Genomic DNA, 222,457 nt, shown 5'->3' with positions numbered 1-222,457 from the left:
TTTTATTGTCATATGTTCCCTTTTTGTGAAGGCCTTTCTGCACGATGCGAAAGGTCCTTCTGATGTAATCGCTTGTGGCTAATTTTTTTTAAGGGTGTGTCCGAAAATATTTTTCCATTCAAGTCACCAGGTTGGCTTCGTACCATCTGGTGCGACGGGGCCTGACAAAAGCTCAACAACAACACACTTAAGAAGTGTGTTGTTGTTGAGCTTTTGTTTGGGTCTTCGGGAAGAAAGGAGTTAGGCCAGTTGGCATGGATCAGCTGATTTGCTCTCATGCGAAACGCTGGCAGTCAGTAAGTAGCTGTGGTGCACACTTGCTGTGGTTTAGCGTTTGGGCTGATTCGGCTTCCTCTTTAATAAAAGGGGATTTGTTTTTCCGGCAAAGTGCCGTACAATCTTGGTGAAATTAGGAGAAATGTCATGACTGCTAGAGCCGTTGTTGCACCGCGCTCATTCAAACCTCAGTCCGCTCGACTGGAGGCTCGGATCAGCCAAGATTTACATATGACTGTGAAACGTGCAGCTGAGATACAAGGTCGAACCATGACTGACTTTGTCGTACATGCGTTGCAGATAGCCGCTAGTAGCGCAATTGCCCAGTCTGATCAGGTGCGTTTGTCTGTCGTGGATCAAGAGACGTTTGCTAATGCGTTGATAGCGCCTGCAAAGCCAAATGCAGCCCTCAAGCGTGCTTTTGCTAAAGCTAGCAAGCTTTTGGCGGCGTAAGTTTGGCTGAAGTCAGCCACCCAATGGCACATAAATTTTCTGTTGCCGCGCTGGATTCTGCTAGTGACCGGTCAATATTTGACAGTGGTTCTGAACCCTTGGATCGATATTTCCGAACTCAGGTAAGTCAAGATATCAAGCGCCGAGTGACAGCTTGTTTTGTTGCCACTGCTATGCATGGGCAAATCGCTGGTTACTACACACTTGCCTCAGCTAGTGTTGTGTTGGCTGACCTGCCCGAAGCCACCGTTAAAAAACTTCCTCGCTATCCCAGCGTGCCTGCGGTCCGCATGGGGCGGCTGGCCGTAGATAAGTCTTTTAAAGGCCAAGGTCTTGGCGCCGCCTTGTTGGCAGATGCATTGCACAGAGCTGCCACTGCAGAAATTGCAGCATATGCGTTTGTTGTGGATGCCAAAGATGCTACAGCGGCAAATTTTTATGCGCATCACGGGTTCGTAGCGCTGCCTCAACAACCACTATTTATGTTTCTACCGCTCGCTATGGTGAAGAGCTTGATTAAGTAGCAGCTATGCATCCGTAAGTAGGTGATCCGCAACTCGAAAATTACAGAGTGATTTCGCGACAAAAGTTCACCTTACGAAGGCTTACCGCGACAAGTCCAGACATGAGCTGTTCAGTAGATTTGAAAACACGACATTGAGTTTTGTGAGTACTTGTTTTGCTTGTAGAAGACCCTTACGAAAGCAGATATCGCCTGACGACAAACCTCATTGCTACACAAGAGATCAAAGTACTTAGGTGTAAAACTGATTGTAGGTAATAGTCTGCAAAAGGCTGGATGCAGTCGTAGCTACGTGGCAAGTCACCGGCAGTAACCGACCCCAAGCAGTCGGTGAGCAGCGTTTGCTGCATGTCCGCCTTTCAATTCATCGATACGGCAGTTGTGTAACGGTAGGCTTCTAATTCTTTTTACGATGGACAGCAACCATCACCTTCGCAATCGCTTCGAACTCGGCCGAGTGGGCGGATGTGGCGCGAGTCACCAATGCAATTACCCGCTTGGGGGCAGGGTTTGCCAGAGGCATTGCTTTGAGCGATAGATTTTGAAGAAGGCCGCTCTTGATCGCCATCTCCGGCAGTAAGGCCACGCCCATGCCTGAGGCGACCATCTGAACCAGCGTCAGTAGACTGGTGGCTTCCATTCCGTCCACACTGGCAACCTCTGCCGTCCGGCAGGCCTGCAGAGCGTGGTCGCGCAGGCAATGCCCTTCCTCGAGCAGCAGCAACCGCTCCGTCCATGCGCTGCTGAGCTGGATCGCTTTGCCGGTGATGGCGGGGTCTTGCTCTCGTCCCACCAGCCAGAACTTGTCCTTGTAGAGCGGTTGCACGCGCAGGTCATCCGTGTCGTAGGGCAGTGCGATCAGTGCGAAGTCCAGCTGGCGGTCGCGCAGCCGCTCCAGCAGATGGGCGGTCAGGTCTTCGCGCAAGGCCAACTGCAGCTGCGGGAATTTCTCGCGAAGGGCGGGCATGACAGTCGGCAGCACAAATGGGGCAATGGTGGGGATCACACCCAGGCGCAGCTGCCCTTGCATGGGTCGTGACGCGTCCGATGCAAAGTCGCTCAGGTCTTCGGCAGCAGCCAGCACCTGCCGCGCACGGGCCACCACCTCTTTGCCTACCGCCGTCAGCGCCACGGTCTGTTTGTCCCTCTCCACCAGTTGCACACCCAGGGTGGATTCGAGTTCCTTGAGTCCCGTGCTCAGGGTGGACTGGCTCACAAAACTCGCTTCGGCTGCGCGGGTGAAGTTCAGGTGCTCGGCCAGGGCCAGCAGGTAGCGCAGTTGTCTCAGAGAGGGCAGGGCAGCCATGGTCGGGTTCCTTGGGGCTTTGTTATCTGAATTTTAGATTGATTCAATTGAAATTATGCGTTGGACCGATTGATCGCCGAAATCCACAATTCATCCCATCGCAACACATCTTCACCACCAAGGAGCTTAAAAATGGCACGTCCCGAAATCAAAACCTGGCAGAACCTCGAAGCCGCATTCGCGGGCGAATCGATGGCCCACATCAAGTACCGTTACTTCGCCAAGCTGGCCCGCGCCGCAGGCGACGAAGACACGGCCCGCATCTTCGAGCAGACCGCTGATCAGGAAGTGATGCACGCCTTTGGTCACCTCGACCTGCTCTACCCCGCGGCCGACATCACCCCCGCCAAGGCATTGCAGATCGCCATCGAGGGCGAGACCTACGAGTACAGCGAGATGTACCCCGGTTTCCGCCAGACGGCGGTCGAAGAAGGCAACGCTGCGGCCGTGGCCGAGATCGACGAGCAGATCAGCGAGTCGAAAGAACACGCCGGCCAGTTTAAGGCCGTGCTCGAAAAAGCTGCCAAGCGCTTTGCCGCACTGGCCAAGGTGGAAGAGCGCCATGCCAACCACTACCAGAAGGCCCTCGACGCCATCCAGGCCTGAGCCTTTCTTTTACCTCATTTCACATTCTTAAATTCTGGAGAACACCATGAAAGTCTGGCAATGCATTGTGTGCGGTTTCATCTACGACGAAGCCCAAGGTATCCCTGAAGACGGCATCGCTGCCGGCACTCGTTTTGAAGACATTCCCGAAGACTGGGAATGCCCCGATTGCGGCGTGGCCAAGGCCGACTTCGAAATGGTTGAGATTGGTTGAACGAGCAGGAGCCCTGGATGATTGCACCCGCTCAAAACCTGGTGATCGTGGGTTCGGGCCTGGCCGCCTGGACGGTGGTGCGCGAGTTGCGCAAACTCGATGCCCACACCTCCATCACCCTCGTGACCCGCGACAACGGCGACTTATACAGCAAGCCCATGTTGTCCAATGCCCTGAGCAGCGGCAAAACCGCAGCCCAGCTGGTCAGCACCACGAGTGCTGCCATGGCAGAGCAACACGGGGTCAAGTTGATGGCGCACACCGAGGTGACGGCGATTGATCCGGTGGCCTGCACCATCAGTACAAGTCAGGGTACGGTGGCTTACAGCCGTCTGGTGCTGGCCCTGGGGGCGGACGCGGTGCGCCTGCCTTTGCAGGGTGACGCCGCAGATCGGGTGCTCTCGGTCAACGATTTGCAGGATTACGCTGCATTCCGAGAGCGGCTCCAAGGTGCTCGCCGCGTCACGGTCATCGGCGCTGGCCTCATTGGCTGTGAATTCGCCAATGACCTTGTCGCGGCTGGCTACGAAGTGGACGTGGTCGACCCGGGCACCCAGCCCCTGGGGCGCTTGCTGCCACCCGAAGCTGGCGACCTGCTGCAGCGTGCACTGAGCGACGCAGGTGTCCGCTTTCACTGGGGCTCGTCAGTGCAGGCCGTTCATGCGCAGCCCGGAGACTTGCAGCTTGAACTGGCAAACGGCCAACGTCTGGGCACGGATGTGGTGCTGTCGGCTGTGGGTCTGCGCCCGCGCACCGCGCTGGCACAAGCAGCCGGACTGCAAACGGCGCAAGGCATTGTCGTCAACCGCCAGTTGCAGACTAGCCAGCCAGACATTTATGCCCTGGGCGATGTGGCCGAAGTCGAGGGACGCAGCCTGCCCTACGTCATGCCGCTCATGCAGGCGGCGCGCACGCTGGCCGCGCACCTGGCGGGGCAGGCTGCATGCCTGCGCTACCCGGCCATGCCGGTGGTCGTCAAAACTCCGGCACTGCCGGTGGTGGTGTCGCCACCGGCCTCGGGTGTGGCAGGCCAGTGGCAGATCGAGACGAGCACCGATGGGGTGGATGCCCGCTTTGTGGGCCACGATGGCACTCTGCTGGGATTCGCCCTGGCAGGCCAGGCTACAACGAACAAAACTGCTTTGCAGAAAAGCTTGCCAGCGCTGCTGGCGTGAATTGATTTTTTAACCCCTGAAATGGAGAAATGACATGACCACGAAACTCGACAAAGTCCTCTACACCGCCAAGGCACGTACGACCGGAGGCCGCGATGGCCGCGCCGTGTCCGACGACGGCTTGCTTGATGTGAAACTCGCTCCGCCAAAGAAACTGGGTGGCATGGGCGGCGCGACCAACCCCGAGCAGCTGTTTGCGGCGGGCTACTCGGCCTGCTTCATGGGCGCACTCAAGCATGTGGCCGGCATGAAGAAGGTAGCCGTGCCTGCTGATGCCAGCATTGAAGCCAGTGTGGACATCGGCCCGATCTCCCAGGGCTTCGGCATTGCCGTGCAGATGACCATCAACCTGCCGGGGCTGGACCGTGCGGTGGCGCAGGACTTGGTGGATACAGCGCACCAGGTGTGCCCGTATTCGAACGCGACGCGCGGCAACATCGTGGTCGATCTGACCTTAGGGTGATCTGCCGATCCTCAGGCGTGCACTGAGCAAGGAGTACCGTGCCTTGAGTCGCTGTTCGCCCCAGAACGGACTTCCAGGACGAGCATGCCGGCGACCGCTTCTGGCCGAAAGCCGCCTCACCACGCTGAGAAAAAGCGTCAGGCCAACCGGTATGAACTTGTATGAAATCACCCCATACAAGCACCGAGGCACATGGCCACCCCTCTGCTGCGACACCACGGCTGGAAGGCACCCGAGACGTGCTGGACGTACTGACCTGCGGCATCGTCAGAACAGCAGCACGAGAGACCAAGCCGGAGCCCCTCATCCAGGCTCCAGCGACCCCGGCCGAACCCAGCCGAGAACTCCTGACCGAGAAAATGCTCGCCGATCGCTGGGTGTGTTCCGTCGCGCGGCTTCAGCGCTGGCGCACCGTCGGCGAGGGGCAGCCGTACTTGAAGATCGTGGGGAAGGTCCTGTACCGACTCAAGGACATTGAGGCCTACGAGGAAGCCAGCCTGGTCCGGAAGGTGTTCTAGGAGGGCTTTGGAAGGCCCCGAACGGATTGGAATTTGTTCGAACGACTTGGAATCAGTTCGAATGAATCTTGGCGGAGCAGAAATTCTAGCCCCACCAACCTGCTCAGGTCCGGATGCATCGTTTTTTGATGGCGCCGGGGATTCGAACCCGCAAATTCGGGGGCATGTTCATCCTTCATGCAGGCTTCCCCTTCAGGCCAGGGTCAACGAGCCTTCGATGTTCCCGCGAGCGGCATTCGATTTGGGACAGATCTAGTGAGCGGTATTCACTTCCCCCTTTGGGGCTTCGATCATGCCGAATTCTCTGTCACTGAACAGTACGAACTCTAGGAACTCCGTCACGTCAACCTGCTTAGGTTCGGATACATCTTTTTTGACAGGGTTGGACATTCGAACTTAACTACCGTACAAAGGCTGTATCGTGGCTCCCACGGATTTTCCGAGCCTTGCAGTAAGTGCTGCAATTGAAGGGATCATCCGCTCAGAGTAAACGCCAGCATGGCTGTTTCAGGTTGGTTACGGTCATTTGAGCCGTTGCATCCAGAAGACGGCGAACTGGGAAAAGCGAAAATTCCTTTGCCATTCGCCAATGACCGCCTCGCATCTGAAGTCAACGTTTGACCCCACCTGAACGATGAGGCATCTTCAACGCCAGCCTCGCTCAATGCGCAGGCAGCCGCCACCTCCTCAAGCACGCGGCGACTTTCCCTCGAACTTCAATACCAAGCTTCCGGCCAGCAAGGTCAATACAAAAAGACAACCGAGGTACGGCATCACGCTTTGCAGGGGGGCACCCATCTGATTCAGACGCAACGCTGCCTGGACTCCCGCCGTTGTGGGAATCAACCAACGCAGGTATTGCAACGCGGTAGGCAATGCCTCTGACGGCCATGAAAATCCTGCAAGAAATACCAAAGGCAGCGTGGAGAAAAGAATCACTTGGAGGACCCGTTCGCGATCTCGGCACCACAGGCCCACCAATGAGCCCAGCGTGACGATGGCGGACAAGTACAGGACCAAGAAGACTAGGGATCCAGCAACGTTTCCTGCGCGCGGGTAGCCATAGAGCCAAAAAATCCATCCAAAATAAAACAGCCCAGACACCAATCCCGGCACGAGAAATGCCAGCCAGCGTCCAATCCAGACCATAGGACTTGCTTGAACTGCACGTTGCTCGACCCAGGTCGCCACCAACATCCCCACTCCCATCAGAAGGGTCTGATGCATGATCAGCAGGGCGACGGCAGGAACGATGAAGCTGCCGTAACCCTCTGTGGCGTTGAACAAGGCAATGGCTTGAAAATCCACCGGCGTACGAGTCTCACTGGCCTGACGAGGACTTTGACCCTTTGCCTCTCGCTGTCGGATTTCAATACCCGCCGATGCTGCACCTACGGCTTCCGCTAACCCGTACTGCACCGCCTTGCTGATGATGGGGTAGGCGCCGTTCGACACGATCGTCACCAAAGCTGGCATCCCCCTGGCGACGTTTGCCTTCAGGGTGTCTGGGAGAAGCAGGTAGCCTTCAATCTCGCCGCGACTCATGGCGGCCTGCGCGGCGCGCTCATCAGACGCTACGGCTTTGACCTCGATCCGTGGGTTGGCAAGTGCTAGGCGTTGGATCGTCCGTGACAGAGCCGAGTGATCCTGGTCGATGACCGCCACCGGCACTCGGGTCACGACCTCCGGACCGAAGAACCAAGGGTAGAAGAAAGCATAGAACAAGGGCGCTGCAAAAAGCAGCATCAATACGCCCTTGTCTCGCACAACATCGCGCAGCGTTGCGACGAACCCCGTCCTCAGGGTTCTTGAGTGGTGGAGGGTCATGTCAACGAGCTCCCCATGTCGATGGCTTGTTGCGAGCCTGGACCAAGCCCCACGCGGCCAGTGCGAGCAAACCCAGAGTGGCCAGCAGGAATGCCACAGGAGTCGCAGCACTCGCGCGGGCCGGCAAGCCCATCAGCAATTGCTCCGTCTGCAGCCGGATGTAGTGGGTGAACGGCATGGAAGTCGCCCATAGGCGAGCGCTGTCAGGCATTGCACTCAGTGGGAAGCTCATGCCACTGAATGCGAAGGCCGGGGCGGTTAGAAGTCCAGTCACGGACAACGCGGTCCGCAAAGACTTGGTCAGTGCGGCCACCGCAGCACCCGCGGCCAGAGACAGTGCCATGAGCAAAGCCAGGGCGAGGCAGATCCAGGCAAGATGCCCGGGGATGTCCCAGCCACGCCCGGCCGTGATGAACCAAAGCGCTCCGGTACCGATCCCCGTAAGCGTCATCCAGGGAATCGCCAGCTTGCCCAGCAGGGCGACCGCGACGGACCGCCCTCCCTCGTGTCCCAGCCACTGTCCTAGCGTCTTGTCCCTCAACTCTCGACCTACCGCCCAGGCACCAGCCGTCATTGCCAGAATGTGCAGGATGGCCGGGATCACGGCAGCAGTCAGGTACTTTTCGTAGTTACCGGACCCGTTGAACAGCGCAATCGATTGAGTCTGGATCGGATTAAAGCTGGTCTTGGCCTGTTGGGGGGATTCACCTCGCTTGGTTCGAGCCGACACTTCGATACCGGCAGCCAAGGTCCCCACCACCGTGCGCACATCCCGCTGCAGCAGGCTCGAGTGCGTGGCAAACTGGGCGTTATGGCGCAGGGTGACTTCGGTCTTGACCCCGCGCTTGATGTCTCGCTCGAAGTCCCGGGGAATGTTGACCATCGCGTATACCCGCACGCTCCTGAGAGCGTTTTGGGCCGAGGATTCGCTGTCGAATTCGTCGACAACCTGAATGCCAGGCGAGGCGTCGAGCATGCGCACCAGTTGCCGCGACAGCCCGGAGTGGTCTTCATCTACCACGCCGACTGGCAGGTTCCTCGGGATGGCGCTGGAGAACATCCACACGACCAGCACCGCGGCCAGCAAAGGCACCCACGTCACCATCGCCAGGTCCCAGGGGCTTTGGCCTAGGCGACGGGCTTCCCGCCTGGCGCTGTCGAAGAAGTGGTGCATGGTCAATTCAATCGACCAGAACGGACATGCCTGGGCGAACCCCCTCGATCACTTGGGACGGGCGGGCCCGGACCTCGAAGGTTTTGATGTCAAAGCCCTGATCGGAGCGCGTGGCACGCCAGGTGGCGAAATCGGGCATCACTGCTGCCCGGTACACCTTGAAGCGAACCTTGCGGCCTTTCAAGGCGGGCAAGGTGCCATCGAATTCCTTGCCGACGCCAAACTTATCGAGCTTGTCTTCGCGCACGTTGAGCACCACCCACTGATCTGCCATGTTGGCGACCGTGACCACAGGCACTCCTTGGGGCGAGATCTCGCCCACACGCCCCAGGACCTTGACCACTTCACCGGCCACCGGGCTCTTGAGCTCCGTCTCGGCCTTGGCCGCCTGAACTTCAGCCACGACGCCAGCCAATTGACGTGCCTGGGCGGCGGCAGCTTGCTTGTCTTCGGAACGTGCCCCGTCGCGCGCCATCTCATACTGGGCCTGCGCGGCCAAGGCCTGATCGCGGGCTGCCTTGAAATTAGCCTCAGCCTCGTCGCGCTTTTGTGCGGCGATCAAGCCGTCCCGGGCCAGTCCCTCAATCCGCTTGAACGATGCTTGTGATAGATCCGCCGCGGCCTGGGCGCGCTGCCAGTTCAGGCGGGCGATTTCCACCTCCTGGGGCCGGGCACCCTTTTGCGCCTTGGCCGCCGTGGCCTGGGCAGCCTCCTGGGCTGCCGTGGCCTGCGCCAATTTGGCGGTCACCTCGGGACTGTCCAGGCGAATGAGCGGTGAGCCCACCGTGATGACATCCCCCTCCTTGACGAGGATGTCTGCGATGCGGGCGCTGACCTTGGAAGCGACATCGACTTCCTGCACCTCCATCTGTCCCTGGAAGGCCTCCGCGCCAGGCTGCTGGGCCTTCCACAGGCCCAGGCCGAGAACTGCCACTGCGCCGATAGTGACCAGTGTGACGGGTAGTTTCTTATTCATCTCATTGCGCTTTCAGATCGGCACGGGCCATGTAGCTGGTGAATTGATCGGACAGACCGGCCACTTCCAGGAGATCGGCGAGGGCCTTAACATAGTCATAAGCCGACTGTGCCTGCTCGGTCTTGGTTTTAGCCAGGTTCACCTCTGCGTCGATCAGTTCTAATGTGGAGTTCGTCCCCGCCTTCTGGCCCTTGGTCTTGAGTTGGAGGACTGCATCGGCCAATTCCAGACTTGGGGCCAGGGACAGGAATTGACGCCTGGTCTGGTCAACGGCCATCCACCGTTTCTCGACCAGCAGCGCGATGTCATTTCGGGCCTGCTTGTCCTGGCTGTCCGCCATCTCGATGAGCCGATGCGATGCTTCGCTCATCAAGGAGCGGTCCACCCCCCCCCACAGACGCCAGCTGACTCCCACGCCCACGACCCAGTTGGCTTGGTCCGAGGAGCGGAGCTGGCGTTGCCCGAAGGCAAATATCGTGGGCTTCTTGTGGGACTCTTCCAGGGCATGAATCTGCTCGGCCTCATGCCGCTTGGCGGCCACCTTGCCCAATCCTGGGTGTCGTTCCAGAGCAGCGTCGATGAAGTAGCCAAGCGGCTCAATGGGTGAACTGATCACGAAAAGAGGGCTCATGGCTTGAACCCGTTCACCGTTGCGGATGGTTCTGGCCAACGCGGTAGACGCCAACTCAGCGTCATCCCGAGCCTTTTGGGCGTTCCGCTTGGCTTCCTCCATCGCAGCGCGGGCCTGGAGTCGCTCGACCTGTGCGACAAGGCCCGCTTCAAGCATTCGCTGCGTCGCGGCGTCATGCTCCTGGACGGCTCGAAAGGCCGCCTCGCGCAACCCGGCCGCGCGCTCAGCCAACTGGGCTCCGAAATAACGCTGCGCGAATTCCGTAAACACCTCTTGCTGCGCCTGGCGTCCGTCCGCCCGGGCCTCTTCGGTCTTGGCTTCTAAGGCCTGCTTGATGGCGGTGGTGGCGCCGCCGGTGTAAAGGGGCAATACAGCCGAGACAGAAGAGGTGTTGCCGCTGCGCTGAGTGCTCAGGTCGACACTGTTCGGCAGTTGCGGCAGGCGTGACAGGCCTGCAGCCAAGGTAGGGGGTAGAGCAGCAATGGACGAACCGATGGTGTGCGTCAGCGGTGACAGATCGACCCCCTGCACCGCGCCTTGGAACCTGTAGGAGGCGGCGCCTACGGACACCACGGGGCCGCCCAGGTAGCGGGTAGCCTGCTCCTTCAACTGCGCGCTCTCGACCGACAAGCGAGTCATTGCCAGACGATCAGAATTGGCTTGGAGGCGCCGTGCGGCCTCTTCGAAGCTGAGCGCTTCAGCCCGTGTCAGCGCGGGAACGCAGGCCGCCGCAGTTATCAAGGCACACAGTGACAGTTTGGTGCGCAATCGATTTGGTTGATTCAACATGGCATTCTCTTTGTCGGTACCAATCGGTACCATAATCGAAATTCTAATCGGATTATTGGTACTGTCAAGTACCTAATGTGAGATACTTGCGCGATGAGTCGCCCCCAAATTCCCGACGACGAGCATCGCACCCGGTTGCTGGAGGGGATGGCGCGGGCGGTCACGGCTTGTGGGTATGCGGAGCTCACGACATCAGACATCGTGCGCGAAGCGAACGTGTCCAAAAGAACCTTTTACCAATTTTTCAAAGATAAGAGCGAATGTCTGATTGCGTTGTTCAATCACTCTGCGCAGAGGATTGAGGCCACATTACGTGCAAGCATCGACCCACAGGGTGACTGGAGTTCCCAGATCGATCGGACCATCCAGATCTATCTGGAAACGTTGGCCGCCAATCCTGTGCTGCTACGTACCTTGTTTGTGGAAATCCTAGCGCTCGGCGCCGCAGGCCTGAGTGCCAGACGCATCGCCATGGAAAAAATAGCTGCTGTGCTCCTGGAAGCCGCTGCCTATCAGCGCGAAAACCAGATCCCGCAATGGCTTTCCACCAGTCTGATTGGGGGGGTCAATGAGATGGTGTTGCAGCATATTGAGCAAGACCAGATTGCCTTGTTGCCCCAGCTAAGCGGAAATGCTGCCGCGTTCATGAAAAACACAATCCAAATATTCACCCATGAGGGTGCGCCAAGAGGGAGTAAGCCCCGAGGCACTGTACGAGCAAGGCGGTGACCTGATCCCAGCGACGCCCAAGCAGTTCGCAACTTTGGTCTACGCCGAGAGCCGCAAGTTTGGTGCGGAAATCGAGTACCCCCCTCGATTGATCCTTTCGATGCTCCGGGCTTCGCCGTGCATGTCCGGCCCAGCCTTGGCGCTCATTGCACATTCGAGCGCTGCCATACGCATGGTGAGGGATGGGTGAGCACGCAGACTCATGCTTGTGATCTGACCGCAGGGCCCAGACCGCTCACAGTGGTCGGTGGTCACAGCCTGTAACCGCCGTTTCGGCGCTCATGGATCTGGAGCGGGCATTCGGAAACATCACGACAGGTCTATTCGAGCTCGGTTGCAACTGCCAGCCACCTCACAGCGCCTGACAACTTCCTGTGAACTCGCTCCGTTTCGCACTGTGGGCCTCACGGGATGGAACCAGCACTTCAAGTGGCGCATGCCTGCAAGGCCGTTTCGGTCTGAAGCCGTGTCTGCTCGATTAAATATTCCAAAAATATCCGTGTCCGGTCGGGAATGAACTTGCGGCTTGGCAGCGCCGCATACAAGCTGACCCGCCCAGTGATCCAGGGCGAGAGCACCCGCTTCAAGGTGCCTTGCGTGAGGTAAGGCGCTGCGATCTCCATCGACAAGGACATGATGCCTGCCCCGTCGATCACGGCTCTGAGTGTTGAATCACAACGAAAACTGGGCCAAATTTGGGGAGAATCACACTGAAAACTGAGCCACGTTGACGGCTACGCTGCTGAATTTTTCAGCAAGGTGGTCAGGAGTGATCAACGTGAGCACATTGAGAAAATTGCGCCGCCTCGTGCTGAGGGATGGCGTATCGGTGCGGGAGGCCAGCCGGCGGCTGGGGATCTCGCGCAACACGGCCAGCAAGTGGTTATCTGAGCCCGAGATGCGGGAGCCGAAGTATCCGAAGCGGGTGAAGGTGGTGAGCGTCCTGGGGCCTTTTGAAGAGACCCTGGCCCGCTGGCTCAAGGCCGACCAGCACCGCAATAAGCGCGAGCGCCGCGGCATCAAGGCCATGTTCGAGGCCTTGCGCGCCATGGGCTACGGCGGCAGCCGTGGGCCGGTGTACCGCTTTGCCCAGCAGTGGCGCCTAGAGCAAGACCACAACGCCCGAGGGGCGGGGTTTGTGCCGTTGTCCTTTGAACTGGGTGAGGCGTTCCAGGCCTATGCGCACGAAGTGACCGCATTTTTCATGGACGAACTGATGCGCCACGGCGTGACCACCGCGCTGTGCTTCGCCACAGCTCACCCCGAGTCGGTCGATGTGTTCATGGCCGAGGCACAACAACGGCGCCTGCGCATGGTCACCGGCAAGGTGCTGCAAGACCGCCACAGCCCTGACGGCCTGCGCGACTCCGACACGGCCTTGAGCCTGCGCCAGACCGAAGACCTGATCCGCCGCTGGCACGGCGTGGACCGCCTGGGCTATGCCACCACGCCGCGCTTTGCGCCCACCAGCAGCCCTGAGCAGCTGCATGGCGCAGGCGAGATCGCGCAGCAGTTTCCCGATGTGTGGATCCAGTCGCACGTGGCGGAAAACCTCGACGAAATCCGCTGGGTGAAAGAACTGTTCCCCGAAGCGCGCAGTTATCTGGACGTGTACGACCGCGCAGGCCTGCTGCGGCAACGCTCGGTTTATGCGCACTGCATCTACCTCGATGAAGCCGACCGTTGCCGCATGGCCGAAGTGGGTGCCACCGCCGCCGTGAGTCCCACCAGCAACCTGTTTCTGGGCAGCGGCTTTTTTGACTACACCGCCTCGGACGCGGCTAGCTTGCGCTATGGCCTGGCCAGCGATGTGGGCGGCGGCACCAGCTTCAGCCCTTTCCACACCATGCACGCGGCCTACACGGTGGCAAGGCAAAGTGTGGGGCATCCTGGCATCAGCCTGGCGCCCGCACACCTGTGGTGGCAACACACGGCGGGCGCTGCTGCAGCGCTGGACTTGGGCGGCAAGGTCGGTAACCTGCTGCCCGGCTGCGAAGCCGACTTCGTGGTGCTCAACCCGAAAGCCACGCCCCTGCTGGCCCGGCGCACAGCGCAAACCGAGACCCTGGCCGAATGGCTGTTCGCCATGATCGTGCTGGGCGATGAGCGGCTGATTGCGCACACAGTGGTTCAAGGACAACTCAACTAAAGCGACATGGCTCAAAACCCTTGAGTCCACATGGCACAAAAAAGCGGCGTCATCGACGCCGCTGAAGATCGGCCGGATAGGGCCATGCTCAGGCCATGCCCGGGACCATCACCCCGATGGACAGGCTGGCCTTGTGGTGACTCATCAGATGTTGCGGTTGTAACGCTGTGGGTACAACTGGTTCAACTTCAGACCAGTTTCACCATCCGCCATGATGTTGCCGGTGCGGAGGGCTTCGGCCAACTCGGCCTTCACTTGCTCGCGGGTCTTGCCCTGAGCGGCAGACTTGGCGGGGTACAGGCCAGGGTTCAGCTCATTGGCTTTTTGCTGGGTTTCTCCGTTGACGACGAAGTCGCCGGTGCGCAGGGCTTCGGCCAGTTCAGCTTTCACCTGCTCGCGGGTCTTGCCCTGAGCGGCCGACTTGGCGGGGTACAGGCCGGGGTTCACTTCATTGGCTTTTTGCTGGGTTTCACCGTTGACGACAATGTCGCCCGTACGGATGGCTTCGGCCAGTTCAGCTTTCACTTGCTCACGGGTTTTGGGTGCAGATGCGTCCGCAGCCATGGCGTTTCCAGCAGCCAAGGCGGCCACAGCGAGGGTGATGGCGGAGAAATAAGAGCGGTTCATGATCAGGTTTCCTTGAAAGTTTGAAAAACGGTCTGCCTGTCGGATTGACGGGGCTTTGACCTGATCGGTGAAGCGTTGGTTGAAAGCGCTGCATCGATGGGTTGAACTGTAAAATTTCTTAATCAATAGAAAAACAATCAAAAACACATTGAGTTATTTCTAAATTCGAAACAATCAAGGGCTTGAAATCCCGTTTTGGAGTGCTTCATGGACCGTTTGTTGTCGATGCGCGTGTTTGAGCGCGTGGTGAATGAGGGGGGATTTGCCGCCGCTGCCCGTGCGCTGGACATGTCAGCGCCGGTGGTCACGCGCCTGGTGGCCGATCTGGAAGACCACCTGGGCACGCGCTTGCTCCAGCGCTCGACTCGCCGCCTGTCGCTGACCGAAGCGGGTCAACAGTACCTGGGCCGTGTGCGCAGCATCTTGCAGGACATTGACGAAGCTGACGCGGTGGTCAGTGCGCAGACCACCGAGCTGGCGGGCCTGTTGCGCCTGCATGCGCCACCGGTGCTGGCGACTTATGTGGTTGCGCCTTTGCTGGCGGAGTTTCGCAGGCGTTATCCCAAAATCCTGATCGAGCTGGAGGTGGAAACCTTGCGGGAGCCACCGATTGAGGACTTCGACATCACCTTGCTGGGCACCGATGAGAGCTTTAACGGCGATGTGATTGCGCGCAAAGTGCTGGAGTCCGAAGCCATTTTGGTGGCCTCGCCCGAGTACCTGCGCCGACGCGGCGCGCCGCAGCAACCACAGGACCTGATGCAGCACGATTGCCTGCGCCTGAAAATGCCCCACATCCGGCCTCGCATGTGGCAAATGTGGTGCCCCGACAACCCAACGCAGCCCATCGAGATCGACATCCAGCCGGTGCTGCTGGCCAACCACACCGACAGCCTGTTGCGCGCGGCGCTCGATGGCGCGGGCATCACCTCGGTGGCAATGGACATGGTGGCACCGTATCTGACACGCGGTGAGCTGGTGCGCGTGCTGGCACCGTGGATCACGAGTCGGCTGAGCATGTACGCGGCCGTGCCCACCCGCAAATTCATGCCGCAACGCACCCGTGTTTTTCTGGACTTTTTGATCGAGGAGACACGTTTGCAAAAGGCCAAAGCTTTGCAGGCTTGCGCCACTTGCTGAAGCTGTGTCCTCTCGGGTGAACTCCAGCCGACAACTGCCCACACAAAAGCGCTGTGTTGTCGCTCAAAACCCGCCTGCAACTGACCGACAATAAGGCATGACCGAAGGCAAGGAACACCTCATCGTCGACCCCAACCAGTCCCAGCGCGAAGCCGTGCGCCGGGGCATTGCGCAATTTCAGCAGCGCCTGCAGGCCGCCGGCCACGACCCCCTCCTGCCGTACCGCGGACAAAAAGTCAGGAGGTTCTGAGACGAAACGGGGTTTGAGACGCTTTTCGGGGGTGGGTGGCCATGGGGTCAGTCAGGAGCCCATAGCAAAAAGCCCCGCGTGGTGCGGGGCTCTGAGCGCCTTACAACCCGGCTGAGCGAGTTGGGAGGACTTGTTTTGGCGGAGCAGAAATTCTAGCCCCACTAACCTGCTCAGGTCCGGATGCATCGTTTTTTGATGGGGACGGGGATTCGAACTACCCCTCCCGGATGGGGCAGCTTTCGACCCAAAGCGGTCTTCACGGTGAACCAGCCCCTGACTCAGATACAGCGATAGCGGTCGGTCGTATCCGACAGTAACTTCTTGCCTTCAACTCAGAAGCAGGCACTCGAATTCAGTCGTCATTGCTTCTTCCGCTGACCGGTTTCATCTGACCAGCTGACAGTTGCAAAGCGCTGGATCGCTTCGAGGTGATGACGATCCTTTTATATTGGTGAGATGGGTAATACTGACTCAAAGCGGTCGTGCCACCATCCTAAATGCCTCGTGAGTTGTAGTGTCGGGGATTTTCTTGTGGCACCATATTGATTATGACCAGTCGACCTCGCGCACTCTCGAAATCGCCTACTCCTAGCCAGGTGCCGCCCTCACTCAACGAGGAAGCTTATCGCCTCATTGAAGAGATGATCGTGACTCTTGAACTCGCGCCGGGCAGCGTGGTGTCTGAGGCCATGCTCAGCGAACGCATCGGCATTGGGCATACGCCGATCCGTGAAGCCTTGCAGCGTCTGGCGCGCGAACATCTTGTTCAGATCTTGCCCCGTCGCGGTGTGGTGGTCACCGCCGTCGACGTGGGTCATCAACTCCAAATCCTAGAGACACGGCGCGAACTCGACCGCCTTATTGCTCGATCTGCAGCTACGCGTGCCACTCTGGCAGAGCGCGAGACCATGGCTGCCATTGCTCAGAACATGGAGACTGCTGTGAAGTCTGAAGACCTTGTAGCATTCCTGAAATGGGACAACGAAATGAACAGGCAGTCAGCACACAGCGCTCGGAACATTGTGGCTGCTGCGGCCGTGTCCGCTCTGCACTCGGCCTCACGGCGTTTCTGGTTCTACCATCACCATGATCAAGTCAACGCGACACTGCGTCTGCACGTGGCCCTTGCACGTGCGATGGCCTCCGGCAAATCTGACAAAGCTGCCGAGGCAAGTGATCGGTTGATTGATGATCTTTTCGGTTTCGCCCACAGGACCCTGATTACCCGCACTTGACAACTGGCATACCAGTCACATACCATGAACTCCTGTTTAAGGAGTTTGCCAGTGCGCCTCACCCATCTGCAGATCGAAACCTACCGCCGTGATGGATTTCTCACCCTTGATGGCCTTTTTTCTGCCCCTGAAGTAGCGGCCATGAGGGCCGAGCTTGAGCGAATTCAAGAGATCGACACCGATCACTTGGTACGGGAAAAGGGAAGCAATATTGCCAAAACTATCTATCGGGTCCACGAGCAAGACGGACCTACAGGTTCACCGGTGTTTCATGCCGTCTCGCGTACTTCACGCATGCTCGAGCCCGCACAGGATCTGCTTTCCGAGCAGGAGCTCTACATCCATCACACCAAATGCAATTTGAAGACCGCCATTGACGGTTCGGTGTGGGCGTGGCACCAGGACTACGGAACTTGGAAGCGAGATGGCATGCCTGAGGCACGTCCAACTACAGCGTTGGTCATGTTGGACGAGCCAACAGAAATGAACGGGTGCTTGTACTTCATTCCGGGCAGCCACAAAGAGAGCAATCTAGAGCCAGAATTCAACGACGCTACGGGCTACAAGTTTTATGTGACGCCGAAGGACAAGCTGCTAGAAATCATGGCTCGCAGCCCCGCACCGGTGGCGATCACTGGCAAGCCCGGCACCGTGGTGTTCTTTGACTGCAATATTCTGCACGCCTCGGGGCATAACTTGTCCCAGCACAATCGTTGGGCGATTTATGTGGTCTACAACCCGGTATCAAACCGGTGCAACGACGTTCCCAACCCACGTCCTGACTACGTACGGTCAACCAATACAAAACCACTCATCAAGGGAAGCGACCATATTTTCCCGCTTACAAGCTCGACGCAGGAAGCCAGATGAATACCCGCCATCAACGCATCCTTTCCCTTGAGCAGATCGGGGACTACCGCGATACGGGTTATCTCAATCTCCGTCAGGTACTTGATCCCAAATTGCTTGCGAGGCTGATCGCGACCACTGAGCGACTGTACGATGAGGGCCGATCACTCCAGCAAAAGTCAAAACATTACGACCTAGAGCCTGCGCATACCGCCCTTGCGCCACGTATCAGGCGTATCTCCAGCCCAACCGAACTAGATTCGGTGTATGTTGAAGCCGCTTTCGATTCGATCCTGGGTGACATCGCCGCAGACCTGCTTGGTGGAGCGGTCAAGTTTTACCACTCGAAGATCAATTTCAAACTGCCTCATGGAGGTGCAGAGATTGGCTGGCATCAGGACTGGCCGGTGTTTCCTCACACCAACACCAATCTTGTCGCTCTGAGCGTACCTTTGAATCCGTCCCGCGCCATCAATGGCTGCCTTCAGACGATCCCCGGCAGCCACAAGTTGGGGCCGCGCAGTCATTGGGAAAACGGCATCTATAAACTCAATTGCAACCACACGATGACGCGGGAAGACTTTGAGAACGTAGTCGACAATGAGCTGGATGTGGGAGATGTGGTGGCACATCACGGCCTCGCAGTGCACGGCTCCAGTCAAAATCGCTCGGACACCTTGCGCACGACCTACATCATTCAGTACGCCGCTGCTGACTCATTCGCCTATACCGCACCCGTTGTAGACAGCATCCATCGCAACCAGATGGTCAGGGGCGAGCCGGCTACTCATGCACGCGTGGAAACTGGAATCATTGAATTACCGCCGGATTTCTCGGCGGGATATTCAGGCATATACGCTTTGCAGACGGCCGGGAAGAACTAGGGCTTTTCGATAAGTACATCGGTGGAGCCACTTCCAGCAATGATTGAAGCACCCGACCCATTACGGCCATCAACTCTAGGTGCCATAACGGCATAATTGCAGCGATAGCGACCTAACGAACTCAAGGGCTTGATTCATGGTGCCTGGTAAAAGCCGTCACTGATTCACCCTGCAATGCTGTGACACCAACGACCGGTTTCGAAGGAACTGCAGTCGTCCTACCTAGCTAGTTAGCAGACCGCACTGAAAAATCGTGGGTGAAAGTCCGCTGCTCGAACCGGTGAACTCACCCTCTCGACCCATTGCAGCCGGTCACATCTTTTAAGACGTTGACTTGTTTGTAGCGGTTGCTGCCGGTCGTGTCCCGCAGTCATTTGTGGGCTTTCTGCCAGTAGCGGTCGGTCGATCTTTAACCATCAGGCTCGGCAGCCGGTCAGTTCGGTCATAGGCCAATGACCGCTACCACACATCCTATCCAGTGCTGACGGATAGGATCCATTGATGCATGGGCCAATTTGCACAACAGGCTATGACGCCCAATGAACAGGGAGCCCTGCACATTTTCGATGCAGCGACGTTTTCTTACTGAACTAGCTGGATGTCAGTGACGATCATCTTGCCACCTTCATTGATCACCATAAACTTAATTTTTTCGCCTGGCTTGATGCTGGTCAATAAACTCTTATCTTTAGCAGTAAATACCATTGTCATTCCCGGCATATCCATATGTTTGATTTCGCCGTGTTTGATCGTGACCTTGCCAGTTTCGAGATCAATTTTCTTGACCTCTCCGTCGGTTAAAGACGGCGTCATTTGAGACATGTTCATCTTGCTGTGATCCATGACAGCTTGGGAAAAACTGCTTAAGGGAAGAGCCGCACCAATGGTCAATAGTGCAATTGCAATTTTCGTTTGAATATTTTTCATATTTTCCTCATGAGTAAGAGGGCGGATTCAAGTACGAGGTGCAACAAAGATGAACCCGGTGATGGGTGGCTGAGGATGTCAAGGCATCATGGCCACTCAAACCGCCAAGTCCAAGTTGCCAGATGTACAAGCACCTCAGCCGAGAAGAACGATACCAAATTCACAGCCTTTTGAAAGCCAAACAGACCATTAGCGAGATTGCCCGATCCCTGGGCAGGAACCGCAGCACCATCAGCCGCGAACTCAGCCGTGGTCGTGGCCAGCGTGGCTACCGCGCCGAACAAGCCTGCGCCAAGGCGTCTGAGCGAGCACAGCGCAGCCGTAATGCCCGCCGTGTAGATTCCAAGGTCTGGTCCGATGTGGATTTCTACCTGGGCATTCAATGGAGCCCCGAGCAGATTGCAGGCAAGGTGGCGGTCAGCCATGAGAGCGTCTATTTGCATGTCTATGCGAACAAGGCTGCCGGTGGTGATTTACACACGCACCTGCGCAGCCAAAAGCCCCGGCGCAAACGCCACCTGTGCGGGCGTGACAGGCGTGGCCAGATCCCGAACCGCCGCCCGATCAGCGAGAGACCAAGTCACATTGAAGATCGCAAGCAAGTGGGCCACTGGGAGGGAGATACCGTCATTGGCGCGGCTCACAAACAAGCCATCGTGACACTGGTAGAACGCAAGAGTGGCTTTGCTGTGCTGGCCAAAGTGCCCAACAAGTCTGCCGATTTGGTGGGCCGGGCCATTGAAGCCAAGCTCAAGCCCGTGAACTCACGGGTGAAGACCTTGACGGTGGACAACGGCAAGGAGTTTGCCGATCACCAGGCCATCGATCAGGCCCTTGGCATCCAGACTTACTTTGCCGATCCGTATTGCAGCTGGCAGCGCGGCAGCAACGAGAACTTCAATGGTTTGCTGCGCCAATACATTCCCAAAAAGCGGCGCATGGAAACTGTCACCGATGAGGAGTTGACTATGATCGAAAACAGATTGAATCACCGGCCCAGAAAGCGGCTCGGATTCAAGACGCCATACGAGGTGTTTCACGCCTCGTTGAACCGTGTTGCACTTCGTCCTTGAATCCACCGAGTTAAAAACTTTTGATGATCCGTCTTTTTGGATTAGCAAGACTTGATACGCGTCACGCCTTGCGCCGTAGACAGGACCGTCCATTCCAGGAGATCCGATAGGCATCCCCGGAACGGCAAGACCTAACGCTTGTGGTTTTTCTTTGAGTAAACGTTGAATGTCTTCGGCTGGCACATGCCCCTCAATCACATATCCACCGACCAGAGCTGTATGACATGAAGCGAACTTTTGAGGCATACCCAGTCGAGCCCGCGCTGCGTTATTACCTTGATCGTTTACTTTCAAAGAAAAATTATTCTTTTCTAAATGAATAATCCAGTCTTTGCAACAGCCACAGTTAGGGTCTTTCCAGACTTGTATAGCTATAGCGTTTGGGCTGGCTGCAATAGCAATTGAGGACGAGCACATTGAAGCTATTCCCAACAATAGCAACCGCCTCGTTGAATTTTTTGAACTGTTTTTGTCAGTCATTTCAGCAGCCCTATCCTGTAATGAAATTACTTCTTGCCAACCTTGATCGCGCCCTTCATCCCAGCTTCGTAGTGGCCTGGCATCAAGCAGGCAAAATTTACGGTTCCAGTCTTCGTGAATTGCCAAACAATTTCGCCTTGCTGTCCTGGAGATAGTGTCACTTTGCCAGGTTCGTCATGTTCCATATCTGGGAATTTTTTCATCTGCTCCAGATGCTCGAGCAATTCCTTCTGGGTGCCCAGACTCAATTCGTGCTTGACCTTTCCTTGATTCTTGACAACAAAGCGGACCGTCTCTCCTTGCTTGACCTGAATAGATGAGGGTGTGTAACGCATGTTATCCGTCATATCGACATTGATGGTCTGCGTTACCTTGGAGGCAACACCTGGTTTGCCAATTGCGGTTTCCTCGTCAGCATGGCCATGCCCACCGGCGTGCTTTCCAGCCGCAAAAGCCGACGCTGACAGGGTCAGAGCAACCAAAACAAAGATTTGGCGAGAAGTGATGTGCTTGGGTTTCATTCGTTAACTCCGGAAAAAAAATTCAGTGATTGCTATGTGATGAGGGCTTGCGCACCTTGACTTCGGTCGTTTTGGCGGGCATCTGGGCGCGAGGCATGGACTGCCCACCCTCCGCCTTGAAGCGCGCTGGTTCAGTCAACGGCCCGGTGTATTCATGGGCTACCGTGCCTTCGGGATGCTTGTACCAACCCGGGTCCTTGTAGTCCCCCGGCTTTTGATTACGGCGGACCTTCAGAACGCTGAACATGCCACCCATTTCGACCGATCCGAAGGGGCCTTGGCCAGTCATCATCGCAGCGGTGTTGTCAGGGATGGGCATTTCCATCTCAGTCATGTCGGCCATACCACGCTCACCCATGACCATGTAGTCTGGAATCAGGTTATTGATCTTCTTGGCGATGCCACGGTGATCCACACCAATCAATGTCGGAACGTTATGACCCATGGCGTTCATGGTGTGATGGCTTTTGTGACAGTGGAAGGCCCAGTCCCCTTCCTCATCTGCCAGAAACTCGATCTGTCGCATCTGACCGACGGCCACATCGGTCGTCACTTCATGCCAGCGGGTGCTCTTGGGTGTCGGGCCACCGTCCGTACCAGTGACGAGGAACTCATGGCCGTGCAAATGTATGGGGTGGTTCGTCATCGTCAGATTGCCAATGCGAATACGCACCTTGTCGTTCAGGCGAACATTGAGGCTGTCAATGCCTGGAAATATCCGGCTATTCCAGCTCCACAGGTTGAAGTCCAGCATTGTCATGATCTTGGGGGTGTAGCTGCCCGGATCGATGTCATAGGCGTTGAGTAGGAAGCAGAAGTCTCGCTGGACCTCATCAATCAGATCATTCTTGACCTTAGGATGGGTCACCCAAAAGCCCATCATGCCCATGGCCATCTGTGTCATCTCATCAGCATGCGGGTGGTACATGAAGGTGCCAGGCCGGCGCGCGACGAACTCGTAAACAAACGTCTTGCCGGAGGGAATAGCCGGCTGGTTCAGTCCGGCCACACCGTCCATGCCGTTGGGCAGGCGCTGCCCGTGCCAGTGAATGGAGGTATGCTCTGGCAGCTTGTTGGTCACGAAGATCCGCACGCGATCGCCCTCGACCACTTCAATCGTGGGCCCCGGGCTCTGGCCGTTGTAGCCCCAGAGATGGGCTTTAAAGCCAGGGGCCATTTCCCGCACTACTGGTTCGGCGACCAGGTGAAATTCCTTGACGCCTTGATTCATGCGCCATGGCAAAGTCCATCCATTCAGCGTCACCACCGGGTTGTAGGCGCGTCCGCTGTTGGGGACAAGCGGCGCCATGGTGTTAGGGCTGGTCTGTATTACAGGCTCAGGCAGAGCGGCCATCGCCACGCGGCTGACCGCGCTGGCGGCCACGGCACCACCAGCAATCCCGGCGTACTTAAAAAAGTCTCTTCTGGAAGTCATCGTTGTATCTTTCATTCAATGAGGCGCAGCGCCACCGGCTGGCGCACTGGGCATGGCTGCCAGCGGAGTGTTCATCGGTCGCCCGACCAGTGAGGCTTGTAGCGCGGCATCCGCTAGCCAAAACTGCTGCTCGGCTCCGATCGCAGCCATGACCGTAGAGACCTGATCACGTGAGTCCGCCAGCAACTCGAAGATGCCGATGATCATTCCGTTGTAGCGCAGTTGGTTCTCTTCTGAGATCACCTTACGAAGCGGTATCACCTCGTCCCGGTTGTGCCGTGCAATGTCATAAGCCGTGCGATAGGAGGAGTAGCTTTCTCGCAAGCTTGAACCCGCCGAGCGGACGGTCGCCTCAAGCTGATTGGCTGCGGCCAAGGTGCGTGCGTTCATGGCATCGCGCTGCATGCCCCCCCAATCAAAGATGGGCAGGCGTACCGCGATTTCATACCCTCGCGCTACGCTGCGCTCACCCGCCACGCTGTTCGTGCTGGTGTTGCGCATGGCCCTCAGTTCAATGTCGGTGATGCTGGTGACCATGTTCAAACCCTGGGCTCTGGCGGAAGCATCCAGTGTGCTTTGGGCAAGACGGATGTCGAGGCGGTTACGCGTAGCAAACGTCGCAACGCCCTGCGGATCGAGCGCCTGTTTGGGTAGTTCAGGCAAGCGGTCCGGCAGTTTGAGCATCTGGGCCTGTTGGGCATCCAGACCGAGTACGCGTACGAACTCTTCGCGGGCAGCAGTTACTTGGTGAGTTGCTGTTGCCAATCGGGTCCCTGCGTCCGCATAGAAGGCCTGCTCACGAGCCCGTGTGAGGCGATTGAAGTTGCCTATGGCCTGCATCCTGCGAGCCAGTTCGGCACTCGCTGCAGCGCTTTCATACACCTGCTTGGCATACTGAAGCGTCTGTTGGGCAGCCACGGCGCGGACCCATGCCTGGCGCACGCGGGTGACCTGGTCGACCACATCACTCGACAGTCGCAGATGGGCCACTTCGATGCGACGGTTGGCGATTCCCTGGCGACTAGGGAGGGTCAGAATATCGAGCAGACCAAAGGAAAGCGCACGGTTTAACTCCAGCGCATCACCGGCCACCATGCGTTCCAGGGAGAAGACCGGGTTTGCAATCGTGCCCACTTGTGCCGCATCTGCGGACTCCGCCCAACCTTGAGCCAGCAACGCCTGGAGCGATGGGCTGTTGACGAGCGCCAGCTGGACCGCCTCGCGCTGACCCAGAATGTTTTGAAGCAGCTTCTGGGCCGCCTGCGCACGCTGTTCGCGCTCATCGGCAGTCCGCGCGAGAGAAATCTGCCCTTCGGCAAAACTCTTGGCCTCCTCGTTCACCCGGGCAACGTTTTGTTCGAGGCTAACAGTGGCGCAACCGGCAAGCGTGGCCAAGGCGATCGCGGATAGCGCCAGTTTCCCTAGCGAGGTGCTTGGGATGCGCTTCATGGCTTGACTCCCCCATGATGACCAGATTGCGTATCAGGCACGTCAGAGGCGTCCTTCAGGGCCTCACCTGTCGCGACCTCCTTGGCATAGCTGCGCCAGCCTCCAATACGACCTACCAAGTCGTTGGCTTTGACCCATGACTGAATGGCCTGGTCGTTATAGGGGCGGAAGTCACTAAGTGCAGACTTGTACTCAACTTCCACCACCGAAAGATTTTTCACGGGCTCGCTGGTGGCTTGGGCCGCGGCTACACCAGCTAACATGGCACAACTCAGGGCGAGACATGTCTGTGCGAATAATAGTGAACGTCTGACGAGCATGGTTTCCTCAATGTGATCGGTAACATAGATAGGGGGAATTATTAAAATACCAAGTCGTCAGCACGATGTCGAAAAGATTACATATTTGTCATCTTGCCATCGCAACAAATGGAAGTCGTCATACTCAGGTCTGCCAAAGAGGGTCAGTTGCCAATGAAAATTTTGATTGTGGAAGATGAGCCTAAGACCGGGGCATATCTGCGCCAGGGACTGATCGAGGCCGGTTTCGTTGTGGACTTGGCCAGAAATGGGCCCGACGGCCTTCACCTAGCTCTTGGCGGTAACTACGATCTCGCGATCCTGGATGTGATGATGCCGGGCATGAACGGTTGGGAGGTCCTGCAGGCGATACGTCATGAAGGCCTACAAGTGCCAGCCATGTTTCTCACCGCCCGCGATCAGGTGGAAGATCGCGTGAAGGGGCTTGAATTAGGCGCCGACGATTACCTCGTCAAGCCGTTTTCCTTTGCCGAGCTCTTGGCCCGAGTTCGCACCATTGTGCGCCGCGGTCGTAGTGGCACCGAATCCACGATCTTGCAGGTGGCAGACCTCCAACTTGATCTGCTACGCCGCCGCGTCACCCGAGACGGCAAGCGCCTTAATCTCACCGCCAAGGAGTTTGGATTGCTAGAACTGCTGATGCGTAGGCAGGGAGAAGTCCTGCCCAGGTCGCTGATCGCCTCTCAGGTTTGGGACATGAACTTCGACAGCGACACTAACGTCATCGAGGTGGCCATGAGGCGTCTGCGCGTCAAGATCGATGATGATCACCAGTTCAAGCTGATCCAAACTGTACGCGGCATGGGCTACGTGCTCGAAGCGCCGGAGGGTCGCTAGATGTTTCGCAGGCTGTCACTGACATCCCGCCTCACCATCTTTTTTATAGCGCTGGCCAGTTCGGTCATCCTGGGCTTGGCGCTTCTTTTCATGGTAGAGGCTGATAGGCACTTCGTCGACCTCGATAGCGCCGCCTTGGATGATAAAAAGCACCTGATCGAGGGCATTCTGGCCAGTTCTCGATCCCATGAAGAAGCTCGCAGTCGCCTGAACGAAGCATTGAGCCATCACCACAGCCTTTACGCTCTGGTCAAAGGACCGCAGGGTGAAAAGTTGTACCAGACCAACGGATACAGCGGCCCGACTACGCAAGCATCATTCATCACGAATGACGACGGCCACGGGCTTCAGTCTTGGAGGAGTGGCGGTCGCGAGTTCCATGAGATGAGCTTTACTGCTGGCATGGTTCAGGGAATGGCCGGGCCGCTCCAAATATCACTCGCCGTCGATACGCAGCACCACCAAGAATTCATGAGGGAGCTCCGGCGCAGCATTGCGATCTATGCTGTGCTGGCCATTCTTCTAAGCGGATTCTTGGCTTGGTTCGCGGCTCATCAAGGCATGTCTCCGCTGCGCGCAATGAAACGTCGCGCCGCTGCAGTGACAGGCCAACAGTTGCAAGAGCGCATGCCCGAGGATGCCGTCCCGATTGAAATGGCAGATTTGGCAAGGGAACTCAATGAGATGTTGGGTCGCCTGCAGAACGACTTCAAACAGCTTGCTGATTTTGCGGCGGATTTGGCACATGAACTTCGCACACCCATCAGCAATCTCCTCACCCAAACACAGGTGACGCTGTCCACCCAACGCGACCTTAAGACATACCAAGATACGCTGGCGTCCAACGCAGAGGAATTGCAGCGTTTGGCTCGGGTGGTATCAGACATGCTATTCCTCGCCAAGACAGAGCGGGGGGTAGACCTGCCCCATAAGGAGTCCTTCTCGGCAGCACAAGGAGCTCGCGAACTCGTTGAATTTTATGAAGCCGTTGCGGACGAAAAACGCATCTTGATGAGCGTGGAAGGTGATGGGCGAATCTATGGCGATCGTTTGATGTTCAGACGTGCCTTGAGCAACCTCCTATCCAATGCGCTCAGGCATGCACCAGTCGGCGGTGTCGTGGGCGTCAGAATCGAAAGTTCGTCGCGTGGAATTGAAGTCACTGTCAAAAACACGGGCAAGGAGATTCCATTGGATGTCCAGCAGAGAGTCTTCGAGCGCTTCTATCGCGCAGACTCAGCACGCAGGCACCCAGCTTCTGACGGGGCAGGCTTGGGGCTGTCGATTACCAAAGCCATCGTCGAGGCCCATGGCGGGGCGATCTCGGTTACTTCAGACCAGGAGTGGACTCGATTCAGGCTTGTTTTTCCAGGGCTTCAAGCAAGGATGAGGCAAGCGACTGAACTACTTAGTCGGCCCTGAATAACGCCTTTTGCGTGAACAAGAGAGGGCCGGATCGCGCTGTACCGATTCATAACAACCGCCGCAGCGGGCGCAAACAAATGAGACTGCCCAATGAGCAATCAAGGCGACCGGGGAAACTGCTGCGGCCGTGGGACGTGGCGGCCACACCGCTGGAACTGGCGCTGGCCAGGGGCCACCGGTGGTTGGCAATGCTGGAGTACGGCAAGTTGAAAAACCTGACTGAAAATGTAGCGCTGGAGGGAGTCGACAACAGCTACGTCAGCCGGATGGTGAATTTGACTACGCTGGCACCGGACATCGTCGAGGCGATTTTGGAGGATACGCTGCCGGATCACCTGACGCTGTTTGATCTTGCGGTGGACCCGCCTGCGCTGTGGGAGGAGCAGCGGTTACGGATTTGGTGAGACGGGACTGTAAAAGATAGTGATGGCGACTGACTCCATGACAGCGGGGTGTCTGTACAGCCAGCACCAGACCGCCCGATCATGTTCGCATAAGCACGGATCGCATACGCGGCATGTCGAGTGACCGGTATTTCAATTACAACGGTCCTCGTAGCTCCTCCCGCTTAAATGACCGGTAGTAATCGCCGCAACTATGACGTCCACTTACCGCGAGTGACTACAACCAGCCTAAATCACAGATTGATACAACAACAGCATCGTCCGCTTTTGGCCGGTAGCAGCCAGCAGGTCTGAGCCAACGATAGTTCCCGTTGCGACGCCGATATCCTCAGCTGCCAGCCTGTGGCCTGTCGGTATGCGTTAAGAACCAAGGGACCGCAGAGGTCCCCCGCGTCAGCCCTCCGCTGCGTTCAAGCCATCACTTGCCGAACCACTTGGCCACGTACTGCCATGTGCGCAGCAACAGACCGGCGCGCTCCACATCGGCCTGCGCCACGAGCGGGGTTTCGCCCAGCGGCTTGCCGTTCGAGGTGGCGACCACCTTGCCGACCACGGCGCCCTTGGCCACGGGCGCTTCCAGGCCCGGTTTCAGTTCCACCGTGGCCTGCACCTGCTGGCCGCGTGGCACGGTAAGCATCCATGGCGCGCCCAGGACCGCACCCACGGTGTCGGCCTTGCCAAAGCTCACCTTGGCCGTTGTGACCACTGCACCTGGCTGGATCGGGACAGCTTTTTCGAAGCTGCCAAAGCCCCAGCCGAGCAGCGTGCGCGTGTGGTCGGCTCGTGCCTGTGCGCTGTGGGTGTTGAGGATGACCGAGATCAAGCGCATATCGTTGCGCTTGGACGAAGTGACCAGGCAATAACCGGCCTCAGCGGTGTGGCCGGTCTTGAGGCCGTCCACAGTGGGGTCGGTGTAGAGCAGGGCGTTGCGGTTGCCTTGCTTGATGCCGTTGTATTTGAAATCGTGTTCGGCGTAGATGGGGTAGTACTCGGCGCTGTCGCGAATGATGGCGCGCGCCAGTATGGCGAGGTCACGCGCGGAGGACTTGTGCTCCGGATCGGGCAGACCCGTAGGGTTGACGAACTGGGTGTACGTCATACCAAGGCGCTGGGCCTCGGCGTTCATCAGCTTGGCAAAGCCGGCCTCTGAACCGGCCATGTGTTCGGCAATCGCTTTGGAGGCATCGTTGCCTGACTGGATGACAATGCCGCGCAGGATGTCAATGACGGTGGCCTGGCTATTGAGCGGCAGGTACATGCACGACTCGGTGCCCGAACCGCGGCACCAGGCGTTCTGGCTGACTGTGACCAGATCGGTCTGCTTGAGCTTGCCTGAGCGCAGCGCTTGCTCGACGATGTAGCTGGTCATCATCTTGGTCAGCGATGCGGGGGGCAGCGGCTCGTCGGCGTTGGCCGAAGCCAGCACCTCGCCGGAGTCAAAGTCCATCAGCAGCCAGGCCTTGGCAGGCAGCGCCGGCGGGTTGTCGGCCAGGGCCGTCTGGGCGGCCAGAGGCGGCAGGGCGTTTGCAGAGGCTGCGGCGGCCGCAGCCTTTTTGTGCGCTGCAGGCTTGGCGGCAGCGGGGTGTTTGGCCGCGAAGGACGCCGAGCTGGGCAACAGGGTGCCCACAGCGATGGCCAGGGCGATGGGGAGAAGAGAGAAAGTCTTGGCTTGCAGGGTGTGGTTCGGTAGAGCATCGATTGTCGCGGATTGGGGGCGGGTTTCTTGGGATGGCTGCCGATTGGCAGTCACCGCCGCTTCAGCGCCGCTCTGCCTCGCGCCAGCTGGCCGCGCCCAGCAAGATGATCTGCAACTGCTGCACGAAGTCCTGCACCATCGCCTGCTCGGACTGAGGCTCGTCGGCGGGCAGATCCAGAACCTCGGGGGCGGCGGCCAGCAGGGTGTTGACCATCAGGCCGCAGACCATGTGCAGGCTGGCCTGCGACAGGCCCTGGTAGGCCTCCAGCGGCGCCAGGTCGCGTGCCGTGTCGTCCACAAAACGCTGCACCTCGTGGCGGATCGCCAGCCGCAGCACCCGGCTGCCACCCGCGCGCTCGCTCGAGATGAAGCGGAACAGCACCCGGTTGTCGCGCACGTACTGCAGGTACACCTGCACCGACTGGCGCACCACGCTGGTCTGGGCCGAACTCGGCTGGCGCGCCTGGCGCAGCAGGCCGCGAAGCGTGGCCCCCACCTCGTCCACCAGGCTCAGGCCCAGCTCGTCTGGGCTGCGAAAGTGCCGGTAAAACGCATTGGGCACCATGCCGGCCTCGCGCGCGATCTCGCGGATGCCCAGGCTGGTGAAGCTGCGTCCCTCGCCGATCAACCGCAGCGCGGCCTGCACCAGGCTTTGGCGGGTCAGGTCCTTGCGGTCTTGCCGGCTCAGCGGCGGCTCGGGCGTGGCGGGGGCGGGGGTGTCGGGACGGGCGTTCGGCATGGACGGATTTGGCGGTTTGGGTTTTTCGGTGTACGATCGTACACAAACAAAGGAGCCCTGTCCATGTCCGACGCTTACCTCAACTTTGCCAACTCGGCCTTTGGCGCGCGCCTGGCCGGCATGCTGGGCCTGCCGCGTCCCGTGCCGCTCGAGCGGTTCGAAGCCGGCCAACCGGTGGTTGCTGGCGACGTGCTGGTCGGCGCCGGTGGTACGCCCGAACTGCTGCCCGCGCTGCTGGCTGCCTTCCGCGCCATGCGGGCCGCCACCGTGGCGCACCGCAGCGTGCAGGGCTGGACCGCGATGGCCAACCAGGCCGGCTTGATGAGCGGGCTGTGGAGCACCGGCGAGCAGCCGGGCGGTCCCCTCAAGGCCGTGGTGTTTGACGCCACCGGCCTGGCCACCGTGGCCCAGGCCGAGGCGCTGTACCAGTGCTTCCACGACGCGGTGCGCTCACTGCAAAGCTGCGGCCGCGTGCTGGTGCTGGGCCGCCCGCCCGAAGCCTGCCCGGTTGCCGAGCAGGCCACGGTACAGCGCGCTCTGGAAGGTTTTGTGAAATCGCTGGCCAAGGAGGTCAAGCGCGGCATTGCGGTGCAACTGGTCTATGTGGCGCCGGGAGCCGAGGCGCAACTCGAAGGCACACTGCGCTTCTTTTTGTCGCCGCGCAGCGCCTATGTGTCGGGCCAGGTGGTGCGGCTGGCACCCTTTGAGGCCCCGGCCCCGAGCGACTGGGTGCAGCCGCTGGCGGGCAAAAAGATTTTGGTGACCGGCGCGACGCGCGGCATTGGCGCGGCCATTGCCGAAACCCTGGCGCGCGATGGCGCCCAGGTGGTCTGTCTGGACGTGCCGCAGGCCCAGGACGCCTTGCAGGCCGTGGCCGAGCGGCTGCAGGGCCGCGCGCTGGCGCTCGACATTGCCGATCCGGCGGCCGCCGGGCAGATCGCCCAGGCGGCCCTGGCTGACGGCGGCTGGGACGGCGTGGTGCACAACGCCGGCATCACCCGCGACAAGACCATCGCCAAGATGCCGCCGCACCTGTGGCAGACGCTGGTGCAGGTCAACCTGGTGGCGCAGCAGGCGATCAACCAGGCCTTGCTGGAGCGGGGCGCGCTCCAACCCCAGGCACGGCTGGTGTGCGTGTCGTCCATCTCGGGCATTGCCGGCAACCTGGGGCAGACCAACTACGCGTTTTCCAAGGCTGGCGTGATCGGCCTGGTGCACAGCCAGGCGCCGCGCCTGCCCCGCGGCATGGCCATCAACGCGGTGGCGCCGGGCTTCATCGAAACGCAAATGACCGCCGCCATCCCGCTGGCCATCCGCGAAGCCGGCCGGCGCATGAATTCCATGGGGCAGGGCGGCCAGCCGGTCGATGTGGCCGAAACCATCGCCTGGCTGCTCAGCCCCGCCTCGCAGGGCGTGAATGGGCAGGTGGTGCGCGTGTGCGGCCAAAGCCTGCTGGGGGCTTAAGGTGCAGCGCCAGAACATCACACCCGCCAGCACGCTGAGCAACTTGGCCCGTGCGCTGGCCAGCAGTTTCAAGCGCCCCGGGCCGGTGCGCGCGCTGGCCCCGGTCACGCTGGTGCTGCCGCGCGTCGTGGTCGACGCCGCGCACCTGGCGCGTTACGCCGAGGTCTGCGGTTTTGCCCCGAGTGCGCAAGCGCCGCTCACCTACCCGCAGATGCTGACTTTCCCCCTGGTCATGACCTACATGACTTCGCCCGCCTGCCCCTGGCCTGCCATGGGCACGGTGCACCTGGCCAACGCCATCACCCAGCATGCGCCGCTGGCCGCAGGCGATGCGGTGCGGGTGGAGCTGAGCAGCGGCGAGCTGCTGGCGCACGACAAGGGGCAGGTGTTCACGCTGCACCTGCGCGTGCTACGCGAGTCAGATGGCGAGGGCGATGGCCAATGCGTCTGGCAGGCCACACAAACCCTGCTGCGCCTGGGCGTGAAGTCGCCCGTGGGCGCACCGTTCAACGGCGCCGTGGGGCCGGAACTCGCCCTGACCCAGGCCGGTGCATTCGACGCCCCCGCCGACACCGGCCGCCGCTACGCCCCGGTGTCGGGCGACTACAACCCCATCCACCTGTCGGCGCTGAGCGCGCGCTTGTTCGGCTTTCCGCGCGCCATCGCGCATGGCCTGTGGACGCAGGCGCGCGCGCTGGCCCTGTTGCAAGCCGCCGCGCCGGCCACTGTGCTGCAAGCCGCTTCGCTCACCACCGTGTTCAAGCGGCCCGTGCTGCTGCCGACACGCGCCTCGCTCTGGCAGGCGCAGGCCAGTACAGGCCAGACCGTGTTCGAGGTGCGCGACGCACGCGGCGAGCAGGTCCATCTGCGTTCCGAACTCCGCGCCGAACCCGCGCATCAACCCACCATTTCCTGAGCCCCACCATGACCCCCAACAGCACCCTCCGTCGCGTCGCCATCGTGGGTGGCAACCGCATCCCGTTTGCGCGCTCCAACACCGCCTACAGCCGCGCCTCCAACCTCGATATGCTCACGGCCACGCTGCAAGGCCTGGTGGACCGCTTCAACCTGCATGGCCAGCGCCTGGGCGACGTGGCCGCAGGCGCGGTGATGAAGCATTCGCGCGACTTCAACCTGGTGCGCGAAGCCGTGCTCTCCACCACGCTCTCGCCCGAGACCCCGGCCTTCGACCTGCAGCAGGCCTGCGGCACCGGGCTGGAGGCCGCCATGCTGGTGGCGCACAAAATTGCGGTGGGCCAGATCGAATGCGGCGTGGCCGGCGGGGTGGACACCACCTCGGACGCGCCCATCGCCGTCAATGACCAACTGCGCCGCACCCTGCTCGATGTTTCGCGCGCGCGCAGCCCCTGGCAGCGCCTGCAGCGGGCGCTGCGCATCCGCCCGGGGCAGTTCTTCCAGCCCGAGCTGCCGCGCAACGGCGAGCCGCGTACCGGCCTGTCGATGGGCGAACACGCCGAACTCATGGCCCGCGAATGGGGCATCACGCGCGAAGCGCAAGATGCCCTGGCCCTGCAAAGCCACCACAACCTGGCGCGCGCCTATGGCGAAGGTTTCTTTGTCGACCTGATGACGCCCTTCCTGGGCGTGAAGCAGGACAACAACCTGCGCCAGGGCCTGAACGCTGAACAGCTGGCCAAGCTCAAGCCGGTTTTCGACCGCAAGGTGGCGCCCGGCCAGGGCACGCTGACGGCAGGCAACGCCACACCGCTGACCGATGGCGCCTCGGCCGTGCTGCTGGCCAGCGAAGCCTGGGCGGCCGAGCGTGGTCTGCCGGTGCTGGCCTACCTCACGTTCAGCGAGGTGGCGGCGGTGGACTTTTTCAACCCCGACCCGGCCAAGAAAGAAGGCCTGCTGATGGCCCCCGCCTACGCCGTGCCGCGCATGCTGGCGCGCGCTGGGTTGACGCTGCAGGACTTCGACTTTTATGAAATCCACGAAGCCTTTGCCGCCCAGGTGCTGTGCACCCTGCAGGCGTGGGAAGACCCGGCGTTTTGCCGCGACAAGCTCGGCCTGGCGCAGCCGCTGGGCGCCATTGACCGCAGCAAACTCAATGTGAACGGCAGCTCGCTCGCCGCCGGTCACCCGTTTGCCGCCACCGGCGGGCGCATTGTGGCCACGCTGGCCAAGCTGCTCGCGCAAAAAGGCAGCGGGCGCGGTTTGATTTCCATCTGCGCCGCTGGCGGCCAGGGCGTCGTGGCCATTCTGGAGAAATGAGCATGTTGAACTACAAAGCCCCGCTGCGCGACATGCGCTTTGTGATGAACGAGGTGTTCGACTACCCGGCGCACTACCGCGCGCTGGGCAGCGGCGAAGACGCCTCGCCCGAGGTGGTGGACGCCATTTTGGAGGCCGCCGCCACCTACTGCGAAGAGGTGCTGGCGCCGCTCTACGTCTCGGGCGGCGAAGAGGGCTGCCACTTTCAGGCGGGCGAGGTCACCACGCCCAAGGGCTTCAAAGCGGCGTATGCGCAGTTCGTCGAGGGCGGCTGGCAGGGCCTGTCGTTCCCCACGGCTTACGGCGGGCAGGGCCTGCCCGTGTCGCTCAACCTGCTCAAGAGCGAGATGATGGGCACGGCCAACTGGGCCTTCAGCATGTACCCCGGTCTGAGCATCGGCTGCATCAACACCATCTTGCAGTACGGCACCGAGGCCATGCGCCAGCAGTACCTGCCCAAGCTGGTGGCGGGCGAGTGGGGCGGCACCATGTGCCTGACCGAGCCGCAGTGCGGCTCTGACCTGGCGCAGGTCAAGACCCAGGCCAAACCGCTGGGCGACGGCAGCTACGCCATCACCGGCACCAAGATCTTCATCTCCAGCGGCGAGCACGACTTGACCGACAACATCGTGCACATCGTGCTGGCGCGCCTGCCCGAGGCGCCCGCCGGCACGCGCGGCATTTCGCTGTTCATCGTGCCCAAGTTTCTGGTGGGCGAGGGTGGTGCTTTAGGCACGCGCAACGCGGTGCACTGCGGCTCGATCGAGCACAAGATGGGCATCAGCGCCAGTGCCACGGCGGTGCTCAATTTCGACGGCGCCATCGGCACCCTGATCGGTGAACCGAACAAGGGGCTGGAGGCCATGTTCACCTTCATGAACACCGCGCGCATCGGCACCGCCATCCAGGGCGTGGCCCATGCCGAGCTGGCTTACCAGGGCGCGCTGGCCTATGCCTGCGAGCGCCGTTCCATGCGCGCGCTCTCGGGCAAAAAGGAGCCCGAGCAGGTGGCCGACGCCATCGTCTGGCACCCCGACGTGCGGCGCATGCTGCTCACCCAAAAAGCCATCGCCGAAGGTGGCCGCGCCATGATCTACGGCGCCGCGCAACTGGCCGACAAGATGTTTGCCGCTGCCTGGGCCGGCGACCAGGCCGGCTACAAGCGCCACGACGGCGAACTGGGTTTCTTCACCCCCATCCTCAAGGGCTTTTTGACCGAAATGGGCCTGGAAGCCGCCAACCTGGGCATGCAGGTGTACGGCGGGCACGGTTACATCCGCGAGCATGGCATGGAGCAGATCGCGCGCGATGCCCGCATTGCCACGCTGTACGAAGGCACCACCGGCATCCAGGCGCTGGACCTGCTGGGGCGCAAGGTGCTGCTGCAAACGCGCGGCCAGTGCGTGCGCGACTTCACCGCCCAGATGTGGGTGCTGGCCCGGCCGGGCCTGCTGGCTGGGGGCTTGCGTGGCCGCATGGCCCGCGCCCTGGCGCGCCGCGCCGTGCAATGGAATACGCTCACCCTGCGCCTCATGCTCAAGGCCAAGGCCGACCCGGAGCAAGTGGGCGCGTCGTCGGTGGACTACCTGATGTATTGCGGCTACGTGATGATGGCCTACCACTGGGCGCTGATGGCCCAGCGCGCCGAGCAGGCCCTGCACAGCGGCCAGGGGCCAGAGTCAGCGGCGTTCTACCAGGCCAAGCTGCAAACCGCGCAGTTCTACTTTGAACGCCTGCTGCCCCGCGCCGACGCCCACCACCGCATGGCGCTGGCGCCGGCCAGCACGCTGCTGCAGATGCCGGTGGCGGCGATGGCGGGTTGAACCCGCTTCACCGCTTGGCGGCATGGACAGCAATGTATCTCAATGGATACAGAGCGCCATAAAAACGATCTATGCGCCAACTGAAGGGGTAACCGATGACTGCACTCAAACTGCGGAAATGGGACAGCGCCCAACACCTCAAGACCGAAGAGGACATGGCGCTCTATATGGAGGCCTGCCTGCAAGAGGCAGGGGATGATGCTGCCAAGGCCCTGGGCACCATTGCCCGGGCCAAGGGCATGTCGCAACTTTCGCGCGTACGGGCCTGGGCAGGGACAGCCTCTACAAGGCGTTGTCAGGGGAGGGCAACCCCAGCTTTGCCACGATCCTGAAAGTCACGGCGGCGCTGGGCATCCAGCTCCACGCACAGCCCATGCAGGCGGGGTAAGCGTGATGGGTGTTGGGGTAGGAGCGTTTGTGGCTCATGCCCTGTAAAGGCTGGTTGCTGTCGCTCGTCCCAAGCCGGTCCAATGCCAGCTTCCGACCCTTAGCTGTCATCGGGAACTCAGCTAAGCAGACACTCTTGGACTTAGGCAATTGATCAAAGCGGACGTTGACTGTCCTCAAAAACCTAGGCCATCAGACGGTGCATCAATGCGAATGCTGATGATGAATGTCAGGATAGTGCGGATGCTTGTGAGTGAGCGATGAATGTCGATGCAAATGGGCATGTGGCTCTGTCAAATCCAGACTCGCGTTGTGTTGATGTTGATGATGCTCGTCATGTGTATGCGCATGTGAGTGTTCAAGTGGCTCGTGCGTGTGCTCATGCTCGTGAGTCTCGGTCAGATGAAGCCATAAACCCAGGGCCATAAGTGCTGAGGCCAGCCAAAACGAGGCTGTTGCAGTTTCCCCGAGGAACAGCAATGAAACAGCAGAACCAATGAACGGTGAGGTTGAGAAGTAAGCCCCCGTGCGAGCAGTCCCTAATCCTCTCAAGGCCAAGACGAAGAACACCAGGCTGATGCCGTACCCCAGCAAGCCCACAGTCATCGCCAGCAAAGAGGTCTGAACTGCGGGAAAGCTGGCCCCCATCCCCAGGGCGACGGCGCAGTTCACCAATCCGGCCAATAAACCTTTTGAACTGGCAATGAACACCGCGTCAGAGGCCGACACCTTGCGGGTTAGGTTGTTGTCAATGGCCCAACACAGGCATGCGATGGCAATGGCAGCAAGACCAACAAGGGAGGAGCTGCCAGCGCCTCCAGGCTGCGAAGAAAGCACCGCCCCTCCAACCACGATGGCGAGCATGCCTAAGACGATGCGCTTGTCGGCGTTCTCTTTGAACACCACCCATGCCAAGACTGCGGTCAGCACCGACTCCAGATTGAGCATCAAAGAAGCAGCCGATCCTGATACCGTCGTCAGGCCATACATCAAGGCCACGGGACCTAAGACACCCCCAAAGAAGATGGCTCCAAGGAGCCAAGGCCAGTCACCAGCCTGTAGTCCTGATGGGTTCCAAGCCTTGTCACGCAGCATTCGGAATAGCCCCAACCCAACACCACTTCCCAGATAGAGCAGGCCACCGAGTAGGACAGGCGAAACATCGCCCACCAGCAGTTTGGCCAGCGGTGTGCTGGCACCGAACAAAACGGCGGCAGCAATGGCAAAGATAACGCGCTGATTCACGGGAGATTACATTTTGGGAGGCCAGTTGTGGGATTCACCTTGGCAGTGGCAACACCACGCATACAGCGCATCGTACATAACCAAGCCGTGCTTGAGCATTTCGTGGTCGTCTTTGAAGACTTCAGACAGACCCAGTGAGATGGCATACAAGCCTGGAGACTGGGGCGTTAAATCCAGTCGTGAGGTGTCCGCACCGCGCACGATTCCAGCCAACTGCTTGAGCGCGGGTTGCTCCAGTTTGTACGCCAACAAAAAGGCATCGAAGCTGCACCGCTCGCCCACATGAGAAAACGCCACACCCGGAATGTCATAGGGTGTGGCCCCAGTTTCACTGGACAGGCGCAGCACATCCGTGGCGGGAACGTAGAGAAATTCGGCGTCCTTGTCGATGAATCGCGTGATCAGCCATGGGCAGGCAATTCGGTCGATCTTGGGGCGCTCGCGTGTGATCCATTTCATGATCAAACCTCCTGATTACTGACCGACACAGGGTCAATGGATTGGCTGGCTTGGCTCAAGGTCAAGCAGGTTCCCCCGGAACACCAAGCCTCCACGGTCCAACATGTTGATGTCGCGACCATTGGCGTGAACTTCAAAACATTCGGTGAACCGTCGAGGCTTTTCCCGATGGAGGCAGAGCAGTTTCTTTTCGACCGCCCAAGTGCCTCGCACATCCTTGGCCATTTCGACACCGCTGAGAGAGCCATTGGTCTGGAATCGGTAGCTGTAATGGAATCCATCTCCAAGCACTTTGCCCTTGAACAAGTCCTCAATTTCAGACGATCCCAATGCTTTCCAGCCCGGCAATGGCTTGGTGGCCCAAGTCACTGAACAGACCATCAGCAAAAGCACGGCGATCCAGCGCGGGCGATACACGGTCATTCCTTGCGAAACGCCTTATGGCAGGTGTTGCAGGCATCCCGCATTGGACTAACGGCTGCCTTGAATCTTTTGAGATCACCGGACTCGGCGGCAACTGTCACCGCAGCCGATTTGACTTGCAGGTCGTTGGCATACCGCTTGAACTTCTCATCTTCAAACCAGATGTCATCTTTGGCGCGGGTCTCACCCCGTTCACTGCCCTCGACAAACCCCTCCCATGGCAGCTTGCTGAGCAATTCGACCGCTTTGGCATCTTGGGCCATCTGCTTGACATCGAACGGTCGGTTCCCCTCTACGGTCTGCACCATCCGATTCACATAGGTCGCCATCAAGGTGAACGCCGCCTTACGATGCTTAATGGCTTGCTCGATCTTGCGGTCTTGAGCGAAGCTGGTTTGGAGCAATAAAGCACCACTCAAGACCAACAGGTTAATTGCGGTTTTCATCAATGGCTCACCAGAGGATAGATGGCCAATCCGATCAGGGCAGCACCAATAACCAGTACCGGCTCGGGAATCTTCTTGAACTTCCATAGCAGTGCAGTGGCACTGAGGGCAAGCAGTGCGGTTGGGATGTCACTGATGGAGCGCTGCGCGATCACCACCACCGAGCCTGCAATGGCCCCGATGGCAGCTGCTGTGATGCCATCCACAAAGGCGATCACCGAGGGGTTCTTGCCCCACTTCTTGAAATGAGGTGCTGAAACGATGGTGATGAGGTAGCACGGCAGAAAAGTCGCTGCTGCGGCCATGGCCGCGCCGGGCAATCCTGCGACCAGGTAGCCGATGAAGCCCGTTGTGATGACCACCGGACCCGGTGTGATCATGGCCACGGCCACGGCATCGACAAACTGGCGGTCGGTCAACCAATGGTGCTCGGTCACAGTGCCCGCGTAGAGGAAGGGAACAATGGCCAGACCCGAACCAAAGACGAAGGTCCCGGCTTTCGCAAAGAACAGACCGATTTGCGTCAACAAGGCCGGATCAAGCACCACAGGAGCAAGCTGGGCGGCATCGACTGGGGGCACCAGACCCAGCCCCATGGCTTTGTTGCCGAAGGTGGGCTTGCAACGGATCACCCAGACCAGAAGCCCTGCTGCAATGAACAACCAAGCGATTTCAGACTGGGTGATGATGGTCACTGCGGCCAGCACACCAAAGATTGCCCACAGCAGTTTGTCCTTGCCGATGCTCTTGGTGGACAGTTTGTGTGCGCCAATGGCCATGATGCCCAGCACCGCAGCACCTACCCCATAAAACACTGCCTGCATCCAAGGCAAGCCGCCATAAGACACATAGGCCATGCCCAAACCTACAACCATGGCAAAAGATGGCAGCACAAAAGCAAAGCCAGCCACCGTTGCGCCAAGAATTCGGTGGTGCACATAGCCAAGATAGATGGCCAATTGGGCAGCCAGTGGTCCAGGTGCGATCTGTGCCAAGGCCAAGCCTTCCTTGTAGTCCGCCTCGGTGATCCAGTTGCGCTCTTCCACCAGGTCGCGGTGCATGAAACCCACCAGCGCCACTGGCCCACCAAAGCCTAGAGTTCCAAGTCTCAGGAAGTAAAGCGTCAGTTGCCAAAGAGAGTAAGGGGTCAGGTTCTTGGTATCGGTCATGCCTTCACTCCCTTGTTGGTGGGTTTCTGGAAAGTGGTCAGCAGACCATCGAAGATGGCACTGGCCAGCGTGAGCAATTGGTCGTCGTCGGTGATCGTGCTACTCAGGCCTTCAAGCGCGGCTTCCACGCCCACGGCTTCAGGGGGCTGCACGCCGCCCACATCCAGGTAGTGAACCAACAGGCCCAGACGTTGGAGCGCTGGCTCCATCAAGCCAAAGCTGGCAACAACAACCTCGAATGTCACCTTCGATCCGACATGTGAGAAAGTAGCCCCGTCGAAATCAAATCCCAAGGCGTCCTTGGGGCAGTCTTTGGGACTCTTGAGCCAAAGGATGCGTGCCTTGGGGTCAATGAAACGGCGGATCAACCAAGCGGTGGCCAGCCGGTCCATCCAAGGTTTGGCACGAGTGGCCCAAGTACGCCCTTGGTAGTCGGCAATGCTCAGCGAGGCAATGGCACCGACGGCGGCATGCGGCTCATCGGGAGAAATCAAGCGGGCACAGTCGCCTTCCAATTCGAGCAGCGCGGTTTCGGCCTGGGCCCGCTCCTGTCCGGGGAAGAAGTCAATCTGGCTGAGTTGATCGAAAGACTTGCGAAGCTTTCTGACTTGCTTGAGAACGTCTTGCACCGAAACAGGGGTCAGATCGCCTGCGGCTTTGGCAAGCTCAGCCAAAAGGGCGGCGTACTCTTCAGATCGGTTGAACAGGCTTTTGAAATTAGCCCCGGACGGCTCCACGGTGTCCAGCACCATGGCCGTTCCGCCACCCGACAACACATCTTGGGCGATGCCATCCAAAAGAGACCGATTGCCGAGCAAGTCAGGGAGCAAATAGACGCCATCACGCAGCACAGAGGCACCGGATGACTTGAGGGCCCGCCAGGCACGTTGACGCAGGGTGGCGTTTTCTGTGGGTAGGCTGGTGATGAAGCAGAGCCAATTCATAATGTAGATTATTCTACATTATGAATAAAACACTACAAACTTATATCATCCCCATCAGCAGAGAAGGGTTGCCCGGTTGCCTGGGTGGCTTCAGATGACCGCTATGTGGGAGCACATGGGCTGCGAATGACGGCCATCGGCAATCATCACGGCTGACCGCTTATGGCCGGAAGCTGAAGTTCGTTAAGGCATTCACGACAGGCAGAAACCGCTGCAATCTGGTCGCTCGGCTGAGACGAGCGATCGAATAGTCTGTGCAGCAATTAGAAGAACGTAGGCGAGTCGCTATGTGCCACTTGTTTTTTGACGTTTGATCTTCGCGCCGAGATACTGTGCACTCTGTAGCTTAGGACGTTGTACTTACTAAGTAGAGCTGGTACCGACAAACCTTCAAGCTGCCAAAACGGCTGCGCACCGAACTGTATGCGATGAGTTCTTGTGTCGTCGAAGAAGCCGATTTCGGCAACGTACTTATCAGTGCCATCTGCTTTGTACACGTCGCAATAGCCGAAGCGGCTCGACTCTCTATCAAAAAAGATGCGGCGCGTTAACTCACCATAGAGTGGCATCAATGCGTGAAATAGCTTATCGACGCCTTCACCTGACGGTCCAAATTCTTGATCCTCTGGATATTGAAATTCCGGGTCACGCGTGTGTCTACTGAAGTCCCAAGCGTTGACGTACCAACGCAGCACATCTGCCTGAATCCTCGATGCATCAACAGTTGGACCATCTTGCAAATTCCAGCACGAGCGAGTGCTATCCCAGCTCATTTTTCCCTTGTAAAACGTTCCTTTAAGCCTTGGAAACATGACTAAGAACGCTTCTTTGGTCATGAAAATTTGATCTTCTCCCCCATAGCTTTTTGCAATTCTGAATATTTCTTGAACAGCAAATGCAGGCGAACGAGGATTCGGACTAGGGGCGGAGAGGGCTTCATCGATCGCGATCATCTCAATATTTGCAGAATTGCCCCACTCGGCGGCGTCTAAGGTATCTTTACTTTTAGGCATGTGAACTCCATTTGTTACGGCCATGGCGCAACATGCGCGAGGTCCATGGAGGTGTATTCGCCGACTTTTCCCTGCTTTATAGGGTGTAGCTTGAATTTTTTTAGCAGGTTGCGTCTGCTGACTCAGACGGTCTCTCGGAGCGTGTTGCTTGTGTATTCGCTCTTCGTAGAGTGTTTTGCCAAGATCCAGCTCCCGCAAGCAGAGTCAGCGTATTTCCGTTCCGTTTCATGCCCCGCATCTCCGCTTCCGCTGCAAATCCCACACTTTCGGCTTGGCACGGCCATACCGCAGCTTTGATGTCATGCCATGTGGCTGAAGGGGAGGGTATGAGGGCTGGATGGACATACAGAGCCAGGCTCAGTGAATGGGCCTGTGCTGGGACAAAATTCACAGAACACAAATTTTGCGTTTTTTGTAATCAATTGTGTAATAGTCTGTTCGGCATCAAGTTCTTTTGCGTCTTCGATCAGTTGTTCGCACTCGGTGATGGCATCTACAGCAAAGCTTCTGATTTCTTTGCGAAGGTGACACCATGCGTCGACATACCAGTTATCCCGATAGTGCACCATTTGTTGAGGCGAGATGATTCGTTCAACAGTAATGCCTGTCTGACGGTTGAAATGCTGAATTCTGATTTGTTTGCGTTCTAGAGTTGCTTTTGCTATCAGCTCAAAGCATTTCAGTTTAAGGCGACGTTTAGCCTTGTATTGCGCTGCTTAGGTATCGTCACAATCAAAATTTTGCCTTTTTTGTCTACCAGCCCTATCCTGTAATTAGTGGAGGCGAAAATGTTAAAAGTGAATTTGGGCGAGATAAAAAAAAGAGAAATGGCGACAGCTAAGCTTAGAAAATTGTCGCTTGATGCGGTTAACGCGCACCAGTTGTTCGATGCCAAAAATCTGACGAGTATGAATTGTGGGTTGAATGAAGAGACGCGAAGTCAACTTCTGAAACTCGATGAGAGTGGGCCGCTGAGAAAGCTAATGATCGTTCGGGATGACTATCTTGCTAAGTGCCGCGAGCTAGAAGTGCGTTTCCCGAATTTTTCAGATTACATCAATGATTTTTTGCTGCCATCGCTAGCACTTTCCCATGTCCGAAAAGCAAGTCTTCAGCTACCACCTACGGTTTTTGTAGGTAGTCCCGGTGTCGGAAAAACTTTATTTTTGAGCGCACTTGCTGAGGCTTTTCACCTCGATTTTGAGCGTGTGAATTTGGAAACATCGCAAGCGTCCATGGAATTAGTAGGAACAGCTCGGGGATGGTCCAATGCGCAACCCGGAATGCTACTTCGTTGGCTCGCAAGATCTGACTTTGCTAATGGCATGTTCGCTATGGAAGAGTTGGACAAAGCTGACGATAAAGACTCTAAATATCCTGTTGTCAACTCACTATTGCAGTTGCTCGAGCCTACAACGGCTAGGTCCTTTGGTGATCTTTCGTTGCCAGAGTTGAAGTTGGACCTATCAAAAGTTAACTTCGTGTTTACGGCTAATACGCTAGCTGGAATCCCTGCCCCTGTGCTGAGTAGAGTGGTCGTTTTTGAGGTGCCAGATCTGACACCTCGTCAAGCTAAAGATATTGCGATACGACAGTATGAGGAAATGCTTAAAGATTTGAAGTTGCCTGTTGATGCACCGATCCTTACTCAGGAAGGTCTTACGCTTTTAGCAAGTGAATCTCCACGACGTCAACGATTGCTGCTTCAACTAGCAATAGGAAGCGCTGTTTATAAACAAGCTCAAGAGCTAGTGATTCAAAAAGTGACCAAGCCGAAAAAAGGGATTGGCTTTGTGATCTAAGAAAGATTTTTTCGAAAGATTAGATTTTTTTCTTGCACTCCTCTTCTTCGAGAAATTTTTTAAGTTCCTCACTGCGATTTTTCATTTGCATGTATCCTAAAAATGTTGCCAAAGATTTGTGCCCTGTCATTGCGAGAATGTCCTCAAACTTGATTGATTCGTCCTCGCACATCCTGCTCGTCGCTTCGTGTCGTAAGTCGTGAAAACGAAAATTCTTGACCTTTGCACGCTTGCGTAGGCTTATGAATGCTTCGCATACAGCATCAGCAGATGGAAATTGGTGAAATATGCGATCTTCGCCAGCAGGGCAAGTTTTCTTTTGTGAGGCAATGATTTGGCGAGCTTTTGTAGATAGAAAAATTGTTCGTTTTATTTTGGTTTTTGAGTTCAATTTTGGAATTACCAAATCGAAACCATGATTACGAATGTCGCTGAATTTTGCAAGCGTGATTTCTTGTTCACGCATAGCCGTCTCAAGTGCAAATCCAATGATCGCCTCCCAGTCTTGGCGTGTATAAGCGCCTTTTCGGGTCAAACCCGCTGCGTAAAGGGCTTGTTCTTCTCCTTCTTCAAATCGGCGTTCACGATGCCCCTCCCAAGCCTTTGGCATGATTTTTTTGTTGATTTTGAAAAGGTCAGGCTTTATGTAGTACTCGTGTTTTTCTTGGTGCCATCGCACCGATTGAACCAAGCTAAAAAAGAAGCGCCTCCGCGTTGCTTCAGCATATGGAGTCATTTCCCTTCCATCTTTGTAGTAACCCTTAGGGCTTTTTTTCAGTAGTGTCAGCCACTCTTCAATTGTTTGCTTTTCAAGAGTTGAAACGATTCGATTTCCAAGGTCGGACTTTACTTTGGTGAAGTCTGTTCGCTGGTTGCCCGACATGGGGCTAGTGGTGTCTCGATATGCGAGGTACTCGTCAATCACTGAGTCAATTGTGAATTTTTTGCCGTTTGTGATGGGGGCGCCCCTAGCTAGGGTTTTGAGTTGTTCTTCGCGCCAAGCTATTGCGGTACTTTTTTTCGTGAAGCGTTTTTGAATTGACTTTTCGCCGCTCCGATTGATTCGTGCTTCGAACCGAATCTGACCAGACTTCAGCACGATCTTGCTGACGCCATCTTCTGAGAACTCTCGTGCTGTCATGTGTAAACCTTTAAGAATTTCCACGATTGTGGGTTTTCTGTGGGTTTTTGTCAATTATGAAAGTAAATTATTCTATAAGCCTATGAATTTGTTCGTTTTATGTAGAGTTTTTCCTTTTACACATACTCCCCTGCTAAGGGAGTATGGGGTGTAGAGCCTCATCGAGGGTTCGAATCCCTCCGTTTCCGCCAAACCCTGTGGCTTCATGCGAGATTCCGATAGTCTTGTGTGAAATTACCACTTAAATAACCACGAGTGCTTCACTGCCTCGTGGTTTTTTTTTGACTTGATGTTTCAGTTTATGCGAGCCAGCGCCAGCGCCTGGATGTAGATCGACCACACACTCGCATAAAAGGTCACTTGTGAAAAGATCACCTTACGCGGTGCTTTGGCTCTGAAGGTAGGGGGGAGGGGTGAGGCTGTCAGAGTTGCTTTTGTAGCTACCTGTTCCGCTCACAAAAAGGGGCTTAGCTCAGTTTTTTGACTAGGCTAGTTGCGTCAAGCTGTATAGCCTTGCAGTAGTCGATAACTTCAATGAAATCGAGAGTTCGTTCGCCGCTCTCAACTTTGGCGACATAGGATTGTGGTCTCCCGAGACTTTCAGCAACATCAACTTGGCGTAGTTTGCTATCCAGCCGAGCTTCTTTGAGTAGCTCCCTTAATCTTTGTTTTCTGTCTCTGACCAACTGCATCGGAGCATGTTGAATCTTATTCTAGAATATCCCATAATGGGATATCATTGAATTTTGGTAGGTTAAAAAGTCGAGGAATTTATGAGAAGAATGCTTCTAATTTGCTGTTTTGGACTCTTAACAGGATGCGCTGACACACCTCAAAATCGTGCGCTTTGGGAAGGCATAGGTTCAGGAATGCAGTCCGCTGGCGACGCAATGAATCAACAGACTCAGCAACTGAATCAGCGCATGCATGAGCAGAGTCTTCAAAGATCACAACAAAACGTATACCAAGCACCGCGGCCAACTAATTGCATAACAACCTACAGTCAGTTATTTAAAGCATACGAAACTAGGTGCAATTAAGTGACTCAATAAGATTGAAAGGCGTACAGAGACGCTGAGGCCGCAGCTCATAATTCGCATGTGTGACTTTGGCAAGATGAGCACCCAGTGGCCCCATGGACGTTTAGGAGCAGCAAATAAAAGCTCTGATTTTGGTTTTGCTGTTTGCCCTGCCAGCAGTTGTATTTGCTCATGGGGGAGGCTTGGACACGTCAGGTTGCCATCACAATCGTAAAACAGGTGACTACCACTGCCATCGCGCCCCTGCCGCAGCTCCTAAAAAAGAGCAACCGGGCAACCTTCAGAGGCCTTCACCCGACCCCACCTGCCATGTTGGCCCAAGAGGTGGTACTTACACAATCACTCCGAGTGGGCGGAAGAACTACAACGGCTGTTAATATTGGCTTTCAATAAAAATACGGTATGAAAAAAATAGACCTTAAAACGATCTTCTCTTTTTGCTTCATCCTTGGAGTTGTGCTTATTTCTGGGTGCGCTTCTCAGATCATGGGTGGATATGTAGGCAGGCCAATTACCGCAGTTATTTCCGAGCATGGAATGCCTGTAGGTTCGTACGATGTTTCAGCAGACCAGAGAGCATTTATGTGGTCAAAAAATTCTAGCTATGTGATTCCGGGTAGCTCCTTCACCTCCGGCACTCTTGTAGGCAACCAGATGTTCGCCAACACATATAGCTCTCCAAGTTACGTTGGTACAAGCTCCTGTAACTATGTCTTGATTGCAAGAAAAACTAGAGCAGACATCGAAGGGCCTGCGGCTTGGACTGTTATTGGCTTTGAAAAACCACGCTTTGGTTGCGAGTAACTGACCCCGGCGTAGCCGAGCCAGCACTTTTCACACCCATCAGATCGAGTCAGTTTCAGCAGCGGGATAGAAGCTAACTTGCAGTTGCTCGGCCCAGCATTCCTTCAGCACCTGCTCGGCGGCAGCTTGAACCATCATTCCGCTGTTGACCATCAACGCATCGTGAATTGGTAGGGCTGTGATGCCAAGCTCAATCAGCTGAAGCTGTGCATTGATCATTATTTGCCCTTCTAGGCTTTGCAGCATGACACCAATGCCTTCGTTAAAGGGGACGAATGGATAGATTCTTCTTGTCTCAGTAGTGATCGCTTTGAATGTGTCATTGTCGATTGGCATGTCCTCGTCGTATCGTGCCCCGTGAAGGACACGACCAGCATGATCACTTCCAAGACTACGATTGATGGCTGACTTGACCACATCGCGCTTGTAGCCGGTTACTTTGACAATTTCCTCATAGGGATCAGTTGGTAGTTCCTCTTTGAACAATGCGGCAGCCATCCGAAGGTGATTAGCCTTCAGATCAATCTCGACTACAGGCTGTCCATTGATGAGAGTGTTTAGACGAACCTTGGCGCTTTTGTCAGGCAGGCGTTGCAGGTCCATATATACACGCCCACCTTGAACTGGCATATCTGGTTCCTCAAGGTAGATTAGACGCTGAGGACCGTGAAGGGCATAAGACTGCTCCTTCAGGTGGTCATTAATAACTTTCATGTTTCGTAGGTCATTGGCGGCAGCCCTCGATCCAAGAAATATCTTCTTTTTTGCGCCCTTGTTTCCTTCCTCGCGATAGCTGGCGAATAGGTATTCGTCATTGAATGGCTTCTGTACAAGGTACAGCCAACGAAACAAATGCTGTTCTGCTAGTTCGGACGGACGGTACATCGTCGATACATGTTGATAGCTGTTCCCGCTAATACGATCGGACAGCCATTCCATGTCGATCAGTCTGTTCAGCACATCCATGGTCGCTTGATGTGACATGAAAAGTTGATCTCGAAGGTACTGGCCATTTACATAGCCAGTTTTTTTGCTTGGCACGGTCAGCCATGATCTGGAATAGATGCAGTGAACGATGTTGGCGAGAATCAGTCTTGCGCTGCTGCGCACCGATCGCTTGTCTTCATGCTTTCGCCGAGGAATGCCGGCACAAATCTGGTCTAGAACTTCTGTAATCTCATCCCTTGGGCCATAAATGTCGCTGAGGGTCAAGTAGCAGATGTATTTGGCGTTCTGCTTTGTTGGTTCCGAATATGGGATGGATTGGGCAGCGGTGCACGCGGCAGCCGTATGGTCATGTGTCATCGAACTGGTTCCCTATATAGCTGTAGAAATTGATTTATGTACTCTCTTCTCTGTATGTGTATTACTACTACAAATAGTCCACTGTGAGGTACATACTTCAAGTACTTAACTTGTTGATATTTCTAACTTAATTGCTGTTATTCATAGTGTTGTAGGAACCTTCTGCGGCCCACCTTCAAGGCCTGTTAAACCTTGAAAGCTCCCCTGAAGGCCCTAGTACCTGCCTACGTGTTTAAGCCTGTTAAACCAGTAGATTGCTGATACTTTCTTACCGCAGACCTCACTGTCTCAAAGTTCAGACCAAGGCAGTCACCAATAGCACGCCAAGGCATGGTTTGATCCCTGAGTTCAATAGCTTTAAGGACTGACTCCGCAGGGATCGAAGACTTACGGTGATGTTTGTGCCCAGCCTTAAACCTAGCTGCTGGCCTCAGGTTCTTCAAGCTGTTGTGGTTCATGTACCTTGGTTTTTTGTCTTTACCTCTGACTTGAAGTGATGTCAGTTTGTCGATCAGTTCATCGGTCTTGAGTCTCTCTGGGACGTCGAAGCCCTTGATGATCCCTGAATCCTCATATCGTTCAAACTCAGCTGTCATAGGATTGGCATAGTTTGAGATGATCCCGATGCATTCATACTTTTCAGCCAGATAGATTGCCTCGGATAGCTTGGTCTTGTCAGTTCGGGAATTGAGCCGGACGGTTACAACAGGCTCTAGCCAAGTAGGGTGAATAGCGGTCAAATATTTCAAAATTAAAGCTCCAAAGCAAAGCTCTCCGAGGGCCATGAATGACGCCGGAGGGCTGGATTAACGAAGGGAGGAGGTTCCTTCAGCGTGAAGAGGCCACGAACTGAAGGTGCAGGTGCTGCTAGATTGGCTCCAGCTTCTGCAGTGAATTTTTGGGTGTCAGATATTGCGCCCTAGAGGGCACAAGTTAGAGGCATCGCCGATATAAGGCTGGCTGATGCATAAAATATACTCACACTATTATTTTATCAATTTTTGTTGATATTGTCAATTTTTAATAAATAAATACGCTTTTTCAAGCCACTCAAGTTTGAGCTTGACGCAACTAGCCTAGTCAAAAAACTGAGCTAAGCCCCTTTTTGTGAGCGGAACAGGTAGCTACAAAAGCAACTCTGACAGCCTCACCCCTCCCCCCTACCTTCAGAGCCAAAGCACCGCGTAAGGTGATCTTTTCACAAGTGACCTTTTATGCGAGTGTGTGGTCGATCTACATCCAGGCGCTGGCGCTGGCTCGCATAAACTGAAACATCAAGTCAAAAAAAAACCACGAGGCAGTGAAGCACTCGTGGTTATTTAAGTGGTAATTTCACACAAGACTATCGGAATCTCGCATGAAGCCACAGGGTTTGGCGGAAACGGAGTCCGTTATGCCCTTGAGTGGTAAATCAGGTGGTAAAGTTCATTTGTTACCTTCTTGATCCGTATGAGGCCTTGCAGATTGGCGGCTGACGTCTCCGTAAAGCGACTTGCGTCTCCGCTTACGTGACGTGCATCCACATAGGTCTACATCAACTCAGCAGTGTTTCCCTGTGCAGCGGTGAAGCCAGTGCTGGTTCGGTGCCGTCTTGGTTGCTCATAGTCATGTGTGCATCGCCCTGATGTGTGGATTGGCCAGACAAGCAAAACTTTTCCCAGTCAAGCATTAAGGCGCGCCGTCTCTCAAGCAGTATGCCTCGACGATAGGCTGCTTCCACCTTGTTCGTTATGGTGTGTGCGAGGGCCATTTCTGCTACTTCGCTGCTGTGAGTGGTTTCTTCAGAAACCCAATCCCGAAATGAACTTCGGAACCCATGTACCGTTAATCCATTTCGATACCTTCGGATCGCCATCAGCATAGCCATCGATGAAAGTGGTTTGCCGTAGTTGTTAAAAATGAAAGTCGAGTCCTTGCCCAGATAGTGAGCTTCTTTAAGCAATTCCAAGGCGCGGCTGCAAAGTGGGACCTGATGCTCACGCTTAGCTTTCATTCGATGAGCTGGAATAACCCAGACGTCATCCTTGACTTCATTCCACTCTGCAAAAAGAACTTCGCCAGTTCTGGCTGCTGTCAATATGGTGAACTGTAGAGCCAAGTAGGACATAGCCTGAACTTTTGACAAGTGGGCCATGAGCTCAGGTATTTCGGTGTAGGGCAGTGCTTCATGATGCTTGTTTGATTTTCGATGAGCAGGGAGCAGGTGCTCTAGGTGTCCTTTCCACATGGCTGGATTTGATTGTTGTCTCAAGCCTTGGGTTATCGCTGCACCCATGATTCGTTCGATGCGGCCACGTAAGCGTGAGGATGTTTGGTTTTTGGTGGTCCAAATCGGTTCAAGAATTCTTAAAACATGCTCCGTAGTTATCGCATCTAGGTCGAGCTTTCCTATGACGGGGAGGGCATAGGTTGTGAGCGTATTGATCCATTGCTTTTCACTTTTGTGATTCCACCATTGTGGAGACATCCGATCAATGTGGTCTCGTGCATATTCTGCGAACGTAACCTTGTTTTTTTGCTTTGTTGCTTCTCGTTGCTGCTGTTTCAACTCAGCTGGGTTGATCCCGTTGGCAAGTAACCCTCGCAGCTTGGCGACTTTGTGCTTTGCATCAGAGAGAGTGATTTCGGGGAAAGACCCAAGACCAGTGTCATGCCTCCTGCCGTCGACAGTAAACCTAAAAACCCAATATTTTTTGAGATCATCCCGCACCCATAGATGCAGTCCCTTGGTGTCTGGAATGGTGAAACGCGTTGGTCGATCAAGTCCTTTGAGTGTGCGTATGTCGGTTGATTTGGTCATGACAGTTCCTTTGTAAGTTTGAAAACTGTTACCACTCCCAATCCACACATCAGGGCGATGCACACATGACTATGAGCAACCAAGACGGCACCGAACCAGCACTGGCTTCACCGCTGCACAGGGAAACACTGCTGAGTTGATGTAGACCTATGTGGATGCACGTCACGTAAGCGGAGACGCAAGTCGCTTTACGGAGACGTCAGCCGCCCTCGGGTGTCGCACTCGTCCAATTCGTGATCACTCTTTGCTGTGGAGGCATTCTGTAGGTTTGGCCCAGGGCATGGGTAAGATCAAGGCATGCCTTTATCTGTAACTTCTGACCTGACGGGTCTACCCAAAGATGCCCAAAGCATCCTGAATCTGGCGGCCAAGTCACTTTTCGATGTCTTTGCTTACGCCAGTGAGGGCATGTTGCTGGTGGATCGTTCGGGTACCGTGGTTTGGATCAATGACCAATACAGACGCTATTTGCCGGCTTTGGGCTTTGCCAATGAGCAGGCCTTTGTCGGTCAGCCTGTCTCAGCGGTGGTGCAAAACACCCAGATGCAAAAGGTCTTGGAAACCGGTAAACCGATTCTGATCGACTTGCTGACCAACAAGGCGGGCACGTTTGTGGTCAGCCGTTTTCCCTTGCACGACGATGCTGGTCAGGTGATTGGGGCTTTGGGCGTGGTCTTGTTTGATCAAGCGCAGTCGAATTTGCAACCCTTTTTGGCCAAATTTTCCTTGATGCAGCGTGAGCTGGACGAGGCGCGAGATGCCTTGGCGGTCCAGCGCCGGGCCAGTCCGGGGCTGCGCCAGGCTCGACACAGTTTTGCCAGCTTCATTGGGGCCAGTGCTGTGGTGGTCGATCTCAAGCGCCAAGCGCGCAGGGCGGCGCAGTCCAGCAGTCCTGTGCTTTTGCTGGGTGAGACGGGCACCGGCAAAGAGTTGTTGGCGCATGCCATTCATGCTTCATCGCCCCGCGCCAAGGGCCCGCTGGTCAGCGTGAACATTGCTGCGGTGCCCGAGACATTGCTCGAAGCCGAGTTTTTTGGTGTGGCCCCCGGGGCTTACACCGGTGCAGACCGCAAGGGGCGCGACGGTAAATTCAAACTCGCCGATGGTGGCACCTTGTTTCTGGACGAAATCGGGGACATGCCTTTGGGTTTGCAGGCCAAGCTCTTGCGCGCCTTGCAAGAGGGCGAAATGGAACCCTTGGGCTCCAACCGCCTTGTGCCATTTGATGCCCGCATCATCGCGGCCACTTCGCGCGATTTGGTCCAACTGGTCCAGTCGGGCCAGTTCAGGGAGGATTTGTTTTACCGCCTGAATGTGTTGCCCTTACGGCTGCCGCCTCTGCGAGAGCGCGCAAGCGATATTCCCGCATTGATCGAGGTGCTTGCCGAAGACCTGGCTTTGCGCAGTGACTTGCCGCATCCGGAGTTCAGTCCGCAAGCGGTGGCTTTGTTGGCAGCACAAAACTGGCGTGGCAATGTACGGGAGTTGCGCAACGTTCTGGAACAATTGTTGTTGCGCAGCGATACCGGCTTGATGGATGCACCGGAAGTGGCAATGGTGCTGCGCGAGTCTGGCTTGAGTCAGATTTCACCGGTGCCCATGCAATCTCAATCCGCGCACGGGGCCATTTTCCCGATGGTTTCGCAGGATCCAGCTGCATTGTTGGCCCCGCTGTCGCAACAGGTGGAGGCCTTGGAGCGTTTGGCTGTGGCCAAAGCCCTTGAATTCACCCACGGCAACAAAGTTGCAGCCGCCAAAATGCTGGGCGTTTCGCGTGCGAAGCTTTACCTGCGCTTGCCGTGATGTGTATATATTTTGATCATATGTATTTTTATTGATCATTTGATGTGTATTTAAAAAATGCATACTTGCAGTTGCTGATTTGACTGCCAAAAAATATCGAGTGTTGACAAGGGTTTAGGATGGGGGTGGTGCTGGACGTTTCTGGCACGGCTTGTGCACAAAGACATGGGTGACAAGCGCATGACCATTCCAACAGGAGACCCCTATGTTCCGTCGACACCTCATTTCTTTGGCCGCCTTGGCGGTGGCATCTTCTTTGGCTCCGGCTGCTATGGCCCAGGGCAAAGACATCAAGATCGCCCATATTTACAGCAAGACCGGCCCGCTGGAGGCCTATGGCAAGCAAACCCAGACCGGTTTGATGATGGGTTTGAGCTACGCCACCGGCGGCACCATGGAGGTGGCGGGGCGCAAGATAGTGGTGATCGAAAAAGACGACCAGGGCAAACCTGACCTGGGTAAAAACCTCTTGGCCGCTGCCTATGGCGACGACAAAGTGGACCTGGCCGTGGGCCCAACCGCCTCGCCCGTGGCACTGGCCATGCTGCCTGTGGCCGAAGAGTACAAAAAGATTTTGCTGGTTGAGCCTGCAGTGGCGGACTCCATCACGGGCGAGAAGTGGAACAAATACATCTTCCGCACGGGCCGTAACAGCAGCCAGGACGCGATTGCCAACGCTGTGGCCGTGGACAAAGACGGTGTGAGCATCGTCACCATGGCGCAAGACTCGGCTTTTGGCCGTGATGGCGTGAAGGCCTTCAAGGACTCGGTCAAGAAAGCCAAGCTGGTGCACGAAGAGTACCTGCCACCCGCCACCACCGATTTCACGGCCGGTGCTCAGCGCATGATCGACAAGCTCAAGGCTTTGCCTGGCCGCAAGATCATCTTCATCATCTGGGCCGGTGGCAACCCCTTCAAGATCGCCGACATGGATTTGAAGCGCTACGGCATCGAGATCGCCACGGGTGGCAACATCCTCCCCGCGATGGTGGCCTACAAGCAGTTCCCCGGCATGGAAGGCGCGGCTTACTATTACTTCGGCATGCCCAAGAACCCGGTGAACGATGCCATGGTGGCCTCGCATTACCAACAGTTCAAGTCACCACCGGACTTCTTCACTGCAGGCGGCTTCTCCTCGGCCATGGCTTTGGTGACGGCCTTGAAGAAAACCAATGGCGACACGAACACCAACAAGCTCATCAGCACCATGGAGGGCATGAGCTTTGACACGCCCAAGGGCAAGATGACCTTCCGCAAGGAAGACCACCAAGCCATGCAGAGCATGTACCACTTCAAGATCAAGATCGATCCGGCGTTTGCCTGGGGCGTACCTGAGCTGATCCGCGAGATCAAGCCTGAAGAGATGAACGTGCCGATCCGCAACAAACGCTGATCGAGACACGATTGTCGGAGCTCCGCCCCCGGGGCGATGGCTTGTGGACTGCGAGCGCTTTTTCGCGGCGAGGGCGCCGCTCCCACAAGGGTTACGCCCACAAAACGCTTTGACGGATGGATGGAATGCTTGAAACCCAAAACTTGACTGTGCGGTTTGGCGGTCATGTGGCGGTCAATGCGGTCTCGTGCCGCTTTGAACCCGGCACGCTGACCGCCATCGTCGGCCCCAACGGGGCGGGCAAGACCACTTACTTCAATCTGATCTCGGGGCAGCTGCCTGCCTCTGCAGGTTCAGTGCACCTGAACGGTCGTGAGCTGACGGGCCTGAGTGCCTCGGCGCGCACCCGTGCAGGTTTGGGCAGGGCGTTTCAGTTGACCAATTTGTTCCCCAATTTGTCGGTGCTGGAAAACGTGCGTTTGGCGGTGCAGGCCACGAAAGAAGGTGCACACCGCAGAGGCCTGAACCTGTGGAGCATCTGGAGCGACCACACGCAGCTCACGAACCGGGCGCTGGAAATTTTGCAATCCGTGTCTATGACCGCGCAGCAAGACGCCCCGGTGGCGAGTTTGCCGCACGGCGACCAGCGCAAGCTCGAAGTGGCACTGCTCATGGCGCTGGAGCCCTCGGTGTACATGTTTGACGAACCCACCGCCGGCATGAGCCACGACGAAGCGCCTGTGATCCTGGACCTGATAAGGCAGCTTAAAAAAGACAAAACCAAAACCATCTTGCTGGTCGAACACAAGATGGACGTGGTGCGCGAGCTGGCCGACCGCATCATCGTGTTGCACAACGGCAGCTTGGTGGCCGATGGCGAGCCCAACGAAGTGATTGCGTCGCCCATCGTGCAAGAGGCTTACTTGGGCAAAGCCAAGGAGGCCGGATGAAGCAAACCGATATGAACACGAATTTGCTGACCCTCGAAGGCGTGCACACGCACATCGGGGCGTACCACATCCTGCACGGGGTGGATCTGGTCGTGCCGCGTGGCGAGCTGACCATGCTGCTCGGCCGAAACGGCGCGGGCAAGACCACCACGCTGCGCACCATCATGGGCCTGTGGCAAGCCTCGTCTGGGCGAATCACGTTCGGCGATACCGACATCACGGCGTTCAACACGCCCGCCATTGCGCAAAAGAACATCGCCTATGTGCCGGAAAACATGGGCATCTTCTCGGACCTGACCGTGAAGGAAAACATGCTGTTGGCCGCCCGCAGCGCACAGCACGCTGGGCAGATGGACGAGGCACGGCTGCAGTGGATTTTCAAACTCTTTCCGGCGGTCGAAAAGTTCTGGAACCACCCGGCGGGCAAGCTCTCGGGCGGGCAAAAGCAGATGTTGGCCGTGTCGCGGGCGATGGTGGAGCCACGTGACCTGCTGATCATCGACGAGCCCAGCAAGGGCCTGGCCCCGGCCATCATCCAAAACATGATCGAGGCGTTCCAGCAGCTCAAGGCCAGCGGGGTGACGATTTTGTTGGTGGAGCAAAACATCCATTTTGCGCAGCAGCTGGGCGACACCGTGGCCGTGATGGACAACGGCCGCGTGGTGCATGCGGGGCGCATGCAGGCGCTGGCCGAAGACACGGCTTTGCAGCAATCTTTGTTGGGGCTGGCCTTATGAAATTTTTCGAAGACATCGATACACGCCCCCTGTTGCTTGTGCCTGTGCTGGCTCTGCTGGCTTGGACTTTGATCGGCTCGGACTCGACCTGGATGACTTTGACCGTGGCGGGCTTGGCCATGGGCATGATCATCTTCATCATGGCCTCGGGCCTGACGCTGGTGTTTGGCCTGATGGACGTGCTGAACTTTGGCCACGGCCTGTTCATTGCGCTGGGCGCTTTTGTGGCCACCAGCGTGCTGGGCGCCATGGGCGACTGGACGGGATCTGGGGAGTGGTGGCGCAACATGGTGGCGGTGCTGCCTGCCATGTTGATCGCCATGGCCGTGGCCGCCGCCGTGGGCCTGGCGTTTGAGCGCTTCATCGTGCGGCCCGTTTATGGCCAGCACCTCAAGCAAATCCTGATCACCATGGGCGGCATGATAATTGGCGAAGAACTCATCAAGGTCATCTGGGGTCCGCTGCAGATCGCCTTGCCATTGCCCGAAGCCATGCGTGGTGCAGTGCTGGTGGGTGATGCCGCGATAGAGAAATACCGCTTGCTGGCCGTGGCCGTGGGCCTGGCCGTGTTTGCCTTGCAAATGTGGGTGCTGGGCCGCACCAAGATCGGTTTGTTGATTCGGGCTGGCGTGCAAGACCGTGAAATGGTCGAGTCGCTGGGCTACCGCATCCGCCGGCTGTTTGTGGGCGTGTTTGTGGCGGGCAGTGCGCTGGCGGGCCTGGGTGGTGTGATGTGGGGGCTGTACCAGCAGAACGTGGTGCCGCAAATGGGCGCGCAGGTCAATGTGCTGATTTTCATCGTCATCATCATCGGCGGGCTGGGTTCTACAGGTGGGGCATTGATCGGTGCTTTGCTGGTGGGCCTGATGGCCAACTACACCGGCTTTTTGGCCCCCAAGTTGGCGTTGTTTTCCAATATTGCGCTCATGGCGGGCATTTTGTTGTGGCGTCCGCAGGGCGTGTACCCCGTGGCCAACCGCTGAAAGGCCAGACATGTTCCATCGACTTATTTCCAACGACCAGCCACGCAGCCGCCTGCTGGCCGTTTTGCTGGTGCTCATCTTGCTGGGGTTGGCGTTTGCGCCATTCTTGTTCCCCGGCGTCAAGGCCTTGTCGGTCGCGGCCAAGGTGCTGATCTTTGTGGTGCTGGTGGCGGGCTTTGACCTGCTGCTGGGCTACACCGGCATCGTGAGCTTTGCGCACACCATGTTCTTTGGCATCGGGGCTTATGGCATCGCCATCTCGTCCAACAGCTGGGGGCCGACCTGGGGCGCTATCGGGCTGGGTTTTGCGCTGTCACTGGTGCTCACACTGGTGTTGTCACTGGCCATCGGCTTGTTCTCGCTGCGGGTGCGGGCGATCTTTTTCGCCATGATCACGCTGGCCGTGGCCGCCGCTTTTCAGACGCTGGCGTCTCAGTTGTCCGACTTCACTGGCGGTGAAGACGGCCTGAGCTTCAAGCTGCCCGAGTTGCTGCTGCCCAGCACCGAGTTCAGCGACGAGCCCTTCCTCGGCGTGTCGCTCGATGGCCGCTTGCTCTGCTACTACCTGTTGTTTGTGCTGGCGGTGGGCATGTTGCTGTCGCTCCTGCGCATCGTCAACTCACCGTTTGGCCGAGTCTTGCAAGCGATTCGCGAAAACGAGTTTCGGGCCGAGGCCATTGGCTACCGTGTGGTGGTGTACCGCACGCTGTCGAGCGTGTTGTCGGCGCTGTATGCCTGTGTGGCCGGGGCCATGCTGGCGCTTTGGCTGCGCTACAACGGGCCGGACACCTCGCTCAGTTTTGAAATCATGATGGACGTGTTGCTGATCGTGGTGATTGGTGGCATGGGCACCATCTATGGCGCGGCCATTGGGGCGGTGCTGTTTTTGCTGGCGCAAAGCTATTTGCAGGATTTGCTGCGGCTTGCCAGCGATGCCTCGACGTCTCTGCCTTTGCTGTCGGCCTTGTTGTCGCCTGACCGTTGGCTGCTTTGGCTTGGCTTGTTGTTTGTGTTGTCGGTGTATTACTTTCCGACCGGGGTGGTGGGGCGTTTGCGCACACGCGCTGCACTGCGTGCCTTGGCATCTGAGAAACAGGGTTGAGTTGGATATGACTTTCACATCCAACTACATCACCTGCGCCGGGCTCGAAATCCATTACACCGACTGGGGCAAGGCCGAAAAGGGCACCGTGATTGCCTGGCACGGCCTGGCCCGCACGGGCCGGGATATGGACGAGCTGGCCGCGCACCTGAGCGCACAAGGCTACCGGGTCATCTGCCCCGACACCGTTGGGCGCGGACTGTCGCAATGGAGCAGTGCACCTGAACAGGAGTATTGCCTGTCATTTTATGCCCGCATCGCACGCGAGCTGATGGATGGCTTGCAGCTGCGTGCTGTGCATTGGGTGGGCACCTCGATGGGCGGCGCGATCGGCACGCTGTCCGCGGCAGGTCTGGTGGAGCCCAGCTTGAAGCACCGCATTTTGAGTCTCACGCTCAATGACAACGCCCCCGAGCTGGCCCAAACTGCCATTGATCGCATCAAGGCTTATGCAGGCACGCCGCCATCTTTTGCCACGGTGAGCGAGCTCGAAGCTTTTTTGCGCCAGGTCTACAAACCGTTTGGTTGGCTCAGCGACGCGCAATGGCGTCGTATGGCCGAAACATCGACGCGCCGTTTGCCCGACGGCCGCGTGACGCCACATTACGACCCGGCCATGGCGCTGCAATTCACGGCGCACCCCGACGACTATTTGATCTGGTCGCACTATGACGCCATTGAGGTGCCTGTCCTCTTGTTGCGTGGGGTTGAGTCTGATCTGGTTCTGCCCGCAACGGCCGCTGAAATGCGCCGCAGAGGTCCCGGTGCACGTGGCCAACTCAAGCACATTGAAGTACCCGGCTGCGGACACGCGCCAGCGCTGAATGTGTTGCAGCAACTCGAATGGGTGACAGACTTTTTGAACGAAGTCTGAGTTCCGACATACCTTCGCGAGCAGGGGCTCGCTCCCACTTCAACGGTTCATGAGCTCAGACTTTTGCCCCATGCGCCAAAGCCCGCTCCCGGCTTGCCGCCAGCGCCTTAACATCTGGCGCTGTCAAGTCCCAGGCCTGCATGTGGCTCAGGCTGATGTCGGTCAGAGCCTCGATCCACTGCGCATGGTTGTTCAGGCAAGGCACATAGCTGAAGCTTTCGCCCCCCGCGTGCAAAAACGCTTCTTGCGCTTCTTGCTGGATTTCTTCCAGCGTCTCGAGGCAGTCGCTCGTAAAGCCCGGGCAGATCACATCGACTTTTTTGACGCCTTGCTGGGCCATGGCGATCAGCGTGGGTTCGGTGTAGGGCTCCAGCCACTTGGCTTTGCCAAAGCGTGACTGGAATGTCAGCTTGTATTGGTTTTTGGACAGGCCCAGGGCTTCGGCCAACAAGCGGCCGGTTTTCATGCATTCGCAGTGGTAGGGGTCGCCCAGTTGCAGCGTGCGTTCGGGCACGCCATGGAAACTCATGACCAGTTGTTCGGCTTGACCGTTGGCTGCCCAGTGTTCACGCACTGTTTGCGCCAGCGCGGCGATGTAGCGCGGGTCATCGTGGTAGCGGTTGACAAAGCGCATTTCTGGGATGAGCCGGGTTTTCAGGCCCCAGCGGTAAACGGCGTCGAACACACTGGCCGTGGTGGTGCCGCTGTATTGGGGGTAGGCGGGCACGATCAGCACGCGCTGCACGCCTTCGGCTTTGAGGGCATCGAGCTGCGCCGGGATGGACGGCTGGCCGTAGCGCATGGCGTAACGCACGCTGATGTGGTGCCCGCGCTCTTGCAGTGCCGTGCCCAGCGACTGGGCTTGTTGTTCGGTGAAGGCTTTCAGGGGCGAGCCTTGCTCGGTCCAGATGCTGGCGTATTTGGCGGCCGATTTGGCCGGACGCACGCGCAAGATGATGCCGTGCAGGATCAGCCACCAAATGGGTTTGGGGATCTCGACCACGCGGCTGTCGCCCAAAAATTCGGCCAAATACTTGCGCAGGGCAGGGGCCGTCGGGGCGCTTGGGGTGCCCAAATTGCAATAGAGGACAGCGGTGCGGGCGGCTTGCCCGTGCTGGAAGGAGGGTTCTTTGTTGAATGCCATGCGGTATTCTCCCACCACCATGCTTGACATTTCCCGCATTCGCGCCATTACCCTCGATCTGGACGACACTTTATGGCCCGTCTGGCCCACCATTCACCGGGCCGAGGCCGTGTTGACTGCTTGGTTGACCGCGCATGCCCCCAGCACGGCGGCGCTGTCAGCCGATGCCGATCTCAAAAAAGCCGTGCGTGCCGAGATCAACGCCCGCCATGCCGACCGGGCGCACGATTTGTCGTTTTTGCGCCTGCAGTCGATTCGCGCCCTGTTGGAGCAAGCCGGTGACCCAGTGCACCTGGCTGAGCCTGCTTTTGAAGCCTTCTTTGCCGAGCGTCAGCGGGTGGACTTGTTTGAAGATGCATGGCCTGCTTTGACTTTTTGGAGCCAGCGCTACCCGGTGGTGGCCCTTTCAAACGGCAATGCCGACGTGCACCGTGTGGGCATCGGCCAGCACTTTCACGCCAGCGTGAGTGCCCAGTCCTTGGGGGTGGCCAAGCCCGATGTGAGGATTTTTGTGGCTGGCGCGTCAGCAGCGGGCGTGCAGCCACATGAAGTGCTTCACATTGGTGACGATGCCCATGCCGATTGCGTGGGCGGGCTGTCCGCAGGCATGCAAGTGGCCTGGCTCAACCGCGAAGGCCACGATTGGACCCATGGCGACACCCGTCCACACTTGGAGGTGCGCGACTTGCACGCGCTTTGTTCCTGCTGGCCTGAATATGGTTTGTAGGTCGACGGCTTCTGCCTCGACATGGACTTTGGGTTCAGCGCCTACCGGGAGAGTGAAATGACTTTGAAAATTTACGGCATTGGTGCATCACGCGCCGCACGGCCCTTGTGGGCTGCATTGGAATTGGGCGTGCCCTTTGAGCACATCGCCATGACCTACAAAGCGGGCGCGACACGTACGCCCGAGTTTTTAGCGCTCAACCCCAACGGGCACATTCCGGTGGTGCTCGATGAACGCCCCGAAGGCACCATCACCGTTTGGGAGAGCATGGCTTGCGCGCTCTACATCGCCCGCGTCCACGGCAAAGCCGACGGCCAGTCGATCACCCCCGCCACACCCCGTGAAGATGCCGAAGCCCTGCGTTGGAGCTTTTGGACCGTGTCTGAGTTGGAAGCGGATGCGCTCACCGTGTTGATGCACCGCATGGCCATGCCCGAAGACCAACGCAAGCCAGAGTTGGCCGACAAGGCCGAAAGCCGCTTGAAAGTGCCCTTGGCGGTGCTAGAGCAACATTTGCAAGCCCAACAGGCCAAAGGCGAGGCCTACCTGACAGCCAATCGCTTCACTGTGGCCGATGTGTGTGTGGCCAGCGTGGCGAGCTGGATACGCCCGGCCACAGCGCTGCTGGCGCAATACCCGTCGGTTTCGGCTTGGTTGAACACTTGCTTGGAACGACCTGCACAAAAGCAGGCGCGTGGGATGTAATGAAGCTTGGGTAGCCTTAAAAATTTCACTTTTCGCTAAGATGCTCGGACTTTTGTAAATTTGAGAATTGTTCGAAAAATGAAAAACCTGATACCCGCTTGTATCTTTTGGTTGGTCGGTTTGGTCATGACTTCTGTTTGGTCTCAGACCACTATCAAAGTTGACTTCAACACAGGCGTAGGCACGCCGGTTCAACAGGTTGAAGCTGTATTTCGACCCGCTAATGGACCTTCCAATGGGCAGGCGCTTCTAATTCTTCACCACGGGGGAGGCTACAACGACAACACCACTCAGCAATATGCTGAGTACTTTTCCAGCAGGGGATTTGCGACTTTGGAGTTGATCATGTTTCGTTTCAGGACGCCTTCGACAGTCATCGACCCGATAGCCTTTCATGGACAAGTGATGGGTGGATTGAAATACCTGTCACAAGTGCCTGGAGTCGATCGGAAAAGGGTGTCTGCCATGGGCATGTCGCTTGGAGCGTTCTTGACCATCGATGCAACCAGTTCATGGTTTTATGAGAACTATGACGCTGGGGATTTGCGTTTTGATAAATTGGTTGCTCTGTACCCGGTTTGCTGGTTCATGTCAGAGGCCGTCAAGGGGCAAACGCAAGACATCGCGATCTTCAAAGGCTTACCCAATACCTTTCTCCAGAAATCTGCAGAAATCCCATTATTGATTCTGGCTGCAGGCAAGGACAGCTATGACAGTTCGGATCCCGGTGCATGCCCGGCCTTTGCCAAAAGCATCACTAATCCTCGTCAGGCCGCCATGACCAAGGTTGAGGTTTTTCCAAGTGCTACCCATGGATGGGATCACGGAAAGGATTACAGCTTTCCTTTGCGTGGGCAATGCACAGGAAGAACTAACTGTACGAATCGGATTGTTTCAAGTCCTCAAACCGTAGAGCACGGCAAGCAGGCCACCTTGTCTTTTCTGACAGCTCCTTAGTTTCCCTGCAGGTATCCAGCGAGCAACCGAAGCGATTTTCAAAATCGCCCCAGCGCCTGCATCTTCCAAGCCAGCCACAGCTTGCGCAGCGGCGTGAGCGCAATGCGCTGGTGCAGCACCTGATAACCCGATGCCTCGATCTCGCGCAGCAAGGTGCGGTAGATGCTGGCCATCATGAGGCCGGGTTTTTGGGCGCGGCGGTCGGCCGCAGGCAGCAGGGCCAGGGCTTCGTCGTACAGGGCGTGGGCGCGTTCGGTCTGGAACTTCATCAGCGCGGTGAAGCGGTCTGAGTAGTCGCGCTGCATCAGTTCGTTGGCTTTGACGCCAAAGCGTTGCTGCTCGTCGAGCGGCAGGTAGATGCGCCCGCGCATGGCGTCTTCACCCACGTCGCGGATGATGTTGGTCATCTGAAAGGCCAGGCCCAGCTTGTGCGCATACGCCGTGGTCGCGTCGTCGGTCTGGCCAAAGATGCGGGCAGCAACTTCGCCCACCACGCCTGCCACAAGATGGCAGTATTTCGTCAGGCCCGGAAAGTCCAAGTAGCGGGTCTGGTTCAGGTCCATTTGGCAGCCTTCGATCACGGCCATCAGGTGGCGGCTTTCAATGCCGAAGGTGTGGGCCAAGGGCATGAGGGCGTGCATGACCGGGTGGCTGGGCTGTCCTGCGTAGGCTTGTTGCACTTCTTTTTGCCACCAGGCGAGTTTGGTGGCGGCCACGCCAGGGTCTTTGATTTCGTCGACCACATCGTCCACTTCGCGGCAAAAGGCATAAAACGCGGTGATGGCCGCGCGGCGCTCGGGCGGGAGGAACAGGAAGGCGTAATAAAAGCTGCTGCCCGAGGCGGCGGCTTTTTGCTGGACGTAGTCTTGCGGGCTCATGGGCTGGGATTCTCGCATTCAAAGCGCCAGATCACGGCAGGGGCTCGCCGGACAATTGGCGAAATTCTCTTTGCAGAACGGCCGCAGACCCCATGCCCCAGGCGATGCGCCAGAGCAGGGCGCGCACTTCGTGGCGCGGCATTTTGACGCGCTGGCGCAGGGCCGCAGGGCCAGCCTGGCGCAGCAGAGCCACCGTGCGCGCACCAATGAGGGCGGGCAGGGCGCTGGCCAGACGCAGCCGCATGGGCTTGAGTGCCAGGGCGTAGCGCATGCCGTCGGCCAGTTGAGCCTGTGTGTGGTCCAGCCAATCGGTGTAGAGCGGGGCCAAGGCGTTCAGGGCGTCTGCATCAGGGTTGACAGCGGCTTGGGCCAAAAGTTCTGGTGTAAAGCTTGCCTGCCGGAGTGTCTCCTCGGGCCAGTAGCAGCGCCCAGAGGCGAGGTCCGCCCCGGCGTCGCGAACGATGTTCAGACGCTGCAGACCCATGCCGTATTCCCGCCCAATGCGCAGCATCTCGGCCTGCGGCAGCAGGCTGTAGCCGGGCAGGTGACGTCCGCACAGCTCGGTCCAGAACTCGCCCACGCAACCTGCCACCAGCCAGGTGTAGTCGGCCAGTTCCGCTTCGGTTTGCAAAGCCTGCAGGCCGTGGCCAAAGCGGATCATGTCCAGCTGCTGGCCCCGGGTGATGTGGCCCAACACTTGGCGCACACTGGCTTGGTCGTCCGGGGACAGAGTGCGCAAGAGCGGCAGGCATTGCGGCAGGGCTTGCATCAGGGCGCGTTCGTGCGGTTCGGTTTGTTGTGCAGCAAAGGCCTGGGTCAGGCGGGACAGTTCGCGGGTGTCTTCGGCGGGTGTCTCCTGGGCAGCAATCGTTCGGGTCATGAGGTCCAGCAAAACCTGGCGCTCATTCAGGGGCAAGGCGGTGGTGTCGGCCACCGTGTCGGTGGCGCGGGCCAGCAGGTAGCCGATGGCCACCGGGGCTTGCAACGCTTTTGGCAAGAGGCGGATGGACAGGTCGAACGAGCGCGAAACATGACGCAGTAACTTGCGCTGGGACGCGCTCAGGCCCCGGTGCGTGCCCCCGGATGGTTGGTGCTGTGGCTGTTGGAATAAGGGGGTTTTGATCATGGTCAATCCCTATTGTCGCTTGACAGGTCGGGGCACTTTGAATAGATTACTAACCAGTCAGTCATTATTATTTTTCTGGATTCCCCATGCCCTCTTTGATGCCACTCGCCGCCCGGCGGGTTTTTTGTTTGTGCGCGCTCGCTGCTTTGGTGACTACTTTGGTAGCATGTTCGAAAGCCGAAGCGCCTCAAGAGCCACTGCGCTCGGTCAAGCTGCTCACGGTGGCGGGCAGTGATTTGAACCTGGGGGGCGAGTACGCTGCCGAAGTGCGGGCGCGGGTGGAGTCGCGCTTGGGATTTAGGGTGGGGGGCAAGCTGGTGCAACGACCGGCTGAGCCGGGTCAACGTGTGGCCGCGGGGCAGTTGCTGGCCCTGGTGGACGCGCAGGATTTTCAGTTGGCCGCGCAAGCCGCCCAAGCCCAGGTGAGTGCCGCGCAAAGTCAGCGCGATTTGGCCGCGGCCGAATTCAAGCGCTTTGAGGCACTGAAGGCGCAAAACTTCATCAGCGGTGCTGAATTGGAGCGGCGCGAGGCCAGCCTCAAGGCGGCCGATGCGGCGCTGAGCCAGGCCAAAGCGCAGGCGCAGGCGCAAGGCAACCAGGCGGGTTACGCCCGGTTGACGGCCAGTCATGCGGGTGTGATCACGGCCGTGGAGGCCGAAGTGGGGCAGGTGGTGTCGGCTGGCCAGCCGGTGCTGCGTTTGGCCCACGATGGCCCACGCGATGCGGTGTTTGCTGTGTCCGAATCGGCCATCATGGCGATCAAAATGGGTCAGAGCATGCAGGCTACGGTATTGAGCACCGGGCAAACGGTGCAAGGCACGGTGCGCGAAGTGGCGGCCAGTGCCGACCCGGTCACGCGCACCTATGCGGTCAAGCTGGCGCTGGCGCCGGGCGTGGCCTTGCCTTTGGGGGCCACGCTGAATGTGCGCGCACCCGGGGTGTCCGATGCTGCGGTTTCGGCCATCAAATTGCCCACCAGCGCATTGCGGGAGGAGGGGCAGGGCACGGCGGTCTGGGTGTTGGATGAGGCCACCATGACGGTCAATAGTCAGGTGGTCCAGCTGGGCCGTGTCGATGGCAACGAGGTGGTGGTGAGCTCTGGGCTCAAGCCCGGGCAAAAAGTGGTCAGCGCCGGGGTGCATGTGTTGTCACCCGGTCAGAAGGTGACGATCTACAGCCCTGACGGCAAAGTGCCCGCTTCGGTCCTTGCAGCACCCAGCTCACGGTGATCGCATGAGCAGCACCGACAACACCCGATTCAACCTCTCGCGCTGGGCGCTGGAGCACCCGGCCCTGACGCGCTACCTGATGGTGGTGTTGATGGTGCTGGGCATGGCGTCTTATTTTCAGCTGGGGCAGGACGAAGACCCGCCCTTCACCTTCCGTGCCATGGTGGTGCGCGCTTATTGGCCCGGCGCTACGGCCGAGCAAGTGGCTGAGCAGGTGACCGACAAGATCGAGCGCACGCTGCAGGAAGTGCCGTTTGCCGACAAGATCCGCAGCTACTCCAAGCCGGGTGAGGCGCAGATCATTTTCCAGATCAAGGACAACTCCAAGCCGGGCGATGTGCCGCAAATTTGGTACACCGTGCGCAAAAAAATCGGTGACATGCGCGGCAGCTTGCCACCGGGCGTGGTGGGGCCGTTTTTTAACGACGAGTTTGGTGATGTTTACGGTGTGATTTACGCCTTGGGCGGCCAAGGTTTTACGCCCGCCGAGGTCAAAACCCAGGCCGACAGCTTGCGTCAACAACTGCTGCACGTGCCGGATGTGGCCAAGGTCGAGTTGTTTGGCGTACAAGACGAGAAGGTGTTTGTCGAGGTCTCTCAAACGCGGCTCGCGCAAATGGGCTTGGACATGAATTCGGTGGTGGCCCAGCTGAACCAGCAAAACGCGGTGGAATCGGCCGGCAGCATCCAGTCGCCAGCCGATGTGGTGCAGGTGCGTGTGGGCGGCCAGTTTCAGAGTCTGGAGGATTTGAAGGCCTTGCCGATTCGCGGCGCGTCGGGCGCGCAAATTCGCCTGTCTGACATCGCCACGGTGAGTCGTGGCTATGCCGACCCGGCCAGTGTGAAGGTGCGCCACGATGGCCAAGAGGTCATTGCGTTGGGCGTGTCCATGGCCAAAGGCGGTGACATCATCGCGCTGGGCAAGTCCTTGCGCCAGGCGATCGCGGCCACACAGGCCAGCTTGCCTGCGGGCATGAGCTTGACCCAGGTCCAAGACCAGCCCAGCGCGGTGTCGAGCTCGGTCAACGAGTTCATCAAGGTGCTGATCGAGGCCGTGATCATTGTGTTGGCGGTGAGCTTTTTGGCACTGGGTCTGCACAAGCGGCCGGGCCAGCACCCCCTGTGGCGGCGCTGGACGCTGGACATTCGCCCCGGTTTGGTGGTGGGCATCACCATCCCGCTGGTGCTGGCGGTGACCTTTTTGGCCATGTATTACTTTGGCATCGGGCTGCACAAGATTTCACTGGGCTCGCTGATCATCGCTTTGGGCTTGCTGGTGGACGATGCCATCATTGCCGTGGAGATGATGGTGCGCAAAATGGAAGAGGGCTACGACAAGGTGCGCGCAGCCACCTTTGCCTATGAACTCACCGCCATGCCCATGCTCACGGGCACCTTGATCACGGCAGCAGGTTTCTTACCGATTGGCATGGCCAAGTCCATGACGGGTGAATACACCTTCGCGATTTTTGCGGTCACGGTGGTGGCGCTGTTGGTCAGTTGGGTGGCGTCGGTTTACTTTGTGCCTTATTTGGGGGCCTGGCTGCTCAAACCGCCCGCCCACGCTGTGTCGGCTGAGCACCTCGATTCGCCCGAGATGTTCGACACGCCGTTTTACCGGCACTTTCGCGCCTGGGTGACGTGGTGCGTTACACACCGATGGAAGACGATTGCCATCACCATTGCTTTGTTTGCCTTGGGCATGGTGGGCATGGGCAAGGTGCAGCAACAGTTCTTCCCCGATTCTTCACGCCCGGAAATCATGGTGGACTTGTGGCTGCCCGAGGGCTCGCCTGTCAAGGCCAGTGAGGACATCACGCGTCGCGTGGAGCAGCGCCTGGCCCAAGAAGACGGTGTGAAGTCGGTCACAGCCTGGGTCGGCTCGGGTGTGCCGCGTTTTTACCTGCCACTGGATCAAGTCTTTCCACAGACCAACGTGTCGCAGTTGATCGTGCTGCCCACCGACTTGAAAACCCGTGAAGTCTTGCGGGCCAAGTTGCCCGCCTTGCTGGCGCAAGAGTTCCCTGAGGTGCGTGGGCGCGTGAAATTGTTGCCCAATGGCCCGCCTGTGCCTTACCCGGTGCAGTTCCGGGTGGTGGGGACGGACCCCAAGGTCTTGCGTCTGAAGGCCGAAGAGATCAAGGCGCAAATGCGCCAGAACCCCAACACACGCGGTGTGAACGACAACTGGAACGAATCGGTCAAGTCGGTGCGTCTGGAGGTCGACCAGGCCAAAGCCCGCGCCTTGGGCGTGAGCAGCCAGTCCATCGCACAGGCCTCGCGCACTTTGCTGTCAGGCAGCGCTGTGGGGCAGTTCCGGGACGGCGACAAGCAGCTCGAGATCGTGCTACGCCAGCCATTGGCCGAGCGCGATGCCTTGTCTGACCTGGGCCAGGCTTATGTGCCCACGGCCTCCGGACGGTTCATTCCCTTGTTGCAAATTGCCACACCGGTATTGGCTTGGGAGCCGGGCGTCATGTGGCGCGAGGGGCGGCAGTTCGCCATCACCGTGCAGTCGGACATCGCCGAGGGCCTGCAGGGCGCTACTGTGACGGCGCAGTTGCTGCCCGAGCTGAAAAAAACCGAGGCCACTTGGCAAGGGCAGGGCTTGAATGGTTACCGCATTGAAGTGGCGGGCGCAGTGGAAGAAAGCGCCAAAGGCTCGGCGTCCATCGCAGCGGGTGTGCCGGTCATGCTGTTCATCACCTTCACCTTGCTCATGCTTCAGTTGCAAAGTTTTAGCCGCGCGATGCTCGTGTTTTTGACAGGGCCTTTGGGCATGGCGGGTGTGGCCGGTGCTTTGCTGGTGCTGGATCGGCCGTTTGGTTTTGTGGCCTTGCTGGGCGTGATCGCGCTCATGGGCATGATCCAGCGCAACTCGGTCATCTTGATCGACCAAATTGAGCAAGACCGGGCCGCAGGTATGGCCCCGTGGCAGGCGATTGTGGAGTCGGCGGTGCGGCGTTTGCGTCCCATCGTGCTCACGGCGGCTGCGGCGGTGCTGGCCATGATTCCGCTGTCGCGCAGCATCTTTTGGGGCCCGATGGCGGTGGCCATCATGGGTGGCCTGATTGTGGCCACGGCCTTGACGCTGCTGGCGCTCCCGGCCATGTATGCCGCCTGGTTCAGAATTGAGCGCCCAAATCAAGCCCGTGCCTGAAATTGCCCAATTGAACCGGCTAAAATAGAAAGTTGACCGATTTCAACCGGGCGGTCAGGTGCGTCAGGGGGCTTTTGGGCCGTTCGGCGGACCTGTCGCCCTTTTTGTTTGGACCTGCGCGGGTGGCGAAATTGGTAGACGCACCAGGTTTAGGTCCTGACGGTGGCAACACTGTGCGGGTTCGAGTCCCGCCCCGCGCACCAACCGACTTCTGGCCGATGGTTTAACCAACGGCTTGAGAGACATTCAATTAACCGAGAACGACGATGACTGTGACTGTTGAAACCCTTGAAAAGCTGGAACGCAAGATCACCCTGACTGTGCCCGTGACGGCCATTCAGACCGAAGTGGATGCCCGCCTGAAGAAAATGGCCCGCACGGTCAAGATGGACGGTTTCCGTCCTGGCAAAGTGCCCATGAACGTGGTTGCCCAGCGCTATGGTTACTCGGTTCAGTACGAAGTCCTGAATGACAAAGTGGGCGAGGCTTTTGCTGTGGCCGCCAACGAAGCCCAAGTGCGTGTGGCAGGTCAGCCCCGCATCTCTGAAAAAGAAGGCGCGCCTGAGGGCGAGCTGAACTTCGAAGCCATTTTCGAGGTCTACCCCGAAGTCAAGCTCGGCAACTTGGCCGACACCCAAGTCGAGAAACTGACTGCCGAAGTCTCTGATGCAGCCATCGACAAGACCGTGGACATTTTGCGCAAGCAGCGCCGCACTTTTGCCCAGCGTGCCCAAGACGCCGCAGCGCAAGATGGCGACCGCGCCACCATCGACTTCGAAGGCAAGATTGACGGCGAAGTGTTCTCCGGCGGCAAAGCCGAAGACTTCCAGTTCATTCTGGGCGACGGCCAGATGCTCAAGGAATTTGAAGACGCCGTGCGCGGCATGAAGTCTGGCGAAAGCAAGACCTTCCCCTTGGCTTTTCCTGCCGACTACCACGGTCAAGATGTGGCTGGCAAAACAGCCGACTTCTTGGTCACTGTCAAGAAAATCGAAGCCGCACACCTGCCTGAAGTCAACGAAGCACTGGCCAAGTCTTTGGGCATTGCCGACGCGACCGTGGAAGGCCTGCGCGCTGACATTCGTAAAAACCTCGAGCGCGAAGTGAAATTCCGCTTGCTGGCCCGCAACAAGCAAGCCGCCATGGACGCTTTGGTCGCCAAGGCCGAGCTGGACCTGCCCCAGTCAATCGTTCAAAACGAAATCGAGCGCTTGAAAGAAGGCGCCCGCGCTGACCTCAAGCAACGCGGCATCAAGGACGCTGACAAGGCCCCAATCCCTGACGACATTTTCCGCCCACAAGCCGAGCAGCGCGTGCGCTTGGGCCTCGTGGTGGCCGAAGTTGTGCGTGGCAACACCTTGCACGCCAAGGCAGATCAGATCCAGGCGCACATCCAAGAGTTGGCCTCCAGCTACGAGCGTCCCGATGATGTGGTGCGTTGGTACAACAGCGACAACCAGCGTATGGCCGAGGTCGAAGCTGTGGTGATCGAAAGCAATGTCTCCGACTTTGTCTTGGCCCAAGCCAAAGTGGTCGAAAAAACCATCTCCTTTGAAGAGCTGATGGGTCAACAGGCCTGATCGGTCCTTTGAATCGTTGATGAATGGGGCTTGTGCCGGACTTGCAGTTCGGCTGACAAGCCCCATCTCTTTGGTGGGGTTGAAAACCCGGTTAAAGTTATCCATGAAATTTCTGGAGAAAAGATGAGCGCACTGGACATCACAAATTTGGGCATGGTCCCCATGGTCATCGAGCAATCGGGCCGTGGCGAACGCGCTTACGACATTTATTCGCGTTTGCTCAAAGAGCGCGTGATCTTTTTGGTGGGTGAGGTCAATGACCACATGGCCAACCTGATCGTGGCCCAGTTGCTGTTTTTGGAGAGCGAAAACCCCGAAAAGGACATTTCGCTGTACATCAATTCGCCTGGCGGCTCGGTCAGTGCCGGCATGGCGATTTACGACACCATGAACTTCATCAAGCCCGATGTGTCCACGCTGTGCAACGGCATGGCTGCCAGCATGGGCGCGTTTTTGTTGTCCTCGGGTGCCAAGGGCAAGCGTTTTTCGCTGCCCAACTCCAAAGTCATGATCCATCAGCCCTTGGGCGGTGCACGTGGTCAGGCCACCGAAATCGAAATCGCTGCCCGCGAGATCGTCAAAACCCGCGCTCAGTTGAACCGCATCCTGTCCGAGAACACCGGTCAGCCGTTGGAGAAGATTGAGTTTGATACCGAACGAGACTATTACCTGTCGGCCACCGAGTCCAAAGACTACGGTTTGATCGACGAAGTCATTTCCAAACGGGCTTGAGGGTGGCCGGCTTTCCGGCAACCTGGCTGACGGCGTTGACCCCCAAAGGGTGAACGCCGTTTTTCTTTCGTTATCATTGACGAATTACGGATACCAAGGCGACATTTATGGCCGATAAAAAAGGCTCGACCACCGAGAAAAACCTGTTCTGCTCCTTTTGCGGCAAGAGCCAGCACGAGGTCAAAAAGTTGATCGCAGGTCCATCGGTGTTCATTTGCGACGAATGCATTGATTTGTGCAACGACATCGTTCGCGATGAATTGGCCACCACCACGGTGACCGAAGGTGCCAAAGAGGGTTTGCCAACTCCCCTGGACATCAAGACCAACCTGGACAATTACGTGATTGGCCAGGAAAAAGCCAAGCGCAGTTTGGCCGTGGCGGTGTACAACCACTACAAGCGCCTCAAGCACAAAGCAGGGGCTAAGAAAGACGATGTCGAACTGGCCAAAAGCAACATCTTGCTGATTGGACCCACCGGCTCGGGCAAAACCTTGCTGGCCCAGACCATGGCCCGCATGCTGGACGTGCCTTTTGTCATGGCCGACGCCACCACGCTGACCGAAGCTGGTTATGTCGGTGAAGACGTCGAAAACATCGTGGCCAAGTTGTTGCAAACCTGCAATTACGACGTCGAGCGTGCCCAGCGCGGCATTGTCTACATTGACGAGATCGACAAGATCACCCGCAAATCGGACAACCCCTCCATCACCCGTGACGTGTCGGGCGAGGGCGTGCAGCAGGCCCTGCTCAAGTTGGTCGAAGGCACCATGGCCAGCGTGCCCCCTCAAGGCGGCCGCAAGCATCCCAATCAAGACTTCTTACAGATCGACACGACCAACATCTTGTTCATCTGCGGCGGCGCGTTTGCAGGGCTTGAAAAAGTCATTGAAAACCGCACCGAATCTGGCGGCATCGGCTTTGGCGCGACCGTCAAGAGCAAGAAACAGCGTTCGCTCACCGACGTGTTCAACGAAGTCGAGCCCGAGGACCTGATCAAGTTCGGCTTGATCCCCGAGCTGGTGGGCCGTCTGCCGGTGGTCGCCACCTTGGCCGAGTTGAGCGAAGAGGCGCTGGTACAAATTCTGACCGAGCCGAAAAACGCGGTGGTCAAACAGTTCACCAAACTGCTGGCCATGGAAGGTGTCGAGCTTGAAGTGCGCCCCAATGCACTGACGGCCATGGCCCGCAAGGCTTTGGCTCGCAAAACGGGTGCCCGGGGTTTGCGCTCCATCATGGAGCAGGCCCTGATTGACACCATGTTTGAATTGCCCAACCAGGCGAACGTTGAAAAAGTGGTGGTGGACGAGTCCGTCATCGATGACAACAAGCCGCCACTGCTGGTTTACCGCGAGTCGGCCAAGCAGGCCTGAGCCACATTGCTGCACCCCATGAATACCCCTTTGTGTCTGTGGGTTGAAATCTCAGGTGCAGCATCCATGTGCTTTGAATTGACCTGAGGGACATACCATGTCTGGACATACACCTTTGCCATCCACCTTGATTGAACTGCCCATGTTGCCGCTGCGCGACGTGGTGGTGTTCCCTCATATGGTGATTCCGCTGTTTGTGGGTCGCCCCAAAAGCATCAAGGCGCTGGAGTCGGCCATGGCCGCTGAACGCCGCATCATGCTGGTGGCCCAGAAGACGGCGGCCAAAGACGAACCCGGCGTTGAAGACATGTTCGACGTCGGTTGCGTGTCCACCATTTTGCAGATGCTCAAACTGCCCGACGGCACCGTGAAGGTCTTGGTCGAAGGTCAGCAACGGGCTTTGGTCAAATCGATCGTGGACGGCGAGGCCCATTTTGTGGCTTCCGTCACCCCGGTGGACCCGATTTCAGAGCAGTCGGATGACAGCAGTGAAATCGAGGCCTTGCGCCGCGCCGTGATGCAGCAGTTTGACCAGTACGTCAAACTCAACAAGAAAATTCCACCGGAAATCCTGACCTCGATCTCCAGCATTGACGACCCGGGTCGCTTGGCCGACACGATTGCGGCCCACCTGCCTCTCAAGCTTGAAAACAAGCAACAAGTGCTGGACTTGGCCAACATCAAGTCACGTCTGGAAAACCTGTTTGCCCAGTTGGAGCACGAGGTTGACATCCTGAACGTGGACAAGCGCATCCGTGGCCGCGTCAAGCGCCAAATGGAAAAGAACCAGCGCGACTTCTACCTGAACGAACAGGTCAAGGCTATCCAGAAAGAGCTGGGCGATGGCGAAGAGGGCGCTGACATCGAAGAGCTGGAAAAGAAAATCAAGGCGGCCAAGATGTCGGCCGAGGCTCGCAAAAAAGCCGAAGGCGAGTTGAAAAAACTCAAACTCATGTCGCCCATGTCGGCCGAAGCCTCGGTGGTGCGCAATTACTTGGATGTGCTCATTGGCTTGCCTTGGGGCAAAAAGACCAAGCTCAAACACGATCTGGCCAATGCCGAAGATGTGTTGAACCAGGACCACTACGGCTTGGACAAGGTCAAGGACCGCATCTTGGAATACCTCGCGGTGCAGCAGCGTGTGGACAAGGTCAAAGCCCCAATCCTCTGCTTGGTCGGGCCACCCGGCGTGGGCAAGACCTCGCTGGGTCAATCCATCGCCAAGGCCACTGGGCGCAAATACGTGCGCATGGCGCTGGGCGGCATGCGTGACGAGGCCGAAATTCGGGGTCACCGCCGCACCTACATCGGCGCCTTGCCCGGCAAGGTGCTGCAAAACTTGAACAAGGTCGGCACCAAGAATCCGCTGTTCCTGCTTGACGAGATCGACAAGCTGGGAACGGATTTTCGGGGCGACCCTTCCAGCGCTTTGCTGGAGGTGCTGGACCCTGAGCAAAACCACACGTTTGGTGACCATTACGTCGAGGTCGACTTTGACCTGAGCGATGTGATGTTTGTGGCCACCTCCAACTCGATGAACATCCCTTCGGCCCTGTTGGACCGGATGGAGGTGATCCGTTTGTCCGGCTACACCGAAGACGAAAAAACGAGCATCGCCATGAAGTATTTGCTGCCCAAGCAAATGACCAACAACGGCGTGAAAGATGCCGAGCTGCAAGTGACCGAAGAGGCCGTGCGCGATGTGGTGCGTTACTACACCCGCGAAGCCGGTGTGCGATCGCTGGAGCGCGAGCTGGGCAAGATTTGCCGCAAAGTCGTTAAGGCTTTGCTGCTCAAGCAAATGACGCCTCAGGTGGTGGTGAATGCCGACAATCTGAACGACTTTTTGGGTGTGCGCAAGTACACCTATGGCCGCGCCGAGCAAAAGAACCAAGTGGGTCAGGTCGTTGGATTGGCCTGGACCGAGGTGGGCGGCGATTTGCTGACCATTGAAGCAGCCCTGATGCCGGGCAAAGGCGTGATCACCCGCACCGGTTCACTGGGCGATGTGATGAAAGAGTCCGTTGAAGCCGCCCGCACCGTGGTGCGTAGCCGCTCGCGCCTCTTGGGCATCAAGGACGAGATTTTTGAGAAGAAAGACTTGCACATCCACGTGCCTGATGGTGCTACCCCCAAGGATGGTCCGAGTGCGGGCGCTGCCATGACCACGGCCATGGTGTCGGCCATGACGGGTATTCCGGTGCGCGCTGATGTGGCCATGACGGGTGAAATCACCTTGCGCGGCGAAGTCACGGCCATTGGTGGTCTGAAGGAAAAGTTGCTGGCGGCATTGCGTGGTGGCATCAAGACCGTGTTGATCCCCGAAGACAACGTCAAGGACTTGCAGGACATTCCTGAGAATGTCAAAAACGGTTTGGAAATCGTGCCCGTCAAGTGGATCGACCAGGTGCTGGAGGTGGCTTTGGAAGCCAAACCGACGCCACTGAGCGATGAAGAAGTCGCAGCAGCCGCTTTGTCTGCTGTCACAGCCACGGCCAAACCTGAGGCGGTGAAACATTGATGCAAAATTTTCAAGCCAGTCTCAAACTTGGCTTGAAATTGCATTACAATTTGACCATTCCAGCGAACAAGGCATAGAATGTCAAGTTTTCTGAAATACGCGGGAATAGCTCAGTTGGTAGAGCGCAACCTTGCCAAGGTTGAGGTCGCGAGTTCGAGCCTCGTTTCCCGCTCCAAATACTCGAAAGAAGTGCCAACATCTTTCATCAAATAAAGGGAAGCAACTGCTTCTCTTTTTTGTTTTTGTGTCGTTATTTGAAGTTATCTGAGGCTATGGCCACGATGTTCCAGAGAACATCGTTTTTTGATGACCTCAGAGGCAAAAAATGGCTTTTGTAGTTGTATAATTCAAGTCTCAGATGCGGGAATAGCTCAGTTGGTAGAGCGCAACCTTGCCAAGGTTGAGGTCGCGAGTTCGAGCCTCGTTTCCCGCTCCAATCACATGAAAGAAGTGCCAACATCTTTCAGCATCATGGGAAGCACAAGCTTCCCATTTTTGTCACCGTGATTTTGATTCTGGCGCGATAGCAAAGCGGTTATGCAACGGATTGCAAATCCGTCTAGCCCAGTTCGACTCTGGGTCGCGCCTCCAAGTCTTGATGCCTCAGTGGTTAACACCATTGAGGCATTTTTTATGCCTCGTCGACTTTTCAATTGGCTCGGGCCACCCAAACGGTCGCACCTTCCGCACCGTAAAGCTCGGCATGAGGCACGTCCCGCGCGAGTCGAAAGAAATCACCTGCCTTCAGGTGTTTGATCTCATCACCCTGAGTGAGCCAATACTCGCCACGATACACATAAGCGCTGACCGCAAAAGGATGGGTGTGGGTGTCGAGTTTGAGGTTGGCTTCCCACTCGCGAACGATGATTTCGTCAAATCCTTCCTCCAGCGACTGGGCTGTGAACGATGCCAATGTAGGGGAGTTCATGTTGGACCTTGCTGTTGAAAATTTGATCTTATGCGGCCTCGGCCAAGCACGGAGTCGCCAATCCGTCATGGTCGGGCCTTGGCATGTAAGGGGTCACCAAGCTGAGCCAGCGCAGTAAACAATCGCCGGAAAGGTGCTCAGCCAAGCCCAGAAAAAGCGGTTCAAACCAAAAAACCAGAACACCAAGAAATGGAAAAGTGTGGCCACAGCACACATAACCAGCGCCAACCGGATGTCAAGCAGGGCCAGCGGAAAGCAGCCTTCCCAGAGGGTAAAGGACCAAGAGCAAAGCCAAGCGACTTTGGTGTTTCGCAGAACGCTGTCGTGCGGCAACGGGCCATAGACGCCAGTGTCCAGAAAGAGTGTCAAGGCCTGACCTGAGCGCCATTCGGGGCGCAGCAGCTTCACCCAACCGGAGACGAAGTATGAGCTGATCGCATGCAGGCTCACGTACCAAAACCCAGCTCGCCACCCCAGGGACTCACCTGCGAAGGTCCCCACAAGATGCGAAATGAGCAAGCCGGACAAGCCAACCAGGGTCATGAAATCGCTGCCACCATTGAATGCACCACGCCAGCGCAAAAGCAGTAGCAATGCCAGCACAAACAACAGCACAGCACCCGTCAAGCCAACCAAGCCCAGCATCAAGGCGATGGACAGCGCCAGTCGCAAACCCAGCAGGGCAAGGTAGGGCCGTGGCTGGAGTAGTCGGGTCAAGCCGGTCTTGAGCCACGCGGGCTGAGTCGGAATTTCCTGGGCCAGCATGGGCCAAAGGGTCACGCGGTCCAGCGATGGCAGGCGCAGATATTCCATTGTTTGGATCACCAAGCTGAGGCCCAGCAGTACTTCAAAAATGCGAACGGCCAGCGTCAGTTCCATGTGCGCTCCACGGGTGATTGCAGCATGCGTTCACTGCTTGCGCCGCCTGGCAGTTCAACCCTCAATTCAAACTGATAGGCACAAAGCCTTGTAACGGGCGCAGAACTAAGGATGGGATCGTTCCCCCAAAAACCGCCTTCGATGGCTTGTTGGGCCAGTCGGCTGACGAGTTGGTACGTGACGCGATCGCGGATGTCTGCCCCATCGGGCAAATCGTTGATGTCATTGGCCATGTGGTCGACCAAGTTTTGGTGGGTCAAGGCCAAATTGACGGCAGGGTTGTGGAACAGGTGCCACGTTTGTCTGGCTAACCTGGGGTAAATCAGCCGCCAGTCGGTCCAAGCGCCTGATTCTGATTGACCGCGCACATACAAGCGGGGTGCGGGGTTGATGCCGTGGTAAAACTTCCAGTTTGGGAAAAATGCCCGAAAGAAAAAAATCCAAGGTCCTTCAATAACCCCCCAGCGTTTGCGCAAGTTGATCGCCAGCAAGGCGAAATAAGCCATGATCAAGAGCAGGGTGTAGTCCATGCGGGCAGTTTATCGCCAGTCGAAAGCGCACATAACCAGCGTGCAGGGCGCAACTTGAAAAGCTGAGACGGCGAAAACGGCCCATTCTTGTGGCTTAATATCGTTTTGTATTTTTTATCCGGAGCCACAGATGGGCAACAAAATCGTCACCGAAGCAGATCGTAAATTCACCCCCCCATTGCCCGCATTGCCAGGCGTGACCTTGCGCACAGGTGGCCGTGGCCAGCGCGTGAGCTTGGAGCGTGGTGTCGCAACTCGCAGCAAGAAAAACCCCGGCAAGCGCTCCAAAAAGGGCGGTTGAACCCGGTGCGCCCGGCGTTTGCCGGGCCAGTGCAGAGCCACTGAGTTCATCAGTGGCTTTTTTTTCGGTTTTTGCGGAACCTTTTAAGGTTTGGCCGCTCATGCAGGAGAGCTGAATGTTGATTTCTTATGGCGCTGTTTTGGTGGCGGGCCTCATGCCGGTGGTGTGTGCGGGCATTGCCAAATCCGGCTTCAAGGGCTATGACAACAGCGACCCTCGCGCCTGGCTGGCCCGCCAAACCGGGTTCCGTGCGCGTGCCAACGCCGCACAAGCGAACTGTTTTGAGGCGTTCCCGTTTTTTGCCGTGGGGGTCATCTTGGCCTTGCTCACCGGGGTCGATCCGGCCACAGTGGATGCGCTGGCCTTGTTCTTCATCGCAGCTCGGGTGGCCTATGTGTTTTTCTACGTGACCGACAAAGCCAAATGGCGCACCATGGTCTGGTCAGCGGCTTACCTCACAGTGGTAGCCCTGTTTGCGTTGGCCATGCTGAATTTGCAGGTCAACTGAAGCGGAAACAGCGCTTTATCAAGGCACAATAAGCGCTCTGCCCCGGTGGTGAAACTGGTAGACACACCGGACTTAAAATCCGTTGCTTCCTGAAAAGGGGCGTGCCGGTTCGATTCCGGCTCGGGGCACCATCTGAGGGAAACATCATCATGAACCACGACAACGCACCGCTTGAAATTCACGTGCATGGTGATGTGCCGATCAAACCCGGCATCGACATCAAGGCGATCCAGGAGGCGCTCAAGCCCCTTTGGCATTACGCCGGGGCTCGCTCTTTGCAGGAAGGCGCTGTGAGTCTTTACGAAGAAGAGCCGGGCATCCGTTTTGACACCACCACCCAGCGACTGAACTTGTGCTGGACGGTGCGCGGCGATGACGACTTCCGGATGGTCATGGAAGACTTGTGCATGAACCTCAATGACGTGTCCTCTGCCGGCACCCAGATTGAGGTGACTTTTTACGACACTGAATTCGACGACGAGGACGAGGCACGCGGTGGCGAGTCGCGCGACGATTTCGTGATGTTGTTTGTGGGACCCGACCCGGGTGCCATCATGCAAGCCCAGCGAGATTTACTCGTGCACGACGTGGTCAATATGATGGAGCGCCATTTTGACGGTGCTGAGCTGTCGGGCGTTGTGTCCGAGATTGACAAGTTGTTCAGTCAGCGCTTTGACAGCCTGGTCAGCTCTTTGGACATCGGTAAACCGCCTCGTGGCCCTGGCGGTGGTAATGGCCATGGCGGTGGTGGACGTCGCCCACGGCATCTGCACTGATCGGAGCACAGCATGAACGCCCAAGGCATTCGTTCTGCGCTCAACCCGGGTGTGCGTTTGCGCGAGGTCTTTGGCTGGGCCATGTACGACTTCGCCAACTCGGGTTATTCCACCGTGGTCATCACGGCTGTATTTGCCGCCTATTTTGTCGGTGGTGTGGCTGACGGGGCCGACTGGGCCACCTTGGCCTGGACATCGGGCCTGAGCCTGTCTTATTTGATTGTGATGCTCACCATGCCGGGGCTGGGTGCTTGGGCCGATCGGGTGGCGGGCAAAAAACGCATGCTGATGTGGGTCACGGCAGGCTGTGTGATCAGCACGGCGGCTTTGTCGCTGGTGGGGCCGGGGCAGGTGGCGCTGGGCTTGTTCATCTTGGTGCTGTCCAACACCTTTTTTTCTTATGGCGAGTCGCTCACGGCCTCGTTTTTGCCTGAATTGGCCAAGCCCCAAGCCATGGGCCGCGTGAGCGGCTGGGGCTGGTCTTTGGGTTACATCGGCGGCATGCTGACGCTGGGCATTTGTTTGGCTTATGTGCTGGCAGCCCAAGCGCGTGGCGAGACGGGTGGGCAGTTCGTACCGGTGACGATGTGGATCACGGCGGCCGTTTATGGCACCGCGGCTTTGGTGACTTTTGCTTTGCTGCGCGAGCACTCGCCGCCGCAACCGAATGCGCCGGTGGTGTCTGTGGTGCAAAGCTTGCGCGGTTTGCGCCAGACCTTGCGCGAAGCGCTGCCTTACCAAGACTTCACCCGTTTGCTCGCTTGTGCCGTGGCCTACCAGGGCGGGGTGGCGGTGGCCATCACGCTGGCGGCTATTTATGCCGAGCAGGTCATCGGCTTTCAGCCACAAGAGACCATGGTGCTGATCTTTGTGTTGAATCTGGCCGCTTTCGCCGGGGCTTTTTTGCTTGGGCATGTCCAAGACCGCATCGGCCACAAGCTGACGCTGGCGCTGACCCTGGTGGGTTGGGTGGCGACCTGCTTCATGGCGGCGCTGTCCACCGACAAGGGCATGTTCTGGTGGGCGGCGGCGATTGCCGGTTTTTGCATGGGATCGAGCCAGTCTTCCGGGCGGGCCATGGCGGGCTTGATGGTGCCGCCTCAGCGCTTGGGTGAGTTTTTCGGCCTGTGGACGTTTGCAGTCCGACTGGCGAGCATTTTGGGTCCCCTGACCTATGGCTTGATCACCTGGTTGAGCGACGGCAACCAGCGCCTGGCCATCGGCTCGACCTCGTTGTTGTTTGTGCTGGGCTTGGTGTTGTTGCTGCCGGTGAACGTGGAGCGCGGCCGCTTGGCCGCGCAATCACCAACCTGATCATTCGTCTGGCAAGGAGGCAGGAACGGCCCCGCAGACCGCCGGGGGCAAGCCCAGCCAGCGCTGGGCTGCGGCTTGCAGGCCTTGCAAGTCGCCGGTGGTGAACAAGCGCATCGGGTGCACAGCCCCATCTGGTTTCTCGTTGTTCAATATTTCCGCGGCCTCCAGCAAGCGCTTCGTTTGACGCGCCACGGCTTCGCCCGTTGAGACCAGTTGCACATGGGGGCCCAACAAGCGGCGCAAATCCTTTTCGACAAACACATAGTGGGTGCAGCCCAACACGAGGGTGTCGATGTCGCCTGGTGCGGAGCCAAAGCGGCCCATGGCTTGGGTGTAGACCTGCAGCAAGTGCAAGATCTGCGCTTGTGCAGCCACCGCTTGGTCGGGCAGGGTGCTGTGTTCGATGGCCAAGGCCAAGCCGTTGCAGGCTTGCACCTCAAAATGCGCCTCGCCTTGCACGCTGGCCAAGAGGCGGGCGAATTTGTCGCTGGCCACTGTGCCCCGGGTGGCCATCACGCCAATACGGCGGGTACGGCTCAGTGCCAGAGCAGGTTTGAGCGCAGGCTCCAAACCCACCAGTGGCAGCGCAGGGTGCCGTTGCCTCAATTCATGGATGGCCGCAGCGGTGGCGGTGTTACAGGCCACGACGAGGGCCTTGATCTGGTGCTGCGCCAGCAGGTACTCGGCAATCGCGTGGGTGCGCTGGCGAATGAAGGCTTCGCTTTTTTCACCATAGGGCGCGTGGGCGTTGTCGGCCAGGTAAACAAAGCGCTCGTGCGGCAGTTCTTTGTGCAAGGCTTGCAGCACGCTCAGGCCACCAATCCCGCTGTCAAACACGCCGATGGGGCACTGCTCAGAAGTCATGGGGTGAAGGGTCTGAAAAAAGGCCGCTTGCGCGGCCTGTTTGAGCTCAGGTGCATCAGGCGGCTCTGACGCCAATGCCTTTGAACTCGCCGGTGGCGATGCGCTTTTGCCATTCGGCCGGGCCCGTGATGTGGGCGCTCGTGCCGCCCGCATCGACAGCCACCGTCACAGGCATGTCGACCACGTCGAATTCATAAATGGCTTCCATGCCCATGTCGGCAAAGCCCACCACTTGGGCGTGTTTGATGGCTTTGGACACCAGGTAAGCGGCTCCGCCCACGGCCATCAGGTAAGCGCTCTTGTGCTTTTTGATGGCTTCGATGGCGACCGGGCCGCGCTCGGCCTTGCCGATCATGGCGATCAGGCCGGTATTGGCCAGCATCATTTCTGTGAAGCCGTCCATTCGGGTGGCGGTGGTGGGGCCTGCGGGGCCCACGGCCTCGTCGCCCACCGGGTCCACGGGGCCGACGTAGTAAATCACGCGGTTCTTGAAACTCACAGGCAGTGGCTCGCCTTTGGCCAACATGTCTTGAATGCGTTTGTGCGCAGCGTCGCGGCCCGTCAGCATCTTGCCATTGAGCAAGAGCGTTTGGCCGGGTTTCCATGCGGCGACTTGCTCAGGCGTCAAGGTGTTCAGGTCCACACGCTGGCTCTTTTCGGTGTCAGCCGTCCAGCCCACGTTGGGCCACAGGTCGAGCGAGGGGGCTTCGAGGTAAGTCGGTCCGGAACCATCGAGCACAAAGTGCGCATGGCGGGTGGCCGCGCAGTTGGGGATCATGGCGACGGGCTTGCTGGCCGCATGCGTGGGGTACATCTTGATCTTGATGTCCAGAACGGTGGTCAGGCCGCCCAAGCCTTGCGCACCAATGCCCAGAGCGTTGACCTTGTGGTACAGCTCCAGGCGCATTTCTTCAACTTGGTCGAGCTTCTCGCCCTTGCTCGATTTCTCAAGCAACTGGTACATGTCCAGGTCGTCCATCAGGCTTTCTTTGGCCAAGAGCACGGCTTTTTCGGCCGTGCCACCGATGCCGATGCCCAGCATGCCGGGGGGGCACCAGCCTGCGCCCATGGTGGGCACGGTCTTCAAAACCCAATCCACGATGCTGTCGCCGGGGTTGAGCATGATCAGCTTGGACTTGTTTTCGCTGCCGCCGCCTTTGGCCGCCACGGTCACGTGCACATGATGGCCGGGCACGATCTTGGTGAAGATCACGGCAGGCGTGTTGTCCTTGGTGTTCTTGCGGTTGAAGTGTGGGTCAGACACCACCGACGCACGCAGCATGTTGTCGGCATAGTTGTAGCCGCGGCGCACACCTTCGTTCACAGCGTCTTCCAAGCTGCCGGTGAAGCCGTCAAATTTCACGTCCATGCCCACTTCAAGGAACACGTTCACGATGCCGGTGTCCTGACAAATTGGGCGATGGCCGATGGCGCTCATCTTGCTGTTGGTGAGGATCTGCGCAATCGCGTCCTTGGCCGCAGGGCTTTGCTCGCGCTCGTAGGCGCTGGCCAAGTGCGAGATGAAGTCTGCTGGGTGGTAGTAGCTGATGTACTGCAACGCAGCGGCAACGGATTCGATCAGGTCGTCTTGTTTGATCAGGGTGGTCATGGTGTGTGTGATCTCGAAAAAATCAAAAACGGTGGTTATCGGGCGCTCAGTGGGCTTTGTCGTGGTGAGACATCAGGCGGTCGGCATAGGCGATGGCGATGGCGCTGAGCAAGAACGCCATGTGGATGATGGTTTGCCACATCAGCACTTTTTCATCGTAGTTGGCGGCGTTGATGAAAGTTTTGAGCAGGTGAATCGAGCTGATGCCGATGATGGCCGTGCCCAATTTGACCTTGAGTACCGATGCATTCACATGGTCCAGCCACTCGGGCTGGTCGGGGTGGCCTTCCAGATTGAGGCGTGAGACAAAGGTTTCGTAACCTCCCACGATCACCATGATCAGCAAGTTGGAGATCATGACCACATCGATCAAGGCCAACACGACCAACATGATCACGGTCTCATTGAGCGAGGTGATGGGCGCGTCGGTTTTGTAACCGATGCTGGTGATCAGAGCCTGCAGGGCGGTTTGACTGCCAAAAGCCGCTTCCAGCAAATGGACCAACTCGACCCAGAAATGGAAAACATACACGGCTTGTGCGGCAATCAAGCCCAGATAGAGAGGCAATTGCAACCAGCGGCTGGCGAAAATGAAATTGCTCAGCGGGCTCAAGGTGTTTTTTGTCGGTGGTGTGGGTTTGGACATGGTTTTCCAGAGTGGGAAGTCCCGTGACTTCGGGCAAACCCGAATTTTAGGGCTTAGTCAGGTGCTCGCAGGCGAAACTTGTGCAAGACTGGTGTCAGTCAGTGCTTTGTAAGAGCGAAAGCACACATTTGCACCAGTTTTAAACGAAGTCATGTCATTGAGGAGACAAATCTGATGAGTTCCAACCTTTACCAACCCAGCGCCGATTTCGTGAAAAATGCCCATATTTCGGGCATGCCAGCGTACGAAGCCCTGTGCAAAGAAGCCGAAACCGACTATCAAGGTTATTGGGGTCGCCTGGCCAAAGAGCTGATCAGCTGGAAGACTCCCTTTACCAAGGTGCTCGACGAATCCAACGCACCTTTCTTCAAGTGGTTCGAAGACGGCACCCTGAACGCTTCTTACAACTGCCTGGACCGCAACGTCGAAAAAGGCCTGGGCGACAAGACTGCCATCATTTTTGAAGCCGACGGCGGCGAAGTGACCAAAGTCACTTACAGCCAACTGTTGGCCAAAACCTGCCAATACGCCAACGCACTCAAGAGCTTGGGCATCAAAAAGGGTGACCGCGTGGTCATCTACATCTCCATGTCCATCGAAGGTGTGGCCGCCATGCAAGCTTGCGCCCGCATTGGCGCCACCCACTCGGTGGTGTTCGGTGGTTTCTCGGCCCAGTCGCTGCGTGACCGCATCGAAGACACCGGCGCCGTTGCCGTCATCACCGCCGACAACCAAGTGCGCGGTGGCAAGTTGCTGCCCCTCAAATCCATCGTGGACGATGCCATCAACCTGGGTGGTTGCGGCTCCATCAAAAATGTCTTGGTCGTGAAGCGCTCGGGTGCCGACATCGCCATGACCTCTGGCCGTGACCAGTGGATGGCCGACGTGGCCGACAAGCAAGCCACCACCTGCGAGCCCGAGTGGGTCGGTGCCGAGCACCCCCTGTTCTTGCTCTACACATCGGGCTCCACCGGCAAGCCCAAAGGCGTGCAACACAGCACTGGTGGCTATTTGCTGCACGCAGCCTTGACCACCAAGTGGACTTTTGACTTGAAGGCAGACGACGTGTTCTGGTGCACGGCCGACATCGGCTGGGTCACGGGCCACACCTACATCACCTATGGCCCATTGGCCTTGGGCGGTACCGAAATCGTGTTTGAAGGCGTGCCCACTTACCCTGACGCTGGCCGCTTCTGGAAGATGATCCAGGACCACAAAGCCACCATCTTCTACACAGCGCCCACCGCCATCCGCTCGCTCATCAAAGCCGCCGAAGCCAACGACGCGGTGCACCCCAAGAGCTACAACTTGAGCAGCCTGCGCTTGCTGGGCTCGGTCGGCGAGCCGATCAACCCCGCTGCGTGGGAGTGGTACCACCAACACGTCGGTGGCGGCAATTGCCCGATTGTGGACACCTTCTGGCAGACCGAAACCGGTGGCCACATGATCACGCCTTTGCCTGGCGTGACCCCGATGGTGCCCGGTTCGTGCACCTTGCCGTTCCCCGGCATTCAGGCTGCCATCGTGAGCGAGACCGGTGACGACATGCCCAATGGCCAAGGTGGCATTTTGGTGGTCAAGCGCCCATGGCCTTCCATGATCCGCAACATCTGGGGCGACCCCGAGCGCTTCAAGAAAAGCTACTACCCTGAAGACTTCAAGGGCAAGTACTATTTGGCAGGCGACGGCGCGATCCGCGACGAGAAAACCGGTTACTTCACCATCACTGGCCGCATCGACGACGTGCTGAACGTCTCAGGCCACCGCATGGGCACCATGGAAATCGAATCGGCCTTGGTCAGCTGCACTGAGCTGGTGGCCGAAGCCGCCGTGGTGGGCCGCCCTGACGACACCACTGGTGAGGCGATTTGCGCCTTTGTGGTGCTCAAGCGTTCGCTGCCCAACACCGATGAAGGCAAGGCCATCGCCAAGCAACTGCGCGACCACATCGCCAAAGAAATCGGCCCGATCGCCAAACCCAAGGACATCCGTTTTGGCGAGAACTTGCCCAAAACCCGTTCGGGCAAGATCATGCGCCGCTTACTGCGTTCGCTGGCCAAAGGCGAAGAGATCACGCAAGACATCTCCACGCTTGAGAACCCTGCAATCTTGGGTCAGCTGGGTCAGGCCTACTGATCATTGATCCTGCAAAGAAAAACGGCAGCCTAGGCTGCCGTTTTCATTTGGTGACTGCCGCAAGTGCACCAGCACCGCGCGCGACAGATTTGCCAAAGTTCTGTTGCTCTTGCGAGAACCTCAACTGGCTTTGGCCAAACCTAGTTTTTCAATCAACCGCTTTTCCTTGACGTAGCTGGCCAAAATGAACTGAGTGTAGGCCTCGCTGTCCATATAAATAACGGGTTGGTCGTATTTTTCGAAAGCCGCTTTGACACCAGGATCGCTCAATGTCTTCTTGAACCCGTCCTGCAGTTTGCGCACCACTTTGGGGTCCATGCCTCGTGGACCGGCAATACCAAAAGGCGAGTCAGATACGGTGTCGTAGCCCAGTTCATTGAGTGTGGGGACATTGGGCCAGCGCTTTGTGCGTTTGCTGCCATATGTGGCCAGAAGTCGCATGGTGCCAGCCTCGACGTGGGGGGCCCAGCCTGTAGCATCGCTGTGGGCGTCGATGTGACCACCCAGCAAGGCCTGCAGCCCGTCAGAGCTGCCCTTGAAAGGTACATGGGTCAGCTGTATGCCCGCCTTATTCGCGAACTCTTCGACCGCCAAGTGAGGCGTTGTGCCATTGCCTGTGGAGCCATAGTTGAATTTTCCAGGGTTTGCTTTGGCGTAATTGACCAGGTCTTTGATGGTCTTGAAGGGTGAATCTGCCTTGACCACAATGCCGAAGGTGTAACCCGTCAGGCAAGCGATGTAGGTGAAATCCTTGAGCGGATCGAATTGCATTTTTTGCATGTGCGGCAGCCGAGCCACACCGATCGTGACTTGAGACAGGGTGTAGCCATCAGGTGCTGCCTTGACCAGTTCATTGGGGCCGAGCATACCGCTGGCACCGGGCCTGTTTTCAATGACCACTTGCTGACCCAGTACCTTTGTCGCAGCTTCGGCCAGGGCGCGCATCACGATGTCGCTGGAGCCGCCTGCAGGCCAGGGGCATATCAATTTCAAAGGACGTGTTGGAAATGCTTGCGCCTGAGCCACCATGGGCAAGGCGAGCGTTGCCGCTGTGGCCATACCGGTTTGCACAAACTGTCGGCGCGAGGTGGTGTTCGATTTCACAAGTCTCTCCTGGTCGTTGATTCGACGCTCAGTATGGATGCACAAGCGTTTCCCTTCTATCGGGAATTCCCGCAAGAGGTCACTTGGGTGACCTGTGCTTTGATCAGTCGCCCAGCACCACGCCTTCGCGCCGGGGATCGGCACCGCCAAACCACCCTTGGGGTGTGCGCTCGATGGCCTGCAGGCCGCTGGTCATCTCCATTTCGCGCACCTCGTGGCCCCGCGCTTTCAGGGCGTCCACGGTGCTGCGGTCAAATCGCTGGGCTTCCAGCAAAGTGGGGCCACCCAGCGAGCCGAAGTTGGGCAGGTCAATCGCTTGCTGCGCATTCAGGCTCCAATGCAGCGTGCCCGTGAGCAGCTTGGCGGTGTAGTGGATGATGGCGGCGCCACCGGGGCTGCCGCCACTCATGAGCAACTGGCCTGAGGCCTGGTCGAACACCAGCGTGGGCGACATGGACGAGCGCGGGCGTTTGCCGGGCTCAACCCGGTTGGCAATGGGGCGGCCTTGTGCGTCGGCGGGCGTGAGACTGAAATCGGTCAACTCGTTGTTGAGCAAAAAGCCACCGGGGCGAGTCGGGTCGGTGGTGACCATGCGGCGCGAACCGAAGGCGGCTTCGATGGTGGTGGTCATGGCCACGGCGCGGCCTTGTGCATCGACCACGCTGATGTGGCTGGTGCCGTATTCGGTTTGTGTGGGCATGGGGGCGAAGCTGGTGGTTTTCCCGCCGGGCTGACCCGCTGTGGCCGCTTTCATGGCTTGGTTGCCGATCAGCTGGCTGCGTTCGCGCAGGTAGCCGGGTGCCATCAGGCTGCGCCAGTCGCCTGCGGGCGCGCTCACAAATTCAGGGTCAGCCACAAATTGCGCCCGGTCGGCAAAAGCCAGGCGCGAGGCCTCGGTGTAACGGTGCAGCCACTCGGGTGAGGGCAGGCCGCCTGCCAGCTCGGGGCCTTGGGCCGAGGTGTGGCCCAGCATGCCCAAAATCTGGCCGATGGCGATCTGGCCTGATGACGGTGGCGGGAAGCCGCAGATGCGGTAAGCCCGGGATGCAGCGGTGTGGTCAAAACACAGAGCATCGCGCATGCGGGGCTGGTAGTTGGCCAGGTCTTGCAGGCTCAGGGAGCCGGGGCGTGGGGCTTGTGCCGTGCGTGCCACCATGGCCTGGGCCACAGGCCCTTCGTGCAGGGCGCGGCTGCCCTGTGAAGCGATCAGGCGCAGCACATGCGCGTACTCAGGGTTGCGAAGCACATGGCCCACGGGCCAGGCTTGGCCATCGGCTTGGTAGAAAAAGCGCAGGGCCAGCGGGTCTTTTTTGAGCAGCGCATCGGCTTGCAGCAAGGTGTGCAAACGGGGGCTGACCCGAAAGCCTTGCTCGGCCAGCGCGATGGCGGGCTGCAGCAACTGTGCCCAAGGCAGGCGGCCGTGCTGACGGTGTGCTGCTTCGAGCATGCGCACCGCACCCGGCACACCCACCGAATGGCCGCTTTGCACGGCATCGGTAAAAGCCAGTGGTTTGCCTTGGTCCATGAACATGTCGCCGCGTGCGCCGGCGGGGGCGGTTTCACGTCCGTCGTGCGCCGTGACCTTTTGGCCATCAAAGTGCAGCAAAAACGCACCACCGCCAATGCCGCTGGACTGCGGCTCCACCAGACCCAGCACCATCTGCACGGCAATGGCCGCATCAAGGGCCGAGCCCCCTGCACGAAGCACTTGATGTCCCGCATCGGTGGCCAGCGGGTTGGCCGCGGCCACGGCCTGGCGTGTGAAGGCCCAGCCGGCTTTGGCCGTGTTGCCGCTGGCCGCTTCGGGTTGCGTGGCTTGATCGGGCACGCTGTAGCGCCAAGCGCTGGCGGGTGGCTGGGTCGTGCAGGCGCTCAAAAGCGCCATGACCGCCAGGCTCAAAGGCAATGGAATGTTCATAGCTTCTCCTTGACTATTGATTCGGCCCTCAAATAGATTCATGCAGCATACTTGACATGGGGGTCTTGGAAATAGGCTTTTACGCGCTGCGGTTCGGCTACAACGATGCGCATGTGATCCTCGACGGCGGCGCGTAGTTTTGGCTTGGTACGTATGGGCACCTTGCGACCGATGACGTGCTTCAGATCGGCGTTCAATCGTTCCTCGGGGTTCAGTTCCGGGCTGTAGCTGGGCAAATAAAACACCTCAATCTTGTCGCTGCGCTCAGCCAGCCAGGCCTTCACGGGTTTGCTGTGATGCACGCGCAGGTTGTCCAGAATCAGGAATACTTTCTTGCCCGCATCCTTAATAAGCGCCTCTAAAAACTCGATCAGCTTGTCCGAATTGAACGCCTCATCAATGATCATCCAGCGCGCCTTGCCCTGGTTGGTGACGCTGGCAATCATGGAGAGCTTGTGCCGGGTGCCGCCAATGGCCATTGTCACCGGCGTCTTGCCTCGGGGCGCGTAACTTCTGCCGCGCACGTCGGTGTTTACCAGTGCGGTTTCGTCGCCCCAATGAATCTCGCCGCCCTGGGCCTTGGCGCGCTCGGCGATGGCCGGATAGGTCTCGTCAAGCCAAGTCTTTACCGCCGCCGGTGATTGCTCATAGGCGCGCTTAATCGGCTTTTGCGGCGTGAAGCCCCAGCGGGCTAGGTACTTGCCCACCGAGCGCACATGCAACGTGATGCCGCACTCGCGCTCGATCAGCTGCATCACCGCCGAGCGGCTCCACAGCGCAAAATCCATCTTCAGCTGTTCGGGGCGTTGGTCACAGATGATCCGACGGATGGCCTGTGCCTGCTGGTCTGTCAGAGCACGATTCTCGCCGCTGCGTCGCCCGCGTGTGCGCGGCGCCAGCGCGGCAAGACCTCCGGCCTCATAGCGCGAAATCACTCGACCCACCGCCGTGTGGCTCAAGCCAACGTCAGCGGCGATCTGCGCCTTGGTTCGTCCACGCTTGTAAGCACGAATCACCTGCCGACGCCTCTCATGTTGCTCGGCAGAACTTAGTTTTCTCGCATCGTCTTTATCCATGCGCAATGATCGCATGAAACAGGCGAGAAATCAACCTATTTGTGGGCCGTATCTATAGATGATGCCAGCGATCCTTGCCAGAATGTGCACCCTTACGGGTATTCACTCAGGCTTGATCCAAGCGAAGCCCTGGAAAAAAAAACAGGCCCCGCAGGGCCTATCAAAAGTCCAGCTGAGCACATCAGCTCACTTCGGAGCCAGACGAATCGCACCATCCAGGCGAATCACTTCGCCATTGAGCATGTCGTTTTCGATGATGTGTTTGGCCAGTTTGGCGTAGTCCTGGGGCGTGCCCAAGCGGCTGGGGAAGGGCACGCCCGCAGCCAGCGCGTCTTGGACCTCTTGCGGCATGCCAAACAGCATGGGGGTGCCAAAAATGCCGGGGGCAATCGTCATGTTGCGGATGCCATTGCGCGAAAGGTCGCGGGCAATGGGCAAGGTCATGCCGACCACGCCGCCTTTTGATGCGGCATAGGCCGCCTGTCCAATTTGGCCGTCGTAAGCGGCCACGCTGGCGGTGCTGATCAAAACACCGCGCTCGCCGGTGGCTTCGGGTTCGTTTTTACACATGGCCTCAGACGCCAAGCGGATCATGTTGAAGGTGCCCACCAGGTTGACCATGATGGTCTTGGTGTAAACGGCCAGGTTGTGTGCGCCGTTCTTTCCCACGGTTTTTTCTGCGGGGGCAATGCCCGCGCAGTTGACCAAACCGACCAACTTGCCCATGGACACGGCCTGGGCCACCACGGCCTGGCCGTCGGCTTCGTTGCTCACATCGCACTTGACGAATGCACCGCCCAATTCTTTGGCGATGGCCTCGCCTTTTTCAGCCTGCATGTCGGCAATCACCACTTTGCCGCCGTTGGCCGCCAGCATGCGCGCCGTCCCTTCTCCCAGGCCCGATGCGCCGCCGGTGACGATGAAAACTTTGCCTTGAATGTCCATGTGTTGCTCCTGAAAGTGGTTGACGTTACGTCAACGTCAATTATGCCCTTTGGCCATGGCGAGTCTGAGGCCTGTACGACCTCAAAAGGGGCACAGCGATCAGGTCAAGTGTTTGCCGGACCCGAGCGCTTACCTCAAACACGGTAGGTTTGTACCGGTTTGGTTGGATGTGCAAGCGGTTCCAGTTTTTTTAGCATGAACAAGGCCACGGGTGCATGGCCCGGTTGGCATCTTTACAGGAGAACCGCATGGCTTCAGAGCTCGCTTGGGACAAGAACGAAACTGTGTTGGTACACGCCGACAGCAACTGGCGGCGCGCTTGCGAGTTACTGGCCACAGCCGATATCCGCGTCGGGGGCAGCAGGCCTTGGGACATGCGGGTACACCACCCCGACACCTTTGACCGCATCCTGACGCGCGGCAGTCTGGGTCTGGGCGAGAGTTATGTGGACGGCTGGTGGGATTGCGACCAGGTGGACGAGTTCATCACCCGTATCTTGCGGGCGCGGCTGGACGAGCAGGTGGGCAGAGCAGGTTGGTTGTGGGCGTCACTCAAGGCCCGCTTGACCAACTTGCAGTCGCAGCACCGCGCCTGGCAAGTGGGGGAGATGCATTACGACTTGGGCAACGATTTGTACGAAGCCATGCTGGACCCCTCCATGGCTTACAGCTGCGGCTATTGGCCAGATGCCCAATCGCTGGAACAGGCCCAAGAGGCCAAGCTGGAGCTGATTTGCCAAAAGCTGCAACTCCAGCCGGGCATGACGCTGCTGGACATTGGTTGCGGCTGGGGCAGCTTGATGCTGCACGCGGCCCGCCGCCATGGCGTGCACTGCGTGGGCTTGACCATTTCGAAAGAGCAGGCCCGGTTGGGTGCACAAAAGGCGCAGGGCTTGCCGGTGCGCTTTGAGCTGGCCGATTACCGCCAGTTCAACCTCGATGGGCTCCAGCGCTTTGATCGCATCGCCTCGGTGGGCATGTTTGAACATGTGGGCCATAAAAATTACCGCGCTTACTTTGAGATGGCCCGGCGCAGCTTGCGCGATGAGGGTTTGTTTTTGCTGCACACCATTGGCAAAAACCGCGCCGGCGCGAGCATTGACCCGTGGATTGAGAAATACATTTTCCCCAACGGCGTGCTGCCCTCGGCGTCTGAAATCGCTTACTACAGTGAAGAAGATTTCGTCATGGAAGACTGGCACAACTTTGGCGAAGACTATGACAAAACTCTGATGGCTTGGCAGGAGCGCTTTGAAGTGACGTGGCCCGGCTTGCAAGTGCGCTATGGCGAGCGTTTTTACCGCATGTGGCGCTACTACCTGCTGTGCTGCGCCGGCACTTTCAGGGCCCGAGACAACCAGTTGTGGCAGGTGATGCTGTCGCCCGGTGGGAGGGCAGGGGGTTACCGAAGACCACTGATGTGAGCGTTCCTTCCTGGTGGTTCACGGAGCTCACAAACGTGCTCCAATTCGCGGGTTCCCATATTTGGCCCTGTGCCCAGCATCCCATGTCCAGCCCATCCTTTGCTTTTGCCTCTGATGCCTCGTCTTCAGTCTGGCCCACGTCGGCCCGGTGGTTTTTGGCGCTGGGCGCCATCAGCGCCTGCACCAGCGTGGTGTTCAGCGCCGCCTTCGCCCATCTGCCGGTGTTTGCCGCAGGCGTGCCCTCGGCGGTGCAAACCGCTTTGAGCCAACAGCAATTTCATTCGCTGGGGTTGTTGTTCACGGGGCTGGGGTTGCGGGTCTGCGGGGCATCACGCTGGCTGCAGGCAGCGGGCTGGCTCATGCTGGTGGGCTTGGTCTTGTTCAGCTTCAACCTTTATTCACGGCATGTGTTGGGGTGGGATGCCCTGCGCGCACTGGTGCCCTGGGGCGGTGCGGCTTGGATATTGGCTTGGCTGGTTTTGGCGACGGGATTGGCACAGGTTGATAGAGGAGTAAATCGACAGGCATGAGCTGAAAGCTTTTTCCTATGAGGTTGATAGAAACTATTCATGGGTAGAAACCCTAGGCTGCATTATGATTGCGACCAATGAGTTTTCTCATTTGATAGTTTTTTTAAAACCAACCCAAGGAAATGACCATGTCCTCTTTGATCAATACCCAAGTCCAGCCTTTCAAAACCCAAGCTTTCCACAACGGCAAGTTTGTGCAAGTGTCCAACGAAACCCTCAAGGGCGAGTGGTCCGTGCTGATTTTCATGCCCGCAGCCTTCACCTTCAACTGCCCCACCGAAATCGAAGACGCGGCTGACAACTACGCCGAATTCCAGAAAGCCGGTGCCGAGGTCTACATTGTGACCACCGACACCCACTTCTCGCACAAAGTCTGGCACGAGACATCGCCTGCCGTGGGCAAGGCCAAGTTTCCTTTGGTTGGCGACCCAACACACGCCCTGACACGCGCATTTGGCGTGCACATTGAAGAAGAAGGCCTGGCACTGCGTGGCACCTTCATCATCAACCCCGAAGGCATGATCAAGACCGCCGAAGTGCACTCCAACGAGATCGCCCGCGACGTGTCCGAGACCCTGCGCAAGCTCAAAGCCGCTCAGTACACCGCCGCCAACCCCGGCCAAGTGTGCCCAGCCAAGTGGAAAGAAGGCGCCAAGACTTTGGCTCCTTCCATCGACCTGGTCGGCAAGATCTAAATCTCGGGTGCCCTGCTGGTCAGGGCGCTGAGTTCAACGCATGCGGGCCACAAGCCTGCGTGCCTTGCGCTCAACGTATTTCCCCCTAAATTCACCCCAATTCCCCCTGTTCCCTGGCCTGCGCCACAAGTGCGGGTTCAAGTTCACTGCCCCCTTAAAACCGGAGATCTCCATGCTCGACGACACCCTCAAAGCCCAATTGCAGCAATACCTGGCCCTGTTGCGCCAGCCGATTCGATTGATCGCTTCGCTGGACAACAGCGAGACCGGCGTCGACATGAAAAACCTGTTGGAAACCATCGTTGGTTTGTCTGACAAGGTCAGCCTGGACACCTCGGGTGACGACGCACGCAAGCCGTCTTTTGTGGTGGCCCGCGAAGGCCAGACCACTGGGGTGCGATTTGCAGGCTTGCCGCTCGGCCATGAGTTCACATCGCTGGTCTTGGCCTTGCTCTGGACCGGTGGCCATCCTCCGAAGGTCGAGCAAGACGTGATCGACAGCATCAAAGCGTTGGAAGGCAACTTCAATTTCGAGGTCTACATGTCGCTCAGCTGCCACAACTGCCCCGACGTGGTGCAGGCGCTGTCGCTCATGGCCATCGTGAACCTGAATGTGAAGACCGTGGTCATCGAAGGCGGCGCCTTCCAGGCCGAAGTTGAAGCACGCCAGATCATGGCGGTGCCCATGGTCTTCCTCAATGGCCAGGTGTTCGGCTCGGGCCGCATGTCGGTGGAAGAAATCGTGGCCAAGCTCGATACGAATGCCGGTGAACGCGACGCGGCCAAGCTCAGCGCCAAAGACCCCTTTGACGTCTTGATCGTGGGTGGTGGTCCTGCCGGTGCTGCGGCGGCCGTTTACGCGGCCCGCAAAGGCATCCGCGTGGGCGTGGCGGCTGAGCGTTTTGGTGGCCAGACCAACGACACCATGGCCATTGAAAACTACATCTCGGTACTGGAGACCGACGGCCCCAAGTTTGCGGCGGCTCTCGAAGCCCAAGTGCGCCACTACGAGGTGGACATCATGAACTTGCAGCGTGCCGACAAGATCGTTCCCGCCAGTCAGCCTGGCGGTTTGATCGAAGTGCAAATGGCCAATGGCGCCAGCCTCAAGGCCCGCTCGGTGATTTTGTCGACCGGCGCCCGCTGGCGCAATGTCAACGTGCCCGGCGAGCAAGAGTTCAAAAACAAGGGCGTGGCGTATTGCCCGCACTGCGACGGTCCTTTGTTCAAGGGCAAGCGCACCGCCGTTATTGGTGGTGGCAACTCCGGCATCGAAGCGGCGATTGACTTGGCTGGCATCGTGGCCCACGTCACAGTGTTCGAATTCGCCGACCAGCTCAAGGCCGATGCGGTGCTGGTGAGCAAGCTCAAGAGCCTGCCCAATGTCACGATCCACACCAACGCCCAAACCACCGAAATCACCGGCGCCGAAGGCAAGGTCAACGGCATCCGTTACAAAGACCGCACCACGGGTGATGACCATTGGGTGGAACTGGAGGGCGTGTTTGTTCAGATCGGTTTGGTGCCCAACACCGAGTTCCTCAAAGGAACTTTGGAGCTGAGCAAGTTTGGTGAAATCGTGGTGGACGCCAAGGGCCACACCAATGTGGCTGGCGTTTTCGCGGCTGGAGACTGCACCACCGTGCCGTACAAACAGATCGTCATTGCTGCAGGCGAGGGGGCCAAAGCAGCCTTGAGCGCCTTTGACCATCTGATCCGGATGCCTGCTTTGCCAGTGAGTGACGCCGCTAAAACAGAGAATGCAGTCGCCGTTTAAGCCAACGGTTTTTCAATCCCCAAGGAGCGCTGTGATGACGTGTTTTGTGATCGACCCCACTGCCAAAACCATCACCCCCGCCCCTTGGGATGGGGGTCTGGATGTGATCCGTCAGCTGATCGGTTTTGAAACCATCGACAGCGACGAGATCGATGCGGGTGGTGACCGTTTGTTTTTCGACGAGAAATGCTTCATCCGCCAAACACCTGGTGTGGGGCGTTTTCAGCTGGACAGTTTGGCCCCGGTGGCGGGCTTCGGTGTTGTGGTGGGCTCTGATGCCCACAGCGCCTTGCGGACGCCGCAAGTCAGCCTTGCGGCCTTGAAAGACCGCATCAAGTTCCTCTGAACAGGCGGCGCTGCAGTTTTTGCAGTCGCCATACTGCCTTAACTTGTTGTCTTGTTCTGTGATCACTGAAAGCGGTTTGGCGGCACAAGGCCGAGCGTGTTTCCTGTCTTTCGGTGAAGCTCACTTGGTCAAAATCAATTTACCTTGCCGAGTGGTTTGCAGTCGGTAGATTTCGCCTTGGTGCTGGATCAGCACCAAGCCATGGACACCCATGAGGGCGCTGCTGTTGATCATGTGCGGTTCGCTGGTGTGAGCAGCGCTGGTGGTTGAGGGCGATGGTCGTTCTGGCAAGCGCGGTACCTGGTTAGCAAAAGGACCATTGGGCTCAGCCACATACTTGTTATTCATGGTGCTTGGCCCTCGGTCACAAAACCAATTTTGGCCATGCCTGCGCGTTGTGCGGCGGTCATGGCAAAAGCCACTTTTTCATAAGGCACTTTTTTGTCGCCTCGAATGTACAGCTGGGGCTGCGGGTCTTTGGCCGCTTCGAGTTGCAAAACGGCTTCGAGGGCATCGGCTGCGATGGCTGTTTTGCCCAAAAAGAACAGCCCTTGCGCGTCTACCGCCAATTGCAGGTTTTCCGGTGGCGTCTTGTCGCGGGTGCTGCTGGTGCGGGGCAGCTCCACCTTCACTGCGTGCTGCACCACCGGGATGGTGATGATGAAGATGATCAAGAGCACCAGCATGACGTCCACTAGAGGCGTCATGTTGATTTCGCTCATCACGTCATCGGCGTTGTCACTGATTTCAAAGGACATGGGGCTTTCCTTGGGGGCTGTGCATGTGTCTGCTCAGCCCCGGCATGGGGTGTGATGGGGGGCGGTGTTGGCGTTGGCCTTGGCGTTCATTGGCTGGTGTGGGTCAGGCTGGACGCTTGCGAGGACGGTGCGATGCGGGTGCCGGTCACGTAATAGGCGTGCAGGTCGTGGGCAAAGCGGTTCATGCGGGCGATGATGAATTTGTTGCCACGCACCAGCGCGTTGTAGCCCATCACCGCCGGAATGGCCACGGCCAGACCCAGCGCGGTCATGATCAGGGTCTCGCCAATCGGGCCCGCCACGGCGTCGATGCCCGCGTTGCCAGTGGTCCCAATGGCCACCAGGGCGTGGTAAATGCCCCAAACGGTGCCAAACAAACCCACAAAAGGCGCGGTCGAGCCGATGGAGGCGAGGACTGCCAGTCCGTTTTGCAATTGACCGGTGCTGTCGTCAATGGCGTTGCGCAGGCTGCGGGTGACCCAGTCGCTCACGTCCAAGCGGTCGTGCAATTTTTTTTGCGCAGCCTGGTGGTGGTCGGTGGCTTCTTGGCCGGTGATGGCCAGGTCGTGAAACAGGTTGTCTTGGGAGCCCAAGACGTTCAGGCCCTCGTTCAGGCTGTGGCTGTGCCAGAAGGCTTCGCTGCCCAGCGCTTGCTGTTTGTAGCGCCAGACGTCGAGCGCCTTGAGCACAATGACGATCCAGCTGACGATGGACATGCCGATCAGCAAAGCCATGATGGCGCGGGTGACGGCATCGCCGTGCAGCCAAATGTGTGAGAGGCCAAAGGATTCGGACATGATTTTTTACTCCAGAACAAAACGAACAGGGACGTTGAACCACATGGCTTCGGGGTTGCCGTGGCGTTTGCCGGGCACATAGCGCCAGCGTTGAACAGTGTCGAGGGCCGCTTTGTCCAGTCGGTCGTTGCCACTGGACGTGCGGATTTCGGCTTGCTCAGCCGTGCCTTGCAGGCCGATGAACACGCGCACGATCACGGTGCCTTGCTCCCCCATGCGCTTGCTCATGCGGGGGTAGGCCGGTGGCGGGTTGTTCAGGTAGTCAGCGTCAGACGACGGCAACACCAGGCTGGGGGGCGCAGCTTTGCTGGCACTGGCGCTGGGGGCTGCGGCTGGGGCGGATGGTGTGGCGGGGGCGCTGTTGGCAGCGGCAACAACAGGTGTCACGACAGGTGCAATCAAAGGTGCTGAGGGGCTGGCTTCGGCCTGCTTGCTGACCGTGGGCAAGGGTGTGGAGACCGGTGTCGGCCGGGGCTGCTGCACAGCGGGTGACAACGACTTGGATTGCGGCTGCGGTTGGGGCTGTGGTGCAGGTGGAGTGGGCGATTCCACCATCACCGAAGCCATGATGACTTGGGCTTCTTCGATAGTGGCCGCTTGTTCCAACCAAGCTTGTCCCATCGCCCACAACAGGGCAACGTGTGCCAGCAGCACGGCACCACTGACGCGCCAGATGCGGCTGTTGTGGATGCGGTCGGGGCGGCGGGGCACTTCGAGGAAGGCGCTCAGTGAGGCGTTGAGGGGGGCTTCGAGTGTTGTCATGGTGATTTCAGGCCGGGCCTTGTGCGCCATGGGCGTGCAAGTTGTCGTGTTTTTCCAGTCCGGCAACATGGTTACGTTGGATGTCTTGCAGCTTGGCGCAGCCGCACAGGGCCAGGGTCATTTCAAATTCGTCGCGCAACAGGCGCAGGACATGGGCCACGCCTTGCGCCCCCGCATGGGCCAGGCCAAACAGGGCGGGGCGGCCCAGCAGCACCGCATCGGCCCCCAGTGCCAGGGCCTTGAAGATGTCGGTGCCGCGCCGGATGCCACCGTCCACCAGGATGTTCAGGGTGTGTGGTGTGGCCGCGTTGTGCCCGCGCACGGCTGCGGCAATCGGGGCCAGCAAGTGGGCGGTGTCGGGCAGGGTGTCGAGCGTGCGGCCGCCATGGTTGCTCACGATGACGCCCGCCACTTGCAGGCGAGCCGCTTGCAAGGCGTCTTGCGGGTGGGTGATGCCTTTGAGCAAGATGGGCAGTCGGGTCGTGCTTTGCAGCCAGGCCACATCGGCCCAGGTGGGGGCAGCGTTGGCCAGGCCTCCGCACAGGCCGCTGCTGGTTGTGAACAGGGAAGAAGGGCCGTCAGCCTGGGCTTGTGGCCAATGCACAGCGCGAACAGCTGGGGTCAGCTGCATGCCTTCGCGGCGTTCGCGGTCGCGCACGCCGTGCACCGGGGCGTCCACGGTGAGCACCAAGGCTTCGTAGCCTGCGGCCTCAAGCTGTTGAAGCAGGTCTTGCAAATAGGCTTTGTCGCTTTGCCAGTAGAGCTGAAACCACAGCGGCCCCCGGTCGGGCTCGGCCAGCACCAACGGTGCCACGGTTTGCAGGGGCGTGCTGGTTTGGTGGCTGAGCACCATGCCGCACTGTTGGGCGGCAGCCGCCATGGCCATGCCCGCTTCGCCATCGGCATGGGCCCAGCGCTGAAAAGCCATGGGCGCGACCAGCAAAGGGAAGGGCCAGGTTTTGCCCAGCAATGTGCAACGTGTGTGGCCACCGCGCAGGTCTTGCAGCACACGCGGGGCCAGGCCCCATTGCTGCCAGCCGCTCAGGTTGCGGCGCAGGGTGATTTCGTCCGCCGCACCGCCGCTGAAATACGCCCAGGCCGACGCCGACAGCACCGCTTGTGCGGCGCGTTCGTGGTCTTGCAGGTTGACGATGGGGGTGGGCATGGCGGCTCTAAATGAGGGGGCGTGAAATTCAGGGTGAAAGAGCGGGGTGAAAGGCAGAAGCTAGGCCCAGCGGCGTTCAGGTGTTGGCCCACTGGCGCAGCAGGTTGTGATAAACGCCTGTGAGTGCGGTGGTCTCGGGCGTTTCGCCGTGTTGCTCGCGCAGCTTGAGCAAGTTCATGTCCAGATCCGACAGGATGCGCCGTTGCGCGTCCGAGCGCACCATGCTTTCGACCCAGAAAAAGCAGGCCAATCGCTGGCCACGCGTGACGGGCGTGACTTCGTGCAGGGTGTGGCCGGGGTACAGCACGGCGTGGCCTGCGGGCAGTTTGATGCGGTGGCGGGTTTCATGGTCTTGCGCGACCAATTCGCCGCCTTCGTAGTCAGTCGGGTCGTTCAAAAAGACGGTGCACGACAAGTCGGTGCGCACCCGCTCGCCATCGGCACGCAGGCGAATGGCGTTGTCGATGTGCAGTCCGTAGTGCGGAAACTCGGGGGTGTAACGGTTCACGCGAGGGGTGAACACTTTGAGCGGCAGTGCGGCCGAGAAAAACTCGGCCGATTGGTCCAGCCCCGCCAAGACCCAGGCCCGAATTTGCTGCGCTACCGGATGGTCATGCGGCAGTTGCAAATTCGACTTGACTTGGCGGGCCTGCGATCCGGCACTGGCCCGACCATCGGCCCAATCCGCCTCAGGCAGACCCGACAGCAGTTGTCGGGCTTGCCAAACGGTTTCCGGGCTGAGCAGTTGGGGCAGGACGCGGATCATGTATGACGCTTCTGTTCAGGGCTTAGAACTTGTAAGACGCGGTGATTTGCGTCAAACGGCCAGCACCCGGGATGTAGTGGCCGGGGTACAAGGCATCGGCATACAACTTGTTGGTGACGTTGCTCATGTTGGCTTTGAAGGTCAGCGCCTCGCTGTACGCGTATTCGGCCATCACGTCGCCCACCACAAATGAGCGCACTTCAAATTCCGAACGCGTCGGCGTCTGGCGACCTCGGAAGGTCACGCCACCGCCCACGCGCCATTGGCTGGTGAGCTGGTAAGTGGTCCAAGCACTGCCGCTGTGGACGGGCGTCAGGGCAGGGCGGTCACCCACGCGTTCGCCTGCTGCACCTTGGGTGCATGAGCCGGTGGCTGGACAAGGCGCCGCCTTGCTGACCTTGGCATCAGGTATCCAGGTGAAGGAGCCGAACACTTCCCACTTTGGCGTCAGGCGACCTGCGACGTCGATCTCGACGCCCGACACATAACGACTGCCTGTGAGGGTGACCACGGGCAACAACGGGTCGGTGTTGCGTTCGTTCTTTTTGGTGGCACGGAACAGCGCCAGTCGGGTGGTGAACCGCTTGTCGGCCGAGTCGAGTTTGGCCCCCAGCTCCAGGTTGACCGATTGTTCGGGTGGCGTGTCCACATTGGATGCGCCCAGCGAATAGGTGTCGCCCGAGGTGTTGAACGAGGTGCCGTATGAGAAGTGGAAGGACTGCAAGTCGTTGGGTTGGAACAGCACGCCTGCACGCTGGCTCCACTCGCCCACCTTCATTTGATAACTGGTTTGGTTGCCGTTGCCGTTGTCGGTGGCGTTGGGCGGGGTGCCGAAGGCGTCATAGTTGCCTTTTAAGCTGTCATAGCGCAAGCCGCCCAGCACTTTCCAATGCGGTGCCACTTGCACCAGGTCTTGCATGTAAGCGCCCCAGCTGGTGCTGACGTATTGGTTGTTCACGCGCAGCACACGGGAACCCTCATTCACCCAGGCACCGTCGTTCGGGGTGCCCACCGTGGTGTTCGGTTTGTTCAGCGTGACGCCGCCTTGCGTGCCTGCCGTGCGCACGGCGTAGACGGTTTTGTCTTCGGTGGCCAAATCCACCCCCGCCAGAAGTTCGTGCCTCAGGCCCAAGGCTTCAAATTTCTTGCTGAAATCGCTTTGGACGTTCAGCGTGTCCATGTCCTGGATTTTGTTGTTGGTGCCACGGGTCAGTACCGTGTTGGGGCCCAAGGTGGCCAGAGACACGGCCGTGAGGTCTGGCTGCGAGGCCGCACCGGCCATCCGCATGGCACTGGCCCGCTGATCACGCTCGTAGCGGCCTTTTCGGATTTGCGTTTTCAATTCGCTGTCTGCCGCAAAACGGTGGGTGTGGCCCAAGCTGGCGTGCGTGGCGCTGCCCCCGTTGCCGTCGCTGGCCATGCCGTAATAGGTGGACGGATCGAGAGGCAACACGGTGCTCGTCAATGGCGATGAGGTGGGCGTGGGCCTGATCCAGGGCATGCCGTAGTTCATGCCGTTGCGGTTGTCCAGGTGGTACAGGCCAACCGAGAACTCGTTTTTCTCACCAATGCCCCAGCGGTAAGTGCCTGCCACACCGCTTTTGTCCAGGCTGCTGCCCGCGCCATTGTTGTCGGCTTGGGTGTGCATGGCCGTGATGCGCAGTGCGGCGCTTTCGCCTGTTTGCTTGTTGAAGTCACCGACGATGCGGCGGTGCTTGTGCGAACCCAAAGTCAGGTCGACCTGGCTTTCGTCCATCAGGCGAGGGGCTTTGCTGACCTGGTTGACCGCGCCCCCTGTGGAGCCGCGGCCAAACAGCATGGAGGCGGAGCCGCGCAGCACTTCAAGGCGGTCCAGGTTGAAGGTGTCGCGCTCGTAAAACGCCGGGTCGCGCACGCCGTCCACAAAAACGTCGCCTGTCGCTTGCAAAGAAAAACCGCGCAAACGGATGTCTTCCTCACCGCCTTCAGCGGCCAAAAAGCTGATGCCTGCAGTGTTTTTCAGGGCTTCTTTGAAGGTGTCCAGATTGCGGTCGTCCATCAGGCGCTCGGTCACCACGGTCACAGACTGGGGAATGTCGCGCAGTTGCTGCTGGCCTTTGCCGATGGTGGTTTCAGTTGCCCGAACGCTGTCTTTGCCTTCAGCGACTTCGGCTTTTTCCCTGACGGTGACGGCTCTCAGGGTTTTTTCGCTGGCTTCTTGTGCCAAGGCGTGCTGGGCAGACAAGGAGCCTGCCAACATGAGGGCGGCCAAAGGCAGCAATTTGGCAGGCGGCTGGAAGTTTTGGACGTGATCGTGTCTTTGAGTCATGGCGATGCGAGTCATTGAGTGAAAGGAAAAGGCAAAACGGGTTTGCCGACAAGTTCAATGGCTGGCTATCACCACCCGGGTGTCCGGTGTGAATGGCTGGCTGTCTATCAGGCGCAGCGGTGCTGCGAAGGCATGCTGTGGGAGCGCTGCCTGTGTCTGACCTGCAGGTGCCGCGCTACAAACATCGGCACCTTGCAGGCAGTGTCACTTGAAGCCAACCCGGTCCAGCATTTGCTGCACCTTGATCTGGTTCATGCCCACGGCACTGATCGGGAGCAATTCGCTTTTGAAGCTGCCGCCCGTCATGGCTTTGAGGGCCGGGTTGTCAAAGTGCACGCCTTTGGCGGCGGGCCACTCGTTGTTGCCATTGGCAAAGTGGTTTTGCGCAGCTGGGCTGGCCAGGTATTCCAGGAACTTGACCGCGTTGTCGGTGTTTTTGGCATGTCGGGCTACAGCGCCACCGGCCACGTTCACATGCGTGCCCCAACTCGATTGGTTGGGGAAGACCACGCCGATTTTTTCGGTCACGGCTTTATCGGCCGGGTTGCTTGACCGCATCATGCGGGCCAAGTAATAGGTGTTGGTCACGGCCACGCCGCATTCGCCCGAGGCGACGCCCTTTATTTGGTCGGTGTCACCACCCTTGGGGCTGCGAGCCATGTTGTCCACCAAGCCTTTGAGCCAAGTCTCGGTTTTTTGGGGTCCCAGATGTTCCGTCATGGCCCCAAACAAGCTCAAGTTGTAAGGGTGCGATCCGCTGCGGATGCACAGCTGGCCCTTGTATTTCGGATCGGCCAGCTTTTCATAACTGTCAAAGTCCGCCTTGTTGTATTTGATTTTGTCAAACACCACCACGCGGGCACGGGTGGACAGGCCAAACCAAGCCGTGCCGCCATTGTCTGCGGGCTTGGCCCGAAGGTTAGCGGGGATGGCGTCTTCTAGGACTTTGGATCTGACAGGCAGGAAAAGACCATCGACTTCGGCGCGCCACAGGCGGGCGGCGTCTACCAGCAAAATCACATCGGCGGGTGATGCCGCACCCTCGGCTTTAAGGCGGGCGAGAATACCGGCATCGTCGGCGTCCACCCGGTTGATCTTGATGCCCGTGGCCTTGGTGAAGTCGCTGTACATGACTTCGTCCGTGGGGTAATGGCGGGCTGAGTAGATGTTCAGTACTTTGTCTTGTGCAGAGGCCATGGTGGCGCTCAGGAGGCAGATGATGCTCAACAGGGACTTGGAGGGTGTCATGGTGTCTTTCGAACTTCTGGGGTGTTGGTCGAAGTTTAAACTAAATGCGAATCGTTATCAATAAGATTTGAGGAATACATGCATAAAGTGCAAGGGATAAGCCATGGGCTTGGCGTCAAAGCCGCCATACCAGCCATGGGGGAGACTGGAATCCGCCGAACATGGCAGCGACTGGGTTGTGTGTTGTCGCTTGTGGTCTTGACCGCTTGCAGCACCTTGCAGTCGAGCAAACCCCAAGAGCCTGGCTCCCCGCCCGTGGCCGAGCGGCGCGAGGTGCGGCTGGGGTTGGCGCTGGGGGGCGGCGCGGCGCGTGGGTTTGCCCATGTGGGCGTGATCCAGGTGCTGGAAGAGGCCGGTCTCAAGCCCAGTCATGTGGTGGGCACTTCGGCGGGGAGCTTGGTGGCGGCCTTGTATGCCAGCGGTAAAACCCCGGTGGAGTTGGTGCGAGTGGCCGAGTCCATGCAGGAGGCCGAGATCACCGACTGGATGTTGCCGATTTTGAACCGGGGCGCTTTGCGTGGTGAGGCTTTGGCTAAGTACGTGAACACGCAGGTGGGCGGAAAAACCCTTGAGCAGATGCCGATGGCCTTGGGCATCGTGGCCACCGATCTGGGCAGTGGGCAAGCCATTACCTTCCGCCGTGGCAACACGGGGGCGGCGGTGCGAGCCTCGAGTGCGGTGCCTGCGGTGTTTCAACCTGTTCGTCTGGGCGACCGTGAGTACGTGGACGGGGGCCTGGTCTCTCCGGTGCCGGTGCGCCAGACCCGCGAGATGGGAGCCAACTTGGTGATTGCGGTGGACATTTCCAGCGACCCGGAGGGCAACCCTTATGGCGACACCTTCCAGATCTTGATGCAGACCTTCGCCATCATGGGCAAAAGCATCAACACCCTGGCACTCAAAGACGCTGATGTGGTGATCCGACCCGCTTTGTCGGGTGTCAAAAGCGCCGATTTCAGCGCCCGCTTGCGCGCGATTGAAGCCGGTCGTGTTGCGATGCGGGCGGCACTGCCCATGCTGAAGGCGCGCATGGCCCAGTTTGAAGAGGGGCGCTGAGTTGAGCTGAACTCCCGATCCTTTCGGCTGTGATCAGGTCATTCGAAGTCGGGATCGCATGGTGGAGTCAAAAAAAGGGCCGATCTTGCGATCAGCCCTGGAAGGGATCCCTGTTTCCCAAATGAAATTCAAAGAGATCCGAGGAGACAACTTGCAAAACGACAGGCCGGTACTTACAAAACCGGTCTGCCGAGAAAATCACTTCTTCTTGGCAGCTTTGGGTGCAGCCGATTGTGTGACGGCAGCCAGGTTGGTTTCGGCCAGGTCAGTGGCTTGCTTGACGGCTTTTTGCACCGACTCGAAAGCGGTGTTGGCGGCGGTCACGGCACCCTTCATCATGGCCACAGCTTGCTCGGAACCGGCGGGCGCGTTTTGGGCGGCGGTGTCGACCAAAGTTGCGAACTGCTTTTGAGCAGCGGCGCTTTGGGCTTCGAAGGCCTTGGTGACCTCGCTGCCCGTACCCGACGCGATGTCGTACAGGTGGCGGCTGTAAGCGGCGGTTTTTTCAGCCAATGGCTGGAACAGGTTGGCTTGCATGGCCAGCAGCTCTTGGGCGTCTTTCACGCTCAGTGCGGCCTGGGTGTTGTTGGCGGACTCGTCCAGTGCAGCCTTGGCCACGCTCAGGTTCAGTTCAACCATTTTTTCCACGCCTTCGAAAGCTTTAGCGGTCAGGCCAAACAGGGTTTCCACGTTGGCTTTGTGCGAAGCGGCGATTTGTTCGGGTGTCATCATGAGAGGCTCCAGATAAAAGTTCGGTTTCAAGAAGACTGCGCCTGAACTGGCCGGGGCCGTACAACTTTGTTGCAGTGCAGCATGGATTGAATTTTAGGGTTTCTACTGGGTATTGCAAGGGGATGAGCCTGATCGTGGCTCAGTTTAGAGAGGGTTTTCTAGAATCGCTTTGCTATTCATCAAACCATGCACGCTTACTACGCCGACCACTTTGTCTTGCCCCTGCCCGAAGGCCACCGCTTTCCGATGCACAAATACAGCCGACTGCGCGACCGCCTGACGCAAGAGCTGCCCGCCGTGGTCATGCGCGAAGCCCCGGCCGCCAGCGACGGTGAGCTGGCGCTGGTGCACACACCCGCGTACATCCAGGGCGTGGCCACGGGCACTCTGGACGCCGCTTTGCAGCGGGAGATCGGTTTTCCTTGGAGCCCTGCCATGGCCGAGCGGGCTCGTCGTTCGGTGGGGGCCACCGTGGCCGCTGCCCGTGATGCCTTGGCCCACGGTGTGGCGGGTAACTTGGCTGGCGGCACGCACCATGCCTATGCGCACAAGGGCGGTGGCTTTTGTGTGTTCAACGACATCGCGGTCACCGCCCGATTGATGCAGGCCGAGGCCTGGCGGCACCAGCGCCAGACTTTGAAAGTGGCGGTGATCGACCTGGACGTGCACCAGGGCAATGGCACGGCGCACATATTTGCCAACGACCCCAGCGTGTTCACGCTCTCTCTGCATGGCGAAAAGAACTTTCCCTTCCGCAAGGAGCCCAGCGACCTGGACGTGGGCTTGCCGGATGGCTGCACCGACGAGCCTTATCTGGCGGCACTTCATCAAGCGCTGCAAACGCTGCAAGACCGGTTCGATCCGCAACTGGTGATTTACCTGGCTGGTGCCGACCCGCACGAGGGGGATCGGCTGGGACGGCTCAAATTGACAATGGACGGCATGCAGGCGCGCGACCGGGTAGTGATGGACTGGGCCTGGCAGCGCAGGCTGCCGGTGGTGCTGTGCATGGGCGGCGGTTACGGACACGACATCGAGACCACGGTGCAGGTGCAAATGCAGACTTGGGATGTGGCTTTGGGCTATTGGCAACGCTGGCACAATCTCGGGCGATGAACACGCCAGTCTCACCCATCACCAAACCCCAAGCCGACGCCCGCAGCAGCTACAAAGCGTTTCGCGCCATCAGCACCCGCTGGATGGACAACGATGTGTATGGCCATGTGAACAACGTGGTGTACTACAGCTGGTTCGACACCGCCGTGAACGCCACCCTGATTGAGCAGGGCGTGCTCGACATCCATGCGGGTACGACCATTGGCCTGGTGGTGGAAACCCAGTGTTTTTACTTCGCGCCGCTGGCCTTCCCACAAACCATCGACGCGGGCATCCGCGTGGCCAAGCTGGGCACCTCCAGCGTGCGCTACGAGGTGGGCCTCTTTGCCCAAGGCGAAGAAATGAGCGCAGCCCGTGGTCATTTTGTGCATGTGTACGTGGACCGCGAAACCCGCCGCCCCGTGCCCTTGCCGGCCCCACTCAAAGCATTTTTGGAGACATTGACATGAGCATTTTAGACATCGGACCTCAGGTCAGCACCCGCGTGAACGACCCGGCCAGTGTGGACGCGGCCATCCTGAGCCGCTTTTCGGCCCGGGCTTATTTGCCCAAGCCGGTGGATCGCGCTGTGCTGCAAGAGGTGCTGGGCGTTGCGTCCCGCTCGCCCAGCGGCACCAACACCCAGCCCTGGAAGGTGTATGTGCTGCAAGGCGCCAAGCGCGACGAGCTGGTGACCAAAACCTGCGCCGCGCACGACGCCATCAGTGCCAACCCGGCGCTGGCCTCTGAATACGCCGAGTCTTATGACTATTACCCCGAAAAATGGGTCAGCCCCTACATCGACCGCCGCCGCGAATGCGGTTTTGGCCTTTACGGTGTGCTGGGCATCGGCAAGGGCGATAAGGCTTTGATGCATGCGCAGCACCAGAAAAACTTCCGCTTTTTCGACGCGCCCGTCGGCCTGATCTTCACCATCGACAAAGTCATGGGCCGGGGCAGTTTGCTCGACTACGGCATGTTCTTGCAAAGCATCATGGTGGCCGCACGCTCGCGCGGACTGCACACTTGCCCCCAAGCGGCTTGGAACGGTTTTTCCAAAATCATCTTGCCGCTGGTCGGCGCAGGTGAAAGCGAAATGGTGGTTTGCGGCATGTCGCTGGGCTATGCCGATGAGTCGGCGCTGGTCAACACCTTCCAGACCACGCGGGTGCCTTCGCAAGACTTCACCCACTGGGTGGATTGACTTTTATCTAAACGCGCTTTTTTAAAGACAAGGGCCTGGTTTGGGATTCGAAGCACTGGCGCTGCAGCTGCTCAATGGTCTGAGCCACGCCACCACCTTGTTCTTGATGGCCTCCGGGCTGACGCTGATTTTTGGCGTCACCCGGATCGTCAACTTCGCACACGGCAGCTTCTTCATGTTAGGGGCTTTGTGGTCGGCGCACGCGGTGACGAACTGGTGGCCTGGCATGGCGGACACCGCTTGGGGCTATGGCGCGGTGATCTTGATGGGTGCGTGCGTGGCCGCCTTGTTGGGGGCGGTGACCGAAGTCTTGCTGCTCCAGCGCATGCGCCACGCGCCGCAGCTCTACCAACTCGTGGCCACTTTTGGCCTGACGTTGGCGCTGCACGATGCCATGCGCTGGTTTTTCGGGCCGGAAGAGGTGTTCGCGCCGCGCTTTCCGGGCCTCAAGGGCGCGATTCAGCTGGGCGAGTCGTATTTCCCGACCTGGCAACTTTTTACCTTGGCGTTGGGGCCCTTGGTCTGGTTGGGTCTGCACCTCTTGCTCACGCGCACGCTGTGGGGCCAGCGCGTGAAAGCTGCCACGCAAGACCGCGAGATGCTTGATGCGTTGGGTGTGAACCCCGCGCCGCTCATGCTGGGCGTGGTCATGCTGGGCTGCGGTTTGGCTGGGCTGGCCGGGGCGCTGCAGTTGCCGCGCGAGCCTGCGCATTTGCAAATGGACGTGAACGTGGTGGTCGAGACCTTTGTGGTGGTGGTCACCGGGGGGCTGGGCAGCATCGGCGGCGCGTTTGCAGCGGCGGTTTTGATTGGCCTGATCCACGCCCTGGGCCTGAGCTTTTTCCCGCAAGCGACCTTGGTGCTGGTGTTTTTGACCATGGCGGTGGTGTTGGTCTGGCGGCCGCAAGGGCTGGCCGGATCGGCTGCACATGCCGAGCAGCGAGAGAGCGTGCCGGTGTTTGCGTTGTGGCCGGTGGCGCTCTGGGGCAGAGCGCTGTTTGTGGCGGCCTTTGTCAGCCTGACCTTGCTGGCTTGGGGGCAGGGCGATTACGGCCGCAGCCTGGCAGAGGATGTGATGGTCATGATGCTGTTTGGTCTGAGCCTGCAGTGGATGATGGCTTTGGGCGGTCTGGTTAGTTTTGGGCATGCGGCTTTTTTTGCACTGGGTGCTTATGGCGCGGCGCTGTCGCACCTGCATTGGGGGGCGAGTTTGTTTGCCGCTTTAGCCGCTGGCATGGCGCTGGCGCTGTCGGTGGCGCTGGTGTTTGGCGCCTTGGTGGTGCGCAGCAGCGGGGTGTACTTGGCCATGCTGTCTCTGGCGCTGGCACAAATGATTTGGGCCGGGGCCACGCAATGGGTGGGCTTGACGGGCGGTGACAACGGTCTGATCGGTCTGCGCTTGATCGCTCCCGAGTCGCGTGCCTTGTGGGACGCAACGCTTTGCGGCTTCATGCTTTTGGCTTTGGCGGGCATGGCCCGGGTGGCGCGGTCCAGCCGGGGCGCGGCTTTGCAGGCTGTGCGCGATGCGCCGCAGCGGGCAGCGGCCAGTGGCTTGCCTGTGCAGGTTTTGCGCTACCAAGTGTTTGTGGGCAGCGCCATTTTGGCGGGTTTGGCCGGGGGCTTGTGGGCCGCCTTTAAAGGGGCGGTGTTCCCGTCTGTGGCGTCGGTCGCCATGTCGGTGGATGCCTTGCTGGTCATCTTGCTGGGTGGTGTGCACCAGTTGTGGGGCTCGGCCGTGGGCAGTGCGCTGCTGGTTTGGGGTGGGGCCGAGTTGGGGCAGGGCTTGGACTATTGGCGCGGGGTATTGGGTCTGGTGATCATGTTGGTCATGGTGCTGGCCCCCAGTGGTGTGCTGGGCGCGGTGCAGCAATGGCTGGCAAGCCGCACAACGTCCCCCAATTCCTCATCCACACCAACCGAGGGGGCCGCATGAGCACATCGGCTTTGCAGGTGCGGGGTCTGGCCAAGCATTTTGGCGGGGTGCGGGCGCTCGACGGCGTGGATTTTGAGGTGCCTGCGGGCCAGTGTGTGGCCTTGATCGGCCCCAATGGCGCGGGCAAGTCGACCTGTTTTGCCTGCTTGGCTGGCCAGCAAGTGCCCACAGCGGGTGAGGTGCTGTGGCAAGGGCAGTCGCTTTTGGGCAATCCGCCCGCAGGGCGGCAACGCTTGGGCGTGGCGCGCACCTTTCAGGTGGCGCAAACCTTCGAGGCGCTGACGGTACTTCAAAATATCCAGCTCGTGCTGCGCGGTGCCGCGCCGCTCGCCTGGTGGGACCGGCTGGACCGGCGTCAGCCCGAGCGCGCCATGCACTTGGCCACACAAGCGGGCTTGCAAGCCCAAGCCAACATCACCGTGGCCGATTTGCCCTATGGCGCAAAAAAGCGTTTGGAGCTGGCCATGGCGCTGGCGGGGTTGCCTGAAAAAGGTGCCGATCAAGGCGCTGCTTTGCTGCTGCTCGACGAGCCCGCTGCCGGGCTGGCCTTGGCCGAGCGGGCCGACATGATGGCGCTGGTGCGCCAAGTGGCTTCGGAAGGCGTGACGGTGCTGTACACCGAGCACAATATGGACGCCGTTTTCGGCGTGGCAGACAGGGTGCTGGTGCTGGTGCAAGGCCGCTTGGTGGCCGATGGTGCGCCCGAGGTGGTGGCGCAAGACCCACAGGTGCGCGAGCGTTACCTGGGGATGGATTTCGATCTGAACGCCAACGTCAATAGCGATGCGAAAGGCCTGCTCGATGCTCAACGTTGAAGGACTCAACGCTTGGTACGGCCAAGCCCAGGCCTTGTTCGACGTGAGTCTGACGGTGGGCGAGGGCGAGTTGGTGGTCATTCAGGGCCTGAACGGCGCGGGCAAATCCACGCTGCTGCAAAGCCTGATCGGTATTGGTCCCCGGGCGCAAGGCCGCATCACTTGGCAAAGCGAACCCATCCAAGCCTGGCCCGCGCACCGACGCGCCCAGGCGGGCTTGGGTTTTGTGGCCGAAGACCGGCGCTTGTTCACGGCCTTGTCGGTGAAAGAAAACTTGTGGATCGCTGCGACATCGGACGCAGGGCCCAGCGCTCTGGCCATGCCCGCGCAGCGCTTTGACCGCGTGATGGCCTTGTTTCCCCAGCTTCAAACCATGCTGCACCGCCCCGCCAGCCAAATGAGTGGTGGCGAGCAGCAAATGCTGGCGCTGGCCCGCACCCTCATGACCGGACCGCGCCTGTTGCTGCTCGACGAGCCTTGTGAGGGCATCGCCCCGGTGCTGCTGGCCGCCATGCGCGACGCGCTGCTGCAACTGGCCCGCGAAGGCGTGGCCATGCTGGTGGCCGAGCAGAACAACATTCTGGCTGGGCATGCGCAACGGGTGCTCGTATTGACCAGTGGGCGCATGAACTTGGCGGCATGAGCCCCGCTTGACCGGGTGGGGCATCCCTTACACTGCCTCCCAACAACGAGCGGCTCCAGCCGCCAGAGACAACACACCATGATCATCACCAGCCTGCTCGACACCGACCTGTATAAATTCACCATGATGCAGGTCGTTCTGCACCAATTTCCGGGTGCGCAGGTCGAATACAAATTCAAGTGCCGCAACCCCGGTGTGCCTTTGGCACCTTTTGTCGATGAAATTCGCCAAGAAATCCGATCACTGTGTTCTTTGAGTTTCAAGGAAACCGAGCTGCAGTACCTGCGCTCCATGCGTTTCATCAAGAGCGACTTCGTTGATTTTTTGGGCTTGTTCAAGCTCAATGAAAAATCCGTTGTGGTCACGGCGCTGCCTTCGGGCGAGATCGACATCACCATCCAGGGCCCTTGGCTTCACACGATTCTTTTCGAGATCCCGGTGCTGGCCATCGTCAACGAGGTGTACTTCCGCAACACCCATAAGGTGCCGGACCTGCTGGAAGGCCGCCGCCGTTTGGACACCAAAATCGCCCAGTTGCAGGCCTCTGGCCTCGAAACCCTCAAGATTGCTGACTACGGCACGCGCCGCCGTTTTTCCCGCGCCTGGCACGAAGAAGTGTTGCGTGTCTTGTCGGCCCGACTGGGCACTGGCCCCACCGGCCAATTTGCAGGAACCAGCAATGTGTATTACGCCTATTTGCTGGGCCTCACACCCTTGGGCACCATGGCGCACGAGTACCTGCAGGCCTGCCAGGCCTTGGGCCCGCGTTTGCGCGACAGCCAGGTGTTTGCCTTTGAGTCCTGGGCCAAGGAGTACCGGGGCGACCTGGGCATTGCCCTGAGCGATGTATATGGCTTTAATGCCTTTTTGCGCGACTTCGACCTGTATTTTTGCAAGCTGTTTGACGGTGCCCGCCACGACAGCGGTGACCCGTTCAGCTGGGGCGAGCGCATGATCGCGCACTACCAGCACAACCGGGTCGACCCGAAAACCAAGACCTTGATTTTCAGTGACGGCCTGACGATTCCGCGCACCATTGAGCTTTACCAACAGTTCCATGACCGCTGCCAGCTGGCCTTTGGTGTGGGCACCAATCTGACCAATGACCTGGGTTATGAGCCGCTGCAAATCGTCATCAAAATGACCCGTTGCAACGGCCAGCCTGTGGCCAAACTTTCAGACTCGCCAGGCAAGGGCATGTGTGATGATGAAAAATACCTGGCTTACTTGCGCCAGGTGTTCGAAGTTTCACCCGGCACCTGAATCCGGACCTTTCACCGGTAATATCAGTTTCATTCAATTGGAGATTTGCATCATGAAGCTTTTGGGGACACGATGGACCGCTTGGCTGGCATTGCCGGCGTTGTTGGCCTTGTCTGGGGGGGCTTGGGCCGCCGACTTTGATGGCGCGCAGCTGTCTGTCCTCTGGGGAGTGCCTTTTGCGGGCATTTTGTTGTCGATTGCCTTGATGCCTTTGCTGGTGCCCCACTTTTGGCACCACCATTACGGCAAAGTAGCCGCCGCTTGGGGCTTGGCATTTCTGGTGCCTTTTGCCCTGATGTTCGGTCCTGCAGCCGCTGGCGCGAACATGGTGCACGCCCTGTTTGCCGAATACATTCCTTTCATCATCTTGCTCACGGCCTTGTTCACCGTGTCGGGCGGCATTTTCATCCGAGGCAATTTGCACGGCAGCCCGGGCTTGAACACCGCCATCTTGGCCATTGGTGCTTTTTTGGCCAGCTTCATGGGCACCACAGGGGCGTCCATGCTGCTGATTCGTCCACTCATCCGCGCCAACGACAACCGCAAGCATGTGGCGCATGTGGTGGTGTTTTTCATCTTCATCGTCTCCAACGCGGGCGGCTCCTTAACGCCTTTGGGCGATCCGCCCTTGTTTTTGGGCTTCCTCAAGGGCGTTGATTTCTTCTGGACCATCAAAACCATCTTCCCTGAGACCCTGTTCCTCGTGGGCAGCTTGCTGGCCATATTCTTTGTCCTGGATTCTTGGTTTTACCGCCGTGAAGACTTGTTGCCGCAAGACCCAACACCGGATTCCAAATCGATTGGTTTTGATGGAGCCATCAACTTCTGGCTGCTCGGTGCAGTGGTGGGCCTGGTGCTGATGAGCGGGTTCTGGAAATCACCGGTGTCTTTCAACATCTACGGCACCGAAGTCGGTTTGCCGGGCGTGCTGCGCGATCTGGGTCTGATTGCCGTGACGTTCTTGTCGCTCAAAATCACCCCCTCTAAGGTGCACGAGGACAACCAATTCGGTTGGGCCCCCATGGCCGAAGTGGCCAAGTTGTTTGCTGGCATTTTTCTGACCATCATCCCCGTCATTGCCATGCTCAAGGCGGGTGCCAATGGGCCTTTTGGGGCCGTGGTCGCTGCGGTGACCCAGCCCGATGGCAGTCCCGATGTGATGATGTATTTCTGGATCACAGGGTTGCTCAGCTCCTTCTTGGACAACGCACCCACTTATTTGGTCTTCTTCAACACCGCTGGCGGTGACCCCCAGGTCTTGATGACCACACTGGCCCCGACGCTGGCCGCCATTTCTGCTGGTGCCGTGTTCATGGGCGCCAACACCTACATTGGCAATGCGCCCAACCTGATGGTCAAGGCGATTGCCGAAGACCGTGGCGTGAAAATGCCCAGCTTCTTTGGTTACATGTTGTGGTCGGGCGCTGTCCTGATTCCTTTGTTCGTGGTCATGAGTTTCATTTGGTTCAAGTGATGTCCAAACCTTCCATTTTGGTGGCCCGCGCCATCTTCCCCGAGGTCCTGCAATCTTTGTCGCAGGTGTTTGAAGTCGAGAGCAATCAGTCCGATGAGGTCTGGTCTGCCGCCGAACTCACGCGCCGCATGCAAGGCAAAGTGGGTGCCCTGACCACAGGCAGCGAGCGCATCGACGCAGCGCTTTTGCAAGCCAACCCGCAACTGCGCATCGTTGCCAATATGGCCGTGGGCTTCAACAACTTTGACGTGCCCGCCATGACCGCTGCCGGTGTGCAGGCCAGCAACACGCCCGACGTGCTGACCGAGACCACGGCCGACTTTGGCTTTGCCTTGCTCATGGCCACGGCCCGACGTGTGACCGAGAGCGAGCACTATCTGCGTGCCGGTTTGTGGAAAAAATGGAGCTACGACATGTTCGCCGGGGCCGAAGTGCATGGCTCAACCCTCGGCATCATTGGCATGGGCCGCATCGGGCAGGGCATTGCCCGCCGTGCGGCGCACGGTTTTGGCATGAACGTGATCTATTACAACCGCAGCCGCCTGAGTGCTGAGTTGGAAACCGAGTGCAAAGCCCGCTATGTGTCCAAGCAAGAGCTTCTTCAGTCTGCAGACCATGTGATGTTGGTCGTGCCTTACAGCGCCGAGTCTCACCACACCATCGGAGCGGCCGAGTTGGCGCAGATGAAGGCCTCGGCCACGCTGGTCAACATTGCCCGCGGCGGCATTGTGGACGATGCGGCCTTGGCCAAAGCTTTGGCGGCTCGCCAAATCGCGGCTGCAGGTTTGGATGTCTTCGAGGGTGAGCCTTCTGTCCACCCCGACTTGCTGAAAGTTCCCAACGTGGTCTTGACCCCCCACATCGCCAGCAGCACGGTCAAAACCCGCATGGCGATGGCCCAGTTGGCCGCAGACAACCTCGTCGCTTATTTGACCCAAGGCAAGGCACTGACGCCATTGAACACCGTGCCAGGCGCCGCTGCATGAGCGAGTGGGTGCTGTTGGCCCTGGGCGGGCTGAATCTGTTGCTGCTGCTTTGGTTGTTGCGGCGGTCCTCGTCAGCGGCTGATGCACACCACCCACAGGCTGCCGAGCAAGCGGCCTGGCAGCAACAGCAGTTTGCCGCCCTGCAGGCCCAGACCGAGCGGCTCGAGCGCGAGCTGCGCACAGAGATCAGCCAGTCGGGTGTGCAAGGCCGACAAGAGGCCATGCAAACCCTCACGCTGTTCCAGCAATCGCTGTTGCAGCAAAGCGCCGAGGCCACCCGCACCCAAAACCAGCAAATTGACGCACTGGCCCAGCAGCTGGCCTTGCTGCAAAAAAGCCTGACCGACAGCTTGGCCCAGCAGGTCAATGCGCTGTCTGAGGCCAACGCCCGCCGCCTGACCGAGATGCGCGGCACCATGGAGACCCAGCTGTCCCAGCTGCAGCAAAGCAACGCCGCCAAGCTTGATGAAATGCGCCAGACCGTGGACGAAAAATTGCAAGCCACCTTGCAAGCCCGCTTGGGCGAGAGCTTCAAACAAGTGGCCGAGCGCTTGGAGCAGGTGCACAAGGGCTTGGGCGAGATGCACAACTTGGCGCAAGGGGTGGGTGACCTCAAGCACTTGCTCACCAACGTCAAGACACGCGGCATGTTTGGCGAGGCGCAATTGGCTTCATTGCTCGAACAAGTGCTGACCCCCGAGCAATACGCGGTTCAGGTGGCCACCCGGCCCGGTGATAAAAACCGCGTGGACTTTGCGATTCGACTGCCGGGCCGATCCGACAGTGGCCAGCCCGTCTGGCTGCCGATCGACGCCAAGTTTCCCAACGAAGACTATGAGCGCCTGCTCGAAGCGCAAGGCCGCGCCGACCCGGTGCAGGCGGAGCTGTGTGCCAAAGCGCTGGAGACGCGCATCAAGCTCGAAGCCAAGTCCATTGCAGAAAAATACCTGGAGCCGCCGCACACCACCGACTTTGCGGTCATGTTCTTGCCCACCGAAGGCCTGTATGCCGAGGTCTTGCGCCGCCCAGGTTTGATGGAAACCCTGCAGCGCGACCACCGCGTGACACTGGCAGGGCCGACCAACTTGATGGCCATGCTCAACGCTTTGCAAATGGGCTTCCGAACACTGGCGCTCGAAAAGCGTTCGAGTGAAGTTTGGCAAGTGCTGGGCGCGGTCAAGACCGAGTTTGGCAAGTTCGGTGATGTGCTCGATAAGGTGCGCAACCAGACGCAAACCGTGCTCAACACCTTGGACCAGGCCCAGACCCGCAGCAACGTGATGAACCGCGCCTTGCGCCAAGTCGATGCCTTGCCGGAGCCTGAGGCGCAAGCGCTGCTGCCCGGCGGGGACCAGTGATGTTCAATCGGCCGAGGCTGGCCTTGGGATGAAGTCACTGCCCCGGTTGATCGCAGGCCAGATTTTTTTGCATGCCTGCATGGCGGGCATGCGCATGGCCATCCCTTTGCTCGCACTCAAACAGGGCTTCAGCGCCATGGCCGTGGGAGCGCTGTTGGCTTTGTTTGCCTTGACCCAGGTTTTTTTGGCGCTCCCCGTCGGGCGTTATGCGGACCGCAAAGGCCTCAAAAAACCGCTGCTGATCAGCGTGACCCTGTCCTCGCTGGGGGCTGGGCTCTCGGTAATTTGGCCCATTTTTCCCGTGATGTGTCTCAGCGCCTTGGCCACAGGTGGGGCTACGGGCATGGCGGTGATCGCCTTGCAGCGGCATGTGGGGCGTTTGGCCAAAGACCCAGCAGACCTCAAGGCTGCCTTCAGTTGGCTGTCCATTGGACCGGCGATTTCCAACTTTTTGGGTCCGGTTCTGGCGGGTTTGCTGATCGATTACGCCGGACCTGAGCCAGCCGATCTCACCGGTTTTCGTTGGGCTTTTTTGTTGATGGCGGTGTTGCCCCTGAGCACCTGGTTTTGGGTGCGCACGGTCCCCGAGCTGCACAGCCCTGTATCGCTTGAGAGCGCCGCACCGCGCCGCGTCATGGATTTGTTGGCCGAACCCATGATGCGGCGTCTGCTGGGTGTGAACTGGCTGCTGTCCTCATGCTGGGATGTTCACACTTTTGTGGTTCCGGTGCTGGGGCACGAGCGCGGTTTCAGTGCCTCGGTGGTGGGCACCATTTTGGGCGCCTTTGCCATCGCAGCGGCGTTCATCCGGGTGTGTTTGCCCTTTATTTCTCGGCATGTGCAGGAACACCAGATCATCACCGGGGCCATGATGTGCACCGCGCTGCTGTTTGGTTTGTACCCCTTCATGCCCACGCCTTGGACCATGGGCTTGTGCTCGGTGTTGTTGGGCTTGGTGCTGGGCACGGTGCAGCCCATGATCATGAGCACCTTGCACCAGATCACCCCCCAACACCGTCAGGGCGAGGCGCTGGGTTTGCGACTCATGAGCATCAACGCTTCGAGCGTGCTGATGCCGATGGTCTTTGGCGCTGCTGGCGCCATTGCTGGGGTCGCCCCAGTTTTTTGGGTGGTGGGCGCTGCCGTGGGCTTGGGCTCTCGCGCTGCATGGCGGCTTCGGCACGGCAAGAGCCACTGATCGCGCTGGCCATGTGTTTGTGGGCGGGATCCCTTGCTTGCGAAGATTAGCCGAAGGCACTCAAACATTCGGCCGCCGGGGCAAGCTTCTACTGGCCAGGGACATTCAGCTGGTAGAACTCACAAATGACCTGCCAAGCGGCTTCGGGCGTGTCCACATAACTGAACAGTTTCAGGTCTTCTCTGGAAATGGTGCCTTCTTGCACCAGCATCTCCATGTCGATCAGGCTTTTCCAGAATGCGGTGCCGAACAACAAGATGGGTACGGGGCGTGATTTGCGCGTTTGCACCAGTGTCATCACTTCGAACAACTCGTCCAATGTGCCAAAACCCCCCGGAAACGCGACCAATGCCTTGGCCCGCATCATGAAGTGCATTTTGCGCAGCGCGAAGTAGTGGAACTTGAAGCTCAACTCGGGCGTGACGTAAGGGTTGGGCTTTTGCTCGTGGGGCAGGGCGATGTTGAGGGCGACAGAGGGTGCCCCCGCTTCTTGCGCGCCACGGTTGGCTGCCTCCATGATGCCGGGGCCGCCACCCGTGCAAATGAACAGCTTTTCTTCGTCGGGCAGACATGAGCAAGACTGCGCTACCAACTGCGAAAAAATGCGGGCGTTTTCGTAATGCTGGGCATTGCGCACAGCGGTTTGAGCTTGGGCAATGTCTTGTGCCAAACCGCTTTGTAAAGCCGCTTGAAGTCGCGCTTGGGCGCTGGCCATGTCCGTGAACCGGGCGCTGCCGAACACCACGACAGTGTGCTCAATTTTGGCCTCGGTTTGTGCCAGGTCGGGTTTGAGCATTTCCAACTGAAAACGGATGCCCCGGGTCTCGCGGCGCAATAAAAATTCGGGGTCGGCAAAGGCCAGTCGGTGCGCTTCGGGTTCCAGCCAGTCGGCGGTGTTGGCTTGGGCTTGCAGATCGGCCCAAGCGTGGGGCAGGGAGGGCGTCAAGAGGTCTTGTCGGGATTGCATGAGGGCATTGTGCATGCGTCCGCCTTGCAGGCAAGCAGAAAAGCCTTTGCCAATCGATATGCCCATGAAAAAAGCCCCTTGCGGGGCTTTCTTGTGGGACCGTCTTCGATCAGACGCGCTTGCGGTATTCGCCAGTGCGGGTGTCGATTTCGATCTTGTCGCCTTGGCTCACGAACAAAGGCACTGGCACTTCCATGCCGGTGGCGATCTTGGCGGGCTTGAGCACTTTGCCCGATGTGTCGCCTTTGACAGCAGGCTCGGTCCAGGTGATCTCGCGTACCACGCTGGTGGGCAATTCGACCGAAATGGCTTTCTCGTTGTAGAACACCACTTCGAGTTCCATGCCGTCTTCGAGGTAGTTCAAAGCGTCGCCCATGTTGGTGGCTTCGACTTCATACTGGTTGAAATCGGTGTCCATGCAAACGTACATGGGGTCAGCGAAGTAAGAGTAGGTACAGTCTTTCTTGTCCAGAATGACCTGGTCCATCTTGTCGTCAGCGCGGAACACCACTTCGGTGCCGAAGTTGGCGATCAAGCTCTTGAGCTTCATGCGCACGGTGGAGGAGCCACGGCCGCCACGCTGGTATTCGGTGCGCAGCACGACCATGGGGTCTTTGCCGTGCATGATGACGTTGCCGACGCGGATTTCTTGAGCGGTTTTCATAGGAATTGAGTCTGAAATGAAAAGGGGTGGCTAAAAGCCAAGCCATCTATTCTAACCCGCGGGTCTTGGTTTTCTGGCGGACGTTTTGGGTTAATTGGTTCACCAAATCAGCTCCATGGAACAGTCTTTGCTGGGCATTTTTAAAGCACGGGTCCCACTCGGACATTGATATCTGATCAATCACTGCCCCATTTTTTGCAGGTATGCCATTCCACACTCGATGCGCCGAGCGCAAGCTCTCCGGCGCCTGTATCCACTCCAAAAACGCCTCCAGCTTGGCGTGATGGGCGTTGTCGTCTTGCGGGTAGATGTGCCAGATGAAGGGCTGGCCCGCCCAGAGGGCTCGGACCAGTGAGTCTTCTCCGCGCACAAAGTTGAGGTCGCAGGCCCATAGCATTTCGTCGAAGCCGTCTTGTGTTGTGTAGGGCAGGGCGCTCCAGCTGGGTTGCACAGCCATGCCCGCCAGCGCTTGCTGCACCGCCGCCAGCGGGCGGCCGGGGGTGACGAGCAGGTGGTGGGGCGTGCCCACCAGTTGCGCCAGCAGTTGGGGCAGGGCGGCAGGTTCGTAGCAGAACAGGCTGATCAGCAGGCCGTTCGGGGCCAAGTCGGGGGCGTGTTGCTTTCGCCAGGACGTGCGGTCAAAGGCCTGTTGGCGTTCCAGCAAGTCGGTTTCGCGCAGCAGGCCACCGGTGTCGGGTGTGAAGCCGGGGTAAAAGAATGTCTTGGTCCAGCCTTTGGCGGGGCCGCTCATCACGGGTGAGGGCAGGCCGTGCATGCGCGGCACCCAGTCTTCGGCGCTCAGGTATTCAAGGTTGATCCATTGGGGTTGTTGCGTGTGAGTGACCTCGGCACGCTCTACAAAATGGGCCACAAACGCTTCGGGTAGGTTGCAGCCAAAGGCTTCAATCCAAACATCGGCAATGGGCAAGTCACTCAGGTCGCTGCTCTGGCTGGCACTGGCCCACGGGCGCACTTCGATGCCCGTCTCTTGGTGGGCGGTGGGGGCCATCCAGGTTAGGGCCGAGGCGTCGTCTACCCACAGGCGCACGCGCTGGCCTGCGTCACGCAACTGGCGCGTCAGGCGCCAGCACACACCCAGGTCGCCGTGGTTGTCGATGACGGTGCAGAAGATGTCCCAGAGTTGGCCTGATTGCATCTGCCGATTGTCGCTGGAGATTTCACAGACAATAGCCGCCATGTCGAACACCCATGATGAAGCCCTGCTCGCGCAAGTTGCCGCGCTGCCCGCCTTGCCGGGGGTGTACCGCTACTTTGACGCGCAGGATCAGCTGCTGTATGTGGGCAAGGCGCTGAACCTCAAGCGACGAGTGTCGAGTTATTTCCAGAAGGACCATGGCGGCACCCGCATTGGCCACATGGTCAGCAAGATCGTGCGGATGGAGACCACGGTGGTGCGCTCCGAGGCCGAGGCGCTGCTACTCGAAAACAACCTCATCAAGACGCTGCACCCGCGCTTCAACATCCTGTTCAGGGACGACAAGAGTTACCCCTACCTCAAGCTCACGGGCAATGGCCGCGTGGCGCTGCCCGGTTTGGTCAAGACGCCCGAGGCGCAGCATTACCCGCGTGTGGCGTATTACCGGGGTGCGGTGGAAAAGAAACACCGTTACTTTGGCCCCTTCCCTAGCGCTTGGGCGGTCAAGGAGTCGATCCAGCTGATCCAGAAGGTGTTCAGGCTGCGCACCTGCGAGGACACGGTATTTGCCAACCGCACCCGGCCTTGCCTGCTGTTTCAGATCAAGCGTTGCTCTGGGCCGTGCGTGAACTTGATCAGCCCTGAGGACTACAAGGCCGATGTGCAGAACGCCGAGCAGTTTTTGCGTGGCGAGACCCAGGCGCTGATGCGCGAGATGGAAACGAGGATGATGGCGCACGCTGAGCGCCTGGAGTTTGAGCAGGCCGCTGAGGTACGCAACCAGCTGACGGCGCTGTCGCGGGTCTTGCACCAGCAGTCGGTGGATACGGCGGTGGACACCGATGCCGACATCCTGGTAGCCAAAGTGCAAGGCGGTCGCGCCTGCGTGAATCTGGCCATGGTGCGCGGCGGACGGCACTTGGGCGACCGGCCTTACTTTCCGGTGCATGTGCAAGACGCGCAGGACCTGTTGGGCCTGGAGGAGGGCGAAGCGCCGCTCCCGGTCGAGGTGCAGGTGCTCGAAGCCTTTTTGGCGCAACACTACATAGGTGTACCCGTGCCGCCGCTGCTGATCTTGAGCGCGTCTGTAGACAAAGCGCTGATCGCGGCTTTGTCGGCGCAGTCGGGCGTGAAGATCAGCACCGTGACGCAGCCGCGTGAACACCGCCGCGTGTGGCTGGAGATGGCCGAGAAAAACGCCGATTTGCAACTGGCCCGATTGCTGGCCGAAGAAGGCTCGCAGCAAGCCCGCACCCGCGCACTGGCCGAGGCGCTGGATCTGGCTCCTGACGATCTGGACCAGTTGCACATCGAATGTTTTGACATCTCGCACACGGCGGGCGAGAACACACAAGGTTCGTGCGTGGTGTTTCGCCAGCACAAGATGCAAAGCGGCGACTACCGCCGCTACAACATCGAGGGCATCACGCCTGGCGACGATTACGCGGCCATGCGCCAGGTGTTGATGCGCCGCTACGGCAAGCTGGCCGAGGCCTTGCGTTCTGGCGAAGGCACGGCCCGGCTGCCTGATCTGGTACTCATCGACGGCGGCAAAGGCCAGGTCAGCATGGCCCGCGAAGTTTTTACCGACCTGGGGCTGGACCTGTCGCGCATCGTGGGTGTCGAAAAAGGCGAGGGCCGCAAAGTGGGCCTGGAGGAGCTGTTTTTTGCCGACGGCCGCGAGAAGGTCTACTTGGGCAAGGATTCGGCAGCACTCATGCTGGTGGCGCAAATCCGTGACGAGGCGCACCGCTTTGCCATCACCGGCATGCGTGCGCAGCGGGCCAAGGTGCGCATGGGCGGCAGCAAGATCGAAGAAATCCCGGGCATCGGACCACGCAAACGCGCCAAGCTGCTGCAGCGCTTTGGCGGCGTGCGGGGTGTGGAAAGCGCCAGTGTGGAGGACTTGCTGGGGGTGGAGGGCATCTCGCGGGAGCTGGCCGAGACGATTTACAACGCCCTGCACTGAGCTTGTACCTGCCTCTCATCGGGCTTTTGGCTTGGCGTGCCACAATCAGCAACATGTTTTTCACGATCCCCACCATCATGACCTGGACGCGCATTGTCGCGATCCCTTTGATCATTGGCGTGTACTACCTCGACAGTTTGACGATCGAGACGCAAAACTTGATCGCCACGGTGTTGTTCGTGTTGTTCGCGTTCACCGATTGGCTGGATGGCTTTTTGGCCCGCAAGCTCAACCAGACCTCGGCCTTTGGGGCCTTTCTGGACCCGGTGGCGGACAAATTTTTGGTCTGCGCGGCCTTGCTCATGCTGGTGCAGATGGACCGGGTGAATGTGTTGGTGGCACTCATTATCATTGGCCGCGAGATCGCCATCTCGTCCTTGCGCGAGTGGATGGCCCAAATCGGGGCCAGCAAAAGCGTGGCGGTGCACATGGTGGGCAAGCTCAAAACCACGGTGCAAATGGTGGCGATTCCCTTCTTGCTCTACAACGGCAATCTGTTCGGCGTGATCGACACCCGGACTTGGGGCGCCGTGCTGATCGTGGTGGCCGCCGTTTTGACGGTCTGGTCCATGGTGTACTACATGCAAAAGGCCTTGCCTGAAATCCGAGCCCGTGTGAAATGAGTGGGGGCCGTTCGTCCGACGGCTGGTTGGTGGCGATACCCGTCGTGTTTGTGTTGATCTGGAGCACCGGCTTCATCGTCGCCCGTTATGGCATGCCCCATGCGCCTCCCTTGTCATTTCTGGCGCTGCGCTACGCCTTGTCCATGGCCTGCTTTTTGGCCTGGATCGGGTGGGCCAAGGTGGCTTGGCCTCAAAGCCGCGAACAATGGCTGCATTTGTCCGTGACTGGCGTGCTGATGCACGCGGCTTATCTGGGCGGCGTGTGGGTAGCGGTCAAGGCCGGTATGGGGTCGGGCTTGTCGTCCTTGGTTGTGGGGTTTCAGCCGGTTTTGACGGCCATTTGGTTGGCCTACAGAACGCGTGGCAGCGATCAGCCCGGCATTTCGCAAAGGCAGTGGCTGGGCCTCTTGCTGGGTTTTGTGGGGCTGCTCATGGTGGTCTGGCGCAAGTTGTCGCTGGGCACGCCCTTGGACCACGTCACACCTGCCAACATGGCCTTTGCCTTGGCCGCTTTGCTCAGCATCACGGTGGGCACCCTCTACCAAAAGCGCTTTGTCAAGGCCTGTGATGTGCGCTCGGCCAACACGGTGCAGTTGCTGGCCGCTTTGGTGGTCACTTTGCCTTTTGCCTGGATGGAAACCGAAGCCATGCGCTGGAACGGTGAATTGGCGGGGGCCATGGCCTGGTCGGTACTGGGCTTGACAGTGGGCGGCAGTTCGCTGCTTTACATGATGATCCAGCGAGGAGCCGCTGCCTCGGTCACCAGTCTGATGTACTTGGTGCCTCCCACCACGGCCATGATGGCTTGGCTGCTGTTTGACGAACCCATCACCTGGGCCACCCTCTTGGGCACCGTCTTGACGGCGTTGGGTGTGAGTTGGGTCGTGCGACCGTCCCGCAGGTGAAATCCATGCAGGGGCTTTGTTGCTAAGCTCTCGGTTTTGAAGTTCCATCCATTTTTTCCAGATTCAGAAAGTACCTCGTATGAGCAAGCATCGCATCGCTGTCATTCCCGGAGATGGCATTGGCAAGGAAGTCATGCCCGAAGGACTGCGCGTGATGGACGCGGCTGCCCGCAAGTTCGGCATCGACCTGCACTTTGACCACTTTGATTTTTCGAGTTGGGACTATTGCGAAAAGCATGGTCAGATGCTGCCCGACAACTGGAAAGACCAGATTGGTGGGCACGATGCTTTGTATTTCGGTGCAGTGGGTTGGCCCGACAAAATTGCTGACCATGTGTCGCTGTGGGGTTCGCTGCTCTTGTTTCGCCGGGAGTTTGACCAGTACATCAACCTGCGGCCTGCGCGCTTGATGCCCGGCATCATCGCGCCCGTGGTGCGTCGCGACGGCAGTGCGCGCCAGCCCGGTGAGATCGACATGTACATCGTGCGCGAAAACACCGAGGGTGAGTACTCCAGTGTGGGGGGGCGTATGTTTCCCGGTACCGAGCGGGAGATCGTGATGCAAGAGTCCATCATGACCCGTATCGGGACGGACAGGGTGTTGAAATTTGCCTTTGAGTTGGCGCAGTCGCGCCCCAAAAAGCACTTGACCAGTGCCACCAAATCGAACGGCATCGCCATCACCATGCCGTATTGGGATGAGCGCGTGGCCGAGATGGCCAAGGGCTATCCGGGCATCAACGTGGATAAGTTCCACATCGATATTCTGACGGCCCATTTTGTGCAGCGTCCCGACTTTTTTGATGTGGTGGTCGCCAGCAATTTGTTCGGTGACATCTTGAGTGATCTGGGGCCTGCTTGCACGGGCACCATCGGCATTGCGCCCAGCGCCAACCTGAACCCGGATCGCAAGTTCCCATCGCTGTTTGAACCTGTGCACGGCAGCGCTCCGGACATTGCGGGTAAAGGCATTGCCAACCCCATTGGACAAATCTGGTGCGGCGCCATGATGTTGGAGTTTTTGGGCTACAAAGCCGCGCATGATGCCGTTTTGGGTGCCATTGAGAAGGTGTTGGCGGCGGGTGCCGACGCGCCGCGAACACCGGATTTGGGTGGCACGGCCAAGACGTCCGATGTGGGCCGAGCCATTGCCGATGCACTTTGAATGCCAAGCCAACAAGCTCCGGCGTTCAATCTGGCGTTGAAAAAGGTCCACTCAGAACTGTCGATTCAACTTTTAACGGCTAGAATCCAAAGCCCACAGCGCTGGCTGTGACCAAATTTCAGTCCACTGCCGGTTGCACCGGTTTGTAACTTCAAGAGGTTTCTTGTGAACAAAACAGAGCTGATCGAACACATTGCAAAACAGTCAGACTTGTCCAAGGCTGCTGCAGGACGCGCCCTGGAAGCCATGATGGGCGCTGTACGCGCCACCCTCAAAAAAGGCGGTACCGTTTCCTTGGTCGGTTTTGGTACTTTTGCAGTGGGCAAACGTGCTGCACGCACCGGCCGCAATCCGCGCACGGGCGCAGCGATTAAAATCAAATCTGCCAAAGTTCCAAAGTTCCGTCCAGGCAAGGGCTTGAAGGATGCTTTGAACTGACAACACTTTTCAGGTGGGGCGCTTAGCTCAGTTGGTAGAGCGGCTCCTTTACACGGAGTAGGTCGGCGGTTCGAGACCGTCAGCGCCCACCACCCTACAAAGTAAAGGCGAACCCAGTGTTCGCCTTTTTTCTTGACAACCCGAGACTTCAGACATGTTTGATTCCATTCGCAACAACTCAAAAATCTTGATGGGGTTGTTGTTCTTGTTGGTAATTCCGTCTTTTGTGCTGTTTGGCATGGAGGGCTACAGCCAGTTTGAAGACAAAGGTGCCGTGGTCGCCCGAGTCGACGGACAAAAAATCACCCAGTCTGAATGGGATGCTGCCCACCAGCAAGAGGTGGACCGGATTCGTGCCTCGGTGCCCAATCTGGATCCGAAACTGCTCGATTCGGCAGAGGCTCGTTACGCAACCTTGGACAAAATGGTCAACGACCGCCTGATTGCGCGTGCTTCAGAAAAACAATTGTTGGTGACCAGTGACCAGCGCTTGGCACGTTACTTACAACAAGACCCTTCGATTGCTGGCTTGCGCGGTGCAGACGGCAAGCTGGACATGGAGCGTTACCGCCAATTGGCTGCCAGCCAAGGCATGACACCCGAGATGCTCGAAGCCAGTGTGCGTCGTGATCTGTCCAACCAGCAGGTGCTTGCCGGTTTGCAAGCATCGGTTTTTGCAACACAACGTCAAACGGATGCCGCACTCGATGCCTATTTGCAGCGCCGCGAAATTCAGCTCAAGCGTTGGACGCCGACTGACTTTGCAGCCAAGGTGGAGGTGTCCGATGCCGATCTGGAGCGTTACTACAAAGACAACTCTGAGCGCTTTCGGTCTGTCGAGAATGTGGATCTGGAGTACCTCGTTTTGGACGTGGCATCCTTGCAAAGCCGCATTGAACTGCCCGAGCAGGACCTCAAAACCTACTACGAGCAAAACCTGCAGCGGATCACTGCACAAGAGCAGCGACGTGCCAGCCACATTTTGATCAATGCGGCCAAAGACCTGCCGGATGCAGAAAAGCAAAAAGCACGCGCCAAGGCTGAAAACTTGTTGGCAACTGTTCGCAAATCACCCAAGACTTTTGCCGAAGTGGCGCGCAAAAATTCTGACGACACGGGCTCGGCCGAGCGTGGTGGCGATCTGGACTTTTTTGCTCGCGGTGCGATGGTCAAGCCTTTTGAGGATGCTGCCTTTGCCCTTCAAAAGGGTGACATCAGTCAGATTGTGGAGTCCGATTTCGGCTACCACATCATCTTGTTGACCGATATCAAGCTAGCTCAGTCGCCATCCTTCGAGTCTATGCGCCCCCAACTGGAAGCGGATTTGCGCAAACAACAGGCTCAGCGCCAGTTTGCTGAATTGGCCGAAACCTTCAGCAACAGCGTGTACGAGCAGTCGGACAGTTTGTCGCCAGTGGCAGAGCGCTTGAAGTTGTCGGTGCAAAAAGCCGCTTCTTTGACACGAACACCTGCGCCAGGTGTGCAGGGTGTTTTGAACAACCCCAAATTGCTGCAGGCCATTTTTTCGGAAGATGCCATTGCCAAGCGCCGCAACACGGCGGCTGTGGAGGTCGCCCCCAATACCTTGGTTTCAGCCCGTGTGGTCAACCACCGCCCAGCAGCCGTGCGCCCTTTTGAAGAGGTCAAGGCTGATGTCCGTCAACGGTTGATTCAAGCCAAATCCGCAGAGCTTGCCAAGGCAGAGGGTCAAGCCCGATTGGCCGCTTGGACAAGCGATCCCGTTCAATCAGCATTGGGTGAGGCCGTGACCGTTTCGCGCGATCAAGCACCCGCTTTGCCTCAAGCCGTGATCGATGCCGCTTTGCGCGCCGATCCTTCCAAAATGCCGGCTTTGATCGGTGTGGATTTGGGTCTGCAGGGTTTTGCCGTTGTGCGGGTCAACAAAATCGTGCAGCGGCCTGAGGCGACAGCGCAACAATCCGAGCAGAGTCGTCAACAATTTGCCCGTCTTTGGGGGCAGGCTGAATCTCAAGCCTACCTGGCCAGTTTGAAGTCTCAATTCAAAGTGGAAATGTTGGCTGAAAAACCTAAAAAGTTGGACGATTCACAGGCACAAAAACCCTGAGCTTCAGGCTATAATATGTCTCTACGGTGGCTGTAGCTCAGTTGGTAGAGTCCAGGATTGTGATTCCTGTTGTCGTGGGTTCGAGCCCCATCAGCCACCCCAAAGCTTCAAAGGCCCTTTCGGTAACGAAAGGGCCTTTTCATTTGGTGCATCAGTTTGTTTGTGCATCTGAGTTGTCCACGTTTGAACACGGGATACCCCATGTTTATCCACAGGGTTATCCCGTGACGCCAGCCCTTGCGGGGGCTAACATTGCTTTTTGATTTCCCGGTACGCCATGTCTGCTGTTTTTTCTCCCCCTCTGAGTGAGTTTTCCTCAGACCTGTCCTCAGACAGCCAAATTGCCAAATTGCGTGTTCCCCCTCATTCGATTGAGGCCGAGTCGAGTGTGCTCGGGGGTCTTTTGCTGGACAACGGGGCTTGGGATCGGGTGGGCGATTTGTTGATCGATACCGATTTTTACAGGCACGAGCACAAGTTGATTTACGCTGCGATTGGTGCCTTGATCAACGCGTCCAAACCGGCTGACGTCATCACCGTCAGCGAGCAGTTGCAAAACCAGGGCAAAACCGCTGAGATGGGTGGCTTGGCTTATCTGAACTCCTTGGCCCAGTACGTGCCCAGCGCCAGCAACATCCGCCGTTATGCCGAGATCGTGCGCGAGCGCTCCATCCTGCGCAAGTTGGTGTCGGCCAGCGACGAGATCGCCACCAACGCCTTCAACCCTCAGGGCAAGGCGATTGACCGCATCTTGGACGAGGCCGAGCAAAAAATCTTCAACATCGGTGAAGAGGGCTCGCGCATGAAGCAGGGCTTTCAGTCGATGGACACGCTGGTGGTGGAGTTGCTCGACCGCGTGCAGGAGATGGCCGACAACCCCAATGACATCACGGGTGTGCCCACGGGCTTTTACGACCTGGACCGCATGACCTCTGGCCTGCAGCCAGGCGACATGGTGGTGTTGGCGGCCCGTCCTTCGATGGGAAAAACCGCTTTTGCCATCAACATCGCCGAGCATGTGGCCTTGAACGAGGGCTTGCCGGTTGCGGTGTTTTCCATGGAAATGGGTGCATCGCAGTTGGCGGTCCGTGTGGTGGGCTCGATCGGCCGCATTGACCAAGGCCATTTACGCACAGGCAAGCTCAGCGACGAGGAGTGGCCACGCCTGACCGAGGCGATTGAAAAACTGCGCACGGTGTCCTTGCACATCGATGAAACGCCGGGCCTCACACCTTCTGAATTGCGTGCCAATGCACGCCGCTTGGCCCGCCAGTGCGGCAAGCTGGGCTTGATTGTGGTGGACTATTTGCAGCTGATGAGTGGCTCCGGCGGCTCAGGTGGCGACAACAGAGCCACCGAACTGGGCGAGATTTCGCGGGGTCTGAAAATGCTGGCCAAAGAGCTGCAGTGCCCCGTCATTGCCTTGTCTCAGCTCAACCGAAGCGTCGAGCAGCGCACCGACAAACGTCCCATGATGAGCGACTTGCGAGAGTCCGGCGCGATCGAGCAGGATGCCGACATCATCATGTTCATCTACCGTGACGATTACTACAACAAGGACTCCAAAGATCCAGGTGTGGCTGAGATCATCATCGGCAAGCAGCGTAACGGTCCAACAGGCACGGTTCGCCTGACCTTCCTGAAGAATCTGACGCGTTTTGAAAGCCTGGCTTCGGGCCTCAGCGACGATTACTGAGACCCGACGGCGGCTGGTTTACAAGGCTTCGCTGGCGAAGTCGGCCAGCCTGGAGCGTTCACCGCGCGCCAATGTGATGTGCCCGCCGTGTGCCCAGCCCTTGAAGCGATCGACCGCATAAGTCAATCCTGACGAGCCTTCGGTGAGGTAGGGCGTGTCGATCTGGGCCAGATTGCCCATGCAGATGATCTTGGTACCCGGGCCCGCGCGCGTGATCAGCGTTTTCATCTGCTTGGGCGTCAGGTTTTGGGCCTCGTCGATGATCACGTACTTGTTCATGAAGGTTCGACCGCGCATGAAGTTCATGCTCTTGATCTTGATGCGGCTCTTGATCAACTCGTTGGTCGCGGCGCGCCCCCATTCACCCGCATTGCCGCCTTCGCCTTTGGCCAAAAACTCGAGGTTGTCGTCCAAGGCGCCCATCCAGGGGCCCATTTTTTCTTCTTCAGTGCCGGGCAAAAAGCCGATGTCTTCACCCACGCTCACGGTAGCGCGGGTCATGATGATCTCGGTGTAACGGCGGTCATCCAGCACCTGTGTCAGGCCTGCGGCCAGGGCCATCAGGGTTTTGCCCGTGCCCGCAGTGCCCGCCAGCGTCACAAAGTCGACGTCCGGATCGGTCAACAAGTTCATCGCAAAGTTTTGTTCTCGGTTCCGCGTGGTGACGCCCCAGACCGCATTTTTTTGGTGGTTGAAGTCCTTGAGGGTACGCAGCACCGCTGTTTTGCCACGGATTTCGGTCACGCGGGCATACAGGCTGGGTTCCCCGGGGGCTTCGAAATACACAAACTGGTTCATGAACAGGCTGGGCACAATGGGCCCGCTGATGCGGTAGAAGGTGTGGGTGCCTTGTTGCCAGCTTTCGACGGTTTTGCCATTCTTGATCCAAAAGTCAGGGGGCAAAGCCATGGAGCCCGGGTACAGCAGGTCTCCGTCTTCCAATGTCTTGTCGTTTTGGTAGTCCTCAGCCTGCAGTCCCAGCGCACGGGCCTTGACGCGCATGTTGATGTCTTTGGAGACCAGGACCACATCGCGTGGGGCATGCAGCTGCCCTAAAGCCTTGACAACGCCCAAGATCTGGTTGTCCGCCTTGCCCTGAGGCAGTGCCAGAGGCAGGCTCAGGTCAAGCGCCTGGGTTTGAAAAAACAATTGCCCCATCGCATCGGTGTGGCCTGTGGCGTTTAAGGGTGAGCCCTTGCCGAGATCTGAACCTTGCGCCGAGGCCAAAGTGTCCAGCGAGCGGCTGGCCTGGCGTGCATTGCGGGCGACTTCGGTCATGCCTTTTTTATGGCCATCGAGCTCTTCCAGCACGATCATGGGCAAAAAGACATCGTGCTCCTCAAAGCGGAACAAGCTCATGGGGTCGTGCATCAACACGTTGGTGTCGAGCACAAAGAGTTTGCTCGGACCCGCCCTGCGTTTAGGTCTGATTGGGCTGGTCAAGCGTGGGGCCGCAGGTGCAGGGGCGGAGGTGACCGCCACAGAAGGTGTTGGGCTTGGCGTCGACGCTGCACTCTTTCGGCCACGGGGTTCGCGCTTGGCTTGCACAGAAGGTGCTTGCTCGGCAAGTACAGCCCGGACCTTGGTTTCGACTTGGATCAAGCCGCTCGGGGCATCGTCTTCAGATGGTGCGGAATCGAAAGCCGATGGGGTCAAGCGGCTGGCGCGATGGGAGGGGGCGGGTGGCAGTGGCATGAGCGAAGGCCTCTTGAGGGGTGAAAAATCCGAACGCTGAAAAATAAAAAGCCGCCTGGAGGCCAAGGCGGCTTTTGATAGGGAAAGGCAGAGGGCTGGAGTTCAGCGGCATGAATTCATTATGCACGAGCCGAAAGACAAAACCCGCCCAGAGACATCAAGCCACTGCAGCAGCTTTTTTGAGATCTTTGACCGCCTTGAGCACTTCTTCTACGTGGCCAGGCACTTTCAAGCCGCGCCATTCTTGCTTGAGTGTGCCGTCAGAACCGATCAGGAAGGTGCTGCGCTCAATGCCTTTGACTTTTTTGCCGTACATGATCTTGTTTTTGACCACGCCAAACATGTGGCACATTTTTTCTTCGGTATCAGCGATCAACTCGAACGGCAACTCCAGCTTGGATTTGAAGTCATCGTGCGATTTCATGTTGTCACGTGACACACCCAGGACCAAGGCGCCAGCTTTGACGAAATCCTTGTACTTGTCTCGGAACTGCATGGCCTCGGTGGTGCAGCCGGGTGTGTTGTCCTTGGGGTAGAAAAACAAAACCACAGGTTGACCGAGGTGGGAGATGTTGGAAACTTTCAGGCCGCTGGTAGCGTTCGCTTCAAATTCGGGGAGGGGTTTGTTAAGAACGATCGCCATAAAACTTTGATCTCGCTTGACAGGTTGAGCGCTTGCCGCCATCAGATGTCGGCAAATTCGCTAAAGGCCAGTGGCCTCGGCAACCTTAGATTTTACTCTGAATACGGCACGTCAAGGCAGCGGGTACTTGGAAACAAGGTCGGCATGCAAATGCATGCTTGAAGTTTCTAGCAGCAAAACGACCACAACTTTTCGCCCTTCACTGGCCAAGATGTTGTAAGTGCGGCATGCCGCAGCGGTGTCCATGGTTTCTACGCCAATGCCAATCGCCATCAATGGGGCAAGCCAGCTGGGCTGAGGAAAGCGAAGGCGCTGACCGCTGCCGAAGATGATCAGCTCGGCGCCGCTCTTGGCTAAGGGCGCGAAATCTTCTGAATTCAGTGCCCCAAACTGGCTCACCGCCCATTTTTCGGGAACAGCACCCTTCAAGCTGCTGACGATCAAGGAATGGGTGAATTTTTCACCATTGACCTCGATCCACCCAGGGCCGTAAGCATTGATGGTGAGGCTGTTGGATTTGTCGGGTTGTAGTTTCATGGGGTCTTAGGGGCAGCCGGGTAACTTGTCGGCATCATGAATTAGAGTGATCGCTCGGCGTTACAGGGCTGAAATGCCCCTGAAATGTGGTCAAATTATAGGTTTTCCCTTATCCACACTGCCTTTGGAGGCACTTTGAAGACCATTCAGAAATCTGCCAAGCTCGCCAACGTTTGTTATGACATACGCGGCCCCATCATGGACCGAGCGCGTCAGATGGAAGAAGACGGCCACAAAATCATCAAACTGAACATCGGCAACCTGGCGGTTTTTGGTTTTGATGCCCCCGAAGAGATCCAACAGGACATGATCCGCAATCTGCCCAATTCGGCAGGTTACTCGGACAGCAAAGGCATTTTTGCCGCCCGCAAAGCCGTGATGCACGAGACGCAGAAACAAGGCATTTTGGGCGTTAAGTTGGACGATATTTACCTCGGCAATGGGGCCAGCGAGTTGATCGTGATGGCCACCAACGGTTTGCTGGACGATGGCGACGAGTTGCTGTTGCCCTCACCCGATTACCCGCTGTGGACAGCAGCCGCTAGTTTGTCGGGCGGAACGCCTGTGCATTACCGTTGTGACGAGGCCAATGGTTGGATGCCCGATTTGGACGATATCCGTGCCAAAGTCACACCGCGCACCAAGGGCATTGTGGTCATCAACCCCAACAATCCCACCGGTGCTTTGTATGCCGATGAGCTGCTCAAGGGCATTGTGGCCATTGCCCGCGAGCATGGCCTGGTGATCTTTGCAGATGAGGTGTACGACAAGGTTCTGTACGACGGCGTCAAGCACACGCCATTGGCCAGTTTGTCGCAGGATGTCCTCACCTTGACTTTCAACTCCTTGTCCAAAAGCTACCGCTCTTGCGGTTACCGTGCTGGATGGATGGTGATTTCGGGCGACAAGAAGGTGGCACGCGATTACATCGAAGGGTTGAACATGCTCTCCAACATGCGTTTGTGCGCCAACGTGCCGGGCCAGTGGGCCATTCAGACGGCGCTAGGGGGGCATCAAAGCATCAATGAATTGGTGGGCGAGGGCGGTCGCCTGCGCAAGCAGCGTGACCTCGCGCACCAGCTGATCACGGCCATTCCTGGCGTCAGCTGCGTCAAGCCCCGCGCGGCTTTGTACATGTTCCCCAAACTCGATCCGAAGATTTACCCGGTTCAGGACGATCAAGACTTTTTCTTGCAGCTGCTGGAAGAAACCAAGGTCATGTTGGTCCAGGGCACGGGCTTCAATTGGCCCGATGCCGACCATTTCCGCATCGTGTTTTTGCCGCATGAAGAGGACTTGCGCGAGGCGATTGGCCGTGTGGCGCGGTTTCTGGAAGGTGCCCGCAAGCGCTTTGGCACCGACAAGCTGGTGGCCTGATTTTTTCAAGAAATGCCCGGTTTGGCCGGGCGCAACGTTAAAGAGAAGTGAATGAAACCGATCAAAGTGGGCCTGTTGGGCATTGGCACTGTGGGCAGCGGCACCTTCAATGTGCTCCAGCGGAACCAGCAAGAAATCCAGCGCCGTGCCGGCCGTGGCATTGAAATCGCCATGGTGGCCGATTTGGACGTGGCGCGTGCCAAAGAAGTGGTAGGCGAGGGCGTTCAGGTGGTGGCCGATGCACGTGCTGTGATTGCCAACCCCGAGATCGACATCGTGATCGAATTGATCGGCGGCTACGGCATTGCCAAAGCCCTGGTCATGGAAGCCATTGCCGCAGGCAAGCATGTGGTCACGGCCAACAAAGCCTTACTGGCCGTGCACGGCACAGAGATTTTTGCGGCGGCACAGGCCAAAGGCGTGATGGTGGCGTTTGAAGCCGCCGTGGCTGGCGGCATCCCGATCATCAAGGCACTGCGCGAGGGCCTCACGGCCAACAGCATCCAGTGGGTGGCGGGCATCATCAACGGCACCACCAACTTCATCTTGTCCGAGATGCGCGACAAGGGTTTGGACTTTGGCGATGTGCTCAAGGAAGCCCAGCGCTTGGGTTATGCCGAAGCCGACCCAACCTTTGACATCGAAGGTGTGGACGCAGCGCACAAAGTGACCCTGATGAGCGCGATCGCGTTTGGCGTTCCGGTGCAGTTTGACAAGGCCTATGTCGAAGGCATCACCAAGTTGGGCGCGGCAGACATCAAGTACGCCGAGCAACTGGGCTACCGCATCAAGCTGCTGGGCATCACCAAACGCACCGCGCAAGGCATTGAGTTGCGCGTGCACCCCAGCCTGGTGCCGACCCAGCGCCTGATTGCCAACGTCGAAGGCGCCATGAACGCGGTGATGGTGCAAGGCGATGCCGTGGGCACCACTTTGTATTACGGCAAAGGCGCGGGCTCCGAGCCCACTGCCAGCGCGGTGATCGCCGATTTGGTGGACATCACCCGTTTGCACACCGCAGACCCCCTCAACCGTGTGCCACACCTGGCCTTCCAGCCTGGCTCCATGAGCAACTTGACCGTGTTGCCCATGTCCGAGGTGGTGACCAGCTATTACCTGCGTTTGCGTGTGGCTGACCAAGCGGGCGTGCTGGCCAAGCTGACCGGCTTGCTGGCTGAAGCGGGCATCAGCATCGACGCTGTTTTGCAGCGAGAGGCCGATCAGGTCAGCCAGGCCGGAGAGAACCAGACCGACGTGATCATCTTGACCCATGACACCCGCGAAGGCACCCTCAACGATGTTCTGGCCCAGATGCAAGCCCTGCCCACCGTGATGGCGCCCATCGTGCGCATTCGCAAGGAAGAGTTGAACTGATGCGTTATCTGTCGACCCGCGGTCATGCCGACCGCAAACAGTTTTGTGAAATTCTGCTCGAAGGCCTGGCGCCTGATGGCGGCTTGTACTTGCCCGAAAGCTACCCCAAGATCGACGCTTCGGCGCTGACCCGCTTGCGCGAAGTCTGGCAAAACCAAGGCTATGCGGCTTTGGCTTTTGAGGTGCTGTCGCTGTACATTGACGACATTCCACGCGATGACTTGCAGGCTTTGTGCCGCAAGACCTACACGCCTGAAGTGTTCGGCACAAAAGAAATTGTGCCGCTCAAGCCTTTGCAGGCTGCAGGCCAAGCACAGCCCGAGATGTTCCTCGAAGCCTTGTCGAATGGCCCAACATTGGCCTTCAAAGACATGGCCATGCAGTTGCTGGGCAACTTGTTCGAGTACGAATTGGCACGGCGCGGCGAAGCGCTGAACATTTTTGGCGCCACCTCTGGCGACACCGGCAGTGCAGCCGAATACGCCATGCGTGGCAAAAAAGGCGTGCGTGTGTTCATGACCAGCCCGAACGGCCGCATGAGTCCGTTTCAGCAAGCGCAGATGTTCAGCCTGCTCGACGAGAACATCCACAACATCGCCATCGAAGGCGTGTTCGACGACTGCCAGGACATCGTCAAGGCGGTCTCCAACGATCTGGATTTCAAGCGGAAATACAAAATCGGTACGGTAAATTCCATCAACTGGGCGCGTTTGCTGGCCCAAGTGGTGTATTACTTTGCGGGTTACTTCCAGGCCACCCAAAACAATGCGCAAAAGGTCAGCTTCACCGTGCCGAGCGGGAACTTTGGCAATGTGTGCGCAGGCCATGTGGCCCGCATGATGGGCTTGCCGATTGACCGTTTGGTCGTGGCCACCAATGAAAACGACGTGCTGGATGAGTTCTTCCGCACCGGCGTTTACCGTGTGCGCGGCACCGCCGACACGCACGAAACCTCCAGCCCCTCGATGGACATCTCCAAGGCCAGCAACTTCGAGCGTTTTGTGTTCGACCTGCTGGGGCGCGATGCGGTCCAAACCAAAGCCATCTTTGGCGAAGGTTTGAGCCGCCATGGTTTCTTCGATGTGTCTGGCGACCCACGCTTTGCCCAAGCCGCCACCACCTACGGTTTTGACAGCGGCCGCAGCACCCATGCTGACCGACTGAAAACCATCCAACAGGTCTTTGCCACTTACGGCGTGATGATCGACACCCACACCGCCGACGGCGTGAAGGTGGCCAAAGAGCATCTGAATCCGCAGGTGCCCATGATCGTGCTCGAAACCGCTTTGCCCATCAAGTTCGCAGCCACCATCGTGGAAGCCTTGGGCCGCCAGCCTGAGCGCCCACCACAGTTTGAAGGCATCGAAGCCTTGCCCAAACGCGTGCAGGTCATGCAAGCCGATGTGGCTTTGGTCAAGGCCTACATCCAGCAGCACTGCGACTGACAGCCCATGAGCACCGCCCCACGCGCTCCTTTGATGTCTTTGGACGACGCGCTGCAGGCGCTGCTCGCACGCATCAGCCCCCTGACCGACGCTGAGTCGGTGGCCACCTTCGATGCCGATGGGCGTGTGCTGGCCGAAGACCTGGTTTCGGCCTTGCAAGTCCCGGCTTTTGACAATTCCTCGATGGACGGCTATGCGGTGCGACGTGCCGATTTGTTGCAGCCCGGGGTCGCACTGCGTGTGACCCAGCGCATCGCAGCTGGTCACACCGGGCAGCCTTTGCAGCCCGGGCAAGTCGCCCGCATCTTCACCGGGGCCCCCGTGCCCGAAGGCGCGGATGCCATCGTCATGCAGGAGCAAGCCGAGCTGGTCCCCGAAACGCCCGATGCCGTGCGCTTTTCGGTGGTGCCTGAGCCAGGGCAGTGGATTCGCCGCAGCGGCGAAGACATCCGTCAGGGCCAGACGGCTTTGCACCGTGGCCAAAAAATGGGACCTGCTGAGCTCGGCCTGGCCGCGAGCCTGGGTCTGGCGCATTTGCCCGTTTTGCGCCGCCCCCGAGTCGCCTTGTTTTCAACGGGCGACGAACTGGTCATGCCGGGCGATGTGGCCCCGCAGGACATGCCCCCGGGCAGCATTTACAACTCCAACCGTTTTTTCTTGCGGACCTTGTTGCACCGCATGGGCTGCGAGGTGAGCGACTTGGGCATCGTGCCCGACCGGCGCGAGGCCACGGTGGCCGCGCTCAAAACCGCTGCCGACCACCACGACCTGATCCTGACAAGCGGCGGGGTGTCGGTGGGTGAAGAAGACCACGTCAAACCGGCGGTGCAGTCCTTGGGCGAGTTGAACCTGTGGCAAATCGCCATGAAGCCAGGCAAACCCTTTGCCTACGGGCAGGTGCGCCGTCAGACCGCTGAGGGCGTGGCCCACTTTGTGGGTTTGCCGGGCAATCCGGTGTCCAGTTACATGACCTTTTTGCTCCTGGTCAGGCCTTTACTTTGCCAACTGCAAGGCATGTCCGCGTCTGCGCCCCGCACCCAACGCTTGCCTGCCCATTTTGCGTGGCCCAAGGCCGACAAGCGCCGCGAATTCTTGCGCGTGCGCCGAAATCCGCAAGGGGGGCTGGACCTCTTTCCCAACCAAAGCTCTGGGGTGTTGACCTCGGTGGTGTGGGCCGATGGGGTGGTGGACAACCCCGGTGGGCAGACGATTGAGCCCGGTCAAATGGTCGATTTTTGGCCTTTTTCGGAGTGCTTGGCATGAAAGTGCAAGTTCGCTATTTCGCCTCCCTGCGCGAAAGCATTGGTTTGTCGCACGAGACCGTGGAGACCCAGACGGCCGATCTGGCCGCTTTGCGAACCGAGTTGATGGCGCGAGGCGAGCACTACCGTGCTTGTCTGTCCCCAGACCGTCCAGTGCGCATGGCCCTCAATCAGCTCATGGTGCAGGGCAACGCCGCCCTGACCGAGGGCTGCGAGGTCGGCTTTTTTCCACCCGTGACCGGCGGTTGACGCGATGACGCCCCGAGTCAGCATCCAGACGCACGACTTTGACGTGTCCACCGAATTGGCCGCCTTGCAGGGTCAGGACTTGCGGGTTGGGGCGGTGTGCAGCTTTGTGGGTACGGTGCGCGACACCCGTGCACTGACCGGTCAGGCCAGTGATGAAGTGCAGGCCATGGAGCTGGAGCACTACCCGGGCATGACCGAAAAATCGATCGAAGCGATGATCGATGAAGCGCATCGGCGATTTGACTTTTATGCGGCGCGTGTGGTGCACCGCGTAGGGCGCTTGCTGCCTGCAGACCAGATTGTTTTGGTGGCCGTGACCTCGGCGCACCGGGGCGAAAGCTTCAAAGCCTGCGAATTTTTGATGGATTACCTCAAAACACAGGCCCCGTTTTGGAAAAAAGAACAAACCCCTGAAGGGGCGCATTGGGTGGATGCCCGTGTGTCTGACGATGCGGCATTGGCGCGTTGGGGCATTCAGGCCCACAACGCCTGAGTTTCAGTCGGTGCCCTGAGCGGGCCAGCCTCAGTGGGCGTAGCGAGGCGGCTCAGTCGGTGTCACAGTGTCTGAGTCTGGCGATTTGGCGGAGCTGCCCAAGCTGCCCCACTCGGCTTTCTCGATGGCCTGCTGGATCAGGTGCACCATCCCGTGCACCAGGCTGACTTGCAGGTGCAGTTGGCAAGCACGGGCTCGGACCGGGTCTGACTTGTCCTCAAAAGAGATTTCCAAAGACCCGTTGGCTTGAATGCTCAAATGCGCATCGGTGATGAGCAGGGGTTCAGCCCCCAGCGGCCATTGGATGGCGTGGTTTTCGAAAGGGGTGGCGAAGTCGGCTTTTTTCAAAAAAGCATCCCGCTTGAGTTCGCTCAGCAGATGTTGCGCTGGGGCGTCGGTGGCCGCCACGCCAGGTTGCGCCGCCTCCAGGCGCAGCGCCGATTGTTGGATGGCTGGCATCAAGCGCAGCGCCATGCGCCGTGTCAACCAGAAATGAAACTCCTGCTGGTCTTGGGTGTTCAGACGCAGCAACAAGCGGTCTTGCCGCTCATCGTGGTGCACAGACAGTTGATGAATGTTCATGTTTTGATTTTAGGCAATAGTGTGTACCGATGTGACCCTTGAAAATGCCAGTTTCAGCACAAGTTGCCTAGCATTGGAGATCTACACATGCGAATTGACAAACTCACCACCAAGTTCCAGGAAGCCTTGTCGGACGCCCAGTCGCTGGCCCTTGGCAAGGACCATGCTTACATCGAACCCCAGCATGTGCTGGTCACCATGCTCAAGCAAGATGATGGTCCTAAAGCTATTTTGTTGCGTGCGGGCGTTCAGGTGCCCGCACTGCTGCAAGCGGCCGAATTGGCCGTCTCACGTTTGCCCCAGGTCAGCGGGCAAGACCAGGTCACCGTGGGGCCAGAACTGGTCAAGCTTTTACAGGCGGCTGAAAAAGAGGCCATCAAGCGTGGCGACGCCTTCATTGCAGGTGAATTGTTCTTGTTGGCTTTGACCGAGAGCAAGTCAGAAGTTGGGCGCATCGCCAAAGAGCATGGCCTGAACCGCAAAAGCTTGGAATCTGCGATCGAGGCGGTGCGTGGCGGCCAAAGTGTGGGCAGTGCCGATGCCGAAGGCCAACGCGAGGCGCTCAAAAAGTATTGCATCGACCTGACCGAGCGTGCCCGCATTGGCAAGCTGGACCCGGTGATTGGCCGGGACGACGAGATCCGCCGCGCCATCCAGGTCTTGCAGCGCCGCACCAAAAATAACCCCGTGCTGATCGGTGAGCCGGGCGTGGGCAAGACCGCGATCGTCGAGGGGCTGGCCCAGCGCATCGTGGCGGGCGAGGTGCCCGATTCGCTCAAAGGCAAACGCGTGCTGTCGCTCGACATGGCGGCGTTGCTGGCCGGGGCCAAGTTCAGGGGCGAATTTGAAGAGCGTCTGAAAACCGTGCTCAGCGAATTGGCCAAAGATGAAGGTCAAACCATTGTGTTCATCGATGAGCTGCACACCATGGTGGGTGCGGGCAAGGCCGAAGGGGCCATGGACGCGGGCAACATGCTCAAGCCTGCACTGGCTCGCGGTGAGTTGCATTGTGTGGGCGCAACCACATTGGACGAATACCGCAAATACATCGAAAAAGACGCGGCTTTAGAGCGACGTTTTCAGAAAATTTTGGTCAACGAGCCCACGGTGGAGGCCACCATCGCCATCTTGCGTGGCTTGCAGGAGAAGTACGAAATCCACCACGGCGTGGACATCACCGACCCGGCCATTGTGGCTGCAGCCGAGCTGAGCCACCGCTACATCACCGACCGCTTTTTGCCCGATAAAGCCATTGACTTGATCGACGAAGCGGCAGCCAAAATCAAGATCGAGATCGACTCCAAGCCCGAGGTGATGGACAAGCTCGACCGCCGTTTGATCCAGTTGCAAATCGAGCGCGAAGCGGTGCGCAAAGAAAGCGATGAGGCTTCGCAAAAACGCTTTGCCTTGATCGAAGAAGAAATTGACAAACTGAAAAAAGAAGCGGCCGATCTCGAGGAAATCTGGCGCGCCGAAAAAGCGCAAGCCCAAGGCGGCCAACAGGTGCGCGAACAGATCGACCAGCTCAAGCAGCAGATTGAAGAGTTGACCCGCAAAGGCGATTTCAACAAGGTGGCCGAGTTGCAGTACGGCAAGCTGCCTGCGCTGGAAAAAACCCTCAAGGAGGTGCAGGCCAAGGAAGCTGCGCCTGGCGATAAACCCGTGCACCGCTTGCTGCGCACGCAGGTGGGTGCTGAGGAAATTGCCGAAGTCGTGTCGCGCGCCACGGGTATTCCAGTGTCCAAAATGATGCAGGGCGAGCGTGAAAAACTCCTGCAGATGGAAGACAAGCTGCACCAGCGCGTGGTGGGCCAGGACGAAGCCATTGCGGCGGTGGCCAACGCCATTCGCCGCTCGCGCTCGGGCCTGTCCGATCCGAACCGGCCAACCGGCTCGTTCCTGTTTTTGGGTCCCACAGGCGTTGGCAAAACCGAGCTGTGCAAGGCGCTGGCTGGCTTTTTGTTTGACAGCGAGGACCATCTGATCCGCATGGACATGAGCGAGTTCATGGAAAAACACTCGGTGGCCCGTTTGATCGGTGCGCCACCGGGCTATGTGGGTTACGAAGAGGGCGGCTACCTGACCGAGGCCGTGCGGCGCAAGCCCTACAGCGTGCTGCTGCTCGATGAGGTGGAAAAAGCCCACCCCGATGTGTTCAACATCTTGCTGCAGGTCTTGGACGATGGTCGCTTGACCGATGGTCAAGGGCGCACCGTGGACTTCAAAAACACCGTGATCGTGATGACCTCGAATTTGGGTTCGCACCTGATCCAATCCATGGTGGGTCAACCTGCCGAAGACATCAAGGACGCGGTATGGGACGAGCTCAAGACCCATTTCCGTCCTGAGTTCTTGAACCGCATCGACGAGACCGTGGTGTTCCACGGTCTGGACGCGCAGCACATCGCGTCCATTGCGCAAATCCAGTTGCAGGTGCTGCAAGCCCGTTTGGCCCGCATGGACCTGACGCTGGAAGTCAGCCCTGCGGCCCTGTCCGAGTTGGCCAAGGTGGGTTTCGATCCGGTGTTTGGTGCGCGCCCGCTCAAGCGCGCCATTCAACAGCGCTTGGAAAACCCCTTGTCCAAGCTCTTGCTGGAAGGTCGTTTCCCGCCCAAGAGCACGGTGCAGGTCAGCGTGGACCCAGTGCAGCGGCCCGGTGTGTTCGATTTTCAGGTGACCGAACAGGCTTGAATGCCAGCGCCGAGCGGGTCACTGCTGCATGAGCGGTGGTCTGCACGGTGGTGACACAGACGGGGAAGCGGCTTGTGCACAATGCGGCCATGACTTCAAAAATTGCTGGCCACTTGCTCGTTGAATGCCTTCTGGCCCAAGGCGTTACCCATGCGTTCGGCGTGCCTGGTGAGAGTTATCTGGCGGTGCTCGATGGCTTTCACCTGTACCGCGATCAACTCAACTTTGTGACCTGTCGGCAAGAGGGTGGGGCGGCCTTCATGGCAGAGGCCCAAGGCAAACTGACCGGTCGCCCCGGCATCTGTTTTGTCACGCGCGGGCCGGGTGCCACCAACGCCTCGATAGGGGTGCACACCGCGTTCCAAGACTCCACGCCCATGATCTTGTTTGTCGGCGATGTGGCCAGCGACACGCGAGACCGTGAGGCCTTCCAGGAAATGGATTACACCCACTTTTTTGGTCCCTCCACCAAAGGCATGGCCAAACGCGTAGAGCGGGTGGACGATCCTGAGCGCTTGCCGGAGTATGTGGCACGTGCCTTTGCCACCGCCATGAATGGCCGCCCTGGCCCGGTCGTCTTGGTATTGCCCGAAGACATGTTGACCCGACCCGTCAAAGCGCAGGCCTTGGGTCGCGTGGAGCCGGTACAGGCTTGGAGCGACCCGGGTGCTTTGCGCACGCTGCGTGACATGCTGTTGGCGGCTCGCAAACCATTGGTGATTGCGGGCGGCGGTGGCTGGACACCACAGTCGGCGCAAGCCTTGCAGCGCTTTGCCGAAAACTGGCAGTTGCCGGTGACCAATGCCTTCCGTTTTCAGGACACCTTTGACAACCACCACCCTTTGTACGCCGGGGATGTGGGCATCGGCATTGGTCCAGCGCTGGCTCAGCGCGTGCGCGATGCCGATTTGATTGTGGCCATTGGCCCTCGCTTGGGTGAAATGACCACTGGGGGCTACACCTTGCTGCAAGCACCCAAAACCCGCCAGAAGCTGGTGCACATCCATGCCAGCGCCGAAGAGCTCAACCGGGTTTACCAAGCCGATTTGGCCATCAATGCCACCATGAATGCGGCTGCCCGCAGCCTGGAAGTTTTGAGTGCGCCCACCGAGCTGCCTTGGGCCGATTGGACGCAAGCAGCGCACACCGACTACCTGAACAACCTCACGCCACAGGCCTTGCCGGGTGACATCGACATGCCCGCCATCGTGGCCACGCTGCAAAAGCATTTGCCCCACGACGCTGTGCTGACCAACGGCGCAGGCAATTTCGCCAGCTGGATGCACCGTTTCTACAAGCACCACGGCTTGGTCAAAGGCCACAAAATCCAGTTGGCCCCCACAGTGGGCGCTATGGGTTATGGCGTGCCTGCTGGCATTGCAGCCAATTTGTTGACGGGTCGTTTGGCCTTCACCATCGCAGGCGATGGCGACTTTTTGATGAACGGTCAGGAATTGGCCACTGCGGTCCAGCATGGTGGCAAGAGCATCATTGTGTTGTTGAACAACGGCATGTACGGCACCATCCGCATGCACCAAGAGCGCGAATATCCAGACCATGTGACGGGCTCCAAACTGCAAAATCCGGACTTTGCTGCTTTGGCATCTGCTTATGGTTACGTGGGGGTGCGCATTGAGCAAACCCAGGCATTTGAATCGGCTTTGATAGAAGCCATTGCGCGTCCACAGGGCACGCTCATTGAAATCATGCTCGATCCAGAGGTGATTACCACGCGTGGTACCTTGAGCGCCATTACCCAAGCCGCTTTGGCCCGACAAGAAGGCGATTGAGTCAACGTGTTTTGCACCGTTGGTGCAGAGCCTTGGCTTCCTGCCCTTTGATTCAAGATTTCTTCACCCAACAAAAAACCCGCCGAGGCGGGTTTTTTGTTGGGTGCGCTAGGCAGGGCAACTGAATTACTTCAGGTGCTTGCCAATCAGGCCAGCCATTTCGAACATGGTGACTTGTGCCTTGCCGAACACAGCCTTGAGCTTGTCGTCGGCATTGATCGCACGGCGGTTCACGCTGTCTTGCAGGTTGTGCTTCTTGATGTAAACCCACATTTTGCTGACCACTTCTGTGCGTGGCAGAGGCGTTGCACCCACCACGGCAGCCAGAGCTGCGCTGGGTGTCAAGGCTTTCATGAAAGCAGGATTAGGGGTGCGTTTTTTCGCTGGTGCCGCTTTTTTGGCGGGCGCTTTGGCCGCTACTTTTTTAGCGGGTGCTGCAGCTTTTTTCGCTGGAGCAGCTTTCTTGGCCGGTGCTGCTTTTTTAGCGGGAGCAGCTTTAGTTGCCGGGGTTTTCTTCGCAGTTGCCATGATGGAATTCCTTTGAACGGAAGTTGGTTCGTCGCTGAGTAACAGTTTGTTTCCAGCTGCCTGCATGCTACTGGAGAAACAGCGACTTTCCAAGCTGAATTCTGATTTTTCTATAGGGGTTGTTCCTGATTTGCCGGCAGATTCAAGCTTTTTTCCAATTGGATGCGTGATTCGCACTGTCACAGTGCGTATGGGCTGTGTAAGACGCATCCAGTCCACTCGGTTTTTTGATCTTTAGGGTGATGGTGATGAGCACTGCAATTTCTTTTTCTACCTGTGATTTTTGTGATGCACACAAAGCCTCCGACACGGATGACTTCAGGGTTCTGTTGCCTGTTTTCAAAGACTTTGGTGGACGAACCTCATTTTTCGGTCAAGTGTTGACCGTCAAGTGCTATCAAGACAACAGCCACGTCAAAAGCGCTGTGGAGTCCGAGGGGCTAGGTCGTGTTTTGGTCGTGGACGGCGCTGGTTGTTTGCAACGGGCCTTCCTTGGTGGCAATTTGGCCGCTGCTGCAGCGCGTCAAGGTTGGGCGGGCGTTGTGATCGATGGTTGCGTTCGCGATCTTTCTGAAATAAATCTTTTGCCCCTCGGTATCCGCGCCTTGGCTTTGAACCCCATGCCCACCATGCGTGCCGGGCAGGGTCATACAGGTGGGAGCATTAGGGTTCAAGGCACCCGTGTTCACACCGGTGATTGGTTGTACGCTGATCCCGATGGCATGGTGCTCAGCCGCGTCCCACTTCATATTTCATAAGCCGTTCACATTTTTCATGATTTGAAAAATAACCTTGTTGCACCGCCGCATTATTTCTCAATATGGAAAATACAAAACCACATTGCAAAATAATCTAAATAAGTTGTTGATTTTGAACAAATAAAAATATGTCTTGTATAAGACATAAGAATGTTTCGTGGTCTTGTATAAGAGTTAAGATGAATGCACCGACGAAGCAGAATTCGCTGCCCACATCGCCCGATTTCAACTTGACTTCAGGAGTCCACCATGCCAGCCAACCTCACTCAACAACTGAGCCGTGAACAGCAAATCGCCGCCCTCGAAAAAGACTGGGCCACCAACCCACGCTGGAAAGGCGTCAAGCGCGGTTACTCCGCAGCCGATGTCGTGCGTCTGCGCGGCAGCATGCCCATTGAGCACACTCTTGCCAAGCGTGGTGCAGAAAAGCTCTGGGAAAAAGTCAACGGCGGCGCCAAGAAAGGTTACGTCAACGCATTCGGCGCCATCTCTGCTGGTCAAGCCATGCAACAAGCCAAAGCTGGCTTGGAAGCGGTTTACCTGTCGGGCTGGCAAGTTGCCGCGGACGGCAACACTTCTGAAACCATGTACCCAGACCAATCGCTCTATGCGTACGACTCGGTGCCGACCATGGTTCGCCGCATCAACAACACTTTCAAGCGCGCTGACGAAATTCAGTGGGGCCGTGGCATCGAGCCAGGCTCCAAAGACTTCATTGATTACTTCCTCCCCATCGTGGCCGATGCTGAAGCCGGTTTCGGTGGCGTGTTGAACGCGTTCGAATTGATGAAGAACATGATCGCTTCGGGCGCTGCTGGCGTTCACTTCGAAGACCAATTGGCTGCTGTGAAGAAATGCGGTCACATGGGCGGCAAAGTGTTGGTTCCAACACAAGAAGCCTGCGAAAAGTTGATCTCTGCGCGTTTCGCTGCCGACGTCATGGGCGTGTCCACCATCGTGTTGGCCCGAACCGATGCCGAAGCGGCCAACCTGATCACTTCTGACCACGACGCCAACGACAAGCCTTTCCTGACGGGCGAGCGCACACAAGAAGGTTTCTACCGCGTCAAAAACGGTTTGGAGCAAGCCATCAGCCGCGGTGTGGCTTACGCCCCCTATGCCGACTTGGTGTGGTGCGAAACGGGCGTGCCAGACATTGGCTTTGCCCGCGAATTCGCGCAAGCTGTGCACGCTGCTTGCCCTGGCAAGCTGCTGTCTTACAACTGCTCGCCATCGTTCAACTGGAAGAAAAACCTCAACGACAGCCAGATCGCATCCTTCCAGGACGACCTGTCGGCTTTGGGTTACAAGTACCAGTTCATCACATTGGCGGGTATCCACATCAACTGGTTCAACACATTCCAGTTCGCACACGCTTACGCTCGCGGCGAAGGCATGAAGCATTACACCGAAATGGTGCAAGAGCCTGAGTTCGCAGCCCGCGACAAGGGTTACACCTTCGTGTCCCACCAGCAAGAAGTCGGCGCAGGTTACTTCGACGACGTGACCACCGTGATCCAGGGCGGGTCGTCTTCTGTGAAGGCCTTGACCGGTTCTACTGAAGAAGAGCAGTTCCACTGATCGACTTCTCAAGAGGCTGAAGGCGAGGGCGGCTAAAATCTGTCCTCAGCGTTTAGACACTTCTTTCAAGCGCGGCCTTTGCCGCGCTTTTTTACTTTTACAGACATGGTTCAGATTACCCTTCCCGACGGTTCATTGCGCGAGTTTCCAGGCCCGGTCACGGTCGCCGAGGTGGCCGCTTCGATTGGCGCAGGTTTGGCCAAGGCCGCTTTGGGTGGCAAGGTCAACGGTCAATTGGTGGACACCAGCTTCAGCATGGCGAGCAATTCGCAACTGGCCATCGTCACCGCCAAGGATTCTGAAGGTTTGGAGTTGATCCGTCACTCGACCGCCCATTTGTTGGCGTACGCTGTGAAGGATTTGTTCCCAGAGGCACAAGTCACCATCGGTCCTGTGATCGACAACGGTTTTTATTACGACTTCTCTTATTCCCGTCCATTTACGCCAGATGATTTGGCGACCATTGAAAAACGCATGACCGAGCTGTCCAATAAGGACGAGCCTGTGGTGCGTCGTGTCCTGCCACGTGATGAGGCCGTGGCCTATTTCAAGGGTCTGGGCGAACATTACAAGGCTGAAATCATTGCCAGCATCCCCGCCGATCAGGAGGTTAGCCTTTATCGCGAAGGCAATTTCGAAGACCTTTGCCGTGGCCCACACGTGCCCAGCACTGGCAAGCTCAAACACTTCAAACTCATGAAGGTGGCCGGTGCCTATTGGCGCGGGGACAGCAAAAATGAGATGCTGCAACGTGTGTATGGCACGGCCTGGGCCAGCAAGGACGACTTACAGCAGTATCTGGTGCGCTTGGAAGAAGCTGAAAAACGTGACCATCGCAAATTGGGTCGCGAGCTGGATTTGTTCCACATTGACGAACATGCACCTGGTTTGGTGTTTTGGCACCCCAAGGGCTGGACGGTTTGGCAAACCATTGAGCAGTACATGCGTCAGGTCTACCGCGACAATGGCTATCACGAGGTCAAAGGCCCGCAGATCATTGACAAGAGCTTGTGGGAAAAAACCGGTCACTGGGACAAGTACCGTGACAACATGTTCACGACCGAGTCGGAAAAGCGCGACTACGCGCTCAAGCCGATGAACTGCCCAGGCCACATTTTGATCTTCAAGCAGGGTATCAAGAGCTACCGCGACCTGCCACTGCGTTATGGTGAATTTGGCCAGTGTCACCGCAATGAGCCTTCCGGCGGCCTGCACGGCATCATGCGTGTGCGTGGTTTTACGCAGGACGATGGTCACATTTTCTGTACCGAAGACCAAATCCTGCCCGAGTGCGACACCTTCACCAAGGTGCTCAAGAAAGTCTATGCTGATTTCGGTTTCACCAACATTCTCTACAAGGTCTCCACACGCCCGGCGGCCCGTATCGGATCGGACGAGCTCTGGGACAAGGCTGAAAAAGCGTTGATGGACAGCTTGCGTGACTCCGGTTGCGAATTTGTGATTTCCGAAGGCGACGGTGCTTTCTATGGCCCCAAGATCGAATACACCCTGAAAGACGCCATCGGGCGTGAGTGGCAGTGCGGCACGATTCAAGTTGATTTCAACTTGTCTGAGCGCCTGGACGCCGAGTACACGGCCGAAGACGGCTCTCGCCAGCGCCCCGTGATCTTGCACCGCGCCATTGTGGGTAGCATGGAGCGTTTCATCGGTATTTTGATCGAGCAACATGCAGGTGCCTTGCCCACGTGGCTGGCGCCTCTGCAAGTGTCCGTGCTCAACATCACCGATGCGCAGTCTGATTACTGTCGTGAAATCGCTGCAAAACTGCAAAAATCGATGTCAAATCAAGGCCTTAGGGTCGATTTGGACCTGCGCAACGAGAAAATCACGTATAAAATACGAGAGCATTCGTTGCAAAAGCTGCCTTACATCCTTGTCGCTGGCGACAAAGAAAAGGCAGCAGGTACCGTCGCAGTGCGCGCCCGAGGCAACAAAGACCTCGGTGTGATGTCGATCGATGCGTTCATAGAACTCATTGCTGCCGACATTGCTTCTAAAGCCTGAAGGTGAGTTTCGCCACAAGCTTTGGCCCGTGGGCACAAAGATGGATGGGCTGCATGTCGCAGTTTTGTTCCGTAAAGGATTGAGTCATCGCTACCGAATTTCGTGATCGTCGCCAACGCGAAGAACGTAAACACCGTTTGAACCGTGAAATCATGGCCCCTGAAGTCAGGGTGTCTGGTCCTGACAACGAGCCTATGGGTATCTTGTCGCTGGCAGAGGCCTTGCGCTTGGCCGGTGAAATGGATGTGGACTTGGTTGAAATTGCCGCCACCGCCACGCCGCCGGTTTGCCGTTTGATGGACTACGGCAAGTTCAAGTACCAAGAGCAAAAGCGTGCGGCAGAAGCCAAAGCCAAGCAAACGGTCATTGACATCAAAGAAGTCAAGTTCCGTCCTGGTACCGACGATGGTGACTACAACATCAAAATGCGCAACATCCGCCGATTTTTGGCAGATGGCGATAAATGCAAGATCACTTTGCGTTTCCGCGGTCGCGAGATCACCCACCAAGAGTTGGGTATGGCCTTGTTGAACCGGATTCGCGACGAATTGGCCGATTCCATCATCGTGGAGCAGTTTCCCAAATTGGAAGGCCGCCAGATGATCATGATGATCGCGCCAGGGCGTAAGAAGCCGACCGCGGGTGGCAAGGCAGCAGATGCTGCAGCACCCGCAGATCCGGCTTAAAAAGGTTTGATGTGCCTTCGGGCATATCGAATCAAAAGCTGTCGCAAGGCAGTTTTTGTTAAAAGTGGCTCGGGGCCAACAAGGCTGCAAACTTTTTGCAGACGCCTCACGAGCACAATTAAAGGAGCATTGATATGCCCAAGATGAAGACCAAAAGCAGCGCCAAAAAGCGCTTCCGTGTTCGTCCAGGTGGAACCGTTAAACGCGGCCAAGCCTTCAAACGTCACATCCTGACCAAGAAGACCACCAAAAACAAGCGCCACCTTCGCGGTGCAGTGGCTGTGCATGAGACCAATATGGGTCACATCGCTCAGATGCTGCCCATGGCTGGCCTGTAATTACTGACGAACAAGGAGAATAAATATGCCTCGCGTTAAACGTGGTGTAACGGCACGCGCCCGTCACAAGAAAGTTTTGGCCCTTGCAAAAGGTTTCCGCGGTCGCCGCGGCAATGTCTTCCGCATCGCCAAACAGGCGGTGATGAAGGCTGGCCAATACGCCTACCGTGACCGCCGCACCAAAAAGCGTGTGTTCCGTCAGTTGTGGATTGCCCGTATCAACGCCGCTGCGCGTGAATGCGGTCTGACCTACAGCCAGTTCGCCAACGGCCTGAAGAAGGCTGCCATCGAAATCGACCGTAAGATGCTGGCGGACATCGCCGTGCACGACAAGGCCGCTTTTGCTGGCATCGTGAACCAAGTCAAAGCCAAACTGGCTGCAGCTTGAGTCCATGAGTGACACGGGCCCTCGGGCCTGTGGCACGCACTCGATCAAAGGGATTGAGGCTCGCAAAAGCTTCAATCCCTTTTTTATTTTGTCATCTACGAAATTCCCACCATGAACGAGTTGGACACCCTGGTTGAATCCGCCCGCCAGAGTTTTGTGCAGGCACTGACACCTGCTGATCTCGAAAACGCCAAGGCCCAATTTTTGGGCAAAGCCGGTCGCATCACCGAGCTGATGAAGGGCATGGCCGCTCTGAGCGTGGAAGACAAGAAAACCCGTGGTGCCGCCATCAACATCGCCAAGCAGGCGATCGAGGCCGCACTCAACGCACAACGCCAGGCGCTGGCCGATGCCGAATTGCAAGCCCAACTCAAAGCCGAAGCGCTGGATGTGACGCTGCCAGGGCGCAGCAGCAATGTGGGCGGTTTGCACCCCGTCTCGCTCACGCTCGAGCGGGTTGAAAACATTTTTGGCTCCATGGGTTTTGAAGTGGCCCAAGGCCCTGAGATTGAGACCGACTGGTTCAACTTCACTGCGCTCAACACGCCCGAAGACCACCCAGCCCGCTCCATGCACGACACCTTTTACGTCGAAGGCGGTCATCTGCTGCGCACACACACGAGCCCCATGCAGATCCGCCATGCGGTGCAGCACGTCAAACGCTACAAAAACCAACTCGACGCGGGCCAAGGCATGCCCGAGATCCGCGTGATCGCCCCAGGACGCACCTACCGTGTGGACAGCGATGCCACCCATTCTCCGATGTTCCACCAGTGCGAAGGCCTGTGGATTGGTGAGAACGTGAGCTTCAAAGACCTGAAGGTGGTGGTCACCGATTTCTGCCGCACCTTCTTTGAAAGCGATGACTTGGTCTTGCGCTTCCGTCCCAGCTTTTTCCCCTTCACCGAGCCCAGCGCCGAGATCGACATCCAGTTCCAAAGCGGCCCCTTGGCCGGTCGCTGGCTCGAAGTGGGCGGCTCCGGCCAAGTTCACCCGAACGTGGTGCGCAACATGGGCCTCGACCCCGAGCAGTTCATTGGTTTTGCCTTTGGCATGGGCATGGACCGGTTCACCATGCTGCGCTACGGTGTGAACGACCTGCGCCTGTTCTTTGACGGCGATGTGCGCTTCCTGAGCCAGTTTCAGTAATTCCATTCCCAGTCCGATACACGAGACACGAGTCATGCAATTTCCCGAATCCTGGTTGCGCGAGTTTTGCAACCCGCCCCTGACAACCCAGCAACTGGCCGACACCTTGACCATGGCGGGTCTCGAAGTGGAAGAGCTCGAGCCCGTGGCCCCGCCGTTCACAAAAATTGTGGTTGGCGAAATCAAGGAAGCCGTGCAACACCCCAACGCCGACCGCCTGCGCATCTGCAAAGTCGATGTAGGCCAGGTGGATGAGGGGCAGGGCGCCTTGTTGAACATTGTGTGTGGTGCACCCAATGCCCGCGTGGGCATTCGTGTGCCTTGCGCCATGGTGGGCGCCGAGTTGCCTCCGGGCGAGGACGGCAAACCGTTCCTGATCAAAGTGGGTAAGCTGCGCGGCGTTGAAAGCCAGGGCATGCTGTGCTCGGCCAAAGAACTGCAGATTGCCGATGACCACGGCGGCCTGCTGGAGTTGCCCACAGACGCGCCGCTGGGACAAGACATTCGCCAGTACTTGAATCTGGACGACACCCTGATGACGCTCAAGCTCACGCCGAACCTGGCGCATTGCCTGAGCGTGTACGGCATTGCCCGGGAAGTGTCGGCCTTGACCGGTGCGCCTTTGAAAGCTCCGAATTTCCCGGCTGTGGCCACACAGGTCAGCGATAAGCTGGCTGTGAAAGTGCACGCAACGGACCTGTGCGGTCGCTTCAGCGGTCGTGTGGTCAAGGGCGTGAACACCAAGGCCAAAACCCCTCAGTGGATGGTCGACCGCCTGGCCCGTTGCGGTCAGCGCAGCGTGAGCCCGCTGGTGGACATCTCCAACTACGTGATGTTCGAGTTCGGCCGTCCTTCGCACATCTTTGACCTCGACAAAATCCACGGGGGCCTGCAAGTGCGCTGGGGTCAGGCCGGTGAGACGCTCAAACTGCTCAACGGCAACACCGTGACCGTGGACGAGAAGGTCGGCGTGATCGCTGACGACAGCCAAGTCGAATCGTTGGCGGGCATCATGGGTGGCGACGCCACCGCCGTGTCCGACGACACGAAAAACATTTACATCGAAGCCGCTTTCTGGTGGCCCACCTCGATTGCTGGCCGTTCGCGCCGCTACAACTTCTCGACCGATGCAGGTCACCGATTCGAACGTGGTGTAGACCCGCAGCTGACGGTGGAGCACATCGAGCGCATCACCCAGCTGGTGCTCGACATTTGCGGCACGCCCGAGACCCAAGTCGGCCCCATCGACGATCAGACTCTGAACATCCCAGCCATCAAGCCCGTCACGTTGCGCGTGGCCCGTGCGGTCAAGGTCATTGGCATGCCTTTGACCCAGCAGCAATGCGCAGACGCCTTGCGGGGCCTGGGCTTGCAAGTGTCTGAAGGCGAGGGCACCGTCACCGTGACGCCGCCCAGCTTCCGATTTGACTTGCAGATCGAAGAAGACTTGATCGAGGAAGTCGCTCGCATGGTGGGCTACAACAACCTGCCCACGAACCCACCGCTGGCGCCCATCACCGCCAAGGTGCGCCCAGAGACCGAGCGCAGCCCGTCGGCCGTGCGCCGCGCCATTGCAGCCCTGGGCTATCAGGAAACCATCAACTACAGCTTTGTCGAAGAGAGCTGGGAGCGCGATCTGGCGGGCAATGCCAACCCGATCCGCTTGCTCAATCCAATCGCCAGCCAGATGAGCGTGATGCGTTCGAGCCTGATCGGTTCGCTTTTGCAGGTGGTCAAGTTCAACGCCGACCGCAAGGCCGACCGCGTGCGCGTGTTTGAGTTGGGGCGCGTGTTTTTGCGTAATGAAGCCGTGCAAAGTAACGACACCACCGTAGAGGGTTTCGATCAGCCCATGAAAGTTTCAGGCATGGCCTGGGGCCCGCTGGAACCATTGAACTGGACCGGCAAGTCGCGTCTGGTGGATTTCTTTGACATCAAAGCCGACGTCGAGCGTTTACTGGCCCCGGCTCGGGCCGAATTTGTGGCCGCCGAACACCCCGCCTTGCACCCCGGACGTTCGGCACAAGTGCTGCTGAACGGCCTTGTGATCGGTCATGTGGGTGAGTTGCACCCACGCTGGCGTCAGGCCTGGGACTTGCCACACGCACCTGTCCTGTTCGAGCTCGATTTGGATGCGGTCACTCAACGCAGCGTCCCTGTGGCTCAACCCGTGGCCAAGTTGCAAGCGGTGGAGCGCGACATCGCTGTGATCGTGCGCGAACAGGTCACACATGCCCAGTTGATGCAGGCCATCCACAGCGCCCCGACCCAGGGTTTGCTGCGCCATGCGGTGTTGTTTGATGTCTACCGCCCCAAGACGGAAGCCTCCGGCGGTTTGGCTGTGGGCGAGAAAAGTCTGGCGGTGCGTTTGAGCTTGCACAGCGACGAGGCCACCTTGACCGATGCCCAGATTGAAACCGCCATGAGCGCTGTCATGGCCAGCCTGTCAGCGCAAGTGGCTGCACGGCTGCGTGCTTGAGGTCGTGTGATGCAAATCAGTTTTGAATCTCTGGAAACCCCAGCCCTGACCAAGGCGCACCTGGCCGATTTGCTGTTCGAGCAGATCGGCTTGAACAAGCGCGAGTCCAAGGACATGGTCGATGCGTTCTTTGACCTGATGGTGGACAGCCTGATTGCGGGTGACGATGTGAAGATTTCCGGCTTTGGTAATTTTCAGATCCGTACCAAGGCCGCGCGTCCTGGGCGCAACCCACGCACCGGAGAATTGATCCCTATTGATGCACGTCGTGTTGCGACCTTCCATGCCAGCCATAAACTCAAGGCCTTGATTCAGGGCGATGCCGTTGACGACGAAGGTGTGGAGACCGTGGGCCGCTGAATCATTCCTGATTGGAGTGCCCATGTTGTTCAAGTTCAAATCTCAAGTCACCAGCGACCTCATCATGCTGGAGGCCGATGCCCGCAGGCTGCTGCACATCATGTTGGGTCATGACCCTGACAAAGGCATCATTTTGGCGAAGGACCTGCCTGCGGCCATCGCCAAGCTGGAGTCGGCTGTGGCTCAGGACGAGGCGGCCCGTTTGCAGCGCAGCCAAGAGGCGCAAAAAGTCTCAGCGCCTGCAGACAAGCCGCAAGATGCCATGGCTGAGACCCTTGACCCGGTGCGCCTTGCACAAAGGGCCAGCCCCATGCTCAAGCTGCTCAAGCACTGCGTGGCCCACCCGTCCGACATGGTCTGGGGCGTGTAACGCTCAACTGGGCCGTTTGTTGAAAACGGTGCCGACGAGCTTGTAGCCGGGCTTGATTTGCCGCTTGGCGAACCAGCCTTGGTTCATCTCCAGCACAAAACGCACGGGTTTGCTGGAGCAGTGCGAGTCGTCTTTTTGCGGCTGCATGTCGGCCAGATTGACGATGGTGCCATCGTCCTCCACGAACGCAGCGGTCAAGGGAATCAGGGTGTTGCGCATCCAAAAGCACTGGGTTGTCGCTTGTTCGAACACAAACAACATGCCCTCATGCTGCGGCATCTCCTTGCGCCACATCAGACCGATTTGGCGCTGCTCGGGGGTCTGGGCCAGTTGCACATCCAGCCGGTGCATGCCCGCTTGCAGTTGGGTTCTGGCTAAATTCAGCTGTGGACCGTTTTGGGTCCAGGCATTGAAACTCAGCGATGTCAGTGCCAAAGCGCCAAATAGTCGCCATTTGCGGGACTCAGGCAGGAGCGAGGATACGGAAATGTTCATGGTCTGAAGCAACAGGGCCAAGGGTAAAAGCCATAGGATAAAGGCAGTCCCACGCTTTCAAGGGATGTTCGGACCCTCTACAACCACAATACTCAATCTGCGGAGCTTGAATTCGGTGTTGAATCGTGAAGCGCAGCCCCAGGAGCGTCCAATTCGGCCTGAATGTTAGCGGCCATCAGCCCTTTGCTGCCTTCGCTCAGCTCAAAGCTGACTCGGGCACCTTCCTTGAGGCTTTTGTAGCCCTCTGACTGGATGGCCGAAAAGTGGGCGAAAGCGTCTGGTCCACCGCCATCGGGCTGTATGAACCCAAAACCTTTGGCATCGTTGAACCATTTGACCGTTCCACTGGGCATGGGATGTCTCCATATTGTTGCGCTCAGTGTGATTCGCGATTATCAATTTTGTCAATGTGAGGTTTTCCCCGATGTCAGTCGCGATGACCATTTCCATTCAAGACTTTTGTTTTGGTCTGTCTCAAGATGGCCCAAAGCGTCTATAGAATGAATTCATGGCAACGAAAAAACCTGTAAACCCTACGCTGCCGACCGTGACCCCCCGAGCGCCCGATGGTGGTGATTCGGTGGTTCTGGAACGCCGATCCCAAAAAATAGAACCACCGCAGATGTACCAGGTGGCCATGCTGAACGATGACTACACCCCCATGGAGTTCGTGGTGATGGTGATTCAGGAGTTTTTCAGCAAGGACCGCGAGGCAGCTACGCAAATCATGCTCAAGATCCATCTGGATGGCAAAGGTGTGTGCGGGGTTTATTCCCGTGATGTCGCCGCCACCAAAGTGGACCAGGTGCTCGACGCTGCCAAACAGGCCGGTCACCCGCTGCAATGTGTCAGTGAACCCATTGAATAGTGTGGTTTCTCCCCCACATCTTCTTTATCTCTCTCAGCAAGGCAAAAAGGAAATCACATGATTGCCCAAGAATTGGAAGTCAGTTTGCACATGGCCTTTGTTGAGGCCCGCCAGCAGCGCCACGAATTCATCACGGTCGAACATTTGTTGTTGGCCTTGCTCGACAACCCCAGCGCTGCTGAGGTCCTTCGCGCTTGTGCAGCCAATATTGATGATTTACGGAAAGCCTTGGGCAACTTCATCAAGGACAACACACCGCAAGTGGCTGGCACAGAAGAAGTCGACACGCAACCCACCTTGGGTTTTCAGCGTGTGATCCAGCGCGCCATCATGCATGTGCAGTCCACAGGCAGTGGTAAAAAAGAGGTCACCGGAGCCAATGTGCTGGTCGCCATCTTTGGTGAAAAGGACTCGCACGCCGTGTATTACCTGCACCAGCAGGGCATCACACGTCTGGACGTGGTCAATTTCATTGCGCACGGCATCCGCAAAAGCGATCCGCCGGAAGCGGCCAAATCGGCTGAAAACCCATCGAGTTCAGACAGCGAAGAGGGTGGCAATGGGGGCGAGCGCAACGAAAAAGCCTCGCCTTTGGAGCAGTACACCAACAACCTGAACCAGGCGGCCAAAGAAGGCAAGATCGATCCGCTGATCGGCCGTGAATACGAAGTCGAGCGCACGATCCAGATCCTGTGCCGTCGCCGCAAGAACAACCCACTGCTGGTGGGCGAGGCGGGTGTGGGCAAGACGGCGATTGCCGAGGGCTTGGCTTGGCGCATCACGCAGGGCACCGTGCCCGACATCTTGGCCGAGGCCACGGTGTACTCGCTGGACATGGGCGCTTTGCTCGCAGGCACCAAGTACCGGGGTGATTTCGAACAACGCCTCAAAGGCGTACTCAAGTCGCTCAAGGACAAACCCAACGGCATCCTGTTCATCGACGAAATCCATACCTTGATCGGTGCAGGTGCGGCATCTGGCGGCACCTTGGATGCGTCCAACCTGCTCAAGCCTGCCTTGTCGAGTGGCCAGCTCAAGTGCATTGGCGCCACCACCTTCACCGAATACCGGGGCATCTTCGAAAAAGACGCGGCCCTGTCCCGCCGCTTCCAGAAAGTGGACGTGGTCGAGCCCACCGTGTCCGAGACAGTGGACATCCTCAAAGGACTCAAGAGCCGCTTTGAAGACCACCACAGCGTCAAATACACGATCGCTGCTTTGCAGGCTGCTGCAGAGTTGTCGGCCAAGTTCATCAACGACCGCCAGTTGCCTGACAAGGCGATTGACGTGATCGATGAAGCCGGCGCAGCGCAGCGCATCCAAGTGGCGTCCAAGCGCAAGAAAACGATTGGCAAAACCGAGATCGAAGACATCGTGGCCAAGATCGCGCGCATTCCGCCGGCCAATGTGTCCAACGACGACCGCAGCAAACTGCAGACCATTGAGCGCGACCTCAAGTCGGTGGTGTTCGGTCAGGACAAAGCCATTGAAGTGCTGGCTTCGGCCGTCAAGATGGCCCGCTCGGGCCTGGGCAAAACCGACAAGCCGATTGGCTCCTTCCTGTTCTCTGGCCCCACGGGTGTCGGCAAGACCGAGGCCGCCAAGCAATTGGCTTACATCTTGGGCATTGACCTGATCCGCTTTGACATGTCCGAGTACATGGAGCGCCATGCGGTCAGCCGCCTGATTGGCGCGCCTCCCGGATATGTGGGTTTTGACCAAGGCGGTCTGTTGACCGAAGCCGTGACCAAGAAGCCGCATTGTGTGCTCTTGCTCGACGAGATCGAAAAAGCCCATCCGGACATTTACAACGTGTTGTTGCAGGTCATGGACCACGGCACACTGACCGACAACAACGGACGCAAGGCCGACTTCCGCAACGTGATCATCATCATGACCACCAACGCGGGTGCCGAGACCATGAACAAGGCGACCATTGGCTTCACCAACCCGCGGCAGGCCGGGGACGAAATGGGCGACATCAAGCGCCTGTTTACCCCCGAGTTCCGCAACCGTCTGGATGCGATGGTCAGCTTCAAGCCCTTGGACGAGCAAATCATCTTGCGCGTGGTCGACAAGTTCCTGCTTCAACTGGAAACGCAACTGGGCGAGAAAAAGGTCGAGGTCACCTTCACCGATGCCTTGCGCAAGTTCCTGGGCAAGAAGGGTTTCGACCCGCTCATGGGCGCTCGTCCCATGCAGCGCCTGATCCAGGACACCATCCGCAAGGCCCTGGCCGACGAGCTGCTGTTTGGTCGCTTGACCGAAGGTGGACGCCTCACGGTGGACATCGACGACAAGGACGAAGTGCAACTGGACATCACGCCCAATCCAAAGAAGGAAAGTCGTGCTTCGCGCTCAGAACCTGCTGAGCCAGAAGAAGCCACGGCCAGCTGAGGATTGGCATTGGCCTGTGCCGCTTGACAAGGCTTAAGCAACAAAAAAGGAGGCCAAGGCCTCCTTTTTTCATGGTCATCGGCGTAGCCGTTTAGGTACCAAAGCTCAGTTCACCATCACCAGTTTGCCTTTGACGCTGCGTGAGCCCATCAAGGTGTAGGCCGCCTTCAACTCGTTCATGGGCAAGGTGCGGTCGATCACGGGCTTGATCTTACCTTGGCCGTACCACTGGGCCAATTCACCCATCATGGCCGCATTGGCTTGGGGTTCGCGCTTGGCAAAATCGCCCCAGAATACGCCCACCAATGACGCGCCCTTGAGCAAGGGCAGATTCAGGGGCAGGGCGGGGATGGGGCCGCCTGCAAAACCAACCATCAAGTAGCGGCCGCGCCAGGCGATGGAGCGGAAAGCTGGCTCAGCCAAGTCACCTCCCACAGGGTCGTAAACCACATCGGGCCCTTTGCCTTCGGTCAGCGTTTTCAGGGCTTCGCGCAGGTTTTCTCGGCTGTAATTGATGGTGGCGTCGGCGCCCAGCGTTGTGCACAAGGCACATTTTTCGTCGGTGGATGCTGCCGCGATCACTTTGGCTCCCATGGCTTTGGCGATTTGAATGGCCGCGGTGCCAACGCCACCTGCCGCCCCCAAGACCAGCACAGTTTCACCGGCTTTCAAGGCTGCACGGTCCACCAAGGCGTGGTGCGACGTGGCATAGGTCATGATGAAGGCTGCACCATCAACTCCTGAAAAGCCATTGGGCAAAGGCATACACAGCTTGGCAGGCGCCAAGGTGTGGGTGCCAAAACCGCCCGTACCAGACAAGCAAGCCACCGTTTGGCCGACTTTCAGGTGCGTCACACCTTCGCCCACGGCTTGTACCAGCCCCGCGTACTCTGAGCCCGGCACAAAAGGCAGCTCCGGTTTCATTTGGTACTTGTTTTGAACGATCAAGAGGTCTGGGAAATTCAAGCTGGCAGCCTGAATTTGAATGAGAACTTGGCCTGGCCCCGGGGTGGGGGTGGGGAGTTCTTTCCAATTGAGTGCTTCAACCCCGACTGGGTTCTCGCAAAGCCATGCGTGCATGCATCTTCTCCTTGTTGATTGCTGTGACTATTGGCTTGATCTTAGGCAAGCCAAGGGGCCTGCGCATGTCTCTCGAGCGACCGATTCGTGAAAGCTTGTTTGCCGTGTGATCGGGACTGTCCAAAGTCAGCCGCCCTCTACAATCGCAGTTCAGACAGGACTCCGCATGAAAATTCTCATTTCCAACGACGATGGCTTTCGCGCCGAGGGCATCGTGGCCCTGCACGATGCGCTCAAAAGCATGGCGGACGTGGAGGTCGAGGTCGTGGCGCCCGAGCACAACAACAGCGCCAAATCCAATGCATTGACTTTGCACACGCCCTTGTATGTGCACCGCGCTGAGAACGGTTTTCGCTATGTGAATGGCACCCCTGCAGATTGCGTTCACATTGCGCTGACAGGCTTGTTGGGTTACCGACCTGATTTGGTGATTTCTGGCATCAACAATGGCGCGAACATGGGTGACGACACCCTCTATTCAGGCACCGTGGGTGCGGCCATGGAGGGCTATTTGTTTGGCATTCCGGCCATCGCTGTCTCGCAAATCGACAAAGGTTGGGCTCACCTGGATTCGGCGGCCCAGAAAATCAAAGAGATGGTGCAGCAAATGCGAACGGGTGCAGTGGTGGGGAGCCAGCCCTGGCTTTTGAATGTGAACATTCCCAATTTGCCTTTGGCCCAGATCAAAACCCCCAAACTCTGCCGCTTAGGCCGTCGCCATGCGGCTGAGCCCGTGATCACCCAAGTGGACCCTCGAGGTCAAACCATGTACTGGATTGGCAACGCGGGTGCTGCCATGGACGACAGCGAGGGCACCGACTTTCATGCCGCAGGTTTGGGCCATGTCGTGGTCACCCCCCTCAAGGTCGATCTGACGGAGCACACGCATTTGGACCAATGGACCCAAACGTTCACACGCTTGACCCCGCAAGACCACGCATGAGCCAACGTCCTGGATTTCCAGTCAAGTTGTCGCCCGCCGGGTCCATTGGTTCTGCGCGCAAAACTGCAGTGGGCGCTGTTGGGCTCAAGGTCTCTACGCCCCCGCCCAGTTTGAACGCCAGCCAGCAGTTGGCCAAAGAGGGGCGTGGGGTTGCACCCCGAACCGCTTCAGCCGTCTCCGGTTTGGGTCTGGACTCGGTCGCCGTACGGGCGCGCATGGTGCGTAAACTGGCAGACCAAGGAGTCCAAGATGCACGCGTTTTGGATGCCATGGGCCAGGTTGAGCGCCACCGTTTTGTCGAAAGCGCTTTGGTCAACCAAGCCTACGAAGACACCAGTTTGCCGATTGGATTGGGCCAGACGATCTCCAAACCCAATGTGGTGGCCAGAATGGTCGAGTTGCTTTGCCAAGACGCCCCTGGGAAACTGGGTCGCATTCTTGAAATTGGCACTGGCTGCGGCTACCAAGCCGCCGTGCTCAGCCATGTGGCCACCGAGGTCTACAGCATTGAACGTTTGCGCGGTTTGCACGAAAAGGCCCGAATCAACTTGCGCCCATTCAGGTTGCACAACGTTCACCTGATTTTTGGCGATGGGATGCTGGGCTACCCCAAGGGCGCACCTTATGCGGGCATCATCTCTGCGGCTGGAGGCGATGCTGTCCCCGACGCTTGGCTTGAGCAGTTGGCCGTGGGGGGGCGATTGATCGCCCCGACCATCACCCCTGCAGGGCATCAGGCACTGGTGGTGATTTTAAAAACCGCACAGGGCTATGAACGCCAAGTGCTGGAAGCTGTTCATTTTGTACCTCTAAAATCGGGCGTCGCCTGAATACGTAAAACCCGATGACTTCATTCCTACCTTTTCGTCCCCTGGTTTTGACAACTTTGACCGTGGCCTTGCTGAGCGCCTGCACATCCTCTGTGCGGGTGCCCGCGCCTGTCGAAGACCGAGCGGGAATGAGCCGTGCTCCCCAAACATCGTCCGGCCCTGTCACCACCTCATCCGGTGAGGCCGTCAAAACCCTGCCTGGCAGTGAAAATGCGGGTAAACCTGGCTTTTACACCGTTCAGCGAGGGGATACCTTGACCCGCATCGGTCTGGACAACGGCCAAGGCTGGCGTGATTTGGCCCGTTGGAACAATCTGAGCAACCCCGATCTGATCGAAGTTGGTCAAGTGTTGCGTGTGCTGCCGCCAGGTGCCTCGGTTGAAACCTCTGGGGTTGTGGTCAGACCGATTGCGCCTTCGGGCAACGCTCCGGCCACTGCCGCACCGTCCAAGCCAGAGCCAGCTGCTGCCCAAAACAACGCGCTCAACGACGAAGGCCTGGGGTTCATTTGGCCCGCCAATGGCGTGATGCTTGCCGGCTTTGATGAAGCCAAAAACAAAGGTTTGGACATCGGGGGGAAAGCGGGTGATCCCGTGATGGCTGCTGCCGATGGTCAGGTGGTTTATGCCGGCTCCGGTTTGCGCGGATATGGCAACCTGATCATCCTCAAGCACAACAACACTTTTTTGACGGCCTATGCTCACAATCAGGCTTTGCTCGTGAAAGAGGACCAAAAGGTGCGCAAGGGCCAGAAAATTGCCGAGATGGGCAAGTCCGATGCCGACCGGGTGAAACTTCACTTTGAAGTGCGCCGACAAGGCAAACCCGTAGACCCGGCCAAGTTTTTGCCTTCGCGCTGAGCAGCCCGCCCATGCCTTGGCCAGTCCTGGTTTTTGACATCGAAACCATCCCGGACATGGCGGGCTGGCGTCGACTCAACCCATCGGCCCCCCAGTCAACAGACGCACAAGTGCATGCGCAGTGGCAGGCCGAGCGGGCCGCAGAAGGCAAAAGCGACTTCATGCCCCTGTACCTGCAGCGCATCCTGTGCATCAGCTGCGTGTTTCGCAATGCCGAAGGTTTGCGTGTTCACTCCTTCGTCGACCGCGATGGCCAAAGCGAAGCCAAGGTCGTTCAGACCTTTTTTCAAGCCATTGAAAAGCATGCCCCCCAATTGGTCAGCTGGAATGGCAGTGGATTTGACTTGCCCGTTCTGCACTACCGCGGCTTGATGCACGGCGTGGTGGCTGACAAGTACTGGGATTTAGGTGACGATGACCGCGAGTTCAAGTGGAACAACTACATCTCGCGCTACCACATGCGCCACCTGGACCTGATGGACCTGCTGGCGAAGTACACCCCAAAAAACAACGCCCCCATGGATGCCCTGGCCAAGCTTTGCGGCTTTCCGGGCAAGCTGGGCATGGACGGCTCTCAGGTTTATGCTCAGTTTCAAGCTGGGCACACCGAAGACATCCGGCGCTACTGCGAAACCGATGTGATGAACACCTATTTGCTGTACTGCCGCTTCCAGAAAATGCGCGGCGGCTTCACCGAGGCCGAGTACGCGCAGGAAATCGCCTTTGTCCAAGAACAGTTGGGCAATTTGGCTCCGCAAGAGCCACATTGGCAGGAGTACCTGCAAGCTTGGACCTGACGTTTCCCTTTGAAACTGTGTGCTGCACCCTCAAGGCAGGGCCCACATCCTGAGACAATCGGGGCATGAGCGATCCAGACATTTCCCTATCCCAAGCCCACGCCGACGAACCCAGCCACTCCAGTGCCGACCTGCCCGAGGGGTGGCTGCGTGTGGGCTCTCTGGACATGGAGGCCCAAGGCATCGCCCGCAGACCCGATGGCAAAGTGGTTTTCATCGAAGGCGCTTTGCCCTTCGAGCTGGTGTCGGTCAACGTGCACCGCAAAAAGAACAACTGGGAGCAGGGCACCGTCACCCAAATCCACCACGAGTCGTCGCAGCGCGTGCGACCGGGCTGTCCGAATTTCGGCATGCACGCCGGGGCCTGTGGCGGCTGCAAGATGCAGCACCTGGAGGCCTCGGCACAAGTGGCCATCAAGCAACGGGTGCTCGAAGACAATTTGTGGCATCTGGGCAAAGTCAAAGCCGAAACCATGCTGCGCCCCATCGAGGGGCCGACATGGGGCTACCGCTACCGCGCCCGCTTGTCGGTTCGCTATGTGATCAAAAAAGGCGAAGTGCTGATCGGCTTTCACGAACGCAAAAGCCGCTACATCGCCGACATGAAAGTTTGTCCGGTTCTGCCCCCTCACGTCAGTCGCCTGTTGCTGCCTTTGCGTGCGCTGATTGGCCAGATGGAGGCTCGCGAGACCTTGCCCCAGCTGGAGCTGGCTTGCGGCGACGAGGTCACGGCCTTGGTGTTGCGCCACCTGGAGCCCTTGAGTGAGGGTGACAAAGCCCTGCTGCGGGCGTTTGCCGCCGAGCAACAGGTGCAGTGGTGGCTGCAACCCAAGGGGCCCGACACAGTGCATTTGCTGGACGAAGGCGGGGCGCAGCTCAGTTATGGCTTGCCCGACTTTGGCATCACCATGCCTTTCAGGCCCACCGACTTCACCCAGGTCAACCCCTTCATCAACCGCGTGTTGGTGACACGTGCGCTGCGCTTGCTGCACGCACAAAAGACCGAACGGGTGATCGACTGGTTTTGTGGGTTGGGCAACTTCACCTTGCCGCTGGCAACGCAAGCGGGGAAGGTGCTGGGCATAGAAGGGGCCGAGACCCTGGTTGCGCGTTCACGCGACAACTATGCCCGCAACCAGGCCACACGGCCCGAAGGCCAAACTTTGGCCCCCACCGAGTTTGTCGCGCGCAATTTGTTTGAGATGACGCCCGAGATGCTGGTGGCCGATGGCACCGCTGACAAATGGCTGGTGGACCCACCTCGTGAGGGGGCCTTCGCACTGAGCAAGGCACTGGCGGAGTTGAATGAAAACCGAGATTTGCGCCAGGGCTGGACACCCCCCCAGCGCATTGTGTATGTCAGCTGCAACCCTGCCACACTGGCCCGAGATGCCGGCATTCTGGTGCACCGAGCGGGTTACCGCTGCGTGGCCGCAGGGGTCATCAACATGTTCGCGCACACGGCGCATGTGGAAAGCATGGCCGTGTTCGAGTTGGACTGAACCCCGCAGCCCTTACGCAGGCCATCGTTTCTGCACCCATCAAAAAAGGCTCCCGAGGGAGCCTTTTTTGATGGGGCGGACAGAGGGAATCAGTCGCGCTCACCACCCATGATGCCCAGCAAGGCCAACAGGCTCTGGAACACGTTGAAAATGTCCAGGTACAGGGCCAGCGTCGCGCTGATGTAGTTGGTCTCACCACCGTCGATGATCTGCTTGAGGTCATACAGCATGTAAGCGCTGAAGATGCCAATCGCCATGACCGAAATCACCATCATGCCCACGGTGGAGCCGACAAACACATTGATGATGCCGCCGATCATGATGGCCAAAGCCCCCACAAACAGCCACTTGGACATGCCTGAAATGTCACGCTTGATGGTGCTGGCCAGGCTGGCCATGACGAAGAACACACCCGCGGTACCCGCAAATGCGGTCATGATCAGGTCAGAGCCGTTTTTGAAGCCCAAGACCATGGCGATCATGCGCGAGAGCATCAGGCCCATGAAGAAGGTGAAGGCCAGCAGCACGGGCACACCAGCTGCAGAGTTTTTGGTTTTCTCGATGGCGAACATGAAGCCAAAAGCGCCGGCCATGAAGACGACCAAGCCGACGCCGCCAGACAAAGAGCGGGTGATCCCAGTGGTCACGCCCAGCCAAGCGCCCAAAACGGTGGGCAGCAAGCTCAGGGCCAGCAGCCAGTAGGTGTTGCGTAAAACACGGTTGCGTGTGGCCAGGTCGGTGCCGTGGCCCCAATCCGTACTGTTCAGTGTGCGAAGGTCGCTCATGTGGGTCTCTCCTGTAAACCCTGATTTCAGGGCCATTGCATTGTAGGGTGAGGCTGCGTACCACCATCAATATCCGCACTGCCATGGGGTTATCCAGGTGAATCAGTTTTGCGCAGGGGTGTGCAATCACGCCATTCGGTCCGTGTATCCTTGATGTTTTTTAAACTGATCTGTAAACACCATGAAAACTCAAGCCAGCCTCGAACTCTCCGATGTCAAAGCCATTGCCGCTGCTGCCGAAGCCGAAGCAATCAAGAACAACTGGGTGGTGAGCATCGCCATCGTGGATGCGGGTGGCCATTTGCTGCACTTTGCCCGCTTGGATGGCGCAGCCCCCCTGTCTGCACACATCGCCCCTGCCAAGGCGCACACGGCTGCGATGGGCCGCAGAGAAACAAAGGCCTACGAAGACATCATCAACGGTGGTCGCACTTCGTTTTTGTCGGCCCCTACCATCCAGGGCATGCTCGAAGGCGGTGTGCCGATCATGAAAGATGGTGTTTGCCTGGGCGCAGTCGGTGTCAGCGGTGTCAAGTCGAATGAAGACGCGCAGATCGCCAAAGCGGGTATCGCAGCCATTGGCCTGTGATCAAGGGCTGAGGGGAATCGGGCCATGTAGGTCTGCCCACCGCTTAGCGCACAAAAAAGCCCGCTGAATTCAGCGGGCTTTTTTTATTGACTGTACCGTGCGATCAATACAAGTCGAGCACAGCGCCTTTGCTGGCGCTCGATGCGTTGAAGGCAAACTTGGCTTGAACGCCACGGGTGTAGCGGGGCTCGGGTGCTTTCCAGCCTTCGCGGCGTTTGGCCAATTCGGCTTCGGGCACGTTCAGTTCCAAAACCAATTTGTGCGCGTCGATGGTGATGCTGTCACCTTCATTCACAAAGGCGATGGTGCCGCCTGCGGCTGCTTCGGGTGCAACGTGGCCCACCACCATGCCCCAGGTGCCGCCAGAGAAACGGCCATCGGTGATCAGGCCCACGCTTTCACCCAAACCTGCGCCGATCAGCGCGCCCGTCGGGGCCAGCATTTCAGGCATGCCAGGGCCGCCCTTGGGGCCGAGGTAACGCAGAACCATCACGTCACCAGCCTTGATCTTGCCCGCCAAAATGGCCTCGAGGGCCGATTGCTCGTCGTCGAACACACGGGCTGGGCCAGTGATGACAGGGTTTTTCAGGCCGGTGATCTTGGCCACAGCGCCTTCAGGCGACAAGTTACCTTTGAGGATGGCGAGGTGGCCTTCGGCGTACATGGGCTTGTCGATCGGGCGAATCACGTCCTGATCGGCACGGGGAACGTCTGGGATGTCTTTCAGGTTTTCGGCAATGGTTTTGCCCGTGATGGTCATGCAGTCGCCGTGCAACAAACCGGCGGCCAGCAAGGTTTTCATGACTTGGGGAATGCCGCCCGCTTGGTGCAGGTCGACCGCCAAGTACTTGCCGCTGGGCTTGAGGTCGCAAATGACGGGGATCTTTTTGCGCATGCGCTCGAAGTCGTCGATGCTCCAGTCCACGCCTGCGGTGTGGGCGATGGCCAAGAAATGCAGGACCGCGTTGGTGGAGCCGCCCGTGGCCATGATCACGGCCACGGCGTTTTCAATGGCTTCTTTGGTGACGATGTCGCGTGGCTTCAAGTCCTTCTTGATGGCTTCGATCAGCACCTTGGCCGATTCTTTGGCCGAGTTTTGTTTTTCATCGTGGGGGTTGGCCATGGTCGAAGAGTAGGGCAGGGACATGCCCAGCGCCTCGAAAGCCGACGACATGGTGTTGGCGGTGTACATGCCGCCGCAAGAACCTGTGCCTGGAATGGCGCGCTTTTCGATTTCTTTCAGGTCAAAGTCGCTCAACTTGCCCGCAGCGTTCTCGCCCACGGCTTCAAAGACGCTCACGATGTTCAGGTCTTTGCCCTGGTAGCGGCCTGGCAAGATGGTGCCGCCATACACATAAATGGCAGGCACGTTGGCACGCAGCATGCCCATCATGCCGCCGGGCATGTTTTTGTCGCAGCCGCCAACGACCAGCACGCCGTCCATCCATTGGCCTTGCACGCAGGTCTCGATGCAGTCCGAGATCACTTCGCGGCTGACCAGCGAGAACTTCATGCCCTCGGTGCCCATGGCCATGCCGTCGGAGATGGTGGGGGTGCCAAACACCTGAGCGTTGCCGCCGGCTTCTTCAATGCCTTGGATCGCCGCATCGGCCAGTTTTTGCAAGCCGCTGTTGCAAGGGGTGATGGTGCTGTGGCCGTTGGCCACGCCCACCATGGGTTTGACGAAATCGCCCTCTTCGTAGCCCATGGCGTAGTACATCGAGCGGTTCGGGGCGCGGGATTTGCCCTGTGTGATGTTGGCGCTGCGGCGGTTGATGGGGGTGATCGGGATGATTTTGTCGCTCATGGTGGTGTCTCGGTAGAAGCCCAAAAGAAGGTCGCCACATTCTAACGGGCGCTTGTCGCGCTCTTAAGACTGTTTGAGCTCATGTCCGGTGCACAATCCGGACATGCTGATCCATCCTCAAATTGACCCCGTCGCTCTGCAGTTGGGCCCCTTGGCCATCCATTGGTATGGCCTGACCTATTTGGCCGCCTTTGGCCTGTTTTTTCTGCTGGGTGTGCAGCGCTTGAGTCATGCGCCCTTCAAACACTTGCCTCAATGGCAAAAACGCGACATTGAAGACATCCTGTTCTTGGGGGTCTTAGGGGTTATTTTGGGCGGGCGCGTGGGTTACTGCCTGTTTTACAAACCCGCGTATTACCTCTCTAACCCACTCGAAATCTTCGCCATCTGGCAAGGCGGCATGAGTTTTCATGGCGGCTTGCTGGGCGTGATGCTGGCCATGGTCTGGTTTGCCCGCACCCGCGAGCGGCCGTTTTTGCAGGTCATGGACTTTGTGGCGCCGTGTGTGCCCACGGGTCTTGCCGCCGGTCGGGTGGGCAATTTTCTCAATGGTGAACTCTGGGGCCGGGTGGCCGACCCCTCACTGCCTTGGGGCATGGTGTTCCGGGGGGCTGGTGATTTGCCGCGTCACCCCTCGCAGCTCTACCAAATTGCCTTGGAAGGCTTGCTGCTGTTTGTACTGCTGTGGTGGTTTGCACGCAAAGACCGCCCGACCGGCCAGGTTTCTGGGGCGTTTTTGCTGGGCTACGGCTTTTTCCGTTTTGTGGCCGAATTCTTCCGTGAACCCGATGCGCACCTGGGGCTTTTGAGTCTGGGCATGAGCATGGGGCAATGGCTGTGTGTGCCCATGATGCTGGGTGGGGTGATGTTGATGGTCTGGAGCCGCAAGACCCAAGGGTGACACTTGGAAGATTAGATCATTTGGGGCGGTCCAGCATTGGGTTGCGACTGACCTTATGATGCGAGCACTTAAAACGAGGAGACACTTCATGACTGTTCAGTTCAAAGCACAGCAGCGCCGCGATTTTTTGAAGGCGATGGCCGCCTTGACCGGCTCGCTGCCTGTGTGGTCCCAAGCCCAAAGCAGCTGGCCGTCGAAACCGGTGACCATGGTTGTGCCTTTCCCCGCAGGCGGCGGCACCGATGCTTTCGCCCGCCCCATGTCAGCCCAGTTTGCCAAACTGACCGGCAAACAACTCATCATTGACAATCGGGGTGGTGCGGGCGGCACATTGGGAGCTGGTGTGGCCGCCAAATCGGCACCCGACGGTTACAACCTGTTCATGGGTGCCGTTCACCACACAATCGCGCCCAGCATGTACCCCAAGCTGGACTACGACCTCGAGCGTGACCTGATCCCCTTGATTTTGGTGGCCAACGTGCCCCAGGTCTTGGTGGTCAATCCCAAAAAAGTCCAAGCGGCCGACTTCAAGGCCTTTCTGGAAATGGTCAAAAAGAACCCAGGACGCCTGAATTACGGCTCTGCCGGGGGCGGTACTTCGCACCATCTGGCTGGGGAGTTGTTCAAGCTTCAGACCAAGACCTTCATCACCCACATTCCCTACCGGGGTGCTGGCCCTGCCTTGCAAGACCTGATTGCCGGTAACGTGGACATGATGTTCGATGGCCTGGGTTCATCGGCGGCGCACATCAAGGGCGGCCGCATCAAGGCCCTCATGGTTTCGGGGCCCAAACGCAATGCGGCCTTCCCGGATGTGCCTTGCTCGGCCGAGTTGGGTTTGCCCGATTACACCGTCTCCACCTGGTATGGCGTATGGGCACCCAAAGGCACACCTGCAGACGCCCAAGCTCGCGCGATTGAAGAAATTCGCCGTGCCTCCCAGACTGACGAGGCCAAAGCCGTATGGGCCAGCCAAGGAGCGGAATTCCCCAACCTGACAACGACCCAGTTCGAAGGCTTCATCAAAAAAGAGCTGACCAAGTGGTCTCAGGTGGTCAAAGCTTCGGGGGCCAAGCTCGACTGAGTGCGGCTCGGTATGTTCAATGGGCCTGAAATCGGGCCCTTTTTTCATGCTTTTTTCTCTTTGTGATTTTGAAACCATGACCCACAACAACCTGTTTTCCGCCCTGCGGGCTGCTTTTCCTGCTGACATGACGGCCACGGCGGTCGAGACCGATGAGGGGCTGCACTACAGCTGGCAAGACTTGGACCGTGCCACGGCCATGATGGCCAATTTGCTGCAATCGCTGGATTTGCCCGAGGGCAGCCGGGTGGCGGTGCAGGTCGAAAAGTCGGTCGAAGCCATGGTGCTTTACCTGGCTTGCTTGCGTGCCGGGTGTGTGTTTTTGCCGCTCAATACCGCCTATCAAAGTGCCGAGATCGAGTATTTCATCGGCAATGCCGAGCCTACCGTCGTGGTTTGCAGCGGCGCCAATTTCGGTTGGGTCAGCAAGATCGCATTCAAGGCAGGCACCCAGCATGTGTTCACCCTGAACGATGACCGCACCGGCAGCTTGCTCGAGCGTGCTGCACACCACAGCGACCAGCACACGCCCGTGCCACGACAGGCCGATGATCTGGCCGCCATCCTCTACACCAGTGGCACCACAGGCCGCAGCAAAGGGGCCATGCTCACGCACGGCAATTTACTGAGCAATGCCGTCACGCTCAAGGACTACTGGGGCTGGACGGCTACCGGAGGGCCTACAGGCCAGGGCGATGTGCTCATCCATGCGCTGCCCATCTTCCATGTGCACGGCTTGTTCGTGGCCATCCATGGCGCGCTGATCAACGGCAGCAAGATGATCTGGATGGCCAAGTTTGACCCGAAGCGCGTCATCGCGCACATGAGCCGTGCCACCGTTTTCATGGGTGTGCCCACGCTGTATGTGCGCATGCTGGCCGAACCTTCGCTTGACAAGGCGGCCGTGAAAAACATGCGCCTGTTCATCGCGGGCTCCGCCCCTTTGTTGATCGAAACGTTCACCGAATGGCAAGAACGCACGGGCCACACGATTTTGGAGCGCTACGGCATGAGCGAGACCGCCATGCTGACCTCCAACCCTTATGCTGCGGACAAGCGCTACGCCAAGCAGGCTGAGCGGCGCGGCGGCACCGTGGGTTTTCCTTTGCCCGGCGTGGCTTTGCGTGTGCGCGGCGACGATGGGCAGAACATGCCTGTGGGCGAGATTGGCGGCATCCAGGTCAAGGGCCCGAATGTGTTCAAAGGTTATTGGCGCATGCCCGAAAAAACCGCCGAAGAGTTCACAGCCGACGGCTTCTTCAAGACCGGTGATGTAGGCAAAGTGGACGAGCGCGGCTATGTGACGATTGTGGGCCGCAGCAAGGACCTGATCATCAGTGGTGGCTACAACGTCTACCCCGCCGAGATCGAGGGCTACATCAACGAGATGAAGGGCGTGGCCGAAAGCGCGGTGGTGGGCGTGCCCCATCCGGACTTTGGTGAAGTGGGCGTGGCGGTGGTCATTGCCAAGCCCGCCTCCCAGGTGCAGCCTGAAGCCGTGTTGGCCGAGCTCAAGGCCAAACTGGCCAATTTCAAGATCCCCAAACGCTGTTTTGTGGTGGCCGAGTTGCCCCGCAACACCATGGGCAAGGTACAAAAGAACCTGTTGCGCGATCAGTACAAAAAATTGTTTTCAGCCTGAAGTGTCTGATGTGCCCAAGGAGGGCGCTTCCTCAAATGCCCACATCCTGTGGCCATTTGAGATGCAAGCTTATTTGAGGTAAGCGTTTTTCTCGTGCACGCTTTGGATGTGCCGAGCCGCTTGCTCGGGGGTGATGTCCTGGTTGATGACTTTCACGTTTGCGTACCAAAGCTCCTCCTCCATGGAGGGCCAAACCCGATTGATTTTTTGGGCGTTCAGCCGAATCGTGTCCTGACACTCCTGTCGCCAGTTGAGCATGTCCTGCCCGAGAGGGTCGTTCACCTTGACAGGGTGATCTGACAAGGGAAAGTAGCCTGTTAACGTGTCCGTCAGCAGTTGAGCGAAATCGGCCGTGCCCAGCCAAGCGATGAATTTCAAGGCCGCTTCTTGGTGGGGGGTGTTTTTGTTCACACCGATCCCGAAGTCCGGATGCACCGAAATGTGACAAGCCTGGCCGGGATGCTCTACAGGTGGCTTGAAGACGCCCAGATCAATCGGCTTTTTATAGGCAAAGCTGGTGCTGCGCAAGAAATCGATGTCCCAAGAGCCCGTCGGGAAAACCGCGGCATTGCCTGTGGCAAACAGCAGCTGAATGTCGCCGTTGGACATGTTGTTTTGCTTCGGGTGCATGTGAGGCTTGAGCTTGGCCATCATTTCCCAGGCCTTGATGAAGCCCGGGTCCGTGAATTTGGCCGTTTGCTGGATCAGACCGAGACGGGCTTTTTCGCCGCCCCAGAAGTTGGGACCCATGCCAGTGAAAACAACCTGGGTGGACTCCCACATGTCTGCCGTGCCCAATGCCAAAGGCGTGATGTTCCCTGCAGCACCGACACGGCCCAGCAGCCGAAGAAACTCATCGACCGTGACGGGGGGCTGGAGATTCAGGTCCTTGAAGATCTTCTTGTTGTAAAACAAACCATGCATCACATAAGCCACGGGCAGGCAATAGGTGGTCAGACCATCGTCCGTGGTCCATGCTTGACGGGCTTGAGGGCTGAAGTTCTCCAGCTCGCGGGCTTTTAAAGGCAATAAATAGCCTTTGGCATGCATACGAACACTGCCATCAAAGGGACGACAGAAAACAAGATCACCAGCTCGGCGCGTGGACAGGCGAGACTCTAAACGGGCGTCATAAGCCAATGGTTCTTCAGCCTTGAACGTCAGGCTAATGCCAGGATGCTGTCTTTGAAAGGCTGGGATCAGGACTTTGTCCCAAAAGATCTGATCGTCCTTGCGCCAGCTTTCAATCACCAGTTCTTGGGCGACGGCCGCGCTGCTGAACAGGCCAAAGGTCAGACACGCAACAGCCAAGCACTGGAGCCTGATGGTGTTGAGCCATGAAATAGGGTGCTTTTTCGCCTGTCGACAGATGGCCATGAGGCTGTCCTGAAAATGTATTCATTTTAAGGATTTTAGACAGGTGTTGACAGGAGCGCCGAGCGCCTGAAACAAGGTGTCGGCGCATTCATCGGGTGTCAGCGCAGCACCAGTACTGGGATGTGTGAGTGCGTCAGCACCTGTTGGGTTTCACTGCCCAACAACAGGCGTTTGATGCCTTTACGCCCGTGTGAGGCCATGACGATCAGGTCGACTTTGTGCTTTTTAGCCGCCGCAATGATGGCGTCCGAGACCACGTCCGATTTGACCGTGATGGCCTTGGTGCTCACGGCTTTGGCCTTGGCGCTTTTTTCGACAGCGGCCAATTGCATTTGAGCGGCTTCGGTCCACTGGCTTTCCACCCGCGAAATTTCATCGCTGGACAAGGGGATGCTGCCCTCAAAGTAGGCCTGGGGGTAGCGTGGTACCACCTTGATGGCGACCAGCTCTGCGCCACAGGTGGCCGCCAGTTGGATGGCGCTCGCCACGGCTTTTTTGGACAAGGTGGAGCCGTCGGTGGCCACAAGGATGCGTTTGTACATGAGGTGCTCCTGTTGAAAATGAGAAAAACACAGCTTAAAAGCGCGGCAAATGGGAGCGCTTGATGTACATCAAGCTTTTGCTGGGCAGGCTGTCGTATCTTCGAAACATGACACAAGTCAATGTTTTGCCAGGCCAGCGAACCGCTTTTCCTCATGAGGTGGAATCGCTTGCGCCTGAACTGACACAGGCCCATGGCGAGACCCCGCAACAGCGGTTGGAACTGCTCGATGCGCCCGAAGAATGGTCGTCTTTCAGCTTGCCCGAAAAAACCGAGTCGGGCTGCTGGCGCTCCAGCGTGGTGTTTGAGGGCATGCATTGCGCAGCCTGCGCCATCACGCTGGAAGATGCTTTGCGCGCCGTGCCGGGTGTGCAGTCGGTGCAGATCAGCGGAGCCAGCCACCGGGGCCAGATCGTCTGGTCGCCTGAACTCACTCGCCCCTCCGAGTGGATGCGTTCGGTCGAGCGTCATGGCTACAAGGCCTTGCCCGCCAACGATGCTCACGCGCATGCGCGCAGGCGCGCAGAGGCCCGGCGCATGGTCTGGCGTTGGGCGGTGGCGGCCATGTGCATGATGCAAGTCATGATGTACGCCACGCCGACGTACCTCACACAGCCGGGCGACATCTCGGACGAAGCGGTGCATTTGCTGCGCTGGGCTTCCTGGGTGTTGTCATTGCCGGTGATGTTTTTCTCATGCACCCCGTTTTTCAGCCAGGCCTGGCGCGACCTGCGCGAGCGCCAGATCAGCATGGATTTGCCCGTGGCTATGGGCATGGTGGTGACTTTTGTGGTCAGCACGCTGGGCACCTTTGAGCCCCTAGGACCGTTTGGGGCCGAGGTCTTTTTTGACTCGTTCACCATGTTCGTCTTCTTTTTGCTCACGGGTCGCTGGCTGGAGCTGCGCATGCGTGACCGCACGGCCGGGGCGCTGGAGGCGGTGCTCAACCGCTTGCCCGACAGCGTGCGCAAGCGCCAAAGCGATGGCACTTGGGCGCTCATGTCCATCCGCCGCTTACAAGTGGGTGATGTGATCGAGGTCTTGCCCGGCGAGGCTTTTGCGGGTGATGGCCGGGTGCTGGCTGGCCAGACCCAGGTGGACGAAGCCTTGTTGACGGGTGAGTCGCGGCCGCTCGCGCGGCGCGTGGGTGACTGCGTCATTGCCGGCAGCCACAACCTGAGCGGCACCTTGCAGGTGCAGATCGAGCAAATTGGCGCTGCCACCCGTTACGCACAAATCGTGGCCTTGATGGAAAGTGCTTCGGTCTCCAAGCCCGCCATGGCGCAGCTGGTGGACCGCTGGGCCAAGCCTTTTTTGGTGGCGGTGATGTTGGCTTCGCTGGCTTCGGCCATTTATTGGTGGCCCACCGACCCCGCGCACGCGGTGATGGTGGCGGTTGCCGTTCTGATCGTGACCTGCCCTTGTGCTTTGTCGCTGGCCACACCTGCGGCCATGTTGGCCACGGCCGGGGCATTGGCCCGCAGCGGTGTGCTGGTGCGACGCCTGAGTGCTTTGCAAAATCTGGCAAACATCGACACCGTGATTTTTGACAAGACCGGCACCCTGACGCGCGATGCTTTTGAAGTGGCCCGCATCCACACACGCGATGGCGTGAGCGAGGCACAGGCCCTGAACTGGGCAGGCAGTCTCGCGCGGCATTCCTTGCACCCGGTCTCGCGTGCCTTGTGGTCCGAGGCTCGGCGCCGCGCTGAGGCCGCTGGGCGGTTGCATGAACTGGAAGCGCTGGCCGCGCACGATGTGAGTGAGCAGGCGGGGCAGGGGGTGCAAGGTGTTTTGACGCAGACAGGTCAAGGGCATCAAGCCTTGCGTTTGGGCTCGGCTGCTTTTTGTGCGGCCCCGGCACGCGCCGGGCACCACCTGCAGGTCAGCCTGGCCGATGCGTCGGGCTGGCTGGCCAGCTTTGAATTGGCCGAGCAAGTGCGCCCCGAGGCGGCAGGTGTGGTGCGTGCCTTGGCTCAAATGGGTTTGACCCTGAAGGTTTTGTCGGGTGACGGCCCCGCTGCGGTGGCCCAAGTGGCCCAGGCCGTGGGCATTGCCGATGCGCAAGGCGGCTGCAGCCCCCAGCACAAATTGCAAGTGCTGCAGGCCTTGCAGACCCAAGGACACAAAGTGGCCATGGTGGGCGATGGCCTGAACGACGGCCCGGTGCTGGCCGGGGCCGATGTCTCTTTTGCCTTGGGCCAGGCGGTGCCGCTGGCGCAATCCAAATCCGATTTTGTGTTGATGGGCGGGCAGCTCGATGTGTTGGTCAGCACGTTGCAACGCAGCCGCCAGACGATGCGCATCGTGCGGCAAAACCTGTGGTGGGCGGCTTTTTACAACGCCGCTTGTGTGCCGCTGGCCTTGATGGGCTGGCTGCCCGCTTGGGCTGCGGGTCTGGGCATGGCGCTCAGCTCTTTGCTGGTGGTGCTCAATGCTTTGCGCCTGTCGCAGGCCTTGCCACAGTCGCTGCAGCAGCCGGCGCTGGTCCTTCAACCCGTTTGAGAAACAGCATGGACATTCTTTATTTGTTGATTCCTTTGTCTGTGGCCTTGGTTTTTTTCATTTTGGCGGGGCTGTGGTGGGCCATTGACCGAGGCCAATTTGAAGACATTGAGGCCGAAGGCGATCGCATTTTGCGTGACGATTGATTTTGATCAAGTGTCCAAGGCATATACCCGGGCACACTTCAAAAGTAGATTTTTTAAAAACAAGAGGTGAAAATGCAATTTGCCAATATGCAGGCGACGACCTACAACGACAAAGTTGTCAGGCAGTTCGCCATCATGACGGTGGTATGGGGTGTGGTGGGCATGCTGGTGGGCGTGATCATCGCTGCCCAGCTGACTTGGCCGGAACTCAACTTCGGTATTTCCTGGCTCAGTTATGGCCGTCTGCGGCCCTTGCACACCAACGCGGTGATTTTCGCGTTCGGTGGTTGTGGCTTGTTTGCAGCCGCCTATTACGTGGTTCAGCGCACCTGCAATGTGCGCTTGATCAACGACAAGGTGGCCGCTTTCACCTTCTGGGGCTGGCAGCTGGTCATTGTCTTGGCCGCCATTTCTTTGCCTCTGGGCCTGACCCAAAGCAAGGAATACGCTGAGCTGATTTGGCCCATTGATGTGTTGATCGCCGTGGTCTGGGTGGCGTTTGCTTTTGTGTTCTTTGGCACGGTGGGCATCCGTAAAGTGCGTCACATTTATGTGGCCAACTGGTTCTTTGGTGCGTTCATCATCGCCGTGGCTTTGTTGCACATCGTCAACAACATCCAGTTGCCCACAGGCCTGCTGCACTCTTACTCCGCTTATGCGGGTGTGCAAGACGCCATGGTGCAATGGTGGTACGGCCACAACGCCGTGGGCTTTTTCTTGACGGCGGGCTTCCTGGGCATGATGTATTACTTCATTCCCAAGCAGGCCGAGCGTCCTGTGTATTCGTACCGCCTGTCGATCGTGCACTTTTGGGCGCTGATCTTCACTTACATGTGGGCCGGTCCTCACCACCTGCACTACACCGCTTTGCCTGACTGGACTCAGTCGGTGGGCATGGTCTTCTCGCTCATTTTGTTGGCGCCCAGCTGGGGCGGCATGATCAACGGCATCATGACCTTGTCGGGCGCCTGGCACAAACTGCGTGACGATCCGATCCTGCGATTCCTGATCGTGTCTCTGTCTTTCTACGGCATGTCGACCTTCGAAGGTCCGATGATGTCCATCAAAACCGTGAACGCGCTGAGCCACTACACCGACTGGACCGTGGGCCATGTGCACTCGGGTGCCTTGGGTTGGGTGGGTTTGGTGACCATGGGTTCCATGTACTACCTGATTCCCCGTTTGTTCGGTCAGAAAAAGATGTACAGCGTCAAGGCCATCGAAATCCACTTCTGGACAGCCACCATCGGCATCGTGATCTACATCGCCGCGATGTGGATTGCCGGTGTGATGCAGGGCTTGATGTGGCGCGCCATCAATGCCGACGGCACCTTGACTTACACCTTTGTGGAGTCTGTCAAAGCCACCTTCCCGTTTTATGCCTTGCGTTTGCTGGGTGGCGTGTTGTACCTGAGTGGCATGGTCATCATGCTTTGGAACACTTTCAAGACCGTGTCCATGGGCCGGTCGGTGGAAGTCCAGATCCCGACACTCGCACCTGCACACTGAGGAGAAATTAAGAATGGCTCAAAACCCAAAATCAGGCGGCTTGTCGCACGAGAAAGTCGAGACCAACAATTTTTTGATGATCGTTCTGATCTTCATCGTCTTGTTGGTTGGTGGCATGGTCGAAATCGTGCCCTTGTTCTTCCAAAAGTCCACCACCGAACCGGTGCCTGGCCTCAAGCCTTACACCGCTTTGCAGGTCGTCGGCCGTGATGTCTATGTGCGCGAAGGTTGCTACAACTGCCACTCGCAGATGATTCGCCCCTTCCGCGCTGAAACCCTGCGCTACGGCTCTTACTCGCTGGCGGGTGAATTCGTCTACGACCGTCCCTTCCAGTGGGGCTCCAAGCGCACCGGCCCCGATCTGGCCCGTGTGGGCGGCCGATACAGCGACGAATGGCACCGCATTCACTTGACCAATCCCCGTGATTTGGTGCCTGAATCCAACATGCCCGCTTACCCATGGTTGGAAAAGACGGCGGCCGACCACGCCACGGTGGTGGCTCGCATGTCAGCTCTGCGGACTTTGGGCGCACCTTACGCCGATGAAGAGTTGGCCAAAGCGGCCGATGAAGTCAAAGGCAAAACCGAGTTGGATGCGGTCATTGCTTACCTGCAAGTGCTCGGCATTCACCGCAAATAAGGCATAGCCATGGACATCAATACTTTGCGATCCATCGTGACCGTCCTCGCCTTCATTGCCTTTGTCGGCATCGTGGTTTGGGCATGGTCTCGGCGCAACCAGGCCAGCTTTGACGAGGCGGCGCAATTGCCGTTTCGCCAAGACGACTGAGCGGTCCTTCAGAACTCAAAAAAATACTTCAAGGAAACTCCATGAGTGACTTCATCAGCAACTTCTGGCACTTGTATGTGGCCGGCATCACGCTGGTCAGCATCATTGCCTGTCTGCTTTTGTTGTGGTTCAGCGGCAAGGCCAAGGCCATGACCGCCAACGACAACACCACCGGCCACGTCTGGGATGGTGACCTGCGCGAGATGAACAACCCCTTGCCCCGTTGGTGGGTCGGCTTGTTCATCATCACCATCATTTTTGCCTTCGTTTACCTGGCCATGTACCCGGGTGCAGGCAACTTTGCCGGCAAATTTGGCTGGTCTTCGGCCGGTCAGTACGAGGCCGAAGTGGCCAAAGGCAATGCCGAAGTCGCACCGCTGTATGCCAAGTTCCAGGGCATGCCTCCCGAGCAAGTGTCCAAGGACCCCCAAGCCCTGGCCATTGGCGACCGCCTGTTCATGAACAACTGTGCCCAGTGCCACGGCTCTGATGCACGGGGCAGCAAAGGCTTCCCCAACTTGGCCGATGCAGATTGGTTGTATGGTGGCACGCCTGATGCGATTAAAACCACCTTGGTGCAAGGGCGCATGGGCAACATGCCGCCCATGGCTGCGGCCGTGGGCACGCCCGAAGACGTGCGCAACGTGGCGCACTACGTGTTGAGTTTGTCCAAGAGCCCGCACGACTCGCTGCGTGCACAACTGGGCAAATCCAAGTTCGGTGCTTGCGCTGCTTGCCACGGCATGGACGGCAAGGGCAACCACGCCATGGGCGCGCCCAACCTGACAGACGACACTTGGTTGCACGGCTGGGGTGAGAACGCCATCGTGAACATCATCAACAACGGCAAGGTCAACCAGATGCCCGCACAGGCCGCCAAATTGACCGAAGGCCAGATCCATGTCTTGGCGTCTTACGTCTGGGGCCTGTCCAACAACGCTGTGACCAGCGCCGCACTGAGCCCTGCCAAGTGATCTGACCCTCCTGCATCAGGCTGGGCCTGATGCAGCATTTGAACCAAGGCCTGCATTTTGTCCATCCCCGAAGAACGCCCCTCTCGCAGTGTGATTCCCATCACCCCCGTGCCCGCCGAGGGCGATGTGGAAATGGTGTCGCTGTACCAAGCGCACCAAAAAATTTACCCCCGCAGTGTTCAGGGCGTGTTCGCCAAATGGCGTTGGCTCATGGTGGTGATCACGCAGTTGGTCTTCTACTGCTTGCCCTGGGTGGAGTGGGGGCAGCGCCAGGCGGTGCTGTTCGACTTGGGCGCTCGCCGTTTCTACATTTTTGGTCTGGTGTTGTATCCGCAGGACTTCATTTACCTGACGGCTTTGCTGGTCATCTCTGCGCTGTCGCTGTTTTTGTTCACGGCAGTCGCCGGGCGTTTGTGGTGTGGCTTTGCTTGCCCGCAAACTGTTTACACCGAAATTTTCCTGTGGATCGAGCGTCAGTTTGAAGGCGACCGTTCCGCGCGCATGCGCCTGGACGATGCGCCAATGAGCTTTAACAAGGCCTGGCGCAAAACGGGCAAGCAACTGGCTTGGATCGTGTTGTCACTCTGGACAGGGTTCAGCTTTGTCGGCTACTTCACGCCGATTCGCGATTTGACGGCATCTATCTTGTCGCTGGGGTTTGGCCCTTGGGAAGTTTTCTGGATCTTGTTTTACAGTTTTGCCACCTACGGCAATGCAGGCTTCATGCGCGAGCAGGTATGCAAATACATGTGCCCCTATGCGCGTTTTCAGAGCGCCATGTTCGACAAGGACACTTTGATCGTCACCTACGACGAAGCGCGGGGTGAGCCGCGCGGTGCCCGCTCCAAAAAAGCAGACCCCAAAGCCCTGGGGCTGGGCGCGTGTGTGGACTGCACCTTGTGTGTGCAGGTCTGCCCCACGGGCATCGACATCCGCAAAGGTTTGCAGTACGAATGCATTGGCTGTGGCGCCTGTGTGGACGTGTGTGACACTGTGATGGACAAGGTGGGCTACGAGCGGGGCTTGATCAAGTTCTCCACGCAAAACGCCATGGACAAGGGCTGGGCCTGGGCGCAAACGCTGCGGCGCATTTTCCGACCTCGCGTGTTGGTCTACACCACTGTGCTGTGGGCCATCATCATTGGTGTTGGCGTGTCCTTGTGGAACCGAGACCCGTTCAAGGTGGACATCGTGCGCGACCGCGCCACCATGGCCCGCATTGTGGTGGGCGGCAAAATTGAAAACGTGTACCGCTTGCAAATCATGAATGCGGCAGAGCAGAACTTGACTTTCCAGTTGCAAGTCGAGGGTCTGCCGGGCCTGGCCCTGGCCACTGAGCCGATGGTGGAGGTGGGGGCCACCGAGTCTCGATGGGTGTCCGTGCGATTGCAAGTGCCCTACGACGCAGCGCCCGCAGGTTCGCACCCGATCCATTTCCACATCGAGTCCCGATCGACAGATGGCCAATCGGTCGGTCAGCTGAGCGAAAAAACCGTGTTTCTGGTCCCTCGTTGAGTGACCCCTATTTTTGAAAGACAGCCATGAACAAGGTTCTGAATGTGAGCAAAGAGGGGCAACCCTGGTGGCGTTTTGGATTGGTGTGGATGGTCATTGGTGGCCCCGCCGTGGTGGTGGTGGCTGGTTTCATCACGTTCTACATTGCCGCGACCAACCCCGATCCGGTGCTCAACGTCACGCCACGCACCGCCATGCAAGAGCGCCAGGGCATCACCCATGTCCCCGCCATGCAAGGACGCAACCATGTGGCCACGGGCGAGTTGCCTGCTGCGCTGCAAGCGCCTGCTGCTGAACCCACCAAACCCTGATTCCGAAAGGAGACACCATGCTCGCTCAACGCTGGATGTGGATCACCTGGCCTGCTTTTTTGGTGGCGGGACTGCTGGAAGTTTTGGTCTTCGCGTTTGTGGATCCGCACGACCTGCATTGGTTCGGGCAAGACCTGGACCTGTCCAGGCAAGCAATTTACACGCTGGCCTTTTTTGCGTTTTGGGCCTTGGCCATCGTGTCCAGCGCATTGACTGCGCTGCTGGGTCTGTCCTCGGCTGAAGTGAACCGTTAAGACACCGAACCACCTGTTCAGTGCTTGAGCCTAGGGCTCAGTGGCAATGTGAGGTGTTGTTCACCAGCCGCTGCAGTCCCTCGGTGTCCAGAATGCGCACGTGGCGCTGCTTGACTTCCACGGTGCCGTCTTCCACAAACTTCGAAAACGTACGGCTCACGGTTTCGAGCTTCAGGCCCAGGTAGCTGCCAATTTCTTCGCGCGTCATGCGCAGCACCAGCTCGGACTGTGAGAAACCTCGGGCGTGCAAACGTTGCACCAGATTCAGCAAAAAAGCGGCCAGTCGTTCTTCGGCCCGCATGCTGCCCAAAAGCAACATCACGCCATGCTCGCGCACGATCTCTCGGCTCATGATCTTGTGCACGTGGTGCTGCAAAGCGGTGACTTCGCGCGAGATTTCTTCGATTCGGTCAAAGGGCATGACACAGACTTCGGCGTCTTCGAGTGCCACCGCATCGCAGCTGTGCTGGTCGTTCACGATGCCGTCCAGCCCAATGATCTCGCCCGCCATTTGAAAGCCCGTGACCTGATCGCGCCCGTCTTCGGTGGCCAGACAGGTTTTGAAGAAGCCGGTGCGGATGGCGTAGAGCGACGTGAACTTTTCACCGTTAGTGAACAGGGTGTCGCCACGTTTGATTTTGCGGCGCACGGCCACGAGGTCATCGAGGCGGTTGAGGTCATGGTCGCTCAGGCCCATGGGCATGCACAATTCGCGCAAATTGCAGTTGGAGCAGGCGACTTTGATGGCTTGGGGATTCATGGTTTATCTCTTGGTTGAGCAATGGATTTGCCTTGGATCAAGACTTGAGCTTATACCGAATCAAGCGCTGAATTTGAGGGTATACCCGGTCCTTGCCAGAAATCCCCGAAAACCGGTAAAGGGTTTGACCTGAGTCAACACATGAGCAGATGCAAGCAGGCAAAGTGAGGCCTTGTTCTGTTTACATTCGAATTAAGGGGCAGACACATGTCCGTCATCTCACCGCAATTGCTGGCTCGCTTTGACGTGCCCGGCCCGCGCTACACCTCTTACCCCACAGCCGATCGCTTTGTCGAAGCCTTTGGAGAGGCCGATTACGTGCAAGCCTTGAAACAGCGCCAATCGGGCCCGGTGGGCAAGCAAGTACCGCTGTCGCTGTATGTGCACATTCCGTTTTGCGAATCGCTTTGCTATTACTGCGCCTGCAACAAAATCATCACCAAACACAAAGAGCGGACTACGGAATATTTGCGTTACCTTCGCAAAGAGGTCGAGTTGCACACCCGCCATTTGGGGCGCGGCCAGTCGGTCAGTCAATTGCATCTGGGCGGCGGCACACCCACCTTCATGAGCGACGAGGAGTTAGGCCAACTCATGGCCATGCTGCGTGAGCACTTCCAATTCGTGCCGGGTGGTGAATATTCGGTCGAAGTGGATCCCCGCACCGTGAATGAGCAACGGCTGGCGTTTCTGGCCGAGTTGGGTTTCAACCGCCTGAGTTTTGGCGTTCAGGACTTTGACCCTGCGGTGCAAAAAGCCGTGCACCGCATCCAGCCTGCAGACCAGGTGTTTGCCTTGGTCGAGGCGTCCCGCCGACTCGGTTTTGAATCGGTCAATGTCGATTTGATTTACGGCTTGCCCCTGCAAACGCCCGAGTCTTTTGACCGCACGCTGGAGCAGGTGAAAAGTCTGCGTCCTGACCGCATTGCGCTGTATGCCTATGCGCACTTGCCCGAACGTTTTAAACCGCAACGTCGCATTCACGCGCAAGCGCTGCCAGCAGGTGCCCCCAAGGTGGCGATGCTCTCGCGCTCGCTCGACGCGCTGACCGATGCGGGCTATGTCTACATCGGCATGGACCACTTCGCTTTGCCCGATGACGCTCTGGCTGTGGCCAAACGACAGGGGCGTTTGCACCGCAATTTTCAGGGCTACAGCACGCAGGCCGATTGCGATCTGATTGCGCTGGGCGTGTCTTCGATTGGCCGCATTGGCTCGACCTACAGCCAGAACGCCAAGACCATGGAAGAGTACGTCGATCTGCTTGACCAAGGCCATTTGCCGGTGGTGCGGGGCTTGGCGCTCACGCGCGACGACCTGATCCGTCGCTCGGTCATCATGGCGCTCATGTGCCAAGGGCAGTTGCAATACGAGTCCATCAACCTGGCTTGGCTGATTGACTTCAAGACCCTGTTTGCCCAAGAGCTGATCCAGCTTGACGCGATGCAGGAACAAGGCCTGGTTCAGTTGAGCGAGAGCGGCATTCAGGTCACAGCCATGGGCTGGTTCTTTGTGCGCGGCGTGGCCATGGTGTTTGACCGATATGTGCAGGCTGACCGCAACCGCACGCGGTTTTCCAAAATCATTTGATGTAGAGCGAAGGGCTGCATCGCCGACAATGCACTTCTTGAAAATCTAGCAAACAAGCCATGCAAAGTTCTTTGGCCATCACGGCCTTGATGATGGGGGTGCTGGGTGGCCCGCACTGCGTGGCCATGTGCGGCGCGGCCTGTGCGGGCCTAGGCCAGGCGGCGGGCGAGCGGCGGGCGCAGGCTTTGTTGGCTTTTCAGTTGGGCCGCCTTGGCGGCTATGCGCTGCTGGGTGCTTTGGCCGCGGCCAGCGTGCAGGGCTTGGGCTGGTTGACCACGCAGTCGGCCGCCATTCGCCCGGTCTGGACCTTGCTGCACCTGACAGCTCTGGTGCTGGGATTGTTGCTCATGCTCCAGGCAAGGCAACCCATCTGGCTCGACGCTGCAGCGCGCCGTTTGTGGGCGCGCGTGCGGGCTTTCAACAGCCGCTGGGGGCGCGCCGCGCCCTGGATGGTGGGTGGGCTGTGGGCCTTCATGCCCTGTGGCTTGTTGTATTCGGCTTTGATGGTGGCTGCCTTGACCAGCCAGCCCTTGGAGGGTGCGGCCACCATGGCCTTGTTTGCCTTGGGCAGCAGCATCAGCCTGTGGGCCGGGCCTTGGCTGTTTTTGCGCATGCAGACCTTGGGCGATGGGGCCTGGGGCATGCGTGTGGCAGGCTTGGCGCTGGCGTCGGTGTCGGCCTGGGCTTTGTGGATGGGCCTGGTGCATGACCAAGCGCCATGGTGCGTTACACCCTGACACCAAAATGCAGTGCTCGGGGCGTGTGACGCTCGCTGCGACGTTCAGAATCGTGGCGTTAAGTGCCCGATGTTTTTGCCACCTTCTTCGAAAGACTCTCCATGAAACTGATTCGAACACCCTCGTTGGCGTGGGCCCTGATGATGGCGCTGGCCCTGCCTGTTGCATCGGTGCAGGCCCAAAGTGCAGCCAGTTCGACACAACCAGCACAAGCCGCGCTGAACCAAGTCCTGCATTTGAGTGCCTCGGCCCAGACCGAGGTCGCGCAAGACTGGTTGGTGATCACCTTGTCGGTGCAAAAAGAAGGCTTGCAGGCCCCTGCAGTGCAAAAACAGCTCAACGCCATGGTGTCCGCCGCATTGGCCGTGGCCTCTCCCATGGCCAAACCCGGGGCTCTTGAGGTGAAAACGGGTGAGATGAATGTGTCGCCGCGCTATGGCCGTGACGGCAAAATGAATGGCTGGGGGGGCTCAGCGCAACTTATTTTGCAGGGCCGCGATGTCGAGCAAATCACCACACTCGCAGGGCGCATTCACGATTTGACGGTGTCGCAGATCGACTGGCGTCTGAGTCCCGAGCAGAAAACTGCGGCCGAAGCGCGCATCCAGGCCGAAGCTGTGGCGCATTTTCAGAGCAAAGCGCAATCCCTGACGAAGCAGTTCGGCTTTGCGGCTTATACGCTCAGAGAAGTGCGCGTGAGTGCCCAAGAGGTGGGCGAGGGCGTTGTCATGCCGCGCATGGCCATGGCCCAGATGGACGCACCAGCATCGATGCCGGTGCCAGCGGTGGCGGGTAAGTCGCGCGTGGTCGTGAGCATTTCGGGCAGCATTGTGCTGCGCTGAACAGGTCCACACTGCGGCTGGAGTTCAGCGAAGTTGGCCCAAGCCAGCGGGATGGGCCATGCGGTCAGGCGAACAGGCCTTTGTAAAGCATGTAAGCGGCCAGCAGGTACAGAACGCTGGCAAACACCCGCTTGAGTTGCTTGACGGGCAACTTGTGCGCGGTGGACGCCCCAATAGGAGCCATCAGCACGCTGCACACCGCAATCACCACCAAAGCGGGTAACCACAAGTAGCCAAAGCTGTAGGCAGGGAGGTTTTGAACGTTTTGGCCGCTCACGATGTAACCGGCCACGTTGGCCAGCGCAATGGGAAAGCCCAGTGCTGCGCTGGTGGCTACAGCGTTGTGGATGGCCACGTTGCACCAGGCCATGAAAGGCACGCTGATGAAACCGCCGCCGGCACCCACCAGACCCGATAGCAATCCGATCAGGCCGCCCGCGCCCAACAAGCCCTGAAAACCAGGCACTTGACGCGACGGTGCAGGTTTTTTGTCCAAAAACATTTGTGTGGCCGAAAAGCCCACAAACAAGGCAAAGAACAAAGCCAGATACGTGCCTTTTGCGAAGGCAAAAATGCCCAGGCTGCCAATCAGGCTACCGATCACGATGCCCGGGGCCAGGCCCTTGACCAAATCCCAGCGCACGGCTTTTTTCTTGTGATGGGCACGTACGCTGGAGACGCTGGTGAAAATGATGGTGGCCATGGACGTGGCAATGGCCATCTTGACGGCCAAGTCAGGGCTGACGCCTCGAGCCCCCAGCATGTAGGTCAAAAACGGCACCATGATCATGCCGCCGCCAATCCCGAGCAAGCCCGCCAAAAAGCCTGTGCAAAGGCCAAGAACAGCCAATTCGGCCAACAGCAGAGGTTCGATGATCATGGGGGAATGGGGGAGATAAAAAAGAAGGTGTCTGCAAGTGCCACCGGACCGGCATCCTGAACCGGGGTTCAGGTGGGCGAGGGCAGACTGGCGTTGGGTTCATCTGACGCGAGATGATCACGCTCACCAGCCAATGTACCAAGCCCGGGCTCTAAGAGCATTGGTTCAAGGAAATATAAAGCCCGGCATGCACTGCAGACAGCGCCATTGTAGGTCTTTCAAAAGACCCAGCACACAGCAACGTCTGGGTCAGATCAATTGGCCGTCTTGCTCCAGAACATGGTCCAGACGCTTGAGCAGCTGCGACAAGCGCTCCTGTGATGCATCAGAGATATCGGCAGCACTTGTCGTTGCAGCAGGTGCCTGTGCAGGTTTGGTGTCTTGCTCAAAGGCCAGATTCAAGGCAGCCAAAACGGCAATGCGGTCGCGTGCCTTGATCTTGCCGGCGTCACGGATCTTGCACATGGCCTCATCCACTTTGCGCACGGCGCCCAGCAATCGATCTTCACCACCCTCAGGGCAACCGAGGATATAGCTTTGTCCCATGATCTGGACGTCCAATTGCTTGTTGCTCATGCTGAAGCCTCAGGAGATGCGGGTGCGTTAGAAGCGGGCAAACGCTCGATGAGCGCATCGACGCGAGCTCTGGCGGCTGCCAGACGGGACTTGAGTTGGTCACGTTCGAGAGTCAGCGCCTGAACTTGCTGGGCCAGCAAAGTGTTGGTGCGTTGAAGCTCTTCGTGGCGCAGCAACAGATGATCCACACGCTCGGCAATTTGATCAATGGTGTTGGAATGGGCCATGGCAAACAAAGGAAGAGAAGTTTCACATTGTAGAGCTTGGGGCCATTTTGTAGGCTGGCAGACAGCTTGGCGGATAAAATCAAACTTGTTGGTGCTCGCGATGCCGGTTCACGGCGCGCAGTTCAACGGGAAGCAGGAGGGACAAGCCAACTCGGCCCACCTAACCTGCGCTGCCCCCGCAACGGTAAGCAGACGGGTTTTCGGTCAAACGAAAACCCAGCTTTTATCTCAAACCACTGGCCGCCCTGAAACAGGCGGCTGGGAAGGTGATGAAGGTCGCTCTGTCAGCCCGGATACCGGCCAACAAGGTGACCTGTCGCAAGACAGTTTGTAAAGCCCATGCACTGTCGGGGAAGGCGGTGAGGGCGTTTGACTTGTTAGTTTTAAATGAAAAATCGTTCCATTCGTGCGCGCCGTTTTGCGCCTGCACTTTCCGTTTTGTCTTTAGCCATGTCAGCATCTGTTCAGTCTCAGGTCGCAGAAATGAGTACCGTTGTGGTTTCTGCTGCACGAGTCGAGCAAAAGCTTTCTGATGTGATTCCGTCAGCGACTGTGATTACCCGAGAGGACATAGAGCGCTCACAAGCGCCTACCTTGCTGGACCTGATTCAAGGCCAGCCCGGTGTTGAAGTTGGACGAAACGGAGGACCCGGCACCGTCTCATCCATTTTCATGCGAGGTCAAAACAGCAACAACGTCGCCGTCTTGATTGATGGTGTGCGAGTGCAGACAGATACCATTGGCTCGTTGAAGCTGCTGGATATTCCCCCAAGCCAAATTGAGAAGATCGAAATCTTACGTGGCAACATTGGCGCTGTGTACGGTGAGTCGGCTGTGGGGGGGGTAATCAATATCTTCACGCGTGCAGGGAGTGCCTTCACTGGCCCAACAGGTTCGGTGACTTATGGCTCACGCAATACGTCAGATGCATCGGCTGGTTACAACCTGCGCGGCGATGATTACCGCTTGGGTATATCGCTTCAACGGTTTGATACCGATGGATATTCGGCTATGAATTCCATTCAAAATCTTGCAACAGTCAATCCAGACAAAGACGGTTTGCGTCGAGACTCCGTTTTTCTGAGCGGTGAAAAGTCTGTCAGCACGAATATCGCTTTTGGCTTTCAGGCTAACAAGATCGACAGCAAGGTTGATTACGATAGTGATGGGTTTGGGTTTGGCGATCCGGCCGACACTCATCAAAGCAAGCAGAAATCTTCGGATATCACGCTTTACAGCAAATTCAAATTGACTGATCGATGGTCATCTCGAGTTGGGTTAACTCAGTCTAATTTTGAAAATCGAGAATATAAAAATAAGCCTCTAGAGAGCTCATACGAGGGTGATCAACTCAGTGCTCAATGGAGCAATGTGTACAGTTTGGGAGCTGGGGCCGCTACTTTTGGTCTTGAAAGCTCGGATGCTAAATTCGAAAATTTTTCAATATTTTCAAGACTAAACAAGTTCAAGCGATCTACATTGGGTACTTATCTGGGCTACAGCGGTCGCGTTGACAGAATCAATTACCAAGTCAATCTGAGAAGAGATCAAGTTACAGCCAAATCAGCAACAGCATCAATTGATAAATCTGCAAACACATGGCTTGTCGGTGCAGGTTATCAAGTCTCCGATGCGTTCAAGCTTCTCGCTTCGACATCCACCGCTTTCAGAGCACCATCCATCACTGAATGGTTTACACCTAATGGTCTGAATTTGAAACCTGAGGAGCATAGAGGGCATGAATATGGCTTCAGTTATAAAACTGCCTTTGGAGCCTTGCGCATAGTTCACTTCAATACGAAAACAGTGAATGCCATAGTGCCCAATAGTGGCTGGACCGACTATTATAATTTAGGCGAGGTTGCGAACGAAGGCTATGAGTTAAATCTTGATGGGAATATCGCTGGCTGGGGTTACAAATTCAGTGCTGTGTCCCAAGACCCCAGAAATATTTCGGACAAAAACAGCCGCCTTGCTCGCCGAGCCAAGAATTATGGCTCGGTGGAATTGAGCAAGTCAGCACTGGGTATCGACTGGAGCATGAAGGCGATTCTGTCTGGCAATCGAAAGGACTCTGATTTCAGCACTGATATCAATGGCTCTTATGACGTAGTCCATCTTTTTGCATCTAAAAAGTTAAGCCGCGAATGGACGGGTTTTGTCAAAGTCGAAAACGCTTTTGACAAGCAATACCAGTTGGCCCGTGGCTACGATGCCGTGTCTCGCGGCGTTTTCGTGACTTTGCAATACCAGCCCAAGTAAAGCCCATGCAACACCTCTTGCCCCAACGCATCGTTTGCCTGACCGAGGAAACGACCGAGTGGCTGTACCTGCTGGGGCAGGAGGCGCGCATCGTGGGCATCTCGGGCTACACGGTGCGCCCGCGCCGAGCCCGCGAAGAAAAGCCCAAGGTCAGTGCTTTTTTAACCGCCAAGATCGACAAGATTCTGGCGCTGAAGCCCGATTGTGTTTTTGGTTTTTCCGATCTGCAGGCCGACATCGCTTCTTTGCTCATCAAAGCAGGCGTGCAGGTCACCGTGTTCAACCAGCGCAGTGTGGACGAGATTTTTTCGGTGCTTTACCAAGTGGCCGCGATGGTGGGGCAGGCCGAGCAGGGCTTGTCCCAGTTGTCGCGCATGCGCGCTGAGCTCGACGCGATCGTCCAAAAGGCAGCGGGTTTCAAGCGCCGGCCCCGTGTGTATTTTGAGGAATGGGATGAGCCCCACATGAGTACCATCCGCTGGGTGTCTGAGTTGATGGGCATTGCGGGAGGAGACGACATTTTTCCTGAGTTGGCGCTTCAACCCATGGGGCGCGACCGAATCATTGCCAGTGGTCAAACCATCGTAGAGCGCGCGCCGGATATCATCATTGGCTCTTTGTGCGGCAAGAAGTTTCGCCCCGAAAAAGTCGCGGCCAGGCCCGGTTGGCAAGACGTGCCCGCCGTGCGCACCGGACAGATTTTTGAAATCAAATCGGCCGATATTTTGCAGCCCGGTCCTGCGTCTCTCACGGATGGCGTGGCGCAGATGCAGCGCATCTTCAGCCAGTGGGATGCGCTGCATGGCTGATCTGTTGAGAAGCTGGGCTCAATCTTTGGCTTTGGTGGGTGCCGTGTTGGTGTGCGCGCTGCCCGCCCAAGCCGTTAGCGTGCTCGACGACCGCCAGCAAAAGGTGCAGATTGCCCAAGCCCCGCAGCGCATCGTGAGTTTGTTGCCATCCCTGACCGAAACCGTCTGTGCCCTGAAGCAGTGCCACAAATTGGTGGGGCTGGACCGCTATTCCAACTGGCCCGAGTCGGTCAAGTCTGTGCCGCGTGTGGGCGGGGGGCTGGACCCGAACATCGAGAGCATCGTCGCGCTCAGGCCCGATCTGGTCTTGGCAGCTGGCTCCACGCGAGGCGCAGACCGCTTGCAGGCCTTGGGCCTGAATGTGCTGCGCTTGGAGCCACGCAACCACGCTGATGCGCTGCGTGTGTGGCGCACCGTGGCGCAGGCGCTGCATGTGCCAGCCGCTGACAGCGACCGGGTCTGGCAAGGCATTCAACAAGGCGTGCAGGCGGCGGTGCAATCGCTCAGCCCTGCTGCACGGCAGCAGCGGGTTTATTTCGAGGTCAGCCCTGCGCCCTATGGCGCGAGTGAGTCTTCTTTCATCGGCGAGACACTCACGCGCATGGGCGTGGCCAACATCTTGCCCGCTTCCATGGGGCCGTTTCCACAGGTCAACCCCGAGTGGGTGGTGCAGGCCCGGCCTGATGTGATCATGGCAGGCGACAGCAGCCGAGCCAGCATGCTGCAGCGCCCCGGCTGGGCTCGCTTGCGTGCCATGCAAGGCCAGCGCTTGTGCGTTTTCAAGCCAGATGAATCGGACATGCTGGTGCGTGCCGGCCCGCGCATGGCCGAGGGTGCGCAGCTGATGGCTGACTGCCTGAACCGTTCTGCGGCCCAAAGCGATACTGGGGTGCAGCGGTGAACACCCACACCCAGACCAACATCCACGCACCCCGCTGGGCGTTGCTTCTCTTGGCTTTGGGACTGGTCGTGGTTTGGCTGGGCACGGCCGCTGGCAGTCAGGGCTGGCAGGCCTGGTGGTCGGCTGGGGCCGATACCGTGTCGCCCCAGATCGTGTGGGAAATCCGTTTGCCGCGCAGCTTGGGCGCGTGGCTGGGCGGGGCCTTGCTGGGCCTGGCCGGGGCTGTGGCGCAAGGTTTGTTTCGCAACCCGTTGGCCGATCCCTATTTGCTGGGCAGTGCCTCTGGGGCGTCGCTGGGGGTGGGGGTTTATTTGAGCTTGTGGGGCGGCAGCGCCTGGGCCGTGAACGCTTGGCTCGGCTTGGGCCTCACCGGCGCTGCTTTTGTGGGCGCGGTGCTGGCGGTGGTTCTCACGCTGGTTTTGGCGCGTGGTGTGCAACAAACCCTGCGCCTGTTGTTGGCTGGTGTGGTGGTTGGCGTGGTGCTGGGGGCAGTCACGTCCTTGATCTCGCTGATGCAGCCGCAGGTGCTGCAGGCCATGCAGGGCTTCATGCTGGGCTCGACCGCGTTTGTCAGCTGGAGCGCCTGCGCCACCATGGCGGCGGTGCTGGCCCTGTGCCTGGTGCTGGCCTGGATTTTTGCCCGTGTACTGGACGCGTTGAGTTTGGGCGAAGCCACCGCGCAAAGTCTGGGCGTGCCGCTGCCACTGACCAGCATGGTGATGGTGGGTGTTATTTCACTGGCCACGGGGGCGGCAGTGGCGCACATCGGTCTGGTGGCTTTTGTCGGCCTGGCCGCACCGCACTTGGTGCGTTCGCTGGTGCGCTGCACGCACGCTTGGCGCTTGCCCTTGTCGGCTCTGATGGGCGGGGCCTTGCTGGTGCTGGCCGATGTGATGGCACGCGTGGTGTTGGCGCCGCAAGAGTTGCCCGTGGGTGTGCTCACGGCGGTGCTGGGCGGGGGCTATTTGCTTTGGCTCATGCGCAAGCGGGTGGGGTGATGCCATGTTGATCACCGCACAACCAAAACCCACTGCCGCATTGCAAGCGGTGAACCTGCATGCCAGGCTGGGTGTAGGCTACAACGAGCGCCATGTTCTGCAGGGTGTGAACTTGGCGCTGAGCGCTACCCGCTGGACCAGCATCGTCGGTCCCAATGGCGCAGGAAAATCCACCTTGCTGCGCGCGTTGGCGGGGGTGTTGCCTTGCCAGGGCGATGTGCTTTTGCACGGCCAGCCCATGGCGAGCATGGCGCCGCGCGAGCGCGCCAGGGCGCTGGCCTGGCTTGCGCAAAGCGGCGCTGGAGAGGCCACAGCCGACGACCTCACCGTGTATGACGTGGCCTTGCTCGGGCGGCTGCCGCACCAGGCCTGGCTGGCCCCACCCGGCCCGGCAGACCACGCTGCGGTGGAGCGCGCGCTGCGCCAGACCCAAGCCTGGGACTGGCAGTGCCGCCCTTTGGGCGCGCTATCGGGCGGCGAGCGCCAGCGCGTGCTGCTGGCGAGGCTGCTGGCGGTGGAAGCCGACGTGTTGCTGATGGACGAACCGCTGGCCAACCTCGATCCGCCGCACCAGGCTGACTGGATTGCGCTGGTGCGCAGCCTGGTGGCGCAGGGCAAAACCGTGGTCAGCGTGCTGCACGAAATCACGCTGGCCCTCATGGCCGACGAAGTGGTGGTGGTGCAGCAGGGCCGCATTGCCCACGCCGGGCCCACCCATGAAACTGCCGCACACCGGGTTTTGGAGTCGGTCTTTGAGCACCGCATTGCTATTCATGAATTGGGCACTCGCTGGGTGGCTTTGCCCCAATGAATCCCATGGATCACTTGACAGAACATCAAACCATGAAACTGGAATCAGCTCCCAACGAGAAGCTCGAAGGCGAGCGCCGTGCTCTGGTGATCGTTGGCACTGGCGACGGCAATGCTCGCCCTTTTGGGTGCGGTGGCCTCGATGCGGGAGACCGTGTGTGACGGGCCCCCTGATTTTCTTGAACAACATGTTGAGCCCAGTGTGCTCGACGCGTTGAACCCCAAGGACTGAACCATGAACTTCACCATCCCCAGCATCGATGACTTGACCCAGCCCGACCTAGCGGTCCGTCTGCAGCACCGGCTGGACAACAAAACCAAACCACTGGGATCACTAGGTCAGATTGAGCGCCTTGGGCAGCGCATTGGCTTGGTGCTGGGCAGTGAAACGCCCGAACTGAAAGACCCGCAGCTGGTGGTGTTTGCCGGCGACCACGGCTTGGCCGCGCGCGGCGTGTCGGCCTACCCGAGCGATGTGACCTGGCAAATGGTGGAAAACTTCCTGGCCGGTGGCGCGGCAGTGAGCGTGCTCGCGCGCCAGCACGGCATAGGCCTCACAGTGGTGGACTGCGGCGTGAACCACGACTTCGCGCCTCGACAGGGTCTGGTGATTCATAAAGTGGCGTCGGGAACCGCCGATGCGCTCGAGGGCACGGCCATGACTGCTGCGCAGCGCAACACCGCGCTGGCCAACGGCTCTGCGCTGGTCAGAACGCTGCCCGGTAACGCGCTGCTGCTGGGCGAAATGGGCATTGGTAACACCTCTGCAGCCTCGTTGCTGATGAGTCGCCTTGCCGGGCTGGACATTGTGGACTGCACCGGCGCGGGCACCGGCCTGGACGGCGCTGCAGTGCAGCGAAAGATCACCATATTGCGACAGGTCTTGGCGCGCCACCCCGACGCCATTGAGCCGCTGGACGCTTTGGCGGCCTTTGGCGGGTTCGAGATGGCCACCATGGTGGGCGCGGTGCTGCAGGCATCGCTGGAACGCCGCGTGATCGTGGTTGATGGTTTCATTGCCAGCGCCTCAGTGATGGTGGCCAGCGCCCTGCAGCCGCTGGTTTTGCAGCGCTGCGTGTTCGCGCACCGTTCGGGCGAGCGCGGCCACGCGCTGATGCTGGCGCACCTGAATGCCGAGCCTTTGCTGGATTTGGGTCTGCGCTTGGGCGAAGGCTCTGGCGCTGCACTGGCCTGGCCGCTGCTGCTCAGCGCCTGCGCCATCCTGCGCGAGATGGCGAGTTTTGAAACAGCGGGCGTGTCGCGGCAGGATGCCGTTGCCAACCATCCAACAACCACAACAGCCCTTTGATCTGTCAAGCATGCAGCCCGTTCGTCACTTTTTGCTCGCCGTCCAGTTCTTCACCCGCATTCCCATCACCGGGCGGCTTGCGGTGTGGGTGGGTTTCAGCCCGGCCATGTTGCGGGCCAGCGCAGCGCACTTTCCTGGCGTGGGCTGTTTGGTGGGCGGCTTGAGCGCAACGGTCTTTTACGGCTCGTGGCTGGCCCTGCCAGCGCAGCCTGCAGCGGCCTGGGTGGCGGCGGTGGCTTGTGTCGTATTCAGCGTGCTGCTGACCGGCGCGTTTCACGAAGACGGGCTGGCCGATTTGGTGGATGGCTTAGGTGGCTCGATGAACCGCGAGCGCGCGCTCGACATCATGAAAGACTCGCGTGTCGGCACCTACGGCGCGCTGGCTCTGGTGCTTGCGGTGGCCACCAAGGTGGCTTTGTTGGTGCTGCTGGCACAGGCCGGCGGCGCTTGGCTGGCAGTGGTGGCGCTGTTTGCTGCGCACGTCACCTCACGGCTGATGCCGCTGTTTGTCATCCGTACGCTGGCCCATGTGGGGGACACGCCGCAGTCCAAGTCCAAGCCGCTGGCTGAAAGTATCACCACGCTGGGTTTGCTGGCCGGTGTGCTCTGGTGGGCCCTGGCCATGGCATTGGTGTGGTGGCTGCTCCCAGGCGCACCGTGGCTGCTTGCGGTGCTGGGTGCTTTGGTGGGCATGGGCTGGATGTGGCGACTGCTGCACCGCCGTTTGCAGGGTTTCACCGGCGATGGCCTAGGTGCCACACAGCAAGTGAGCGAGGTGTGCTTCTACCTGGCGCTGGCACTGGCGCTATGAAGCTCTGGATGTTGCGCCATGCGCAGGTTGACCTGGTCGAAGGGCTTTGCTATGGCGCTAGCGATGTCCCAGCCCACGCCGAAATGACTCAGGAGGCCGCCCAAGCGGCATCCGTGCTTGTGCCGGTGGATGCGCCTGTATGGGTGTCGGCTCTGGGCAGGGCCCAGGCGTTGGCCCAAGTACTGCAACAACTGCGACCCGACCTGGGCGCGCCTATCGTCGATGCACGCCTGAATGAAATGGACTTTGGCCTCTGGGAGCTCAAGCCTTGGGATGCCATCCCCCGCAGCGCTTATGACGACTGGATGGCTGACTTTGCCCATCACCGTTTTGGTGGCGCTGAGAGCACCCAGCAAGTGATCAACCGAGTGGCCGACGCCCTGAACGACCTCCGGGTATCACCCTACAGTGAAGTCGTGTGGGTCACGCATGCGGGGGTCATTCGGGCCGTGAAGTTTTTGGTAGACCAGGGCGCTGTGCCTGATCCTGTGGTGATCCACAGCGTAGACCAGTGGCCAAGAGACGCCCCTGTGCCCGGCGGTCACCTGTGCATTGAATGGTGAACAAGTGCCAGCGATGCAGGCACATGAAGTGACCCATCAACACCGCTGGCAGACGCTTTGTTACAACGCAGCGAGCTGGGGCGACTTTGATGCTTGCTGAGGGCATGGCCATGGCTAGAATCCAAGCCATGGAACTCAAAATCGTCGTTTACTCCAAGTCCGCCTGCCCGCAGTGCGAATCCGCCAAAATGGTGCTCAAGTCCAAGTCATTGGCCTTTGAAGAAATCAAAATTGACGGTGAAGCCGAGCGCATGGCCTTTTACGAAAAATGTGGCCCGTCGGTGCGCCAAATGCCCCAGATCTTCATCAACGACCAGCGCGTGGGTGGTTTGGCGGGTTTGCAAGCAGCCTTGGTCCAATTGGGCCGCTAAAAAATTTTTGCGGCAGTGTCCACGTTCAAGGAATCGCCATGAGCCTGATCATGAAACAAGCCATCACCGGGCCAGCGGTCTGGAAGGGCGCAGACATGGTTGGGGACACCACTTGGGTGCATGTCTTGAGCCCTGAGGTGTTGGCGATCCTTGACGCCGCGCTGGCCCATGTCAAGTCCAAAGGGCTGACTTTTCCAAATTTTGGTCGCGAGGACTTCCCCATTGGCGTTTGGGCGCAGGACCTGAAAAGCCACAGCGACGAGTTGGAAAATGGTCGCGGATTTTTGGTGCTACGGGGTTTGCCTGTTGAGCGCTACACCGAAGAAGACATCCAAATCATCTACTACGGCATTGGCCTGCACATGGGTGTGCCCGTTCGGCAAAACCCCAAGGGCGACCTGTTGGGCCTGGTGATGAACGTGGGTGATGTGACCCAAAAGACCACCCGCGTTTACGAAACCAACCTGTACTTGCCTTACCACTCGGACCCATCAGACGTGGTAGGCCTGTTGTGCATCCGCAAGGCCAAGCAGGGTGGTTTGAGTTCTCTGGTCAGCGTGGCGGCGATCTACAACGAGATCCTGCAGCACCACCCCGAGTACTTGGGTCTGTACTACCGCACTTGGTATTTTTCGCACCTGTGCGAAGACTTGCCCAGCCTGTCGCCCATCTTCAGCCACCACCAAGGCAAGCTCAGCTGCCGCTACTTGCGCCAGTACATCGAGTTGGGCCACGAAATCCGGAACTTGCCGCTGTCCAAGGTCGAAATCGAAGCACTCGATTTGTTTGACGAAATCATGCACCGCGATGATTTCCGCTTAAGCATGATGCTCGAGCCCGGTGACCTGCAGTTCGCCAACAACTACGCCGTGCTGCACTCGCGCAATGAGTTTGAAGACCACGGTGTGCACGAGCTCAACCGCAAGATGCTGCGCTTGTGGGTCAAGATGCCCAATGCGAGGGCACTGGCCCCCGAGTTTCCGGGGCGCAACGGTTTTCCTGCGCCTGCGGCCATCGCCTGAACGCCTCACCTCTGCCTGTCGGCTTTGAGGCCAGCTTAAGAACGTGTTTTAGCCGCGGGCGCCGCTTTTTTATGCGTTAATTTGACCTTGCCCGCTTCTTCCAGACACAGCAGTGTGTCCACATGCGCCATGAAGCGGTTGAGATAGTCAGGTGAAATATCGCGCATCAGCCCCAGCGAGCGCAGCACCAACATGTGAGAGTTGATGGGGCCTGCGTTTTGTGGCGCTTGGGCCATGGCCTGGGTGACCTGCTTTTGCACGCTGATCTGGCCCAACTGCTTTTTAAAGGCCTGAATGCGCGGGTTTTCGGATGGCCATCCTGCCGATCTGCCAGACCCCTGCGGCGCCGTTTTGGGTCCCATGTCTTGCAAAAGCGTGGCCAAAGGGGAGGGCAAGGGTTCGGCTGCGTCTTTAGGATTATCCTCCGCGCTCATGCGCGCATCGAATCGCTGCAGCGCTTCTTGCAGCTTGGCGTGCAGCAATAACCGCGCAGGGCCAGATTGGGCTTGCGTGCGACTGGCCAATGTTTCGATGTAATGCCAGCCCACCGCATCCACACGCGCTGCACCCGCCGCCCGCATGGCGTCCAGGTCAGGCAGCGCTGGTGCGGCTTCATTCATGGCTTGGTCGTGTCTTGTTTGACGCCTGCCGCTTGACCTGCCTGGGCTGCGTTGGCCGCCTTTGGCACAGGTGCCATTTCTACCCGGCGGTTTTGGGCGCGGGCTTTCTCGTTGGTGTTGGCCACCAAAGGTTGCTCTTGGCCAAATGCGGCAGCAAACAGCATGCCGGACGGCATGCCTTCCTCGATCAGCGTGCGCGTCACGGTCAGTGCACGCTGGGCCGAGAGTTCCCAGTTGTCTTCAAACTGGCGGTTTCGGCTGGTGACGGCTTTGTCGTCGGTGAAACCGCTGACCATCAGCATCTCGTCTCGCGTTTGCAGGTAGCTGCGCAAGGGCAGCACCAAGCTTTTGAGCAGTTGGCGGCCTTCGGGTTCGAGCCGGTCCGAGTTCAGCTCGAACAGCAACTTGCCGCTGATGCCGATGCGCCCGTTGTTCAAGGTGATGCGCCCACTGGCCAGCGGGCCTGCTAAAGCCTGCTCGAGGGAAATGCGCTTTTGCTCTTCGACCTGCCGCTTTTGCACCTCGTCTTCCAGCTTGGAGGCCATGTCCAGTTGCGCGGCCATCACGCCCACCAACAACAGCACAAACGCGCCCAAAAGGCCCGTCATCAGATCGGCAAACGAGATCCAGGTCGGTGCGGTGGACTCGACGTCTGCGTCGTGCTCAAGCATCAGGCTGCCCCTTCAGACTGGCGTTGCTGCAGGGCTTCCAGCACGTCTTTCTGGCTGCCAATGCTGAGGTCAATCATTTCGCGGGCTTGCGCCACGTAATAGGCCAGCTGTTCATCGCTGCGCGTCATGGATTTCTCGATCGCCTGCTCGATGCGCTGCAAGTTGGCCATCAGCTTCTCATTGGTTTCGCTGAAGTTGCGCACGGCAAAGCCAAAGGTCTCGCCCAGGCTGGCCACGTCCACCGCGCTGGCCGTGACCTGCGCGGCGATGTCGCCCAGCTTGCTGGTCTCGGCCGCCACCTGTTCGTGGAACTGGCCGCTGGTCTGCTGGAGCGACGCCTGACTGGCGGTGACCATGGCGTCGATCACGCCGCGTTGCTCGGTCGACGCGTGGTTGATCGCGTCCAGCAAAGTGCTGAGTGTGCCCAGAATGCGGGTGCGCTCTTCGAGCAAGGCGTTGTCGCGTGCCACGCTGACCGAGATTTCTTGACGCAGCTGACCAATGACTTCGGCAGCCGCCTTCGGGGCTTCGGAGGCGGTTTCGATCAGGCGGGTGATCGGATCTTCCAGCGCGGTGCCCAGTGTGGTCAGGTGGGTGGTCACAGCGGTTTGCAGTTCGGCCAGTCGGGCCACAGCGGTCTGACCGCGTGCGTCTTCAGCATCCCACAGGGCCGACAGCTCATGGCGCAGCACCTCGGTCAGCGCTTGGGCGCGTTCTTGGTGGCTTGCGGCCCACTGCGCTTCGGAGGTGATGCGCTCGCGCATCAGGGCTTCGCTGCTGGCCATCAGGCGCGTGATTTCTGCCAGTGTCTGAGTGGCCTGGGTTTGCGTGTGGCTGGTGATGTCTTGTGCCGTGCGGCTCAAGGTGTCGCAAATGGCTTGCTGCTGTGCCAAAGTCTGCGTCCCCGAGGCCTGCCATTTGATGAGCAGTTCGCTGGCCATTTGTGTCAGCGAGGCTTGCCAAGCTTGCAGGCGCTGCTGGTCGGCACTGCTTTGTTGGGTCAGCTGCTGCGTCTGGGCGGCACTGACTTGCTCGACCAGCGATTTGGCGCTGAGTTCGAAATTCTGGCTGAACGCTTCCAAGGTCTGGCCGACACGTTCGGTCATGTGGGTGTTGGCTTGTTCGTGGCGTTTCAGCGTTTCTGCGCTGGTGTGCGCTACGGCAGCGGTGGTGGCCGCCATTTGGGTGTGCAGCTCGCCCAGTTGCTGCTGCGTGTTGAGCAGCAGGCGCTCGTTCATGGTCTGGGCTTGCTCGCTCAGTTGCGCCATGGTGGCTTGCACCACAGGGCGAATGCTGTCGCTGGCCAGTTGCATGCTTTGGCTCAAACTGGATTGCAGCGATTGGTCAACCGATTGCGCCAGCTCCGTGTAGGCCGTGTGCACCTGCGCGTGAAAGCTTTCCTGATTGGCCATCAAACGCTCGTTCATCTGCTGGCTGGTTTGGGCCATTTGCACCATCAGGGTCTGCAATTGCTGTACGACTTGCGGCAGTGCTTGGGATTGCAGCTGCAGGGCCTTGAAGGTTTCTTGCCGTTGGTGCACCAAAGAAAATCCGCGCAGCGTGGTGGTTGTGAGTGTGTCCAGCACCTGTGTGGCTTGTGCGCGTTCGCGGCGCACCAAGCTGCTCATCAGCCCCAGCATGGCCGAAGTTGCCACGCCTGCCACTGAGGTGCCAAACGCCAGCCCCAGTCCCTTGATGGGTTCGGAAAACGCCGACCGAATCCCAGCGATGTTGGTCGAGCCTTCCAACGCAAACACCGCGCCATTGAGCGTGACCACCATGCCCAAAAAGGTGCCGAGCATGCCCAGCATGACCAACAAACCCACCAAATAAGGGGTCAGAGCCGGGCCAGGCAGACCGATGCGCTCACCTTCCACACGTTGGCGAATGGGGTTTTGCAAACCTGCGGGCAAGGTGATCAGCCAATCGCTGAGGTTTTGCAAATCGTGCGGAATGTAGGCAAGCGCTTGGTTCAGGGCTGCCGTGGCAGCGCGGTATTGCCGCAGCTCCATCGCGCCAAAGACATAAACCGCGCCAATGACAGCCGCCATGCCCAAGACCAGCAGGTGAGAGGTGGCGACTGCAGCCGCCACCCAGACGACGGCCAATGCGCCCAAAGCGAAGGCGATGTGAAAGGAATATCGTTTCATTGTTCTTTTGGTTTGTATGCGTTGAAGGCTTCAACAAGGCCCAGCACGGGTTGCAAGCGTGTGTCCAGCTCGGCCAGCAAAGCGGTGCGCATGGCTTGGCGAAAGGGCAAGAGCCAAGGCAAAGGGCTCACTGCGGTGGCGGACGGTGCATCGGCACCTTCGGCTGTGGCCTCGGCTTGTGGGGTGCTGAGTTGTTGAATGTGTTTTTTAAGGGCTTGCGCAAAGCGCTTTTCATGCAGCTTGGCGACTTTGGCCAGCAAAAGCGCCTCGCGCTCGCTCAGAATATTTTCAAAAGCCGCATCGAGCGCGGCCAGTTGTTGCAAGCTGGGCGTACTTTTGTTCAGCTGCCCCCGCACTTGTGAGCGCAAGGTCTGCAGGGACACTTCCATTTGGCGTTGGTGGGCGGCATAAAAACGACGATAGGGCTCAAACGCCGTTTTGGGCTCGATGTGTTCGTCCAGTTCTGCGGGGGGCATGTCGATGCGCGTCATCCCCGAACCGCTGGGCGCGCCTTGGGCGATGGATTGTTCGAGTTGGGCGCGGACTTTGTCCACATGCCGGGTCAACGCCTCGGCTGTCATCACACCTGAGCGCCGCAGGTGTGCGGGCTGCGGCGCGGCAGGCTGCTGCTCGGGGTTGAGCACGCCGTGCAATGCAATCGCTTGGCGAAAGTTGAGCCAATCGCCCAACTTTTGCCCCACATCGTCCGCCACAGGGGCGGCATCGATCATGGCGTTCTCGGTCAGAAAACGCGTCAGGCGGGAGCTGTTGAAGTGGGCACGCGGCGAAGGGCGCGTCATGGGTGGGGGTGTTTTGGGATACGAAAAAGCAGAGCGGCGTGGCTCGGGGCGGACGGTTGCCCTGGTGGGCACAGCCGATTCAGCAAAATTGTGATTTTACCCGCCGAAGGCATGGACCCCCGATCAAGTCGGGGGTGACAGATATTTGTTATGCCCCGTTTTCTGTCATACCCGCGCATGCGGGTATCCAGGTCTCCGCATTTCACAAAACCTTGGGTTTGAAATCGCAAAACGCTGCCACAGCGCACTGCCCGCACAGCGGTTTGCGGGCTTGACACACATAGCGCCCGTGCAAGATCAGCCAGTGGTGGGCATCCACCAGGTATTTGGCTGGAATGCGTTTAAGCAGTTTGAGCTCCACCGCCAAAGGCGTTTTGCCGGGGGCCAGGCCCGTGCGGTTGCCCATGCGGAAGATGTGTGTGTCCACCGCCATGGTCGCCTCGCCAAAGGCCGAGTTGAGCACCACATTGGCTGTTTTGCGTCCCACGCCGGGCAGGGCTTCCAGTGCTTCGCGGCTGCGGGGCACTTGGCCGCCGTGCTGCTCCACCAAAATGCGGCAGGTCTCCATCAGGTGTTTGGCCTTGCTGCGGTACAGGCCAATGGTTTTGATGTGACCCTCCAGCCCCGCCAGACCGAGGTCCAGGATTTTTTGCGGCGTGCCCGCCACTGGGAACAGCTTTCGCGTGGCCTTGTTGACACCCACATCGGTGGCCTGGGCCGACAGCAGCACCGCAGCCAGCAGCTCGAACACGCTGGTGTATTCCAGCTCGGTCACGGGCATGGGGTTGGCGGCTTGCAGGGTGGCAAAGAAGGATTCGATCTGTGCGGGTTTCATGGGGGTCAAATGTAGGTGTTCAGATGTTGGCAAAATGATGGCCAAGTCAACACGGGAAGATACACCATGCCTTTGCAATTTGCCGATCGCCTGAACAACGTCGAAACCTCCGCCATCCGTGAGCTGTTCAAGCTCCTGGGCAAGCCCGGCATCATCAGTTTTGCAGGCGGCTTTCCGGACAGCGCCATGTTCGACGTGGACGGCATCCGCGAAGCCAGCAACGCGGCCTTGAGCCAAGACCCCGGCGCGGCCCTGCAATACGGCGCCACTGAAGGTTTTGGCCCGCTGCGCGAGCAACTGGCCCACTTCATGGCCCAAAAGGGTGCCAAAGACGTGACCGCAGACCAGCTGATCGTCACCACCGGCAGCCAACAGGGGTTGGATTTGATCGGCAAAACCATGATCAGCCCCGGCGACAAGGTGATCGTGGAAGGCCCCACCTTTCTGGCCACCATCCAGTGCTTCCGTTTGTATGGGGCTGAACTCATCAGCGCCCCGGTGGACGGCCACGGTGTCAAAACAGACGAGCTGGAAAAACTGATCGCCGAGCACAAGCCGAAGTTTGTGTATTTGATCCCCACCTTTGGTAACCCGAGCGGTGCTTTGCTGAGCGCCGAGCGCCGCAAAAAGGTGCTGGAGATGGCGGTCAAGCACCAAACCCTGATTTTGGAAGACGACCCGTATGGCGATTTGTATTTTGGCGAGGCACCCCCACCCAGCTTGCTGGCCATGAGTGCTTCCGTGCCCGGCAGCCGCGAGCTGCTGGTGCACTGCGGCTCGTTGTCCAAAGTGCTGTCGCCCGGCCTGCGTGTGGGCTGGATGGTGGCGCCCGCCGAGTTGCTGGGCAAAGCCACCATGTGCAAGCAGTTCAGCGACGCACACACCAGCACCTTTGCCCAGGCCACGGCGGCACAATACCTGTTGGCGGGTCGCATGCCTGTCACGCTGGACAAAGTGCGTGCCGTCTATGCCCAACGGGCCCAAACCATGGGCGATGCTTTGCGCCGCGAACTGGGCGATGCCGTCGAGTTTGTGCAGCCCCAAGGCGGCCTGTTCGTCTGGGCGCGCCTCACGGGTGCTGGCGGCAAGGTGAATGACGGCAATGTATATGCCAAACGTGCCATCGAGCAGGGCGTGGCCTTTGTGCCGGGCACGCCGTTCTTCTGCGCCAACCCCGACCACGCCACCTTCCGCCTGAGCTTTGCCACCGTGGGTGAAGACAAGATCCTCGAAGGCGTCTCGCGTCTGGCCAAGGCGCTGTGATTTGACGATCCTCGGTGAGGGCAAGCTCTCTGTGGGAGCGAGCCCCTGCTCGCGAATGCTTGCCATGCCATTAAAAGCATTCGGCTGCAGGGGCAGCACCCAACAACACCCAAGCCATGGCTTTAAATTGAGGCCAACATGAACCAAGAACGCTGCATCACCATCAACGGCACCGAAGTCTGGCTGCAAGGGCAGGGCGATGAAGTCATCCTCATGCTGCACGGCTGGCCCGACACCCGCGCGCTGTGGGACGGCACCGTGGCCGCGCTTCTGGACCGTGCCACCTGTGCACGCTTGACGCTGCCGGGCTTTGAGTCAGGCCCCTCAGCCACCAGCCTGGACGATATGTGCCAGTTGCTGCGCCAGATCGTGGACCGCATCAGCCCAGGCAAACCCGTGACCCTGATGCTGCACGACTGGGGCTGCATTTTTGGCTATCAATTCGCCATGCGCCACGCCGATCGGGTGGCCCGCGTGGTGGCCGTAGACGTTGGGGACCACAACTCGGGGGCCTTGTTGCGCAGCTGGGGCATCAAGGAAAAACTCTCTGTGATGGGCTACCAAGTTTGGCTTGCCTTGGCGTGGAAGCTGGGCGGCAGCATCGGCACCCGCATGACCCGCGCCATGGCGCGTTGGCTGCGCTGTCCTACAGACCCGGCCACCATCACCCACAAGATGAACTACCCCTATGCCATGCAGTGGTTCGGCACGGCGGGCGGCTTCAAGCAGGCGACGCAAATCAACTTGCCCATGCCGCTCTTGTTTGTCTACGGCGAGCGCAAACCTTTCATGTTCCATTCGGCCAAATGGTTGGAGAAAGTTGCATCCACACCCGGCAGCGCCGTGCAGGGGCTGCCTTGTGGGCACTGGGTCATGATTTCACGTCCAGAAGCATTTCATGCGCGGGTGCGTGCTTGGCTTTGGACCGAGTTGTGAAGCGAGGCGTGAGGCGTGAAGTGAGGGCTCAAGCATGAAACCCGACGACCTGATGAAGCTGGTCACCATGCCCATGCCATTCGGTAAACACAAGGGCACACTGATTGCCGACTTGCCAGGCAACTACCTGAATTGGTTTGCGCGTGAGGGGTTCCCCAAGGGGGAAATCGGGCAACTTCTGCAGCTCATGCAGGAGATTGACCACAACGGTCTGAGCGATCTGCTCAAACCTCTGCGCCAGCCCAAGTAGGTCGGCAGTTTCCTCTTTGGGAGGCCACCCCTACGGCCAAATGCTTAGGCGGGATTATCCTGTGGGAGGCCGCCCCTGCGGCCGAATGCCTGCACGGGCAGAGCGCAAATTCGCGAGCAGGGGCTCGCTCCCACAGGGAAAGGCTGATCCCACAGGGACCAGATGTTTCAATCCCAGCCCGGAAGGCTCAGGGCTTGACGACTTCCAGCAATCGGTCCAGACCACCTTGGTTGATTGCCACCATGGCTTGCTCGCGCACCTTAGGCTTAGCGTGATAAGCCACTGACAAACCAGCCACGCCCATCATGGGCAGGTCATTGGCACCGTCCCCGACAGCGATGCATTGATGCGGCTCGATACCCATCAACGAGGCCATTTCCAGCACAGTTCTGCGCTTCTCGGCCCCGTCACAAATGTCGCCCCAGCTTTGCATCACTAGGCCGCCCGTGAGTTCGCCGTTCACCACCTCAAGACGGTTGGAACGGGCAAAGTCGATGTTCAAGCGCGCTTTGACGCGGTCGGCAAAAAAGGTGAAGCCACCCGACACCAACAGCACCTTCATGCCCGCCTTTTGGCAAGCGGTAATCAGCTCGGCCGCGCCGGGGTTGATTTTCAGGCGCTCGGTGTAGACGCGTTCCATGTCGGCCAGCGTCACGCCCTTTAGCAGGGCCAGGCGGCGGCGCAGGCTTTCCTTGAAGTCGGTGATCTCGCCGCGCATGGCGGCCTCGGTGATGGCGGCCACCTCTGCCTTGCGATCCACAGCGTCGGCGATCTCGTCGATGCACTCGATGCTGATGAGCGTGGAGTCCATGTCAAACGCGATGAGCTTGAACTGGGACAGCGACAGGGGGGCGGCAAAGCCTTGGATGGCAAGACCGGGGGCAAACTCGGTGGGGGATGCGGTGGTGGATGTCATGGGTCAGGATTATCGAAGATCGTTGAAAGTGCTCAGGCCACTGCGTTTTCGGATTTTGGCGTCCCCAAACTCCGCAACACATCCCGCACCATCTGCGCCCGCGCCTTCGGGTCGGGCAGTTCGCGCTCAATGCGGATTTTGTCGTTGCCCGCCAGCTTGATGTGTTTGTTCTTTTGGATCAAACCAATGATGGCCATGGGATCGACGGGCGGGTTGGGTTTGAAGGTGATCTGGATGACGCCCGGTGCGGCGTCTACCTTAATGACGCCATAGGGCTGGGTCAGCACGCGCAAGCGGTGCACGTCCACCAGCGTCTGTGCTTGCGGGGGCAGCTTGCCAAATCGGTCCACCAGTTCTTCGAGCAGGGCGTCGATCTGGTCGCTGGTTTTGGCGGTGGCCAGCTTTTTGTAAAAGCTCAGGCGCAGGTGCACGTCGCCGCAGTAGTCGTTGGGCAGCAGGGCGGGGGCGTGCAGGTTGATGTCGGTGGTGGCGGTGAGGGGGTTGAGCAAGTCCGGTTCTTTGCCCGCTTTCAGGCTGCGCACCGCTTCGGACAGCATTTCGTTGTAGAGCTGAAAACCCACTTCGAGCATGTTGCCGCTTTGGTTTTCGCCCAACACCTCGCCCGCGCCGCGGATCTCCAGGTCGTGCATGGCCAAATAAAAGCCGCTGCCCAGTTCTTCCATTTGTTGGATCGCGTCGAGCCGCTGGGCGGCCTGTTTGGTCAGGCCTTCGATCTCGGGCACCATCAAATACGCATAGGCTTGGTGGTGCGATCGGCCCACGCGCCCGCGCAGCTGGTGCAGCTGGGCCAAGCCGAATTTGTCGGCGCGAGAGATCACGATGGTGTTGGCCGTGGGCACGTCGATGCCGGTCTCGATGATGGTCGAGCACAGCAAGATGTTGTAGCGCTGGGCCACAAAGTCGCGCATCACGCGCTCCAGCTCGCGCTCGGGCATTTGGCCATGGGCCACGGCGATGCGGGCTTCGGGCAGGATTTCTTCGAGCTTTTGCTTGCGGTTCTCGATGGTCTCGACCTCGTTGTGCAAAAAGTAGCACTGGCCGCCGCGCTTGAGTTCGCGCAACACCGCCTCGCGGATCACGCCTGTGCCTTCGTTGCGCACAAAGGTCTTGATGGCCAAGCGGCGTTGCGGCGCAGTCGCAATCACGCTCAAATCGCGCAGGCCCTCCAAAGCCATGCCCATGGTGCGTGGGATGGGCGTGGCCGTGAGCGTGAGCACATCGACCTCGGCCCTCAGGGCTTTCATGGCCTCTTTGTGGCGCACGCCAAAGCGGTGTTCTTCGTCAATGATGAGCAAGCCCAGGTCGTGGAATTTGGTGGATTCGCTCAGCAGCTTGTGCGTGCCGACCACTATGTCCACCGTGCCGTCGGCAATGCCTTTGAGGGCGGCAGTGACTTCTTTGCCGGACCTGAAACGCGAGACCTCAGCCACCTTGACGGGCCATTTGGCAAAGCGGTCCTTGAGCGTTTGGTAATGCTGCTCGGCCAGCAAGGTGGTGGGGGCCAAAATGGCCACTTGTTTGCCCCCCGTGACGGCCACAAAGGCCGCGCGCAAGGCCACCTCGGTCTTGCCAAAACCCACATCGCCACAGACCAGGCGGTCCATGGGGCGGGGGCTGATCATGTCTTGAATGACGCAGTGGATGGCCGCCTTTTGGTCGGCGGTTTCTTCAAAACCGAAATCGTTGGCAAAGGTCTCGTAGTCTTGCGGGCTGTAGCGGAAAGGGTGGCCCTCGCGTGCGGCGCGGCGTGCATAAATGTTGAGCAACTCGGCGGCGGCGTCGCGCACCTGCTCGGCGGCGCGACGTTTGGCCTTTTCCCACTGGCCGGAGCCCAGCTTGTGCAGCGGCGCTTCGTCGGCGCTCACGCCGGTGTAGCGGCCAATCAGTTGCAGCTGGCTCACGGGCACATAGAGCGTGGCCTTGTCGGCGTATTCCAGGTGCAAAAACTCTTGCAGGGCGGGCGTGCCGTCTTCGTTTTTCTGGCCCATGTCCATGTTGACCAAGCCCCGGTAGCGGCCAATGCCGTGGGCACTGTGCACCACCGGGTCGCCCACATTCAGCTCGCTCAGGTCTTTGATCAGCGCTTCCACATCGCTGACCTGTTCTTGCTTCTTGCGGCGGCGGGTGACCGCCCCTGCCGCGAAGAGTTCGGTTTCGGTGACCAGGTCGATGTTGTGCTCGAACCAGTGAAAACCGCTGACCAACGCGGCGGTGGCCATGCCGACCTTTTCGTCGCTCGTCAAAAAATCTTCGAGGCTGTCAAAGACGGGTAGCGTGAGGCCGCTGGAGCGCACGAAATCGAGCAGGCTCTCGCGGCGGCCATCGCTTTCGGCCAGGATCAGCACCCGGCTGGCGCTGCTGCGGATGTGCGCTTGCAAGCGCGACAGCGGGTCTTCTGCGCCGCGCACCACCGTCAGCTCGGGCAGGGGCTGGGCCAGGGTGTTGTCGGCCACATCGCTGGTGCCTATGCGCAGGGCCAGTTGCGCGTGGCCGTTGGTCAGGGTGTAGAACTGCTCGGCGCTTAAAAACAGGGCATCAGGCGGCAACACGGGCCGCTCGGGGTCGCCCTGCACCAGGCGGTAGCGGTCGCGGGTGTCTTGCCAAAAGCGCTGGAAGGCGGGTTCCAGATCGCCGTGCAGCACCACCGTGGCCGCATCGCTTTGTGACGCATTGGGGCCCGCGCCCAAGTAATCAAACACCGTGGCGGTTTCTTCAAAAAACAGCGGCAGGTAGTACTCGATGCCCGCCGTGGCCACGCCGTTGCCCATGTCTTTGTAGATGCGGCTCTTGGTCGGGTCGCCTTCGAGCAGTTCGCGCCAGCGGCTGCGAAAGCGCGCACGGGCCGCCTCGTCCATCGGGAACTCGCGACCGGGCAGCAGCCGCACCTCGGGCACGGGGTAGAGGCTGCGCTGGCTGTCGGGGTCAAAGGTGCGGATGCTGTCGATTTCGTCGTCGAACAGGTCCACCCGGTAAGGCACCAGCGAGCCCATGGGGAACAAATCGATCAAGCCGCCGCGCACAGCGTATTCGCCGGGGCTGACCACCTGGCTGACGTGCGAGTAACCCGCCAGCGTGAGCTGGGCCTTGAGCTGGGCTTCGTCCAGCTTTTGCTTGACCTTGAATTCGAAGGTATAGCCCGCCAAAAAGGACGGCGGGGCCAGTCGATAGAGCGCGGTGGTGGCGGGCACCAGCACCACGTCGGCACTTTCGGCATGGTTGCGCTGCTTGATGCGCCAGAGTGTGGCCAGGCGCTCGCTGATCAAGTCCTGGTGCGGCGAAAACGTGTCATACGGCAGGGTTTCCCAGTCAGGGAACATCACGCAGCGCAGATCGGGCGCAAAAAACACCAGCTCGTCCATCAGGCGCTGGGCGTCGGCCGCGTCGCTGGTGACGATGGCGGTGAGCTTGCCTGCTTTCTTTTCGCGCTGCGCCAGTTGGGCCAGCAACACGGCATCGGCCGATCCGGCGGGGCGGGGCAGGGTGAAACGTTTGCCGGTGATCAGGCTGGGCAGTTGCATGGTGGCGATGGGCAATGGCGATGAAAAAAGCAAAACACCCCCCGCCAAGAAAGGAGGGGGGTGAAGAAAAGATCACACGCCATCATTGTAGAAGCGTTGCGGCATAGCCCCCTGAGTGGTCAAGGGCATGAGCGAAGCTAGGACATCAAGCATTCGGCTGCAGGGGCAGCCTCCCACAGAGTCAAAAATGTGAGCGTCTGGCCTTTGTGGGAGCGAGCCCCTGCTCGCGAATGTGTGATCTGGCTCAGGCGCCTATGCCGAACCACCATTCGGCCGCAGGGGCAGCCTCCCACAAGTCCACCGATTCAGCCGCGGGGCGACCTCCTACAATTCAAGATCATGTCGACGACCCCTACCTCTCCCCGTTTCCATGCCTTGGTGCCCTGTGCGGGCACGGGCAGCCGCGCTGGCACCCCCATGCCCAAGCAATACCAGATGGTGGCTGGGCAAGTCATGGTTTTGCACACCCTGCAGGCGCTGGCCCGTGTGCCTCAGCTGTCCAGTGGCTGGGTGATTCTGTCCCCGGACGACAATTTTGTATGGCCTCATGTCGGTTGGCCTGTTCATTTCAGACGTGAGGCTTGTGGTGGCGCAACCCGCGCCGAGAGCGTATTCAACGGCCTGAGCGCCATGCTGGCAGCAGGCGTCGCGGCGCAAGACTGGGTGCTGGTTCACGACGCAGCACGTTGCTTGGTCACCCCCGAGGCGGTGTCGCAACTGATCGATGCTTGCAAAGATGACCCGGTGGGCGGCTTGCTGGCCTTGCCACTGCCCGACACTTTGAAATCGCACACACTGGACGGCAGCAGTGCCCGCGTGGCCAGCACCGTGCCGCGCGAAGACAAGTGGTTGGCGCAAACCCCGCAAATGTTCCGTCTTGGGGCTTTGCATGCCGCTTTGGCAGACGCAGCGGCCACAGGTTTTGCAGGGATCACCGACGAGTCGAGCGCCATGGAGCGCCTGGGCTTGTCACCCCGTCTGGTGCCCGGCTCGGCGCAGAATTTAAAAGTCACTTACCCGGCCGATTTCGCGTTTGCCGAGGCGGTTTTGAAAGGCAGAACATGAACATCCGCATCGGCGAAGGCTGGGACGTGCACGCCTTGGTGCCCGGACGCAAGCTGATTTTGGGCGGGGTGGAGATACCGCACTCGGCGGGTTTGCTGGGGCATTCGGACGCCGATGTGCTGCTGCACGCCATCACCGACGCGGTGCTGGGCGCTGCAGGTATGGGCGACATTGGGCGGCACTTTCCGGACACGGATGTGCAGTTCAAGGGCGCCAATTCTTCCGTTTTGTTGCAAGAAGCCATGCGCCGCGTGCGGGAAAAGGGCTGGGAACTGGTGAATGTGGACAGCACCATCGTGGCGCAAGCCCCGAAACTGGCCCCGCACATAGCGGCCATCAACGCGGGCGTGGCCCAAGCGCTGGGCGTGGCGTTGGATCAGGTGAACGTGAAAGCCAAGACGGCGGAAAAGCTTGGCCCCGTGGGCATGGGCCAAAGCATGGAAGCGCGGGCGGTGGCTTTGCTGAAAAAGGCTTGATGGCAAGCTTGAGCTGTTGATCGCACATTCGCGAGCTGGGGCTCGCTCCCACGAAGACCAAACTTCCTGGCCTTGACTCTGTGGGAGGTCGCCCCTGCGGCCGAATCTCTGCTGTAGCTCAAGCCTCGTTTTGGACTTGACGGAACTTCATCAGCGCCATCAAGCCGCCTGCGCTGTTGTTGAACACCGAAAATGTGCCGCCCATGCGCTGCACCGAGCGCTCGACAATGGCCAAGCCCAAGCCCGAGCCTGTGGCCGAGGTTCTGGCCGCATCGCCTCTGAAAAAAGGTTGCGTCAGGTTTTTCAGCGCGTCTTCTGACACCCCGGGGCCTTGGTCGCGCACGCGCAACAAGACCCAACCCTCGTGGACCCGGGCGACGATTTCGACACGCGTGATGCCATCGCTGGGGCTTTGGCCGTAGCGGCGGGCGTTTTCAAGCAGGTTGGACAGCACCCGAGACAACTCCACTTGTTCGGCCTTGACTTGCAGGTCTTCGGCCACGTCCACACTGATCTCGAAACGCGGGTTGTTGCGCCAAGGGGCGATGCTGCGGCTGATGACGCCGGACAACAAAACCGGACCCAATTCCGTGGGCTCGGGGCGGGCGTAGTCGAGGAATTTGTCGATGATGGCGTCGAGTTGCGCGATGTCTGCGGCCATCAAATCGCGGGTTTCGAGGTCGGCCACGCTCAGTTCTGTCTCTAGGCGCAAGCGGGCCAGGGGCGTGCGCAGGTCATGCGAGATGCCAGCCAACATCAAGGCCCGTTCTTGTTCAATTTTGGCCAGGCGCTCGGCCATGCGGTTGAAGCCGATGTTGACCTCACGGATTTCGCTGGTGGCGGCGTCTTCGTCCAATGTGGATGTGGTGAAGTGACCTTCGCGCACTTGACTGGCCGCAAAGGACAAGCGTTTCAGGGGCCGGTTGATGAGGCCAGCCATCATGGCCGCGCCCGACAAGGAAAGCGCCAATGTGACGGCAAGCCAGGTCAGCCAGGCCGAGCCCCCCAAGGGGCGAAGCCGTTCGGGGTCCATTTGCAGCCAGTAGCTGTCACTTTCAATCTTGAAGCCCACCCACAAGCCGCTGGTGTCGTTCACGCGCGAGGCGATGACGGTGTCAGGGCCAAGCCGAGTGACCATTTCTTGCACCAGTCGGCTTTCCATGTCCGAATCGCCAAAGGGACGGATGCGGTCTGAGGGTTCGCGCAACTGGATGCTGACATCTTCCTCGTCGGCCAGCATCTTGAGCAAGGAGACACGCGCGATGGCATCGGTGTGCATCAAGGCGGTCTTGGTCAAATTGACGACGGTGGCAATTTGATGGGCATTGCGCAGGATGCGCGGCTCATACTCTTGGGTACGAAACATTTGCAGCCAGGCCAGGCTGCTGAACAAAATCAGCAAGGCCAACAAAAAGAAGGTGCGCCAAAACAGGCTCAGCTTGAGCCTGCGTGGCAGTTTTTCAGGGACGGGGCCCTCGGGCATTCCGGTTTTCGCTGGGGTCACGGCTGTCCATCAGGCACAAACACGTAACCCACGCCCCAAACGGTCTGAATGATTTTGGGCGATGCGGGGTCGACCTCGATCATTTTGCGCAGCCTGGAGATCTGTACATCCAGGCTCCGGTCGAAGGGCTCGAAGTCGCGGCCACGGGCCAGTTGCGCCAGTTTGTCGCGCGTCAGCGGCTGTTTGGGGTGACGCGCCAAGGCCTTGAGCATGGCGAATTCGCCGCTCGTCAAAGGCATGTCTTGGCCATTTTTGGACAGGGAACGGGTGCCCAAGTCAAGCGAAAAAGCGCCAAACACAATGACTTCGTTGTCGCCGGAGGAGGGTGCACCGGGCACCTCACCTTGCGGCCTGCGACGCAAGACGGCGTGAATGCGGGCCAGCAACTCGCGCGGATTAAACGGTTTGCCCAGATAGTCGTCAGCCCCAATTTCCAGGCCCGTGATGCGGTCCACGTCTTCGACCTTGGCCGTCAGCATGATGACGGGCGTTTTGACGCCCGAGCCCCGCAGCCGTTTGCAAATGCTCAAGCCATCTTCACCAGGCAGCATGAGGTCGAGCACGATCAGGTCGATTGTTTCTCGCTGCAAGATGCGGTCAAGGGCCCGGCCATCTTCGGCCAACAGGACGTCAAAACCTTCTTGCGACAAAAAACGGCGCAAAAGGTCGCGGATTCGGGTGTCGTCATCAACAATGACGATCTTGTCCAAGCGTGCAGATGTACTCATGGTTTTACTGGGCGGTCCAGCCGCCGTCCATGTTCCAGGCCACGCCGCGCACGTTGTTGCCTGCTGCTGAGCAGAAGAAAACAGCCAATTCGCCCAGCTCTTCGGGCGTGGTGAACTGCATGGAGGGCTCTTTCTCTTGCAGCAGCTGTTTTTTGGCTTCTTCGTTGGACAGACCCATGGCCGCCGCCTTGGCGTCCACCTGTTTTTGCACGAGAGGTGTCAACACCCAGCCCGGGCAAATGGCATTGCAGGTCACGCCTGTGGTGGCGTTTTCAAGGGCTGTGACTTTGGTCAGGCCCACCACGCCGTGCTTGGCGGCCACATAAGCCGACTTTTCGGCCGAACCGACCAAGCCGTGGATGGAGGCAACGTTGATGATGCGGCCCCAGTTGGCGGCTTTCATGGCGGGCAGGGCCAGTCGTGTGGCGTGGAAGGCGCTGGTCAGGTTGATGGCGATGATGGCGTCCCAGCGCTCGACAGGGAAGTCTTCGATCTTGGCCACATGCTGAATGCCAGCGTTGTTCACCAAAACGTCCACGCGGCCGAAGGTGTCAGCAGCGAACTTCATCATGGCTTCAATCTCAGAGGCTTTGCTCATGTCGGCGCCGTGGTAAGCCACTTTGACGCCCATGGCTGCAATCTCGGCCTTGGGGCCTTCGGCATCGCCAAAACCGTTCAGCACGATGTTGGCGCCTTGCTTGGCCAAAGCCTTGGCAATGCCCAGACCGATACCGCTGGTTGAACCTGTGACCAGTGCTGTTTTACCTTGCAACATGTTTTCCACTCCGAAAGATGAATTAGGATGTTCAAAAGTCCATTATGGCGCTGCCTAAGCCCGGTTTTGCAGGCAGCCCCTTCAGATTGTTTCCGATTGTCATGACCCTCACGCCCGACGCCCCCTCACCATCTCCACAGCTTGAATGGGTGACTTGCCCGCACCCCGAAGGTCAGCACCGCATGGCTTACTGGCGCTGGGGCGACGAGAATGCACGCCGCGTGGTGGTGTGCGTGCATGGTTTGACCCGCCAGGGGCGCGATTTTGACCGCTTGGCTCAAGCCCTCGTGGCACAAACCCCCGAGCCTCTGCAAGTGATCTGCCCGGATGTGGCGGGGCGAGGGCACAGCGAATGGCTGCGCGAGCCCGCGCTGTACCAAATTCCGCAGTACGCGGGCGACATGCTGGCCATGCTGGGCCAGATTCAGCGGCAGTTGGGCGCAGACAAGCCCCTGCAAACGCTGGATTGGGTGGGCACCAGCATGGGCGGCTTGATCGGCATGGTGCTGGCCGGACAGCCTGGCCTGCCATTGCCTTGCCCCATTCGCCGCTTGGTGCTGAACGATGTGGGGCCGGCCATCACCTGGTCGTCGGTGCAGCGCATGCAAGCTTATGTGGGGCAATACGGTCATTACCGCGACCTCGATGAGGCTGCTGCCGCTTTATGGACCCTGTCCCAAGGCTTTGGTCCGGTCTTGCCCGAGGTCTGGCGTGACATGTCGTCGCACATGACGCGCCCAAGCACCGAAGGCCGCTTGACGCTGCATTACGACCCGGCCATCGGGGTGCCCGTGAGGGCCCTGACGCCCGAAGCGGCCGCTGCTGGCGAGGCGACTTTGTGGTCCTTGTACGACCAGATTCAGGCCAAAACCCTTTTGATCCGTGGGCAGGACTCGGACTTGCTGACGCCCGAAACCGCTGCGCAGATGACGCAGCGCGGCCCCCGTGCGCAGCTGGACACTTGGCCTGGTTTTGGTCATGCCCCCACCTTGACGGGGGACGATCAAATCGCGGTTTTGACTTCATTTTTATTGGCTGACTAGGTCTCATGGTCAGCCCCACTTCAAGCCACTCTGCAAGCCCGATGTCCACACCAGGCCGTTTGCACGCGCCTCATTTGCCCCCTGTGGTTCTGGCCACATCGGAAGTTTCGGAACAAGCCGAAACCTTGGCCAAAGCCCGAGCTTTTGCCGAGCCCCTGATTGCCGGTGAAACCCTGGACACCGGAGAAAACATCCTGACGCATGCCGATGCGGTGGCCGCCATCTTGGCGGACATTGGGGGTTCTTTGGCCATGCAGGCGGCCAGTTACCTGGTTTATGCCTGCCCACATCTGAACAAGCCCGAAGAGGTGATCGCCAAGGCCTTTGGCCCGCAGTTGGCGCAACTGGCCATGCAGACCAACCAGCTGGTGCATGTGCAGCGCCTGTCGCGGGCGGCAGAATCGGGCACCCATGGGCCAGACAACACGCCGCTGAGCCCCCGCATCCAGACCGAGAATGTGCGCAAGATGCTGCTGGCTTTCAGCCGCGATCTGCGGGTGGTCATGCTGCGCTTGGCATCGCGTTTGCAAACCCTGCGCCATTACGCCGCCACCAAGCAGCCGGTGCCCCCCGCTTTGGCCAGCGAGTCGCTGCAGGTGTTCGCGCCTTTGGCCAACCGTTTGGGCATTTGGCAGATCAAGTGGGAGATGGAAGACCTGTCCTTCCGTTTTCTGGAGCCCGCGACTTACAAAGACATTGCCCGGCTGCTGGATGAAAAACGCACCGAGCGCGAGCGCAACATGGTGGCGCTGCGCGAGCGCTTGCAGCAGGCCTTGGCTGGGCAGGGCATTGCGGCTTCGGTCGAAGGGCGACCCAAACACATCTACAGCATCGTGCGCAAAATGCGCGGTAAATCGCTGCCCTTCGAGCGGGTGTTCGACATCCGTGCGTTGCGTGTGGTGGTGCCCAGCGTGGCCGATTCCTACCAAGCGCTGAGCTGGGTGCATGAGCACTTTGTACCCATCGCCGAGGAGTTCGACGACTACATCGCCAAGCCCAAAGCCAACGGCTACCAGTCGCTGCACACCGTGGTGCGCGATGCGGATGGCGGCCCGATTGAGGTACAAATCCGCACCCAGGCCATGCACGACCACGCCGAGCACGGCGTGGCCGCCCACTGGGCCTACAAGGAAGCGGGTACCAAAGGTTATGCCGGGGTGTCGGCCACCAGCGAGTACGACACCAAAATTGCGGTGCTGCGGCAACTGCTGGCTTGGGAGCGCGACCTGTCCGGGGCTGCGCAAGCCAGTGCGCCCGGCAGCGGCCTGTTTGACGACCGCATCTATGTGCTGACACCCGACGCCGCGGTGGTCGAGCTGCCACAAGGTGCCACGCCCATCGACTTTGCCTACACGGTTCACACCAATTTGGGCCACCGCTGCCGGGGTGCCAAGGTGGACGGCGCGATGGTGCCGCTGAACACCCAGCTGGCCAATGGCCAGACGGTGGAAATCACCGCCATCAAAGAAGGTGGGCCGTCGCGCGACTGGCTCAACCCGGAGTTGGGCTTTTTGGCCAGCCCCCGGGCAAGGGCCAAAGTGCGTGCTTGGTTCAACGCACAAGTCATTGCCGAAACCGTAGCCCGCGGGCGCGAGGCGGTCGAGAAGTTCTTGCAGCGGCTGGGGCGAACCGCCATCCGCCTGGAAGACCTGGCCAGCCAGCTGGGCTTCAAGTCGGCCGATGGCCTGTTCGAGGTGGTGGGCAAGGACGAGTATTCGCTGCGCAACATAGAGGTGTTGCTCAACCCGCCAGAGCCTGCGCCAGAAGCCGACGAGGTCCTGCACAAGAAGTTCAAAGGTGCGGTGGCCCGCAAATCCCCCTCGGGCGTGCTGGTGGTGGGGGTGGATTCCTTGCTCACGCAACTGGCGCGCTGCTGCAAGCCCGCGCCGCCCGATGCGATCAGTGGCTTTGTCACACGCGGCAAAGGCGTGAGCATTCACCGCCAGGACTGCAGCAACTTTCGTGAACTGGTCGCACGCCACGGCGAGCGCGTGATCGAAGTCCGTTGGGGCGAAAACAAAGGGGCCGATGCCTCGGTCTACCCGGTAGACGTGGCGGTGGAGGCCTTTGACCGCCAAGGCCTGCTGCGTGACATCTCCGAAGTGTTTGCCAAAGAAAAGATGAACGTGATTGGCGTTCAGACCCAGTCCGTCAAAGGTACGGCCTGGATGACTTTCACGGTGGAGATTGGCGACGCAGACCGCCTGAACAAGGTGCTGGGCACGGTGCGCAGCGTCAAAGGGGTGAGGGCGGCAAGAAGGCGGTAAACACGTCTTATTGAAACGTTCCCTGAAAAGGCAATTTTTGACGCTATAATTCGAGGCTTAGCAGGCGCGTAGCTCAGTTGGTTAGAGCACCACCTTGACATGGTGGGGGTCGCTAGTTCGAATCTAGTCGCGCCTACCAAATTTGGTAGGAAAAACAAGCACTTAGCGGTATCGCTCGGTGCTTTTTTTTCGTCAGTTCGGGTTTTACGGCTTACCCACTGGTTTGAGCGCGCAGGACTGAAGCTGCGCCAGTGTCACAAACCGAAGCGCGCGCTTGTGCGTGCATTCCAGAACAACCGGGGGCGCAACGCCCGCGTCCAGCGCTTCTTTCCAACGCATGGCACACAGGCACCAACGGTCGCCAGCTTTCAATCCAGCAAATCGGTAATCGGGGCGCGGCGTCACAAGGTCGTTGCCACGTGTCACCGAAAAGTCCAGAAACTCTTGCGTGACTTTCGCGCAAATGACATGGCTGCCTTGGTCATGATCGTCCGTGTTGCAGCAGCCGTCCCGGTAGTAACCGGTCAAAGGGTCATAAGAGCAGGGGACCAGAGCCTCCCCCAAGACGTTGCGTGCGTTTTCACTCATGATTTATTTGACCTTGACAGCGTCGAATGACCGATTGGAGTCCCTGAGAAATCAGGGCTTGGTGATGGCTTGTCGGCTCAGGCCGCGACCATGCCCTGATGGCGAAGCAAGGCATCCAGACTCGGCTCGCGCCCCCGGAAGGCCTTGAACGATTCGAGCGCCGGGCGGCTGCCACCGGCTTCCAGAATGGCCTGGCGGTAAAGGCGGCCCGTTTCCACGCTGGGCGTGCCGTCGGCTGCAGCGGTTTCCTCAAACGCGGCATAAGCATCGGCGCTGAGCACCTCAGCCCATTTGTAGCTGTAATAACCGGCGGCGTAACCGCCTGCAAAAATGTGGCTGAAGGTGTGGGCCATGCGGTTGAAGGCGGGTGGGCGCATCACGGCCACTTCGTCGCGCACTTGCTGCAAGAGCGGCATGAAGTCTTGCGCCGGGTCGTGCTCGGCGTGCACCAGCATGTCGAACAGCGAAAACTCGATCTGACGCAGGGTTTGCAAGCCGCTTTGGAAGTTTTTCGCGGCCAGCATTTTGTCGAACAAGGCGCGGGGCAGGGATTCGCCGGTTTCCACATGGGCGGTCATGTGGCGCAGCACCGACCATTCCCAGCAGAAGTTTTCCATGAACTGGCTGGGCAGCTCGACCGCATCCCATTCCACGCCGCTGATGCCCGAGACATCGCGCTCGCTGACTTGGGTGAGCATGTGGTGCAAGCCGTGGCCAAACTCGTGGAAGAGGGTGATCACGTCGTCGTGTGTGAGCAAAGCGGGCTGGCCGTTCACGCCTTCGGCAAAGTTGCACACCAAATGCGCCACGGGCGTTTGCAGCACGCCCGTGTCGGGGCGCTGCCAGCGGCCGCGCACATCGTCCATCCAAGCGCCGCCACGCTTGCCCGCGCGGGCTGGGGGGTCCAGGTAGAACTGGCCAATCAGTTTGCCATCACGCTCGATGCGGTAAAACGCCACGGCCGGGTGCCACACGGGCGCTTGGTCGGCTCGGATGCTGACTTCAAACAGGGTTTCGATGATCTTGAACAGCCCGGCCAGCACTTTGGGTGCTGTGAAGTACTGCTTGACCTCTTGCTCACTGAAGCTGTAGCGCGCTTCTTTGAGTTTTTCGCTCAAGTAGGGCACGTCCCAGGCGTTGAGGGGGCCGGTGATGCCCAAGGCGTTGGCTGCGAATTCACGCAGGTCGGCCAGGTCTTTTTCGGCAAAGGGACGGGCTTTGGCCGCCAAGTCGCGCAAGAAGCTGGTGACTTTTTCGGGCGATTCGGCCATCTTGGGCACAACCGACACTTGGGCGTAGTTGTCAAAGCCCAGCAGGCGGGCTTCTTCTTGGCGCAGCGCCAAAATTTCTTGCATCAATGGGGTGTTGTCGAAGTGTTTGGCGTCATCGGGGGCCTGATCTGAGGCGCGGGTCACATAGGCTTTGTAAAGTTGCTCGCGCAAAGCGCCGCTGTCGGCGAACTGCATCACCGGCAGGTAGACCGGCATCTTGAGTGACAAGCGGTGGCCTTCTTTACCTTCCTTTTGGGCTGCATCGCGCGTGGCTTGCACCACATCGGCAGGCACACCTTTGAGCTGGTCTTCGCTCACGTACAGCGCAAACTTATCGGTCGCGTCGAGTGTGTTTTCGCTGAACTTTTGCGTGATTTCGGCCAAGCGCTCTTGGATGGCGGCGTAGCGTTCTTTTGCCGTGCCTTGCAGTTCGGCACCGCCCAAGACAAAACCGCGCAGGGCGTTTTTGCGGGCTTGGGTTTGCTCGGCGTTCAGGCTGGCGGCGTCAATGGCTTTGTATTTGGCATACAGGCGTTCGTCACTGCCCAAACGCGTCCAGAACTCCGTCACGCGGGGCAGGGCAGCGTTGTAGGCGGCGCGCAATTCGGGGGTGTCGGCCACGCTGTTGAGGTGACTGACCGCGCCCCAGGCCATGCCCAGCCGCTCGGTGGCCACGTCCAAGTTGCTAGCGATGGCTTTCCAGTCGGCTGGAAAGTCAGCGGCGGTCACCGTTTCGAGTGCCTTGTCGGCTGTGGCCAGCAGTTCGTCCATGGCCGAGGCCACATGTTCAGGCGCGATGCGGTCAAACAGGGGCAAGCCAGAGGTGTCGAGCAAGGGGTTGGTCATGGTCAGTTCCAAGAGATCAAATACAGGTGAGATGTTCTCACTTAGAGGCGCGTTCTGCAGCTTCAAGGGTATTGACCAGCAGCATGGTGATGGTCATGGGGCCCACGCCGCCAGGCACGGGTGTGATGTGGCTGGCGACCTCTTTCACGCCTTGAAAGTCCACGTCACCGCAAAGCTTGCCTTCGTCGTTGCGGTTCATGCCCACGTCCAGCACCACCGCGCCGGGCTTGACCATGTCGGCCGTGAGCACGTTGCGCTTGCCCACGGCGGCCACGATCACGTCGGCTTGCAAGGTCAGGGCTTTGAGGTTTTGGGTGCGCGAGTGCGCCACCGTCACCGTCGCGTCTTTTTGCAGCAGCATCAGCGCCATGGGCTTGCCCACAATGTTGCTGCGGCCAATGACCACAGCGTGTTTGCCGCGCAGGTCATAGCCAATGCTTTCGAGCATCTTCATGCAGCCATAAGGCGTGCAGGGCCAAAAACCGGGCATGCCCGTCATCAGGGCACCAGCGCTCGCGATGTGAAAGCCGTCCACGTCTTTGGCGGGGCTGATGGCTTCGATGACCTTTTGGGCGTCGATGTGCGCAGGCAATGGCAGCTGCACCAAGATGCCGTGGATGGCCGGGTCGTTGTTGAGCGCTTCCACACGGGCCAGCAAGTCGGCCTCGGTCATGGTCACTTCGTACTTTTCCAGCACCGAATGCAGACCGCTGTCTTCACAGGCCTTGACCTTGTTGCGCACATACACCTGGCTGGCCGGGTTGTCACCCACCAGCACCACGGCAAGACCTGGCGTCACGCCCTTGGCTTTGAGGGCTTGGGCGCGGCTGGCGACTTCGGTGCGCAGTTGTTGGGAAAGGGCATTGCCGTCGATGCGTTGTGCGGTCATGTGAGAAAACCAAAAAGTCAGAAAGAAAATGCAAAACGCCCGACGGGTGCGGGCGTTTCAGAGAGGGGGCAGGCCGATCAGGCCTTGGGTGCGTTTTGCCCCAGCGCGATCTTGAGAAGGTCGGCCACGGTGTTGGCATTGAGCTTTTCCATGATGTTGGCGCGGTGCGCCTCCACCGTCTTGATGCTGATGCCCAAATCGTCGGCAATCTGCTTGTTCAAGCGACCGGCGACGATACGCTCGAGCACTTGGGCTTCGCGGCCCGTCAGCTTGAACAGCAGGGCATCGCGGCTAGCCGCTTGCTGGTAATCAGAGAAGGAATCACGGGCTTCGTCGAGCATGCGCTCGACCAGGCTGAGCAACTCTTCTTCTTTGAAGGGCTTTTGGATGAAGTCCATCGCGCCTTTTTTCATGGTGTTCACGGCCATGGGCACGTCGCCGTGGCCGGTGATGAACACGATAGGCAGGGGGGATTTGCGCTCAATCAGACGGTCTTGCAATTCCAGACCTGTCATGCCGCCCATGCGGATATCAGCGATCAAGCAGGCCACTTCACGGGGGTCGTAGCGGCTGATGAAAGATTCGGCGCTGTCAAAACAACGCACGCGGTAATCTTTACCTTCTAGTAACCACTGCAATGAATCGCGCACCGCTTCGTCGTCGTCCACAACGTACACAGTGCCTTTTTTGGGAATCAAGCTCATTCATTTACCCCGTGGGTTGTTATGTGGTCAAAGCGGCTTCGACTGGAATCCAGAAGGAGAACCGGCAACCGGTCACCTCGCCGGCATTGTAGAGGTTCTCAGAAACGATCCTGCCCTGGTGGGATTCGATGATGCTGCGGCACAAATTCAAACCAATTCCCATGCCCTCCACCTTGGTGGAGAAAAACGCCTCATAGACCCGCTCGGTGTCTTCCGGTGGCAAACCTTGACCAGTGTCCGTCACCGAGAATTCCACGACCGCTTGGTTGTCGATCTCTTTGGGGACGATGCGCAGTTCCACCTGTCGCAAGCCCAATGGTCGGTTGGCGTTGTCAATCGATTCGGCCGCGTTTTTCATCAGGTTGATCAGCACCTGTTCGATCAGGATCGGGTCCACCATCAGCTGGGGCAGTCGAGCGGCCACATGGTGGGTCAGGCGAACGTTGCGTCGGCGCATCTCGATCTCGGCCAATTCCAGCGATTCGCTGACCATGGCCGATACATCCGACAGTGTTCGGTTGGGCTCGCTGCGCTTGACGAAGCTGCGGATGCGCAAAATGATTTGCCCCGCCCGCTGGGCCTGCCGGGCGGTTTTGTCCAGCGCAGACAGCAGGTCCTCTTCCTTGACCTGTTGCGACTTGATGCGCGAGATCATGCCGCTGCAGTAATTGCTGATGGCCGTGAGCGGTTGGTTGAGTTCGTGCGCCACGCTGGAGGCCATCTCGCCCATGGTGATGAGCCGGCTGGCGGTCTGGGCGCGTTCGGCTTGCTGAGCCGCCAGTTCTTCGGCCTGGCGGCGAGGGGTGATGTCGCTGGCAATCACCATTTGCGCCAGTCGACCGTCTGCCCAATTGATGTAGCGCGAGCGCACCTCCAGCCATTTGCCCAATTCGGCGACGTAGATTTCTGAGTTTTCGGATTTGGCAACAGTCAGACTTTCTGTGGGCAAGCCTGCCATTTCGTCCACATGGTCCATCTCGTCTGTGGTGTCGCTGTCAGTGGCACCTGCTTGTTGAACCAGCCGTAAATGGCCTTCTGTATTTTGGCCAAACCACAGTCTGTAGAGTTTGTTGGCAAACAGCAGCTCCTGACTGCCCAGAGGGGCCACCGAGACAGAGGCGTCTAGAGCTTCAAGCACGATGGTGAAGCGCTCGTGCGAACTGGCCAATTGCTCCCGAATCCGATTGGGCTCGGTGATGTCCGTCATCGATGTCATCCAGCCGGTTTGCTTTCCCGTCGCATCGATCAGTGGCGACACGTACATGCGCGCATCAAACAACTGGCCGTTTTTGCGTTTCACCCGCACCTGAAAGCCGCCTGCCGAGTGTTGCCCGCTGATTTCTTCTTCCAGCCGCTTCATCAGCAGCTCCCGGTCTTGATCGGGCCAATAAGGAAATGGCGCCACAGCCCCCACGAGGTCGGCTTCGCTCCAGCCCGTCATCTGACAAAAGGCGGGGTTGACGTAGGTGATGCGGCCACGCAAATCCAGGGCGCGCATGCCCGTGAGCATCGAGTTCTCCATAGCGCGGCGGAAATTGGTTTCGGCAACGAGTGCTTTTTGGGCTTGAATGCGCCTGCGCGTATGCCGCCAATTGCCGATCAGCATCCAGGCGGTCATCACGCTCAGAACACCGACCAACCAGAACAAACCCCCACCGACCAAGCCTTGCGAAGTGCGCCAAGCTTGGGCACGCAAAATCAGGTCATTGCCTACGGGGGAGACCGGGACTTCGTAATCGTTGTTGGGTTTGTCGCTGCCAGGCAGCAAACTCCACAAAGCGATCCGCCCCGGTATGGTCTGACCTGCCAGCAAATGGCCTTTGCCGTCTTGCAGGGCCACAGCGTACTTGGCCAACACTTCGGTCGGAATGCCATATCGAAGAAGGCCTTCCATGGCGTATTCGGCCAGGATCACGCCACTGAACCGGCCTTGGTCGTTGCTCAGGGGCGTGTGCAACTGCAAAACTGCCAGCTGAGCATCTTTGTCTTCATCGGTATTGACCTGGCCATAAATGGGCTGCATCAAGTCACGGGCCAAGCTGAAATGGCTCTCAGTCTCGCCCACCTTGAGAACCGTGCCCGCACGCATCTGTTGGCTGGGTGAAATGCTGGAGACGCTTTGGTTGGCCATGATGCGTCTGCGGTCATCAATCCAAGTCAAAGACACAAATTCAGGGTACTGCTGCACCAAGGCTTCGGCACGGGACAAAAACTGGTCGGTGCGGATTTCCTTGTTGGAAACATCCCTGGCCAGGCGCATGACCTGTTCTTGCCGTTCCAGCAAGCGCAGGCGAAGCCGCTGTTGAGCGTATTCCACATCGCGTTTGATGGCTTCCTGTTCCCGCTCGATCTCTTCGACCCTCAGGTACCAAAATGCACTGGCGATGGCGGCCAAAAAAAGCACCACAGCGACCACGGGTGCCAGATTGGCATACCGGTCTTGTCTGTTTGGGGATTGGCGATGCCACCATGTGCGCCACCATGCCCATGGTCCGACTTGTTTGACGACCGAGGCTGCTTTGTTCAATTCCATCCCCTGAGTTTAGGGGACAAGGCATGAGAGATGGCACCGGACTCGTGATTCACAGCAACTGTTAATTACCATTATTTTTCACAATACAAAAAGAACAAGCACGATTTGAAATAACAAATAAAATATGTGAAAATTCGGCCATCATTGATCAACAACACAAACAGGAGACACGCATGACAGCGGCAACACCACAACAACCGGGCCATGACCTGGATTCACAGGAAACCCGTGAATGGATGGACGCCCTGTCCGCCGTGATCGAAAAATCGGGTCCTGAGCGTGCTCATTTTTTGCTCGAAGAGCTGCTCGAAGAAGCCCGCCAGCACAGCATCGATTTGCCGTTTTCGGCCACCACAGGCTACGTCAATACCATTGAGCCGCAAGAAGAAGAGCGCTCGCCCGGCAACCTGGAAATCGAAGAGCGCCTGCGCGCCTACATGCGCTGGAACGCCATGGCCATGGTCGTCAAGGCCAACCGGCATAACCCCGAGGATGGCGGTGATTTGGGTGGCCACATTGGCTCATTCGCCTCTTTGGCCAGTTTGTTTGGTGCTGGTTTCAACCATTTCTGGCACGCAGAGAGCGCTGAGCCTGGAAAAGAACACGGTGGTGATTGCCTCTACATCCAGGGCCATGTGTCGCCTGGCGTCTATGCCCGTGCCTACTTGGAAGGCCGCTTGACCGAAGAGCAGTTGCTCAACTTCCGCCAAGAGGTCGACGGCAAGGGTTTGTCCAGTTACCCACACCCCAAGCTGATGCCCGAGTTTTGGCAGTTCCCCACGGTGTCCATGGGCCTAGGCCCTTTGATGGCGATTTACCAGGCGCGCTTTTTGAAGTACCTGCACGCCCGTGGCATTGCCAACACCGAAAACCGCAAGGTCTGGGTGTTTTGCGGTGACGGCGAAATGGACGAGGTCGAGTCTTTGGGCGCTATCGGTTTGGCCGCCCGTGAGAACCTCGACAACTTG

215 protein-coding genes, 8 tRNA genes, 1 other RNA gene, 2 pseudogenes and 1 riboswitch (2 of these 227 cut by a window edge) are annotated in these 222,457 nt (G+C 58.6%); of the genes and pseudogenes, 140 read left to right on the top strand and 86 right to left on the bottom strand.

From position 1 onward, the window contains the following. Positions 1-12: the start of a hypothetical protein gene (locus ACZ5SR_RS10255; protein WP_315235352.1), read on the bottom strand. The gene continues 675 nt to the left of window position 1, outside the view; only the first 12 of its 687 coding nucleotides appear in the window; its start codon is at positions 10-12; its stop codon lies beyond the left edge, outside the window. A gap of 411 nt (positions 13-423) precedes the next feature. On the opposite strand from ACZ5SR_RS10255, the gene ACZ5SR_RS10250 reads away from it, so the two are divergent. Both ACZ5SR_RS10250 and ACZ5SR_RS10245 read left to right on the top strand, forming a co-directional pair. Further along, positions 424-729, top strand: a complete 306-nt coding sequence (locus ACZ5SR_RS10250; protein ID WP_315227317.1) for a type II toxin-antitoxin system TacA family antitoxin — start codon at positions 424-426, stop codon at positions 727-729. A gap of 23 nt (positions 730-752) precedes the next feature. Further along, the gene (locus tag ACZ5SR_RS10245) at positions 753-1,253 is read left to right on the top strand and encodes a GNAT family N-acetyltransferase (protein WP_315227408.1); all 501 of its coding nucleotides are present in this window, start codon (positions 753-755) and stop codon (positions 1,251-1,253) included. Positions 1,254-1,649: 396 nt separating this feature from the next. Here the strand turns inward: ACZ5SR_RS10245 and ACZ5SR_RS10240 are convergent, their stop codons facing one another. Further along, positions 1,650-2,558 carry a hydrogen peroxide-inducible genes activator gene (locus tag ACZ5SR_RS10240; RefSeq protein WP_108364879.1) on the bottom strand — a complete coding sequence of 303 codons (909 nt, stop codon included), beginning with the start codon at positions 2,556-2,558 and terminating at the stop codon, positions 1,650-1,652. Between the two features lie 132 nt (positions 2,559-2,690). Here ACZ5SR_RS10240 and ACZ5SR_RS10235 point away from each other — a divergent pair, with 132 nt between their 5' ends. From ACZ5SR_RS10235 to ACZ5SR_RS10210, 6 genes are all read left to right on the top strand, one after another. Then, complete coding sequence (locus tag ACZ5SR_RS10235) at positions 2,691-3,164, top strand: rubrerythrin family protein (protein ID WP_108364881.1); 474 nt, start codon at positions 2,691-2,693, stop codon at positions 3,162-3,164. 46 nt (positions 3,165-3,210) lie between these two features. Beyond that, the gene (locus ACZ5SR_RS10230; protein ID WP_108364883.1) at positions 3,211-3,378 is read left to right on the top strand and encodes a rubredoxin; all 168 of its coding nucleotides are present in this window, start codon (positions 3,211-3,213) and stop codon (positions 3,376-3,378) included. A 17-nt stretch (positions 3,379-3,395) separates the two neighbouring features. Beyond that, positions 3,396-4,553 carry an NAD(P)/FAD-dependent oxidoreductase gene (locus ACZ5SR_RS10225; protein WP_108364978.1) on the top strand — a complete coding sequence of 386 codons (1,158 nt, stop codon included), beginning with the start codon at positions 3,396-3,398 and terminating at the stop codon, positions 4,551-4,553. 34 nt (positions 4,554-4,587) lie between these two features. After that, positions 4,588-5,016, top strand: coding sequence for an organic hydroperoxide resistance protein (locus ACZ5SR_RS10220; protein WP_464448586.1), 429 nt, complete (start codon positions 4,588-4,590; stop codon positions 5,014-5,016). A gap of 161 nt (positions 5,017-5,177) precedes the next feature. Further along, positions 5,178-5,534: a hypothetical protein gene (locus ACZ5SR_RS10215; protein ID WP_283225587.1), complete on the top strand. Its 357-nt coding sequence runs from the start codon at positions 5,178-5,180 to the stop codon at positions 5,532-5,534. A 498-nt stretch (positions 5,535-6,032) separates the two neighbouring features. After that, positions 6,033-6,155, top strand: coding sequence for a hypothetical protein (locus tag ACZ5SR_RS10210; protein WP_276308838.1), 123 nt, complete (start codon positions 6,033-6,035; stop codon positions 6,153-6,155). A gap of 66 nt (positions 6,156-6,221) precedes the next feature. Here ACZ5SR_RS10210 and ACZ5SR_RS10205 read toward each other — a convergent pair whose 3' ends face one another. The 4 genes from ACZ5SR_RS10205 to ACZ5SR_RS10190 are packed head-to-tail and all read right to left on the bottom strand — an operon-like array spanning position 6,222 to position 10,931. Next, positions 6,222-7,361 (bottom strand): ABC transporter permease, encoded by a 1,140-nt coding sequence (locus tag ACZ5SR_RS10205; RefSeq protein ID WP_090142670.1) that lies wholly within the window; start codon positions 7,359-7,361, stop codon positions 6,222-6,224. A gap of 1 nt (position 7,362) precedes the next feature. Beyond that, positions 7,363-8,535 carry an ABC transporter permease gene (locus ACZ5SR_RS10200; protein WP_464448585.1) on the bottom strand — a complete coding sequence of 391 codons (1,173 nt, stop codon included), beginning with the start codon at positions 8,533-8,535 and terminating at the stop codon, positions 7,363-7,365. A 7-nt stretch (positions 8,536-8,542) separates the two neighbouring features. Beyond that, on the bottom strand, positions 8,543-9,511 hold the full coding sequence (locus ACZ5SR_RS10195) for an HlyD family secretion protein (protein WP_090142672.1): 969 nt from the start codon (positions 9,509-9,511) through the stop codon (positions 8,543-8,545). Between the two features lies 1 nt (position 9,512). Further along, positions 9,513-10,931, bottom strand: a complete 1,419-nt coding sequence (locus tag ACZ5SR_RS10190; protein ID WP_090142683.1) for a TolC family protein — start codon at positions 10,929-10,931, stop codon at positions 9,513-9,515. Between the two features lie 93 nt (positions 10,932-11,024). Between ACZ5SR_RS10190 and ACZ5SR_RS10185 the strand changes: the two genes are divergently transcribed. Next, positions 11,025-11,660, top strand: a complete 636-nt coding sequence (locus ACZ5SR_RS10185; protein WP_090142673.1) for a TetR/AcrR family transcriptional regulator — start codon at positions 11,025-11,027, stop codon at positions 11,658-11,660. Positions 11,661-12,085: 425 nt separating this feature from the next. Here ACZ5SR_RS10185 and ACZ5SR_RS10180 read toward each other — a convergent pair whose 3' ends face one another. Next, positions 12,086-12,295 (bottom strand): hypothetical protein, encoded by a 210-nt coding sequence (locus ACZ5SR_RS10180; protein ID WP_464451118.1) that lies wholly within the window; start codon positions 12,293-12,295, stop codon positions 12,086-12,088. A 143-nt stretch (positions 12,296-12,438) separates the two neighbouring features. On the opposite strand from ACZ5SR_RS10180, the gene guaD reads away from it, so the two are divergent. Next, positions 12,439-13,809 carry a guanine deaminase gene (gene guaD / locus ACZ5SR_RS10175; RefSeq protein WP_228768228.1) on the top strand — a complete coding sequence of 457 codons (1,371 nt, stop codon included), beginning with the start codon at positions 12,439-12,441 and terminating at the stop codon, positions 13,807-13,809. Between the two features lie 144 nt (positions 13,810-13,953). Here guaD and ACZ5SR_RS10170 read toward each other — a convergent pair whose 3' ends face one another. After that, positions 13,954-14,436 (bottom strand): DUF4148 domain-containing protein, encoded by a 483-nt coding sequence (locus ACZ5SR_RS10170; protein WP_090142684.1) that lies wholly within the window; start codon positions 14,434-14,436, stop codon positions 13,954-13,956. Positions 14,437-14,643: 207 nt separating this feature from the next. On the opposite strand from ACZ5SR_RS10170, the gene ACZ5SR_RS10165 reads away from it, so the two are divergent. From ACZ5SR_RS10165 to ACZ5SR_RS10145, 5 genes are all read left to right on the top strand, one after another. Then, positions 14,644-15,576, top strand: a complete 933-nt coding sequence (locus tag ACZ5SR_RS10165) for a LysR family transcriptional regulator (RefSeq protein WP_464448584.1) — start codon at positions 14,644-14,646, stop codon at positions 15,574-15,576. Between the two features lie 97 nt (positions 15,577-15,673). Then, a complete protein-coding gene (locus ACZ5SR_RS10160; protein WP_194945551.1) occupies positions 15,674-15,826 on the top strand; it encodes a hypothetical protein in 153 nt (50 codons plus the stop codon). A gap of 548 nt (positions 15,827-16,374) precedes the next feature. Further along, entirely contained in the window at positions 16,375-17,061 is a 687-nt protein-coding gene (locus ACZ5SR_RS10155; protein ID WP_464448583.1) for a GntR family transcriptional regulator, read from the top strand. A 51-nt stretch (positions 17,062-17,112) separates the two neighbouring features. Further along, the gene (locus ACZ5SR_RS10150; protein WP_464448582.1) at positions 17,113-17,931 is read left to right on the top strand and encodes a phytanoyl-CoA dioxygenase family protein; all 819 of its coding nucleotides are present in this window, start codon (positions 17,113-17,115) and stop codon (positions 17,929-17,931) included. Then, positions 17,928-18,794 (top strand): phytanoyl-CoA dioxygenase family protein, encoded by an 867-nt coding sequence (locus tag ACZ5SR_RS10145; protein WP_108285765.1) that lies wholly within the window; start codon positions 17,928-17,930, stop codon positions 18,792-18,794. Before ACZ5SR_RS10150 ends, ACZ5SR_RS10145 begins: the two co-directional genes overlap by 4 nt. Positions 18,795-19,376: 582 nt before the next feature. Here the strand turns inward: ACZ5SR_RS10145 and ACZ5SR_RS10140 are convergent. After that, positions 19,377-19,721, bottom strand: a complete 345-nt coding sequence (locus ACZ5SR_RS10140) for a copper-binding protein (RefSeq protein ID WP_089957684.1) — start codon at positions 19,719-19,721, stop codon at positions 19,377-19,379. 122 nt (positions 19,722-19,843) lie between these two features. On the opposite strand from ACZ5SR_RS10140, the gene ACZ5SR_RS10135 reads away from it, so the two are divergent. Then, the gene (locus ACZ5SR_RS10135) at positions 19,844-20,794 is read left to right on the top strand and encodes an IS30 family transposase (protein ID WP_464448415.1); all 951 of its coding nucleotides are present in this window, start codon (positions 19,844-19,846) and stop codon (positions 20,792-20,794) included. Positions 20,795-20,896: 102 nt separating this feature from the next. On the opposite strand, the pseudogene ACZ5SR_RS10130 reads toward ACZ5SR_RS10135, so the two are convergent. From ACZ5SR_RS10130 to ACZ5SR_RS10110, 5 genes and pseudogenes are all read right to left on the bottom strand, one after another. After that, positions 20,897-21,040 (bottom strand): annotated as a pseudogene (locus tag ACZ5SR_RS10130) (DUF411 domain-containing protein); the annotation flags it as partial. A gap of 260 nt (positions 21,041-21,300) precedes the next feature. After that, on the bottom strand, positions 21,301-21,795 hold the full coding sequence (locus ACZ5SR_RS10125; protein WP_089957691.1) for a cupredoxin domain-containing protein: 495 nt from the start codon (positions 21,793-21,795) through the stop codon (positions 21,301-21,303). A 22-nt stretch (positions 21,796-21,817) separates the two neighbouring features. Then, entirely contained in the window at positions 21,818-23,230 is a 1,413-nt protein-coding gene (locus tag ACZ5SR_RS10120) for a multicopper oxidase family protein (protein WP_089958022.1), read from the bottom strand. Between the two features lie 15 nt (positions 23,231-23,245). After that, positions 23,246-24,679, bottom strand: a complete 1,434-nt coding sequence (locus tag ACZ5SR_RS10115) for a TolC family protein (RefSeq protein WP_089957694.1) — start codon at positions 24,677-24,679, stop codon at positions 23,246-23,248. After that, positions 24,676-24,942 carry a hypothetical protein gene (locus ACZ5SR_RS10110; protein WP_228769235.1) on the bottom strand — a complete coding sequence of 89 codons (267 nt, stop codon included), beginning with the start codon at positions 24,940-24,942 and terminating at the stop codon, positions 24,676-24,678. The genes ACZ5SR_RS10115 and ACZ5SR_RS10110 overlap by 4 nt, the downstream gene beginning before the upstream one ends. A gap of 210 nt (positions 24,943-25,152) precedes the next feature. On the opposite strand from ACZ5SR_RS10110, the gene ACZ5SR_RS10105 reads away from it, so the two are divergent. The 3 genes from ACZ5SR_RS10105 (at position 25,153) to ACZ5SR_RS10095 (ending at position 27,665) form a co-directional block, all read left to right on the top strand. After that, positions 25,153-25,836 carry a heavy metal response regulator transcription factor gene (locus tag ACZ5SR_RS10105; RefSeq protein ID WP_089958025.1) on the top strand — a complete coding sequence of 228 codons (684 nt, stop codon included), beginning with the start codon at positions 25,153-25,155 and terminating at the stop codon, positions 25,834-25,836. After that, entirely contained in the window at positions 25,837-27,258 is a 1,422-nt protein-coding gene (locus tag ACZ5SR_RS10100) for a heavy metal sensor histidine kinase (protein WP_089957701.1), read from the top strand. Positions 27,259-27,338: 80 nt separating this feature from the next. Beyond that, positions 27,339-27,665 (top strand): LacI family transcriptional regulator, encoded by a 327-nt coding sequence (locus ACZ5SR_RS10095; RefSeq protein WP_194944739.1) that lies wholly within the window; start codon positions 27,339-27,341, stop codon positions 27,663-27,665. 418 nt (positions 27,666-28,083) lie between these two features. On the opposite strand, the gene ACZ5SR_RS10090 is transcribed toward ACZ5SR_RS10095, so the two are convergent. Together ACZ5SR_RS10090 and fabR are read right to left on the bottom strand one after the other, a co-directional pair. After that, the gene (locus ACZ5SR_RS10090) at positions 28,084-29,415 is read right to left on the bottom strand and encodes a D-alanyl-D-alanine carboxypeptidase family protein (RefSeq protein ID WP_233250061.1); all 1,332 of its coding nucleotides are present in this window, start codon (positions 29,413-29,415) and stop codon (positions 28,084-28,086) included. Between the two features lie 7 nt (positions 29,416-29,422). Beyond that, complete coding sequence (gene fabR / locus ACZ5SR_RS10085; RefSeq protein WP_104801857.1) at positions 29,423-30,100, bottom strand: HTH-type transcriptional repressor FabR; 678 nt, start codon at positions 30,098-30,100, stop codon at positions 29,423-29,425. 63 nt (positions 30,101-30,163) lie between these two features. On the opposite strand from fabR, the gene ACZ5SR_RS10080 reads away from it, so the two are divergent. The 5 genes and pseudogenes from ACZ5SR_RS10080 to ACZ5SR_RS10060 all read left to right on the top strand — a co-directional run bounded on the left by ACZ5SR_RS10080 (position 30,164) and on the right by ACZ5SR_RS10060 (position 36,010). Then, the gene (locus tag ACZ5SR_RS10080) at positions 30,164-31,564 is read left to right on the top strand and encodes a 3-oxoacyl-ACP reductase (protein WP_464448581.1); all 1,401 of its coding nucleotides are present in this window, start codon (positions 30,164-30,166) and stop codon (positions 31,562-31,564) included. Between the two features lies 1 nt (position 31,565). After that, positions 31,566-32,480: a MaoC family dehydratase gene (locus ACZ5SR_RS10075; RefSeq protein ID WP_158270139.1), complete on the top strand. Its 915-nt coding sequence runs from the start codon at positions 31,566-31,568 to the stop codon at positions 32,478-32,480. Positions 32,481-32,488: 8 nt separating this feature from the next. After that, the gene (locus ACZ5SR_RS10070; RefSeq protein ID WP_104801860.1) at positions 32,489-33,799 is read left to right on the top strand and encodes an acetyl-CoA C-acetyltransferase; all 1,311 of its coding nucleotides are present in this window, start codon (positions 32,489-32,491) and stop codon (positions 33,797-33,799) included. Positions 33,800-33,801: 2 nt separating this feature from the next. After that, positions 33,802-35,622 (top strand): acyl-CoA dehydrogenase C-terminal domain-containing protein, encoded by a 1,821-nt coding sequence (locus ACZ5SR_RS10065; protein WP_108326952.1) that lies wholly within the window; start codon positions 33,802-33,804, stop codon positions 35,620-35,622. Positions 35,623-35,717: 95 nt separating this feature from the next. Further along, positions 35,718-36,010 (top strand): annotated as a pseudogene (locus ACZ5SR_RS10060) (addiction module antidote protein). Positions 36,011-36,213: 203 nt separating this feature from the next. Here ACZ5SR_RS10060 and ACZ5SR_RS10055 read toward each other — a convergent pair. The 8 genes from ACZ5SR_RS10055 to ACZ5SR_RS10020 all read right to left on the bottom strand — a co-directional run bounded on the left by ACZ5SR_RS10055 (position 36,214) and on the right by ACZ5SR_RS10020 (position 42,373). Beyond that, on the bottom strand, positions 36,214-37,254 hold the full coding sequence (locus tag ACZ5SR_RS10055) for a DMT family transporter (protein ID WP_315227314.1): 1,041 nt from the start codon (positions 37,252-37,254) through the stop codon (positions 36,214-36,216). Between the two features lie 6 nt (positions 37,255-37,260). Next, on the bottom strand, positions 37,261-37,713 hold the full coding sequence (locus ACZ5SR_RS10050) for a chromate resistance protein ChrB domain-containing protein (protein WP_104801747.1): 453 nt from the start codon (positions 37,711-37,713) through the stop codon (positions 37,261-37,263). A 33-nt stretch (positions 37,714-37,746) separates the two neighbouring features. After that, positions 37,747-38,136, bottom strand: coding sequence for a hypothetical protein (locus ACZ5SR_RS10045; protein ID WP_104801748.1), 390 nt, complete (start codon positions 38,134-38,136; stop codon positions 37,747-37,749). Then, complete coding sequence (locus ACZ5SR_RS10040; protein ID WP_161499782.1) at positions 38,133-38,582, bottom strand: c-type cytochrome; 450 nt, start codon at positions 38,580-38,582, stop codon at positions 38,133-38,135. The genes ACZ5SR_RS10045 and ACZ5SR_RS10040 overlap by 4 nt, the downstream gene beginning before the upstream one ends. After that, positions 38,582-39,751, bottom strand: a complete 1,170-nt coding sequence (locus ACZ5SR_RS10035; protein WP_104801750.1) for a chromate transporter — start codon at positions 39,749-39,751, stop codon at positions 38,582-38,584. The genes ACZ5SR_RS10040 and ACZ5SR_RS10035 overlap by 1 nt, the downstream gene beginning before the upstream one ends. Then, positions 39,748-40,695 (bottom strand): chromate resistance protein ChrB domain-containing protein, encoded by a 948-nt coding sequence (locus ACZ5SR_RS10030; protein ID WP_315227306.1) that lies wholly within the window; start codon positions 40,693-40,695, stop codon positions 39,748-39,750. The genes ACZ5SR_RS10035 and ACZ5SR_RS10030 overlap by 4 nt, the downstream gene beginning before the upstream one ends. 263 nt (positions 40,696-40,958) lie before the next feature. Then, positions 40,959-41,708, bottom strand: coding sequence for a hypothetical protein (locus ACZ5SR_RS10025; RefSeq protein WP_315227283.1), 750 nt, complete (start codon positions 41,706-41,708; stop codon positions 40,959-40,961). 299 nt (positions 41,709-42,007) lie between these two features. Further along, positions 42,008-42,373: a helix-turn-helix transcriptional regulator gene (locus ACZ5SR_RS10020; RefSeq protein ID WP_464451041.1), complete on the bottom strand. Its 366-nt coding sequence runs from the start codon at positions 42,371-42,373 to the stop codon at positions 42,008-42,010. A gap of 123 nt (positions 42,374-42,496) precedes the next feature. On the opposite strand from ACZ5SR_RS10020, the gene ACZ5SR_RS10015 reads away from it, so the two are divergent. Beyond that, complete coding sequence (locus ACZ5SR_RS10015; protein WP_315227267.1) at positions 42,497-43,510, top strand: AAA family ATPase; 1,014 nt, start codon at positions 42,497-42,499, stop codon at positions 43,508-43,510. Positions 43,511-43,529: 19 nt separating this feature from the next. Here the strand turns inward: ACZ5SR_RS10015 and ACZ5SR_RS10010 are convergent, their stop codons facing one another. Both ACZ5SR_RS10010 and ACZ5SR_RS10005 read right to left on the bottom strand, forming a co-directional pair. Further along, positions 43,530-44,651: a tyrosine-type recombinase/integrase gene (locus tag ACZ5SR_RS10010; RefSeq protein WP_464448580.1), complete on the bottom strand. Its 1,122-nt coding sequence runs from the start codon at positions 44,649-44,651 to the stop codon at positions 43,530-43,532. Between the two features lie 467 nt (positions 44,652-45,118). After that, a complete protein-coding gene (locus ACZ5SR_RS10005; RefSeq protein WP_464448579.1) occupies positions 45,119-45,343 on the bottom strand; it encodes a helix-turn-helix domain-containing protein in 225 nt (74 codons plus the stop codon). A gap of 479 nt (positions 45,344-45,822) precedes the next feature. On the opposite strand from ACZ5SR_RS10005, the gene ACZ5SR_RS10000 reads away from it, so the two are divergent. Continuing rightward, complete coding sequence (locus tag ACZ5SR_RS10000) at positions 45,823-46,068, top strand: YHYH domain-containing protein (RefSeq protein ID WP_464448578.1); 246 nt, start codon at positions 45,823-45,825, stop codon at positions 46,066-46,068. Positions 46,069-46,093: 25 nt separating this feature from the next. Further along, complete coding sequence (locus ACZ5SR_RS09995) at positions 46,094-46,495, top strand: hypothetical protein (protein ID WP_464448577.1); 402 nt, start codon at positions 46,094-46,096, stop codon at positions 46,493-46,495. A gap of 39 nt (positions 46,496-46,534) precedes the next feature. On the opposite strand, the gene ACZ5SR_RS09990 is transcribed toward ACZ5SR_RS09995, so the two are convergent. From ACZ5SR_RS09990 to ACZ5SR_RS09980, 3 genes are all read right to left on the bottom strand, one after another. Beyond that, the gene (locus ACZ5SR_RS09990; RefSeq protein WP_464448576.1) at positions 46,535-47,800 is read right to left on the bottom strand and encodes a hypothetical protein; all 1,266 of its coding nucleotides are present in this window, start codon (positions 47,798-47,800) and stop codon (positions 46,535-46,537) included. 224 nt (positions 47,801-48,024) lie between these two features. Continuing rightward, a complete protein-coding gene (locus ACZ5SR_RS09985; RefSeq protein ID WP_464448575.1) occupies positions 48,025-48,585 on the bottom strand; it encodes a hypothetical protein in 561 nt (186 codons plus the stop codon). Between the two features lie 749 nt (positions 48,586-49,334). Continuing rightward, a complete protein-coding gene (locus ACZ5SR_RS09980; RefSeq protein ID WP_464448574.1) occupies positions 49,335-50,600 on the bottom strand; it encodes a tyrosine-type recombinase/integrase in 1,266 nt (421 codons plus the stop codon). Between the two features lie 297 nt (positions 50,601-50,897). On the opposite strand from ACZ5SR_RS09980, the gene ACZ5SR_RS09975 reads away from it, so the two are divergent. The 7 genes from ACZ5SR_RS09975 to ACZ5SR_RS09945 all read left to right on the top strand — a co-directional run bounded on the left by ACZ5SR_RS09975 (position 50,898) and on the right by ACZ5SR_RS09945 (position 58,382). Next, a complete protein-coding gene (locus tag ACZ5SR_RS09975) occupies positions 50,898-52,403 on the top strand; it encodes a sigma-54 interaction domain-containing protein (protein WP_464448573.1) in 1,506 nt (501 codons plus the stop codon). A 205-nt stretch (positions 52,404-52,608) separates the two neighbouring features. Then, positions 52,609-53,796 (top strand): substrate-binding domain-containing protein, encoded by a 1,188-nt coding sequence (locus ACZ5SR_RS09970; protein WP_464448572.1) that lies wholly within the window; start codon positions 52,609-52,611, stop codon positions 53,794-53,796. A 125-nt stretch (positions 53,797-53,921) separates the two neighbouring features. Next, complete coding sequence (locus tag ACZ5SR_RS09965; protein ID WP_464448571.1) at positions 53,922-54,686, top strand: ABC transporter ATP-binding protein; 765 nt, start codon at positions 53,922-53,924, stop codon at positions 54,684-54,686. Further along, on the top strand, positions 54,683-55,423 hold the full coding sequence (locus ACZ5SR_RS09960; protein WP_464448570.1) for an ABC transporter ATP-binding protein: 741 nt from the start codon (positions 54,683-54,685) through the stop codon (positions 55,421-55,423). The genes ACZ5SR_RS09965 and ACZ5SR_RS09960 overlap by 4 nt, the downstream gene beginning before the upstream one ends. Continuing rightward, positions 55,420-56,406 carry a branched-chain amino acid ABC transporter permease gene (locus ACZ5SR_RS09955; RefSeq protein ID WP_464448569.1) on the top strand — a complete coding sequence of 329 codons (987 nt, stop codon included), beginning with the start codon at positions 55,420-55,422 and terminating at the stop codon, positions 56,404-56,406. Before ACZ5SR_RS09960 ends, ACZ5SR_RS09955 begins: the two co-directional genes overlap by 4 nt. 10 nt (positions 56,407-56,416) lie before the next feature. Beyond that, entirely contained in the window at positions 56,417-57,508 is a 1,092-nt protein-coding gene (locus ACZ5SR_RS09950) for a branched-chain amino acid ABC transporter permease (protein ID WP_464448568.1), read from the top strand. A gap of 7 nt (positions 57,509-57,515) precedes the next feature. Next, on the top strand, positions 57,516-58,382 hold the full coding sequence (locus ACZ5SR_RS09945; protein WP_464448567.1) for an alpha/beta fold hydrolase: 867 nt from the start codon (positions 57,516-57,518) through the stop codon (positions 58,380-58,382). 55 nt (positions 58,383-58,437) lie between these two features. Here ACZ5SR_RS09945 and hemH read toward each other — a convergent pair whose 3' ends face one another. Continuing rightward, the gene (gene hemH / locus ACZ5SR_RS09940; RefSeq protein WP_464448566.1) at positions 58,438-59,526 is read right to left on the bottom strand and encodes a ferrochelatase; all 1,089 of its coding nucleotides are present in this window, start codon (positions 59,524-59,526) and stop codon (positions 58,438-58,440) included. Positions 59,527-59,545: 19 nt separating this feature from the next. On the opposite strand from hemH, the gene ACZ5SR_RS09935 reads away from it, so the two are divergent. From ACZ5SR_RS09935 to ACZ5SR_RS09925, 3 genes are all read left to right on the top strand, one after another. Further along, positions 59,546-60,253, top strand: coding sequence for an HAD family hydrolase (locus tag ACZ5SR_RS09935; RefSeq protein WP_464448565.1), 708 nt, complete (start codon positions 59,546-59,548; stop codon positions 60,251-60,253). A gap of 57 nt (positions 60,254-60,310) precedes the next feature. Then, positions 60,311-60,958 carry a glutathione S-transferase family protein gene (locus ACZ5SR_RS09930; RefSeq protein WP_464448564.1) on the top strand — a complete coding sequence of 216 codons (648 nt, stop codon included), beginning with the start codon at positions 60,311-60,313 and terminating at the stop codon, positions 60,956-60,958. 78 nt (positions 60,959-61,036) lie between these two features. Further along, the gene (locus tag ACZ5SR_RS09925) at positions 61,037-61,915 is read left to right on the top strand and encodes a dienelactone hydrolase family protein (RefSeq protein WP_464448563.1); all 879 of its coding nucleotides are present in this window, start codon (positions 61,037-61,039) and stop codon (positions 61,913-61,915) included. 38 nt (positions 61,916-61,953) lie between these two features. Here the strand turns inward: ACZ5SR_RS09925 and hpnD are convergent, their stop codons facing one another. Both hpnD and ACZ5SR_RS09915 read right to left on the bottom strand, forming a co-directional pair. Continuing rightward, positions 61,954-62,793, bottom strand: coding sequence for a presqualene diphosphate synthase HpnD (gene hpnD, locus ACZ5SR_RS09920; RefSeq protein ID WP_464451040.1), 840 nt, complete (start codon positions 62,791-62,793; stop codon positions 61,954-61,956). 31 nt (positions 62,794-62,824) lie between these two features. Continuing rightward, positions 62,825-63,919: a phytoene/squalene synthase family protein gene (locus ACZ5SR_RS09915; RefSeq protein WP_464448562.1), complete on the bottom strand. Its 1,095-nt coding sequence runs from the start codon at positions 63,917-63,919 to the stop codon at positions 62,825-62,827. Positions 63,920-64,005: 86 nt separating this feature from the next. Here ACZ5SR_RS09915 and ACZ5SR_RS09910 point away from each other — a divergent pair, with 86 nt between their 5' ends. The 10 genes from ACZ5SR_RS09910 (at position 64,006) to ACZ5SR_RS09865 (ending at position 75,105) form a co-directional block, all read left to right on the top strand. Continuing rightward, entirely contained in the window at positions 64,006-65,148 is a 1,143-nt protein-coding gene (locus ACZ5SR_RS09910; protein WP_464448561.1) for an efflux RND transporter periplasmic adaptor subunit, read from the top strand. 4 nt (positions 65,149-65,152) lie between these two features. Continuing rightward, positions 65,153-68,308 carry an efflux RND transporter permease subunit gene (locus ACZ5SR_RS09905; RefSeq protein WP_464448560.1) on the top strand — a complete coding sequence of 1,052 codons (3,156 nt, stop codon included), beginning with the start codon at positions 65,153-65,155 and terminating at the stop codon, positions 68,306-68,308. Positions 68,309-68,424: 116 nt separating this feature from the next. Further along, a tRNA-Leu gene (locus tag ACZ5SR_RS09900) sits at positions 68,425-68,511 on the top strand. Positions 68,512-68,574: 63 nt separating this feature from the next. After that, positions 68,575-69,888: a trigger factor gene (gene tig / locus ACZ5SR_RS09895; RefSeq protein ID WP_464448559.1), complete on the top strand. Its 1,314-nt coding sequence runs from the start codon at positions 68,575-68,577 to the stop codon at positions 69,886-69,888. A gap of 123 nt (positions 69,889-70,011) precedes the next feature. Then, entirely contained in the window at positions 70,012-70,620 is a 609-nt protein-coding gene (gene clpP, locus ACZ5SR_RS09890; RefSeq protein ID WP_062404051.1) for an ATP-dependent Clp endopeptidase proteolytic subunit ClpP, read from the top strand. A gap of 107 nt (positions 70,621-70,727) precedes the next feature. Beyond that, on the top strand, positions 70,728-71,993 hold the full coding sequence (gene clpX / locus ACZ5SR_RS09885) for an ATP-dependent Clp protease ATP-binding subunit ClpX (protein ID WP_464448558.1): 1,266 nt from the start codon (positions 70,728-70,730) through the stop codon (positions 71,991-71,993). A gap of 97 nt (positions 71,994-72,090) precedes the next feature. Next, positions 72,091-74,514, top strand: a complete 2,424-nt coding sequence (gene lon, locus ACZ5SR_RS09880) for an endopeptidase La (protein ID WP_464448557.1) — start codon at positions 72,091-72,093, stop codon at positions 74,512-74,514. Between the two features lie 99 nt (positions 74,515-74,613). Beyond that, positions 74,614-74,689: transfer RNA gene (locus ACZ5SR_RS09875), tRNA-Gly, on the top strand. A gap of 185 nt (positions 74,690-74,874) precedes the next feature. Next, a tRNA-Gly gene (locus tag ACZ5SR_RS09870) sits at positions 74,875-74,950 on the top strand. 81 nt (positions 74,951-75,031) lie between these two features. Further along, a tRNA-Cys gene (locus tag ACZ5SR_RS09865) sits at positions 75,032-75,105 on the top strand. 58 nt (positions 75,106-75,163) lie between these two features. On the opposite strand, the gene ACZ5SR_RS09860 is transcribed toward ACZ5SR_RS09865, so the two are convergent. The 3 genes from ACZ5SR_RS09860 to ACZ5SR_RS09850 form a co-directional block, all read right to left on the bottom strand. Then, complete coding sequence (locus ACZ5SR_RS09860) at positions 75,164-75,442, bottom strand: cupin domain-containing protein (protein WP_464448556.1); 279 nt, start codon at positions 75,440-75,442, stop codon at positions 75,164-75,166. A 93-nt stretch (positions 75,443-75,535) separates the two neighbouring features. Continuing rightward, positions 75,536-76,321 (bottom strand): hypothetical protein, encoded by a 786-nt coding sequence (locus tag ACZ5SR_RS09855; RefSeq protein WP_464448555.1) that lies wholly within the window; start codon positions 76,319-76,321, stop codon positions 75,536-75,538. Then, positions 76,312-76,851 (bottom strand): hypothetical protein, encoded by a 540-nt coding sequence (locus tag ACZ5SR_RS09850; RefSeq protein WP_464448554.1) that lies wholly within the window; start codon positions 76,849-76,851, stop codon positions 76,312-76,314. The genes ACZ5SR_RS09855 and ACZ5SR_RS09850 overlap by 10 nt, the downstream gene beginning before the upstream one ends. A gap of 130 nt (positions 76,852-76,981) precedes the next feature. Between ACZ5SR_RS09850 and ACZ5SR_RS09845 the strand changes: the two genes are divergently transcribed. The 5 genes from ACZ5SR_RS09845 to ACZ5SR_RS09825 all read left to right on the top strand — a co-directional run bounded on the left by ACZ5SR_RS09845 (position 76,982) and on the right by ACZ5SR_RS09825 (position 79,750). Further along, positions 76,982-77,152: a hypothetical protein gene (locus ACZ5SR_RS09845; RefSeq protein ID WP_194944765.1), complete on the top strand. Its 171-nt coding sequence runs from the start codon at positions 76,982-76,984 to the stop codon at positions 77,150-77,152. Positions 77,153-77,267: 115 nt separating this feature from the next. After that, complete coding sequence (locus tag ACZ5SR_RS09840; RefSeq protein WP_464448553.1) at positions 77,268-77,660, top strand: MAPEG family protein; 393 nt, start codon at positions 77,268-77,270, stop codon at positions 77,658-77,660. 39 nt (positions 77,661-77,699) lie between these two features. Further along, positions 77,700-77,791, top strand: a tRNA-Leu gene (locus ACZ5SR_RS09835). Between the two features lie 18 nt (positions 77,792-77,809). Next, positions 77,810-78,436, top strand: a complete 627-nt coding sequence (locus tag ACZ5SR_RS09830) for a DUF6806 family protein (protein WP_464448552.1) — start codon at positions 77,810-77,812, stop codon at positions 78,434-78,436. Between the two features lie 12 nt (positions 78,437-78,448). Further along, positions 78,449-79,750, top strand: a complete 1,302-nt coding sequence (locus ACZ5SR_RS09825; RefSeq protein ID WP_464448551.1) for an MFS transporter — start codon at positions 78,449-78,451, stop codon at positions 79,748-79,750. On the opposite strand, the gene murI is transcribed toward ACZ5SR_RS09825, so the two are convergent. The 3 genes from murI to ACZ5SR_RS09810 are packed head-to-tail and all read right to left on the bottom strand — an operon-like array spanning position 79,751 to position 82,869. After that, positions 79,751-80,614, bottom strand: a complete 864-nt coding sequence (gene murI, locus ACZ5SR_RS09820) for a glutamate racemase (protein ID WP_464448550.1) — start codon at positions 80,612-80,614, stop codon at positions 79,751-79,753. 55 nt (positions 80,615-80,669) lie between these two features. Then, positions 80,670-82,223 (bottom strand): fumarate hydratase, encoded by a 1,554-nt coding sequence (locus ACZ5SR_RS09815; RefSeq protein ID WP_464448549.1) that lies wholly within the window; start codon positions 82,221-82,223, stop codon positions 80,670-80,672. Between the two features lie 46 nt (positions 82,224-82,269). Next, complete coding sequence (locus tag ACZ5SR_RS09810) at positions 82,270-82,869, bottom strand: TIGR00645 family protein (protein ID WP_464448548.1); 600 nt, start codon at positions 82,867-82,869, stop codon at positions 82,270-82,272. A gap of 174 nt (positions 82,870-83,043) precedes the next feature. On the opposite strand from ACZ5SR_RS09810, the gene acs reads away from it, so the two are divergent. Next, entirely contained in the window at positions 83,044-85,005 is a 1,962-nt protein-coding gene (gene acs / locus ACZ5SR_RS09805; protein WP_464448547.1) for an acetate--CoA ligase, read from the top strand. Positions 85,006-85,125: 120 nt separating this feature from the next. Here the strand turns inward: acs and ACZ5SR_RS09800 are convergent, their stop codons facing one another. The 4 genes from ACZ5SR_RS09800 to ACZ5SR_RS09785 form a co-directional block, all read right to left on the bottom strand. Continuing rightward, a complete protein-coding gene (locus ACZ5SR_RS09800; protein ID WP_464448546.1) occupies positions 85,126-86,109 on the bottom strand; it encodes a Bug family tripartite tricarboxylate transporter substrate binding protein in 984 nt (327 codons plus the stop codon). A 103-nt stretch (positions 86,110-86,212) separates the two neighbouring features. Further along, positions 86,213-88,027, bottom strand: coding sequence for a gamma-glutamyltransferase family protein (locus ACZ5SR_RS09795; protein WP_464448545.1), 1,815 nt, complete (start codon positions 88,025-88,027; stop codon positions 86,213-86,215). A 38-nt stretch (positions 88,028-88,065) separates the two neighbouring features. Further along, positions 88,066-89,103 carry an IS630 family transposase gene (locus tag ACZ5SR_RS09790; protein WP_464451001.1) on the bottom strand — a complete coding sequence of 346 codons (1,038 nt, stop codon included), beginning with the start codon at positions 89,101-89,103 and terminating at the stop codon, positions 88,066-88,068. A 186-nt stretch (positions 89,104-89,289) separates the two neighbouring features. Further along, positions 89,290-90,048 (bottom strand): 3-hydroxyacyl-CoA dehydrogenase, encoded by a 759-nt coding sequence (locus ACZ5SR_RS09785; RefSeq protein WP_464448544.1) that lies wholly within the window; start codon positions 90,046-90,048, stop codon positions 89,290-89,292. Between the two features lie 248 nt (positions 90,049-90,296). On the opposite strand from ACZ5SR_RS09785, the gene cfa reads away from it, so the two are divergent. The 5 genes from cfa to ACZ5SR_RS09760 all read left to right on the top strand — a co-directional run bounded on the left by cfa (position 90,297) and on the right by ACZ5SR_RS09760 (position 94,820). Beyond that, the gene (cfa, locus tag ACZ5SR_RS09780) at positions 90,297-91,472 is read left to right on the top strand and encodes a cyclopropane fatty acyl phospholipid synthase (protein WP_464448543.1); all 1,176 of its coding nucleotides are present in this window, start codon (positions 90,297-90,299) and stop codon (positions 91,470-91,472) included. An 83-nt stretch (positions 91,473-91,555) separates the two neighbouring features. Further along, positions 91,556-92,002, top strand: a complete 447-nt coding sequence (locus ACZ5SR_RS09775) for a DUF423 domain-containing protein (protein ID WP_464448542.1) — start codon at positions 91,556-91,558, stop codon at positions 92,000-92,002. Positions 92,003-92,130: 128 nt separating this feature from the next. Beyond that, a complete protein-coding gene (gene ahpC, locus ACZ5SR_RS09770) occupies positions 92,131-92,697 on the top strand; it encodes an alkyl hydroperoxide reductase subunit C (RefSeq protein ID WP_291918362.1) in 567 nt (188 codons plus the stop codon). A gap of 172 nt (positions 92,698-92,869) precedes the next feature. After that, complete coding sequence (gene ahpF / locus ACZ5SR_RS09765) at positions 92,870-94,474, top strand: alkyl hydroperoxide reductase subunit F (protein ID WP_464448541.1); 1,605 nt, start codon at positions 92,870-92,872, stop codon at positions 94,472-94,474. A 34-nt stretch (positions 94,475-94,508) separates the two neighbouring features. Continuing rightward, positions 94,509-94,820 (top strand): hypothetical protein, encoded by a 312-nt coding sequence (locus ACZ5SR_RS09760; RefSeq protein ID WP_464448540.1) that lies wholly within the window; start codon positions 94,509-94,511, stop codon positions 94,818-94,820. A gap of 120 nt (positions 94,821-94,940) precedes the next feature. On the opposite strand, the gene hemP is transcribed toward ACZ5SR_RS09760, so the two are convergent. The 8 genes from hemP to ACZ5SR_RS09720 all read right to left on the bottom strand — a co-directional run bounded on the left by hemP (position 94,941) and on the right by ACZ5SR_RS09720 (position 102,624). After that, complete coding sequence (hemP, locus tag ACZ5SR_RS09755) at positions 94,941-95,168, bottom strand: hemin uptake protein HemP (protein ID WP_464448539.1); 228 nt, start codon at positions 95,166-95,168, stop codon at positions 94,941-94,943. Then, entirely contained in the window at positions 95,165-95,578 is a 414-nt protein-coding gene (locus ACZ5SR_RS09750; protein WP_464448538.1) for an ExbD/TolR family protein, read from the bottom strand. The genes hemP and ACZ5SR_RS09750 overlap by 4 nt, the downstream gene beginning before the upstream one ends. Positions 95,579-95,664: 86 nt before the next feature. Further along, the gene (locus tag ACZ5SR_RS09745) at positions 95,665-96,375 is read right to left on the bottom strand and encodes a MotA/TolQ/ExbB proton channel family protein (RefSeq protein WP_464448537.1); all 711 of its coding nucleotides are present in this window, start codon (positions 96,373-96,375) and stop codon (positions 95,665-95,667) included. Between the two features lie 6 nt (positions 96,376-96,381). Next, positions 96,382-97,137 (bottom strand): energy transducer TonB, encoded by a 756-nt coding sequence (locus tag ACZ5SR_RS09740; protein WP_464448536.1) that lies wholly within the window; start codon positions 97,135-97,137, stop codon positions 96,382-96,384. A gap of 7 nt (positions 97,138-97,144) precedes the next feature. Next, entirely contained in the window at positions 97,145-98,302 is a 1,158-nt protein-coding gene (locus ACZ5SR_RS09735; RefSeq protein ID WP_464448535.1) for an alpha-hydroxy acid oxidase, read from the bottom strand. A 76-nt stretch (positions 98,303-98,378) separates the two neighbouring features. Next, the gene (locus ACZ5SR_RS09730; protein ID WP_464448534.1) at positions 98,379-99,068 is read right to left on the bottom strand and encodes a Fe2+-dependent dioxygenase; all 690 of its coding nucleotides are present in this window, start codon (positions 99,066-99,068) and stop codon (positions 98,379-98,381) included. Positions 99,069-99,090: 22 nt separating this feature from the next. Then, a complete protein-coding gene (locus tag ACZ5SR_RS09725) occupies positions 99,091-101,376 on the bottom strand; it encodes a TonB-dependent receptor (protein ID WP_464448533.1) in 2,286 nt (761 codons plus the stop codon). 204 nt (positions 101,377-101,580) lie between these two features. Then, complete coding sequence (locus tag ACZ5SR_RS09720) at positions 101,581-102,624, bottom strand: extracellular solute-binding protein (RefSeq protein ID WP_464448532.1); 1,044 nt, start codon at positions 102,622-102,624, stop codon at positions 101,581-101,583. 135 nt (positions 102,625-102,759) lie between these two features. Here ACZ5SR_RS09720 and ACZ5SR_RS09715 point away from each other — a divergent pair, with 135 nt between their 5' ends. Beyond that, entirely contained in the window at positions 102,760-103,680 is a 921-nt protein-coding gene (locus ACZ5SR_RS09715; RefSeq protein WP_464451039.1) for a patatin-like phospholipase family protein, read from the top strand. Between the two features lie 198 nt (positions 103,681-103,878). Here the strand turns inward: ACZ5SR_RS09715 and ACZ5SR_RS09710 are convergent, their stop codons facing one another. Further along, positions 103,879-104,412 (bottom strand): phasin family protein, encoded by a 534-nt coding sequence (locus tag ACZ5SR_RS09710; RefSeq protein WP_464448531.1) that lies wholly within the window; start codon positions 104,410-104,412, stop codon positions 103,879-103,881. Between the two features lie 186 nt (positions 104,413-104,598). Between ACZ5SR_RS09710 and ACZ5SR_RS09705 the strand changes: the two genes are divergently transcribed. The 11 genes from ACZ5SR_RS09705 (at position 104,599) to ACZ5SR_RS09655 (ending at position 116,381) form a co-directional block, all read left to right on the top strand. Then, positions 104,599-105,528, top strand: a complete 930-nt coding sequence (locus ACZ5SR_RS09705; RefSeq protein ID WP_464448530.1) for a histone deacetylase family protein — start codon at positions 104,599-104,601, stop codon at positions 105,526-105,528. Further along, entirely contained in the window at positions 105,525-105,977 is a 453-nt protein-coding gene (locus ACZ5SR_RS09700) for an acyl-CoA thioesterase (RefSeq protein WP_464448529.1), read from the top strand. Before ACZ5SR_RS09705 ends, ACZ5SR_RS09700 begins: the two co-directional genes overlap by 4 nt. Then, positions 105,974-106,711 carry a nitroreductase gene (locus ACZ5SR_RS09695; RefSeq protein WP_464448528.1) on the top strand — a complete coding sequence of 246 codons (738 nt, stop codon included), beginning with the start codon at positions 105,974-105,976 and terminating at the stop codon, positions 106,709-106,711. The genes ACZ5SR_RS09700 and ACZ5SR_RS09695 overlap by 4 nt, the downstream gene beginning before the upstream one ends. Before the next feature lie 40 nt (positions 106,712-106,751). Then, positions 106,752-108,644, top strand: coding sequence for an ABC transporter permease (locus tag ACZ5SR_RS09690; protein WP_464448527.1), 1,893 nt, complete (start codon positions 106,752-106,754; stop codon positions 108,642-108,644). Beyond that, complete coding sequence (locus ACZ5SR_RS09685) at positions 108,641-109,459, top strand: ABC transporter ATP-binding protein (RefSeq protein ID WP_464448526.1); 819 nt, start codon at positions 108,641-108,643, stop codon at positions 109,457-109,459. The genes ACZ5SR_RS09690 and ACZ5SR_RS09685 overlap by 4 nt, the downstream gene beginning before the upstream one ends. After that, positions 109,446-110,102 carry an ABC transporter ATP-binding protein gene (locus ACZ5SR_RS09680; protein ID WP_464448525.1) on the top strand — a complete coding sequence of 219 codons (657 nt, stop codon included), beginning with the start codon at positions 109,446-109,448 and terminating at the stop codon, positions 110,100-110,102. The genes ACZ5SR_RS09685 and ACZ5SR_RS09680 overlap by 14 nt, the downstream gene beginning before the upstream one ends. A gap of 78 nt (positions 110,103-110,180) precedes the next feature. Then, positions 110,181-111,365, top strand: coding sequence for a nicotinate phosphoribosyltransferase (pncB, locus tag ACZ5SR_RS09675; RefSeq protein WP_464448524.1), 1,185 nt, complete (start codon positions 110,181-110,183; stop codon positions 111,363-111,365). A gap of 52 nt (positions 111,366-111,417) precedes the next feature. Continuing rightward, positions 111,418-112,839, top strand: a complete 1,422-nt coding sequence (locus ACZ5SR_RS09670; protein ID WP_464448523.1) for a sodium:proton antiporter — start codon at positions 111,418-111,420, stop codon at positions 112,837-112,839. Then, the gene (locus ACZ5SR_RS09665) at positions 112,839-113,825 is read left to right on the top strand and encodes a 2-hydroxyacid dehydrogenase (protein WP_464448522.1); all 987 of its coding nucleotides are present in this window, start codon (positions 112,839-112,841) and stop codon (positions 113,823-113,825) included. Before ACZ5SR_RS09670 ends, ACZ5SR_RS09665 begins: the two co-directional genes overlap by 1 nt. Then, on the top strand, positions 113,822-115,183 hold the full coding sequence (locus tag ACZ5SR_RS09660) for a DNA recombination protein RmuC (RefSeq protein WP_464448521.1): 1,362 nt from the start codon (positions 113,822-113,824) through the stop codon (positions 115,181-115,183). The genes ACZ5SR_RS09665 and ACZ5SR_RS09660 overlap by 4 nt, the downstream gene beginning before the upstream one ends. Positions 115,184-115,211: 28 nt before the next feature. Beyond that, the gene (locus ACZ5SR_RS09655) at positions 115,212-116,381 is read left to right on the top strand and encodes an MFS transporter (protein ID WP_464448520.1); all 1,170 of its coding nucleotides are present in this window, start codon (positions 115,212-115,214) and stop codon (positions 116,379-116,381) included. 88 nt (positions 116,382-116,469) lie between these two features. Here the strand turns inward: ACZ5SR_RS09655 and ACZ5SR_RS09650 are convergent, their stop codons facing one another. From ACZ5SR_RS09650 to earP, 3 genes are all read right to left on the bottom strand, one after another. Then, complete coding sequence (locus ACZ5SR_RS09650; protein ID WP_464448519.1) at positions 116,470-117,348, bottom strand: LOG family protein; 879 nt, start codon at positions 117,346-117,348, stop codon at positions 116,470-116,472. Between the two features lie 109 nt (positions 117,349-117,457). Then, positions 117,458-118,012, bottom strand: a complete 555-nt coding sequence (gene efp / locus ACZ5SR_RS09645; protein ID WP_019428318.1) for an elongation factor P — start codon at positions 118,010-118,012, stop codon at positions 117,458-117,460. A 46-nt stretch (positions 118,013-118,058) separates the two neighbouring features. Then, on the bottom strand, positions 118,059-119,168 hold the full coding sequence (gene earP / locus ACZ5SR_RS09640) for an elongation factor P maturation arginine rhamnosyltransferase EarP (protein ID WP_464448518.1): 1,110 nt from the start codon (positions 119,166-119,168) through the stop codon (positions 118,059-118,061). 40 nt (positions 119,169-119,208) lie between these two features. Between earP and uvrC the strand changes: the two genes are divergently transcribed. From uvrC to dnaB, 9 genes are all read left to right on the top strand, one after another. After that, complete coding sequence (gene uvrC, locus ACZ5SR_RS09635; RefSeq protein ID WP_464448517.1) at positions 119,209-121,137, top strand: excinuclease ABC subunit UvrC; 1,929 nt, start codon at positions 119,209-119,211, stop codon at positions 121,135-121,137. A gap of 53 nt (positions 121,138-121,190) precedes the next feature. Further along, positions 121,191-121,760, top strand: coding sequence for a CDP-diacylglycerol--glycerol-3-phosphate 3-phosphatidyltransferase (pgsA, locus tag ACZ5SR_RS09630; protein ID WP_464448516.1), 570 nt, complete (start codon positions 121,191-121,193; stop codon positions 121,758-121,760). Further along, a complete protein-coding gene (locus tag ACZ5SR_RS09625) occupies positions 121,757-122,665 on the top strand; it encodes a DMT family transporter (RefSeq protein WP_464448515.1) in 909 nt (302 codons plus the stop codon). The genes pgsA and ACZ5SR_RS09625 overlap by 4 nt, the downstream gene beginning before the upstream one ends. 79 nt (positions 122,666-122,744) lie before the next feature. Further along, positions 122,745-123,830 (top strand): tartrate dehydrogenase, encoded by a 1,086-nt coding sequence (locus tag ACZ5SR_RS09620; protein ID WP_464448514.1) that lies wholly within the window; start codon positions 122,745-122,747, stop codon positions 123,828-123,830. Between the two features lie 165 nt (positions 123,831-123,995). Then, positions 123,996-124,268, top strand: a complete 273-nt coding sequence (locus ACZ5SR_RS09615) for an HU family DNA-binding protein (RefSeq protein WP_464448513.1) — start codon at positions 123,996-123,998, stop codon at positions 124,266-124,268. Positions 124,269-124,284: 16 nt separating this feature from the next. Beyond that, a tRNA-Val gene (locus ACZ5SR_RS09610) sits at positions 124,285-124,360 on the top strand. A gap of 62 nt (positions 124,361-124,422) precedes the next feature. Then, positions 124,423-126,354 (top strand): SurA N-terminal domain-containing protein, encoded by a 1,932-nt coding sequence (locus ACZ5SR_RS09605; RefSeq protein ID WP_464448512.1) that lies wholly within the window; start codon positions 124,423-124,425, stop codon positions 126,352-126,354. A 26-nt stretch (positions 126,355-126,380) separates the two neighbouring features. Beyond that, positions 126,381-126,456 (top strand) — tRNA-His (locus tag ACZ5SR_RS09600). A 175-nt stretch (positions 126,457-126,631) separates the two neighbouring features. Further along, complete coding sequence (gene dnaB, locus ACZ5SR_RS09595; protein ID WP_464448511.1) at positions 126,632-128,050, top strand: replicative DNA helicase; 1,419 nt, start codon at positions 126,632-126,634, stop codon at positions 128,048-128,050. 18 nt (positions 128,051-128,068) lie between these two features. Here the strand turns inward: dnaB and ACZ5SR_RS09590 are convergent, their stop codons facing one another. The 3 genes from ACZ5SR_RS09590 to ACZ5SR_RS09580 form a co-directional block, all read right to left on the bottom strand. Continuing rightward, positions 128,069-129,745 carry a PhoH family protein gene (locus tag ACZ5SR_RS09590; RefSeq protein ID WP_464448510.1) on the bottom strand — a complete coding sequence of 559 codons (1,677 nt, stop codon included), beginning with the start codon at positions 129,743-129,745 and terminating at the stop codon, positions 128,069-128,071. Positions 129,746-129,902: 157 nt separating this feature from the next. Next, the gene (locus ACZ5SR_RS09585; protein WP_464448509.1) at positions 129,903-130,388 is read right to left on the bottom strand and encodes a peroxiredoxin; all 486 of its coding nucleotides are present in this window, start codon (positions 130,386-130,388) and stop codon (positions 129,903-129,905) included. Positions 130,389-130,499: 111 nt separating this feature from the next. Then, a complete protein-coding gene (locus ACZ5SR_RS09580) occupies positions 130,500-130,925 on the bottom strand; it encodes an Mth938-like domain-containing protein (protein WP_464448508.1) in 426 nt (141 codons plus the stop codon). Between the two features lie 135 nt (positions 130,926-131,060). On the opposite strand from ACZ5SR_RS09580, the gene ACZ5SR_RS09575 reads away from it, so the two are divergent. From ACZ5SR_RS09575 to ACZ5SR_RS09550, 6 genes are read left to right on the top strand one after another with little or no spacing between them, the layout of a single operon-like run. Next, a complete protein-coding gene (locus tag ACZ5SR_RS09575; RefSeq protein WP_464448507.1) occupies positions 131,061-132,302 on the top strand; it encodes a pyridoxal phosphate-dependent aminotransferase in 1,242 nt (413 codons plus the stop codon). Between the two features lie 51 nt (positions 132,303-132,353). Continuing rightward, the gene (locus ACZ5SR_RS09570) at positions 132,354-133,676 is read left to right on the top strand and encodes a homoserine dehydrogenase (protein ID WP_464448506.1); all 1,323 of its coding nucleotides are present in this window, start codon (positions 132,354-132,356) and stop codon (positions 133,674-133,676) included. After that, positions 133,676-135,121 (top strand): threonine synthase, encoded by a 1,446-nt coding sequence (gene thrC / locus ACZ5SR_RS09565; protein ID WP_464448505.1) that lies wholly within the window; start codon positions 133,676-133,678, stop codon positions 135,119-135,121. The genes ACZ5SR_RS09570 and thrC overlap by 1 nt, the downstream gene beginning before the upstream one ends. Before the next feature lie 6 nt (positions 135,122-135,127). Further along, entirely contained in the window at positions 135,128-136,384 is a 1,257-nt protein-coding gene (locus ACZ5SR_RS09560) for a molybdopterin molybdotransferase MoeA (protein WP_464448504.1), read from the top strand. Then, positions 136,381-136,632, top strand: a complete 252-nt coding sequence (gene moaD, locus ACZ5SR_RS09555) for a molybdopterin converting factor subunit 1 (RefSeq protein ID WP_464448503.1) — start codon at positions 136,381-136,383, stop codon at positions 136,630-136,632. The genes ACZ5SR_RS09560 and moaD overlap by 4 nt, the downstream gene beginning before the upstream one ends. Before the next feature lie 4 nt (positions 136,633-136,636). Further along, positions 136,637-137,125: a molybdenum cofactor biosynthesis protein MoaE gene (locus ACZ5SR_RS09550; protein WP_464448502.1), complete on the top strand. Its 489-nt coding sequence runs from the start codon at positions 136,637-136,639 to the stop codon at positions 137,123-137,125. A 30-nt stretch (positions 137,126-137,155) separates the two neighbouring features. On the opposite strand, the gene ACZ5SR_RS09545 is transcribed toward ACZ5SR_RS09550, so the two are convergent. Continuing rightward, positions 137,156-137,707, bottom strand: a complete 552-nt coding sequence (locus tag ACZ5SR_RS09545; protein WP_464448501.1) for a hypothetical protein — start codon at positions 137,705-137,707, stop codon at positions 137,156-137,158. 87 nt (positions 137,708-137,794) lie between these two features. On the opposite strand from ACZ5SR_RS09545, the gene clpB reads away from it, so the two are divergent. After that, complete coding sequence (gene clpB / locus ACZ5SR_RS09540; RefSeq protein ID WP_464448500.1) at positions 137,795-140,398, top strand: ATP-dependent chaperone ClpB; 2,604 nt, start codon at positions 137,795-137,797, stop codon at positions 140,396-140,398. 89 nt (positions 140,399-140,487) lie between these two features. Further along, positions 140,488-142,188, top strand: coding sequence for a thiamine pyrophosphate-binding protein (locus ACZ5SR_RS09535; protein ID WP_464448499.1), 1,701 nt, complete (start codon positions 140,488-140,490; stop codon positions 142,186-142,188). 126 nt (positions 142,189-142,314) lie between these two features. Here ACZ5SR_RS09535 and ACZ5SR_RS09530 read toward each other — a convergent pair whose 3' ends face one another. Then, positions 142,315-142,716 carry an SWIB/MDM2 domain-containing protein gene (locus tag ACZ5SR_RS09530; RefSeq protein WP_108407758.1) on the bottom strand — a complete coding sequence of 134 codons (402 nt, stop codon included), beginning with the start codon at positions 142,714-142,716 and terminating at the stop codon, positions 142,315-142,317. Between the two features lie 242 nt (positions 142,717-142,958). On the opposite strand from ACZ5SR_RS09530, the gene rraA reads away from it, so the two are divergent. From rraA to ACZ5SR_RS09480, 10 genes are all read left to right on the top strand, one after another. Continuing rightward, entirely contained in the window at positions 142,959-143,474 is a 516-nt protein-coding gene (gene rraA, locus ACZ5SR_RS09525; protein ID WP_464448498.1) for a ribonuclease E activity regulator RraA, read from the top strand. Between the two features lie 249 nt (positions 143,475-143,723). Next, the gene (gene aceA, locus ACZ5SR_RS09520; protein WP_464448497.1) at positions 143,724-145,055 is read left to right on the top strand and encodes an isocitrate lyase; all 1,332 of its coding nucleotides are present in this window, start codon (positions 143,724-143,726) and stop codon (positions 145,053-145,055) included. 105 nt (positions 145,056-145,160) lie between these two features. Further along, on the top strand, positions 145,161-147,080 hold the full coding sequence (gene thrS / locus ACZ5SR_RS09515; protein WP_464448496.1) for a threonine--tRNA ligase: 1,920 nt from the start codon (positions 145,161-145,163) through the stop codon (positions 147,078-147,080). 86 nt (positions 147,081-147,166) lie between these two features. Continuing rightward, on the top strand, positions 147,167-147,766 hold the full coding sequence (gene infC, locus ACZ5SR_RS09510) for a translation initiation factor IF-3 (RefSeq protein WP_464451038.1): 600 nt from the start codon (positions 147,167-147,169) through the stop codon (positions 147,764-147,766). Positions 147,767-147,900: 134 nt separating this feature from the next. After that, positions 147,901-148,104, top strand: a complete 204-nt coding sequence (rpmI, locus tag ACZ5SR_RS09505) for a 50S ribosomal protein L35 (protein WP_019428895.1) — start codon at positions 147,901-147,903, stop codon at positions 148,102-148,104. 25 nt (positions 148,105-148,129) lie between these two features. Beyond that, positions 148,130-148,492 (top strand): 50S ribosomal protein L20, encoded by a 363-nt coding sequence (rplT, locus tag ACZ5SR_RS09500; protein ID WP_026036460.1) that lies wholly within the window; start codon positions 148,130-148,132, stop codon positions 148,490-148,492. 111 nt (positions 148,493-148,603) lie between these two features. Further along, complete coding sequence (gene pheS, locus ACZ5SR_RS09495) at positions 148,604-149,641, top strand: phenylalanine--tRNA ligase subunit alpha (RefSeq protein WP_464448495.1); 1,038 nt, start codon at positions 148,604-148,606, stop codon at positions 149,639-149,641. A gap of 34 nt (positions 149,642-149,675) precedes the next feature. After that, positions 149,676-152,120 carry a phenylalanine--tRNA ligase subunit beta gene (gene pheT, locus ACZ5SR_RS09490; RefSeq protein ID WP_464448494.1) on the top strand — a complete coding sequence of 815 codons (2,445 nt, stop codon included), beginning with the start codon at positions 149,676-149,678 and terminating at the stop codon, positions 152,118-152,120. 9 nt (positions 152,121-152,129) lie between these two features. Beyond that, positions 152,130-152,480, top strand: a complete 351-nt coding sequence (locus ACZ5SR_RS09485) for an integration host factor subunit alpha (protein WP_062404946.1) — start codon at positions 152,130-152,132, stop codon at positions 152,478-152,480. 22 nt (positions 152,481-152,502) lie between these two features. Continuing rightward, the gene (locus ACZ5SR_RS09480; protein ID WP_464448493.1) at positions 152,503-152,850 is read left to right on the top strand and encodes a DUF1840 domain-containing protein; all 348 of its coding nucleotides are present in this window, start codon (positions 152,503-152,505) and stop codon (positions 152,848-152,850) included. Positions 152,851-152,853: 3 nt separating this feature from the next. Here the strand turns inward: ACZ5SR_RS09480 and ACZ5SR_RS09475 are convergent, their stop codons facing one another. Both ACZ5SR_RS09475 and ACZ5SR_RS09470 read right to left on the bottom strand, forming a co-directional pair. Next, entirely contained in the window at positions 152,854-153,345 is a 492-nt protein-coding gene (locus ACZ5SR_RS09475) for a DUF192 domain-containing protein (RefSeq protein ID WP_464448492.1), read from the bottom strand. A 92-nt stretch (positions 153,346-153,437) separates the two neighbouring features. Next, on the bottom strand, positions 153,438-153,698 hold the full coding sequence (locus tag ACZ5SR_RS09470) for a cold-shock protein (RefSeq protein ID WP_464448491.1): 261 nt from the start codon (positions 153,696-153,698) through the stop codon (positions 153,438-153,440). A gap of 155 nt (positions 153,699-153,853) precedes the next feature. Here ACZ5SR_RS09470 and clpS point away from each other — a divergent pair, with 155 nt between their 5' ends. Both clpS and clpA read left to right on the top strand, forming a co-directional pair. Further along, positions 153,854-154,213: an ATP-dependent Clp protease adapter ClpS gene (gene clpS / locus ACZ5SR_RS09465; protein WP_464448490.1), complete on the top strand. Its 360-nt coding sequence runs from the start codon at positions 153,854-153,856 to the stop codon at positions 154,211-154,213. 57 nt (positions 154,214-154,270) lie between these two features. After that, positions 154,271-156,610 (top strand): ATP-dependent Clp protease ATP-binding subunit ClpA, encoded by a 2,340-nt coding sequence (gene clpA, locus ACZ5SR_RS09460; RefSeq protein ID WP_464448489.1) that lies wholly within the window; start codon positions 154,271-154,273, stop codon positions 156,608-156,610. 105 nt (positions 156,611-156,715) lie between these two features. Here clpA and ACZ5SR_RS09455 read toward each other — a convergent pair whose 3' ends face one another. Next, entirely contained in the window at positions 156,716-157,690 is a 975-nt protein-coding gene (locus tag ACZ5SR_RS09455) for an NADPH:quinone oxidoreductase family protein (protein ID WP_464448488.1), read from the bottom strand. Positions 157,691-157,856: 166 nt separating this feature from the next. On the opposite strand from ACZ5SR_RS09455, the gene surE reads away from it, so the two are divergent. The 5 genes from surE to rlmD all read left to right on the top strand — a co-directional run bounded on the left by surE (position 157,857) and on the right by rlmD (position 162,622). Continuing rightward, positions 157,857-158,633, top strand: a complete 777-nt coding sequence (gene surE / locus ACZ5SR_RS09450) for a 5'/3'-nucleotidase SurE (RefSeq protein ID WP_464448487.1) — start codon at positions 157,857-157,859, stop codon at positions 158,631-158,633. Then, a complete protein-coding gene (locus tag ACZ5SR_RS09445; protein WP_464448486.1) occupies positions 158,630-159,463 on the top strand; it encodes a protein-L-isoaspartate(D-aspartate) O-methyltransferase in 834 nt (277 codons plus the stop codon). Before surE ends, ACZ5SR_RS09445 begins: the two co-directional genes overlap by 4 nt. Positions 159,464-159,477: 14 nt before the next feature. After that, positions 159,478-160,323, top strand: coding sequence for a peptidoglycan DD-metalloendopeptidase family protein (locus ACZ5SR_RS09440; RefSeq protein ID WP_464448485.1), 846 nt, complete (start codon positions 159,478-159,480; stop codon positions 160,321-160,323). An 11-nt stretch (positions 160,324-160,334) separates the two neighbouring features. Beyond that, a complete protein-coding gene (locus ACZ5SR_RS09435) occupies positions 160,335-161,120 on the top strand; it encodes a 3'-5' exonuclease (RefSeq protein WP_464448484.1) in 786 nt (261 codons plus the stop codon). 65 nt (positions 161,121-161,185) lie between these two features. Further along, on the top strand, positions 161,186-162,622 hold the full coding sequence (gene rlmD, locus ACZ5SR_RS09430; protein WP_464448483.1) for a 23S rRNA (uracil(1939)-C(5))-methyltransferase RlmD: 1,437 nt from the start codon (positions 161,186-161,188) through the stop codon (positions 162,620-162,622). An 89-nt stretch (positions 162,623-162,711) separates the two neighbouring features. On the opposite strand, the gene ACZ5SR_RS09425 is transcribed toward rlmD, so the two are convergent. Beyond that, the gene (locus ACZ5SR_RS09425; RefSeq protein WP_464448482.1) at positions 162,712-163,407 is read right to left on the bottom strand and encodes a Bax inhibitor-1/YccA family protein; all 696 of its coding nucleotides are present in this window, start codon (positions 163,405-163,407) and stop codon (positions 162,712-162,714) included. A 181-nt stretch (positions 163,408-163,588) separates the two neighbouring features. Here ACZ5SR_RS09425 and ACZ5SR_RS09420 point away from each other — a divergent pair, with 181 nt between their 5' ends. Then, positions 163,589-163,996: a GlcG/HbpS family heme-binding protein gene (locus ACZ5SR_RS09420; protein WP_464448481.1), complete on the top strand. Its 408-nt coding sequence runs from the start codon at positions 163,589-163,591 to the stop codon at positions 163,994-163,996. A gap of 103 nt (positions 163,997-164,099) precedes the next feature. Here ACZ5SR_RS09420 and ilvD read toward each other — a convergent pair whose 3' ends face one another. Next, positions 164,100-165,803, bottom strand: coding sequence for a dihydroxy-acid dehydratase (ilvD, locus tag ACZ5SR_RS09415; protein WP_464448480.1), 1,704 nt, complete (start codon positions 165,801-165,803; stop codon positions 164,100-164,102). 103 nt (positions 165,804-165,906) lie between these two features. On the opposite strand from ilvD, the gene lgt reads away from it, so the two are divergent. The 3 genes from lgt (at position 165,907) to ACZ5SR_RS09400 (ending at position 169,430) form a co-directional block, all read left to right on the top strand. After that, on the top strand, positions 165,907-166,704 hold the full coding sequence (gene lgt / locus ACZ5SR_RS09410) for a prolipoprotein diacylglyceryl transferase (protein WP_464448479.1): 798 nt from the start codon (positions 165,907-165,909) through the stop codon (positions 166,702-166,704). A gap of 88 nt (positions 166,705-166,792) precedes the next feature. Continuing rightward, entirely contained in the window at positions 166,793-167,788 is a 996-nt protein-coding gene (locus ACZ5SR_RS09405; protein WP_464448478.1) for a Bug family tripartite tricarboxylate transporter substrate binding protein, read from the top strand. Between the two features lie 76 nt (positions 167,789-167,864). Beyond that, positions 167,865-169,430, top strand: coding sequence for a malonate--CoA ligase (locus ACZ5SR_RS09400; RefSeq protein WP_464448477.1), 1,566 nt, complete (start codon positions 167,865-167,867; stop codon positions 169,428-169,430). A 69-nt stretch (positions 169,431-169,499) separates the two neighbouring features. On the opposite strand, the gene ACZ5SR_RS09395 is transcribed toward ACZ5SR_RS09400, so the two are convergent. Continuing rightward, positions 169,500-170,807 (bottom strand): ABC transporter substrate-binding protein, encoded by a 1,308-nt coding sequence (locus ACZ5SR_RS09395; RefSeq protein ID WP_464448476.1) that lies wholly within the window; start codon positions 170,805-170,807, stop codon positions 169,500-169,502. A 98-nt stretch (positions 170,808-170,905) separates the two neighbouring features. After that, the gene (locus tag ACZ5SR_RS09390) at positions 170,906-171,349 is read right to left on the bottom strand and encodes a universal stress protein (RefSeq protein ID WP_464448475.1); all 444 of its coding nucleotides are present in this window, start codon (positions 171,347-171,349) and stop codon (positions 170,906-170,908) included. A 311-nt stretch (positions 171,350-171,660) separates the two neighbouring features. On the opposite strand from ACZ5SR_RS09390, the gene ACZ5SR_RS09385 reads away from it, so the two are divergent. From ACZ5SR_RS09385 to ACZ5SR_RS09345, 9 genes are all read left to right on the top strand, one after another. Next, a complete protein-coding gene (locus ACZ5SR_RS09385) occupies positions 171,661-173,853 on the top strand; it encodes a heavy metal translocating P-type ATPase (RefSeq protein WP_464451037.1) in 2,193 nt (730 codons plus the stop codon). An 8-nt stretch (positions 173,854-173,861) separates the two neighbouring features. Further along, complete coding sequence (ccoS, locus tag ACZ5SR_RS09380; RefSeq protein ID WP_062405104.1) at positions 173,862-173,999, top strand: cbb3-type cytochrome oxidase assembly protein CcoS; 138 nt, start codon at positions 173,862-173,864, stop codon at positions 173,997-173,999. A 72-nt stretch (positions 174,000-174,071) separates the two neighbouring features. Then, the gene (gene ccoN / locus ACZ5SR_RS09375) at positions 174,072-175,508 is read left to right on the top strand and encodes a cytochrome-c oxidase, cbb3-type subunit I (protein WP_464448474.1); all 1,437 of its coding nucleotides are present in this window, start codon (positions 174,072-174,074) and stop codon (positions 175,506-175,508) included. A 13-nt stretch (positions 175,509-175,521) separates the two neighbouring features. After that, a complete protein-coding gene (ccoO, locus tag ACZ5SR_RS09370; RefSeq protein ID WP_464448473.1) occupies positions 175,522-176,148 on the top strand; it encodes a cytochrome-c oxidase, cbb3-type subunit II in 627 nt (208 codons plus the stop codon). A 9-nt stretch (positions 176,149-176,157) separates the two neighbouring features. Next, complete coding sequence (locus tag ACZ5SR_RS09365) at positions 176,158-176,298, top strand: cbb3-type cytochrome oxidase subunit 3 (RefSeq protein WP_464448472.1); 141 nt, start codon at positions 176,158-176,160, stop codon at positions 176,296-176,298. Between the two features lie 41 nt (positions 176,299-176,339). After that, entirely contained in the window at positions 176,340-177,272 is a 933-nt protein-coding gene (ccoP, locus tag ACZ5SR_RS09360) for a cytochrome-c oxidase, cbb3-type subunit III (RefSeq protein ID WP_464451117.1), read from the top strand. Between the two features lie 57 nt (positions 177,273-177,329). Next, positions 177,330-178,787, top strand: coding sequence for a cytochrome c oxidase accessory protein CcoG (gene ccoG, locus ACZ5SR_RS09355; RefSeq protein WP_464451116.1), 1,458 nt, complete (start codon positions 177,330-177,332; stop codon positions 178,785-178,787). A 26-nt stretch (positions 178,788-178,813) separates the two neighbouring features. Next, entirely contained in the window at positions 178,814-179,098 is a 285-nt protein-coding gene (locus ACZ5SR_RS09350; protein ID WP_464448471.1) for a nitrogen fixation protein FixH, read from the top strand. A 17-nt stretch (positions 179,099-179,115) separates the two neighbouring features. Then, positions 179,116-179,352: a hypothetical protein gene (locus ACZ5SR_RS09345; RefSeq protein WP_464448470.1), complete on the top strand. Its 237-nt coding sequence runs from the start codon at positions 179,116-179,118 to the stop codon at positions 179,350-179,352. 37 nt (positions 179,353-179,389) lie between these two features. Here ACZ5SR_RS09345 and fnr read toward each other — a convergent pair whose 3' ends face one another. Further along, positions 179,390-180,112 carry a fumarate/nitrate reduction transcriptional regulator Fnr gene (gene fnr / locus ACZ5SR_RS09340; RefSeq protein WP_464448469.1) on the bottom strand — a complete coding sequence of 241 codons (723 nt, stop codon included), beginning with the start codon at positions 180,110-180,112 and terminating at the stop codon, positions 179,390-179,392. 207 nt (positions 180,113-180,319) lie between these two features. Here fnr and hemN point away from each other — a divergent pair, with 207 nt between their 5' ends. The 3 genes from hemN (at position 180,320) to ACZ5SR_RS09325 (ending at position 183,281) form a co-directional block, all read left to right on the top strand. Next, on the top strand, positions 180,320-181,702 hold the full coding sequence (hemN, locus tag ACZ5SR_RS09335) for an oxygen-independent coproporphyrinogen III oxidase (RefSeq protein ID WP_464448468.1): 1,383 nt from the start codon (positions 180,320-180,322) through the stop codon (positions 181,700-181,702). 59 nt (positions 181,703-181,761) lie between these two features. Further along, positions 181,762-182,439 carry a sulfite exporter TauE/SafE family protein gene (locus ACZ5SR_RS09330; protein ID WP_464448467.1) on the top strand — a complete coding sequence of 226 codons (678 nt, stop codon included), beginning with the start codon at positions 181,762-181,764 and terminating at the stop codon, positions 182,437-182,439. 101 nt (positions 182,440-182,540) lie between these two features. Beyond that, positions 182,541-183,281 (top strand): SIMPL domain-containing protein, encoded by a 741-nt coding sequence (locus ACZ5SR_RS09325; protein WP_464448466.1) that lies wholly within the window; start codon positions 182,541-182,543, stop codon positions 183,279-183,281. A gap of 64 nt (positions 183,282-183,345) precedes the next feature. Here ACZ5SR_RS09325 and ACZ5SR_RS09320 read toward each other — a convergent pair whose 3' ends face one another. The 4 genes from ACZ5SR_RS09320 to ACZ5SR_RS09305 all read right to left on the bottom strand — a co-directional run bounded on the left by ACZ5SR_RS09320 (position 183,346) and on the right by ACZ5SR_RS09305 (position 184,964). Beyond that, on the bottom strand, positions 183,346-184,161 hold the full coding sequence (locus ACZ5SR_RS09320; RefSeq protein ID WP_464448465.1) for a sulfite exporter TauE/SafE family protein: 816 nt from the start codon (positions 184,159-184,161) through the stop codon (positions 183,346-183,348). A 24-nt stretch (positions 184,162-184,185) separates the two neighbouring features. Beyond that, positions 184,186-184,365, bottom strand: a non-coding RNA gene (gene ssrS, locus ACZ5SR_RS09315) — 6S RNA. Positions 184,366-184,410: 45 nt separating this feature from the next. Beyond that, positions 184,411-184,737 (bottom strand): cell division protein ZapA, encoded by a 327-nt coding sequence (locus ACZ5SR_RS09310; protein ID WP_464448464.1) that lies wholly within the window; start codon positions 184,735-184,737, stop codon positions 184,411-184,413. Beyond that, on the bottom strand, positions 184,734-184,964 hold the full coding sequence (locus ACZ5SR_RS09305) for a DUF904 domain-containing protein (RefSeq protein WP_464448463.1): 231 nt from the start codon (positions 184,962-184,964) through the stop codon (positions 184,734-184,736). The genes ACZ5SR_RS09310 and ACZ5SR_RS09305 overlap by 4 nt, the downstream gene beginning before the upstream one ends. Before the next feature lie 72 nt (positions 184,965-185,036). Continuing rightward, a riboswitch (cobalamin riboswitch) is annotated at positions 185,037-185,283 on the top strand. A gap of 68 nt (positions 185,284-185,351) precedes the next feature. Between ACZ5SR_RS09305 and ACZ5SR_RS09300 the strand changes: the two genes are divergently transcribed. The 11 genes from ACZ5SR_RS09300 (at position 185,352) to ACZ5SR_RS09250 (ending at position 194,820) form a co-directional block, all read left to right on the top strand. Continuing rightward, positions 185,352-187,226, top strand: coding sequence for a TonB-dependent receptor domain-containing protein (locus ACZ5SR_RS09300; RefSeq protein ID WP_464448462.1), 1,875 nt, complete (start codon positions 185,352-185,354; stop codon positions 187,224-187,226). A 5-nt stretch (positions 187,227-187,231) separates the two neighbouring features. Then, positions 187,232-188,035 (top strand): ABC transporter substrate-binding protein, encoded by an 804-nt coding sequence (locus ACZ5SR_RS09295; RefSeq protein ID WP_464448461.1) that lies wholly within the window; start codon positions 187,232-187,234, stop codon positions 188,033-188,035. Continuing rightward, the gene (locus ACZ5SR_RS09290) at positions 188,028-188,936 is read left to right on the top strand and encodes an ABC transporter substrate-binding protein (RefSeq protein ID WP_464448460.1); all 909 of its coding nucleotides are present in this window, start codon (positions 188,028-188,030) and stop codon (positions 188,934-188,936) included. The genes ACZ5SR_RS09295 and ACZ5SR_RS09290 overlap by 8 nt, the downstream gene beginning before the upstream one ends. Further along, the gene (locus tag ACZ5SR_RS09285) at positions 188,933-189,934 is read left to right on the top strand and encodes a FecCD family ABC transporter permease (RefSeq protein ID WP_464448459.1); all 1,002 of its coding nucleotides are present in this window, start codon (positions 188,933-188,935) and stop codon (positions 189,932-189,934) included. Before ACZ5SR_RS09290 ends, ACZ5SR_RS09285 begins: the two co-directional genes overlap by 4 nt. Positions 189,935-189,938: 4 nt before the next feature. Next, positions 189,939-190,745: an ABC transporter ATP-binding protein gene (locus ACZ5SR_RS09280; protein ID WP_464448458.1), complete on the top strand. Its 807-nt coding sequence runs from the start codon at positions 189,939-189,941 to the stop codon at positions 190,743-190,745. A 32-nt stretch (positions 190,746-190,777) separates the two neighbouring features. Continuing rightward, entirely contained in the window at positions 190,778-190,906 is a 129-nt protein-coding gene (locus tag ACZ5SR_RS09275; RefSeq protein WP_464448457.1) for a hypothetical protein, read from the top strand. A gap of 73 nt (positions 190,907-190,979) precedes the next feature. Next, positions 190,980-192,053: a nicotinate-nucleotide--dimethylbenzimidazole phosphoribosyltransferase gene (gene cobT, locus ACZ5SR_RS09270; RefSeq protein WP_464448456.1), complete on the top strand. Its 1,074-nt coding sequence runs from the start codon at positions 190,980-190,982 to the stop codon at positions 192,051-192,053. A 10-nt stretch (positions 192,054-192,063) separates the two neighbouring features. Further along, complete coding sequence (locus ACZ5SR_RS09265; protein ID WP_464448455.1) at positions 192,064-192,864, top strand: adenosylcobinamide-GDP ribazoletransferase; 801 nt, start codon at positions 192,064-192,066, stop codon at positions 192,862-192,864. Continuing rightward, the gene (locus tag ACZ5SR_RS09260; protein WP_464448454.1) at positions 192,861-193,427 is read left to right on the top strand and encodes a histidine phosphatase family protein; all 567 of its coding nucleotides are present in this window, start codon (positions 192,861-192,863) and stop codon (positions 193,425-193,427) included. The genes ACZ5SR_RS09265 and ACZ5SR_RS09260 overlap by 4 nt, the downstream gene beginning before the upstream one ends. A gap of 128 nt (positions 193,428-193,555) precedes the next feature. Continuing rightward, positions 193,556-193,798 carry a glutaredoxin family protein gene (locus tag ACZ5SR_RS09255; protein WP_089961140.1) on the top strand — a complete coding sequence of 81 codons (243 nt, stop codon included), beginning with the start codon at positions 193,556-193,558 and terminating at the stop codon, positions 193,796-193,798. Positions 193,799-193,836: 38 nt separating this feature from the next. Beyond that, a complete protein-coding gene (locus ACZ5SR_RS09250; RefSeq protein ID WP_464448453.1) occupies positions 193,837-194,820 on the top strand; it encodes a TauD/TfdA family dioxygenase in 984 nt (327 codons plus the stop codon). 35 nt (positions 194,821-194,855) lie between these two features. On the opposite strand, the gene ACZ5SR_RS09245 is transcribed toward ACZ5SR_RS09250, so the two are convergent. The 5 genes from ACZ5SR_RS09245 to nth form a co-directional block, all read right to left on the bottom strand. Beyond that, positions 194,856-195,440: a DUF2894 domain-containing protein gene (locus ACZ5SR_RS09245; protein ID WP_464448452.1), complete on the bottom strand. Its 585-nt coding sequence runs from the start codon at positions 195,438-195,440 to the stop codon at positions 194,856-194,858. After that, positions 195,437-196,111, bottom strand: a complete 675-nt coding sequence (locus ACZ5SR_RS09240; RefSeq protein ID WP_464448451.1) for an OmpA family protein — start codon at positions 196,109-196,111, stop codon at positions 195,437-195,439. Before ACZ5SR_RS09240 ends, ACZ5SR_RS09245 begins: the two co-directional genes overlap by 4 nt. Beyond that, on the bottom strand, positions 196,111-198,261 hold the full coding sequence (locus tag ACZ5SR_RS09235) for a DUF802 domain-containing protein (protein ID WP_464448450.1): 2,151 nt from the start codon (positions 198,259-198,261) through the stop codon (positions 196,111-196,113). Before ACZ5SR_RS09235 ends, ACZ5SR_RS09240 begins: the two co-directional genes overlap by 1 nt. Next, positions 198,258-199,061, bottom strand: a complete 804-nt coding sequence (locus ACZ5SR_RS09230) for a DUF3348 family protein (protein WP_464448449.1) — start codon at positions 199,059-199,061, stop codon at positions 198,258-198,260. The genes ACZ5SR_RS09235 and ACZ5SR_RS09230 overlap by 4 nt, the downstream gene beginning before the upstream one ends. 202 nt (positions 199,062-199,263) lie before the next feature. Further along, on the bottom strand, positions 199,264-199,896 hold the full coding sequence (gene nth, locus ACZ5SR_RS09225) for an endonuclease III (protein WP_464448448.1): 633 nt from the start codon (positions 199,894-199,896) through the stop codon (positions 199,264-199,266). A 66-nt stretch (positions 199,897-199,962) separates the two neighbouring features. Between nth and ACZ5SR_RS09220 the strand changes: the two genes are divergently transcribed. From ACZ5SR_RS09220 to ACZ5SR_RS09210, 3 genes are all read left to right on the top strand, one after another. Further along, positions 199,963-201,159 carry an aminotransferase-like domain-containing protein gene (locus ACZ5SR_RS09220; RefSeq protein WP_464448447.1) on the top strand — a complete coding sequence of 399 codons (1,197 nt, stop codon included), beginning with the start codon at positions 199,963-199,965 and terminating at the stop codon, positions 201,157-201,159. A 138-nt stretch (positions 201,160-201,297) separates the two neighbouring features. Beyond that, positions 201,298-202,095: an alpha/beta fold hydrolase gene (locus ACZ5SR_RS09215; protein WP_464448446.1), complete on the top strand. Its 798-nt coding sequence runs from the start codon at positions 201,298-201,300 to the stop codon at positions 202,093-202,095. A gap of 34 nt (positions 202,096-202,129) precedes the next feature. Further along, positions 202,130-202,345, top strand: a complete 216-nt coding sequence (locus tag ACZ5SR_RS09210; protein ID WP_464448445.1) for a DUF3820 family protein — start codon at positions 202,130-202,132, stop codon at positions 202,343-202,345. 187 nt (positions 202,346-202,532) lie between these two features. On the opposite strand, the gene serB is transcribed toward ACZ5SR_RS09210, so the two are convergent. Both serB and mfd read right to left on the bottom strand, forming a co-directional pair. Then, a complete protein-coding gene (gene serB, locus ACZ5SR_RS09205; RefSeq protein ID WP_464448444.1) occupies positions 202,533-203,261 on the bottom strand; it encodes a phosphoserine phosphatase SerB in 729 nt (242 codons plus the stop codon). A 32-nt stretch (positions 203,262-203,293) separates the two neighbouring features. Next, the gene (gene mfd / locus ACZ5SR_RS09200; protein WP_464448443.1) at positions 203,294-206,800 is read right to left on the bottom strand and encodes a transcription-repair coupling factor; all 3,507 of its coding nucleotides are present in this window, start codon (positions 206,798-206,800) and stop codon (positions 203,294-203,296) included. A 339-nt stretch (positions 206,801-207,139) separates the two neighbouring features. Here mfd and ispD point away from each other — a divergent pair, with 339 nt between their 5' ends. Both ispD and ispF read left to right on the top strand, forming a co-directional pair. Then, entirely contained in the window at positions 207,140-207,865 is a 726-nt protein-coding gene (gene ispD, locus ACZ5SR_RS09195) for a 2-C-methyl-D-erythritol 4-phosphate cytidylyltransferase (protein ID WP_464448442.1), read from the top strand. Next, complete coding sequence (ispF, locus tag ACZ5SR_RS09190) at positions 207,862-208,341, top strand: 2-C-methyl-D-erythritol 2,4-cyclodiphosphate synthase (RefSeq protein ID WP_464448441.1); 480 nt, start codon at positions 207,862-207,864, stop codon at positions 208,339-208,341. Before ispD ends, ispF begins: the two co-directional genes overlap by 4 nt. Positions 208,342-208,459: 118 nt before the next feature. On the opposite strand, the gene ACZ5SR_RS09185 is transcribed toward ispF, so the two are convergent. The 3 genes from ACZ5SR_RS09185 to ACZ5SR_RS09175 are packed head-to-tail and all read right to left on the bottom strand — an operon-like array spanning position 208,460 to position 211,348. Further along, positions 208,460-209,824 (bottom strand): sensor histidine kinase, encoded by a 1,365-nt coding sequence (locus ACZ5SR_RS09185; protein WP_464448440.1) that lies wholly within the window; start codon positions 209,822-209,824, stop codon positions 208,460-208,462. A gap of 17 nt (positions 209,825-209,841) precedes the next feature. After that, on the bottom strand, positions 209,842-210,573 hold the full coding sequence (gene ompR, locus ACZ5SR_RS09180) for an osmolarity response regulator transcription factor OmpR (protein WP_464448439.1): 732 nt from the start codon (positions 210,571-210,573) through the stop codon (positions 209,842-209,844). 4 nt (positions 210,574-210,577) lie between these two features. After that, on the bottom strand, positions 210,578-211,348 hold the full coding sequence (locus ACZ5SR_RS09175; protein WP_464448438.1) for a 3-hydroxybutyrate dehydrogenase: 771 nt from the start codon (positions 211,346-211,348) through the stop codon (positions 210,578-210,580). Positions 211,349-211,449: 101 nt separating this feature from the next. Between ACZ5SR_RS09175 and ACZ5SR_RS09170 the strand changes: the two genes are divergently transcribed. The 3 genes from ACZ5SR_RS09170 (at position 211,450) to ACZ5SR_RS09160 (ending at position 214,797) form a co-directional block, all read left to right on the top strand. Beyond that, the gene (locus ACZ5SR_RS09170; RefSeq protein ID WP_464451036.1) at positions 211,450-212,391 is read left to right on the top strand and encodes an alpha/beta fold hydrolase; all 942 of its coding nucleotides are present in this window, start codon (positions 211,450-211,452) and stop codon (positions 212,389-212,391) included. A gap of 41 nt (positions 212,392-212,432) precedes the next feature. Then, positions 212,433-214,658, top strand: coding sequence for a RelA/SpoT family protein (locus ACZ5SR_RS09165; RefSeq protein ID WP_464448437.1), 2,226 nt, complete (start codon positions 212,433-212,435; stop codon positions 214,656-214,658). Positions 214,659-214,720: 62 nt separating this feature from the next. After that, a tRNA-Val gene (locus tag ACZ5SR_RS09160) sits at positions 214,721-214,797 on the top strand. 65 nt (positions 214,798-214,862) lie between these two features. Here the strand turns inward: ACZ5SR_RS09160 and ACZ5SR_RS09155 are convergent. The 5 genes from ACZ5SR_RS09155 to ACZ5SR_RS09135 form a co-directional block, all read right to left on the bottom strand. Beyond that, the gene (locus ACZ5SR_RS09155) at positions 214,863-215,246 is read right to left on the bottom strand and encodes a DUF2237 family protein (RefSeq protein ID WP_464448436.1); all 384 of its coding nucleotides are present in this window, start codon (positions 215,244-215,246) and stop codon (positions 214,863-214,865) included. 77 nt (positions 215,247-215,323) lie between these two features. Further along, positions 215,324-217,363, bottom strand: coding sequence for a M3 family metallopeptidase (locus ACZ5SR_RS09150; RefSeq protein WP_464448435.1), 2,040 nt, complete (start codon positions 217,361-217,363; stop codon positions 215,324-215,326). Positions 217,364-217,400: 37 nt separating this feature from the next. Beyond that, complete coding sequence (gene folD, locus ACZ5SR_RS09145) at positions 217,401-218,252, bottom strand: bifunctional methylenetetrahydrofolate dehydrogenase/methenyltetrahydrofolate cyclohydrolase FolD (protein ID WP_464448434.1); 852 nt, start codon at positions 218,250-218,252, stop codon at positions 217,401-217,403. Between the two features lie 77 nt (positions 218,253-218,329). After that, entirely contained in the window at positions 218,330-218,956 is a 627-nt protein-coding gene (locus ACZ5SR_RS09140) for a response regulator transcription factor (protein WP_464448433.1), read from the bottom strand. Positions 218,957-218,975: 19 nt separating this feature from the next. Continuing rightward, on the bottom strand, positions 218,976-221,489 hold the full coding sequence (locus tag ACZ5SR_RS09135; protein ID WP_464448432.1) for a PAS domain-containing sensor histidine kinase: 2,514 nt from the start codon (positions 221,487-221,489) through the stop codon (positions 218,976-218,978). Positions 221,490-221,662: 173 nt separating this feature from the next. Here ACZ5SR_RS09135 and aceE point away from each other — a divergent pair, with 173 nt between their 5' ends. Next, positions 221,663-222,457 carry the 5' end (the start) of a pyruvate dehydrogenase (acetyl-transferring), homodimeric type gene (aceE, locus tag ACZ5SR_RS09130; protein ID WP_464448431.1) on the top strand. 1,914 nt of this gene lie beyond the right edge of the window, so only the first 795 of its 2,709 coding nucleotides appear in the window; the start codon lies at positions 221,663-221,665; its stop codon lies off the right edge, out of view.

The sequence above is a fragment of the Limnohabitans sp. TEGF002 genome, assembly GCF_055395845.1.
The sequence above is the reverse complement of the archived record's forward strand: the minus strand, read 5'-3'. Positions and strand labels throughout refer to the sequence as shown.

What these genes read in the sequence shown, in the direction of transcription:
- ACZ5SR_RS10250 (WP_315227317.1), top strand. Translation starts at nt 424, where the DNA reads ATGACTGCTAGAGCCGTTGTTGCACCGCGCTCATTCAAACCTCAGTCC.
- ACZ5SR_RS10245 (WP_315227408.1), top strand. Translation starts at nt 753, where the DNA reads ATGGCACATAAATTTTCTGTTGCCGCGCTGGATTCTGCTAGTGACCGG.
- ACZ5SR_RS10240 (WP_108364879.1), bottom strand. Translation starts at nt 2,558, where the DNA reads ATGGCTGCCCTGCCCTCTCTGAGACAACTGCGCTACCTGCTGGCCCTG.
- ACZ5SR_RS10235 (WP_108364881.1), top strand. Translation starts at nt 2,691, where the DNA reads ATGGCACGTCCCGAAATCAAAACCTGGCAGAACCTCGAAGCCGCATTC.
- ACZ5SR_RS10230 (WP_108364883.1), top strand. Translation starts at nt 3,211, where the DNA reads ATGAAAGTCTGGCAATGCATTGTGTGCGGTTTCATCTACGACGAAGCC.
- ACZ5SR_RS10225 (WP_108364978.1), top strand. Translation starts at nt 3,396, where the DNA reads ATGATTGCACCCGCTCAAAACCTGGTGATCGTGGGTTCGGGCCTGGCC.
- ACZ5SR_RS10220 (WP_464448586.1), top strand. Translation starts at nt 4,588, where the DNA reads ATGACCACGAAACTCGACAAAGTCCTCTACACCGCCAAGGCACGTACG.
- ACZ5SR_RS10215 (WP_283225587.1), top strand. Translation starts at nt 5,178, where the DNA reads ATGAAATCACCCCATACAAGCACCGAGGCACATGGCCACCCCTCTGCT.
- ACZ5SR_RS10210 (WP_276308838.1), top strand. Translation starts at nt 6,033, where the DNA reads ATGGCTGTTTCAGGTTGGTTACGGTCATTTGAGCCGTTGCATCCAGAA.
- ACZ5SR_RS10205 (WP_090142670.1), bottom strand. Translation starts at nt 7,361, where the DNA reads ATGACCCTCCACCACTCAAGAACCCTGAGGACGGGGTTCGTCGCAACG.
- ACZ5SR_RS10200 (WP_464448585.1), bottom strand. Translation starts at nt 8,535, where the DNA reads ATGCACCACTTCTTCGACAGCGCCAGGCGGGAAGCCCGTCGCCTAGGC.
- ACZ5SR_RS10195 (WP_090142672.1), bottom strand. Translation starts at nt 9,511, where the DNA reads ATGAATAAGAAACTACCCGTCACACTGGTCACTATCGGCGCAGTGGCA.
- ACZ5SR_RS10190 (WP_090142683.1), bottom strand. Translation starts at nt 10,931, where the DNA reads ATGTTGAATCAACCAAATCGATTGCGCACCAAACTGTCACTGTGTGCC.
- ACZ5SR_RS10185 (WP_090142673.1), top strand. Translation starts at nt 11,025, where the DNA reads ATGAGTCGCCCCCAAATTCCCGACGACGAGCATCGCACCCGGTTGCTG.
- ACZ5SR_RS10180 (WP_464451118.1), bottom strand. Translation starts at nt 12,295, where the DNA reads ATGTCCTTGTCGATGGAGATCGCAGCGCCTTACCTCACGCAAGGCACC.
- ACZ5SR_RS10170 (WP_090142684.1), bottom strand. Translation starts at nt 14,436, where the DNA reads ATGAACCGCTCTTATTTCTCCGCCATCACCCTCGCTGTGGCCGCCTTG.
- ACZ5SR_RS10165 (WP_464448584.1), top strand. Translation starts at nt 14,644, where the DNA reads ATGGACCGTTTGTTGTCGATGCGCGTGTTTGAGCGCGTGGTGAATGAG.
- ACZ5SR_RS10160 (WP_194945551.1), top strand. Translation starts at nt 15,674, where the DNA reads ATGACCGAAGGCAAGGAACACCTCATCGTCGACCCCAACCAGTCCCAG.
- ACZ5SR_RS10155 (WP_464448583.1), top strand. Translation starts at nt 16,375, where the DNA reads ATGACCAGTCGACCTCGCGCACTCTCGAAATCGCCTACTCCTAGCCAG.
- ACZ5SR_RS10145 (WP_108285765.1), top strand. Translation starts at nt 17,928, where the DNA reads ATGAATACCCGCCATCAACGCATCCTTTCCCTTGAGCAGATCGGGGAC.
- ACZ5SR_RS10140 (WP_089957684.1), bottom strand. Translation starts at nt 19,721, where the DNA reads ATGAAAAATATTCAAACGAAAATTGCAATTGCACTATTGACCATTGGT.
- ACZ5SR_RS10135 (WP_464448415.1), top strand. Translation starts at nt 19,844, where the DNA reads ATGTACAAGCACCTCAGCCGAGAAGAACGATACCAAATTCACAGCCTT.
- ACZ5SR_RS10125 (WP_089957691.1), bottom strand. Translation starts at nt 21,795, where the DNA reads ATGAAACCCAAGCACATCACTTCTCGCCAAATCTTTGTTTTGGTTGCT.
- ACZ5SR_RS10120 (WP_089958022.1), bottom strand. Translation starts at nt 23,230, where the DNA reads ATGACTTCCAGAAGAGACTTTTTTAAGTACGCCGGGATTGCTGGTGGT.
- ACZ5SR_RS10115 (WP_089957694.1), bottom strand. Translation starts at nt 24,679, where the DNA reads ATGAAGCGCATCCCAAGCACCTCGCTAGGGAAACTGGCGCTATCCGCG.
- ACZ5SR_RS10110 (WP_228769235.1), bottom strand. Translation starts at nt 24,942, where the DNA reads ATGTTAGCTGGTGTAGCCGCGGCCCAAGCCACCAGCGAGCCCGTGAAA.
- ACZ5SR_RS10105 (WP_089958025.1), top strand. Translation starts at nt 25,153, where the DNA reads ATGAAAATTTTGATTGTGGAAGATGAGCCTAAGACCGGGGCATATCTG.
- ACZ5SR_RS10100 (WP_089957701.1), top strand. Translation starts at nt 25,837, where the DNA reads ATGTTTCGCAGGCTGTCACTGACATCCCGCCTCACCATCTTTTTTATA.
- ACZ5SR_RS10095 (WP_194944739.1), top strand. Translation starts at nt 27,339, where the DNA reads ATGAGACTGCCCAATGAGCAATCAAGGCGACCGGGGAAACTGCTGCGG.
- fabR (WP_104801857.1), bottom strand. Translation starts at nt 30,100, where the DNA reads ATGCCGAACGCCCGTCCCGACACCCCCGCCCCCGCCACGCCCGAGCCG.
- ACZ5SR_RS10080 (WP_464448581.1), top strand. Translation starts at nt 30,164, where the DNA reads ATGTCCGACGCTTACCTCAACTTTGCCAACTCGGCCTTTGGCGCGCGC.
- ACZ5SR_RS10070 (WP_104801860.1), top strand. Translation starts at nt 32,489, where the DNA reads ATGACCCCCAACAGCACCCTCCGTCGCGTCGCCATCGTGGGTGGCAAC.
- ACZ5SR_RS10065 (WP_108326952.1), top strand. Translation starts at nt 33,802, where the DNA reads ATGTTGAACTACAAAGCCCCGCTGCGCGACATGCGCTTTGTGATGAAC.
- ACZ5SR_RS10050 (WP_104801747.1), bottom strand. Translation starts at nt 37,713, where the DNA reads ATGAAATGGATCACACGCGAGCGCCCCAAGATCGACCGAATTGCCTGC.
- ACZ5SR_RS10045 (WP_104801748.1), bottom strand. Translation starts at nt 38,136, where the DNA reads ATGACCGTGTATCGCCCGCGCTGGATCGCCGTGCTTTTGCTGATGGTC.
- ACZ5SR_RS10040 (WP_161499782.1), bottom strand. Translation starts at nt 38,582, where the DNA reads ATGAAAACCGCAATTAACCTGTTGGTCTTGAGTGGTGCTTTATTGCTC.
- ACZ5SR_RS10035 (WP_104801750.1), bottom strand. Translation starts at nt 39,751, where the DNA reads ATGACCGATACCAAGAACCTGACCCCTTACTCTCTTTGGCAACTGACG.
- ACZ5SR_RS10030 (WP_315227306.1), bottom strand. Translation starts at nt 40,695, where the DNA reads ATGAATTGGCTCTGCTTCATCACCAGCCTACCCACAGAAAACGCCACC.
- ACZ5SR_RS10025 (WP_315227283.1), bottom strand. Translation starts at nt 41,708, where the DNA reads ATGCCTAAAAGTAAAGATACCTTAGACGCCGCCGAGTGGGGCAATTCT.
- ACZ5SR_RS10015 (WP_315227267.1), top strand. Translation starts at nt 42,497, where the DNA reads ATGTTAAAAGTGAATTTGGGCGAGATAAAAAAAAGAGAAATGGCGACA.
- ACZ5SR_RS10010 (WP_464448580.1), bottom strand. Translation starts at nt 44,651, where the DNA reads ATGACAGCACGAGAGTTCTCAGAAGATGGCGTCAGCAAGATCGTGCTG.
- ACZ5SR_RS10005 (WP_464448579.1), bottom strand. Translation starts at nt 45,343, where the DNA reads ATGCAGTTGGTCAGAGACAGAAAACAAAGATTAAGGGAGCTACTCAAA.
- ACZ5SR_RS09995 (WP_464448577.1), top strand. Translation starts at nt 46,094, where the DNA reads ATGAAAAAAATAGACCTTAAAACGATCTTCTCTTTTTGCTTCATCCTT.
- ACZ5SR_RS09990 (WP_464448576.1), bottom strand. Translation starts at nt 47,800, where the DNA reads ATGACACATGACCATACGGCTGCCGCGTGCACCGCTGCCCAATCCATC.
- ACZ5SR_RS09985 (WP_464448575.1), bottom strand. Translation starts at nt 48,585, where the DNA reads ATGGCCCTCGGAGAGCTTTGCTTTGGAGCTTTAATTTTGAAATATTTG.
- ACZ5SR_RS09980 (WP_464448574.1), bottom strand. Translation starts at nt 50,600, where the DNA reads ATGACCAAATCAACCGACATACGCACACTCAAAGGACTTGATCGACCA.
- ACZ5SR_RS09975 (WP_464448573.1), top strand. Translation starts at nt 50,898, where the DNA reads ATGCCTTTATCTGTAACTTCTGACCTGACGGGTCTACCCAAAGATGCC.
- ACZ5SR_RS09970 (WP_464448572.1), top strand. Translation starts at nt 52,609, where the DNA reads ATGTTCCGTCGACACCTCATTTCTTTGGCCGCCTTGGCGGTGGCATCT.
- ACZ5SR_RS09965 (WP_464448571.1), top strand. Translation starts at nt 53,922, where the DNA reads ATGCTTGAAACCCAAAACTTGACTGTGCGGTTTGGCGGTCATGTGGCG.
- ACZ5SR_RS09960 (WP_464448570.1), top strand. Translation starts at nt 54,683, where the DNA reads ATGAAGCAAACCGATATGAACACGAATTTGCTGACCCTCGAAGGCGTG.
- ACZ5SR_RS09955 (WP_464448569.1), top strand. Translation starts at nt 55,420, where the DNA reads ATGAAATTTTTCGAAGACATCGATACACGCCCCCTGTTGCTTGTGCCT.
- ACZ5SR_RS09950 (WP_464448568.1), top strand. Translation starts at nt 56,417, where the DNA reads ATGTTCCATCGACTTATTTCCAACGACCAGCCACGCAGCCGCCTGCTG.
- ACZ5SR_RS09945 (WP_464448567.1), top strand. Translation starts at nt 57,516, where the DNA reads ATGACTTTCACATCCAACTACATCACCTGCGCCGGGCTCGAAATCCAT.
- hemH (WP_464448566.1), bottom strand. Translation starts at nt 59,526, where the DNA reads ATGGCATTCAACAAAGAACCCTCCTTCCAGCACGGGCAAGCCGCCCGC.
- ACZ5SR_RS09935 (WP_464448565.1), top strand. Translation starts at nt 59,546, where the DNA reads ATGCTTGACATTTCCCGCATTCGCGCCATTACCCTCGATCTGGACGAC.
- ACZ5SR_RS09930 (WP_464448564.1), top strand. Translation starts at nt 60,311, where the DNA reads ATGACTTTGAAAATTTACGGCATTGGTGCATCACGCGCCGCACGGCCC.
- ACZ5SR_RS09925 (WP_464448563.1), top strand. Translation starts at nt 61,037, where the DNA reads ATGAAAAACCTGATACCCGCTTGTATCTTTTGGTTGGTCGGTTTGGTC.
- hpnD (WP_464451040.1), bottom strand. Translation starts at nt 62,793, where the DNA reads ATGAGCCCGCAAGACTACGTCCAGCAAAAAGCCGCCGCCTCGGGCAGC.
- ACZ5SR_RS09915 (WP_464448562.1), bottom strand. Translation starts at nt 63,919, where the DNA reads ATGATCAAAACCCCCTTATTCCAACAGCCACAGCACCAACCATCCGGG.
- ACZ5SR_RS09910 (WP_464448561.1), top strand. Translation starts at nt 64,006, where the DNA reads ATGCCCTCTTTGATGCCACTCGCCGCCCGGCGGGTTTTTTGTTTGTGC.
- ACZ5SR_RS09905 (WP_464448560.1), top strand. Translation starts at nt 65,153, where the DNA reads ATGAGCAGCACCGACAACACCCGATTCAACCTCTCGCGCTGGGCGCTG.
- tig (WP_464448559.1), top strand. Translation starts at nt 68,575, where the DNA reads ATGACTGTGACTGTTGAAACCCTTGAAAAGCTGGAACGCAAGATCACC.
- clpP (WP_062404051.1), top strand. Translation starts at nt 70,012, where the DNA reads ATGAGCGCACTGGACATCACAAATTTGGGCATGGTCCCCATGGTCATC.
- clpX (WP_464448558.1), top strand. Translation starts at nt 70,728, where the DNA reads ATGGCCGATAAAAAAGGCTCGACCACCGAGAAAAACCTGTTCTGCTCC.
- lon (WP_464448557.1), top strand. Translation starts at nt 72,091, where the DNA reads ATGTCTGGACATACACCTTTGCCATCCACCTTGATTGAACTGCCCATG.
- ACZ5SR_RS09860 (WP_464448556.1), bottom strand. Translation starts at nt 75,442, where the DNA reads ATGAACTCCCCTACATTGGCATCGTTCACAGCCCAGTCGCTGGAGGAA.
- ACZ5SR_RS09855 (WP_464448555.1), bottom strand. Translation starts at nt 76,321, where the DNA reads ATGGAACTGACGCTGGCCGTTCGCATTTTTGAAGTACTGCTGGGCCTC.
- ACZ5SR_RS09850 (WP_464448554.1), bottom strand. Translation starts at nt 76,851, where the DNA reads ATGGACTACACCCTGCTCTTGATCATGGCTTATTTCGCCTTGCTGGCG.
- ACZ5SR_RS09845 (WP_194944765.1), top strand. Translation starts at nt 76,982, where the DNA reads ATGGGCAACAAAATCGTCACCGAAGCAGATCGTAAATTCACCCCCCCA.
- ACZ5SR_RS09840 (WP_464448553.1), top strand. Translation starts at nt 77,268, where the DNA reads ATGTTGATTTCTTATGGCGCTGTTTTGGTGGCGGGCCTCATGCCGGTG.
- ACZ5SR_RS09830 (WP_464448552.1), top strand. Translation starts at nt 77,810, where the DNA reads ATGAACCACGACAACGCACCGCTTGAAATTCACGTGCATGGTGATGTG.
- ACZ5SR_RS09825 (WP_464448551.1), top strand. Translation starts at nt 78,449, where the DNA reads ATGAACGCCCAAGGCATTCGTTCTGCGCTCAACCCGGGTGTGCGTTTG.
- murI (WP_464448550.1), bottom strand. Translation starts at nt 80,614, where the DNA reads ATGACTTCTGAGCAGTGCCCCATCGGCGTGTTTGACAGCGGGATTGGT.
- ACZ5SR_RS09815 (WP_464448549.1), bottom strand. Translation starts at nt 82,223, where the DNA reads ATGACCACCCTGATCAAACAAGACGACCTGATCGAATCCGTTGCCGCT.
- ACZ5SR_RS09810 (WP_464448548.1), bottom strand. Translation starts at nt 82,869, where the DNA reads ATGTCCAAACCCACACCACCGACAAAAAACACCTTGAGCCCGCTGAGC.
- acs (WP_464448547.1), top strand. Translation starts at nt 83,044, where the DNA reads ATGAGTTCCAACCTTTACCAACCCAGCGCCGATTTCGTGAAAAATGCC.
- ACZ5SR_RS09795 (WP_464448545.1), bottom strand. Translation starts at nt 88,027, where the DNA reads ATGAACATTCCATTGCCTTTGAGCCTGGCGGTCATGGCGCTTTTGAGC.
- ACZ5SR_RS09790 (WP_464451001.1), bottom strand. Translation starts at nt 89,103, where the DNA reads ATGGATAAAGACGATGCGAGAAAACTAAGTTCTGCCGAGCAACATGAG.
- ACZ5SR_RS09785 (WP_464448544.1), bottom strand. Translation starts at nt 90,048, where the DNA reads ATGGACATTCAAGGCAAAGTTTTCATCGTCACCGGCGGCGCATCGGGC.
- cfa (WP_464448543.1), top strand. Translation starts at nt 90,297, where the DNA reads ATGGCTTCAGAGCTCGCTTGGGACAAGAACGAAACTGTGTTGGTACAC.
- ACZ5SR_RS09775 (WP_464448542.1), top strand. Translation starts at nt 91,556, where the DNA reads ATGTCCAGCCCATCCTTTGCTTTTGCCTCTGATGCCTCGTCTTCAGTC.
- ahpC (WP_291918362.1), top strand. Translation starts at nt 92,131, where the DNA reads ATGTCCTCTTTGATCAATACCCAAGTCCAGCCTTTCAAAACCCAAGCT.
- ahpF (WP_464448541.1), top strand. Translation starts at nt 92,870, where the DNA reads ATGCTCGACGACACCCTCAAAGCCCAATTGCAGCAATACCTGGCCCTG.
- ACZ5SR_RS09760 (WP_464448540.1), top strand. Translation starts at nt 94,509, where the DNA reads ATGACGTGTTTTGTGATCGACCCCACTGCCAAAACCATCACCCCCGCC.
- hemP (WP_464448539.1), bottom strand. Translation starts at nt 95,168, where the DNA reads ATGAATAACAAGTATGTGGCTGAGCCCAATGGTCCTTTTGCTAACCAG.
- ACZ5SR_RS09750 (WP_464448538.1), bottom strand. Translation starts at nt 95,578, where the DNA reads ATGTCCTTTGAAATCAGTGACAACGCCGATGACGTGATGAGCGAAATC.
- ACZ5SR_RS09745 (WP_464448537.1), bottom strand. Translation starts at nt 96,375, where the DNA reads ATGTCCGAATCCTTTGGCCTCTCACACATTTGGCTGCACGGCGATGCC.
- ACZ5SR_RS09740 (WP_464448536.1), bottom strand. Translation starts at nt 97,137, where the DNA reads ATGACAACACTCGAAGCCCCCCTCAACGCCTCACTGAGCGCCTTCCTC.
- ACZ5SR_RS09735 (WP_464448535.1), bottom strand. Translation starts at nt 98,302, where the DNA reads ATGCCCACCCCCATCGTCAACCTGCAAGACCACGAACGCGCCGCACAA.
- ACZ5SR_RS09730 (WP_464448534.1), bottom strand. Translation starts at nt 99,068, where the DNA reads ATGATCCGCGTCCTGCCCCAACTGCTCAGCCCGGAAACCGTTTGGCAA.
- ACZ5SR_RS09725 (WP_464448533.1), bottom strand. Translation starts at nt 101,376, where the DNA reads ATGACTCAAAGACACGATCACGTCCAAAACTTCCAGCCGCCTGCCAAA.
- ACZ5SR_RS09720 (WP_464448532.1), bottom strand. Translation starts at nt 102,624, where the DNA reads ATGACACCCTCCAAGTCCCTGTTGAGCATCATCTGCCTCCTGAGCGCC.
- ACZ5SR_RS09715 (WP_464451039.1), top strand. Translation starts at nt 102,760, where the DNA reads ATGGGGGAGACTGGAATCCGCCGAACATGGCAGCGACTGGGTTGTGTG.
- ACZ5SR_RS09710 (WP_464448531.1), bottom strand. Translation starts at nt 104,412, where the DNA reads ATGATGACACCCGAACAAATCGCCGCTTCGCACAAAGCCAACGTGGAA.
- ACZ5SR_RS09705 (WP_464448530.1), top strand. Translation starts at nt 104,599, where the DNA reads ATGCACGCTTACTACGCCGACCACTTTGTCTTGCCCCTGCCCGAAGGC.
- ACZ5SR_RS09700 (WP_464448529.1), top strand. Translation starts at nt 105,525, where the DNA reads ATGAACACGCCAGTCTCACCCATCACCAAACCCCAAGCCGACGCCCGC.
- ACZ5SR_RS09695 (WP_464448528.1), top strand. Translation starts at nt 105,974, where the DNA reads ATGAGCATTTTAGACATCGGACCTCAGGTCAGCACCCGCGTGAACGAC.
- ACZ5SR_RS09685 (WP_464448526.1), top strand. Translation starts at nt 108,641, where the DNA reads ATGAGCACATCGGCTTTGCAGGTGCGGGGTCTGGCCAAGCATTTTGGC.
- ACZ5SR_RS09680 (WP_464448525.1), top strand. Translation starts at nt 109,446, where the DNA reads ATGCTCAACGTTGAAGGACTCAACGCTTGGTACGGCCAAGCCCAGGCC.
- pncB (WP_464448524.1), top strand. Translation starts at nt 110,181, where the DNA reads ATGATCATCACCAGCCTGCTCGACACCGACCTGTATAAATTCACCATG.
- ACZ5SR_RS09670 (WP_464448523.1), top strand. Translation starts at nt 111,418, where the DNA reads ATGAAGCTTTTGGGGACACGATGGACCGCTTGGCTGGCATTGCCGGCG.
- ACZ5SR_RS09665 (WP_464448522.1), top strand. Translation starts at nt 112,839, where the DNA reads ATGTCCAAACCTTCCATTTTGGTGGCCCGCGCCATCTTCCCCGAGGTC.
- ACZ5SR_RS09660 (WP_464448521.1), top strand. Translation starts at nt 113,822, where the DNA reads ATGAGCGAGTGGGTGCTGTTGGCCCTGGGCGGGCTGAATCTGTTGCTG.
- ACZ5SR_RS09655 (WP_464448520.1), top strand. Translation starts at nt 115,212, where the DNA reads ATGAAGTCACTGCCCCGGTTGATCGCAGGCCAGATTTTTTTGCATGCC.
- ACZ5SR_RS09650 (WP_464448519.1), bottom strand. Translation starts at nt 117,348, where the DNA reads ATGCAATCCCGACAAGACCTCTTGACGCCCTCCCTGCCCCACGCTTGG.
- efp (WP_019428318.1), bottom strand. Translation starts at nt 118,012, where the DNA reads ATGAAAACCGCTCAAGAAATCCGCGTCGGCAACGTCATCATGCACGGC.
- earP (WP_464448518.1), bottom strand. Translation starts at nt 119,168, where the DNA reads ATGCAATCAGGCCAACTCTGGGACATCTTCTGCACCGTCATCGACAAC.
- uvrC (WP_464448517.1), top strand. Translation starts at nt 119,209, where the DNA reads ATGTCGAACACCCATGATGAAGCCCTGCTCGCGCAAGTTGCCGCGCTG.
- pgsA (WP_464448516.1), top strand. Translation starts at nt 121,191, where the DNA reads ATGTTTTTCACGATCCCCACCATCATGACCTGGACGCGCATTGTCGCG.
- ACZ5SR_RS09625 (WP_464448515.1), top strand. Translation starts at nt 121,757, where the DNA reads ATGAGTGGGGGCCGTTCGTCCGACGGCTGGTTGGTGGCGATACCCGTC.
- ACZ5SR_RS09620 (WP_464448514.1), top strand. Translation starts at nt 122,745, where the DNA reads ATGAGCAAGCATCGCATCGCTGTCATTCCCGGAGATGGCATTGGCAAG.
- ACZ5SR_RS09605 (WP_464448512.1), top strand. Translation starts at nt 124,423, where the DNA reads ATGTTTGATTCCATTCGCAACAACTCAAAAATCTTGATGGGGTTGTTG.
- dnaB (WP_464448511.1), top strand. Translation starts at nt 126,632, where the DNA reads ATGTCTGCTGTTTTTTCTCCCCCTCTGAGTGAGTTTTCCTCAGACCTG.
- ACZ5SR_RS09590 (WP_464448510.1), bottom strand. Translation starts at nt 129,745, where the DNA reads ATGCCACTGCCACCCGCCCCCTCCCATCGCGCCAGCCGCTTGACCCCA.
- ACZ5SR_RS09585 (WP_464448509.1), bottom strand. Translation starts at nt 130,388, where the DNA reads ATGGCGATCGTTCTTAACAAACCCCTCCCCGAATTTGAAGCGAACGCT.
- ACZ5SR_RS09580 (WP_464448508.1), bottom strand. Translation starts at nt 130,925, where the DNA reads ATGAAACTACAACCCGACAAATCCAACAGCCTCACCATCAATGCTTAC.
- ACZ5SR_RS09570 (WP_464448506.1), top strand. Translation starts at nt 132,354, where the DNA reads ATGAAACCGATCAAAGTGGGCCTGTTGGGCATTGGCACTGTGGGCAGC.
- thrC (WP_464448505.1), top strand. Translation starts at nt 133,676, where the DNA reads ATGCGTTATCTGTCGACCCGCGGTCATGCCGACCGCAAACAGTTTTGT.
- ACZ5SR_RS09560 (WP_464448504.1), top strand. Translation starts at nt 135,128, where the DNA reads ATGAGCACCGCCCCACGCGCTCCTTTGATGTCTTTGGACGACGCGCTG.
- moaD (WP_464448503.1), top strand. Translation starts at nt 136,381, where the DNA reads ATGAAAGTGCAAGTTCGCTATTTCGCCTCCCTGCGCGAAAGCATTGGT.
- ACZ5SR_RS09550 (WP_464448502.1), top strand. Translation starts at nt 136,637, where the DNA reads ATGACGCCCCGAGTCAGCATCCAGACGCACGACTTTGACGTGTCCACC.
- ACZ5SR_RS09545 (WP_464448501.1), bottom strand. Translation starts at nt 137,707, where the DNA reads ATGAACATTCATCAACTGTCTGTGCACCACGATGAGCGGCAAGACCGC.
- clpB (WP_464448500.1), top strand. Translation starts at nt 137,795, where the DNA reads ATGCGAATTGACAAACTCACCACCAAGTTCCAGGAAGCCTTGTCGGAC.
- ACZ5SR_RS09535 (WP_464448499.1), top strand. Translation starts at nt 140,488, where the DNA reads ATGACTTCAAAAATTGCTGGCCACTTGCTCGTTGAATGCCTTCTGGCC.
- ACZ5SR_RS09530 (WP_108407758.1), bottom strand. Translation starts at nt 142,716, where the DNA reads ATGGCAACTGCGAAGAAAACCCCGGCAACTAAAGCTGCTCCCGCTAAA.
- rraA (WP_464448498.1), top strand. Translation starts at nt 142,959, where the DNA reads ATGGTGATGAGCACTGCAATTTCTTTTTCTACCTGTGATTTTTGTGAT.
- aceA (WP_464448497.1), top strand. Translation starts at nt 143,724, where the DNA reads ATGCCAGCCAACCTCACTCAACAACTGAGCCGTGAACAGCAAATCGCC.
- thrS (WP_464448496.1), top strand. Translation starts at nt 145,161, where the DNA reads ATGGTTCAGATTACCCTTCCCGACGGTTCATTGCGCGAGTTTCCAGGC.
- rpmI (WP_019428895.1), top strand. Translation starts at nt 147,901, where the DNA reads ATGCCCAAGATGAAGACCAAAAGCAGCGCCAAAAAGCGCTTCCGTGTT.
- rplT (WP_026036460.1), top strand. Translation starts at nt 148,130, where the DNA reads ATGCCTCGCGTTAAACGTGGTGTAACGGCACGCGCCCGTCACAAGAAA.
- pheS (WP_464448495.1), top strand. Translation starts at nt 148,604, where the DNA reads ATGAACGAGTTGGACACCCTGGTTGAATCCGCCCGCCAGAGTTTTGTG.
- pheT (WP_464448494.1), top strand. Translation starts at nt 149,676, where the DNA reads ATGCAATTTCCCGAATCCTGGTTGCGCGAGTTTTGCAACCCGCCCCTG.
- ACZ5SR_RS09485 (WP_062404946.1), top strand. Translation starts at nt 152,130, where the DNA reads ATGCAAATCAGTTTTGAATCTCTGGAAACCCCAGCCCTGACCAAGGCG.
- ACZ5SR_RS09480 (WP_464448493.1), top strand. Translation starts at nt 152,503, where the DNA reads ATGTTGTTCAAGTTCAAATCTCAAGTCACCAGCGACCTCATCATGCTG.
- ACZ5SR_RS09475 (WP_464448492.1), bottom strand. Translation starts at nt 153,345, where the DNA reads ATGAACATTTCCGTATCCTCGCTCCTGCCTGAGTCCCGCAAATGGCGA.
- ACZ5SR_RS09470 (WP_464448491.1), bottom strand. Translation starts at nt 153,698, where the DNA reads ATGCCCAGTGGAACGGTCAAATGGTTCAACGATGCCAAAGGTTTTGGG.
- clpS (WP_464448490.1), top strand. Translation starts at nt 153,854, where the DNA reads ATGGCAACGAAAAAACCTGTAAACCCTACGCTGCCGACCGTGACCCCC.
- clpA (WP_464448489.1), top strand. Translation starts at nt 154,271, where the DNA reads ATGATTGCCCAAGAATTGGAAGTCAGTTTGCACATGGCCTTTGTTGAG.
- ACZ5SR_RS09455 (WP_464448488.1), bottom strand. Translation starts at nt 157,690, where the DNA reads ATGCACGCATGGCTTTGCGAGAACCCAGTCGGGGTTGAAGCACTCAAT.
- surE (WP_464448487.1), top strand. Translation starts at nt 157,857, where the DNA reads ATGAAAATTCTCATTTCCAACGACGATGGCTTTCGCGCCGAGGGCATC.
- ACZ5SR_RS09445 (WP_464448486.1), top strand. Translation starts at nt 158,630, where the DNA reads ATGAGCCAACGTCCTGGATTTCCAGTCAAGTTGTCGCCCGCCGGGTCC.
- ACZ5SR_RS09440 (WP_464448485.1), top strand. Translation starts at nt 159,478, where the DNA reads ATGACTTCATTCCTACCTTTTCGTCCCCTGGTTTTGACAACTTTGACC.
- ACZ5SR_RS09435 (WP_464448484.1), top strand. Translation starts at nt 160,335, where the DNA reads ATGCCTTGGCCAGTCCTGGTTTTTGACATCGAAACCATCCCGGACATG.
- rlmD (WP_464448483.1), top strand. Translation starts at nt 161,186, where the DNA reads ATGAGCGATCCAGACATTTCCCTATCCCAAGCCCACGCCGACGAACCC.
- ACZ5SR_RS09425 (WP_464448482.1), bottom strand. Translation starts at nt 163,407, where the DNA reads ATGAGCGACCTTCGCACACTGAACAGTACGGATTGGGGCCACGGCACC.
- ACZ5SR_RS09420 (WP_464448481.1), top strand. Translation starts at nt 163,589, where the DNA reads ATGAAAACTCAAGCCAGCCTCGAACTCTCCGATGTCAAAGCCATTGCC.
- ilvD (WP_464448480.1), bottom strand. Translation starts at nt 165,803, where the DNA reads ATGAGCGACAAAATCATCCCGATCACCCCCATCAACCGCCGCAGCGCC.
- lgt (WP_464448479.1), top strand. Translation starts at nt 165,907, where the DNA reads ATGCTGATCCATCCTCAAATTGACCCCGTCGCTCTGCAGTTGGGCCCC.
- ACZ5SR_RS09405 (WP_464448478.1), top strand. Translation starts at nt 166,793, where the DNA reads ATGACTGTTCAGTTCAAAGCACAGCAGCGCCGCGATTTTTTGAAGGCG.
- ACZ5SR_RS09400 (WP_464448477.1), top strand. Translation starts at nt 167,865, where the DNA reads ATGACCCACAACAACCTGTTTTCCGCCCTGCGGGCTGCTTTTCCTGCT.
- ACZ5SR_RS09395 (WP_464448476.1), bottom strand. Translation starts at nt 170,807, where the DNA reads ATGGCCATCTGTCGACAGGCGAAAAAGCACCCTATTTCATGGCTCAAC.
- ACZ5SR_RS09390 (WP_464448475.1), bottom strand. Translation starts at nt 171,349, where the DNA reads ATGTACAAACGCATCCTTGTGGCCACCGACGGCTCCACCTTGTCCAAA.
- ACZ5SR_RS09385 (WP_464451037.1), top strand. Translation starts at nt 171,661, where the DNA reads ATGCATTGCGCAGCCTGCGCCATCACGCTGGAAGATGCTTTGCGCGCC.
- ccoS (WP_062405104.1), top strand. Translation starts at nt 173,862, where the DNA reads ATGGACATTCTTTATTTGTTGATTCCTTTGTCTGTGGCCTTGGTTTTT.
- ccoN (WP_464448474.1), top strand. Translation starts at nt 174,072, where the DNA reads ATGCAATTTGCCAATATGCAGGCGACGACCTACAACGACAAAGTTGTC.
- ccoO (WP_464448473.1), top strand. Translation starts at nt 175,522, where the DNA reads ATGGCTCAAAACCCAAAATCAGGCGGCTTGTCGCACGAGAAAGTCGAG.
- ACZ5SR_RS09365 (WP_464448472.1), top strand. Translation starts at nt 176,158, where the DNA reads ATGGACATCAATACTTTGCGATCCATCGTGACCGTCCTCGCCTTCATT.
- ccoP (WP_464451117.1), top strand. Translation starts at nt 176,340, where the DNA reads ATGAGTGACTTCATCAGCAACTTCTGGCACTTGTATGTGGCCGGCATC.
- ACZ5SR_RS09350 (WP_464448471.1), top strand. Translation starts at nt 178,814, where the DNA reads ATGAACAAGGTTCTGAATGTGAGCAAAGAGGGGCAACCCTGGTGGCGT.
- ACZ5SR_RS09345 (WP_464448470.1), top strand. Translation starts at nt 179,116, where the DNA reads ATGCTCGCTCAACGCTGGATGTGGATCACCTGGCCTGCTTTTTTGGTG.
- fnr (WP_464448469.1), bottom strand. Translation starts at nt 180,112, where the DNA reads ATGAATCCCCAAGCCATCAAAGTCGCCTGCTCCAACTGCAATTTGCGC.
- hemN (WP_464448468.1), top strand. Translation starts at nt 180,320, where the DNA reads ATGTCCGTCATCTCACCGCAATTGCTGGCTCGCTTTGACGTGCCCGGC.
- ACZ5SR_RS09330 (WP_464448467.1), top strand. Translation starts at nt 181,762, where the DNA reads ATGCAAAGTTCTTTGGCCATCACGGCCTTGATGATGGGGGTGCTGGGT.
- ACZ5SR_RS09325 (WP_464448466.1), top strand. Translation starts at nt 182,541, where the DNA reads ATGAAACTGATTCGAACACCCTCGTTGGCGTGGGCCCTGATGATGGCG.
- ACZ5SR_RS09320 (WP_464448465.1), bottom strand. Translation starts at nt 184,161, where the DNA reads ATGATCATCGAACCTCTGCTGTTGGCCGAATTGGCTGTTCTTGGCCTT.
- ACZ5SR_RS09310 (WP_464448464.1), bottom strand. Translation starts at nt 184,737, where the DNA reads ATGAGCAACAAGCAATTGGACGTCCAGATCATGGGACAAAGCTATATC.
- ACZ5SR_RS09305 (WP_464448463.1), bottom strand. Translation starts at nt 184,964, where the DNA reads ATGGCCCATTCCAACACCATTGATCAAATTGCCGAGCGTGTGGATCAT.
- ACZ5SR_RS09300 (WP_464448462.1), top strand. Translation starts at nt 185,352, where the DNA reads ATGAAAAATCGTTCCATTCGTGCGCGCCGTTTTGCGCCTGCACTTTCC.
- ACZ5SR_RS09295 (WP_464448461.1), top strand. Translation starts at nt 187,232, where the DNA reads ATGCAACACCTCTTGCCCCAACGCATCGTTTGCCTGACCGAGGAAACG.
- ACZ5SR_RS09290 (WP_464448460.1), top strand. Translation starts at nt 188,028, where the DNA reads ATGGCTGATCTGTTGAGAAGCTGGGCTCAATCTTTGGCTTTGGTGGGT.
- ACZ5SR_RS09280 (WP_464448458.1), top strand. Translation starts at nt 189,939, where the DNA reads ATGTTGATCACCGCACAACCAAAACCCACTGCCGCATTGCAAGCGGTG.
- ACZ5SR_RS09275 (WP_464448457.1), top strand. Translation starts at nt 190,778, where the DNA reads ATGAAACTGGAATCAGCTCCCAACGAGAAGCTCGAAGGCGAGCGCCGT.
- cobT (WP_464448456.1), top strand. Translation starts at nt 190,980, where the DNA reads ATGAACTTCACCATCCCCAGCATCGATGACTTGACCCAGCCCGACCTA.
- ACZ5SR_RS09265 (WP_464448455.1), top strand. Translation starts at nt 192,064, where the DNA reads ATGCAGCCCGTTCGTCACTTTTTGCTCGCCGTCCAGTTCTTCACCCGC.
- ACZ5SR_RS09260 (WP_464448454.1), top strand. Translation starts at nt 192,861, where the DNA reads ATGAAGCTCTGGATGTTGCGCCATGCGCAGGTTGACCTGGTCGAAGGG.
- ACZ5SR_RS09255 (WP_089961140.1), top strand. Translation starts at nt 193,556, where the DNA reads ATGGAACTCAAAATCGTCGTTTACTCCAAGTCCGCCTGCCCGCAGTGC.
- ACZ5SR_RS09250 (WP_464448453.1), top strand. Translation starts at nt 193,837, where the DNA reads ATGAGCCTGATCATGAAACAAGCCATCACCGGGCCAGCGGTCTGGAAG.
- ACZ5SR_RS09245 (WP_464448452.1), bottom strand. Translation starts at nt 195,440, where the DNA reads ATGAATGAAGCCGCACCAGCGCTGCCTGACCTGGACGCCATGCGGGCG.
- ACZ5SR_RS09240 (WP_464448451.1), bottom strand. Translation starts at nt 196,111, where the DNA reads ATGCTTGAGCACGACGCAGACGTCGAGTCCACCGCACCGACCTGGATC.
- ACZ5SR_RS09235 (WP_464448450.1), bottom strand. Translation starts at nt 198,261, where the DNA reads ATGAAACGATATTCCTTTCACATCGCCTTCGCTTTGGGCGCATTGGCC.
- ACZ5SR_RS09230 (WP_464448449.1), bottom strand. Translation starts at nt 199,061, where the DNA reads ATGACGCGCCCTTCGCCGCGTGCCCACTTCAACAGCTCCCGCCTGACG.
- nth (WP_464448448.1), bottom strand. Translation starts at nt 199,896, where the DNA reads ATGAAACCCGCACAGATCGAATCCTTCTTTGCCACCCTGCAAGCCGCC.
- ACZ5SR_RS09220 (WP_464448447.1), top strand. Translation starts at nt 199,963, where the DNA reads ATGCCTTTGCAATTTGCCGATCGCCTGAACAACGTCGAAACCTCCGCC.
- ACZ5SR_RS09215 (WP_464448446.1), top strand. Translation starts at nt 201,298, where the DNA reads ATGAACCAAGAACGCTGCATCACCATCAACGGCACCGAAGTCTGGCTG.
- ACZ5SR_RS09210 (WP_464448445.1), top strand. Translation starts at nt 202,130, where the DNA reads ATGAAACCCGACGACCTGATGAAGCTGGTCACCATGCCCATGCCATTC.
- serB (WP_464448444.1), bottom strand. Translation starts at nt 203,261, where the DNA reads ATGACATCCACCACCGCATCCCCCACCGAGTTTGCCCCCGGTCTTGCC.
- mfd (WP_464448443.1), bottom strand. Translation starts at nt 206,800, where the DNA reads ATGCAACTGCCCAGCCTGATCACCGGCAAACGTTTCACCCTGCCCCGC.
- ispD (WP_464448442.1), top strand. Translation starts at nt 207,140, where the DNA reads ATGTCGACGACCCCTACCTCTCCCCGTTTCCATGCCTTGGTGCCCTGT.
- ispF (WP_464448441.1), top strand. Translation starts at nt 207,862, where the DNA reads ATGAACATCCGCATCGGCGAAGGCTGGGACGTGCACGCCTTGGTGCCC.
- ACZ5SR_RS09185 (WP_464448440.1), bottom strand. Translation starts at nt 209,824, where the DNA reads ATGCCCGAGGGCCCCGTCCCTGAAAAACTGCCACGCAGGCTCAAGCTG.
- ompR (WP_464448439.1), bottom strand. Translation starts at nt 210,573, where the DNA reads ATGAGTACATCTGCACGCTTGGACAAGATCGTCATTGTTGATGACGAC.
- ACZ5SR_RS09175 (WP_464448438.1), bottom strand. Translation starts at nt 211,348, where the DNA reads ATGTTGCAAGGTAAAACAGCACTGGTCACAGGTTCAACCAGCGGTATC.
- ACZ5SR_RS09170 (WP_464451036.1), top strand. Translation starts at nt 211,450, where the DNA reads ATGACCCTCACGCCCGACGCCCCCTCACCATCTCCACAGCTTGAATGG.
- ACZ5SR_RS09165 (WP_464448437.1), top strand. Translation starts at nt 212,433, where the DNA reads ATGTCCACACCAGGCCGTTTGCACGCGCCTCATTTGCCCCCTGTGGTT.
- ACZ5SR_RS09155 (WP_464448436.1), bottom strand. Translation starts at nt 215,246, where the DNA reads ATGAGTGAAAACGCACGCAACGTCTTGGGGGAGGCTCTGGTCCCCTGC.
- ACZ5SR_RS09150 (WP_464448435.1), bottom strand. Translation starts at nt 217,363, where the DNA reads ATGACCAACCCCTTGCTCGACACCTCTGGCTTGCCCCTGTTTGACCGC.
- folD (WP_464448434.1), bottom strand. Translation starts at nt 218,252, where the DNA reads ATGACCGCACAACGCATCGACGGCAATGCCCTTTCCCAACAACTGCGC.
- ACZ5SR_RS09140 (WP_464448433.1), bottom strand. Translation starts at nt 218,956, where the DNA reads ATGAGCTTGATTCCCAAAAAAGGCACTGTGTACGTTGTGGACGACGAC.
- ACZ5SR_RS09135 (WP_464448432.1), bottom strand. Translation starts at nt 221,489, where the DNA reads ATGGAATTGAACAAAGCAGCCTCGGTCGTCAAACAAGTCGGACCATGG.